This is a genomic window from Marinobacter orientalis (assembly GCF_004792665.1).
GTDB classification, from domain to species: domain Bacteria; phylum Pseudomonadota; class Gammaproteobacteria; order Pseudomonadales; family Oleiphilaceae; genus Marinobacter; species Marinobacter orientalis.
On record NZ_SRZX01000001.1, the window covers coordinates 684,436 to 915,121 of the forward strand.

The window sequence follows — 230,686 nt, forward strand, 5'->3', positions numbered from 1 at the left end:
CCGGTGGCATGGGCGCCTACTCTCCGGCCCCGGTGGTCACGCCTGATATCCACAAGCGCACCATGGACGAAGTGATTTATCCGACTGTTCGCGGCATGGCAGCGGAAGGTCATCCCTACAAGGGTTTCCTGTACGCCGGGCTGATGATCGACGACAGCGGCGCCCCCCGGGTGATCGAGTTCAACTGCCGTTTCGGCGATCCGGAAACCCAGCCCATCATGCTGCGGATGAAATCGGACCTGGTCGAGCTCTGCGGTGCAGCGATCGATGGCAGGCTCGACCAGTGCAGCTCGACATGGGACGAGCGTCCGGCTGTCGGCGTTGTGCTGGCTGCGGGCGGCTATCCCGGCAGCTACAACAAAGGGGACGTCATCTCAGGACTGCCCGGGACAGAAACCGATGGTGAGAAAGTTTTCCACGCGGGAACCCGGCTCAAGGGTGAGCAGGTTGTTACCAACGGTGGCCGCGTACTTTGCGCCACTGCCCTCGGACAGACCGTCACCGAAGCCCGGCAGCGCGCCTACAAAGTCGCTGCGGGGATCCGCTGGCAGGGTGTCTTCTACCGCAGGGACATTGCCCATCGGGCCGTTGCCCGGGAGAGCTCTGCCGGGATCTGATGCCTGAACAGCGCCGGAAAGCCTGCTCTGGCCGGGCTTTCCGGTGCTTGATGGCCGGGCGCGAGTCACATCAGGATGCGCTCAAGCGCCTCGCGGATGCCGTGGGGGATGGCAACAGCGCGATTCTGTTCACGGTCAACAAAGACATGGACAACCTCACCATGGGCAACCGGGTCCGCATCGCCGCTTTTGAACAGGCCGAGCTCGTACGTCACTGAGCTGTTTCCCATCTTCAGCACCCTGAGCCCGGCTTCCAGTGCCTCCGGATACGCCACCGGTTTTTTGAACTGACAGCTGGAGCTGACAACGTATCCGACCACCGGCGAATTATTGATATCCAGCCCGCCGGCCTCAATCAGGTACCGGTTGATGGTGGTGTCAAAGTAGGAGTAGTAGGTCACGTTATTCACATGCCCGTAGATATCATTATCCATCCACCGGGTAGTGATCGGGTACAGAATGCTGAACTCATCTCGTTGCACAGATTTCTCCGTTTACCAGCTTGTTGCTTGATGGCCTAATCGAACAGCACCACCTGACGAACGGCCTTACCCGAAGCCAGTTTCTCAAACCCTTCATTGATCTCATCCAGTGTCAGGGTATCGCTGAGCAGTTTGTCCACCGGCAGCCTGCCCTGGCGGAACAGGGTGACATAACGGGCAAGGTCGCGAACGGGCACACAGCTGCCGACATAACTCCCCTTGAGTGTGCGCTCCTCGGCTACCAGACTGACCTGCTGGATAGACACTTTCTTTTGCGGATGGGCCAGGCCACCGGTAACCGTAATTCCACCACGGCGAGTAATCTGATAGGCGAATTCCAGCGCTTTTTCAGACCCGGCCATTTCAATGGCGCAATCAACCCCGCCGCTGGTCGATGCTCTGATCCTGTCGACACAACCCTCTTCACTGGAATTGAAGGCGTTGGTGGCGCCAAGCTCTCGCGCCAGCGCCAGTTTACTGTCATCCAGGTCAATGGCAATCACCTCACCGGCACCGGCCACCAGAGCTCCCAGCACGCTGTTCAGACCGACACCACCCAGACCGATGACAGCGACAGTCTGGCCTGCCTTGATACCGGCTGAATTGATCGCCGCACCCACACCTGTCAGTACGGCACATCCGAAAAGGGCTGCGTGGTGCAGGGGCAGATCGGCATCAACCTTGACCAGCGAGTCACGTGATACCACGGCGTGATCCGCAAAGGCAGAGACTCCCAGGTGGTGGTTGACCGGGGTGCCATCCGCCCGATGCAACCGGTGCTCACCACTGGCCAGAGTGCCGGCATTGTTGGTTTTTGCCGCCGGCTCGCAAAGTGCCGGACGCCCTTCCGCACAAGGCGCACAGTGGCCACAACTGGGCACAAACACCGCAACCACATGATCGCCTTGCTGCAGGTCGCGTACACCACTGCCAACCGCCTCGACGATGCCAGCCGCCTCGTGGCCCAGTGCCATGGGCACAGGCCGGGGACGGTTGCCGTCAATAACGGAAAGATCGGAATGGCACAGGCCGGCTGCCTTGATCCGGACCAGCACCTCGTTGTCGCCGGGGGGAGACAGTTCCAGTTCCTCAATCACAAGGGGCCTGGTGTCCCGGTACGGGCGCTCCGCCCCGATGGTTTGCAGAACTGCAGCTCTGATTTTCATGACGGCAACCTCATGATGATTGTTATTGGCAAACGGACAATAGAGTAGATGTTTTGATGGATTTAACAAACACCTCCCACTGATCACCGAACAACTATCACGAATGATAATTTTTACTTGTTGTTAATGATTATCGTTTGTATAGTTGCGCTCCGTACCTAAACACGCTGTAACAGGAGAGCAACATGCCTACGCCTTTTTCCCGAAACCTGCTTGCCCTGGCGGTCATCTCCGCCCCGGCGGCCGCTCTGGCCCAGGAGCAGAGCCTGAACGAACTGGTTATTATCGGTGATGATGCTTCTGCATCGGCCCTGCCCGGTTCCGCCCACGTGGTTACCAGTGAGGATCTGGAAACCATGAAGTACACGGATATCCACAAAGCCGTACGTGAGGTACCAGGCGTCTACCTGAAGGAAGAAGATGGCTATGGCCTGCGCCCGAACATCGGCATCCGTGGTTCCGGCTCCGGCCGCTCCTCCAAGATCACCCTGATGGAAGACAGCGTGATGATCGCTCCGGCACCCTATTCGGCGCCGGCAGCCTACTACTCACCAACGTTCGGTCGAATGAATGGTATCGAGGTTCTGAAAGGACCAGACCTGCTGCGTTATGGCCCATACACTGTAGGCGGCGCGATCAACCTGCGATCGACACCGATTCCCTCGTCCGAAGCCGGCCATGTAACGGCAGAGGTTTCGGAAAATGCAGGCAAGCGTATTCACAGCTGGTACGGCAACAGCACTGACAACGCCGCATTCATGATCGAGACTTTCCAGGAAGAAACCAACGGCTTCAAGGAACTGCAGCAATCCAGCCGCGACACCGGTTTTGAAAAGCAGGACTATGTCGCCAAGGCACGTTTCAATTCCGACGCCTCGGCTGAGGTCTACCACCAGCTCGACCTGAAGTTCCAGTACAGTGAGGAGCTGAGCAACGAAACCTACCTCGGCCTGACCGACGACGATTTCCAGCGTAATCCCAACAAGCGATATTTCCTGTCTCAGCTCGACAATATGGACAACCGCCACAACGGTTACTCCGCGAGGCACCTGGTGGAACTGACGGAAGACCTGTCACTGACTACAACGCTTTATCGCAACGAGTTCAAGCGCAACTGGTACAAAGGCAACTTCAACAGCCTGATCAAAGCCGCCAACAACGGTGATCAGACCGCCTACAACCAGCTTCAGGGTGAGGAACCTTTCGGTCCTTTCACCCTGACCAATGGCGCCCGGGAATACCTGTCCCAGGGTATCGAAGTGAAAGCGGACTATGGTCTCTCCCTGGCAGGTATGCGCCACGACATTACCGTTGGCGCCCGCGTGCATGAGGACGAAGCAGACCGCTTCCAGCCCAAGGACCGCTATCAGCAGGTCATCAGTAACGGCCGCCCGGCCTTCGAGTTCATTGAACAGATTGCACCCACCGGCGGTGATAACCGGATTGACGAAGCCGAGGCCCTCAACCTGTTCCTGGCGGACCGGATTGCCATCAATCCCGACCTGTCCGTGACCGCTCTTCTGCGTTATGAGGATATCGAAACCTCCCAGACCCGCTGGAGCACAACGCAGCGCACCTCCACCAGTGAAACCGAAACCGCCAGCAACGACACCAGCGAAGTGCTGCCTGGCCTCGGTGCGACCTATCGCCTTAGCCCGACGATTACCCTGATCGGAGGCGTGCACCGCGGTATGGCGCCCGCTGGTTCCGGCGGTACCAATGTGGAGCCGGAACTGAGCACCAACTTCGAGGCCGGTGCGCGCTATTACGATGGTGCCTTGCGTGCCGAAGCTATCGCCTTTTTCAGCGATTATGAAAACACCGTGAGAAACTGCTCCATCGCCAACCCCTGCAATGTCGGTAATCAGGCCATCGACTCCGGAACAGTCAGTGAAGGCGAGTCCGAAATCCAGGGCCTTGAGTTACTGGCCGCCTATGAGTTCACACTGCTCAACGGTCTGACCGCCCCGGTACAGGCCACCTGGACCTACACCGATGCCGAAGTCACCAAAGACAGCGATGACGGTAGCGTGCTGAAAGGCGACAACCTGGCGGACCTGCCGGAAAATGTTGCAGCTGTGCGCGCTGGCCTGCGTGATGGTGATCTCTGGGACGCCTACATCAATATCTCGTATGTTGATGAAACATGCAGTGATAACAGCTGTGACCGTTCCGGCACAGATAATACCTTCCGCAAGACCGACGACTACACCGTGGTGGATCTCTCCGGCAGCTATGCCCTGAATCCGTCCAGCCGTGTCTATGCCAAGGTGGACAACGTTCTTGACGACCAGGAAATCGTTTCCCGCAGCCCCCATGGTGCCCGTCCTAACCTGCCTCGCACGGCTTATGTAGGGATCAGTGTCGATTTCTGATGCGTGAAAGGAACTGACCCCTGTCCTCGGGCGGGCTAATTCCGTGATCCCCCGACCCGGTCCTTGACCGGGTCTTTTTTTGCGGTAATGTTGGCGCTTCTGAAAAACGGACGTTTGAAAACCCTTCTGCAAGGAGCCGGCCTCCAATGATAGCCAGACCCCCTCTTGCCGTGATCACGCTGCTGATCAGTACGGTGTTGCTCAGTGGCTGTTCCCGTCAGACCCTTTACGAAAACGCCATCAGCTGGGAGCGCTCCAGCGCAGGGCTGGAGGCATCCTCGATTCGCGTGGAGGGTATGACCATTGCGTACCTGAGCAATGAAGAGCCGGTGGAAGGCGAAACCATTGTGCTCATTCACGGCTTTGGCGCCAACAAGGACAACTGGACGCGGCTGGCGGGGGAACTGACCGGTGAGTTCAACGTTTACGCCCTCGACCTGCCAGGCCACGGTGACAGCAGCAAGCCACTGGACCTGGGATACCGGTTTGAGGACCAGGTTGACCACGTGTCGAAAATACTTGGAGCACTGAAAATCAATGCGACCCATATGATGGGCAACTCCATGGGCGGCGCTATTACCGCCCTTTACGCAGCCACCTATCCCGAGCAGATTCGTTCCGCGGTACTGTTTGCCCCCGCCGGCATCCTTGAATACGAGAGCGAACTGGTAGAACTGGTGGAGGAAGGCGACAACCCCCTGATTCCTGCCAGGGAGGGAGATTTCAAGCGCCTGATTGATTTTGCCCTGGAGAAAAAACCCTTCGTGCCCTGGCCAATCTATGAGGTGATGGAAGAAAAGGCCATCGCCAACCGCGACGTCAACCAGGTGATCTTTGATGCTATCCGCGATACCGCGGACGAGCCGGATTTCCGCAAGGCACTCACCCGTATCGAAGCGCCTGTTCTGGTGGTCTGGGGCAGGCAAGACCGTGTCATCAACCATCGCAATGCCGATGTGTTTGTCGAACAGATACCAGATGCCCGCAAGGTTCTGCTGGAAGGTGTGGGGCATGCCCCCATGGTGGAAGTGCCAGAGGAATCTGCACAACTGTTCCGTGAGTTTCTGGCTGAAACACGGTAGCCTTGCCAAAGCCTTGTTTCTCAAACGTGAAGTGACCCATGCCTGAAGCCATCTGGATTTCCTTTGCCTTTGTCCTCGGCCTGCTGGTCAAGGCTGTTGGCCTGCCTCCTCTGGTAGGCTATCTTGCCGCCGGTTTCGTGCTCAGCGGCATCGCTGCGGCTACCAACATCGCTGTTGAAGCAACCGATGTACTGGCACACATCGCCCACTTGGGCGTGCTGCTGCTTCTGTTTACTGTCGGCCTGAAACTGAAGCTCCGCTCCATCGTCAGCCCCGAAGTTATCGGCGGGAGTGTGCTGCATTTCGGTATCACCTGTGCCGTGTTCACGCCCGGTCTCTATCTGCTGATGGAGCTGGATTGGCAGACCGCATTCCTGCTCGCGATTGCCCTGTCATTCTCCAGCACGGTACTGGCAGCCAAGGTGCTGGAAACCAAACGGGAGCTGCGGGCGTTCCACGGCCGTGTCGCCATCGGCATCCTGATCATGCAGGATCTGATTGCACTGGTGGTGATGAGCCTGGCCGCTGGCCAGACGCCATCCCAGTGGGCGCTGATCGTATTTGGCCTGCCGCTACTGAGGCCCTTGCTGTTCAAGCTGCTGGATGCCAGCGGCCACGATGAGCTTCTGGTGCTGCTGGGGCTTTTGCTGGCACTGGTTGTCGGCGGGCTGGGTTTTGAAGCGGTCGGGCTGAGCTCGGAATTGGGCGCCCTGGTGTTTGGCGCGATGCTGGCCAGCCATCCCCGTTCCCAGGAGCTGGCAAAGTCCCTCTGGAGTGTGAAAGAAGTCTTCCTCGTGGGCTTCTTCCTGCAGATTGGCATTGGCGGCCTGCCCGATGGCCAGGCACTGGTGTTTGCGGTGGTGGCAGCTATCGTTCTGCCACTGAAAGGACTGCTGTTCTTCTTCCTGCTGATACTGTTCCGCCTCCGCGCCCGTAGCAGCTTTCTCAGTTCGTTGTCGCTGACCAATTACAGCGAGTTTGGTCTCATTGTCGCCAGCGTCGCACTCCCTGAATGGCTGATTCCCCTGGCGATCACGGTTTCGCTGTCCTTCGTGATTTCCGCGCCTCTTAACCGCTACGCTCACTCCCTTTATGAACGCTGGTCCGGCTCTCTGGTGGGATTTGAAAGCCAGACCCATCACCCGGACGAACAACCGATTTCTCTCGGTAGCACCAGGGTTCTGGTCATGGGCATGGGCAGGACCGGCACGGCTGCCTACGACTGGCTACGGGAATCAGAACCGGAATTGATAGGGCTGGATTCAGATCCGGCGAAAACACGGAAGCACCAGAAAGAAGGCCGCAACGTAGTCTTCGCCGATGCCGAGGACAACACCTTCTGGCAGGGACTTCACATGCCTGACCTGCAATCGGTTATCCTTGCCATGAACGACATCGAGGGTAAACTCATTGCAGCCAGGATGTTGCGCCGCAAAGGGTTTACCGGCTACATCGTGGCCCATACCATGTACGCCGATGAAGCCAAAAAAATCCGCGAGGCAGGCGCCGACGAAGCCTATCTCACCATGAGTGAAACCGGAGTGGCGCTGGCCAGCCACCTCCGGGATCAGCGGCCCGCCATACCGTCACGAACCGCGGGGACAACCTGATGTACGAACCCATGGGTTCTGACGAAAACACCATGACCCAGATGACCTCCCTCCATGAGGAGCGTCTGGATTTCGTGTTCAGAACGATAAAGGCGACCGGCGCCAGACGCGTGCTGGACCTGGGCTGTGGCTCGGGCTCGTTGCTGTACCGGCTGTTGGCGGATGACCAGTTCGACGTTGTCACCGGGCTGGAAGACTCGGGCGTGTCCCTGCGCCAGGCCCGTTCCGTTCTGGCGCACTACCTGGATGACGACCCTGCCAGAGCTCATCTGATCCGGGGCTCCTACGCCGAAAGCAATCCGGCGCTGGCGGGCTATGAGGCGGCGGCCATGGTGGAAACCATTGAGCATGTCCGTCCGGAACAGCTTTCACGGGTTGAACGGGCGGTGTTCGGGGAGTACCGGCCCGGCTGCCTGTTCATGACCACCCCCAACCGGGAATACAACCCGCTGTTCGATCTTGCGCCCGGAGAATTTCGCGAGGAGGACCATAAGTTCGAATGGGACCGGCTCAAGTTCCAGCGCTGGGCCCGGGGTGTGGCCGACCGCAATGGCTACGAGGTCCGTTTCGGCGGCATCGGAGAGTTTGTTCCCGATGTCGGCCACCCCACGCAGACAGCCTTTTTCACCCGCAGGGACTGACCGGCACCTTTCGCTATCTTAACGAATTCTGCGCCAGGCGCTGAGTTCGGCAATGGTGTGCTGGAACTTGCGGCGGGTCTCCCGGATCACGAACGGCACATCCTGTGGCGGCTTGATTTCTTCAAAGTGGCTGGACAGGATCTCGCGCATGCCATCCAGTACCGTTCGCGGCTGGCCATTACGCTCGAATCCGCCGATCCAGTTGGCCCGGGGCGTAAACTCCTCCATCAGGGTGTAGGGCGAACTGATCACCAGTGTGCCACCCTCGGCCAGGCGCTTGTGAATATCACCCAGAAACGCCCCCGGATCCTGAAGCCGATCGATCAGGTTGCCGGCGAAAATCAGGTCGTAATCCCGGTGCTCCGCCCCCAACTGGCAGGCATCGCCGGTGGCAAAGGATACCCGCCCGGCAGCCCTTGCCAGGCCAAATTCCTCAAGGCTTATGGTAACCCGGGTTCCCAGTTCACCTTCGTCGCGGCGAAAATAGTCGATCTGTCTATCCCGCTGGAGGTTGTGCGCCGCATCCACGAAGCTTTTCGACAGGTCCACACCGACGACCTGTTCAAACACCCGGCCAAGCTCAAATGCCGTGCGGCCAACCGCGCACCCCAGATCCAGCGCCTTGCGCTTGTCCCGGCCGGCCATCAGTTCCTGGCAGATAGTGGCGCAGCGGGCCGGATAATTACCCACTCCGAAATAATGCTCCCCGAAATGGAACCCCAGATACTGGCCGAGCAGTTCGTCGGTTTCGTACACATTCATGGCTGATCCTCAGCGGTTATCCAGTCAGGTTTGCGGGAGCGCGCAGGTGCGGAACCCGGTATAGACGTCGTTTCTCTGGGCCAGGTAGGCCTGGCGATAGGTGCCACGGATAAGGTTCGGTGAGGTGGCGCAACTGCCACCGCGGGTGACCTTGTGATCTCCGAACTGCAGCGTCGACATGAACGGGTACATATCGATTTTGAAGCCGTCGTAGGGGAAAAACTGGCTGCTGGTCCATTCCCACACACTGCCAATCATCTGGCGACAACCGAAAGGGCTGTCACCGGCGGGAAAATCCCCGACCGGATTACGGGCCATGGCCCGGCCACCCATGTCGGCACGCTCCGGCCCTACCGGCGCATTCCCCCAGGGAAATCGCCGGAACGGCTCGCCGGGCCGGTTCCCCAGGGCTGCCACTTCCCACTCGTATTCTGTTGGCAATCGCCGACCCGCCCAGTTGCACCAGGCTTCCGCTTCCCAATAGGTGATATGGCAAACCGGGGCATCGGGACTGAGCGACAGCCATTGATCATAAAACCGTTCCTGCCACTGGCGATCGTGCCAGCGCCAGTACAGCGGGTGTTTTGGCGCATGCATCAGGGGTTCGGAGCTGCCGTGAACCAGCGAAACGTCGGTTTCTGTCTGCAACCATTTGCGCCCGCCAAAGGACCAGAGCTCCGGGCGCTGGTAGCCGCCATCTTCCACGAACGCCATAAACTCCCGGTTGCTCACCGGCACACGGGAAATGGCGAACGACTCCAGTTCAACTTCGAATCGTGGCTTCTCGTTATCGAACGCAAAATCGTTCGTGGCGTAATCCTCAGACTCACCCGGCATGCCCATCAGCCACCGCCCGGCCGGAATTACCGCATCACCGGCTATACTGTCGCCGGGTGCCACGCGTTCATCGGTGTAATCCGGCGCCGGCGGGTAACCCACGGTCTGGCGGCACCAGATCAGGGATTCAATATGCATATTCTGGTGAAAGATGGCATAGCGATAGAGGTACAGGTCTTTATCCGTTAGCGGTTTGCTGCGGATGCGGTCGGCGACGCGATCGTAGATGGTATCGAAATAGGCCAGGGTTTCCCCGCGGCCGGGAAACAGCTCCCGGCACCAGCGGTCCCGGTGCTCCACATGGAACGAGTCCCAGAGATCATCCATAGCCGGATTGTAACTGGGCGTACCATCCAGCAGGTTGAACACAAACACTTCATAGAAAAACGCGGCATGCCCCATCTCCCACAGCGGCGGGTTAACGCCGGGGTGATATGGCACCTCCAGCTTTTCCTCCGGCAACGAGGTTATCAGTGCCCGGGTTCTTTGCCGGGCGGTTTCCAGTTCTGCCAACAGGGTTGTCTTGTCCACGCTATTCTTCTCCAAATACGCCGGTTTCAATCCCGGATACTGACAGCCGCCATGTTCTGATGGTCTGCAGCTCTGACGCCCTCAGGATACGACAGCAAACCGCCAGATGGATGATTTTTTTGACATCGATTCTGAAACTGATTCAGCCCCATACCAGCAGAATCATGGGCACCGCTACCGCCGTCACCAGGATTGACAGCGGCAGCCCCAGCCGCCAATAGTCACCGAACTCATATCCGCCGGGCTCCATCACCAGAGCATTGGACTGATGACCGATAGGGGTGAGGAAGGCGCAGGAGGCACCGACCGCCACCGCCATGAGCACAGCATCGGAAGCCATGCCCAGCTCTGCGGAAAGGCTCAGGGCAATGGGCGCAACCAGTACAACCGCTGCCGCGTTGTTCACCACATTCGACATCAGCATGGTGCCCACCAGCACCATCGCCAGAACCCCCCACGGGGCAAGGTCACCGCCCGCCGCCAGCATCTGGGTCGCGATCAGCGCTGCGCCGCCGGTGGTTTCCAGTGCCTGCCCCACCGGGATCATGGCCGCCAGCAATACAATCACCGACCAGTCTATGGCCTTATAGGCACCCGACGCATCGATCAGTTTCGTCAGCACCATGGCAACAGCACCGGCTACCAGCGCGACGGGCGGCGACAGCCAACCGCTGACAATGGCTACGACACTGGCGATAAAGATCGCCCCCGCCACCATGGTTTTACGGGGTGACCCCAGACGGAGACCACGTTCCGCCAGTGGCAGGCAACCAAGACTGGAAAGTGTAGTGGTCAGGTTCTCTTCCACCCCCTGGACCAGCAGTATATCGCCAGCATTGAAACGGATATCACCCAGGCGCCGCTTGAGCCGCTGCCCCTGCCTGGCGACAGCAACAATGTTGATGCCATACCTCTCCCGGAGGTTGAGCCGGTTTGCGGTTTGCCCCACCAGAGAAGACTCGGGGGTAATAACGGCTTCTGTCAGCTGGACATCACCTTCCTTGAGGTCCTTTTTCCGGTGTTCGGTATCCTTTTCATCCTTTTCATCCTTTTCATCCTTTTCGCTATCCGCTTCATCCTCCTCGCGGCTACCCAGCTCCAGCCCGGTGTTATCCAGAAATGCCTGCAGACTGTCGGTATCCGACTCCACCAGCAGCAGATCGTTCTCTTTCAGCACCTTGTAAGTCGAAGGCGCCAACTGACGCTTGTCGTCGCGGATCAGCGCAAGGACTACGACATCCTTGTCTTCACCGCTGTCCGACAGCAGATCGTGCAGGGTAGCACCGGCGTAGGACGAACCTTCGGGCACTTTCAGCTCGGTCAGATAGTCGCCAACGCTGAAAAGCTTATCGTCCTCTCCGCCCTCGGTGCCGCGCTTCGGCGTCAGCCGCCAGCCCACCAGGGTAATAAAGGCGATGCCGACAATGGTGATGGCCGCGCCGACGGGCGCAAAATCAAACAGCCCGAATGAGCTCGCACCTTCCCGGTAACTGGCAATAATGATGTTTGGAGGTGTACCTATGAGGGTCATGGTGCCGCCAAGAAGCGAACCAAACGCCAGTGGCATCAGCAGTAGCGAAGGCGAACGCCCCGACTCACGGGACATCCACACCGCCACTGGCATCAACAGTGCCAGAGCACCCACGTTGTTGATGAATCCGGAACAGAGTGCCACCACACCGGTCAGCGTAAGAACCTGAAGTGTCGGGCGGTGGCCCACCTTGCCCAGCAACTGCGCGATATGATCCACCACACCACCGTTCACCAGCCCCTGGCTGACCACCAGAACCGCAGCCACGGTTACCACGGCCGGGTGTCCAAAACCGGCAAACAGGTCCTCAGTGGGAACCAGTCCGGCAATGGCAACCGCCAGTAATGCCAGCATGGCAACCACATCAAACCGCAACCGGTTCCATGCAAACAGAACCAGCGTGGCTGCCAATACCGTGAATACAACGCCCTGCTCTGTGGTCAACGCGTACTGCCCCCGTTATCCCTGTTAATGGTTTCCATATCAGTGCAACATACCTTAATTGGAGCTGGAACTATCCACAACGATATCCTTTGACAGTCTTCCGGAGAGAAATATGTCGACCAGATCCGCCAGGCCCGTTTCGGCATCCGCCATCGATAACCATGTCTACAAGGTTTTCCCGAATGACATGAACTCGCACCAGACGGTGTTCGGCGGCATGATCATGGCCAAGTGTGACCGTCTGGCGCTGGTGGTCGCGGAGCGGCACTCCGGGCATGTCTGCGTGACCGCGGCGGTGGATTCCATTCACTTCCGCGCTCCCGCCAAAGGCAACGACACCCTGCTGTTCAACTTTGCCCTCAATCGCAGCTGGGGGTCGTCCATGGAGATCGGGGCCCGGGTAGAGGCCGAAAACAGCTACACCGGAGAGTGCCGGCATATACTGTCGGCGTTTTTCACCTTCGTGGCGCTGGACGAGCACGACAAACCTGTTGATGTGCCAGCAGTGAAACCGGAAACGCAGGAACAGCAACGCCGTTTCAGCAACGCGGAGATCCGCCGGGAGGGGCGCCTGGCAACCCGCGAGAAACTGAGCGCCCGATGAACAGAAGCCTGGATTAGCAGGCTCCCTCCCCTGACGACAAAAAAGCCCTGCCGATCACCCGGCAGGGCTTTTTATCGTGATTCCCGGGCTCGCCCGGGATCAATAACGGAACCGGTGCTTAGAACTGGTTCATGGTGTTGTCTTTACCGCCCGCCTTCAGGGCCGCGTCACCTGCGAAGAACTCCTTGTGGTCATCGCCGATGTTGGAACCGGCCATGTCCTGGTGCTTCACAGTCGCGATACCCTGACGGATTTCCTTGCGCTGAACACCGGCAACGTAAGCCAGCATGCCTTCGTCACCGAAGTAGCCCTTGGCCAGATTGTCGGTAGACAGGGCCGCGGTGTGATACGTCGGCAGGGTGATCAGGTGATGGAAGATACCGGCTTCGCGGGCAGCGTCGCGCTGGAAGTTGGCAGTCCACTCGTCGGCCAGCTTGCCGAGCTCGGTGTCGTCGTACTTGGCGTTCATCAGATCGGCACGCTCGTAGGCGGAGATGTCCTTGCCTTCTTCCTTCCAGGCATCGAATACCTGCTGACGGAAGTTCAGCGTCCAGTTGAACGACGGGCTGTTGTTGTAGACCAGCTTGGCATCGGGCACCACTTTACGGATACGGTTAACCATGCCGGCGATCTGGCCGACGTGGGGCTTCTCGGTTTCGATCCACAGCAGGTCAGCACCGTTCTGCAGGCTGGTAATGCAGTCCAGAACAACACGGTCTTCGCCAGTGTCGGCCTTGAACTGGAACAGGCCAGAGGCCAGGCGCTTCGGCTTCATCAGCTTACCGTCAGACTTGATAACAACGTCACCGTTGTTGATGTCTTCCGGCTTCTCGATGTAGTCACCGTCGAGGAAGGCGTTGTACTGGTCGCCCAGATCACCCGGCTCTTCAGTTACCGCCAGCTTCTGGGTCAGGCCGGCACCCAGGGAATCGGTACGGGCCACGATGACACCGTCGTCCACGCCCAGCTCAAGGAATGCCAGACGAACGGCATTGATCTTGGACAGGAAGTCAGCGTGGGGAACGGTTACTTTGCCGGCCTGATGACCACACTGTTTCTCGTCGGATACCTGGTTCTCGATCTGGATGCAGCAGGCACCGGCTTCGATCATCTTCTTGGACAGCAGATACGTTGCTTCGGCGTTACCGAAACCGGCGTCGATATCGGCAATGATCGGCACAATGTGGGTTTCGTGGTTGTCGATCTGCTTGATCAGTTCTTCAGCCTTGGCTGTATCGCCGGCTTGTTCAGCTTCGTCCAGGGCGCGGAACAGGTGGTTCAGTTCCCATGCGTCAGCCTGGCGCAGGAAGGTATACAGCTCTTCGATCAGACCAGGAACGGCGGTCTTTTCATGCATGGACTGGTCAGGCAGCGGACCGAACTCGGAACGCAGGGCGGCAACCATCCAGCCAGACAGGTACAGGTAACGACGCTTGGTGCTATTGAAGTGCTTCTTGATGGAGATCATCTTCTGCTGGCCGATAAAACCGTGCCAGCAACCCAGTGACTGGGTGTATTGGGAGGTATCTTTATCGTAGTTGGCCATGTCTTCGCGCATGATTTTCGCGGTGTACTTGGCGATATCCAGGCCAGTCCTGAATTTGTTCTGGGCGCGCATGCGAGCCGCATGCTCGGGCTTGATGGCATTCCAGGTGGGGTTCTGCTTCAGAATGGAAGCAATGGCGTCAACGTCGTTTGCGTATGGCATGATCTCAGTCCTGTCTTTACGGGTTGAGGTGCTCTTTTATGGAGTGTAAAAGCAACTTCAGCGCGCCAGCGTCCGTTCAAAAAACATCCAGTCCGCTGACATTGACGATTACTCTAGTGGGTTTGATTTTATAATTGAAATTTATATTATCTATATTCGGCATTTTCCTGGTGAATACATGCAAATCCCAAACTTGCGCTGTATCAGGCAGACTTCCGTAGCCGGTGCTACCATGCGAATTAAGGTAGTAAACCATTGAAAAAAGGTAGCGGACCCCGGTGTTCTACATTCGAGCTTTCGGCGAGTCTCTTTTGCACGCCCTGAAAAACCTCTTGCCCATCGTTGTGGTTGTTGTGTTTTTCCAGCTTGTGGTTCTGCAGCAAATGCCAGACAACACTCTGGGCATGGCCTTTGGGCTGCTGATTGTGGCCGTTGGCATTGCGCTTTTCCTTCAGGGGCTCGAACTGAGCATTTTTCCCGTGGGGAAAAGCCTGTCGAATCAGTTTGCCCGCCGCGGCTCCATTCCCATTCTGATGGCTTTCGGGTTTGCCCTCGGTTTTTCTGCGGTGGTGGCGGAGCCGGCACTTATTGCCGTTGCCCAGCAGGCGCAGGAAATCAGCGCCGGCAAGATTGACGCCCTTACCCTGAGATTGCTTGTGGCAACGTCGGTGGGCTTTGTGGTTGCACTGGGGGTATTCAGAACGATTATGGGATACCCGCTGCACTGGTTCATGATTGTCGGCTATATCACGGTGGTGATCGTCACGTGGTTTGCACCGGAGGAAATCGTCGGTCTTGCCTATGACTCCGGCGGGGTCACTACCAACGTGGTAACCGTTCCCCTCGTCGCTGCGCTGGGCATTGGCCTGGCCGCCTCAATTCGTGGCCGGAATCCTCTCACTGATGGCTTCGGCCTGGTAGCACTTGCGGTCATGGTACCCATGATTACCGTGCAGCTCTACGGTATAGTGGTTTATTCAGGGGGAAAGGAGGAGGGAGAGTTGGTGATGGACACCGGCGGTGATGCATCTCCGGTTGCCGGACCCCTGAGGATGCTTTTGGAGCTGGCCGAGATGATCCGTGACGTGTTACCCATCATCCTGACCATTCTTGTCTTTCAGTATCTTGTATTACGACGTGGCCTGAGCAACCCTCGCAGGGTCCTGTCTGGTTTTGCCCTGGTTATCCTGGGCCTTTACGCCTTCGTGGTCGGCCTGAAAATCGGTCTGTTTCCCATTGGCACCAGCATGGCGGAGCAGTTGGTAACCCTCGACGGGTTCCTCTTCATTTACCTGTTCGCCTTTATGATCGGGTTTGCCACTACCATGGCGGAGCCGGCGCTGATAGCGATCGGGCAGCAGGCAGAAGAAGCTGCTGCCGGCACCCTCAATGGCAACGCCATTCGCCTGCTTGTCGCGCTGGGTGTTGCTATCGGAATCACAGTAGGTGTGCACCGGATCATTGTCGGCGACTCCATCCACTATTACATCATGGGCGGCTACCTGGTCGTTATCCTGCTGACCACCATTGCCCCGCGCTATATTATTGCACTGGCCTATGACCTGGGCGGCGTCACTACATCGGAGGTGACGGTACCACTGGTAACCGCACTGGGGATTGGCCTTGCCAGCAATATCGAGGGGCGCAGTGTGCTTATTGACGGCTTCGGGCTGATTGCCTTTGCCTCGATTTTCCCCATCATCACTGTCATGGCCTATGCCATTGTTGTCGACCACATCGCTACAAGAAGGAAACTTGCCACATGAAATTCTCCGTACTCGTCGCTATCGTGCCTGAAGACCAGGAGCAGGATTGCATAGACGCAGCCCGGAATCTCGGTGCCGGAGGGGTCACTGTCATGTCCGGGCGAGGTATCAGCAATACTGCCAGGAAAACCTTTTTCGGCCTGACCTACGACGGCAGCCAGAGTGTTCTGGTAATGGTGCTGGAAAAAGGGCTGTCGCTGGATATTCTGAAAGCCATCCAGCATCTTCTCATGCCAGAAAAGAACGACTCTCAGGGACTGGTGTTCACACTGCCCCTGGAGCATCTGGGAGGCATTGACCTGTCCCAGGTTGAAAAATTCGAACAGCACGTAAAAGACTCACTCTAGGCGGAGCATCAGGATGAAACTTGTAAGGGATGTGATGATTCGGGATACCATTAATGTTTCCCCCTTTGCCAGCCTCCGTGAAGCCTTGTCACTGATGAAAAGGCACGAGGTAAAGTCACTGGTGGTGGAAAAACAGAATGAACACGATGCCTACGGCCTGATCACCTACACCAATATTATCAAAACCGTGATTGCCGAAGATGGTGATATCGACCTGCTCAATGTGTACGATGCCTGCGCGAAACCGGTAATCAGTGTCGGGGAACACCTCGGAGTCCGCTATGCCGCCAGCCTGATGAGCCAGCATCGCGTGAAGCGTCTGCTGGTTCTGCAGGATAACGAACTGGTGGGTTTCGTGGTTATGGACGATATTATGGCCGCCCTGCTCGAAACCATTGACTGAACCCGGGCCAGACTCATGACGTGCACAGGACGACCAACCGGTCGGCAGCACTCAGGTCCAGATATCCGTCTCTCGGCGGATTGAGGCTCAGGTGGCGCCCATGCTCATTGGCATGACCACGCCAGACACCCAGCGCGACCTCGCCTTTTGCCGCCACCACTTTCTCCACCACCTGAAAGTCTGCGCTGGCCGGAAGCGGGTAATCATGGGGATCGCGGAACTGTATCTCGGCCCCATTCACGGTAAACAGCTCATCCAGCACCACTCTGAGCTCCCGCCGCAATGCCACCTGGGCAAGGACGTGGCTGACAATCATCGGGCTGATCATCATTTCACTCTGGTGTCCGGTCAGCAGGTTACGGTTGTCAGGGTCGCTCAACTCCATAATCAGTTGCGGCCGATGGGTCCCCTCGCTGAGCAGGTCTTCCAGCTGCAGATAACCGACCATCGCCCGGGCGTCGGCTTCTTCCCCGGAGGCCAGGCGGTCACTGCTCACAAGCATGATGGAATCGTAGTTGAGGGGGCCCACTTGCCTGAGCTCACCTTCTACCATGTAATCCGCCTCGACGTGACGACAGATAACGTCGCGCTGGTGACCCAGGTAACGGTCTATTTCCTGCTGCCGCTCCGAAGCGGGCACTACGGAGACAACATCCACCTCAAACCGCATCTGGCGATAGCTGGCAAATTCGTCGATCAGGCTCGGTACGCGGCGGTTCCAGCCCAACACCAGAACCCGGTGAACACGCTCGGAAAAGGCAACGGAACGGCTGACTGGCTGCCCGCGATTGATTACCGGCAGTGCCGGGGCTTTGGGATCGGGTTCGGTTTCATCGTAGTCCCGCGCCAGCATGACGACGCGGTCCTCGGCAGCTATCAGGATGTCCGATGAGGCTGGCATCTGCACATGCCAGCCCCTGCCTGCCGGCTTCAGAATGCCCAGCACAATGACTCTGGGGCGCTGGGATGCCAGTTCGCCGAGCGTCAGTCCCGCCAGGGACTCTCCACCCCGGATATACATTTCACAGCCTTCCCCGGCGGTCAGCAGCTCATTATAGATTTCCGACAACCCCGGATGCAGGATGTTCTGGACCATCAACCGGCTGATGGTGGCATCACCGGCAACCACTTCCATCTCGCCGGGATAGGCCCGCTCAATGACCGGGTGTTTGCGTATGTCCTGAATTTCGGCCACCACGAACGGCAGGGGCGTACCCAGGTGCCGTGCCTGCGCGGCGATGGACAGCAGCGCCTTTACGGTTTCTATATCCGATGTTACCAGACTGCCGGCTTCGTGGGCCGCGCTGGGCACGATGACCGCAGAAGCATCCAGACAAGCCACCCGTTGCAGTGCATCAGGCTGGATGGCAGCACCGGAGCGCAGAATGATCTGGCGCGCCTTGCGGCCAATCCCGGGCTCATTGCGCAGTTCGTGCACCTGGGCCGCGGAGGCTGTTTCCGAGAGCACTACCAGGCGTAACCGGCTGGTATCGTGCTTCTCGAGGAATCGCCGCATCCGGCCGGACGAGCCCAGCAATTCCCCCAGCAGGGGCAGCGTCTGGCTGGTCCAGCCCAGTACCACGATATGGTTTCTCAGGGTGACCGGGGTCAGCCCCCGTTCCAGGTCCGTCATTTTGGCAATCAGCCAGCGGGTCAGGATCGCCACCAGAGTACCCATGAACACCACGTAGCCGCTGATGGTCAGGATGGTAGACACCAGCCGCTGCCAGTTGCCCACGTCATCCCCCAGGTAACCCGGGTCCGTCAGCCGCAGAAAGGCCCACCAGATCGCACCCCCCATATCCTCATGGGGTTCACCGAAGGGAATCACCAGCAGGCCGCCAATCAGGGAGATCATCCCGATAAAGACGCCAACCACCAGCAGCTGAAAACCAGCGCCTTTGACAAGCTGGCGTTCTACAATAAATTTGACACGGTCAACAAAACGAAAGGGGAGCATCATCATCCTTCTGCGCAAGCCCGAAATGCCCGTAGCATAGCCCATTAGGCGAGGTGGAGACGGGTAAAAATTTGTTCAATGCCGACTACCTGACCGGGAAATGCCATGCGTCGCACCCTGAGAATCCTTATTGGCACGACTGTCTTTCTGCCGGGGGCCCTGGCAGCCGAACTCAACCACCTGCCGCAACCGTGGCGGCAGGAAGCTGTGGTTATGGGCGCAGACGAAACCGACAATGAGGAACGCTACCTCCATGAACTGTCTTTCCAACACAGCCAGCCCGCACCGTCGGTGATTGATAACGGTATCCGCGGGACCGGTGGCAGCGTCGGTAGCCGGCGACTGTATCTGGATTTCCGGTTCCGCCAGGACTTCGGCTTTAACGAGAATCGCCAGGGTTTCCTGCTCGACATACAGCGCAGCGAGGACTTTGACGGCAGCTACGATCGACAGCTCGTGGGGTTTCGCCACCAGCTCACCGATGCCACAGAGGTCTGGCTGCAGGGAGACGTGTTTCCGGACAAATCCCGCTCGGACATATACTTCAGCGGTCGCCACAGCTTCAGCAACGAATCCTGGATCCACGGCAGCTGGATTTTGCCCGACGCCTATTTCAACAGCAAAACCCGCAGTGACGATGCTTTTGTGGACCCCGCCCAAAGCTTCTTTATCCAGTGGCATCAACCCGCCGCGAAACATCAGCTCGGCACCACCGCTTCGGTAACCTATTCTCCACCCTCCACTTTTGAGAGCCGTGAGGAGAGCCTGGTGGTGGAAAATGAAACCATCCGGGGCGCGCTAACCCACCAACTCCGACGCGGCCACTGGTCGCTGCGAGCAGCACTGGGCGGCGAGTACACCCGCCGCCATTACACTCTGGACGAGCGCCCCGGCACCATAGCCACCAGCCGCGACCACATCAGTTTCGATGTCGAAGCCGTTCATAAACACCACCGCCTGCAACCCGGCATCGGGATGCATTATTTTTATCTCAGGGAACAGGGGTATACGGGCCGAAACCTTGATGAAATTGCTGACGTGCGCCGCAAAGAGCCCAGTTTATCGGGGCAGTTCAGGTTGCCACTGACCCCTGCTGTTACACTCACGCCCTCGATCTACCTGAGCGTTCCGGACATCGAACAGAACTATTCAAAAAGCGGTGATGATAACCACCACGGGTTTACCGGCAAAGTCGCATTGCCCTTCGACATTGTGCTGTCCCGGGAAGAAAATGCCATTCTGACCCTCGCGACTACCTTTTATCTGCACAAGGCGGCGTTCGGCGGCGGCAACCTCCAGTTGCACTGGCCTATGTAGGCGCGAGCCAGCTTTCCGCAGTAATCGCTTCATCCAGGCTCGGATAGAACCGGATCACGCCCTCTTCGGGCCTGACACCGGCCCTGGCCAACGTGCGCAAAGGCTGGAACTGAAGATCGGCAACAACGACCTGCGTTCCGTCCCGCCTGCAGGTGTCGATAAGCTTGTTCAGGGCCGACAGGCCACCCGCATCCAGTATCGTCACGCCGTCCATGTAGAGAATGAAACCGCGTGCACTGGATGACAGCTGCGCCAGTTCCCCGAAAATACGATCAGCGGCTGCGAAGAATAAAGGGCCGTTGATCTTGAATACCTGCCAGCCATCAGGCAGCCGGGCACCTGCCATCCGTTTGCTGTCAGTAATGTCGGTCACCCGGGTCATCTGTGCCATTTCCCGCATGAACAATACGGCCGCCAACAGGATCCCGGTGGTGATCGCAATCACCATATCCAGTAACACCGTCAGCGAAAAACAGGTGATGAACACCAGTATGTCGCTGCGCGGGGCGGTTTTCAGCAGATGGAGAGATTTCGGCGCCTCACTCATGTTCCAGGCCACCATTACCAGCAGCGCTGCCATGGCCGCCATCGGAAGATAGGCCAGTAGCGGTGCCAGTGACACCAGCGCCAGCAGAACCACCAGGGCGTGCATCATTGCCGAGACCGGAGACTCCGCACCAGCGCGGTAATTGGCTGCCGAACGGGCAATGGCGGCTGTTGCGGTAATACCGCCGAAAAACGGCGTGATCACATTGCCGATACCCTGCCCCAGCAGTTCGCTGTTGGCGCTGTGGCGCTTGCCGCTCATACCGTCCAGCACCACCGCACACAGCAGCGATTCAATGGCCCCCAGCATGGCGATGGCAAAGGCAGCCGGCAGCAGGTCCCGCACCATGGACCAGCTTATGCCAAGAGGCTCGCCGCTGGCGTCCGGGCGCTGCCAGGGCCAGGCAAACTCCGGCAGAAAGGGCGGAATACCGGCACCGGTCGAACCATCCGCGAGCAGATAACTGAAGCGGGAGCCAATGGTTTCTATCGCTGCACCATTGGCATTCAACGCCAACGCCAGAAGGCTGCCAATGATTACCGCCGGCAGATGTGGTGGTACCGGCGTCCTCAGCCGGGGCCAAAGCAGCATCACCGCCAGCGTGGCTATCGCAACCAGCGTGGTGGTGCCATCCAGCCCCGGCAGCGCCTGAGCAACAACTGCCAGCTTGTCCCAGTAGTGCTCCGGCATCTGCTCGATGCCCAGACCGAAAAAGTCCTTCACCTGCAAGGTGGCAATCACCACGGCAATGCCGCCGGTGAAACCCAGAGTGACGGCCTCGGGAATGTATTCGATAAAGCGGCCCAGCCGCATCAGCGCCATAATGATCAGAAGCACGCCTGACATCAGCGATGCCAGCAGCAGACCACCAAGCCCATAGGTCTGGGCAATGGGATAGAGAATCACTACAAACGCGGCAGTCGGGCCAGAAACGCTGAAACGGCTACCGCCGGTCAATGCGATCACGAACCCGGCAATGAAGGCGGTGTAGAGCCCGTACTGGGGTGGCACACCGCTGGCAATCGCCAGTGCCATCGCCAACGGGATAGCAATAATGCCGACCGTAACCCCTGCCATCACATCGCGGCCAAGACGTTTTGTGGTATAGCGCTCGTCAATGCAGGCCGCGCGAAAACCATGGGCAAGTCGCAGGGAAAACAGGTGGGCACGGTGTGGCATCGGACATCCCGAACAATATTCAGAAAAACAAAAGGCTGACAGCCAAACGGGTTTCGTGATCGTATAGGACATTATGACGAACTACTCTCACACTCTCGTAATAGTCGCCTGCCTGCTGTTCGCAGGCTGTGCCGCCCAGTCCGCAAGCGACCCGAAAATGGTGCCGCCACAATCGCAATATGATTCTGTCATTACCGACAACAATGGTAACCTGCTCTCTATTAACGGGCTGGCAAAACAACTGGCACCAGCAGATGTGGTGGTGATCGGCGAGTACCATGGCCACCATGGCGCCCACCTGCTGCAATCACTGGTGCAGTCGGCCCTTTACCAGCGACGACCGCAGCAGGTGTTGAGCATGGAGCAATTCACCCTCAACGAGCAGCCGGAGCTGGACAGATACCTCGCCGGGCAGACCGGCGAAGAAGAGCTGATTGCAGACACTGACGCCTGGCCCAACTACAAGGCATCTTATCGGCCCCTGATCGAATTCTCCAGGAACCGGAACATTCCGGTGATTGCCGCCAACGCGCCCGCGGACATTGTTCGTTGCATCGGCCGCACCGGAGCAGACTATCTTGAAAGACTCGACAAAGAGCAACGCCGGCAGTTACCGGAGGCGCCCTTTGTTGACACTCCCGGCTATCGCAAAAAGTTCCTCGACACCCTTGGCGGGAGTCATGGCACAGGCCACGACCAGACAGATAACAGCGAACGCCTGGAAAACAGCTACAAGGCCCAGTTGCTAAGGGACAATACCATGGCAGATCGGGTGATCAGAGCGCTGGAGGAGCATCCCGGTCACCAGGTTATTCACCTCACAGGCACTTTCCATTCGGAACACCGCCTGGGCATGGTTGCAGTGCTGGAAAAGAAACGCCCGGATCTCGAGGTTGCCGTTGTCAGTCCCGTCTTCTGGCACTCGGGTGATGATCTGGACAGCCTGCTGGAGGCCAATCGCGGCAAAGGCGATTTTCTCTATTTCCTGCGGCCACTGCCTGAGCAGTACAAGGACAGCGAACGCCATCGTGAGGCCATCATGGAACAATTCCGTAACGCGCCAGAGCTTTCCTGTGATTGAACCGTATCAGGGTCCGCAGATCACACCGCCTTCCTCCGCCCCGCCTGAATCACGATAGCGATGCCGCCGAGAATGGCGATACCGGCAACCACCAGTCTCAACGTCAGCGGCTCGCTCAGCAGCAGAACACCACCAACCGCGGCAATCACCGGGACACTGAGCTGGACCGTAGCAGCCGTTGTTGCCTGCAGCAGCGGCAGCGCCATGTACCAGATGGCATAGCCCATACCCGAGGCAATGGCCCCGGAAGCGACTGCATAGCCCATCCCCGCCATATCAATAGTGGCACTGGTCATCATCACCAGGCTCAGCACCACCGTCATCGGCACGGCACGGATAAAATTGCCGGTGGTGACAGCCGTTGGCTCACCGGCGCCTTTCGCCCGCAGGGAATACACGCCCCAGGCAATGCCGGCACCGATCATCAACAGGGAACTGAATAACGGTGGTGCAGTGAGGCCGGGCAGTAACAGCCCCACCAGGCCGGAAAAGGCCACCACAAAACCCACCCACTGCCACAGGTGCGGGCGGTCACCGCGAAGGAAACCGATGCTGATCATGGTGGCCTGGACCGCGCCAAACAGCAGCAGGGCGCCCATGGCTGCGGACAGACCACCATAGGCGTAGGAGAAAGCAGCAGCATAGGCAAACAGGGCCAGGGCGGAGCCCCAGGAACCCTGCTTCATGGGTGCCCGATTGCCGCGAAGGCTGAGCAGCAGCCACAGCATTAACGCGCCGGACACCAGGCGGACACTGGTAAAGGTGGCCGCGTCGATATCGGTGTCACGCAATGCCGCCCGGCAAAGCAGTGAATTGCCAGCAAAGGCAGTCATGGCAGCAGAGGTCAGCAGCAAGGTACGCAATCGAGACAAGACAACACTCCCGGGCAGACGGATCGGAACCTATCCAGTGTAGGCGCTGACCGGAAAATTGCTTATTGCTCAATAGTCGATTTCAGACGACTACTGAAGACCTGTTCGTCGCCGGCTCCGAACAATACAAAGCGCACCCGTTTTACACTCTCCAGCCGCGGCAGGACCTGTTTGACGGTGTTCAGGGCAACCTCCGCCGCGCCTTCTACCGGATAGCCGAAAGCCCCCGCCGATATGGCGGGAAATGCAATGGACTCAATGGCCTTGCTGTCCGCCAGTTCCAGCGCATTGCGGTAGCACTCTGCCAGCCAGTAATCAGATGGCTCATCAACGCCGTACACCGGCCCCAGGCAATGAATGACAAACCTGTTTGGCAGGTTATGGCCCCCGGAGATAACCGCCTCGCCGGGCCGGATCGGGGCCATGGGGCGGCATTCTTCTGCCAGCCCCGGCCCTGCTGCGTCGTGGAGGGCGCCGGCAACGCCGCCACCGGGCATCAGTTCTGCATTCGCCGCGTTGACCACCGCCTCGATGTCGTCCTGGTGGGTAATATCACCGCGCACGCATTCCACTATTTTTCCGTTCAGCTCGATCTGCGCCATACCAACCTCCTCAGTCACCTTCAAAAAATAGTCATTCCTGACGATTCCAGCAAGGCCTGAACCGCGGCAACCATCTGTCGACCGTATGGATGCCGGTTATTGTGTCTGCACCATTTCATCGGTGACCTGATAAGCCCCGGCCAGCCAGTCAAAAATTTCCCTGGCGGCCGGGTGATCGAACCGGCGGTAGCATTCGGTCATTGCCTGGCGGCGCTCACTGCTGATTCTTTCCAGCCCCGCATCCTGCAGTACCAGCAGATCGGCCGTTATCTGCCGCGCCAGGTCCTTACCCACGACCTCTTCAGCCGCCCGCCGGAACGCCTGGCCATATTGATACCCCGGCCCCTGCTGATAGCTCTGGGCCAGGGTGATGGCGGGGATGGTTGTCAGCGTTGGCTGCAATGCAGGATTGATGGCATGGCCGGCAAGATAGTTGCTGTTGGCCGCGGGCCTTCCGGTAAATCCCCGCAGATGGAGGTGGCGGGACATACGGTCACCATCGTTCACCGGGTAGTTGTCCCACAGTACGGGTTTACGCCCGAGCGCCTCCGCGACACGCTGCAGGTGGCCCGGTGATATCTCCCGGGAACACACTTCCTCACCTGTCCAGAATACCTGCACTGACGGATCCAGCGCCTTGCCAAGGTCTTCCAGATAATGCTCGGGGCGCTGGCCGAATACCCGGTCCAGCACGGGGTCGTCAGAATAGTAACTGGGGCAGACTGTGATCTGTTCGGCGCCGCTTCGCCCGGCCACCCAGTGAATGATGTCGGCCTGGCGGGTGGCCAGATCTGGCGTGCCACTCTTCATATCGTCAAACAGTATTGCCAGGTCGGTGATGCCCAGCCGATCAAAAGCCCCCAGCTTGTCCGCCAGCGCCGTTCTCGCGGAATTGTCGAAGTTATTGAAGACTTCAAACGGGCTGAGCCCCACACCGAAGCGCACGCCCTGCTCACGGCAGAAAGCGGCAAAATCGGATAACTCGCCTGCTACCGGGGCTGGGTGAGGCTCGCTCCAGCGGCGGCGGAGAAAGGCATCGGCCTTGGGCGCGTACCAGTAATTACGGTAGCCATGGGGCGCCAGCGCCAGCACAAGCTGCCGGCGCTGCTCCCAGCTCCATAATGGACCGTAGAAGCCTTCGATAATGCCCAGCGGGGGCTGTTCTGACATCGGTTTGTTCCACCTTTCAGGTGCCGGAATAGATTAAAGTATTGCCGAGATTAACGTACAGAATGTTCTCTGATCATCGCATACTCACCTCAATGTCCGCTAAACTCGCACCATCAGTATTCAATTAACAGCTCACAAGATAATGTGCGACATAGGAGCGCAGCGAATGGACATAAAAACCTTTGAAGACCTGATCATCTGGGCCCGCGAGCTCCATGCCAACCTTTCCCGATGCCTTTCGGAGTGTTCCAGCAAACACCCGAACGAACAGGCGCAGGGGCTGCTAACCTATCTGGCTGGCCACGAATCGGAACTGGCGCGTATTACCGCCGAATTCGAGAAACAGGCCGCCCCCAACGCGCTGAAGACAAGAGTCTACGATTATCTGAACGGCGAACACAAACGTATCAAAGCGCATGAAACTTGTGATGGTCATTACGCTGATCTCGACTTTGATGGCATTGAGCGGGAAGTGTTCGCGTTCCACGACCAGCTAATCGATCTTTACGACAGCCTGGCCGGCAAGGCAGAAATTCCGGAAGCAAAAGAGCTGGTGGAATCAATGCGTACAATGGAGGAACAGGAAGCCATGAGGCTGGCCAGCCAGGTCAGCAGAATGAATGACGTCTGAGGTTTACCCCGCCCGGTAACGAAAGCTGGAAATCGAGCGCTGTTATGGGTACTGTATATAAAAACAGTACTTCGGATTTCGTTATGAAAACGCGCGCGACACCGATCAATCCAAAAAATCGCTTCCAGTCCATCGTCACGGACCGAGAATGCGACGACGGCTGGTATCAGGATCCGGCTGATGAAGCCTGCCCCGACTCCCTGGCTACGGAAGTTACAGAGGAGCAGGCACGTTCAATCATCAGCCGCAACCGCTCTCCCGACATACCCTTCGACCAATCCATCAATCCCTACCGGGGTTGCGAGCATGCCTGCATCTACTGTTTCGCCCGGCCTACCCACGCTTACTGGGACATGTCCCCGGGGCTGGACTTTGAAACCCGGTTGATTGCCAAGCCCAATGCGGCGGACCAACTTCGCAGAGAGCTCGACAAGCCCGGTTACCGGGTGTCCCCTATCGCCCTCGGCATAAATACCGATGCGTACCAGCCGATTGAAAAACAGCGTGAAATTACCAGAGACATCCTCAAAGTGCTGGTCGAGTATCGCCATCCGGTGTCCATCATTACCAAGGGTGCGTTGATCCTGCGTGACCTGGACCTGTTATCGGAGCTGGCAGGCCAGGGCCTGTGCACCGCCAGTGTCAGCCTTACTACCCTCGACAACAGCCTCAAACGCCAGATGGAGCCGCGAACGGCGGCGCCAGCCACGCGCCTGAAGATTATTCGCGAACTTGCTGCCGCGGGCGTACCGACCGGCATCATTATTGGGCCGGTGATACCGTTCATCAATGACCATGAGATCGAGGCGATACTGGAAGCCGGTGCCGGGGCAGGTGCGGAACGCGCAAGCTGGATCATGCTGCGCCTGCCCCTGGAACTGGACGAACTGTTCCAGGACTGGTTACAACGGCATTTCCCCCAGCGTGCCGAACATGTGATGTCCCGCATCCGTGACCTCAGAGGGGGCAAGAGCTACCAATCGCGATGGGGCGAGAGAATGACAGGAAAGGGTCCCTACGCGGATCTGGTGCGTCAGCGTTTCAACAGGAAAGCCAGAAGCCTGGGCCTTGGCGGGCATGAAGCCGAACCAATGCGCAGGGACCTGTTCCGCCGACCGGGTGGTGAACAAATGCAGTTGATATGACCATAAATTGCACCAGATCAGTGCGTTATACAGCAGAAGCTAAGACCTAGGTCGTAGAGAGGACGGTTATCCGTTCCGCTGGCTGTCGATTATTGCTAACTTCGCCTACAATCAAGAGTTACTCATCCTGAAATGGAAGAGGCTCTCGACACAACAACGACATAAGAGGCTGAAAGAACAATGAAGTTACGTTCTGCTCTATCCGCGGCTGTGCTGGCTGTAGCAACTACGTTTGCTTCCGCACAGGCCCTCGCTCAAGAAACCTTCACCCTCCGCCTGGCAGAGACCTGGGGGCCAAACTTTCCGATATTCGGTGACACCACCAAGAACTTTGCCGAGCGCGTCGAGAAAATGTCCGACGGTCGACTCAAGGTCCGCATCGATTCCGCCAACAAGCACAAAGCTCCCCTGGGCGTGTTTGATATGGTCAAGGCCGGCCAGTACGACATGGGGCACTCCGCTTCCTACTACTGGAAAGGCAAGGTTCCAAACACCCTGTTTTTCACCAGCATGCCCTTCGGCATGATCGCCATGGAACAATATGCCTGGTTCTACCATGGCGGCGGCATGGAGTTGATGCAGGAAGTTTACGAGCCCCATAACATGCTGTCATTCCCGGGCGGCAACACCGGCGTTCAGATGGGTGGCTGGTTCCGTGAAGAAATCAAATCCCTGGAAGACCTGGAAGGGCTGAAAATGCGCATCCCGGGCTTTGCGGGCGAAGTCTTCGCAGAAGTCGGTGTTAACCCGACCAACATCGCCCCCGGCGAGCTCTACACCTCGCTGGAACGTAACACCATTGATGCCGTGGAATGGGTAGGCCCGGCACTGGACCTGCGCCTTGGCTTCCAGCAGATCGCCGATTACTACTACACCGGCTGGCATGAGCCTGCCACCGAACTGCAGTTCCTGGTCAACAAGAAGGTATGGGAGAAACTTCCCGCCGATCTGCAGGAAATCATGCGCATAGCGATGCGCACCGCTTCCTATGACATGCTGGTTCATTCCCAGCACGCCAACGCGGAAGCCTGGGACACCATCAGGGAAGATTACCCGAACGTACAGATCAAGCAGTTCCCGCAGGAGATCTTCCAGGCCATGTACGAGGCCAACGAGAAACTGCTCGATGAAGTCGCCAAAGATAATGAGCAGGCGGCAAAAATCGTAAAGTCCCAGGAAGAATATCTCGAGAAAAGCCGTGCCTATACGGACATTTCCGAGCGCGCTTACCTCAACACGATGGCAGAAGTCGAGTAACATACAGGCTGTAAAGGGGCCGGGATCGCTCTATGGGGGTCCCGGCTTTGCCGTTTATAGTAACCGGAAAATCGCCAGCTGATCTGGTGGAGGACAATCAATGCGTTGGATTATCAAGCTGGACGAGGGCCTGGCATGGCTGTCCATCTTTTGCGGCTGGGTGGCCTGTGCAGCAATGATACTGATGGCTGGCAACGTCTTCTACGATGTGGTGGCACGCTACGCTTTTAACGAAGTTTCCATCGGTATGCAGGAAATGGAGTGGCACCTGTACTCGGTGGTGTTCCTGTTCGGCATCCCCTATGCCCTTCGTACCGACGGGCACGTCCGGGTTGATGTTCTCTATGCCCGCTGGAGCGACAGAACCAAGGCGTGGATCAACCTTGTCGGGGCTTTCGTCTTCATCATACCGTTCTCCTATCTGATCTGGAACTACGGCTATAATTTCGCCGTCGAGTCTTACAGCATGGGCGAAGGCAGCGGTGACCCCGGAGGACTTCCGTATCGCTGGATCATCAAGAGCATGATCCCAATATCCGCGGTGTTTACCGCAATAGCCGGACTCAATATGGCAACACACGCCCTGCGGGTCATGTCCGGCGAGAAGACCTACGAAGCAAAACACGGCGCGGAGGGTCTGGCATGATTGGTATGATCATGTTCGGTGTTGCCCTCCTGATGCTGATGCTGGGCTTCCCGGTTGCCTTTACCTTTGGCGGTGTTGCGCTGTTCTTCGGTGTCTTTGCTGAAGGCATGGATCTGTTCGCCTTCATGCCCTACCGCATCATGAGCATAATGCAGAACACCACGCTGATGGCGGTGCCGCTGTTTATCTTCATGGGCGTTGTTCTCCAGCGCACCAAACTGGCGGCGCAGTTACTGACCTCTATGGGTCGGCTGTTCGGCGGCCTGCCCGGAGGCCTGGCCATTTCCACCATTCTGGTGGGAGCGCTGCTCGCGGCCTCTACCGGTGTAGTCGGTGCCAGCGTGGTTGCCATGGGCCTGATTTCGCTGCCGGTCATGCTTGCCCACGGTTACGACAAGCGGCTCGCCACTGGCACCATCTGCGGCGCCGGTACCCTGGGGCAGATCGTTCCACCCTCGATTATTCTTATCATTCTCGGTGATGTGCTCGGCCTACCGGTGGGGGATCTGTTCAAGGCTGCCGTCATACCCGGCGTGGTTCTGGTCAGCCTTTACATCGTCTACATACTCGTTCTTACCCGTTTCAAGCCTGAAACCGCACCAGCAATGCCTGATGACAGCGGCCTCTCCCGCGGGAAAGAGATCATCGCGGCACTGCTTGCGATCATCCCGCCACTGGCGCTGATTGTCGTTGTGCTGGGCTCCATCTTTGCGGGCATTGCCACCCCAACCGAGTCCTCGGCTCTTGGCGGTGTTGGCGCCATCGTGCTGGCCCTGGCTTACCGCCAGTTCTCGTTCCAGATGGTCTGGGACGCTTCCAAGGACACGGTCAAGGTAACCGCCATGGTGTTCGCCATTCTGATCGGTGCAACAGCATTCTCGATGGTCTTCAGCTACACCGGAGGCGACTACCTTCTGGAAGAGTGGATACTTCAACTCCCCGGGGAGAAGTGGGGATTCATCATCCTTGCCATGCTGGTTATTCTGGTGCTGGGTTTCTTCATCGATTTCGTGGAAATCTCCTTCATCATTGTGCCGATCCTGGCCCCGATTGCGGAAGCACTGGGCGTCAACATGCTGTGGTTCGCCATCCTGATCGCCATGAATCTGCAAACCAGTTTCCTGACGCCCCCGTTCGGGTTCAGTCTGTTCTACCTAAAGGGGGTGTCACCGCCCACGGTAAAGACCACTGACATCTACAAAGGGGTTTTGCCGTTCATACTGATGCAGGTACTGGTCCTGGGCCTGATCGTCATATTCCCGGAATGGTTCGGTATGAGCTCCTCGTACTGACAGCAATCAGGCCAACAGCAATCACTGTACCGGGGCTCCCAGTCCCGGTACGAATCCGCTTTGCTCCCACCTGAAGACACCATAGCCACCACCCCGTTTTCACGGGCATGACAAAACCCGCCTGTTTTCTATACTATTAAGTAAGGAGGCGATTCTCAGTTATGATATTGGGGCACGCCTGGATGCTGAATCACGGTTGACCGGCAACAGTCGACCTCAGCCTGCGACTAACCAGCCGCTATAGGGAGACATGGAACGATGAGTCAAAGCACCGTCCGGAAAGCCGCCAATCAAAACGACGAGCGCCAGGATGACAGGCCAAACCTTCTCACGCTGCCGCTGGAAGAGCAGCAGGCAGACAGAGAACCCCATAGCTATGAACGCTGGCTGATCGCCAAACTACTGCGCATGGTAGGTTCGCCCCCGGTGCGGTTCCAGTTATGGAATGATGAATTTATTGAAGCCGAAGAGGGTACGGCCCGTTTCACCCTGAGGCTGACCGATCCCAAGGCTCTGGTTGCTCTGGCCACCAACCCCAATCTGGCGTTTGGCGACCTGTACAGCGCCGGCCGACTGCAAGTGGATGGCGATCTGACAGAGCTGATGGAAACGCTCTATCGCGCGGTACACAAGGCACGGCAACAGTGGCCCAGGTGGCTCGAAACGCTGTGGCGAAACCATAACCCACGCTCGACCGGTTTGTCGGAGGCAAAAGAAAACATTCACCATCACTACGACCTGGGCAACGAGTTTTACAAGCTCTGGCTGGACCAGGCGGAGATGCAGTACACCTGTGCCTATTACGAAACTCCTGACCTGACGCTGGAGCAGGCCCAGCTGGCAAAACTGGAACACGTATGCCGAAAATTGCGCCTGAAACCCGGAATGACGGTGGTGGAAGCCGGCTGTGGCTGGGGGGGGCTGGCACGCTATATGGCCCGCAACTATGGTGTCAGGGTTCACTCCTACAACATTTCCAGGGAACAGCTGACCTATGCGCGGGAAGAAGCCCGACGCCAGGAGCTCGACCACCTGATTGATTACGTCGAGGACGACTACCGCAACATCAGCGGGCAGTATGATGCTTTTGTATCCATCGGCATGCTCGAGCATGTGGGCAAGGAAAACTACCAGGCGCTTTCAGAACTGATTCGTCGCTCCCTCAAGCCTGATGGCATGGCATTGCTGCACAGCATCGGCCGCAACCGACCCATGCTGATGAACGCCTGGATCGAGAAACGTATTTTCCCCGGTGCCTATCCGCCCAGCATCTCCGAGTTCATGGGCATTTGTGAGCATGGTGGCTTCTCGGTGCTGGATGTCGAGAATCTGAGACTGCACTATGCCCAGACACTTACCCACTGGAAGGAACGTTTCCAGAACAGCATGGATAAGGTAACGGAGATGTACGATGAGCACTTTGCCCGTGCCTGGGAAATGTATCTGGCCGGATCCACAGCGGCGTTCCAGGCCGGAGGGCTACAGCTGTTCCAGGTGGTTTTCACTCATGGCGAGAACAACGAGGTGCCGCAAAGCCGTCAGGATATCTACACCTTCCCCGCTGCCCCGGAGACCTGCTGATGGAGTACTATGACCTGATAATCGTCGGTGCCGGACCCGCAGGATCGACCCTGGCCCGCTCACTTCAGGACAGTGGCAAGCGTATCCTGATTATTGACAAACAGGATTTCCCGCGTGACAAAACCTGTGCCGGCTGGGTTACTCCGGCAGTGATGGAAAGCCTGAATATTGATACCAGTGATTACGGCTCCGGGCGGACACTGCAGCCAATCCGGAAATTCCGGATTGGCATGATGGGCCAACCGGCTGTGGAGAACGACCACGGCGATATCGTCAGCTATGGTATAAGGCGGTGCGAGTTCGATGCCTATCTGCTGGATCGGGTAACGGCCCCGAAACAGTTGAAAACGCCAGTCAAATCCATCGTTCGCCGGGACGGCAACTGGGTGGTTAACGACACTTGGGAAGCGCCATTGATTGTGGGTGCCGGAGGCCACTTCTGCCCTGTTGCGAAGTTACTTGGCGACGGTCCCGGCAGCCACGAGACTGTGGTGGCCGCCAAGGAAGTGGAGTTCGAGATGACACCCCAGCAGGCAGAGGTTTGCCAGGCCCGTGGTGACACGCCCGAACTCTGGTTCTGCCGCGACCTCAAGGGCTACGCATGGGTCTTCCGCAAGGACAACTTCCTCAATATCGGCCTTGGCCGCGAGGATAACCACAAACTCAGTGAGCACCTGAACAACTTCGTGGACGAAATGAAATCAGAAGGGCGCATCCCGGCTGATCTGCCTGGCCGATTCAAGGGTCATGCCTATCTTCTGTACGCTCACGCCGAAAGGCCACTGGTGGATGATGGGCTGTTGCTGATCGGGGATTCTGCCGGTCTGGCCTACACCCAGAGTGGCGAAGGCATTCGCCCCGCCATCGAATCCGCGCTGATGGCGGCAGACATTATCCGGGACAGGGAAGATTACTCCGCCCAGTCACTGCAAGCATATGGTGAAGCCATTGCCAGCCGTTTTGGCAACCGCGCGGTACCCCGGGAAAACGGCTGGCAGGTACCGGACTGGGTCAAGATGCCACTGGCCAGCACCCTGATGCGCTCCCACTGGTTTACCCGCAAGGTGGTCACTGAGAAATGGTTCCTGCACCAGCAAGTGCCACTCCTTGAAAGCGTCGCCAATGGCTGACCTGAGACGAAAAAATGGCGACTAGACGGTCGCCATTTTTTTCAGGAAAAGACTAGCCCACCGGGTTTACTGACCCAGGTAACTCCGATACATCCAGACGGTTTTTTCCTGCTCAGAGATATAGTCGCTCATCAGGGCCACCGTGCCTTCGTCGTCGGCATCGCCAGCCAGGTGCAGCAACTCACGCTGCTTGCCAATCAGTCTGGCAAAGCTTTCAACAATATTTTCCACTGCATCTTTGCCATCGGCGACATCTTTGCGCTCCGGCACGTCTGACTTCTCGATATAGGTGCTGTAAGCGTGAGCGGGCCGGTGCCCCAGGGTCAGGACCCGCTCGGCAATCTCATCAATTTTCAGCAGCAAGTCGTCATAAAGTTCCTCGAACTTGGCGTGCAGCTCGAAGAAATTATCGCCCTTGATGTTCCAGTGATAACCGCGCACATTCATGTAAAAGATCTGGTAATTGGACAACAGATCGTTCAGTGAATTCGCCAGTTGCTGGGTTTTTTCGGTATCTAAACCAATAAAGTTCTTGCTCATAACGTGTCTCCTTGACTGTTATCTGGATTTACTGGCTACCACACTAACCAGACATGATCGATAGGTAAAGCTTGGTTATCCAATGCAGGCCATAGTCCAAAACAATCCATACAGCGCTTAATCAATAGCCATTAGCTATAGATTTTTTCCAGACAATCAATACCGTTGCCTATTTCTTCCACGAAAAGATCTGGGCTCGCAGGCAACAGAATGCAAGGGATTCGGCCCGCAATGCCTCGGGGCCTGTGGCCAGAAGTTTCTGAAGCCGTTCCCCTGCCATGTTAACCGCCGGGGCCGCAGTCAAGACATTGTTCAACCGGAGGCGGGCCAATATCCAGGTTGCGGCTAAGATCCCTGAGAGCAGTGCGTAGCCCCTCTTCGATAACCGGATGGTAAAACGGCATATCCAGCATTTCAGTTACGGTCATGCGATTCTGTACGGCCCAGGCCAGCAGGTGGCCAATATGCTCAGCAGCGGGCCCAAACATTTCTGCGCCAAGAAACAGCCCGCTGCCTCGCTCGCCGTAAAGGTGTAACAACCCCTTGTTGGCGCCGATGACACGACTACGCCCCTGACTTTCAAACGATACCTCACCGATGGCATAACATCCCTTGCACCGCTCATCGACTTGCTTGAGAGTCATACCCACTGTGGCAATCTGCGGGTCGGTAAACACGACACCCAGCGGCACCCGCCGCAATCCTGCCCGTACGTCGGGATAACGGCCAGCATTGTCACCGGCAATGCGCCCTTCATCGGCTGCTTCGTGCAGTAACGGTGCTTCGTTATTGGCATCGCCGACGATGAATACATGGCTGTCACCGCACTGAAGCGTATAGTGGTCAAATAACGGGGAGCCCTGGTCATCCTGGGCAATATCGGCATTCCTGATATCCAGTTCATCCACATTCGGCCGCCGGCCCGTGGCAGCCAGCAGATAGTCAAATGCTTCCGTCACATCCCCCCCCTCGGGATCCGTAAACCGGATGCTTACCCCTTCAGGCGTTCTTTCCACAGACTGGACCTTTGCATCGGCATCCAGGGGAAATTCGTCATTAAACGACTTCAACGCGTACTGCCGGATGGCGTCCTCCTGCAACGGCCCAACGGCCCCGCCGACGCCAAACATGCGAACCCGAATCCCGAGGCGGCTGAGCGCCTGACCCAGCTCCAGACCAATAATGCCGGGACCGAACACCGCCACCGATTGTGGCAGGTCTTGCCACTCAAACACATCATCGTTAACGATCAGGCGATCCTTGGCTTCCTTGAGAAAACCGGGGATATTGGGCCGGGAGCCGGTGGCAATCACCACCCGCCCGGCCTCTATTTCCAGGTTATCGCCGACAGCAATCCGGTTTGGCGACAGGAACCGGGCATGACCGCGAACCCGATGCGCCTCGGGGAAGCCTTCAACGGCCTCCAGCACAAAACTCACAAATCGGTCCCGCTCCCGGCGCACCCTTTCCATCACCGCCTTGCCGTCAATCCGGACATCACCTGGGTGAATACCAAACATTGAAGCCTTCGTCATGTGGTGAGCACTGTCTGCTGCCGCAATCAGCAGTTTGCTTGGCATACAGCCAACTCTGGCGCAGGTGGTCCCGTAGGGACCGCCCTCAATCATCACCACGTCGTCCGTGTGCTTGCGCGCTGCACGATAGGCACCCATGCCAGCCGTGCCTGCTCCGATAATCGCGACATCTACCTTGCGTTTGTCCACGTCAGCAACTCCTGGGCCGTCAAATTTTCCAGACTCTTGCCTGAGTATAGAAGCTAAATCCGGGAATGGTTCAGTTCCGCATCAAGGCACCGTTTGCATGCGGCACAGGACTTTTTGATCCCGGCCTTCTAGACTGACACCCTGCCCGCAAATCCGCCGTGGAGACAACCAGACATGCCCAATTACTGGCCGGAGTTCATTACCGTTGCCATCATCCACTTCCTTGCCGTCGCCAGCCCCGGCCCGGACTTCGCAGTGATGCTTCGCCAGGCCCTGTGCCAAAGCCGACGTAACGCTCTTCTGACCGCGTTTGGCATCGGCACGGGCATACTCATTCACGTGGGCTATTCCCTGCTGGGCATCGGACTGATCATCCAGCAATCCCTGGTACTGTTCAGCATTCTCAAGGTTGTCGGCGCGGTGTACCTTACCTGGATTGCCATCCAGTGCCTGCGCTCAAAAGCCGGCGGCGTCCATGTGGAGACCACCAACGGGGAACCGCAATCCGGTTTTTCAGCCTATCGCCTGGGCTTTCTTACCAACGCTCTGAACCCGAAAGCCACGCTGTTCTTCGTGTCGCTATTCTCTGTAATCATCAGCCCGGGCACACCGATCGCGATCCAGTCCGCCTACGGTATCTACATGGCGGTAGCAACGGGACTGTGGTTCATGGCGGTAGCGGTGTTCTTCACACTGCCCCGGATCCGCAAGGCGTTTAACCGCTTCGGCTACTGGCTGGACCGCCTGATGGGCGGCGTCTTACTGTTGCTGGCAGGACAGTTGCTGTTTTCAACGGTTTCCGGAGAAGGGAGTATTCAGGGTAAAGAGTAACCCGAAATGCCAAGGGATAAACCGATAAAGCCCGGGCGCCATTCTGAAGGCCTCTTCCAGAACCGTGGAGCGCCAGGGATGGCGCGACCGAGCCCTACATGGACGTATTTACGGGCGTGTTCTGGAAGAGGCCTTCAGACCGGCGCATACACTAAATCCGGATTCACAGGCCACGCAACAGCTCTTCGGTTTGCTCCCAGCTGATACAGGGATCGGTCAGGGAACACCCGTAAACCAGATCGTTACTATCATTCTGACGGCCTTCTTCAAGAAAACTTTCCAACATCAAACCCGCGATATTCCGGTTACCTGTGCGTTTCTGGCTCATCACTTCCCGGGCAATCTCAAGTTGTCGCGACGACTGTTTCCGGGCGTTGTCGTGGCTGCAATCAACCATCACTGAAGCAGAGACGCCCGCAGTGGACAGGGCGTCCATCGCTTCCCGGATACTATCGGCATCGTAATTGGTAATACCCCGTCCACCACGTAAAACAAGGTGGGTATCGGGGTTGCCCTGTGTTGTGATCATCGCAGGGGAGCCATTAATTCCAACGCCGAAACAGTGATGGGGATGGGCTGCCGATTTCATCGCGTTGATGGCTGGGCCAATGCTGCCGTCCGTGCCGTTCTTGAAGCCCGTCGGCATGGGCAGGCCGCTGACCAGCTCCCGGTGAACCTGGGACTCGGTGGTGCGGGCGCCAATGGCGGCCCAGCTCACCAGGTCGCCGAGGTAGTCCATGGCAAACGGGCTGAGGGCTTCGGTAGCCAGAGGGAGGCCCATGTCAGAGAGGTTCAGCAACAGGCGGCGGGAGCGCAGGAGGCCTTCGTTGAGGTCGCCGGTGCCCGTGCGTTCGGGATCGTAGAGCAGGCCTTTCCAGCCGACGGTGGTACGGGGCTTTTCGAGGTAGGCACGCATAATGATCAGGAAGCGGTCACTGACATCGTCCGCCAGCTTTTTCAGCTTCTCGCCATATTCCAATGCCGCCACTTCATCGTGTATGGAGCAGGGGCCGATAACCACTATCGTTCTTGAATCCTCACCGTGCAGTACACGACGAATGGATTCGCGGTGCCGCTGTATCTGGGCCCGCACCTCGGTGGGTAAGGGCAGGCTGGCGCGAAGTTCCGCCGGCGTCGGCAGCCGAATCTCACCGCTTGCGCGATCTGTCCGGGTGGGCTGGCTCGCCTCTTTCGGTGTCTCGATATTCAGCGACATGTTCATGGTCAGTGTTCCCGTTTCCCTGTGTCAGAATCAGAAAAGCCCCGGCTGGGCTACCAGTCGGGGCTTTTTGAGTCCGGTGGCAGCCTGGGTTTCTGCCGGGCTGCCTTCCTCGTTATTCGGTCGATGAAGATCCTATGGGCGGCCCCGGCTCTGGCTAAAATAAAAGCCATAACCAAACCACCAGAAAAACACAGCATTAACTGCCGCCATCGGTTTTTCTCCGAAAGCTTGCAGAACATTCAATTGACAGGCCGTGTGTGTCGTCTTCATGCTTTCCAATATATATCCCCGGATTCGCGGTTTGCAACCCGTAAATCCGGATTTTACGGAATTTCCGCCCAAACCTGTCGTGGAGTTTTCGATGAGCACTCGAACTGTATGGCCCACAACGGTGCTTTTGACATTGCTACTGCTGTTCTCCGGGGCCATTGCGGCAGAGCCCGAGGCCCGCACCTATCAGATGGACCAGCGCTCCGCCGGGGACGTTGCCGGGCAGATACGCGAACTCTACCCGGACGGGCAGGTGGCGATTACCGCCCGCGGACAACAAATGGTGGTCCGTGGCGAGCCATCAGTACTGGATGAAATCGGGATGCTGGTGGAAACCATGGACGTGGCGCCGGCGCAGATGCGCATCACGGTTCGCTCCCGCAACAATGTCGATAGCAAAAGTGGTGGCGCCGGTGTCTCTGTCGGCAATAATCAGATTGGTATAAACGCAGAGCGCAAGGTCACCACCACCCGGCGTAACCAGGAACGCACCCTGGTAGTTCAGGATGGCCAGTCTGCTCACATTACCTCCGGGCAGGTCCGTACTGTACCGGTTGCGATTCGCGGTGGCCGCAATCCGGCGGCTTTTCTGGACCAGGTGGAAACCCGCAGCGGGTTTCTGGTCAGTCCTCAGGTCATCTCTGACCAGGCCGTTGAACTGAACATCGTTTCCTTCGAAGAGGATCCTGAGGGAGACATGCCCGGCTATGAAACCGAAGCAGTAATGACAATCCGCCGGGTTGAGCCGGGTGAATGGGTGGAACTTGGCAGCACCCGTCAGCAACGTGCCGGTGAACAATCCGGAATTACCTACCAGACCAGTGGCGACACGCAGCGGAATCAGGCGTTCGAAGTAAAAGTGGAGGTGCTCTGAGGTTGATCAGGCCTGGTGTTTGAGCAACACGGACTTGGCCTCATTGATTTTCGCCGCCAGATAATCATTACCACCGCGGTCAGGATGCAGCTTCTGTATCAGCCGCCGATGGGCCTGAATGACCTCTTCACGCGTGCTTTGCGGAGCAACTCCGAGAATCTCGCACGCCTCTCTGGGCGACATCCCGTCAGAGCTGGCCGGCACCTGATTGCTCCCGCCACGGGCCGCTTCTTCGTCTTTATCGCCTTCGCCCTGGCTCTGGCCCTGACCAAAAACCCGACTGATCATGGGCGCAAATTTGAGTAGCGCAGGCAGCTTCCTCAACAGGGGCAAGAGTGCAGCAACGGCGGCGGTCAGCACATGAACACGGCCGGTCAGTACCATGAATACAAGCAGGGTACCGCCCCCGACCAGAATGACCTTCCAGGTCGCCGCTTTCTTTCTTTCGGGGGTTAACGCCCCCCACTGTTTCAGTATAATAAAAGCGGCCGCCGCAAGGGCAAGACCAAGAATCCAGTGCATTCGCTAATCCTTATCGGCATCCTGGTCGTATTGCAGGGCCTGAGCCCCGAGGACCGAAACAGTAATTGTACGCATATTTACTGACAAATCGGTGACAGTACCCGTCTGCATTGTATAGGATGCTATTCTTTACAATTTGTCCAGTTGACGCAATAACACCATCTCGCCGGGCGTCCCCGTCATCAAGGCAGATGACCCGAGCCTACGGAACTGACACGATCACCTGCAACAGACATACGACCCAGGACCTGAACTATGCGCACGGCCTCCCGCTTCCTGATTGTAATCATCTTTCTCGGTGTCGTACTTGGCGGCATTTTCGGTTACAAATTCTACCAGTTCGGCCAGATGGAAGAGCAGTCTTCCAAACCGCAACCGCCCGCAAAAATTTCTGCGACCGTTGCGCACACCGAAAGCTGGACGCCTGAGCTCAAGGCTGTTGGCAGCGTTGAATCCATAAACGGCATCGAAGTTGCCAACGAGGTGCCCGGTGTTGTTGAAACCATCAGCTTTGAGTCAGGTGATGAAGTACAAAAGGGGGACGTTCTGATCCGGCTTGACGCTGCCATTGATGAAGCTGCCTTGCGCACGCGCCGGGCAGAGGCGCAACTGGCCGAGCAGGAATTCAAAAGGGTCTCTGATCTGCTGCCCAAGCGCGCTGTCTCCCAATCCCAGTATGATGAAGTCAAGGCCAACTTCGATGCCGCCCGCGCCCGCGTCAATGAAGCCGAAGCCCAGTTGAGCAAGAAGGTTATCCGTGCGCCGTTTGACGGCAAACTGGGTCTGCGCCTGATTGACCAGGGTGAATATATCGGCACTGGCACGTCCATTGTCGAAATCAATATGCTTAACCCGATCTACGTGGATTACACCCTCTCGGAAAAAGACCTGTCGAAGGTTGACCGTAACTATGACGTGGTGGCAACGGTTGCCGCCGTTCCCGAGCGCACCTTCGAAGGCAAGGTAAGCGCCATCAACACCTCCGTCAATCCTCAGACCCGCACTGTGCGCATTCGCGCCACGCTGGAAAACGAGGACAACCTGCTGCGCCCCGGCATGTTTGCCACGATCTCCACCCGGCAACCGGAGGATCGTGAGGTTGTTACCGTGCCCCGTACCGCTATTTCCTACAATACATACGGCGATTTTGTCTTCGTTGTGGCAGAAAATGACGATGGTGAACTGATCGTTAACCGGCGTACTGTGCAGACGGGCAATAGCCGTGATGGCCGCGTTGCCGTAACCGACGGCTTGGAAGACGGTGAACAGGTTGTGTCCAAGGGCCTGTTGAGACTGCGCGCGGAACAGCGGGTCGAGGTTCAGGACGATAGCGACAAGCCGGCGGAGGCGTCCGAGTAATGCGTTTCACCGATATATTCGTTCAGCGACCGGTCCTCGCCACCGTCGTCAGCCTGCTGATACTGCTGCTGGGCGCCCGGGCGGCCCTGGAGATGGAGATACGCCAGTATCCGGAGCTGGAAAGTACGACGGTGACCGTCACTACCGCCTACCCCGGCGCAAGTTCCGATCTGGTCAAAGGGTTTATCACCACGCCACTACAACAGGCGATCGCCGAGGCCAGTGGCATTGATTATCTGACGTCCACCAGCTCCCAGGGCCAGTCCACCATCGCCGCCAAGATGGAACTGAACTACGACGCCAACGCCGCACTCGCAGAGATTCAGGCCAAGGTAGCGAGCCAGCGCAACGTGCTGCCCCAGGCTGCGCAGGATCCTGTCATCACCTCGACCACCGGCGATTCCACGGCGCTGATGTACATCGCTTTCTACAGTGACGAACTCGCAGTACCCCAGATAACCGACTATCTGACCCGGGTGGTACAGCCGAAACTGCAGGCGTTGGCCGGTGTGGGTAAAGCCGAGCTGCTGGGACGCAACTTTGCCCTGCGGGTGTGGCTCAACCCGGAACGTCTTGCCGCCGTGGATATGACACCACAGGAGGTGGTGAACGTACTATTGAGGAACAACTACCAGGCGGCTGTCGGCAATACCAAGGGCAAGTACACCGAAATCAGCATGACCAGCAACACCGATGTGGGTGATCCGGACCAGTTCAAGGACCTGGTGGTCAAGGAATCCGACGGGACGCTGATCCGCCTGCGGGACATTGCCCGGGTTGAGCTGGGGTCCGAAACCTATGATCAGCTTGCCCTGTACAAGGGCAAGCCAGCCACCTACGTGGCTATCGAACTGTCTCCCGGCGCCAACCCCCTTACCGTAGCCACGAAAGTGAAAGACGAGTTGCCTGCAATTGAAAGCCAGTTGCCCTCAGGTCTCAACGTGCGACTCGCCTATGATGCCTCGGACTTTATCGATAATTCCATCAAGGAAGTCATCAAGACACTGCTCGAAGCGCTGGTTATTGTTCTGGTAGTGGTGTTCCTGTGTCTTGGCTCCATTCGCGCCGCTGTAGTGCCGTCCGTCGCCGTCCCGCTGTCGCTGATCGGCGGCGCGTTCCTGATGCTGTTGATGGGTTTTTCCCTGAACCTGCTGACGCTTTTGTCAATGGTTCTTGCGATCGGCCTGGTGGTGGACGACGCCATTATCATGGTGGAGAACGTTCACCGCCATATCGAGTCCGGCGAATCCCGTTTTGACGCGGCCATTAACGGCGCCCGGGAAATGGCCACCCCCATTATCGCCATGACCACCACTCTGGTGGCGGTTTATGCGCCCATCGGTTTCATGGGCGGACTGGTGGGTTCGCTGTTTACTGAATTTGCCTTCACCCTGGCGGGGACTGTTGTCATTTCCGGCATCGTCGCGTTGACGCTGTCCCCTATGCTGGCCGGCAAGGTCCTCAAGCCCCATGGCAACCCGGGCCGCTTCGAACAGCTGGTTGAGCGCAGCTTCGGTGGGCTTGCCAACAGCTACAAAAGTGCTCTCAGCTCGCTGATGGACACTAAATCGGTGGTGGTCTTTTTTGCCATTGTGGTGCTTGGTTCCATCTATTTCATGGTCAACATGAGCCAGAGCGAGCTGGCACCGACTGAAGATCAGGGTATCCTTTTTTACCAGGGAAGCGGTCCCCAGACATCGACCCTCGATTACCTACAGGAACACGGCGATGAAATTCAGCAGCGGATGTCAACAGTGCCCGGTTACAACGAGGATTTCATGATCCTTGGTATTACCGGCCCCAACGCCGTCTTCGGCGGTTTCAAGATGAAGCCCTGGGGCGATCGCGATATCAGCCAGTTTGAAGCCCAGCCTTTGCTGGACAAAGAGTTGAAAAACGTCACCGGCCTGCAGACTGCCGTATTCCCTCGACCTTCACTGCCGGGCTCCGGCGGCGGCCTGCCGTTCCAGTTCGTGATCACCACCGGTGACAGCTACGAGCAGCTGAATGAGGTTGCCAACGAACTTCAGGGCAAGGCCATGCAGAGTGGTAATTTCATGTTCCTGCAGAAGTCCATCGATTTTGACCGACCGGTTAACCAGATCAAGGTGGACCGGGACAGGGTCGCCGACCTCGGTCTGTCGATGCAGGACATCGGCCAGACCATGTCCAGCATGCTGGGGGGCGGTTACATCAACCGCTTCAACATGGAGGGCCGGTCCTACCAGGTGATCCCCCAGGTGGCTCAGCAGTTCCGCATGGATAAAGAGGCGCTGAACGACTACTACATCCGCGCAGACAACGGCGAACTGGTACCGCTTTCCAGTGTGATCAGTTTCGACAAGACCGTTGAGCCATCCCAGCGAACCCAGTTCAACCAGTTGAATTCGCTGACCCTCGAAGGTGTGGTTGCACCGGGAGTCACCGTCGGCGATGCCATGGCCTTCATGGAAACTGCCGCTGACGAGAGCTTCCCCCAGGGCTTCTCTTTCGACTACACGGGTGAGTCCCGGCAATTTGCCAATCAGGGCAGCGCGTTGATGGTGACCTTCTTCCTGTCACTGCTGGTGATTTACCTGGTGCTGGCGGCCCAGTTTGAAAGCTGGCGGGATCCGTTCATTATCCTGGTATCCGTACCCATGTCGGTTGCCGGCGCCATGGCGTTTATCGTGCTTGGATTCGCTACCATGAATATCTACACACAGGTAGGGCTGATCACACTGATAGGGGTGGTGTCGAAAAACGGCATACTGATTGTGGAATTTGCCAACCAGCTTCAGGTCGACCGTGGATTGAGCAAACGGGATGCGGTGATCGAGGCTGCGGCCATCCGCCTGCGTCCGATCATCATGACCTCCCTGGCGCTGATTTTTGCCATGGTGCCACTCCTGATCGCCGTTGGTCCGGGCGCCGAAAGCCGCTTTGCCATTGGCCTGACAATCAGTGCCGGCCTTGGCATCGGCACTTTGTTCACCATCTTTGTACTGCCGGCGTTCTACATCCTGCTGGGCCGTGACCATCACGGCTCTGCCGCCGACCAGTATTCGGACAATTCCGGTGAAGACGGCGATGGCAGGCCGGCGACGGCCCACTGAACAGAGCCCGGCCGTGTTGAACTGCGCCGGGCTTTTTCAGTTCTGCAATTCAGTAAAGGTGAAAGACGGTCCCGACGGTTCTTTTTCAACGGTCTGCAGGTTGCGCCGCCATTGTACGGTTTCACTGGGCAATTCCCCGAAGTGCTCCCGGTACAGGGCGGCAAACCGGCCAAGATGGGAAAAGCCCTCGTCGGCTGCGTACCACGAGATGTGCGGCACCGTGCACTGACAATCCACCAGGCGATACCTCACTCTCACCAGCCGGTTACGCTGGTATAGCCGGTAGGGTGTGATGCTTGCTTCCCGCTTCATCAGGTAGTACAGGTTGCGCTCACTGACACCGGCATGACTGGCCAATTCCCTGAGGTTGAAATCCCAGTCCGGTTCCCGCCTGATCTTTTCAACCGCACGAAGTAACCGACGGTCAAGCCCGGAACAGTCACACACAGGTATTGATTCTTCCTGTGCAACCCGGCTGAGCTGGCAAAAAAGCTCGCTGGTCATCAGCCTGGCGTGATTGTCGTCCCGGAAAAACGGCGAACGGTGCAGGTAACAGTCAATCAGTTGCTGACAGGCAGACAGTTGCCAGCCGCCATTAACGGTGGCCAGATTGTCCAGACTGCCTGCCTTCGGCCGCAGGATCATCACCCGGCCGGATTCCGGCACCCGCATATGAAAGCGATCTTCGGGATGGGCAAATGTCAACTGTGCCAACGGCTGCCAGCGACCGTCTCTCAAAGCTATCTCGGGCTCGCCGGCCAGTGGTAGCAACAGAACCGGGTCGACCCCACGGCAACCGGTAATATCCATGCCCTGGCAGGCATAAATACAGAGGATGCAGCCCTGGCCGGTCTCCAGAGCCGACAGAGCACCAGCAGGACCACTCCCGCGATGCAAGCGGCACGCCATGTCCTCACAACCGGAGATTTCCCGGATGGCCACAAGCCACTCTCCGAGTGATGCCCGATTGAGTCGCAGATAGGCATCAAGTTCCAGTGTTGGTACTGTATTTGGCATAGGATCCGGGGGGAAGGTGATTGTGCCCTTGTTTTAGGTCAATTCGGACACAGCACCTAGCCAGATGTTGCAAAACCCCATGAAACCCGCTTTGGAGCTATCCATTTATTGACTGGCATCAATAAATGCTCCGTTTAATGCCAGCCACGGTCGGGGTCTGGCCAGAAAAAACCCCTGGCCCCGGTGACACTTCAGTTCACGCAGCTTCGTGTACTGGCCGCTGTTCTCTATACCCTCGGCTACAACTTCCAGATCAAGCGCCTCGGCAATGCCCAGAATCGCCGAGACAATTCTCGAATCCGGAGACTTTCCTCCCAGGCGCCGAATAAACTGCCGGTCAATCTTGAGAACCTGTACGGGTAATGTATGCAGATAAGCAAGCGACGAATAGCCCTTCCCGAAATCATCAATAGCGATAATCACGCCCTTCTCGCCCAATCTTCGCAGGCGATTGAGGCACCGCGTGGACAGGTTCATCAGGTGGGTTTCGGTAATCTCGATTTCAGACCGCCAGCCCAGACTGCGAATGCGATCAAATAGCGGATCGAGCAGGCTGTCAAGACGGTTATCGGTAATCTGACGGGCCGAAATATTGATCGCCAGGCAAAGCCCTTCGGGCAGACTCCCCGGGGCCTCCGGTAAATCCGCGAGAATACACCGCACGAGATGCTCAGTCAGTTCATGTATATGTCCCCGTTGCTCGGCGATGGGAACAAAATCACCAGGTGAAACCGCGCCAAATTCCGGATGATTCCAGCGTATCAGCACCTCCAGCCCGGCAATCTTCCCTGTTTCCAGTCGATATTGGGGCTGATAGACAACGCTGAACTCTTCCGGAGTCGTTTTCAGAGATGCAATTAACGCTTCAGAAAGACGCTGTTCATACCGGCCCTGCTCCGTATCCACGGCACTGTAAACCCGATAACAGGCCCGACCGGCCAGTTTCGCGGTATACATGGCACGATCCGCATTCTGCAGCAGACTGCTAGCGGTTTTACCATGCTCAGGGTAAACGGCAACGCCGACGGAGGCCGAGATGAAAAACTCCCGATGATCGACCACTACCGGGGCCTGGAAGCTTTGGGTCATGCGCTGGCATACACGCGCCAGATCGTCATCCGATTGCAGCTCGATGATGGCTGCGAATTCGTCGCCGGAAAGCCGGGCCACTACGTCACCCCGCCTGAGCACACGCTGGATAGACAGCGCTGCCTGTTGCAAAACCCGGTCACCGCAGTCGTGACCATGCAGATCATTGACTGACTTGAAAAAATCAAGATCCACATAGAGCACTGCAAAACGGCAGTTTTCCCACTCCCGCCGGGACACCCGCGCCTTGAGGAATTCCTAGAACAGCGAGCGGTTTGGCAGTTCGGTCAGTGGATCGTAGTAAGCCAGAGATGCCAGGCGCTCGTCGCCGGCGGTAATGTCGCCAACGTCCATGAAAACGCCAGCATAGAAGCGTCGGTCATCATGCTCCACTGGATAGATCGTCAACCATTGGGGATAGGTCTCACCGTTCTTGCGCCGGTTCCAGATCAGCCCCTCCCAACGCCCCTGATGGTCAATGCTGTCCCACATGGCCTGGTAAAACTCGGACGAATGCATTCCCGAGCTGAGCAGCGAGGGCGCCTCCCCGAGAACTTCGTCTGCCTGATATCCGGTTACCGCGCGAAACATCCGGTTAACGTAGGCAATTCTCGGCTCTGTTGTCGACAGCATGATCGCTCTGGGGTGATTATCCACCAATGCTTTGAAATCTTTTTGTTGTAATAGCTGCATGCACTGCTCGCTCCGTTCCAGCATTCCCAGAATGTGGTCAGACCAGTTCCAGTCATCAGCATAAGGGTTATAAATCGCGAACCTAGCCATATATTGCAAAAACGCCATTGTTAAGACGAAAGCACAAGAAGTCAGGCAGCGATTCCCCGTGCCGGCGCAATAAGGTAGGCTGGCTGTCCACCCTGTCTCTTGAAACTGGAAGATCGCCGTTACTGTGACTCTTGGAAACCTGTTCTGGTTGTTTGTTGCCGGCTTCGCTGTCTGGTACTGGTGGCGAGCCAAGGCCATCAAGGACTACGTGCTGCAGGCAGCCAGAAGCTACTGCAAAAGGATGGACGTGATGCTGCTGGACGAGGCTGTGTATCTCCGGGGCCTCTGGTTCAAGCGGGACAGCAACGGCCGTATCCGTGTGTGGCGACGGTTCCTTTTTGACTTCACGTCAACCGGTGAAGAACGCTATAACGGCCGCATTATCATGCTCGGCCAGCGTATTATTCATATGGAACTGGAGCCCCACCGCTTCGGGCCGGATCTTTAGTCCGACAGCCAAATATCAGTTGCCTGAAGTTTCTGTAGGTTTCCACGTTTGATCCGGGTCACGCTTCCATCAACCCTGCGGAAATCACCTATCAGTCGGAGCGTACAGATTCTCCCAGGGTTTTCTATACTTCGCCCTATTACCCAATCAGACAACAGACCGGAACCATGGATATCCAGACAGACCATCGCTATGCCATCAATCTTAACGTGCGGGGCATACAGCCCTCAGCCACCCTGCGTATCAACGAGCTAAGTAACCAGCTCCGTTCGGAGGGTCGGGATATCGTCAAACTGGGGCTTGGACAGTCACCATTTCCGGTGCCGGAACGGGTCGTTGCGGCTCTGCGGGAGCATGCCCATGAGAAAGACTACCTGCCGGTGAAGGGACTGAAGGCCCTGCGGGAGGCGATCGCCGGTTACATTAACCGTCGTGAGCGCATGCATTGCAACTGGGAAGATGTGCTCATCGGCCCGGGCTCCAAGGAACTGCTGTTCATGCTGCAGCTGGCCTATTACGGCGACCTTCTTATTCCGCGGCCGAGCTGGGTTTCCTACGCTCCCCAGGCCCGCATCATCGGCCGTTCGGTTCACTGGTTGCCCACCCATGCCGAGAACAACTGGCAACTGACAGCGGAAGAGCTGGATATCATCTGCCGTGATGACCCGTCCCGCCCGCGCATACTGATCCTGAACTATCCGTCCAACCCCACTGGCTGCACCTATACCGATGATCAGCTACTGGCCATTGCCAACGTGGCCCGGAAATACAAGCTGATCCTGCTATCAGACGAAATCTATGGCGAGGTCAACTTCGAGGGCAAGCACAAATCGATTGCCCGCTACTATCCCGAGGGCACCATCATCAGCACCGGGCTGAGTAAATGGGCTGGTGCCGGTGGCTGGCGCCTGGGTACCTTTATCTTCCCGCCGGAGCTGCGGCCGCTGCAGAACGCCATGGCGATCATCGCCAGCGAAACCTACACTGCCACCAGCGCACCCATCCAGCACGCCGCAATTGCTGCATTTACCGGTGGCGCTGACCTCGACGAATACCTCAAGCAGTCACGGCGGATACTGAAGGTAGTGGGTGAGTACCTGCACCGCCGGCTGAGCGCGATGGGGGCCGTAGTACAGAAGCCCGAGGGCGCGTTCTATCTGTTCCCGGATTTTTCGGCTTTCCGCGAAGCCCTGGCACGACGCGACATCAAGACCAGCCAGGCATTATGCCAGTCGCTGTTGGCGGATACCGGTGTCGCCATTCTGCCAGCCAGTGATTTCGGCTTTGTTCCGGACCATCTTGCTGCCCGCCTGGCGTTCGTGGACTTCGACGGGGCCGAGGCGCTGCAACTGGCCGGCAATGATTACGCCGCGCAGGAACTGGACGATGACTTCGTCAATCACGCCTGTCCGCGCCTGGTGAAAGCCATGGACAGGATGGAGCAGTGGCTCGCCGCCCTGTAACCGGATCATGTTAGACTGGCGTTCTCATTTATTGATCGGAGGGCGCCATTTTGTCTGACCCGGAAGCCATTGCCACCATTGCGGATTTTGCCGAAGAGCTGGCCCTGAGGGCCGGCAGACTGGTCAAGCGGGAACGTGACGAAAACACTTTGCGCACCGACTACAAGCAACAGACAGAACTGGTCACCCACGCCGATGTGATGGCGGACAAAATGATTACCGGTGCCATTCACGAGCGCTTTCCGGACCACCGTATCCTCTCCGAAGAAACCATGCCGGACCTGAGCCAGGCCGAAGAGCTGGACACTCCCCTGTGGATTGTCGACCCCATCGACGGCACCGTGAATTACGCCTACGGCCATCCCCAGGTGGCCGTTTCCATCGCATACGCGGAGAAAGGGCGTGTTCAGGCAGGTGTAGTGCATGCCCCTTTTGCCGGTGAAACCTTCCGCGCCATTCGCGGCAGTGGTTCCACACTGAATGGCAACCCCATACACCACAGCGCCGCCACCGTGCCCAGGGATTCCCTCTTCGCCACCGGCTTCCCCTACACCAAGGACAGTCTGGAACCCCTGATGCATCGCCTCGACGCCATGATTCACCAGTGCCGGGACCTGCGCCGTATAGGCTCAGCGGCACTGGACATCTGCTGGGTGGCCTGCGGCAGGCTGGACATCTACTACGAAAATGTGAGCCCCTGGGATTTTGCCGCTGCAAGGCTGATCGCCCTGGAAGCAGGCGCAACAGCAGGACATTTCGGTGAGGTACCGGAAGGTTACCCGGCCGACCTTTGGGGAAGGGACATCCTGATTTCGGCACCAGCGGTCTGGGAGCCGGTTCGGAAGATTCTGCGCAAGGCATCAGGCTACGAATGAGTGAACGTAGGTCGGATTAGCGCAGCGTAATCCGACAAACCAATCTGAACAATGGCACAAAGTTGTCGGATTACGGCTTCGCCTAACCCGACCTACGGTCAGGCGGTGTTGCTCCAGACGGTCTCGGCCACCAGCCCCCAGGCTTCGTCAAAATCACTGGAAGGCAAGCGGGTAAACGAAGACCGGATAAACCGCTGCACCCTGCCCTCAACAAATACCAGTACAAAATCCGCGCCCCGGGCAGAACTGGTTCTGGGCCGCAAACCCTGTCGAATCTCACCTTCCTTGAGCGTCTGGCGCACCTGGGTTTCCAGGCGCTCGAAAAACTGCGAGGCGCGTTTGCGCAGGGTATCATTCTCGCCCATCAGCGCATCTCCGGTCAGAACCGTACACAGCCCCGGGTTACGTTCGGCAAACACCAGCACCAGATGGACCAGTTGCTGCAGGCGGACGCGTGCGTCTTCCTGTTCCTGCAAAATCACCTGGCAACGGGAAAACACGGCTTCCTCGGCAAATTCGATCAGGGCCTCAAACATTTTCCGTTTGCTGGGGAAGTGGCGGTACAACGCCGCCTCGGTAACACCCACCGACCTGGCCAGACCAGCAGTCGTTATCCGGGCTCCGGGATCTTTCTCCAGGAGTTCCACAAGGGCATGAAGAATCGCTTCACGGCGACTTGGTTTTTGTTCTGTCATAACAGGACTGCAGCGCTCTGTTTAACTTGAGAGTACGGATAGAGGCGGGCACGCCCATTCGGGACCGTAAAAAACAGGGATGTTTTTTACGAGCCTACAGGGACGTATTCACGGCGTGTCCCGAATGGGCGTGTCCGCCTCTATCCGTATCGATTGTCGGGATTGTGCCCCAGATCAGAAAAACGTGCCATCAATGGGGGAGGAGGCACTTGCGTATAGCTTCTTCGGCATACGGCCGGCCAGATAGGCGTCGCGGCCGGACTCTATCGCCAGGCGCATGGCTTTGGCCATGCGGATGGGATCCTGCGCCAGGGCAATGGCGGTGTTCATCAGTACGCCGTCGCAGCCCAGCTCCATGGCCAGCGTTGCATCTGACGCGGTGCCTACACCCGCATCCACCAATACCGGCACATTCGCATTCTCGGCGATCAGGCGGATGTTGTAACGGTTCTGGATACCCAGGCCGGAGCCGATCGGTGCGCCCAGGGGCATGATGGCGATGCACCCCATCTCTTCCAGACGCTTGGCCAGTAACGGATCGTCGGAGCAGTACACCATGACCCGGAAACCGTCCCGGATCAGCTCTTCCGCAGCCACCAGGGTCTCGGTCATGTTCGGGTAAAGCGTCTTTTCTTCGCCCAGCACCTCCAGCTTGACCAGGTCGTGGCCATCCAGCAGCTCACGGGCCAGCTTGCAGGTTCGTACAGCGTCCTTCGCGGTGTAGCAGCCCGCAGTGTTCGGCAGCATGGTGTAGCGGTCGGGTGAGACCACGTCCAGCAGGTTGGGCTCATCCGGGTTCTGGCCAAGATTGGTGCGGCGAACGGCGAAGGTGACAATCTCAGCGCCACTGGCTTCGATGGCGTGGCCGGTTTCCGTCATGTCACGATACTTGCCGGTGCCAACCAGCAGGCGCGAGTTGTATACCCGGCCGGCAATTTCCAGCGGCCTGTCTTCGGGAAGCGGTCTTTGGGAACTCTCACTCATGCTGAACACCTGAACCTGTCATTGAAATCGGAATAAAAAAGCACAACCGGGAATTTGGAAGCCCTGTCCATGCCGGCCTCAGCCACCCCCGATGGCATGAACGACCTCTACCCTGTCGCCGTCGCTCAGGCTGAACTCCGTGTGCTGGCTACGGGGAACGATGTCTTCGTTCACTTCTACCGCCAGCCGCTTACCGGACAGCTCCAACTGATCGATCAGTACTGCCACGGTGGCGTCATCCGGAAGCTCCATGGGATTGCCATTTACCTGAATCTGCATAGTTTTACCTGCATAACCTCTTTTTCTAGCGCCTGAGCCCCGCGACGGCCACCAGTATCCAACCCACCATAAAGCTGACACCGCCAACCGGCGTCACCGGCCCGAGCCAGCGCATATCAGTAAGCACCAGAAGGTACAGGCTGCCGCTGAATAACAGGATACCGGCGACAAAGAATCCGGCCGCAATGCCGAGTAGATGCCGTGACAGCCCTGCCACCGGGAGTATCGCAACCAGGATCAGTGCCAGTGAATGGTATATCTGATATGTGACGGCGGTCTGGAAAACTTCAAGACCCCGCTCGCCGATTACGCCACGCAGACTGTGCGCGCCGAACGCACCTGCCATGACGGCCAGCAGGGCAAGCAGAGCGCCGCAAACCAGTGCAAAGCGCAACAGACCTGCGTTGTTAGCAGTCACAATGGATCTTTTCACCCGTATCCAGGTTCATCAAGGTGAGAACACCGCCCCAGACACAGCCGGTGTCCAGCCCGATAAAGCGGTTACTTTCAGTCTGCCCCTCCAGGGCGGCCCAGTGGCCAAACACCACACGCACATCATCCGGGCGAGGGAAACGGAACCATGGCGCAAATCCTTCCGGAGCGGACCCGGCAGATTCCTTGGCGGCGAGTTCCAGGGTACCGTCTTCGGCAATAAATCGCATGCGGGTGAAATAATTGGTGATGACCCGCCAGCGATCCACGCCGGTGAGTTGTGGATCCCAGCGCTCAGGCCGGTTGCCATACATCTGTGCAAAGTAGGTTTTCGCCTCAGGCCCGCGAATGACCTCTTCGACTTCCTGCCCGTAACAGACTGCTTCACCCACTGACCATATATGGGGTATTCCGGCGTGGACCATCACGAAGTTGCGGTCGGCATCGTGGATACACAGGTTCTGCTGTCGCAGCCAGTGGAAAAGGTGCTCGTGGTCTGGCGCTTCAAGAATGTCCGCGAGAGTGTCTTTGTTCTTGAGGGCATGACCGCCCAGGGCAACAGCCAGCAGGTGCAAGTCGTGGTTGCCCAGCACCACCACTGCGGAGCTGCCCAGGCTTTCAATATAACGCAGGGTTTCCAGGGAAGAAGGGCCGCGGTTGATCAGGTCGCCCGCGACCCAGAGCCGGTCCCGCGAGGGCGAAAAATCGACCTTGGCAAGAACGTCCCGCAGACGCTCGTAGCAACCCTGGATGTCGCCAATGGCGTAGTCAGTCATGGCTTACCTCGTCGCCACTGTGGCTTTCGGATTTACTGTCCGCCAGCAGGTCGGCAATCGCAACATACTCCGCCAGGCCCAGGTTTTCAGGGCGCAGGCCATCATCGATACCGATGCTGTTGAGCTGTTCTACCGACACCATGCCGGCCAGGGCCTTGCGCAGTGTTTTGCGGCGGGCACTGAAGGCAGTACGCACTACCGCCTGCAACAGTTTGTAGTCCTTTGCCGGGTGCGGCAATGTCTTGTGGGGCACCAGGCGGACAATGGCGGAATCCACTTTCGGCGCCGGCCGGAAAGCTCCCGGCCCCACTTCAAACAGTGGCTGCACGCGGCAGAAGTACTGGGCCATGATGCCCAGCCGGCCGTAATTGTTGTCGCCGGGGACCGCAGCCAGCCGCTGAACCACTTCTTTCTGCAACATGAAGTGCATGTCCTGAACCACACCCGAGTGCCCCAACAGGTGAAAGATCAATGGCGTGGAAATATTGTACGGCAGGTTGCCGATGATTCTCAGGGGCCTGTCATCCACCAGTTGGCCGAAATCGAACTTGAGGGCATCGGCCTGGTGGATCCGTAAATTGGGGTAATTGAAGAATTTCGTTCTCAGCACCGGAATCAGATCCCGGTCCAGCTCGACCACCTGGAGGTCGGGATTGACGGCAAGCATTTCTTCAGTGAGGGCGCCGAGGCCGGGGCCGATTTCCACCAGAGCATCGTCCGGCTTGGGGTTGATGGCGCGGATGATCCGCTCGATCACACCCGGATCCTGGAGGAAATTCTGGCCAAAGCGTTTTCTGGCCTGATGGCCGTGTTTTTTGCTCACTCGAAGGTTTCTCTTTTTGCGGAGGTTGCCATTTGTTCACCCACTCTGATCGCGGTTTTCAGGCTGCCGGCATCGGCTTTTCCGGTACCGGCCAGGTCGAGAGCGGTGCCGTGGTCGACGGAAGTGCGCACGACAGGCAGGCCCAGGGTGATGTTGACTGCGCGGCCAAAGCCCTGGAATTTGAGAACCGGCAGACCCTGGTCGTGGTACATCGCCAGCACTGCGTCAGCCCTGTCCAGCCAGTAAGGTGTGAACAGGGTGTCGGCGGGCAATGGCCCTGTCAGGGCTATTCCTTGTTGGCGGAGTCCGTCCAGGGTGGGCTCTATGACGTCAATTTCTTCCCGGCCCAGGTGGCCGCCCTCACCAGCATGGGGATTGAGGCCGGCGACCAGGATTCTGGGGTGCTCGAGGCCGAAGAACTTGCGCAGGTCAGCGTCGAGGATGCGTATAACCTGGGTCAGACGTTCCGGCGTAATGGCAGCGGCGACGTCTTTCAGGGGCAGGTGCGTGGTGACCAGCGCTACCCGCAGTTCGTCAGTGGCCAGCATCATCACGACCCGCTCAACGCCACAGAGTTCCTGCAGGAATTCTGTGTGGCCGCTGAAGGCGATGCCGGCATCGTTGATCACACCCTTGTGCACAGGGGCCGTCACCATGCCGTCGAAAAGTCCGTCAAGGCAGCCCCGGGCGGCGGTCCGCAGAGTTTCCAGTACGTAGGCACTGTTGCCCGGATCGAGCTTGCCGGCGTCAGTCGAGGCCAATCCCTCGACATGCATGACAGACAGCCGGCCCGCCGCTGTGGCTGCCCGGCCGCCGGGGTTCCAGTCCTGCAGTTCCAGATCCAGCCCGAGCAGCCGCGCCCGGTCTTGCAGCAGGTGTTTGCAGGCGACTACCACAATCCCCGGCGAGCGCTCTTCCAGTGCCATCTGCAGGCAGAGTTCCGGGCCGATGCCGGCCGGCTCGCCAGCTGTCAGTGCAAGGATGACCTGTCGGCTCATGATTCGCTGGTGTCTCCGGAATCGTCGTTCTTGAATTCAATAAAGGCTTCGTCACGGATTTCCCGCAGCCAGTTCTGCAGTTCGGTATCAAACTTGCGGCGGTAAATCGCCTGACGGGCCTCGGATTCCCTGAGATCACCGCTGATATCCTGCTGACGGCGGTCCTGAACTTCCAGAATATGCCAGCCGAACTGTGACCTGAACGGCCCCTTGAGTTCACCGACATCGGCCTGCATCATCGCCTGCTCGAATTCCGGCACCATCTGGCCCGGACTGACCCAACCGAGGTTGCCGCCGTCGGAACCGGATACCGGGTCGTCGGAATATTCCCGCGCCAGTGCGCCAAAATCCGCTCCGTTCTGGAGTTGTTGATAGATATCCCGGATAGCTTCTTCCGCCTGGCTTTCAGACACTGTTTCCGACGTACGCACAAGGATATGGCGGACTTTTGACTGTTCAATGACCTGGGCCTTCTCACCACCACGGCGGTCCATGACCATAACCAGATGGAAACCGCTGCTATTCTGCAGAACCGGTGACACCGTTCCCGGTTCCAGATCCGGCACCACATCGGCAATCAGTGACGGCAGCCGGTTCTCCGCACGCCAGCCCATATCGCCACCCTCAAGGGCATTGCTGGCATCGGACTCAGCCACGGCAACTTCGCGGAAATCGCGGCCATCCCGGATTTCTTTGCGCAGTCGCTCGATCTTGTTCCGGGCCTCGGCGACCTCCTCTTCATCATTGAAGTCGTCCACTTCCACGAGGATGTGAGCGAGTTCATACTCGGCATTGCTGCGGCCGTCACCGGCAGTGGCTTCCAGATAATTCTCCACTTCCCGATCGGTTACCCGAACACGATTACCGACCTGACGCTGCTGCACCCTGCTGGTGATCATCTCATTGCGGATCTGTTCACGGGCTTCGCGGTAGGTAACCCCTTCCTGAGCCAGCTGCTGCTCAAACTGTTCCAGCGTCATGTTATTGCGCCGGGCAATGGAGGCCATGGTTTCGTTGAGCTCGTTATCGCTGATGCGCATACCGGCCCTCTCGGCCATCTGCAGCTGTATCGATTCGGTAATCAACTGCTCCAGCACCCGTTCTTCAAGGACATCCTGCGGCGGCAGGCCGGTTCCCTGGGCCCTCAATCGACCAACAATGGTATTGATCCGGGCTTCCAGTTCGGACTGCAGAACGACATCGTCATTGACCACCGCAACCACCTGATCAAGCAGTTTGCGTTCGGCCTGCACGGTTGCCGATAAGGTCACAGCCATCAGTACCAGTAGTATTCGTGCGCAATGGCGAAGGTTCGCCTTCATAGTCACCTCTATATGGAAAAATACTGCCTTTCGCCGGGCAGCCGGTACCCGGATCTGTCATTGCTCAGCGACCGCCAAACCGGCGTCGTTCTCTCTCATCAAAACCGATGATGGCATCGGATATCTCGTCGGACGAACCGCCGCTGCCACCCAGGCCTTTGAGCTGTACTTGGAACAGAATGCGGCTTTCAAGTTCCTGGTCGTCTGTAAAGTAGTTCTGATGCACCAGCTGGACGCTCCAGCAGCAATTATTGTATTCCAGCCCCGCCAGCGAGCCGACTGTACGCTCAAGTTGCGAATCGTAAACCCAGCGGCCGATCAGACTAACACGGTCTGAGACCGGAAAAACGGCTCCGATATCCGACTGCTCGAATTCATTTCGCCGATAGGTGTGGCCCACACTGGCCAGATAACGGTAGTCGCTGGAGTGAAAAACCAGCTGGCTGCGACCTTCTTCTGTTTTACGTGTGTCCGGCTCCCAAAGCCCGGAGGTATGGATTTCCAGCCCATCGACGGGTCGCAGAATCATCTCACCCGCCAGTGGCGAATCGCTGGTATCAGAAGCTCCCCGCCCCGCCAGGGTCACCTCGCGATCGTCGTAGTAATACACCTGCCCCAGGCTGAATCGGGCCCGTTCGGCACCTGTGAGGAGATCATTGAAGCGGCTGGTCAGTGCAACTGTGAGCTGGTTGGTATCGCCAACCCTGTCACCACCGCTGAAACGGTTGGGCTGGAACAGCCGGTCAAAACTGAATGAGCGGATGGTGGTATCAAAATCCGGGATAGATTCCTGGTCTGCGTCCGCGTCCACCCAGGCGTAATAGAGCCGTGGTTCCAGGGTCTGGTTGTAGGGAATGTCAAAGAGACTGGACTGACGGTCAAAGTAAAGCCCGGAGTCCCATTCCGCCACCGGCACGGTACGGTCGATCCCCGGATCCCGCAGGTCGTAATCTTCCAGTTCGTAATGGGTGTAATCCACGCTGACCGATGGCCGCGCGTACCCCCAGAGCGCCCGCATTGGCAGCGCCACCTCCGGTATTATCCTGAGGCGCTGGCCATTGGCACGATCCAGGCCGGTCAGGTTGGCATTGTCCCGGTAGAAATTGGTGTACTGACTTTCCAGTGACAGTTCTGTGGGTCCCGCATCTACAGTGGCACCGTATATAACTTCCGGCAATTGCGAATAGGGAACATTTTCATCGGCAATGAAGTCACTGATGGTCTGGTAACCGCTAAGGTAGGTTTCGAAATACTGTGATGAATCCCGGTAACGCACGCCGCCACGCCGCTGCAGATGGGTCGCGCGGCTGATATCGAGAGTGCGGTTCAGATCACTCAGATAATCATCATCACTGACTGCCGAATAGTCACCGTAGCCACTCCAGCCCCCGCCAAAAGCCGCCCGGGTACTGAAATCCAGACCCCAGCGCTCGCCATCTTCACCGGCAAACTCCTGCGCAAACTCGCTGTCATTACCGGCGTATCCTACCTGCAGCACCGATTCCCCAAGACTGCTCAGATAACGCCCTTCGGCCTCGGTAAACAGCCCGCGTCCATGGATATACTGGGGCGTCAGGGTCGCATCGTAATGGGGTGCCAGGTTCAGATAGTAAGGCACGGAAAGGAAGGCGCCGCTGCCGGTATTGGAGGAACCGAAAGACGGGTAAAGGAAACCGGTCTTGCGGCGCTCATCAATGGGAAAACTGGCGTAAGGCCAGTAAAACACCGGAATATCGCTGATCTCCAGACGTACATGCCGGGCAGTACCAACGCCCTCGCCCTGATCCAGATGAATGTCCGAGGCCACGATCGCCCAGTCGTTGCTATGGGGGGCGCAGGTGGTCAGCGAGCCCTGGCGTATCTGCACCTGGTCTTCGGCCGTACGGGACAACTGCGCGGCAGAGCCCCGCATTTCCGGGCCATGCAACAGGAAAGTCGCGGTATTGATATCTACCAGGCCGCTGTTCACGTCGTAATCCGCCCGCTCGCCGGTCAGCAGGAATCCTTCACCACGACTGGTCAGCGGGCCCTCGATAGCAACCGATCCCGTCGCCTGATTGTAACGCGCCTCGGAACCGGTCACCCGGAAGCCCGCCTGTTGCAGGCGGACATCGCCACGCAGATAAAGCTCGCGGTCAATCTCGTACCGGGCACTGAGGCCACTGGCCTGCAAGGGTGCCTGCCCGCCGCCATCCGCGACCTCTCCATTGATACCCGCCGGCACAACGGAGGGCAGATAGCCGCCCTCGCAAAAATCCGGCAGAGCGCGACGGGAATCCTCCGGCAGTTCCGACCTGGGCCGCCAGTCAGTCTCTGCCGCAGAGGGGGTCTCCTGAGCCGCCGCCGGCACCACCGCCAACACAGCACAACCTGCCACGAGCGCACTCCGGCACCGCGCGTAGCGCAGCAGCCGGTGCCTCGGTATTCGCAGCTTCCTTGGAAGGGCTGGCACGATGGGATGGTTCCTGTCCTGGATGGATTTGCCATTGTCGGAGGCAGTTCAACAGCGGCCTAGTTTACACGCCGCCCTTTGGCTTGTTAACGGAAACCGGTCGATGCTGCAAAACCGTTTTACCCTCTCTATACTGATCTGCTAACTTTCCGCCATGAACCGGAAGGTTCCAGTGCCACCAACTTCTGAGCCAGGAAACCACTCAATCCATGGACACTCGCCTGACAACGCTCACCCAATGGGTCAGAGACCTTCCCGGTTTCGACCAGGCAACGCCCCGGCCGGTATCCGGGGATGCGAGCTTCCGGCGTTATTTCCGGGTCAGCGGTGACCCACATGGCACCGGAACCCGGACTTATATTGTGATGGATGCGCCTCCGGAACACGAAGACTGCAGACCCTTCGTGGCCATTGCCCATCACTGGCGCAGCTTCGGTATTGCGGTGCCGGATGTGGTTCATGAGGACCTGGCCCGTGGCTTCCTGCTGCTTGAGGACTTCGGCGACCAGTTGATGCTCAGTGCGCTCACTGCCGGTAATGCCGACCAGCTGTACGGGGCTGCAATGGATGAGCTGATCCGCATCCAGCAGGTTGGAGACACGACCGATTATCCGCTGCCGGCCTATGACATTGCTCTGCTGGAACGCGAAATGGCACTGTTCCCGGACTGGTTGCTGACCGCCAAGCTGGGGCTGGCACTCGGCAACGGTGAACGGGCCCTGCTCGACACCACCTTCGCTTTCCTGCGGGAAAGCGCCCTGGCCCAGCCGGAAGTGGCTGTGCACAGGGACTATCATTCCCGCAACCTGCTGATTCGACCGGGTACCGACAGGCCCGGCGTGATCGACTTCCAGGATGCCGTGCGCGGGCCAGTGACCTATGATCTGGTGTCTCTGCTGAAAGACTGTTACATCCGCTGGCCGGAGGAGCGCATCAGCCAGTGGACCGAACACTTTCGTGTGCTCAGCGCCGACGCTGGCCTGCACAAGGCGGACCGGGAAACCTTCCGCCAATGGCTGGAACTCATGGGCATGCAACGCCACCTGAAAGCGGCGGGAATCTTCGCCAGGCTGGCGATCCGTGATGGCAAGACCGGATTTCTCAAGGATATCCCCCGCACCGTTGGCTACCTGGTAGACGCCAGCAGCAGGCAGGCCGCCCTGCGTCACTTCCATGAATGGCTCACCGACACAATCGTGCCCGCCATCGAAGAGCAGATCGGCCCCGTGGGGACTTCAGGCCAGTGAAAGCGATGATCCTCGCAGCCGGCAGGGGCGAGCGCATGCGACCGCTGACATTGACGACCCCCAAGCCGCTCCTTCCCGCCGGAGACAAGCCGCTGATTGTACATCACCTGGAGCGGCTCAAGACGGCCGGTTTCCGGCAGCTGGTCATAAACCACGCCTGGCTGGGCATGCAGATCGAGGAAGCGTTGGGCAGTGGCGATGATTGCGGGCTTGCCATCGAGTATTCCCGGGAGAGCGAACCACTGGAAACCGCTGGCGGCATCATCCAGGCGCTGCCGCTTCTGACCAGAAACGGGAATGACTGGTTCGTGGTGGTTAATGGCGACATCTGGTGTGACTTTGACCCGGCGCAACTGGCCCCACCGGACAACGCCGACGCCCTGCTGGTGATGACCAGAAATCCTGACCACAACCCGGCCGGGGACTTCTGCCTGCATCAGGACGGGACTGTATCGGCAGAGGGGCCGGACATGCTGACATTCTCCGGCATCAGCCTGCTCAATCGCCGCCTCTTTGACGGGCTGGTGCCGGGCCCCCGAAGGCTTGCCCCGATCCTGCGTGAGGCCATGGCCCGGAAACGCGTGAGGGGCCTGTATCATAGCGGACAATGGATGGATATCGGCACTCCGGAACGACTCCGCGAGCTGGACCGGAAACTCAAGGAAGGCGAGGACTGAGCGATGACATCTGATTCAAGGACCAACAGCCTCCCGGCCCGCATGGACGCCGAGTTTAACGAACTGCTCGGAGAATTGGCGGCCTGCGGCCACCAGGCCAACGAGTTGATGGTCAGAACACGGCTGCCAGGCTGGTGCCGCCGCAGCCTGTTCTTTTTCCTCGGCTATATCGCCAAATCGCAGGGACGGGTGACGGAGAAAGACGTCGGCTTTGCCGAAGCACTTATGAAGGCTCTGAAACTGTCCCCACGCCAGCGTCGCAAGGCCATCAGCAATTTTCGCAAAGGTAAGACCGCTGAGCGCATCCCCGCCTTGAAGGCCCTTGGCCTCAAGTTGACCCACCGGATCTGGCCTTCTCCGGCACTGCGTGTCGCTATCTGCTTATGTCACGCGGCCCAATTGCAGGGGCGCCCGGAGAGGTCCAGACGCTATCGCTGCGAGGACGCCATTGATCAGATGGGGCTGCCAATCCGGGTCAGCGATGACATCCTGGAGAGCTATGCCTGCAAGGTCTGGATCACCGAACCGGAAACCCAGCCGCGTCCTTCCACGTTCGAGCAGGCATGCCAGCTGCTGGGGGTTACCCGCCGGGATTCGCGGGAGATCATCAAGCGGGCCTACCGCAAAAAAGTCTCGGAGTGCCATCCGGACAAGCTGGCGCAGCAGGATCTGAGCCCCATTGAACTGGCCAGGGCAAAGGACCGGTTGCTGAGATACCAGCAGGCGTGGGAGTTGATCAGTCAGCGTCTCTCGGTTTGAACACGCCGGTTAGTGGTCCGGGGCGAGCCAGGCAGAAAGCCGGTTAGCCAGGGCGGCCGCATTCCGGGGCGCCGGACGTTCTGCCATGGCAACCGGCTGCCGGGTATAGGCTGCAATGTCCGCACGCCGGAAGGCAGCCTCACGCTCTTCCGGCGACCCCGGCCCCGCTCCGCCCACTGTGTTCATAGCACGGGAGCTGTGGAGCTCCAGCACCCTGATTTGCCGGGCTCCCGAAAGCCATCCGGTCAGCTCGACCGAATCGCTGCGGGTGAATACCGGCGCAATCCAGACCAGTGCGGACACCTCACCATCAGCGCTGGTCGCCATCCGCGCCACGTGGCCCGACGCCAGGCCAACACCGGCGACGGCTACCCTGTCATAACCCCGGTCTGTCAACTCTGCCACGGCTACCGACAGGACTTTCTGTATGCGGGCCCGATACCGGTCTTCCAGGTCACCCGCATCAACACTGTCCATCACATCGATCATCACAGACGCTGTGGCCTCGGTATCGCCGGCGCTCTCCGGTGATACATCCGGGGGGGCTGTCGCCTGCTGCCGCCGGGCCTGCTGGACCGCATAAGGTGGCGGTTCGAGACCCACTGTCATCACTGCCCATCCAGCGCGCGCCATGGGCTGGCGCAACGCCCCGGCCAGGCCCGAGGCCGCAGACTGGCCTTCATCGGCGAGAATCACCAGCGCGCCCCTGGCGGGGGTGTCTGCTTCCGGCTCAAACAGGCCCAGCACCCGTTTCTCTTCCGGCGGTTCCAGCCATACGGCGGCATTCGGCCACTTTGCGGAAATCGCATCTGAATCCAACCCGGTTGAGATCATCCCCCGTTTACGGTCGGCGGAAGATGTGTCTGCCGCCCCGGCTTCCGACGCACTATCGTCCCGTGCCAGCACAGGCGGGGCGCCAATCACCAGACCGCTGGCAAGAATTATCAGTAATTGGATAACCGGGATTCCGGACCATTTGCTCACAGGCTGTCACTCATTCCGTGCGAAAAAACACCATCGAACTGGTAGACTAGCAGTTTTGTGGTGCGCGCCATCATCGATACCATTATCAAACCGTTCAAGAGAGCCGTCATGAACCCTTACCAGATTGCCCCGTCCATCCTGTCAGCCGATTTTGCCCGACTGGGCGAGGAAGTCGACAACGTCCTGGCCGCTGGTGCCGATATTGTCCATTTCGATGTCATGGACAACCACTATGTTCCCAACCTGACTATCGGGCCGATGGTCTGCGAAGCCCTGCGCAAGCACGGCGTTACCGCCCCCATCGACGTCCACCTGATGGTGTCGCCAGTGGACGACCTGATCCGCATGTTCATCGATGCCGGTGCCAGCTACATCACCTTTCATCCGGAAGCATCCAATCACATCGACCGCTCCCTGCAGCTGATTCGTGAAGGCGGGTGCAAGGCAGGCCTGGTATTCAACCCGGCCACGCCACTGCATTACATGGACCATGTCATGGACAGGCTCGACATGATCCTGCTGATGTCGGTGAACCCCGGCTTTGGTGGCCAGAAGTTCATTCCCGGCACTCTCGACAAGCTGCGTGAAGCCCGCAAGCGCATTGATACCAGCGGCCGCAACATCCGCCTGGAAATCGACGGTGGCGTGAAAACCGACAACATCCGCGAGATTGCCGCGGCCGGTGCTGACACCTTCGTCGCTGGCTCCGCCATCTTCAACACGGATGACTACAAGGCCACCATCGACAGGATGCGGGCGGAACTGGAACTGGCCCAGAAGGGTTCCGGCCAGTGAGCCTGGCGGGATTGTTCAGCCAGCGCTGGCCGGGGGTTGCCCTGTTCGATCTGGACGGCACCCTGGTGGACAGTGCCCCCGACCTGGCTGCAGCCATTGATTCCATGCTGGAACAGCTGGGACGCCGCAAGGCCGGCATCGGCAATGTCCGGCAATGGGTGGGCAACGGTGCCAGCGTGCTGGTGCGCCGTTCCCTCGCCGGACAGGCTGACTGGGAACCGGCCAGCGAAAAAGACGATGCGCTGTTCAATGATGCCCTGGCGATGTTCTACCACGCCTACGAAAACGTCAACGGCCAGCACTCCGTACTCTATGACGGTGTGGAAGAGTGTCTGACCCGGCTGGCCGGCTACGGCTGCCGCATGGGCATTATCACCAACAAGCCGCAACAGTTCGTGGCCCCGCTGCTGGAGCCGATGGGCATTGAGCACTACTTCGACATCAGCATTGGCGGGGATACTCTGCCGGTACGCAAGCCCGACCCGCAACCGCTGATCCATGCCATGACAGAACTGGGCGGCACCCGGGGGACCACGGTCATGGTGGGGGACTCGGTCACTGATATCAAAGCAGCCCTGGCAGCGGGCATTCCCTCGGTGGCAGTACGTTACGGCTACAACTATGGGGCGCCTGTGGATTCGCTGGGAGCGGATGCAGTTGTTGATTCCCTGGCGCAGCTTTTGTAATCTCACAGGACGTTGATTTTGAAACCTTCAATTCGGGAGATTCCTGCCGTGCAGGGACCGGGTCTGACTGCAGCGCGAGGCACACTGGCAACCCGCGCAATACGATGGTGGCGATGGCGTACCGGCTGAATGCCGCCCGAAAGTCCACCAAACAGATCAGATTTCAGGAATCGTGACCATGACACCCGAGCAATTCGCCGAGCTCGCCAAGGCCGGCTTTAACCGTATCCCCGTCTACCGCGAAGTCCTTGCCGACCTGGATACCCCTCTCAGTACCTATCTGAAACTGGGCAGTGGCCCGTACTCCTACCTGTTCGAGTCGGTACAGGGTGGCGAGAAATGGGGCCGCTATTCCATCATCGGCCTGCCCGGTCGTGAAGTGCTCAAGGTCTACGACCATGAAATCACCATTACCCGCGATGGCAAGGTCGTGGAGGCAACCACCGCGGACGATCCGCTGGCCTTTGTGGAAGACTACCAGGCTCGCTTCAACGCGCCCGACCTGGACGAACTGCCACGCTTCAACGGCGGGCTGGTGGGTTATTTCGGCTATGACACCGTGCGCTACATCGAAAAGCGCCTCCGCAGGACCTGCCCTCCGGACAGGATCGGCACTCCCGATATCCTGCTGATGGTGTCCGATGAGGTGGTGGTGTTCGACAACCTGCGTGGCAAGCTGCATCTGATCGTCCATGCCGACCCCAGCCGGGAAGGCGCCTACGAGCAGGCCATGCAGCGCATCGATGAACTGGAATCACGCCTGCATCGCCAGACCGCAGATGCCCCCCGTACGCCGGACTATCTGCGCGGCAAGCCGGTGGACGAGAGCGACTTCATTTCCGGCTTCAACCAGGAAAAATTTGAAGCGGCGGTGGGCAAAATCAAGGAATACGTGCTGGACGGCGACGTGATGCAGACCGTCATCTCCCAGCGCATGTCCATCCCGTTCGAGGCACCACCGCTGAACCTGTACCGCTCGCTACGGGTACTGAACCCCTCCCCCTACATGTATTTCCTGGATCTGGACGACTTCCATATCGTCGGCTCCTCACCGGAAATCCTGGCACGGGTGGAAGACGGGGAAGTCACCGTGCGCCCCATCGCCGGCACCCGCAAGCGCGGCGCCACCGATGCCGAGGACAGGGCGCTGGAAACCGAATTGCTGGCCGATCCCAAGGAAATCGCCGAGCACCTGATGCTGATCGACCTGGGCCGCAACGACGCGGGACGAGTATCGGAAACCGGCACCGTGAAGCTGACCGACAGAATGATCGTGGAGCGTTACTCCCACGTGATGCACATTGTCTCCAACGTCACCGGCCGTCTGAAAGAGAACACCAGTTGCCTGGATGTGCTGCGGGCCACCCTGCCCGCCGGAACTCTCAGCGGCGCTCCCAAGATCCGTGCCATGGAAATCATCGACGAACTGGAACCGGTGAAGCGGGGCGTCTATGGCGGTGCCGTGGGTTACCTGTCGTTCAATGGCAATATGGATACCGCCATTGCCATCCGCACTGCCGTGATCAAGGACAATACCCTGCATATCCAGGCCGGTGCAGGGGTGGTAGCCGATTCGGTACCCAGCCTGGAGTGGAAGGAAACCATGAACAAGGGCCGTGCAATTTTCCGCGCGGTGGCCATGACCTACAACGATTTCGACCACTGAGGCGGAGGAACAGATTATGTTACTGATGATCGATAACTACGATTCCTTCACCTACAACGTGGTGCAATACCTCGCCGAGCTGGGTGCGGATGTCCATGTGTACCGCAACGACCAGATCACGGTAGAGCAGATCGAGGCCCTGGAACCGGAGCGCCTGGTGATCTCGCCAGGCCCCTGCACACCCAACGAGGCCGGCATTTCCATGGCCGCCATCCGCCATTTCGCCGGCAAGCTGCCAATTCTCGGCGTGTGCCTGGGCCACCAGGCCATCGGCCAGGTGTACGGGGGCGATGTAATCCGCGCCGGGCGGGTGATGCACGGCAAGGTGTCACCCGTCTACCACAAAGACCAGGGCGTGTTCCGGGGCCTGAGCAATCCGCTGCAGGCAACCCGCTATCACAGCCTGGTGATCGACAAGGATACTTTGCCGGATTGCCTGGAAGTGACTGCCTGGACTCGCAATGAGGATGGCTCAGTAGAGGAGATCATGGGGGTTCGCCATAAGACTCTGCCCATTGAGGGGGTTCAGTTCCATCCTGAATCCATCATGACTGAGCAGGGCCATGAGTTGTTGCGGAACTTTCTTAGAAGTTAGTTTTGTTTTGGTGGCTTTGGAGCCTGGCACTGACTCCGGACGTTGATGGGGAGAGGGTTCCCCAAACACGCCCTACACCCGGCAGGAAATTGCTAAGCTAGACCCAAACACAGAAGACAAAAAGCAGATCGACCCAAGAGGCCCGTTAATGGACATGAAAGAAGCACTGAACCGCATTGCCTCCAACCTGGACCTGTCCACCGAGGAAATGAAGGACGTCATGCGCATCGTCATGAAAGGCGAAGCCACTGATGCGCAGATCGGGGCCTTTCTTATGGGGCTGCGCCTGAAGAGTGAAACCATCGACGAGATCACCGGTGCCACCGAAGTCATGCGGGAGCTGGTAACCCGGGTAACGGTCAAGGCCGAGCCGCTGGTAGACATCGTCGGTACCGGAGGCGACGGGGCTAACCTGTTCAACGTGTCCACGGCCGCGGCTTTTGTGGTTGCAGCGGCAGGCGGCTTTGTGGCAAAGCATGGTAACCGCGCTGTATCGTCCAAAAGCGGCAGCGCGGATCTGCTGGAGAATCTTGGCATCAACCTGCAAATGGCCCCGGAAGAAGTGGCCCGTTGCGTGGAAGAGATTGGCGTCGGCTTCATGTTCGCGCCCGCTCACCACGGGGCCATGAAACACGCCATCGGCCCACGCAAAGAGCTGGGCTGTCGTACCATCTTCAATATTCTCGGCCCCATGACCAACCCGGCCAGCGTCAAACATCAGTTGATCGGTGTGTTCACAAAAGAACTGTGCCGACCTATGGCAGAGGTTCTGCAGCGCCTGGGCGCCGAACATATCATGGTAGTGCACTCGAAAGACGGTCTGGACGAAATCAGCCTGGCAAGTCCGACTCATGTGGCGGAACTGAAAAACGGTGAAGTCACCGAATACGATATTACCCCGGAAGATCTTGGCATCAAAAGTCAGACACTGGTCGGTCTGACCGTCGATACCGCTGAGGACTCATTGCGACTGATCAGGGCCGCTTTTGGCCGTGACCACGATGAAATGACCGAGAAAGCCCGCGACCTCATTGCCCTGAACGCCGGCGCAGCAATCTATGTTGCCGGATTGGCCAGAACTCCCCGGGAAGGCGTTGAGATGGCCCTGGACGCCATGGGCTCCGGCCTTGCCGCGGGCAAAATGTCCGAGCTGGCGGATTTTTCTCAATGTTTTTAACCACCCATGTCTGGAAAGGCAACTCCATAACCTGATGAGCAGTCGGGGCATCGCCTGACAAAACCGTGGAGCGCCAGGGATGGCGCGACCGAGCCCTACAGGGACGTATTCACGGGCGTGTTTTGGCAGGTGATGCCCCGACTGCTCTGGCACCAGAGTCAGAAAAATGAGCAGACATTTGGATAAGACTCCCACCATTCTGAGGAAAATCGTTGACCGGAAATGGGAGGAAATTGATGAGCGCAAGCGCAAGGTTTCCAGTGGTGACCTGAGAGCCATGGCTGGCGACCAACCGCCAGCACGGGGTTTTGCGGACGCTTTACGCAGCCGCATCGAACAACGAACGCCCGCGGTCATTGCCGAGATCAAGAAAGCCTCCCCCAGCAAAGGCATACTCCGCGATCCGTTTGTGCCCGAAGCCATAGCGGAAAGCTACGAAAAAGGCGGCGCGGCGTGCCTGTCAGTGCTCACTGACAAAGACTTCTTCCAGGGCCATGAAGACTATCTGAAAGCCGCCCGTGCCGCCTGCAGCCTGCCGGTAATCCGCAAGGACTTCATGGTCGCGCCCTACCAGGTGTACGAAAGCCGTGCCATTGGCGCCGACTGCATCCTGCTGATCGCCGCCTGCCTGACCAGGAACCAGATGCAGGAACTGGAAGGCATCGCCCATGAAATCGGGCTGGATGTACTGGTGGAGGTACATGACGGAGAGGAACTGGGCGACGCCCTGACCCTGTCCACGCCACTGGTGGGCATCAACAACCGCGACCTGCACACCTTCGATGTCTCGCTGGATACCACTTTCGAACTGCACGAAAGGATCTCTGCCGACCGCCTGACCATCACCGAGAGCGGCATCATGACCCGTGATGATGTCACCGCGATGACTGATCGCGGTATTTACGGCTTTCTGGTGGGCGAGTCTTTCATGCGTGCCCAGGAGCCTGGCAAAAAACTGGAAGAGCTGTTTTTCTAAGAGGGCTTATCATAAAGCTCGAACAAGTCAGCGGGCATGGGTCGCCAAAATGGTGCGTAGCCATGGATGGCGGAGCCGAGCGTACAGGGACGTATTCACAGCGTATTTTGGAGACCCATGCCCGCTGACTTGGGCACGGATTAATTTTGCGCCAAAGCCTCCTGCAGCAACGCCAGCAAATGCACCGGCATCCCCTCGGCCAGCTTCAGGGCAGCCTCGTGCCCCCTTGGCGACATCTTGCCCCACGTGCGGCGGACAATTCGCAGCCATTTCTCCCGGTCATAGTCGGCATTCTGTTCGTAGAAATCCGCAAAATAACGCTCAAGAAACACCATGCAGGCCACATCTTCCAGTAACTGGGTGTCCCCATCCTTGCGCAGCTCCCGCTTGGTCAGAATGGTCTCCACCCGCTTACATTCATCCTCCGGATATCCGCATTCAGCCATGATCTCCGCCGCACGGCGGCCATGCATGCGACCACAGGCCTGGCGCCATTCATAGTAGGCCTTGCGGCCTTCCGGGAAATCGCGGCGGGGCATGGTCCAGCGCTCAATGTGCTGGGCGCGGCAGGCGATCTGCATGCGCTCGGAAGGTTGCGGCTCAAGCTCGAACAGCCAACGGGTCATGTGTTGGCTGTAAGCATACTCCTTGGGCAGGGATTGACCGTCCAGTTGCTCGCAGTTGGGATCTGCCCGGTTGGCGGCATCAATTTTATCCAGAGCACAGGCCAAAAGGGTCGGTTGAGTCATCAGGTCACACCTGCGCTGACGGACGCTGCTTGATGCGATCGTACCAGGCCTGGAGGTTGGTCTGTTCAGGCTTGATGCGAATGTCTACCACGCGGGCGAAAGCCACTGTGGTAAAGGCATTGATGTCGGCTGCGGTAAAGCGGTCGCAACAGATGTATTCCCTGCCATCCAGCTGTTTATCGAGGAAATGCATGAACTTCTCCACGGTAGTACGGCACTCCTCACCCCATTCCCTGATCGGGTTCATGCGGTCCTTGAAGTAACCAGTGGTGTGCTGGAAACACATACCGGTAGGCATGAAAAATGAAAACTCGATCCAGCGCAGCCATTGCTCCACCAGCGCTTTCTCCACCGGCGTATCGCCCAGCAGGGTCGGGGTATCCGGGTAGCTTTCCTCGAAATAACGGCAGATGGCCATGGTTTCGGCAATGCAGGTGCCGTCATCCAGTTCCATCACCGGTACCTTCTTCATAGGATTTTTGGCAACGTAATCCGGCGTGAGGTTCTCCCCTTTGAGGATATCGACCTCGACAAACTCCGCCTGATCCAGCAATCCCTTTTCAGACATGAACATGCGCACACGGCGGGGGTTCGGCGCGGTTTTGGTCTCAAGAATTTTCATTAGTACTGGCTCCATACATGATTATCGAAAGGCATTGATAAATCGTATAGGAGACTGACGCGGAAGAACAGTTGCGTCGAGCAACCGCGATCACCGGGGCAACCAGCTTTTCATCTGACGGATGATCCATTGCGGGTCATCCAGAGGCAGGTCATGGCCCGCGGAGGGATGCACTTTCAGCGTCCACTGCCAGCGCTGTTCAAACGCTTTACTGCATTGCCAGTGGACAATGCGGTCACCCTCGCTGGCCAGCAGCAGGGCATCCGGCAGCGGCCGATCAGGAACCGGCCTGAAAGTGGCTGCGGCTTTCAGTTGGGTCCAGGCAGTTCTGAAACTGACCGGGCGCTGGCGCTGGATACTGTACCAGTGTTTCACGGTCTGCAGACTGACTGGCCGGTTGCAGCTCAGCCGCAGGATATCCGCTTCGCGATCAAACAGTTCACGGCGGGATAACAGCCGGACAATACGGGGCCAAGCGCGCGGTTTCATCCTGTGCCACGGCCGGCTGAAGGCTGAACTGGTATTGATCAGTACCAGATTCTGGATTTCTCCCGGCAGCGCATGCTGCGCCCAGTCCAGCGCGACCATCCCCCCAATGGAGAGCCCCAGCAGGCTGTAGGGACCGGGAATATGTCCGACGCTGAGCCTGACTCTCTCGCGAATGGCAGCAATGCTCTCTGGACAGGGATCATTGAAATGCACGCCAGTACCCGGAAGATCCACCAGATGAAAATGTTGTCCAGGGAAAGCATCTGCAAGCAACCGTGGAAACTTGCCCCAGTGTGATTGCTCCCGGGTGAGTCCACGTAACAGAATCCAGTGCATCGTTGGTGAAGATTCCCGTATCAGTGAGCGATAGCGCCTCCCCAAGCATGGACTCCCGATCTTCCCGCAGCAACCGCTTCCATGGCTGACAGCGGTGCTGACGGGAAAACCGATAAAGGTCCGGTGAATTCCCGATGCCCCCTGCGAGGTCGGGAATTGAGGCAATAAATCGCTCTTTGTGGGTATCATTTTACATTAATAGCTTGTAACTCCCGCTCAGAGCGTTACTCTTGCAGATACGTAGTAACCGAGGCTGTACCGTTTGTCTTGTCTTTTTAACGCACAACCAATTCAATGCCTTCACTTGTCGAGCGGTCTTCCGTACCCCTCGGGCGGTTGCTTTCCCACGTATTTTAAAAAACCAGAAGGATAACCAACCATGCGTAAACTAACGCCTGTCGCGCTGCTGTGCGCGATGTCCGTTCCCGCACTTGCCCAGGCTGAATGCGACGAAGTCTCAATCACTGAAATGGGCTGGGCCTCCAATGCCGTTGTCACCGGCGTGGCCAAATTCATCATGGAGCAGGGCTACGGTTGTGACGTAACTGTGGTTCCTTCGGACACTGTTCCGGCCGTTACCTCGGTCGCGGAAAACGGTGAGCCGGACATTGTCACCGAGCTGTGGCTCAACTCTGCCGGCGAGGCTTACCTGGAACTGGAAGAGCAGGGCAAGATCGAGCGCGTAGCAGAGGTGCTGGACCCGGGTGGTGTTGAAGGCTGGTGGATTCCGACCTACCTGGCCGAGGAGCACCCGGAGCTGACCACCATCGAAGGGGTCATGGAAAATCCCGAACTGGTGGGCAATCAGTTTAACAACTGCCCCAGTGGCTGGGGCTGCCGTGTAGTCAACGACAATCTGATCGAAGCGCTCGATCTGGAAAGCGCCGGCATTGAGGTATTCAACCACGGCTCCGGTGAGACGCTGGCTTCCTCCATGGCCTCAGCGGTCCAGTCCGAGGAACCCTGGTTCGGCTACTACTGGGGCCCGACCGTGCCACTGGGCAAATACGACATGACCCGCGTTGATCTGGGAGAGTACAAACCCGAAGTCCACACCCGCAACCAGAGCCAGGATACAGAGAATCCGGGTGTGTCTGACTTCCCTGCGGCAACAGTTCTGACGTCCATCACCACCGACTTCCAGGATCGCCAGCCGGAAGTGGCGGAAATGCTCAGTCACATGACGTTCAAGACGGAAACCATGAGCCAACTGCTGGCGTGGATGGATTCCAATAATGCCTCTGCTGAAGAAGCAGCCGTGTATTACCTGAGTAACAACAGTGACGAGTGGTCAAGCTGGCTGAACGATTCAGCCAGGAAACGCCTCGCTGCGGTAATGGGCGAGTAAACGCTCGCCTACCCTGACAGGGGCCGGCCCTCCCCGGCCCCTGTCAAATCCCTAACGAAAAACCCGAAATGAGCTTTACTTACCTGAATGCGACGGGAACCTACCGCTAATGGCTGCCTACGATTTCATATTTTCATCACTGGGACTGGAAGACTGGTGTGCAGAAGGACAAAGCGACGCGCCCATGTCGATGGCTGCATTACTGCAGAAAACCCAGGGAACAACCGGTGAACCCGAATCCCTCTGGGATACCCCTTTTCCCTCCATGAACGCGCTCAATGAGTCCTGTGCGGCTTTCCCCAAATCCCGGGAACTTACAAAGGGTCTTGAAGAGGGCTTTCTGTCCATCAAGGACAGTCTGAGCGTTGTTCTGGATCCTTTGACCCAGCCCCTGAGCTGGGCTCTGGACGGCACACTCTACGGCATGCTGAATACGCCCTGGTGGATCGTCATACCGATACTCCTGGCCGTGGTTTTCTTTGTTACCAAATCCTGGAAACTGGTTGGCTTCGTCGCAGTGAGCCTGTGCCTGCTGGCCTTTATCGACTACTACCGTTACGCCATGGAGACACTTGCCATCATCTTTGTGTGTGCCTTCCTGTGCGTGCTGTTCGGGGTGCCCATCGGCATAGCCATGTCCCGCAGTAACATGATGCAGCGCCTGACGGTTCCCGTGCTGGATATGCTGCAGACACTGCCACCCTTTGTGTATCTCATTCCGCTGATTTTCCTGTTCAGCGTGACCGAATCCAAGTTGTATGGCATCGCCATTATTCTCTACGCCATTGTGCCGGTTATCCGCCTCACCAACCTGGGCATCCGTCTGGTGGACAAGGACGTGATTGAAGCCGCTGACGCCTTCGGCATGACCAGCCATCAAAAACTGTTCAAGGTCCAGATTCCTCTGGCACTGCCCAACATCATGGCGGGGGTGAACCAGACCATCATGATGAGTCTTGCCATGGTAGTCATTGCCTCCCTGGTCTCGGCACCGGGGCTCGGGGTGCTGGTGCTTCAGGGCATTCGCAACCTGGAACTCGGCGTCGGGCTCGTTGCCGGCCTGGGTATCGTTATCCTGGCGGTTATCCTTGACCGGGTAACCAAGGCCTCACTGGCGCGGATCAACGCCTCACAAAATCAGTAAGGGAGCGAATTGTGGACCGGAATATCAAGATTTCCATCCGGAACCTGTACAAGATCTTCGGCCCTGATCCGGTAGCTGCGCTGGAGCACGTACGCGGCGGGATGGGCAAGGCTGAACTGCTGGAGAAACACCACCATGTACTGGGCCTCCAGGACATCAACGTGGATATGCATGAAGGCGAGATTACCGTCATTATGGGGCTCTCCGGCTCCGGCAAGTCCACGCTGATACGCCATCTGAACCGGCTGATCGAACCCACCGCGGGTGAGGTGCAGGTGGATGGCGAGGACGTGCTGCGATTCAACGAGGACCAACTGAGGAAACTCCGGCGGGAACGGATGTCGATGGTTTTCCAGAAGTTTGCGCTGCTGCCCCACAAGACAGTATTGGAAAATGCCGGTATGGCGCTGCTGGTCCGGGGTTACTCCGCAAACGAATTCGAAGGCGAAGCAAAAAAATGGCTTGCCCGGGTAGGCCTGGAAGGCAATGAATATCAATACCCGCATCAGCTCTCCGGCGGCATGCAACAACGCGTGGGGATTGCCCGTGCGCTGGCATCGAACTCACCCATCATGCTGATGGACGAGGCCTTTTCGGCACTGGACCCGCTGATTCGCTCCGACATGCAGGACCTGCTGCTGGAACTGCAGGACGAGCTGCAGAAAACCGTTGTGTTCATCACCCACGATCTGGACGAATCCCTGAAACTGGCGGATCACCTGGTCATCCTCAAGGATGGCCACATCGTCCAGCAGGGCGAACCCCAGGAAATCCTTATGAATCCCAACGACCCCTACATCACCGACTTCATCAGCGACATCAACCGCGCCCGCGTCCTGCGTGTACGCTCGATCATGAAGAAAACCACCGAAGCGCCGGAGAAGTGTGCCGGCGATATTTCCGAACGCGAAAACCTGGAATCCGTGATAGGCCGGTCTGATGGCGACACCGACCTTGTCTATCGCGTGGTCAGAAAAGGCAAACAGGTGGGCGTCCTTGAGATGAAGGAACTGGTCAAGGCACTTGTACCGCTGGACACCTCCGAGGGTGATGCGCGAAGCCGCTACTGATCCGGCGTTCTGAACAGATGACAAAACCACAGACAGGGGACTATGATTCAATGGTAGCCGTATTCCCGCGGTGCCCCCCGGACAACGATCATGTCCAGACCTGTCGTTATAATATTTGCGGCAATACTCCTTACAGGCTGCTCTCAGCCGGATGGCGACCCGGTTGATGCGGTTGCGCAAACCTCCAGCGGGTTTTCTGCCGGTGAACAGGCATCCCTCTCCATAACCGGGGGACGGGCAGACACCATAGTGATCGCGGCCGCCCCCCGGTGCCCGCACAACTGTGAAGCCGGAAGTGATCACGAGGGGTACCTGGTAGATCTTGCCCGCGACATCCTTGCCGAGGCAGGTTACACCGTGGAGTACATCAACCTGAGTTGGGCAAGAGCTCTGCAGATGACCCGCGAAGGCCAACTGGACGCGGTGGTCGGCGCCTTCATCACCGACGCACCGGATTTGGTTTTCCCCGACACTCCCCAGGGTCACTCATCCGTTGCACTGTTCACTCATCCGGACAACACCTGGCATTACAGCGGCATTGAATCCCTGGAAGGCCAGCAGCTGCTGGTAATCAACGGGTACTCGTACACCGAAGTTCTGGACAGCTACATCAGGCAGCATCAGGCTGACCAGGAGAAGGTATGGGTGATTTCCGGCCCATCCCCACTGAACCGGGCCATCGAACTCCTGGACCAGGTTCGCACGGACATTTTCGTTGAAGACAGGTACGTCATGGACTGGTGGGCCATGAGTACCGGAAAGACCGACAACCGGCCCCGCGAAGCGGGACTGATTGACGGGTCCGACACCTTTGTAGCGTTCTCCCCGGCGCGGAAAGATGCGAAAAAGCTGGCACAACTGCTTTCGGACGGCACCCGTCAGCGGATTGAGGATGGCCGCGCCCAGCAGATCTTCGACAACTACGGGCTCACGCTGCGAAGTCAATCACCCTGATATACTGTGGTCAGGGCTGTCATCAGCAGCTGACCACGTCCGTGGAATTCAAAGCGGTCCGTTACCATTTCCCGCGTTAAAGCATTACGCTTAGGCCATTGGAATTCTGGAGCACACAACGTCATGGCCATCAAACTATACCAGTTTGCAATATCCCATTACTGCGAGAAGGTTCGCTGGGCACTGGATTATAAAGGGCTGAGCTACGAGACCATCAGCCTTTTGCCCGGCCAGCACGTAAAAACCATTCGCAAACTCACCGGCAGGGAGTCGTCAGTACCGGTGCTGGATCATGACGGCCACCGGGTTCAGGGATCCAGGGAAATCATCGACTACCTTGATGAAACCTTCCCCGACAATGCGCTGACACCGGCGGACCCCGAAGCCCGCCAAGTTGCTCTGGCCTGGGAGCAGCGGCTGGATGATGAAGTAGGGCCTGCCGTGCGCTGCTATTCCTACCACCATTTTCTGCAGCGTCCCAGGGTAGTGGTGCCCCTGCTGGCCGCAGGCACCCCCTTCTACAACCGGATTCTGCTGAAACTGGCTTTCAGCCGGGTAGATGAGATCATGCGCAAGTGGATGAAAATCAATGAAAAGACAGCAGAACGGTCACGGGAAACCATGGAAGCCTACCTGACAGAACTGGCCCATGCGTACCAGGAGAAACCCTTCCTCGCGGGCGACAGCTTCTCCCGCGCAGATCTCGCCGCTGCGGCGCTGTTTGCGCCCATGTTCCAGCCCGGGCAATACCCGGTTCCCTGGCCCAAACCGGCCAGAATCCCCCGCGACATCAAGGTCTGGCTGGATCAGTGGCAGCCGCAGATCCAGCCCCTGGAGAAGCTCTACGCCGCTAATCGCTGAGCGTCTGCCGCCGTTCCCTGCCGGCAGAACGCCACTAATATTTTTAATGGCATGTGGATGTTCTACCTGCCCCTCGCGTTTATCGGTTTCAATCCGGTGTGGATCGGCATTGCCTACGCCCTGTCACTGGTTTACCGGTTCTTCATTCACACTACCCTCGTGAGCCAATTGCCACGCTGGGTGGAAGCGGTGTTCAGTACGCCAAGCCATCACCGGGTTCACCACGGCCGCAATCCGGGCTACATCGACCGCAACTACGGCGGCACGTTGATAGTCTGCGACCGGCTGTTCGGCACCTTCGTGGCCGAGGATGAACAGGCACCGCCGGAGTACGGCATCACCCGCCCGGTGCATTCCAATAATCTTCTGGTGCTGTGGACCCATGAATACATGGATCTGTTCAGGGCCATCGCCCGACCTGGAGGTGGCCTGCTTTCACGTCTGAAGCATCTGTGGAAACCGCCGGAATGGGACAGAGACGTGGAATAGGCGCACAAATCCCGGGGAGCTTGGGATAACCGGCCGTTTCCGATAGCATCTATCGTATGAGTCCTGAAAAAAGCAAACCCTGTGCCGTTCTGGTCCGGCCGCGTCTCTACATTGGCGACGGCATCACCGTCGGGCCCGGCAAGATTGACCTGCTGCGCGCGGTCGGCGTGACACGCTCCATGGCGGCCGCGGCCCGTTCGCTCGGCATTCCTTACAAGCGTGCCTGGCTACTGATCAACACCTTGAACGAAGGATTTGGCCAGCCGGTTGTGGCAACTGCAACGGGTGGCAAAGGTGGTGGTGGCGCATCCCTGACCACCCTCGGGCAGGAACTGGTGGTCGCTTACGACGCACTGGAAGAACGCCTCAACACTGAGGCCGCACCCGAGTTGGAAGCGCTGCGCAGGCTGGCCAACTGCTGCCAATTTTGATTTTCGTCATATACTGGTACCCGAGTTGCGCTACACTTCGCGTTATGTCTTTTTTGACTTAACGCTGTAGCGAACCCGAGAAAACGACAAAACATAGTATGGCGGGCTCTTGTGTGCCACTGCCCAATGAAAGGAACTCAGCCATGAAACTGCTGCGCCCCTTATTGCTCACCTGGTCGCTACTGTTCGCTATGGCCGCCCATGCCGACAAGTTCACCATAGCAGCGGCCTCCGACTTGCGCTTTGCACTTGACGATATTCTTGAGGTTTATCGCCACGATCATCCTGAACACGAGATCGCGGTGGTCTATGGCTCATCAGGCAAGATGACGACACAGATCATGAACGGTGCTCCATATGACCTCTTTTTCTCCGCGGACATCTCATTCCCGCAAAGGCTCAAGGCAGAGGGCTTCACGGCCACCGATCCGGCCATCTACGCCATCGGCCGCATCGTGATCTGGAGCAACACGCTGGATGCATCGGAACTCACGTTAGGGGAGCTGCCCACCGAGCCACACATCAGGCGCATCGCCATCGCCCAACCCTCGCATGCCCCCTACGGCCTGCGCGCACAGGAGGCGCTGCGGGCAACGGGCGCATGGGAGGCGGTACAGCCGAAACTGGTGTTTGGTGAAAACATCGCCCATACCGCGCAGATGGTCGAATCCGGCGCTGCGGACGTTGGCATCATCGCGCTGTCGCTAGCGAAGTTTCCTGATATGGCCAGGCACCCACACCATCTCATTGATGAAAAGCTCCACAATCCGTTAACGCAGGGCTATATCGTCACAAAGCGCGGGGACAACAAGCCGCCAGTAGCGGACTTCGCACATTACATGGAGACCGACGCAGCGCACCAGATCATGGAGCGCTATGGATTCGTGATGCCCGAGTAACGGAAAGGGAACGCGTCACTACGCACTCAAGACTGAGAGAACTCCATGCTCGAACTTAGCCCCGCGGACTGGCAGGCGATTGAAGTCACCCTCCGGCTCTGTTTCTACACGACGCTGATCCTGCTTATCATCGCAACACCCATTGCATGGTGGCTGTCGAGCGGTCAATCGGCTGCGCGGGTCGCGGTCCAGGCGATCGTCGCACTGCCGCTGGTGCTGCCCCCGACGGTGCTCGGCTTTTACATGCTGATCGTGCTCGGACCGCGTGGTGTGATCGGCGGCACGCTTGAATCCTTTGGGTTGCATCACCTCGCCTTTACCTTCGAGGGTATACTGATCGCCTCGGTGCTGTACTCGATGCCGTTCGCGGTCCAGCCGCTGGCCGAGGCTTTCGGCAATCTCGGGCGCCGGCCCGTCGAGGTCGCGAGCAGTCTCGGTGCCGGTCTGATCGACCGTTTTATCACCGTCATCCTGCCACTGACCAAGGGTGGCTTCGTTGTGGCCGCCACCCTCACTTTCGCGCACACGTTGGGTGAGTTTGGCGTCATCCTCATGCTCGGTGGCAGTATTCCCGGCGAGACCAGGGTCCTGTCCGTGCTGATTTACGACCACGCTGAGGCGATGAACTATGAATCTGCGCACCGGCTGTCACTGATGCTGCTGATCTTCGCGTTCTTCACATTGTTCGTTGTTTATAGCCTGACCCGTCGCTTCAAGGTAGCCAAGATATGACCCTGGCAATTAAGGCAAGGCTGAAACGGAGCGACTTCGAGCTGGACGTCGACATCGAGCTGCCGCTCAACGGGGTGACATCGCTGTTTGGACGATCCGGCTGCGGCAAGACAACCCTGCTTCGCATCATGGCCGGGCTCGAAAAGGTGCGCGACGCAGAGGTCCGCTTCGGCAATCAGATCTGGCAGCACGGCCGGCACTTTGTCCCGCTGCATCAACGACAGATCGGAATCGTGTTCCAGGAACACAGCCTCCTGCCGCACTTATCAGTGCGCGGGAATCTGCTCTACGGTTACAAACGCACTCCCGAATCGCTGCGCAGGCTGCATCTGGGAGAGGTCACCGACATGCTGGGCATTACCGGCCTGTTGGACCGACCGACTGACCGGCTCTCGGGCGGCCAACGCCAGCGCGTCTCGGTTGGCCGCGCCCTGCTGGCCAGTCCGCAGCTATTGCTGCTCGACGAACCCCTGTCCGCCCTCGACACCCAGAACAAGCGTGAGATCATGCCCTTCCTGTCGCGGCTGACTGCGGAGTCGGGCGTTCCGATCGTCATGGTGACGCACTCACCGGATGAGGTCGAACGGCTAGCGGATCGCGTCGTCTTCATGGAAGATGGCCGGATCACCTCACACGAATCCCTGCAGAAGACACTGACGCGACCCGACTCACCGCTCTTCGCCGACGAGGGTGCCGTCTGTGTGCTCGAGGGCAGCGTGCAACCAGGGCCCAACGACGGACTGACGCGCTTTGGTAACGAACACATCCAGTTCCTGATTCAGACCGGCCTCGCCCCACAGGGGAAACCGATGCGCTTGCGCATTCATTCCAACGACGTCGCAATCGCGCGCTATCCCGTTGAGGAGGTCAGTGTGATGAATCAGTTGCCGGTTACGATCGAGCAAATCGTCGCCTTCCGGCCGGGCCGGGTACTGGTGGCGGGAAAGCTCCGGGACGGACAGACGCTGACCGCCGAAATCACCGAACACTCCTGCCGCAAACTGGGACTGGAGAACGGCCAGCATGTTCATGCGTTGATCAAGTCGGTCGCCCTGCTGGAATGATGGTGATGGCGCAGCCAATGCCTGCTGATAAGCCCATGAAGCTGATACCGCAAGCGACACTCGACCGGTTAGCGGGTACCGTACACCACCATGGTCTTGCCCTTGACCCGGACGAGGCCCTGATCCTCCAGCGTTTTCAGGACTCGCCCGACCATTTCGCGGGAACAGCCTACAATGCGGCCAATCTCCTGGCGGGTGATCTTGATCTGCATGCCATCCGGATGGGTCATGGCGTCCGGTTCCTTGCACAGGTCCAGCAGGGTACGGGCAACACGGCCGGTTACGTCCAGAAATGCCAGATCACCGACTTTGCGTGTGGTCTGGCGCAGGCGCGAGGCCATCTGCTCACCGATGAAGTACAGCACCCGCGGGTCCTGCTGGGCGATTTCCCGGAATTTGGTATAACTGATTTCGGCAACTTCGCACTCGGTCTTGGCTTTTACCCAGGCACTGCGGGAGTCCATGTTGTCGAACAGCCCCATCTCGCCGAAAAAATCCCCGGCGTTCAGATAGGCCATGATCATCTCGCGGCCGTCGTCGTCCTCGATAATGACGGTAACCGAGCCCTTGACGATATAGAACAGGGAATCGCTTTTATCCCCTGCATAAATAATAGTGCTCTTGGCTGGGTAACGCCGGCGATGGCACTGGGAAAGAAAATAGTCCAGGTGCTTGGTTTTGTGCTCAACCGGCTTGACGATAGTGGCCATAGTGCGAGTCATGCCTCCTCATTACTGGCGGGATCCCGATGTTTTTATTCACCTGCTTTCCATGCGGGTTCATTCATTATAAACGCAACTTATAACAAGAAGGCCCTGTTTCGGCAACCTGAAACAGTATAGACCAGATCCTGGGCGCTGCGTTTTTGCGAATATGCCGGATAATACGGGATATGCTAGCATCCAGCCAATCGAACGCCACATCCCATGCGGAGCAGGACTACAGATGAAAGCAACCATTGACTGGACCGGCAACGCCAGCTTCCGGGCAACCAGCGGCAGCGGGCACGCGATACAGATGGACGGTCCACCCGACCACGGCGGCAAGGACCTGGGCCCACGCCCCATGGAGATGATGCTGATGGGGCTCGGCGGCTGCTCTTCCTTTGATGTAATGAGCATTCTGCAGAAAAGCCGGCAGGACGTGACGGCCTGCCATGCCGAACTGGAAGCGGAGCGCGCCGATGCAGTGCCAGCGGTCTTTACCCGCATTCACCTGCACTTTGTTATTACCGGAAGCAAACTGAAGGAAAACCTGGTGAAGAGGGCGGTCAGTCTTTCTGCGGAAAAATACTGTTCCGCCTCCATCATGCTGGAAAAAGCCGGCGTGGAAATCACCCATAGTCATGAGATCCGCGAGACCCCCTGAACCGGGGCAAATACGGATGCTACAATATTGCTTTGGACTCTACCCAAATCAAGGGTCGGTGTGCATAATACGCACCCTCTCCGCCGGTCTGCGCAAAAGGTAAACATGCCGGTCAGTTATCGGTGGCGGCCTTGGTGGCATGCGGTAAAAGGCGTGACCACTGACATTCATCTCCAGTCACTTGGGGGGGCTGAACATGGAAACCAAACTACAACTGCATGGTTTCAATAACCTGACCAAATCGTTGAGCTTCAACATCTACGACATCTGTTATGCGCAGACCGAAGAGCAGCGTAAAGCCTACATTGATTATATCGACGAGATGTACAACGCCGAGCGTCTGACCCAGATTCTCACCGATGTGGTCAAGATTATTGGCGCCAATGTGCTCAATATTGCACGCCAGGACTACGAGCCTCACGGCGCCTCTGTCACCATGCTGATTGCGGAGCACGAACTCAGTGATGGTGAGGCGGACAACGAGGAGTCACCGGGCCCGCTGCCGGATGCCATCGTGGCACATCTGGACAAGAGCCACGTTACGGTGCACACCTATCCGGAGAGCCATCCCCACGACGGCGTGAGCACGTTCCGTGCCGACATCGACGTGTCCACCTGCGGCCTGATCTCGCCATTGAAGGTACTCAACTACCTGATCCACAGCTTTGATTCCGATGTGGTCACCGTGGATTACCGTGTGCGGGGCTTCACCCGCGACGTGGACGGCACCAAGCATTATATTGATCATGACATCAACTCGATCCAGAACTATCTGACCGAGGATACCCAGAACGCCTACCAGATGATTGATGTCAACGTGTACCAGGAAAACCTGTTTCACACCAAAATGATGCTCAAGAACTTCAAGCTGGATAACTACGTGTTCGGGGTCAATGCCAGTGACCTGGACCCACGGGAAGCGCAGTCGATCGAAGACCGTCTGAAGCGGGAAATGCTGGAGATTTTCTACTCCCGTAACGTGGAATAACCCCGTCCTGTCCGGTGATGGCCCACCATCACCGGACCTTCAGTTTTTTTGATGTCTGCTTCCAGAATTCTCCGGTTTATTCCCATGGCTTCGAGGGCGTCTAATAGACGTTATACCCCTTGAGGAGGAATACACCATGTCCCTGCGATCCATAAAACAGACCATCCCTGCACTCGAAACCTCCGATGGTGCCGGTGTTCGCATCAAGCGCTCTCTCGGTCAACACCAGAACATCCGTCTCGACCCGTTCCTGATGCTGGACGAATTCGGTTCCGACCAGCCCCGGGACTACATTGCCGGGTTCCCTTCACACCCCCACCGCGGTTTCGAGACGGTCACCTACATGATCGAGGGCCATATGCTCCACGAGGACCATCTGGGCAACCGTGGCAATCTGAAAAACGGTGGTGTCCAGTGGATGACCGCCGGACGCGGCATTGTGCACTCGGAAATGCCCCGGCAGGAGTCCGGGCAGATGCGCGGATTCCAGCTCTGGCTCAATCTGCCCGCTGCAGAAAAAATGAAGCCGGCAGGTTACCGGGACATCCAGCCGGAAGACATTCCCGCCATCACTGTCGACGGGGGTCTGGTCAAACTGATTGCCGGCACAGTCACGCTGGAAGGACAGGAACATCTGGGCGCCGTCAACGGGGGCAGCACCCGGCCACTGTACGCGGACATTCATCTGGAACCGGGAAAAGAGACCCTGTTGCCGGTCAGCCCGGAGCTGGACGGCCTGTTATATCTGTATGCCGGCGAGGCTTCACTGGTTTCAGATGAGGGTTCCCGTGCTCTTCAGGCCTCCGCCGCCAGCATCCTCTCTCCGGGAGACAGTATCCGTGTCGGCGCCGGTGAAAACGGCGCGCGCCTGTTGCTGATTGCCGGCAAGCCGATTGGTGAACCCGTTGTGCAATACGGTCCGTTCGTCATGAACACCCGCGAAGAGATTGAGCAGACCCTGCGGGACTACCGCGACGGCCGCCTGACTGCCTGATCGGCCATTCATGCAAAGGGTTTGTGGGCCATCAGCTCTGACACCAGCGGCCGCATGATCAGATCCATGGCCAGGGACAGCTTGGTGCCGGGAATAACAATAGTGTCGTGGCGCGACAGGCTGCTGCCGGTAATCATCTGCAGCAGATAGGGAAGGTCCACATCCGAGGGCTCACGGAAATGGATGACGATCAGGCTTTCGTCTTCGGTGGGCACATCCCGGACAACAAAGGGATTGGAGGTGTCCACCAGAGGTATGCGCTGGAAGTTGACGTGGGTGTGGGCGAACTGGGGGACGATATCGTGCACGTAATCGTCCATGCGGTTGACGATAGTCTGCACCACCGCCTCCTGCGAATAGCCGCGCCTGTTGGTGTCGCGATGGATTTTCTGGATCCACTCAAGATTGACAATGGGCACTACCCCCACCAACAGATCGACATATTGGGCGATGTTGAAGGCTTCGCTGACGACCCCACCGTGCAGGCCCTCATAAAAAAGCAGGTCGGTATCCGGGGCCAACGGTCCCCACGGGGTGAACGTTCCGGGTTTGTAGCCCGCCTCGATCAGCTGTCTTTCCTCGTCGTGAACATACTGGCGGAACTGGCCGCTGCCGGTATGTCCGTAATCATAAAACAGCGCTTCCAGTTTATCGATGTGGTTCGCCGCCAGCGCAAAGTGATTACGCTCACCAAACTGGCCCTTGGCCGCAAGGCGCGCCATCTGCTGACGATTATAACGATGAAAGCTGTCGCCGCTGACCATCGCAGCCCGGAAACCTTCACCAGCGAAAAGACGGCTGAATATCTCGCCGGTAGTGGTGGTACCGGCACCGGACGAACCGGTAACCGCGATAATCGGGTGACGTTTTGACATAACAGGCGGTCCGGAAAGTCAGTCCAGGCTGGTGAGCAGCCGCGGCTTTTCGATGACGAAACCCTGAGCATAGTCCACACCCAGGCTGGTCAGCATATCGAGAACCCCGCGGCTTTCAACCTGAGAGGCAATCACTTCCCGTTTCATGTAGTGGGCCATGTCCACCATCGACTTCACCATGGCCCGATCCGTTTCACTGGTATCCAGCTGGCTGGTGAATGCGCTGTCCAGCTTGATCAGATCCACCGGCAGGCTGCGCATGAACTGGAACGATGTCGGTCCGCTGCCGAAATCGCCCAGGCAGAACCGGCATCCAAGCTCCTTCATTTCCTCGATAAACCCGGAAATACCCTGAATGTCGTTGATGGCCGAAGCCTCGGTAATCTCGAACCAGATTCTTTCAATAGGGGCGTTTTTCTGGCTTAGCTTGTGGTAAATGAATTCCATCAGCTGCTGATCGTTCAGCGAATGCCCGGACAGGTTAATGCAGATACCGCCCATATGCTCCGGATCAGGGGCCTTGTCCTGCAGCCAGTCCAGCATCTGGCCCACTACCCAGCGATCAACCGCCTGCATGCGGTCGTAACGCTCAGCCATACGGACGAAATCCTTGCCGGTAATCAGGTTACCGGTGTCATCGTACATGCTGATGAGAATCTCGTATTGCGAGGCCATCGTGGTTCGTTGATGAAGCGGAATAATCTTCTGGCATCGCAACAGCATGCGCTCTTCATTCAGATCTCCCAGATTGGCCACCTTGGCCGCAATCTGTTCCTGGCGCGCGTGATCATCGGCGTCCAGGGAATACTCCATTATCTTGCCGTGGCCTCGATTCTTGGCCTCTTTCATAGCGACCTCAGCGGCCTTCAGCCAGCGTTCGGCGTTGGCCAGCGCCGGCATTTCAGGTGCCAGTCCGGCACTGGCCGAGAGGTGGTAACTGCCGCTGTCAAAACGGAACTTCATCGCCTCGATGGCTGACACGATTTCCCGGGATGCTTCCAGGGCGCTTTCCGCCGGCAGCAACAGGGCAAATTCGTTTCCGGAAAGCCGTGCCAGCGGCATGCCATCCCCCACTTTACTGCGGAGCACGTCCGCCACCATGCGTAACGCTTCATCCCCTGCCTGATAACCGGCGGTATCATTGAGCAACCGGAACTGGCGCAAATCAAGCCGGACCAGGGCGCGCTCATCCTCACGCCGGGCCAGCTGCTGCTCCAGCATACGCTCAAATTCACGGCGCCCCAGCAGCCCTGTCAGCTCATCGTGAGTGGACGCCCAGGACAGCTGATCGTAGACCTTGCGCACCATCCGGTCGATGCTCTCGTCGACCAGTGGCCGTTCATACTGGCTGTCGGGCACGATAATGCCCTTACGCATCTGCTGGGCCAGGGCTTCGAGATCCAGCTCCACAACCCGCATGCCCTGGTGGTTCACGAACACGAACCGGCTGAAACCCCTGGCTACCCAGACCAGACGAATATACTGGGGCTCGTCCGGCTTCTCCTGATCCCTGAGCCAGTCACCGGTGCGTAACTGCTGCACACGGTTGATCCAGCGCTGCAGGCTGCGCTGTTCACGCTCGGACAGTGCCTGCTTCCTGTCGTCCTCGTTCTTCGCCGGGGGCATTTCCACCATGTCGGGCGGGCTTTCAGGGCGACGTACCAGAAACTGCTTGAGCTCATCGCGAATCTGCGAGGACGGCATATGATTGCTGGAAATTGAGGCCAGGCCATCCTGGATCACCCGCAGCAATTCCGGCAGGTTAACCGTATTGTCGGGCTCATCCGCAAAGGTCATCAGCGAATCAATGACGGACAGGTAGTCCTGCCAGAGCGGGCTTTCCTGCCCCTGGCGGATCCAGGTCAGCGAAAGCAGATCACGCCAGCCACCGTCCAGCAGGCTGACCACCGCCTTCGGTACTTTCCGCCCTGCCAGCTTCTGTTCAAGTACGGTCGCAACTGCCTGCTTGGACTCGGACACCTTCTGGGCGCCTTCGGCGGCGGCGGTTACCCGCTCGACGTTACGTCGATATACAAGATTCTGGCGATCTATCAGCCCATCCAGTTCCCTGACCGCGCTCTCGAACACCCCGGTATCCTGCTCGAAATCGGTGGCAATACGCTGAACCAGTTCATCGATCCGCCGCTGCACCACCGGATTGATGCGACCGCCTTTCACCCCCAGCTGGGCCAGCCGGTTCATGACGCCACGTACCGGGCTGTCCTGGTCATCAAAAAACTGCGGGTCCCGCATGACCACTTTCAGCACCGGCACTTCCAGCTGACGCATCCGCGACCGGGCATATTCACTGAGCCTGGGGCTTTCCACTACACTGCCGAAGAACCGGTCCACCACGTCCAGAGTGCTTTGCTCTTCCTTTCCCAGGGCGTGCTCGCCGCTTTCCCTGACCCGCTCCACCACCCGTTCACGGAGGGGCGACTGCTGCGGACTGGCGGTCGCCGCCTGCAACTGAAGCTCCTGCAGCTGTTTCTGCAATTCGCCGGCAGAGAGCTCTCTGGCACCTGGCGAAAACTCCACAGGCGCGATATCGCCACGGCCCTGGCGGCTCGCAGCCAGCGTGCCGAGCAGGTTCTTCACAGTTGCAAAGGCTGTCTGGGCGGCAGCGGCATACCCGCGGAATTCAGTAGATGAATTCCGGCCGGGGGACCACTCAGCCCTGCGCTCCGGAGCCTGTATTTCACTGACGGCAGCAGCCGTCTCCTGCGCTTGTGCCGCCGGCGCCACTGGCGACTTTTTATCACCGTCACCGGTTTTCACGGACACCTGTTCGCTCAGATACTTGCTCAGATCCAGATCCGGTAGCACGCCATGGCGCACCAGAATGTTATTCAACTCCCGATAAAGGGGGCCAAGATGCATCAGTACCGACTTCTCGAATACCTTGAGACAGGCCTTTTCAACCTCCCGGCCAGCCTTGAACAGACTCAGCCCGGAATGGAAGGATTCGCAAATCAGCGATGGGCCCAGCGGGTTATGGTGACCGGTGGAATTGGCAATGCCAAGCTTGTCGAGGCGGAGCTTCAGCTGAAGCAGATCACCCCGGTACTGGGTGTCCGCCTTGGTTACCATCACGCGGATTGTCAGCCAGTCCTCGAACTCACCCTTGTCGACCACCGAAAGCTCCGCCCCGGGAGCCCCCCTGGGGGCCGGCTTGAGAGGCGATTCCAGGCTCCGGGCCATCTGATGCCAGATAACACGTTGGCGTGCCTGGAGTTGGCCGGCGGCATCCATGAATTCGTTTGCCTGCTGGTCATTACCCGCTTTTTGAGCCGCTTCACGCAGGCCGGTTACCATCTGCACGAAGCACGCGTCCATCAGCGGCTCGATATACTGGATAACAGCCTTTGCCGATTGGTGAAGAACGAACTGGACCTTGTCACTTGGCGCGCGCAGGGAAGAGCGACCCTGATTACGATTGGCGCCACACTGTTCCAGCATGGCGTTGACGGCTTCAGGGTTGGAACGGGAAAAAGCAACGCCCATGGCGCCTTCGATCCGGCGCATGACGCTTACGTGCAATTCGTGACGTTTACGGCCATCAGGGCTGCGGAAACGGACTACCAGTTCCGGTGTATTCCGGGCCAGCACCTGATCCAGTTTTCTCGACGTTTCCCCGGAATAACGCACAAACAGCCCCTCTGCGCAGAAATCGGCAATCTGGCAGGGCAGGCTTTCACCGCCGCCAACATCCAGCTGGGCAGCGAGTTTGATCGGTTGGCGGGGGCTCGAACGACGCTCTTTCGGATCCATGAACTACCTGATATCTGGCCGGTATCCCTGAAAGGCAGCGACAGCTACCTGCTACTTGGGGGAACAAGGCTGTAATATACTCTCTGGCCCACTCGCCAGCCAGCAGCAAAATAACAGCCTGAACCATGACACAGCTTAGTCAGATCTATCTCGTTATGCTACTGATAACGACGCTTTCCGGGTGTACAACCCTGGGCTATTACAGCCAGGCGGTCAGTGGCCATCTGTCACTGATGATGTCCACGCAGCCGGTGTCGGAATTGCTCGATGCCCCGTCAACGCCGCCAGCGCTGCAGCAAAAACTCCGTGTCGCGCACGACGCTCGCGAGTTTGCCAAAGATCAGCTTGCGCTGCCGGTGGGCGATGCCTTTTCCAGCTATGCAGAGCTTGGCCGCCCCTGGGTGGTAGTCAACCTGGTAGCGGCTCCGGAATTTTCGCTCGACGCCCATCGTTGGTGTTATCCGGTCGTTGGTTGTCAGGCCTACCGGGGGTATTACCAGCTGGAGAAAGCGCGAGCGGAGGAGGAGTCATTCATAGCCAGGGGCTACGATACGTTTATCGCCGGTGTCACCGCCTACTCTACCCTGGGCTGGTTTGATGACCCGCTCCATAGCGGTTTTACCGCCCTGTCCGACAACCGCATGGTGGCGCTGATGTTCCACGAACTGGCTCACCGAGTGGTCTACATCAGCGACGATACGGCTTTCAACGAGAGTTTTGCAACCGCGGTTGAACTGGAAGGCCTGCGTCTGTGGCTGACTCAGCGCGGCGACCAGCAAGGCTTCAGGAAAGCCCTGGCACGGTTGCGCCAACGCGACCAGACATTCACCCTTGTCGACGCCGCATCCGGCCGACTGGAGACACTCTATGGGCAAGGAAACAGGCTCCCCGAGGCCGAGCTCCGACAGCAAAAGGCGCGGATATTCCAGGGTCTCCGGGACGACTACCAGACCCTGTCAGCAGGGTGGGATCAGCCCGGCCCTTTCGGCGAGAACCCAGCGAAGCTGAACAACGCCAATCTCGCCCTGTTCAGCCAGTACAACCAGCACGTACCGGCCTTCCGGCAATTACTCCGCGACCACCAAGGCGATTTCAGGGCCTTCTACGCGGCGGTGAAGCGCCTGTCGGCGCAGTCACCCAGGCGCCGGCAAAAAGCCCTGGCCCGCCTAGGCCAGCACTTTCACAAAGACTTTTGAATTACGCTGGGTATTGTAGGAAGCCAGTTTGAGCCCGGGCAGCTCGCGCACATTCGATGGCTGGAACCCGCGCTCACGGAACCAGTGCTCGGTCTGCGTGGTGAGTGCAAACAACCGCTGGATACCCTGTCCCCTCGCAAGTCTCTCGATCATGGCCAGAAGCTCGTCCCCACGACCTGCGCGGCGATAGGCCTGATCCACCGCGAAACAGGACAGCTCGCCGGCACTTTCGTCAGGGTAGTGATAGAGCGCCGCACAACCCACAATGGTGCCATCCCGCTCAGCCACCACAAAACTGCCGATTTCCGTTTCCAGCATTTCGCGGGAGCGGCGCACCAGGACCCCCTGTTCCTCCAGCGGCTGGATCAGCTCGAGGATGCCGCCGATATCCTCGACCCTGGCCTGGCGGATCTGCTCATAGTTATCACTGCTGACCAGGGTGCCGGAACCATCACGGGTAAACAGCTCTTCCAGCAGCGCACCGTCATTGGCGTAGCTGATGATGTGGGCCCGGCGTACCCCTCTCACACAGGCGTCACAGGCAGCCTGCAACAGTTCGCCATCGTGGCCCTGGACCATGCCCGCCGACAGCCGGTCAGAGGCCTGCCGAGCGGACAGCTCCCGTATCAGCTGACCGTCATCATCCACAAGACCCCGGTTTTCGGTAAACATGATCAGTTTTTCCGCCTGCAGTGCAGCAGAAACCTGGCTGCCCACATCCTCGTAAGAGAGATTGAACGCATCACCGGTAGGCGAATACCCGAGCGGCGGCAGCAGCACAATGTGGCCCAGCTCGAGCAGCTTCTCGATACCACCCACATCCACCCGGCGCACCCGACCGGTGTGGCCGAAATCGATCCCGTCCAGAACACCCACCGGCCTTGCAGTAACATAGTTGCCGCTGCTAACCCGAATTCGCGCATTGTGCATGGGCGAATTGACCAGGCCCATGGACAACTGGCTCTCGAGAAACGCTCTCAAACCGCCGATTGCTTCCAGCACTAATGGTAGCTGCTGCTCCGGGGTTACCCGCAATCCCCGATGAAAACTGGACTCCTCACCCGCACTGTCCAGCCTCGTCTGGATCTGAGGCCTGGCGCCATAAGCGACAACAAGGCGAATTCCCAGGCTGCTGAGCAATGCGATATCGTGAATTATGTTGATCAGGTTGCCGTGAGCTATCGCATCGCCACCTATGGTCAACACCACCGTGCGACCACGATGGGCGTTGATATAAGGCGATGAATGGCGGAAACCATGCAACCAGTCATTCGATTTCAAACTCTTCTCCTGCGAGTCTTCAGCTTTTGGAGTCTTCCGGGTATTGGCGGGACACTTTCCCAAAACACGCCCGTGAATACGTCCCTGTAGGGCTCGGTCGCGCCATCCCTGGCGCTCCACGGTTTTGGGAAAGTGTCCCGCCAATACCCTCGTTATACTTTTGAGTTGATTTCTAGAGATTAAAGACAGAACTCTTTGATTAATCCCTTAAGGATGCTTACGGCCGGGTCCAGTTGTGATAACTCCAAAAATTCGTCCGGCTGGTGGGCCTGGTCGATATAACCCGGCCCCATCACCAGAGTTTCAAACCCCAGCTTCTGCAACCACGGCGCTTCCGTCGCGAAAGCTACCGCCTCTGCGGTGTGGCCCGTCAACTTTTCGCAGGCCCTCACCAGTTCAGCATCGGCTAGCGTTTCGAATGGAGGAACACCATCAAATAATGGCTCGAACTCCATCGAAAGCTCGCGTTTTTTTGCCAGTGGCTGCAGCTTATGGAGAATTTCCTGGCGCAGCGCCTTCATGTCCATGCCCGGTAACGGCCGCAGGTCAAAATGCAACTCACAGCGGGCGCAGATGCGGTTGGGATTGTCGCCACCGTGGATGCAGCCCAGGTTCATGGTAGGGACCTGAACCCTGAAATTGGGATTGCTGTATTTTGCCTGCCAGCCTGAGCGCATGGCCAACAGCTCGCCCAGTGCCTCGTGCATCCCTTCCATGGCGTTGCGCCCCAGGGAGGGATCTGAGGAATGGCCGGACTGGCCTTCGAATACCAGCCGCTCCATCATGATGCCCTTGTGCATGCGCACAGGCCTGAGACCGGTGGGCTCGCCAATAACCGCATAGCGGGCCCTGGGCCGGCCGGCTTCGGCCAGGGCCCGGGCGCCGTTCATGGAGCTTTCCTCGTCGGCGGTGGCAAGGATGATCAGTGGCTGCTTCAGTTCTTCGCCCACGAAGGCCCTCGCTGCTTCGATGGCCAGTGGGAAAAAGCCTTTCATATCACAGGTACCAAGCCCGTACCAGCGGCCATCCCGCTCGGTCAGGGTAAACGGGTCACTCTGCCAGCGCCTGTCGTCAAAAGGCACGGTGTCCGTGTGGCCGGAGAGCACCAGGCCACCGGGCCCGCTGCCGAGGGTGGCGATCATGTTGTATTTGCCGGGCATGCCCGGGACTTCAAGCAGTTCGACATTGAAGCCCATGGGTTCCAGCCATTCCGCCAGTGCGCGAACCACCGGCTCGTTACTCTGGTCCCATTCGGCTGACGCACTGCTGATCGAGGGCAGGGAGATCAGCTTTGTCAGCATTTCACGAATGCCAGGCAGGTGTTGTGTGGATCCGGACATAGAAATCTCTCCGCCCCGTCGCCGGGCTAGCGGGCCTGGCCGCGGCGCCAGACCTCAAAAGTTGCAATCAGCCGGATGGCAATGGGATAGGCAACCTCACCACCGTCCATCAGCCGCGCGATTTCCATCCGCGAGTCATCGATGCTCGCCAGACGGCCTTCCACCACATTACCATTCTCCAGGGTGACTCTCACCGTCTGCCCGATCCAGGATCCGGCATCGTCCGTGTCCACGGAATTCCAGCCCGCAACGGGTTCGGCGTCGCCACCGCCGCTGTTATCGGTGACAACCGGCTCCAGCATAGCATCCGGCCGCTCTGGCAATTCCGGTTCCACGCGGGTCAGATAGACATCCGGCACTTCCGCGCGATTATAGCGGGCCGTCCGGCTGGCCTCGACCGCCTCCCCTTCATCCCTCACAGGCACGCCCCACAGCGGGGCCGACGGGTCCAGTTCCAGCGTCAGTTCGCCGCCTTCGGTCAGCCACTGCCGGTAGAGCGCCAGCAGCTGGTCACTGGCACTCAAGCCGCGGGCTCTGAGTGCCTCGCTGAAGGCATCCATAACGATGCTCGTCCATTCGCCGGTCTCCACCCCTGATTCCCGGGAACAGTAGGCTGCCACCCGGCGCATGAGACCGCCGTCCCGCAGCGTTACCGTGATCGCTGAAGCCGTTGATTCTCCCAGGCTGGAAAGGTCCAGCGGATTGAGCCGCGCACCCGGCCAGTCCACTTCCACGCTGCCGGCATTGACGGTGGTCAGCTCCCCGTAGAGACCTTCACTGCTCTGGATGACGAGCGCCTCGCCAGACACCCCGGAAACGCCGAGCCGCAGCAGATCGCCACTGCCCAGGTGTTGGCGATGGTCCGGACCGCACACCGGAGAAAACAGCGCTGGTGCCGTGTCCGCGCCTGCCGTTACCCAGTTTCGGAACATGCTGGTATCCAGCATCAGGCGCAGTCCCTCCGCCTGCAGGGACCAGTGATCCGGGAGATCTGCCGGGTCAAGCAGGGCGGTTAAGAGTGAAATCGGTGAGCCGGCGTTGAACAGCAACCGGCCGAACTCCACAGGCCTGGTCAGGCGGAAATCCTGGTAACTGCCACTGGCCAGCACCAGCCGGCCGTTGATACCCGAACGGATGTCTCCCCGATCAATCACGCCAACGTCTTCCACCGCCTTGCGGGCCTCGGAAAGTCTCTGGTCCGCGAGCCACCAGACCGCACCCTTGAATGACAGGTAGCCGATCAGGGCCAGGACAACCAGAAAGGTGAGCAGGCGCTTCATGAATCTTTCCTCTAGAGGGCAGGCGGTCGTCGTCAGTTACGGGAAATCAGCGTACCCACACCTTCATCCGTGAAGATTTCCAGCAACGTTGCGTGGGCCACACGGCCGTCGATAATATGGGAGGTACGAACGCCATTTTCCACTGCGTTCAGGGCACATCGAATCTTCGGCAGCATGCCACCATGGATGGTGCCATCCTCTATCAATTCGTTGACCTGTTTCGCGGTCAGGCCAGTCAGCACCTTGCCGTCCTTGCTCTTGAGACCGGAAACGTTGGTCAGCAGAATCAGTTTTTCTGCCTTCATGGCTTCCGCCACCTTGCCTGCCACCAGGTCAGCGTTGATGTTGTAGGACGCCCCATCAGGGCCAACACCAATGGGTGCGATCACCGGAATCACGTTGCTGCGGGTAAGCATGTCGATGACTTCGACGTTCACGCTGTCAACCTCGCCGACGTGGCCGATATCGATGATTTCCGGGCGCTCAAGCTCGGGGGAGCGGTTCATGACTTCCAGCTTGCGGGCGCGGATCAGGTTTGCGTCCTTGCCAGTCAGACCAACGGCAGTGCCGCCGTGGGAATTGATCAGGGAGACAATCTGTTTATTGACCTGACCACCCAGCACCATTTCCACCACATCCATGGTCTGGCTGTCAGTGACCCTCATGCCGTTCACGAAGTTGGATTTGATATTGAGACGTTCCAGCAGTTCACCAATCTGCGGCCCGCCACCGTGAACCACAATGGGATTGATGCCCACAAGTTTCATCAGCACCACATCACGGGCGAAGCTGCTTTTCAGCTCCTCGTTTTCCATGGCGTTGCCGCCGTACTTGATCACCACTGTTTTGCCGGTAAACCGCTGTATATAGGGCAGACCCTTGCTCAGTACTGCCGACACCTGCATTGCTGTTTCACGATCCAGAGCCATTCATCTTGCCTTGTTAGTCAGAAAATTCCGTTGCGATTATTCCAGAGCCGTCAGAAATCCGTGACAAGATCCGGTGCCACTTTCTGCAACTGTTCCCGGAACACACCCTTGATGCGCTCCAGGGCCTCCACTGTCTCCGCCTCGAAGCGCAGGACCAGCGCCGGTGTGGTATTGGAGGCACGGCACAAGCCCCAGCCATCAGTGTATTCCACACGAATGCCATCGATGGTACTGATGTTTGCATCACCAAAACTGCCTTCTTCGGCCAGGCGCTCCATCAATTCAAACTTGGTGTCGTCCGACACTTCCACGCTGAGCTCCGGGGTACTGATATCCTCGGGGAAATCCTCGAACACCTCGTCACAATGACGGTCCTCGATACCCAGGATTTCCAGCAACCTGGCAGCGGAATACAGACCGTCGTCGAAGCCCAGCCAACGCTCGCCGAAGAAGATGTGGCCGCTCATTTCACCGGCCAGCAGGGCCCCGGTTTCCTTCATCTTCTTTTTCATCAGTGAGTGGCCGGACTTCCACATGACCGGCCGGCCGCCGGCTTCGGAAATTACCGCCGGCAGGCGGCGGCTGCATTTCACGTCGTAAAGCACATCCGCACCCGGATTACGGGAGACCACATCACGGGCAAAGAGCATCAGCAGCCGGTCAGGCCAGATAATCCTGCCGGTATTGGTGACCACACCAAGACGGTCACCGTCGCCGTCGAAGGCCAGGCCGATGTCGGCCCCTTCGGCTTTCACCCGTTCGATCAGATCTGCCAGGTTTTCGGGCTTGCCCGGGTCCGGATGGTGATTGGGGAAGTTGCCATCCACTTCGCAGTAAAGCGGAATCACTTCGCAGCCCAGTTCTTCGATCAGCAGCGGCGCCAGCTCACCGGCGATGCCATTGCCGGCGTCCAGTACCACTTTCAATGGTGCTGCAACCGCAATATCTCCAACAATACGGTCCAGATAGGCGCGGCGAACGTCTTCCGAAGACTGGGCACCATGGCCGCTGGCAAAATCACCGGTACGGATTCGCTGCAGCAGTTTCTGGATGGCATCACCGGAGAGGGTTTCTCCCCCCACCATGATCTTGAGGCCGTTGTAGTTGGCGGGGTTGTGGCTGCCGGTGACCATGACTCCGGAACCGGTACCCAGTTCATGGGTTGCAAAGTAGAGCACAGGCGTCGGGACGGCGCCCACATGAATGATATTGCAACCGGTCGCCATGATCCCCCTCGCCAGGGCATCCGCCAGTTCAGGGCTGGAATGACGACCATCGTAGCCCACACACAGACTGTCCACACCACGCGCGATAGCCTCGCTGCCAATAGCCCGGCCGATCACTGTCACAATATCGGGCGTCAGGGTTTCACCAACGATGCCGCGGATGTCATAGGCGCGGAATATGGTATCGGAGACCTCTGCTTTCGGCAGACGCACTTCTTCCACGTCCGGCGTATCCTCGGGCTCCCCGGAACCGCCAAATCCCAGTACATCGTCGTCGCCATCCAGCATATCGATGTCGAGCATGTCCTTGTCCTGGAACAGCGGCTCATCGGCCGCGGGCTTTGTTGTTGTCTGGCCGCCGGAGCCCGGCTTCAGAGGCGCCGATTCACCCGCCCTCGCCACCCGTTTTTCCACTACCTGGGAAAGCCGGTGAAGCACTTCGGCGGTTGATGCCACCATGTCCCACCTGAGAGTCGGCGGTTTTAGTCTTTCACCACCAAATACCTTGTGGGCCCACTGGATGAGTACGGTCAGATCCTGCCTGAGCCCTCTCTGTGCCCCTCCAAGGAGCAGCCAGACAACAATTGCTGCGATTACCGCCGGCACCAGTGCAAGGACTATCACCAGAATGGGGTCGAAAAGCGGAGCCGGGGCGGTTGCCGGCCTGTACCGGAGCTCCCAGTTCGGGTTGATGAGTTCACGGGTCTGGACCGGACCATTTCCGCTACCCTGGCTGATGACGGTGCGGTCTGAGCCGTTAACGGATTGCACCAGGGAAAACTGGCCTCCCAGCTCCCGGTTGACGCCTGACATCAACGGTTGCAACGGTGCGGTGCTGAAAACCACCAGCACGCTACCGGCGACGGCACTGTTCTGGGGATTACGGACCGGAGCGGCTATCTGCAGGTACCATTGTCCGTCCCGTGGGAAAGCATCCGGGTAGCGTCTCTGGCCGGTTTCAGCCCGTCGGGCCAGATCAAGACCGGCAAAGCCCAGGGTGGGTTCGCTGGCACTGCGGGGAATATCACCATAAGGAAACAGGTACACCGCCTCGATACCCGGCAAAGTACCGGCCAGATCCGCGGCCGCATCTTCTACTGAGCCCTCTCCGCGCAGTGCAGCCAGTACATAGTCCTGGCCGGCTATGCCCTCGACCGCAGACTGCAGCAGCGAGAGCTGCTGGTTGAACCTTGTCTCGGCAGTATCAGCCTCCAGAGCGGCCTGGGTTTCATAGCGACGGGCCTCGGAAGGCGCGGCAAGCAGAAAATAAAGCAGCCCGGCTGAAACCGCCCCCGCTATGACCACAACCAGAGCCTGGCTGATAGCAACAGAACTTAACTGCTTATGACGCCGGCCGCCGGCGGATTTCCTGTCTTTGCTCTGTTTTTTTGCCTGTGTCCCGGCTGGATCAGGTGCAGCGTCATCAGAGTTCTTCTTCTTGCCAAACTTCATAGTCCGTCCTGCTGGTGTTATTTGCGCCCGGATTTTCATCAATCAGGGAAGTATAGACCCTGAACACTGTTCTACGTCTGCAACCTCAGTGGCTACCCGTGGAGCCGAACCCACCGTCCCCGCGCTGACTTGCATCGAAACAGGACACCACCTCAAAGTCCGCCTGCACCACCGGTACCAGAACCAGTTGGGCAATGCGTTCGCCCACCTCAAGGGTGAATTCGGTTTGGCCACGATTCCAGCAGGACACCATCAGCTCGCCCTGATAATCGGAGTCAATCAGGCCCACCAGGTTGCCCAGGACAATGCCGTGCTTGTGGCCCAACCCGCTGCGGGGCAGAATCATTGCTGCCAGCGACGGATCGGCGATGTGTATTGAAAGGCCGGTTTTTATCAGTTCAGTCTGGCCCGGCTTCAGGCTGAGAGGGGCATCAAGACAGGCACGCAGGTCCAGGCCGGCGGAGCCTTCGGTTGCATAATGGGGGAAAGGCACCGTATCGCCAATCCGGTCATCCAGAATGCGCACCTGAAATGTTTTGCGGGTCATCGGGTTTCCTTGTCAGATCGCGCCGGCCGGGCCAGCCTTTTCAGTGATTTGGTCTGCAATCAGGGCAATCAGCCGTTGCGCAAGCACCGCCTTCGGGCCCGGACCAATAGCCTCACGCCCCTGGGGCCAGAACACGATGACGGAGTTATTGTCACTATTGAACCCCAGTCCCGGCGCCGAGACGTCGTTGGCAACGATCATATTGAGCTTTTTCCGTGTCAGTTTGTCGAGGGCGTAGTGCTCAATATCGCGAGTTTCTGCGGCAAAGCCAACGGTGAATGGGGCGTCATCCCGGGCTGCTATGGTAGCGAGGGTATCAGGGTTACGCACCAGAGACAGGCTCATACTTTCGTTCGACTTCTTGATCTTGTCGGTGGCACAGGTATCGGGACGATAGTCCGCCACTGCTGCTGTGGCAATAAACAGGTCACAGCCTTCGTCGACCGCCCTGTCCGCCTGTTCCAGCATTTCCTCAGCGGTCATCACCGCGCGGATTTCAACGCCGGCCGGCACGGCAATGGACACGGGGCCGCTGACCAGAACCACCTCGGCACCGGCTGCGCGGGCGGCCGCAGCAAGGGCATAACCCATTTTCCCGGAGCTGTGATTGCTTATATAACGTACCGGATCGATGGGTTCCCGGGTGGGCCCGGCTGTAATAACCACACGCTTGCCGGTGAGCGAGCCCGGCGCTGTGCCGGCAATCAGGTCATGCAGCGCAGCAGGCTCCAGCATTCTGCCCGGGCCGGTATCACCACAGGCCTGTGCGCCCTGATCGGGCCCCCAGAGAGTGACCTGCGGGTCTGACTCCAGCAGTGCAATATTGCGCTGGGTGCGGCCGTTACTCCACATAGCCTGGTTCATCGCCGGAGCTACCGCGATCGGTGCCTCTGTGGCGCAACAGAGGGTGGTCAGCAAATCGTCTGCCATACCCTGGGCCAGACGGGCAATAAAATCGGCTGAGGCCGGCGCAATCACAATCTGACCCGCCCATTTGGCGAGTTCGATATGGCCCATCCCCGACTCCGCTTCCGGATCCAGCAGTGAGGTTCTGACCGGCTCGCCGCTGAGTGCCTGGAAAGTCAGGGGTGTTACAAAGGCTTCCGCCCCCCGGGTCATCACCACCCGGACCTCGTGGCCGGATTTTTTCAGTAATCGGACCAGCTCCGCACTCTTATAGGCGGCAATGCCACCGGTCACGCCCAACAGGATTCGTTTAGCGGCCATAACGGCTCCGTATCCATCACAAAATGAAAGGCTTATAAGATAGCATGCCAGAGCGCTGCCGGCAGCCCGTCACGCGTGGTAGAATTGCGCGCTCACATACCGACTGCCTCTACTATCGATGGCATAAGCGCAGGAAGCGCAAACAACAACGGAAAGGACTCATCTCATGCCCAATGCCGACTGGCCAAGCGACGAACGACCACGGGAACGATTGTTGGCCCATGGTGCCGGAAGTCTGTCCGACGCTGAACTACTGGCCATTTTTCTGCGCACCGGTACTCCCGGCATGCCTGTTATGGCGCTGGCCCGTCATCTGACGGAGAGCTTTGGTGGGCTGCGCGGCCTGATGACCGCCTCAAGGCGGCAGTTCTGCAGCGTAAAAGGCCTGGGAGCGGCAAAATACACCCAGGTGCAGGCGGCGATGGAAATGGCACGCCGGGTAATGGATGAACCCCTGCGCCAGGGCGACCCGCTGCGCTCGCCGGAAGACACCCGCCGTTTTCTGTGCAGCCGGCTCGGCACCTACCCCCATGAAGTTTTCTCGGGCCTTTTCCTCGACAACCGTCACCGGGTGATCCAGTACCGGGAACTTTTCCGGGGCACCATTGACGGCGCCGCTGTCTATCCCAGGGAGGTAGTCAGGCAAGCGCTGGAGTTCAACGCGGCAGCGGTCATATTTGCCCACAATCACCCCTCCGGCGTAGCAGAACCGAGCCAGGCCGACATCTCCCTCACCAGAAGGCTGAAGGAAGCACTGGGTTTGGTGGATATCAGGGTTCTTGACCATATGGTTGTCGGCCATGGTGAGGTAATATCTCTCGCTGAACGGGGACTGATGTAAACCGGACCCTGTTTCACCGGGAAAACTGGCCAAATTCCCAACAATTTTTTGCGTTGGGGCGGCAGTTCTGGTATAAAAGCGTCCCTTTACTGGCGGCGTCTGGCGGGCAGCGTGCAATTTCAAGGCGCAGGTAGCGACCAGAGACGCAATTAAACGAATTAAATACGCATTTTCAGGACCAAAGCTCAGGTCGGAGGCAAGTATGTCCAGAGTCTGTCAGGTTACCGGTAAGCGGCCGGTCACCGGTAACAACGTTTCTCACGCGATGAACCATTCACGTCGTCGTTTTCTTCCCAACCTGCAGAACCATCGCTTCTGGGTTGAATCAGAGAAGCGCTTCGTAAGGCTGCGCGTATCCACCAAGGGTATGCGTGTTATCGATAAAAAAGGCATTGACGCTGTGCTGGCCGATCTTCGTGCCCGCGGCGAGAAATTCTAAGGAGCCGCATCATGCGCGAAAAAATCAAGCTGGTTTCATCAGCAGGTACTGGTCACTTCTACACGACCAAAAAGAACAAGCGTAACACGCCGGAAAAAATCGAGATCAAAAAATACGATCCGGTTGTCCGCAAGCACGTTGCGTACAAGGAATCCAAGATCAAATAAGATCATGGCGACCGCAGAAACCCGGCCACGGCCGGGTTTTTTTGTGCCTTCCACTAGAAGGTTTCCAGATAACCCTGGGGCAATCGGATGTCCATGGCAATTGGCAGGTGGTCCGACACCGGGTAGCTGACAACCTCCGCACGCCGTATTTCCAGGCTCGGGCTCACCAGAATATGATCCAGTGCCCGCTCGGGGCGCCAACTGGGGAAGCTGTGCGCAGTATCCGGCAACGGCACCAGGTTGGAATGCTTCAGCGGCGTGTTGGTGAGCAGTTCTTCCGCGTGATTATTGAGGTCACCCATCAGGACCACATGCTGATACTCGGCAATCAAGTCCTGAATGTAGGCCAGTTGACGCTGCTGGGCGGCCTTGCTCAGTGACAGATGCATCATCACCAGCACCAGAGGGTCCTCCTCCACTCCGTAACGCGCAACGATGGCACCCCGCCCCGGAATCAGTCCCGGCAACCGGTGCTCCGTCACATCCAGCGGCCGGTACCGGCTAAGCAGGCCATTGCTGTGCTGGGCAAACTGCCCCAGATTCCGATTGAGCTGCTGATGCCAATAGGGGATGCCCGATGCTTCGGCCAGGTACTGTACCTGGTTGATATAACCACTGCGCAGACTGCCCCCGTCACACTCCTGAAGCGCGATCACATCGTAATTACGGAGCAGGGTGGCAATGCGGTCCAGATTCTGACTTCGCTTGCGATGAGGGAGAAAGTGCTGCCAGCTGCGAGTCACGTAGTGGCGGTAGGAGGAAGTATTGATACCGACCTGGATATTAAAGGTCAGCAGCCGGATGTGGCGATGGGGCTCGAATTCCGGGACATGGGTATCACCAGAACAGGCCCCTCGCGGGGCGTTCGCTGATTTCATAATACCATTCAGCTGCTTGCGAATACTGTTATACATTGTGATGGCAGCTCTGACACAGGGCACGACCCGGCCAAAAGATATTCACCGGGCCCGTTCAATTAATTGTCCTGGTCGGCATGCTCCTTCTCGACCAGGTAATCAACAACTTCCAGTACCGCTTCATGGCCACCGGCCATTGAGGCGGTGACCCGATACTTACCATTAACAAGCATAGTCGGAGTACCGGTCACACGCGCGCCGCGTATTTTGGCCTGGGCCTGCTGCATTTTGGCATTCACGCCAAAGCTGTTGTAATTCTTCAGAAACTCTTCGCCGTCGACGCCGTGATTTGCGACGAAGTCCGCCAGCGCTTCACCTGAGTTCAGTGGCCGGCGCTCACCTGCCAGCGCCTCGAACAGGGCGTCGTGCACCTTGTCCAGCTCACCCATGGTCTGCAGGGCATAAAATGCCTTGGCATGGGGCTCCCACGAGCTACCCAGGGCCGCGGGTATGTTTACGTAGTTAACGTATTCCGGGCTGTTTTCCACCCAGCTCTCAATCAGGGGCTTGAAGGTATAGCAGTGCGGGCATCCGTACCAGAATACTTCGGCCACTTCGACACCGCTGTCACTGGCGGTTCTGACCGGGTTATCCAGTCGCTGATAGTGTTTCCCCTCTTCCCATGTGGCGGCGCTGGCCTGAACCATGAAAGACATGGCCAGAATGGACAATGCGGCGTTCCGGACTATTCCGATCATTCATTATCTCCGGTTATCAAGTTGGACGACCTGGGGGGATTATGACCCACCAGCCCGGGAAAGTTCCACCGGGGAGGGATTAAAGAGCTGCAACCAACAAAAAACCCCGCCAGAGCGAGGTTTTTACGAGACAGGACCGGGTCAGTTCAGGCCCGACACGTAACTGGAGACAGCTTTGATCTCGGCGTCTGTCAGTTTGGCGGCCACATCCATCATGATGGACGCGTTCTGACCGGCCGCACGCTCGCCGTCACGATAGGCCTTGAGCTGCTTCTCCACATACTCGGCGGTCTGGCCGCTGAGCCTGGGATAGCCCGCCGGCTCGTTACCGATGCCGCGGGGATGGTGACAGCCCGCACAAGAGGGAACACCTGAGGCCATGTTACCGCCTCTATAGAGTGCTTCGCCCTCATCCACCAGATCCGGGTCAGCCTGTGCAACCGTAATGTCCTGTTCGTTGAAGTACGCTGCAAGATCCTGCAGATCCTGGTCTGACATGTCATCCAGCAGGCCTGTCATTTCTGCAATCTCACGATCCTTATCCTTGATAAGCACCAGCTGCTGATAGAGGTATTTTTCACCAATACCGGAAAGCTTGGGATAAACAGCCATCACCGGCTTTGCTCCGCCTTCACCGTGACAACCTGCACAAACCGCTGCATTTGCTTCGCCTGCTTCAGGATCCCCTGCCCCGTGAGCCATCGCTATGAGGCCAACACCGAGAACAACTCCTGCGATCAGTTTTTTCATGCTCGCTCCGCTTCTCTCATCCAAAGGTATTCTTCGTTATGCAGCCGGCAGGCACGGGCCAAAAGGCACAAACCGTGGCTGGTAAGCAGCAACGCTCAGCGAGCTGCCCGGATTTGGTGTAGCATTATACATTAATCCCTGATAACTGAAATCCAATAGGAATACCAAAACCCGTGTCACCTGACCTGACTCAAAAAAGCATCTCGTTCAACAGTGCCCGGTTTCTGACCAGTGCCTCGCGCCTGGAGGAATGTCCTCCCGACCATGGCGCCGAAGTTGCCTTCGCCGGCCGCTCGAATGCAGGCAAGTCCAGTGCCATCAATTGTATCACCACCAATGGCAAACTGGCCCGTACCAGTAAAACTCCCGGACGCACCCGCCTGATCAACTTCTTCTCCCTGAACCGGGAAAATTGCCGGTTGGTTGACCTGCCCGGCTATGGCTACGCCAAGGTCTCCCGGGACATGAAAGACGACTGGCAGAAACACCTCGGTCACTACCTGAACGACCGCCAGTGTTTGCGGGGACTGGTTCTGGTCATGGACATCCGGCACCCGCTGACGGATTTCGACCAGATGATGGTGGAATGGTGTGAACATAACAAGCTTCCACTGATGATTCTTGCCACCAAGGCAGACAAACTGAAGTTCGGTCAGGCCAAAACGGCAATGCTTGACATTGCAAGGAAGCTGGAAGGGGTTGAGTGCCTGCATCACCTGATCATGTTTTCCGCCACCTCGAAGCGAGGTGTGGACGAGTCCCGGGATGCACTTACCCGGTGGCTGGAAGAAAACACGCCTGAAGCACTGTAATCACTGTGTTTTGCCAAAAAAAAACCGGCCTGCAGGACAGGCCGGTGAAACGTCAGGGTTTGCGACGTGCTAAAACCTGAGAACTAACTCAGGCGACACCGTGAATGTCCGAATTCCCGATGTCGTAATTAGTGACAGAGCAACTGGTCAAAAGTTCCTCAACGATTCCAGATCGTCTTATCGCCTGCTGATCCAGGTGTCTCATCAGATTCCGCCAGCCGGGGCCGGTAATTTTCCCGCAATGCCATGACCTGCTCGCGGTAATTCTCCGTGAGATAGGGAATCTCAAGGGTCAGCACCTGATAGATCCCCTGCTTCAGTTCTGTCAGCGTCAGGCTTGTGGACTCTTCCAGTGCATGTGCGGTTTTCAGGAAGGCCATCCAGTTGGTGATGACCAGCCACACATTCAGGGACATTGCGGAACGCAACTCCTCCGGCTGGGGCCGGATGATGCCCGCTTCTGCCAGCTTCTCGAAAATCCTGCTGATCGCTTCCAGGCAGCGATTGGTAAATTCGCGATAGTCCTGACGCAGGCGGCGGTCGCTGTCGAGCAGATACTCGAGATCCCGGTGAAAGAAGCGGTAACTCCAGAGCCCATCAAACACTGACTCAAGATAAAACGCCAGGTCTTCCAGGGAAATAGGCCGGTCTTCCGGGATATCCAGGTAAAAGTCCACCAGCTTTTCATACTCGAGAAAAATCTCGTAGATGATGTCGGACTTGTTACGGAAGTGGTAATAAAGATTGCCCGGGGAAATTGCCAGGTGCGCAGCAATATGATTGGTGGTGATATTGCGCTCGCCCCTTTCGTTAAACAGCTCCAGACTTGAAAGAAGAATCCTGTCTCGGGTTTTCATAGGCTCTGCGATGCTTTGTTGTATGTAGACCGGCCCGTCCGTCATCCGGCTGCCTTGACTCACTAGAGTATATACTCTAATAATAACTCCGGGCGCAAACTGAATACTTTTCCGCCAATGCGATGATTCCCGGCCCGACCAGCAGGGCCGCTGACAAAGAACAGGGCGGCCCGGCTGCGAGCCCGTCGTCTCGAGGAGAGAGCAATATGGTTGCCACCGTTGTCCAGCTGACTGAAAGCAAGAAGCAGATCCAGCATACTCACCGGGTGTTTGACGATCAGAAGAAGGCATTCCGTAATAACCCGATGCCGTCGCTGACCGAGCGCCGGGAGAATCTGAAACGGCTCAAACGTGTGCTGATGACCAACCAGGACAAGCTGCTGGACGCCATCGACCGGGACTTCAGCTGTCGTTCCAGGGATGAGTCCCTGATTGCCGAGATCATGCCCTCCATTCAGGGCATCAATTACGCCCTGAAAAACCTCGAGGGCTGGATGAAGCCGTCCAAACGGCATGTGTCCCTGTTGTTCCAGCCGGCCAGTAATCGCGTTCACTATCAGCCCAAGGGTGTGGTGGGAGTAATCGTGCCCTGGAACTATCCGCTGTACCTGGCCGTTGGACCATTGGTGGCATCGCTCGCGGCGGGCAACCGTACCATGATCAAAATGTCCGAATATACGCCCCATACTTCTGCCCTTTTCCGGGAGATTGTCGAGTCTGCGTTCCCGGAAGATCTGGTCAGTGTGATTAATGGTGAGGCCGATGTTGCAGCGGACTTTTCCAGCCGGCCCTTCGACCACCTGCTGTTCACCGGTTCCACGTCTGTGGGCAAGCTGGTAATGCGGGCAGCGGCCGAAAACCTGACACCGGTAACCCTGGAGCTCGGCGGCAAGTCGCCGGCCATTGTGTCGCCGGATGTCCCCATGGAGGATGCGGCCCAGCGTATTGCCTTCGGCAAGGCGCTGAATGCCGGCCAGACCTGTGTGGCACCGGACTACGTGCTGTGCCCGGCTGACCGGGTGCAGGCGTTCGTGGATGAGTACCGCAATCAGTTTGCGAAGATGTACCCGAGCCTGCGGGATAATGACGATTACACGGCCATCATCAATGAGCGCCAGTACAACCGTTTGCAGGGTTACCTCGAAGATGCCCGCAGCAAGGGCGCTGAGCTGATCGAGATCAACCCGGCGCAGGAGGATATGAAGGATGGCACCCGCAAGATGCCGATTACACTGGCACTGAACACAACGCCGGATATGAAAATCATGCAGGACGAGATTTTCGGGCCGATTCTGCCGGTGGTCAGTTATGGCAGGCTGGATGAGGCCATTCATTACATCAATGACCGCCCGCGTCCGCTGGCGCTGTATTTCTTTGGCTATGACAAGTCAATACAGGAGCATGTGGTCGACAATACCCACTCGGGCGGTATGTGCATCAATGATGCACTGATGCATGTTGCCCAGGATGATCTGCCGTTTGGCGGCGTGGGTGACTCCGGTATGGGCCATTATCATGGCAAGGAAGGGTTCCTGACCTTCTCTCACCATCGGGCGATTTTCAGCAAGCAGAAATTCAACAGTGGCAAGTTCGTGTACGCGCCTCACGGTACTGCGGCACACAAGATGGTCTATAAACTGTTTATTCGGTGACCTGGCCGCATGAAATAGCACGAGCCCGGCTCAAAGCCCGAGTTCATCCCGGGCGGGAAGGCTGCTATCCTGTCGGATTCCGGTGAAAAGGAGCTCCGAATGCCAAAAGTCATCTACCCGGGTACATTTGACCCGATCACCAACGGCCACACCGACCTCATCGAACGCGCCGGTCGCCTCTTCGATGAAGTCGTCGTCGCCATCGCTTACAACCCCAAGAAGTCCCCGCTTCTGACCCTGGAAGAGCGCTGCGAACTGGTCGCCCAGGCTACCTCACACCTGCCTAACGTGAGCGTCACCGGTTTCAGCAACCTGCTGGCAGACTTCGTGCGGGAACAGGGTGCCACCGTTATTCTTCGCGGTTTGCGAGCCGTCTCCGACTTTGAGTACGAGTTCCAGCTTGCCGACATGAACCGCCGCCTGGCACCGGAAGTGGAAAGCATGTTCCTGACACCGGCCAACCATCTGTCGTACATCTCCTCCACCCTGATCCGCGAAATCGCCTCTCTGGGCGGGGATGTATCGGAATTTGTCGATCCGGCCGTGGAAGCGGCACTCAAGGAGAAGTTTGGCGGCCACTGAAGTGCCCGGCAAGACTGCTGGCGACGGCAGTCTGCAGCAGGATCAGAACAGCGGTGGTAACGGAATCAGATTGCCATTAATGTCGAGAGCAAGATCTTCAAGGGTGCCCTTCATCCGCAGGCGGCCCCCTTCCCGCTCCACCACGCCCTGCTTGATCAACGGTGCCACCTGCATACCCAGTTCCGGATGCTGCTCCACCAGGGCCAACGGCATGCTCACTTCCAGGTTGCCGGTCAGCCGTTGCATCACCATCATCATCCGGTCTTTCTCTTCGTCCGGCACAGGCGGGTGCTCCACCATGATCTCGCCATTGACCGGCCCATAGGGCGTGGCAAAGGACATCTCCGGGAAGCCTAATGAAAAGCCGTCAGCCGCTAGGCCCAGCATGGCCTGGTTGATGCGGTTCATGGATTCCATCTGCTGCTGCATCACGGCACGGGAGTCGCCTCCCTCACTGTCAAGGGCGGCAGTCTGCATATCGGTCAGAGCCGATGTCAGCTCACTCCAGCTTTGCACCTCCAGACCATTGAACACGAACGCCATGCGGTGGGGACCAAAACTCTCGTCGTCCGCTGTCACACTCTCCAGGGTAACAAGCGTTTCCGAATCAAGGCTCTGACCATCATCGTCTGCGGTTGTCTCGCTCCTCAAGGCGAACTGATCGAAGCGCAGGACAGGTTCGTTGCGGGCCGCCACCTCAAGTCGTGCAAGCGACATATCCCCGTCGCCCAACCAGACTTCACCGGCCAGGTGCTCCAGTGTCTGCTCGAGGCGGAAGTCCTCGATACTGATACGCAAATCCGGTGCCCGGATCACCGCGCCCGGCCAGAGCATCAGGATATCAGCGTGGGCCCCGTTGCCACTGATATCCGCCCGGGTGTAGCTTTCCGACATATCGAAAGACTCACCAGTCTCCTCTCTGAGCACACTGACCGCCGGTATCGAAAGCTCAATGAGTGCCGTGCCCCACAGACGGGTTTCCAGAGTCAGTTTCGGTTTTTCATCCGGGAAGATTTCTTCAACCCTGGTACCCGCTTCGCTGGGCAGGGAAAAGTCCATCAGGCTTCCGGTGACGCCATGGCTCACCCTTGCCTGATAGTCGAACTCGTGCTCATTGCCGGTCTCGGGATTCCGGACCGTGATGGTGCCGGTGAAATCCGCCCCCAGATAACCCCGGTCATAGTCTCCGGTTTCCAGCCGGAACAGCGGCTGGGACTGGCTCACCTCCGTCGCGACGCTCTGCCACTGCTGCTCGGTGACATAACCCACGGCCCAGGGAGCCACCACTCCAACCGCCAGCACTGCGACACCGGCAACCATCCATTGTTTTTTCAACTGCCTGTTCTCCATCGAAGCGACCGCACTCCCCTGCACCAACGGTGCAGGGGAGTGCGGATTATCATTATTTCCCGGTCAGGCGTTCCAGCAATACCAGTTGCGATGCCAGACGACTCTCACCCTCTGCCGGCTGATTCTGGATGTAACTGCCATCCGGCTGCAAGACCCAGGACTGACAGTTGTCGGCCAGATAGGTATCCAGGTCTTCACTGACCCGCGCTATCAGCGCAGGATCTTCAATCGGGAAGGCCGTCTCCACGCGGCTCAGCAGGTTTCGCTCCATGCCGTCGGCGCTGGAACCGTATACTTCCGGCCGGCCGTTGTTGCCAAAATAGTAAACCCGGGCGTGTTCCAGAAAACGTCCAATGATGGAGCGCACCCGGATATTGTCCGAAAGCCCCGGCACTTCCGGCCGCAGGCAGCAGATGCCACGGATGATCAGGTCAATCTGCACGCCGGCTTGCGACGCACGGTACAGCGCCTTGATCAGCTCTCGTTCGGTCAGGGCATTGAACTTGAAAATAATGCGTCCTTTGGGGCCCAGTTCAGCTTCCCGCTCCACCAGTCCCAGCAGGCGGGTGTGCAGGGTAAAGGGTGAATGGAACAGTTTCTTGATCTTCAGCGCCTTGCCCATGCCTGTCAGCTGCTGGAACAGCTTGTTGACGTCATCGCCGATGGATTCATCGCAGGTCATATAGCTGTAATCGGTGTAGAGACGGGCGTTGCCGGCGTGATAATTGCCCGTGCCGAGGTGGACATACCGGCGCAGTTTTCCTTCCTCGCGGCGCACAATGAGGATCATCTTTGCGTGGGTCTTGTAGCCCACCACACCATAAACCACGATTACCCCGGCCTCCTGCAGACGGCTCGCCAACTCGAGATTTTCCGCTTCGCTGAAGCGGGCCCGCAGTTCGATAATGGCGGTGACTTCCTTGCCACGACGGGCCGCATCCATCAGCGCCTCAACAACTTCCGAATCAGCGCCGGTGCGGTAAAGAGTCTGGCGAATGGCCAGCACCTGGGGATCCTTGGCCGCCTGCCGTAACAGGTCAACCACCGGACTGAAGTTTTCATACGGATGCAGCAACAGCAGCGGACGCTTGCGGATGGCGTCGAACATGGATTCCTTGCTGCGGATCTGGCGCGGAATCGAGGGCGAAAAGCCGGAATAGGTCAGGTCCTGTCGATCCACCAGTCCACCCACTGCCATCAGGCGGGTGAGGTTAACCGGCCCGTGCACCTGGTAAAGGTCGCGCTCGGTAAGACCAAACTCACGCAGCAGAAAATGCACCAGCTCTTCCGGGCAGTTGTCCGCCACTTCCAGCCGCACACCGTCACCAAAGCGACGGCTCAGCAGCTCGCCGCGAAGGGCCGACGCCAGGTCTTCAAGGTCGTCTTCAAGCTCGAGGTCAGCGTTGCGGGTCAGGCGGAACTGGTAACAGCCCTTCACTTCCATACCCGGGAACAGTTCATCAGTATGGGCGTGGATCATCGATGACAGGAACACCAGGTTATCACCGCCATTACACACATCGTCCGGCAACCTCACCAGACGTGGCAATGAGCGCGGTGCGGGCACGATTGCCATACCGGTTTCACGACCAAAGGCATCCTTGCCGTCGAGCTCGACGATAAAATTCAGACTCTTGTTGACCAGCCGCGGAAAGGGATGGGAGGGATCCAGACCGATCGGGCTGACCACCGGCAGGATTTCCTCGTCAAAGTAGCGCCGCACCCACTCAGCCTGGGCCTCCGTCCACTCCCGGCGCCTGACAAAGTGAATATTTTCCTGTTCCATCTCGGGAATCAGCACATTATTGATAATGTCGTACTGTTCGCGGATGTACTCATGGGCGACCCGGCTGATTTCGCCCAGGACCTGCTCCGGCATCATGCCATCGGAGCCCAGCGTTTCCCGCCCATACTTGATCTGCTGGCGCAGGCCGGCAACACGGATCTCAAAAAACTCGTCCATGTTGCTGCTGAAAATGCAGCAGAACATCAGCCGGTTAATCAATGGATGGGTGGTGTCCAGTGCCTGCTTGAGCACCCGGTAGTTGAACTGAAGCTGGCTGAGCTCGCGGTTGAAGTAGTTTTCCTGGGCCGCCACATCAACGTCATTGCCAGGTGTCGGCAATTCCACCGGCGCCGGCACATTCTGGTTATCGACAGCCTTCAGGTTATTTGCAGATTCAGTACTCATTGCTAGCTGCTTCCATTATCAGGTTGCTGGTACAGCCCCCTGCTTGTGACTGTTGCCGGTCAGGCATCGCCGCTGCGTATCAGCCGCGCCGCCCTGACGGCAAAATAGGTAAGAATGGCGTCGGCACCGGCACGACGCATGGCCATCAGGCTTTCCATCATTACTGCATCGCCATCGAGCCAGCCGTTTTCAGCGGCGGCCATGTGCATGGCATATTCACCGCTGACCTGATAGACGAAGGTTGGCACCTTAAGCTCGTGCTTCACCCGGTAGACAATGTCCAGATAGGGCATGCCCGGCTTGATCATCACCATGTCAGCGCCTTCGGCAATATCCATGGCAACTTCCTGCAGTGCTTCATTGCTGTTGGCCGGGTCCATCTGGTAGGTGGCCTTGTTGCCCTTGCCCAGATTGCCCGCCGAGCCGACCGCATCGCGGAAGGGGCCATAATAGCTGGATGCATACTTTGCAGAATAGGCCAGAATCCGTGTATTCACATGGCCGGCGGACTCCAGGGCATCCCTGATGGCTGCAACCCGACCATCCATCATGTCGGACGGGGCTACAATATCCGCACCGGCATCTGCATGGGAGATAGCCTGGTTCACCAGCGCCTGCACGGTCACATCGTTAAGTACGTAACCGTCGTTATCGATGATCCCGTCCTGCCCATGAGTGGTAAACGGATCCAGCGCCACATCGGTGATGACACCCAACTCGGGCTGGGCTTTCTTGAGAGCTCTCACCGCGCGCTGGGCCAGACCTTCGGCGTCCCACGCGCCCGAGCCCGACAGGTTCTTGTATTCTGCCGGCACCACCGGAAACAGCGCCACCGCCGGAATGCCCAGGTCAACCAGTTCCGCAGCCTGCTCTACCAGCAAATCTATGCTCAACCGCTCGACACCCGGCATCGACGGCACCGTTTCCCGCTGGCCCTCACCCTCCAGTACAAACACCGGAAAAATCAGATTATCGGCACTGAGCTGATGCTCCCGCACCAGCCGGCGGGAAAAACCGGCAACCCGGTTGCGACGCAAACGGGTAGCAGGGAAAACACGGTTTGCCGAAGAGCTCACGAAACACCTCCTGTGGAAAATGGCGCAGAATGCTGCCCCATCATACACGCCCGCAAGCGGCGGTGGCAGGGCCCAGAACTGATCCACTGGCCCAGGCTATCCTGCCCCCATGAACAGAATGTTACCGGATGGAATCGAGAGCTTCGGCCCGCAGCTTTTCCGTGCCCTCGAAGTAGTCATCCCTTAGCGAATCAATGGCGGCTTCACGCTCAGGGCCGGCAAGCCCCAGTTCTTCAAGCGCCGACAGTTCATTGCTGTAAGCCTGCCATTTGTTATCCCAGGCCCGCTGTCCGGCTTCGACCTGCTCCAGTTGCCGGGCGGCTTCGTCACCAAAGCGCTCTTCCCGCCACGCATGCAGCGATTCCGGATCATCGGCAAATTCTGCACGTGCGCGCTGGTAGTCGACGAACTTGCGGGTATCCTGGCGAGCCTGACGCACCGGTGCTGGCAATGCCTGTTCGGCCCTCGCCAACGCCTGCTTCCGCTCCTCACCGGACAACGAGGAGGCGGTCCTGATGCGCAGCTGTTCGATCTGGAAGCGGTCCAGGGCTTCGTCGGTAGCGAAAAAGGCATCTGCAGTTTGCGCATCCATCCAGTTGCGTCGCAAGGCACGGATTTCCGCCATTTTCCGCTGCATTTCATCGGCGTCCAGAGTTGCAGAATTGCCGTGGGACGCTTCCAGATCACCCAGCGCCAGCTTGTAATCCAGGTAGTCTCCCAGTATGGCGAGGGCTTCAGAACGCGCCGGCTCTGCCAGCCGCCCAAGCGCCTGCTCTATTCGTGCAACCAGTTGCGCCAGCGTCTCCTCACCCAGGGCAGCAAGGTAATATTCAAATAATTGCCGTAACTGCGGTGTGGCAACAAGAGACCCACCACTATCAGTCCTGGCCCAGCCGTCGGGCAGGCTGGTTCCCGCCAGAGATGCCGGTAACTCTTCCGGTACTACCACTCCCGCGTCTCCCACCAACCTCGAAGGGGCCTTTCCCCGTTCAGTCTGATCCTGCTCTGGCGCACCCCCGACAGGGACCTCCCTGGCATCTTCGCCACCCGGGGGCGTTGCCGGATTGCCACCGTGGAAAATAACCGTGCCGGCAAAAACCACCGCCATAGCAAGCAGTGCGACTGTGGCGAAACCAGGGAATCCTCTCATCAATCAGGCCTGTTCAGTGGTCAAATGTGGCATGAATAACGATCATGAAAGATAGAACGGGCTATCCTGTTGGTAGCAGCATAGAGGAATGCGGAAGGCGTCGATGAGACGGGAGTCAAAACAACCGTAAACGACGGAGGTAAAACGGCCGCAGCCCCGGGACTGCGGCCTGGCAGATCTACAGCGAGCGATTGTTGAAGCCAACGTCCACCTTGCGGGAGGAATCAGAACGGAATGCCGTATCGACTTCCTCAATTCTGCCGCCCTGGCTCAGAAACGATTCCATATCCTGCTGAAGCTGGGCACGAATACGCGCACGGCCGGCAATGGAATGGTTATCGTCGCTGTCGTGTGTCCAGCTACCGGATTGCTCCAGATTGCTTTCGTCGAATTCACCCATGAATTTTCTCCATCAACGAAAACATAACAATGAGCGCACCAAGCCTGTACCGGCAGGCCGCTCAATCTCAGCGGGTGGGCCTTGGATCCCGCCTTGGCGTCTTTATAATCCGGTTTCGGTTGCAACGCCATTTCCTGACAATGCATTTTTTGTAAACTTTTGTAACATTTACCATGTCTCTGTTTTTAAAAATAATATGAACAAGGCTGTTCAGCCTCGCTGATTGACACAAAGAATGAATAATGATTCACTACTTATAAGGAAACCGCATGGCATACCGGGAAACTGAAAAAATGCGCAATCGCAAGGCGGAAGCCCGCAAGCGCATTATCGAGTGTACTCACGAATGTGTCGCCGAAGGCGGCTTCCGGAGCGCTCAGATTACCCGTATTGCAGCCTGCGCCGGTGTTGCCACAGGAACCATCTACCGGCACTTCGAGTCCAAGGAAGACCTGTTCGCAGAAATTTTCAGGATTGCAACACAGCGGGAAGTGAACAGGGTTGCGGAAGCGCTGGCTACAGAAGGTGACCCTGTGGTCCGGCTGGAGACGGCACTGCGCCAGTTTGCAGAACGCGCTCTGAGAGGCCCGGTAATGGCCTGGGCACTGATCGCTGAACCGGTAGACCCGAAAGTAGAGGAAGAACGCCTGAAGTTTCGCCGGGCTTACGCCGAACTGTTTGAGCAGGCGATACGGGAAAGTATCGAAGAAGATAGCCTCCCCGTTCAGGATGCAAGGCAAAGCAGTACCTGCGTTGTCGGTGCCATTGCTGAAAGCCTGGTGGGCCCACTTTCACCGGCCCAGGCAGAAGGTGCAGACCAGGCAGATAAAAACGACCATGATCCGCTGGTCGACTCCATCATCTGCTTTTGCATGCAGGGGTTGACTGGCACCAGGAGGTAAATATGAACGCCCACCAGCCGGTGCCACAAGACAGAACACAACCCTCCGGTGACGACCGTTACCTGGCCACAACCCACGAGGTCTTCAACCAGCCCACGGCCCTGGAGAACTACAACCTGTTTGAGCAGGACCAGGCTCTGCAGGAGGCAGTAGCGCGGGAGGGCGCGGCAGCAGCCACCAGCGATCTCAGGCAATTCGGCGCCTTTGCCGGCGCTGCGGAAACCATCGAACTGGGATTCCGGGCCAACGAGAACAAGCCGACTTTCAACACCCATGACCGCTTCGGTCACCGGATTGACCAGGTGGACTTCCATCCTGCCTATCACCAGCTGATGTCCACCGCGATGGAAAACGGTCTGCACAGCAGCCCCTGGACCAATCCCGGAGCCGGCGCCCACGTTGCCAGGGCCGCCAGGTACTACATGCATTCCCAGGTAGAAGCAGCTCACTGCTGCCCCATTACCATGACATTCGCTGCCATTCCCTCAATCCGCAAGCAACCGGAACTGGCAGCCATCTGGGAAGACAAGATCCTCGCCAACAGCTATGACCCGCGCAACCTGCCGGACAGCGAAAAGCAATCCGTCACCATCGGCATGGCGATGACCGAAAAACAGGGTGGCAGCGACGTCCGCGCCAACACCACTCGCGCCTACGCCATCGGCGCCGAAGGTCCGGGCCAGGCCTATGAGCTTGTCGGGCACAAATGGTTCGTATCAGCCCCCATGTGCGACGCCTTCCTGGTATTGGCCCAGACCAAAAGCGGACTGTCCTGCTTCCTGATGCCACGCTGGCGTCCGGATGGCAGCAAAAACCCCTGGCAGGTCCAGCGCCTGAAAAACAAGATGGGCAACATTGCCAACGCCTCCAGCGAGGCTGAACTGCGCGGCGCCCTGGCCTGGATGGTCGGCGAAGAAGGCCGCGGCGTACCCACCATTATTGAAATGGTCGCGATGACCCGCTTCGACTGCATGATCGGCAGCTCCGCCGGCATGCGCCAGGCATTTGCCCAGGCCAGCCACCACTGCCACCACCGCAGCGCCTTCGGCAACCGCCTCAGCGACCAGCCCCTGATGCAGAACGTGCTGGCCGACCTGGCACTGGAAAGCGAAGCCGCACTGGCCTACACCATGCGCATCGCCCGCTCGCTGGACAGCCAGCACCTGGAACACGAGCGCCTGCTGGCCCGACTGGCCACCCCGGTGGGCAAATACTGGATCTGCAAACGGGTACCGAACCACGCCTACGAATCCATGGAGTGCATCGGCGGCAGTGGCGTGATGGAAGACTGCATCATGCCCCGCCTGTTGCGGGAATCACCGGTCAACGCCATCTGGGAAGGCAGCGGCAACGTCCAGTGCCTGGACACCCTGCGCGCCCTGCATAAAGAACCGGACACCCTCGATGCCTTCTTCAGCGAAGCCGCCGAGGCCCGCGGTAGCGATGCCCGCTTCGACCGCTTCCTGGCGCAGCTGCAGAACGACTTCGCCGATATCAGCGACTTCGAATACCGCGCCCGTAACCTGGTGGACCGGCTGGCCCTGCTGATGCAGGCATCGCTGCTGCTCAGAAACTCCGACCCGGCCGTAGCCGACGCCTTCTGCGCCTCAAGGCTGGAACACAACGGCGGCCTGAACTACGGCAACCTGCCCTCAGGCACCGATCCGGCAGCCATTATCAAACGGGCAACGCCTGTAGTAGGCTAAGCTGGATGTTCGCCAGAGTATTACGGTGAGCGACTTGGCGGACTCCACATGAATTGTTCGCGAACCGGTGTGGAAGGGCTTTCCAAAACTGTGCGGACCCATGGATGGCGGAGCCCAAGCGCCACATGGACGTGCCGAAGGAGCGTGTTTTGGAAAGCCCTTTCACACCGGTTCCAACACCCAAGCCGGAAGCAGACATGTCCGAAGCACTGAGAAAGCTCCTCGACCAAGGCAACCCCCAACAACCGGTTATCACACCTCACGTAGGCGTGCTAACCCTGCACTTCCAGCTCTACGCGTGCGAAGACCTCAAAGCCAAACGCAAAGCCTTCACCGCCATGAAAGCGGTCTGGGGCAAAGAACCCGACCTGGCCGTCGCCGAAACCGCCGATCACGAGGCCCTCGACTGCGCCACCTGGACCATCGCCACCCTCGGCAATTCCTCGCAGCAGATATCCCAGCGCCTGGACCAGGTTGAAAAAGCCATACAGGAACGCATTGACGCTGCCATACTGGACGTACACCGGGAGATACTTTGACCCTTCTGGAGGCGGATACCATGCTGTAGCGTATGGTTTCACGACACCGTATACTACGCCTCCTCAGGGAGAACAGAGCGCCAGGGCGAAGCCCGGTGGCAAGTTACCGACGTCGGAGCCCAGAGTTTCCGACCGTATCCGCAGTGCATCCGGAACAGGCCCTGTGGATGACCACTGATAGTGTGTGGCACCTATGACCGGAAAGAAAAAATCCGCCCAGGCCTCGGTAGAGGCCATGTATCGTGTATTTACCGTGCCCGAGGCACCTGAATCCACCCTGAGCCGGATTGACCAGAACATATCCCGCAACCTTGCCGGATTCCTGCAGGAACACATCGTTGCGGTCGAGCGGGATCTTTCCGACGTCGAGAAAGACTTCTCGGACTACGCCATACCCGAAAAACCGGTTTTCGTCTCCGAACAGGCCCAGTTCCTGCTCGACAAACTGGTGGCGAACTCCGTACATACGGCGTCTCCGAGCTTTATCGGCCACATGACATCGGCATTGCCCTACTTCATGCTGCCGCTGTCCAAAATCATGATTGCCCTCAACCAGAACCTGGTGAAGACCGAAACCTCCAAGGCCTTTACCCCCATGGAGCGCCAGGTGCTGGGCATGATCCACCGGCTGGTCTACGAACAGGACGGCGCCTTTTACCGCAAATGGATGCACGACCCCCGCCACGCCCTTGGCGCCATGTGCTCGGGCGGCACCGTCGCCAACCTGACGGCACTGTGGGTAGCCCGCAACAACGCCTTCCCCGCCGAAGGCAGCTTCCGCGGCATCCACGAGGAAGGCCTGTTCCGGGCCCTGCGATATTACGGCTGTGAAGGCGCCGCGATACTGGTATCGCGGCGTGGCCACTACTCCCTGCGCAAAGCTGCGGATGTACTGGGCCTGGGTCGCGAGTTTCTGGTACCCGTTGACACCGATGACGACAACCGCATCAACACCGACGCCCTGCGGGAGAAGTGCCTGGAACTGCATCGCCAGAAAATCCGGGTCATGGCCATTTGCGGCATCGCCGGCACCACTGAAACCGGTAACGTCGACCCGCTGGATGCCATGTCAGACATTGCCCGGGAATTCGGCGCCCACTTCCACGTGGACGCTGCATGGGGCGGGCCAACGCTGTTTTCCCGCAGCCACCGGTACCTGTTGAGGGGGATCGAAAAAGCAGACTCGGTAACCTTTGACGCCCACAAACAGCTCTACGTCCCCATGGGTGCGGGCCTGGTGGTGTTCCGTGACCCCGGCCTGGCCAGCGCCGTTGAGCACCACGCCCAGTACATTATCCGTAAGGGCTCGCGGGACCTGGGCAGCACTACCCTGGAAGGTTCAAGGCCGGGCATGTCGATGCTGATCCAGTCAGGCCTGAAGATCCTGGCGCGGGAGGGGTATGAAATCCTTATCGATCAGGGCATCGACAAGGCTAAAACCTTCGCAGAAATGATTGATGCAGAGGCGGATTTCGAACTGATCACCCGGCCCGAGCTCAATATTCTGACTTACCGCTATTGTCCGGAAAAGGTGCAAAAAGCGCTCTCTGTCGCCGACCCCTTGCAGGTCGAACGGCTGAACACTTCCCTGAACCGCATTACCAAGTTCCTGCAGAAAACCCAGCGGGAGCGGGGCAAGGCATTCGTCTCCCGGACACGCCTCGAGCCGGCACGCTATTTCAACTTTCCCTGCATCGTGTTCCGCGTCGTCCTGGCGAACCCGTTAACCACAAAGGAAATCCTGGCAGACATACTGAAGGAGCAGCGGGAGCTGTCAGGGGATGAAGGCATCCAGGACGAGATCAGCATCCTCGACCAGATGGCCGACGCCGTGCTGAAGCTGCATCAGTCCGGGGTTCATCAGGCCTGACATCACACCACCTGTTAGAAACCACGAGCGCGGCAGCACTCCGCCTGAATTCGCGGCGTCATGCCCCGGATTCGCCGTGAACGGGGCGGAACAGGCTTCCAAAACCGTGCGGAGCCATGGATGGCGGAGCCGAGCGTACAGGGAGGTATTAACGGCGTGTTTTGGAAGCCTGTTTCGCCCCGTTCACCTACTCCGGGTTGAAGTAAGCCCGGGAATCAGTAAAGCGCCTCTTCATCATCCAGAACTTCGTCCAGAATCTCGAGAAACATGTGATCGGCGCTGCTCCAGTTCTCCGGAATGCGGATCGTCGTATTGGCGCTTATCTCCCGGGCAATCAGCTCATTGGCATTGGGCTGATTGCGGTATTTACGGGCAATTTCCACCGACTTCACGGCGATTGTCGGGTCGCTCAGAACCTTCTTGATAAATACCCTGAGCTCGTCAATGACCTTTGCCTGACGGCTTTGCTCTGCTGAACTCATGATCAATCCCCGGACAGGTTGCAATATTGAGGGAGGCAAGCGCCTCCCGTATAGGGAATAGTATGGATCAAACCGGCAGCTGACAACCAGCGCAGGCGATCCATTACATCAGAAAGCCGCGTAACGTGTAGAACAGGATCGCCGCCATGCAGGCCGACACGGGCACGGTGATAATCCAGGCAGCAACGATACGGGTCAGGTGGGAGCGCTTGACCATTTCCTCGCGGTAGATCTTCTTGAGGCGCTTACGCTCTTTCTTGGACAGGGGCACCTGCTTCTTTTGCTTGGCCTGCTGGAGCAGGTTTTCCATTTCCTCAACAGAGGCGTTGCGGAAATCTTCGAGGAACGGACGCAAACGCTCACGCTCCTCTTCTTCATGACTGTCCATGATGTTGTGAAGCTGGGTCGCGTAGTTCGACTTCAGGTATTCCCGCAGGAAGCCCACACCAAACACGCCACCTACGGCAATATGGGTTGAACTGACCGGCAGCCCCAGCTGTGAGGCGATGATCACTGTGAGAGCCGCTGACAGGGCAATGCAGAATGCACGGGTTTTATCCAGTTCGGTGATTTCGCTGCCAACCGTCTTGATCAGCCGCGGGCCGAACAGCATCAGGCCCACTGCCAGCCCGATTGCACCCACCAACATAACCCATAGCGGGATGGCCGCGGAGGTTACCACCGCTTCTGCCGAGAGCGCATCGTTGATTGCCGCCAGCGGGCCGATGGCGTTGGCCACGTCGTTGGCACCATGGGCAAAGCTGAGCAGTGCCGCGGCGAAAATCATCGGCCAGACGAAGAGCTCGTTCACGCCAGCGGTGCTGTTTTCCATGGTCGCGGCACGGCGGCCAACGAGGGTTCTCATGGCGATAAAAACGACGACCGCCAGTGCCAGACCAACGATAGAAGCACCGAGGAAGTCGACACTGACAATCTTCTTCACCCCTTTGACCATCAGGTAGGTACCAAACGCCCAGGCCATAATGGCCACCAGCCAGGGCACAAAGGTTCGGGCGGCAGAAACCACGTTCTGCCGGTACAGCACTGTCTTTTTGATGGCAAACAGGAACAGGGCCGCCAGCACGCCACCCATCACCGGCGAAATAACCCAGCTCGCAACTATCTTGCTCATCACCGCCCAGTCAGCTATGCCCCAACCGCCCGCGGCGATACCGGCACCCAGAACGCCACCGACAATGGAATGTGTGGTGGAAACCGGCGCGCCCATCCAGGTGGCCAGGTTCAGCCAAAGGGCGCCGGCAAGCAGGGCCGCTGTCATCAGCCAGACAAAAGTCTCCACATCCTCCAGCCGGTCAGCGGCGATAATGCCGCCCTTGATGGTGGAAACCACGTCACCGCCAGCAATAATGGCGCCGGCAGCCTCGAACACCGCGGCAATGACAACGGCACCGCCCAGCGATAGCGCCCCCGATCCCACAGCAGGGCCGACATTGTTGGCCACGTCGTTGGCACCGATATTGATGGCCATATAGCCGCCAATGACCGCGGCGGCCATCAACAGCATGCTGTTGGGCATGCCACTACTGATCTGCCCTACCGCGAGGAAGATAAAAAACAGAAACAGGAAACTGATTCCGACGCGGTAACGCTCAGTGGAGGGGCTGGTCAGAAGAGTATCAAGGAATCCGATTTTGCTGGCCATAACACATCAGGTCTCGCAATAGGGGAATACAGAAGGCGGCTTTTCAGCTTTTACACAGGCGCAACTATAATTTTTTTGCCATGAAAATGAAACAAAACCGTCATTATCGCAATTGTGACGGTAATGGAGGTACAGTTTCCACCGAACAGCCATCTCCCTCACCGGCGCTTGAGGCGCACCCGTCCAGTCGCTATTATCGTCCCGCAATTCAATGAACAGGACCACTCATGGCATCAATCCGGATTCTGGTTGGCAGCGTCTACGGTGGCGCGCTGCTGACGGCGCGTTCACTGAAAAAAAACCTGGAACGGGAGGGGCATCAGATCATCGTCCTTGAAAATCCGGAGCTGGAGGACATATCCGGTAACGACGATCCGGTATTGATCTGCACGTCCACCACGGGACAGGGCGAAGTTCCCCCCAACCTGCTGCCGTTTTACCTGAGACTCCGTGAGGAGCTGCCGCAGCAACCGGGACGCCCTTTCGGTGTCATCGTACTGGGCGACAGCTCCTACGGGGACACGTTTTGCGGTGCCGGCGAGCTGATGGAAGAGGCCTTTTACGAAACCTCGGCGCGGAAAGTTGGTGACACTCTGCGCATCGATGCCCTGGAAACCACCGAACCGGAAGCCGAAGCCGGTCCCTGGGCCCGCCAGTGGGTGAAAGATCTTTAAGCCGCGCTAGCCGGGGCTGCCCGGCTGACTCCGATGGCGAATCAATGCTTCCTGCGTTGTTGACGCCACCAGCCGTCCCTGTTGATCGAAAAAGTTACCGCGATTGAAGCCACGCCCGCCGGACGCGCTGGGGCTGTCCTTGTCGTAGAGCAGCCATTCGTCCATACGGAACTCGCGATGGAACCAGATGGAATGGTCGAGGCTGGCTACCTGCAACTTGCTGCTCATGAAGGTCACGCCATGGGGGTTCAGGGAGGTTCCCAGGAACGAGAAATCAGACGCGTAGGTCAGCAGGCACCGGTGTAGCACGGGGTCATCCGGGAGATGGCCCTGGGTACGGAACCAGCTCTGTTTATAGGGGGGACGGGGCTCCGGCTTCAGCGGGTTGACCGGGTCTACGGGCCGGATCTCGATAGGGCGATCCCTGGTCAGAATTTCCCGGAAATGCTCTGGCACGTGGGGCGCCAGCAACTTGCCATATTCCTGCTCGGACTTGAGACTCTCAGGGTCCGGTGCCGCCGGCATTTCCAGTTGATGCTCAAAGCCTTCCTCCGCACCCTGGAATGACATGGAGCCGGTGAGAATTTCCTTGCCATTCTGGCGCGCAATCACCCGACGTACGGAAAAACTGCCGCCGTCACGAACCCGCTGTACTTCATAATCAATGGGCATGCTCTGGTTGCCCGGCCGCAGGAAATAGGTATGCAGGGAATGGGGCAGGCGCCCCTCCACTGTACGGCTTGCGGCCATCAGGGCCTGGCCCAGGACCTGGCCACCAAACACATTGGGAAAGCCGAGATCTTCACTCTCACCCTGGAAGTGATCGTCACCGATCGGGGAAAGATCCAGCAGATCCACCAGTTTTCTGGTTACTTCCAGCATGCCCGCTCCTGTCAATTTCGTTAGCTCACGAATCACTTTCTACCGCAAGCCGGGAATTTTCGCAATCCCGGTACCACTGATCAATTATGGATTGGTGGCACTTCTTTTGACAGGGCCTGCTTCTCCACCGCATAACGGCCAGTAACCGCGAACCCCAGGATCTCGCCAGACCCACTCCTGAACAGGGCCCGAACATCCTGGCCCTCGGCATCCACCTCCCAGGTGCCCGACGCGTCAGGCGGTGGCGGACAGACGGCTGTCTGGCAGCAGGGTGTCTTGACCATGACCGGCATGGTGCCGTACTTCACCTCGGTTCGTTCCCCCGACAGGGTTTTCGCCAGGGCGCGGGCGCAGGCCATCAGTGGCAGAACGTAGAGCATGACGTGGCCATCCACTTCAGCACAGTCTCCCAGGGCATAAATATCCGGTGCGGATGTTTCCAGCGCCCGATTCACCACGATTCCGCGGTTAATCTCAAGGCCAGCCGCGGCAGCCAGCTCCGTCCGGGGCCGCAGCCCCACAGCAGAAATCACCAGATCGGTGTCCAGATGTTCGCCATTGGCCAGCGTCAGGCTCGCGCCATTTTCCCGCGCAGCAACATGCTCCACCACTGTTTCCAGATGAAACCTCACCCCCAGGCCTTCAAGGCCACTGCGCACCGCTTCCGCGGCAGCAGGCGGCAACAGCCCCGGCATCAGGGTATTGGAAGGGGCAATCACATCCACGTCGTAGCCGCCGTTTCGCAAGTCATTGGCAAACTCGCAACCGATCAGGCCGGCACCCATGATGGCCACCCGCTTCTTACCCTGCAGAGCCTTGCGGAAAGCGCGGTAGTCCATCAGATCGTTAATGGGAAACACATGCTCCTGGCCGTCACCGGGGATAGACAGGCGGATTACGTCCGCACCCCAGGCCAGAACCAGTTTGCTGTAGGCCAGACGCTCATCCCCCAGCACCAGCTCGTGGGCGTCCGGATCAATACCGGTGACGGAGGTGTAGGTGCGCAACTCCAGATTCAGTTGCCCGGCCATGGCGTCCGGGGACGCCTGGGCCAGCTCATCCGCTTCCTTGCCTTTGGTAAAGCCGGTCGAGAGCATGGGCTTGGAATAACTGGAGCCATCGTCCGCGGTAACCATGACAATCGGCGTTTCCTGATCCTGCTTACGGATTTCTTTCGCCAGGGTGTAACCCGACAGTCCGGTGCCCACAATCACAATGGGTGCTTCTGTACTCATGACCCGCTCTCCAGCCCGGTTTTCCTGACGGCCTTGTCAGCCCATCTCGATCATTTCAAAATCTTCCTTGCCCACGCCACAGTCGGGGCATTCCCAGTCATCCGGCACATCTTCCCAGGCAGTTCCGGGCGCAATACCATCATCCGGCCAGCCTTCTGCCTCATCATAGATAAATCCGCACACAACGCATTGCCACTTCTTCATGCCATTCCTCCAAATCTCATCAGGGCGCGATACTAATTGTCAGACAATAATGCACGCAAGTGTTTCATATGCTTTTCCGGCACGATTCAAACGGGCAACCATCATACCCACCGCTGCAGCATTGACCAATGCCGAACGCCCCCTCCCTTCGGCGCGACTCCTCCGGTATAATCCCCCGTTTTACGACAGGACCCGAACTCTATGACCGATACCTTCGCCGAACTTAACCAGGTAATGGCCGAAGCCGACTGCCTGGCGAGCGAGCAGCAGGTACAGGCCGCCGTTCAGTCCCTCGCGGACGAAATCAGCAGGCGCCTGAAAGACACCAACCCCCTGCTGTTCTGCGTAATGAACGGCGGCCTGATTCTTACCGGCCAGCTGTTGCCGCGGCTGAAGTTCCCGGTACAGGCGGAATATCTCCATGCCACCCGCTATCGTCAGGAAACCACCGGCGGCATACTGGAATGGAAGCTGCGACCGGAAGCCGACATGAATGGCCGCACCGTGCTGATTGTCGACGACATTCTGGATGAAGGTACGACGCTCTGTGCCATTGCGGATTACTGCCGCGCCCATGGTGCCAGTGAAGTGTTGACGGCAGTGCTGGTGGATAAACAGCACGACCGCAAGGCAAGGCCGGACCTGAAGGCCGACTTCACCGGGCTGGAGGTGGAAGATCGCTTCCTGTTCGGCTACGGCATGGACTACAAAGGTTACTGGCGCAACGCCCCGGGAATTTATGCCGTCAAGGGACTCTAAGCCCGTACTCATCCCGCCGACGGACTGGTACCGCTCATTTTCAGCAGCCGGACTGAGAAATCCGGCCGTTCACGGCAAGCTTGGCCACTGGCTGAAACTTGAGGGCTCGCTGACCCGGGCATTGCAGCTTCGGTGCCGTGAGAGCTTCCGTGTGGACATTCTCCGGGAAGGTTTTGCCCGCCCGACACTGGAAGAGGCCCGTACCCTGGGTATTCCGTTACGCCAGAATGCCTGGGTCCGGGAAGTCTGCCTGAACGGCGATGACACTCCCTGGGTGCTCGCCCGCACGGTCATTCCCCTGGCGACCCTGGCGGGGCGGGGTCGGCTCCTGCGCAATCTGGGACGCAGACCTTTGGGGGCCTATCTGTTCAGTAATCCCGAATGGCAAAGGGGTCCGTTCGAGACAGGCCTGTGTCATCGTAACTGTAACGCCCAGCCCCTGGCAGCACGCCGGTCGCGGTTTTTCAGTGGTCATCGCGCGCTGCTGGTGGGTGAGTATTTCCTGCCGACACTGATCCACTGAAACCTGGCCCCCCTCGGTCACCGCCCTTTAACGCCACCCCGCCGCTGGCTATAATTCCGCCTCGACGCCCTGAACATAACCCTAACGGACCTAGCCCATGCTGCCCAACGCCGCGCCCGTCCACATCCAGGCCCGCCTCGCAGACTATGCCCGCCTGTTGCGCCTCCACCGGCCGATCGGCAGCCTGCTTTTACTGTGGCCTACCTACTGGGCGCTGTGGCTTGCTGCTGACGGCTTCCCCGACATCGGCAATTTTATCGTATTCACCCTGGGCGTTTTCCTGATGCGGGCTGCGGGCTGTGCCATCAACGATTTCGCCGACCGCAAGGTGGACCGTCATGTAAAGCGCACCAAAGACCGCCCGCTCACTTCTGGCCGTATTGAAGCCTGGGAAGCCGTTGCGCTGTTCGCCGGGATTTGCCTGCTGGCCTTTCTGATGGTGGTGCTGTTCACCAATACGCTGACACTGTACCTCTCTTTCGGTGGCGTCATACTGGCCTTCATTTATCCGTTCATGAAACGCTACACCCATTTGCCGCAACTTTTCCTGGGGGCGGCCTTCTCCTGGGCCATCCCCATGGCCTGGGCCGCCGAAGCCGGCGAGGTTACGCGCATAGCCTGGCTGCTGTTTACCGCCAATGTGCTATGGACCGTCGCCTACGACACCCTTTACGCCATGGTCGACCGCGACGACGACATCAGGATCGGCATCAAGTCCACCGCCATTCTTTTCGGCGAGGCCGACCGGGCTGTTATTGCTGTACTCCAGGCCCTTGTGGTGATGATCCTCATCCTGGTGGGCCAGCACGCCGGGCTGGGCGTTTTCTTCTACCTGGGGCTCGTTGCCATGGCCTGCCTGTTTGTCTTCCAGCAGCACCTGGCCCGCTACCGGGAGCGGGATGGCTGCTTCAAGGCATTTCTCAACAATAACTGGGCCGGCTTCGCGGTTTTCGCCGGCTTGCTGGTGGATCTCATCATCCGTTGATTTAACAAATCCGGACACAGGCATATCCTGTCATATACTTGTAACACTACCCGGTTGTAATAAGGCAGCAACATTACAAGGTCTGACACAGGTTAATGCTGATGACTGGAAAAACTGTCCTGATTGTCGATGACGAGGCACCTATCCGCGAAATGATCGCCGTTGCCCTCGAGATGGCTGACTACAACTACCTCGAGGCAGCGGATGCCCGTGAAGCGCATGCCCTGATTGTCGATAAGCAACCCGACCTCATCCTGCTGGACTGGATGCTTCCCGGCACCAGCGGTGTTGAACTGGCGCGCCGGCTGAAGAAAGACGAGGCCACCGCCGAAATCCCCATCATCATGCTCACCGCCAAAGTAGAGGAAGACAACAAGATCCAGGGCCTGGAAGTGGGCGCGGACGATTACATCACCAAGCCTTTCTCGCCGAGGGAACTGGTAGCCCGGCTCAAGGCCGTTCTGCGCCGGGCCACTCCGCCCGGCTTAGAGACCCCCATCGAGGTGGACGGCCTGACACTGGACCCGGTGGGCCACCGTGTCACCACTGCAACCGGGGCTCTGAACATCGGCCCCACGGAATACCGGTTGCTCCAGTTCTTCATGACACACCAGGAACGGGTCTATACTCGCTCCCAACTGCTGGACCAGGTGTGGGGTGGAAACGTCTACGTTGAGGAGCGGACGGTCGACGTTCACATACGCCGCTTGCGCAAGGCCCTTGGTGACCAATACGATCACCTGATCCAGACAGTGCGTGGCACCGGCTACCGGTTCTCTACCAGGGCGGCATAACCACAATCGGCGCCCTCAACCCCGCAAGGGGCCGGAACTGACTCAGGGGCAGCAGTAATGCAACACAATTGGTCAAGGTACGTGCGATGGATCATCGCATTCCTGATTGCGTGTACAGGGGTCGGGCTTTTCTTTGGCGAGCCGGTGTACGGGCTGACGATTGGACTTCTGGTCTACCTCTGGTGGACGCTGGCTCAGGCCAAGCGCCTTTACCACTGGCTCGGCAATCCCGATGGCGGCGATGAGGCCCCGCAGAGTGTGGGGCTCTGGGGTGATATGTTTGACGGCCTCCACAAACTTCACCAGAACCACCTCCGCACCCAGGACAAACTTCGTGCCCAGATCAACCGGGTGCAGGAATCCACCAATGCCATGCGCGATGGCGTCATCATGACCGACTCTCGCGGAGCCATGGAGTGGTGGAACGGCTCGGCAGAACATTTGCTGGGCTTTCGTCGCAGCTCGGATCAGGGCCAGTTCATCCACAACCTGATCCGCAATCCGGCTTTCAAGGCCTATTTTGACTCCAGGGACTACCGCGAGCCGCTGGAACTGAATTCACCGGCCCGGCCCCATATCCATTTGCAGATTCAGATCAGCCTGTTTGGCGACGACGATCGCCTGATCGTGGCCAAGGACGTGACCCGGCTCTTCCAGCTCGAACAGATGCGGCGCGATTTTGTTGGCAACGTCTCCCATGAAATGAGAACACCGCTGACGGTGATCAGCGGTTACCTGGAAACCCTGGTCGACAACGCCGATGACCTGCCCCCCAAATGGCGGCGCGCGATCAACACCATGGCCCAGCAGTCGTCCCGCATGGAAGCGCTGATTACCGATCTGATACTGCTGTCAAAGATTGAAACCGGCGAACAGACCATCAGCGATGCGGTAACGGACGTCAAACCGATGATCAGCCAGATATGCCACGACGCCAAAGCCCTCAGTGGCGACCAGGGGCATGAGTTCAGCATCAACATCGGCGAACGCCACCTGCTCACCGGCGACCAGAGTCAGCTGCGAAGCGCCTTTTCCAACCTGATTTTCAATGCGGTGAAATACACCCCGGCGGGTGGAAAGATTACCGTCACCTGGAATACCGATCGCGAGGGTGCGCATCTGTCAGTGAAGGATACCGGTATTGGTATTGATCCGGTCCATATCCCGCGGCTAACCGAGCGCTTCTACCGCGCTGACCCGAGCCGGCACAAGGAAACCGGTGGCACCGGCCTGGGGCTGGCGATTGTCAAACACGTGCTGCTGAACCATGATGGCCGGCTGGAGATACGCAGCCATATTGGTGAGGGCAGCGAGTTTATCTGCCACTTCCCCCGGGAGCGGCTGGCGGAAAGAGTCCCTGAAACCGGCTCCTGACCGGTGCCTGACGACTTCTTCTGAGCTGGGGAACCCTCAGGTTAAAGAATTGTCACTGAAAGCGGACGACAACAGTATTTCAGCCCCATGAAAACAGGCTACCATGAGCCTGAAACATCCACTCCAGACCGAGGTTCAGCGTGCCGACCATATTCCCAGGAGCTTTTACCGGCAAACGGACGATTCGCCACCTTTCACTCGCGGGACTGCTTGTCCTCGGAAGTCTGCCCGGTGTGGCTTACAGCGAAGCCTCGGAGGATTTTTACCAGTGTATTGAGCGCCTGGAAACCCGGGCAATTGATGCCGGCGTGTCCTCGCAAACCGCCACGGAAGTACTGGCAAGTGCAGAGTACCTGGAACGTGTTATCGAGCTGGACCGGCGGCAGCCGGAATTCACCACCACCTTTGCCGACTACCTGAACCGCAGGGTAAACGACCAGCGTGTCAGTAAAGGCCGGGAACTGCTGCAGGAACACCGGCAACTGCTTGATCGTGTCACCCGTGAGACCGGCGTACCCGCCCCCTACCTGGTGGCCTTCTGGGGCCTGGAAACCAACTTTGGCGCTTACTTTGGCAAGATGCCGGTACCCAGCTCCCTGGCGACACTGGCCTGTGACCAGCGCCGCAGTACCTTCTTTACCGAACAGCTGATTGCCGCCCTGCAGATCATCGATGAAGGCTCCATTGCAGCGGAGCAAATGGAAGGCTCCTGGGCCGGGGCCATGGGGCATGTCCAGTTCATGCCTACCGTGTTCCTGCGCCATGCAGTGGATGGCGATGGCGACGGCCGGCGGGACCTGTGGAACAGCCTGCCGGATGCCATGATGTCAGCAGGCAACTTCCTGGAGGATCTTGGCTGGGATGGCGACTACCGCTGGGGGCGGGAAGTTCGGCTGCCAGACAGCTTTGATTATGAACTGGCGGACGGCCGCAAGCTCTCTCTCGAGGAGTGGCGGAAACTGGGCGTTACTGACGCGTTCGGCAACCCACTCGCCAACGAGCCCATCAAGGCCTCCCTGGTGGTGCCCTCCGGCCATCGCGGACCAGCTTTTCTGGCCTACAAGAACTTTGGCGTGATCATGGGCTGGAACCGTTCCGAGTTCTACGCTATCGCAGTGGGGCATCTGGCAGACCGTATTGCCGGTGCCGGAACCCTGCAGAATCCGCCTCCGGAGGACCTGCCCGCATTGTCCCGGGACAATATTATCGCTATCCAGGAAGCCCTGAACAGCGAAGGCTTCGACACCGGGGAGCCAGACGGAATCATGGGCCCCAATACCCGCTCCGCTATCCGTAACTATCAGGCCGCTAATGACCTCGTGGCCGACGGTTATCCCGGCGATGCGGTTCTGGAATCACTTGCGGTAACACTCTGATCCGGCCACATCCGGTGATCCGGAAAGCGAATTCCGCGCATACTATCTGTCGGATTCCACTGACAAGGTTTAACGCCCGATGGACTCGATTACCCAGGCTGCACTGGGCGCCTCGCTGGCAGGCGCGGTTGCCGGAAAAACCCTTGGCCGTTCGGCGTTGCTGATCGGCGCGGCCCTGGGCACCCTGCCGGATCTGGATGTGGTTATTGATTACGGCACTGCCGTGGCCAACTTTACCCAGCACCGGGGCTTCAGCCATTCCCTGTTTATTCTTTTTCCGCTGTCGTTTTTTATCGCCTATGCCCTCTACCGCTGGCGCCCCATACTCGGTTACAGGCGCTGGTTCGGAGTCAGCGCGTTGATTCTGCTGACCCACCCGCTGCTGGATGCCTTTACCACCTACGGTACCCAGTTGTTCTGGCCCATTGGGCCGCCGGTTGCCATCAACAGTATTTTTATCATCGACCCCCTGTACACCCTGCCCCTGCTGGCCGGAGTACTCGCATTCCTGTTCCGTGGGCCGCACACCAGATCCGTCACCGTGGGCCTGGCGCTATCAACGCTGTACCTTGGCTGGAGCGTCACTGCCCAGCAGATCATTTCAGACCGCGTCGAGCCGGCACTGGCACAGGAAGGTCTTCAGCATGCCCCGAAAATGGTGCAGCCAATGCCCTTCAACACCCTATTGTGGCGTGTCACCGTTATGGGTGAGGAGCAGCGTGTGGAAATTGTCACCGGGTTTCTGGACGGGGATGGGCCGATCACCCTGGAAAGCTTCCCCCGCAATCCTGAACTGGCGGAAGCGGCCGCGTCTCTTGAAGAGGGAAGGCGGCTGCAATGGTTTACGGATGGTTTCCTGCATTACGAAAGAACCAATGGCAGGCTGACCGCAACAGATATCCGTCTGGGCATTCCCGGGGCGCACCCGTTCACCTTCGTTCTGGCCAAAGATGATGGCGAAGGTTTTACCGCGGAACCCAGCTCCCGCCTGGAGCGCCCGGCTGTTGCAGGTGAACTGCTGGGTGTGCTGTGGAGCCGGATGACGGGATCGGCCGAGGTGATATGCCTTGCCAGCCTGACCCTGCCGCCAGCGGGAGAAGGCTGTAGCTGAGCATGCGCCTGGATTATTTCATAGCCACCGCCACAGCCCTGTCACGCCGGGATGCGAAGAAAGCCATCAGCGCCGGCCTGGTGAAGGTGGATGATCAGACCTGCCGCAAGGCCGGTACCCCGGTGGCTCACGACTCCACAATAACCCTTGAAGGGCATCCCCTGTCATTACCGGGCGAACGCTACCTGATGCTGCACAAGCCCCGGGGTGTCATCAGTGCCACCACGGACAGCCAGCAGCCAACTGCACTGGACCTCCTGCCAGACGGGATACGGCAGGGCCTGCACATCGCGGGGCGCCTGGATGCCGACACCACCGGCCTGCTGCTGCTGACCACCGACGGCCAATGGTCCCACAGAATAACGTCTCCCAGGGTTAACTGCCCGAAAACCTACCGGGTCGCCCTCAGCGAACCCATTGATGCGACAGCCATTGCGCAGTTGGAACAGGGCGTTGCGCTGCGCAACGAGCCCAGGCCGACTGCGCCCGCCAGGGTGCAGAGACTGGACGACCGGCTGATTGACCTGACCATTTCCGAAGGGCGCTACCATCAGGTCCGGCGAATGCTGGCTGCGGTGGGCAATCATGTGGACGGGCTTCATCGATGGCGGATCGGCGACATCATTCTTGACCCGGCTCTGGCACCGGGACAATACCGCGAACTCAGCCCCGCTGAAGTAGACTGCCTGGCCTGATCAGGTCCGCTCGAAGCGCTGGGCCTTCAGGTTCTTGCGAACGGAACCGGCCTCGAACACCTCTCCGTTCATGGCGATATAGACACCGTGGGATAACAGCCTGGCCGCTGCCCAGGCAAAACCGATGTTGAAAGCCGCATCACTGCGACGCATGCGGGCTGGCTGCATGGCCCCGGTGAGCACAATGGTCTTACCCTTTACGGATAACAGTGCGCGCGCCGTTTCGGCCATGGTGTCGGTGCCGTGAGTGATGACAACATGTTCTGCAGGACAACGGCTGACAGCGTTTCTGACCGCGTCGCGGTCCTCATCCGTCATCTCCAGACTGTCCTTTCGCATCAGACCCGTGACCGAAAATCCGTCGCGGATATTGGATTCCGCAAGCAGTTCTCCGACCAGGCTGTCTCCGATTTCAAACTCACTGTTGGCATCAAAGTACACCTTGTCGATGGTGCCGCCGGTGGTGAATATTTCAATCATTGGCGTAGATCCTGAAAACTTCTTTGTCAGTTCAAGCTGACAGAGGCGCTGTCAGAAGAGGCATAAGCTGCATTCTTCTTCTGCTCATAGGCCCGTGCTGATGCAGCCACGCTACCGCCCGCCCCCGTGGTCAGCCAGCGCTTGATACGCCCGGCGTCCCCCATCGGTGAGCGGGTGCCCAGAGAGTCCAGCAATACGGTCACTACCGGGCGGCCATCCATTTCCGAGAGCATGACCAGGCAGCGCCCCGCCGCAGACAGGTAGCCGGTCTTGCTGACTCCGACGCCCCAGCTCTCGCGGTGTACCAGGATATTGGTGTTGCCGAACGCAAGGCGGTAACGGGGCTGCCGGAATTGCCCCGTAAAGTAGCGGGTGGTGGAATATTCCCGGATCTGGGGATATTTGCTGGAGGCCCTGACCAGGCGCACCAGGTCCGCTGCCGTGGAACGGTTGTTAACCGAAAGCCCGGTAGGATCCACGAACGTGGTATTCATCATGCCCAGCTCCCGGGCCTTTGCATTCATCGCCTCGACAAAGGCGTCATAGCCGCCCGGATGGTGACCGGCCAGAGTGTAGGCTGCAAAGTTTTCCGACGACATCAATGCAATTCGCAGAACGTCGCCCCGTCTCAGCTCGGAGCTTTTGCGAATGCGGGTGTAGGCGTTTGCCGGCGCCGGTATATGACGCTCCCTGAATTCCAGCCATTCGGTCAAAGGCTCTCCGGACTCCATCACCACCAGTGCCGTCATCAGCTTGGTAATAGAGGCAATAGGCACCGCACGATCGGCATTCTTGCCATACACCAGCCCGTCTGCATCAGCGTAGGCCACCGCAGCGTTGACCGAGGCCAGTTGCAACTCGGCCCGTTCCGGCCCGGAGCTTTCATGAGCGATGGCAGGCGACAGCTTTACAAGCAACAGCACTGCCCATGCCAGTAAACCGGCTGATCGGATCATCTTTTTAACCCTTCTGTATGTGCCCGCAAACGATTACCGCATCCGTGCAAGCGACGACTATACCAGCGAAAATGTCCGCTGGCTCTGGTCACGGCTTATCCGTCACCGCACCTTCCGAAGCCGAGCCTACTGTTCGTGCATACTTGGCCAGTACCCCGCGGGTAAATCTTGGCGCCGGCTCTGACCATGCTTTCCGGCGACGCTCCATCTCCTCCCCGGAAACGTCCAGCTCAATACGGTTGGCAACGGCGTCGATGGTAATGGTGTCACCATTTTCAACCAGCGCCAGTGGCCCGCCTTCAGCCGCTTCCGGAGTGATATGGCCAACCACGAAGCCGTGGCTGCCACCGGAAAAACGACCGTCGGTAATCAGCGCCACATCGTTGCCGAGTCCCTTTCCCATGATTGCAGAAGTGGGCGTCAGCATCTCCCGCATGCCCGGGCCGCCCTTAGGCCCCTCATACCGGATCACAATGACATCGCCCGCCACCACGGTACCATCCATGATCCGCTCCTGGGCCTCTTCCTCGGAGTGAAACACCCGCGCACGGCCGGTGAAGTGGGTACCCTCTTTACCGGTAATCTTGGCCACTGCACCGGTAGGCGCCAGGTTACCGTAAAGAATACGCAGGTGACTGTCTGCCTTGATGGGATTGTCAAAAGCGTGAATGATGTCCTGGTTCTCGGGGTAGGGCGCCACATCTCCCAGGTTCTGGGCCAGCGTCTGTCCGGTAACCGTCATGCAGTCGCCATGGAGCAGGCCCTTGTCCAGCAGCATCTTCATCAGTGGCTGAATGCCGCCAATCGCCACCAGCTCCGACATCATGTAATGACCACTGGGGCGCAGGTCTGCCAGCACGGGTACCCGCTTGCCAATTTCCACAAAATCATCCAGCGACAGCTCAACTCCGACCGTACTGGCCATGCCCAGCAGGTGCAGTACCGCATTGGTGGATCCTCCCAGGGCAATCACCACCGTGATGGCGTTTTCAAAAGCCTCCCGGGTCATGATGTCCGAGGGTTTGATGTCCCTGTCCAGCAGGTTGAGTACCGCGGCGCCCGCCGCCCGGCAGTCCGCTGCCTTGGTATCGGAAACGGCGTTCTGGGCCGAACTGCCCGGCAGACTCATGCCCATCGCCTCAATAGCCGAGGCCATGGTGTTGGCAGTGTACATACCGCCACAGGACCCCGGGCCCGGGATTGCGGTTTCCTCAATCTGCTTTACATCAATCAGGTCCAGATCGCCGCGGGCATGGGCCCCCACTGCCTCGAACACGGAGATGATATCGGTGTGGTTCTTCCCTGGCATGATGGTGCCGCCGTAGACAAATACCGACGGCCGGTTCAACCGCGCCAGCCCCATCATGCAGCCCGGCATGTTCTTGTCACAGCCGCCGATGGCTACCAGCCCGTCAAACCCTTCACACCCGGCCACGGTTTCAATGGAGTCAGCAATGACCTCCCGGGATACCAGCGAGTACTTCATGCCCTCGGTACCATTGGCGATGCCATCGGACACGGTAATGGTATTGAATGTCAGGCTCTTGCCACCAGCCTCATCGGCACCGGCAGCGGACTCTTCCGCAAGCTGGTTGATGTGCATATTGCAGGGCGTCAGGTTGCTCCAGGTGGAGGCAATACCGATCTGTGGTTTGCGGAAATCCTCGTCAGTGAAGCCCACCGCCCGCAGCATGGCACGGCTTGCCGACTTTCCGAGACCGTCCACTACTGGGGACGAATGGCGGCGGCGCTTGTCTTCTGTCATCTCGTTGCTCTCCTGTTAACCACCGGTACGCCCGGCACTGTTCCTGTTATGAACGTGAGATTGGCAGAAACACCCGGTGACAGCAATACACCTCCTCGCCAGTGCCCCCGGACCTGGCCGGGAACAGGCCGGAATGATACTGTAGACGCTCCCGTACCTGGTGGGGTCATACCCCCGGCCCACCCCCTTCACCCGGAGCCGTATACCGTCCATGAGACTCATCATCCGTTATTTTTTCCGCACTCTTCGCCTGATCCTGACACCGTTCATGCTGATCAGCGAAAAGATCACTACCCCCAAAAGTATAGAACGATCGCCCGAAGAGCAGGCCCGTGTGGATAACGCCTGCGAAAACCTGGCGCTTTACCAGTTCAGCGCCTGTCCGTTCTGCATCAACGTACGCAAGGAAATGGCCCGCCTGGGACTAACCATTGAAACCCGCGATGCCCAACACAACGGCAGCAATCGTGAAACCCTTGCCGCAGGTGGTGGACAGGTCAAAGTGCCTTGCCTGTTCATTGGTGAGGAAAGTGGCAGCGAGCAATGGCTGTACGAGTCCAAAGACATCAAATCCTGGCTGCAGCAGCGGTTTGAGCCAGCCAGTACCTGACATTTATCCTGGCAATCTGGTTAACAGACGGTAAAACAAGATACGATTACGACTGATCTGCATCAACAGCTTTTCAGATTGTGCCTTCTATAATCGCTTCATACATTGAAGCCGAGGAGGCCTGCCATGCCATCCGCTACAACCCCGGGATCCGTTGACCAGCCCGCCTTGGATTACGAGCGCTGGCGTCGGGGCTATGGCGTTATCCAGCACTCCGAAACTACCTGCCATCAGGCCCGGGACATGGCCAGCGAACTGGTTGCTGCAGGACTTCAACCCGATACCGCAACCGTCTACCGCAAGCTGGCCAGCCTGGACCGATTGGCCAGTGCCGGCCTCTGGCTGGTAGCGCACATGACCTACACCAGGCGGGTAGACGCCAGTGGCGCTCCTCTCTTGCCCAGCGACTTCAAAAACAACCCCGAGGGCCACACCGGCGGGGCGCTGAACATGGTCCCTGCCTATGCCGCTTACATGGCGCTGAACAACCTGACCGGGCAGACCCGAAGCTGGCTGATGGGCCAGGGACATTGTGTCGCCGCCATTGAGGCACTGAACGTGCTGACAGGCAACCTGCATCCTGAGCAGCAGGACCGCTATCAGGGCGAGAATGGGCTATCGCGCCTGGTGTCCGATTATTACAGCTTCCGCCAGCGACCCGACGGCAGCATGGAAGCTCCCCTGGGCAGCCATGTCACCCCGCACACGGCGGGGGGGCTTATCGAGGGTGGTTATCTGGGTTTTGCAGAACTGCAGTACGGCCATATGCCCCTTCCTGGCGAGTCACTGGTTGCCTTCCTGTCTGATGGCGCAGCGGAAGAGCAGCGCGGTGGCGACTGGGTTCCACGCTGGTGGCGGGCCGAGGATTGCGGATCGGTACTGCCCGTCATGATCGCCAATGGCAGGCGCATTGAACAACGCACAGAACTCGGAACCCGCGAAGGCCTGGAGCGGTTTGGCGAACATCTTTCGCATCGAGGTTTCGAACCACTGCGGTTTGATGGCCGCGATCCGGCAGCTTTCGTTTGCGCCCTGTTCACTATGGAGCAGAAGCTGGACAGGTATCGCCAGCAGGCCCGGAGCGAGACACTTCCCTACCCGGCCCTGATTCCCTATGGCATTGCCGAAACCAGCAAGGGCTATGGCTTTTATGGCGCTGGCAGCAATCTTGCCCACAATCTGCCGCTGCCGGGTAACCCGAGAATTGATACCAGGGCCAGAGAGTTGTTTCGCTACCATGCCGGCTTGCTGTGGGTGCCACCCGCCCAGCTTGCCGATGCTGTCAGTCAGCTCAGCCAGCACCAGCAGCAGGAACGCCCGCTGGAGCGGGATCACGCGCTGGCGATGCGCAATCCGCCAGATCCCGTTATTCCGGCACTGCCGTCATCACAGGACTATGGCTCACCGATGCTGGCAGTGGACGATTTCTTCAAGGCTCTGGTAGCAGCCAATCCCGCATTAAGACCACGGGTGGGTAACCCGGATGAACTGGCCAGTAATCGCCTCGAGGGGATACTCAATGATCTGAAGCACCGGGTAAATGACCCGGAAACCGGGCAGGAATCCGTTCATGGCCAGATCATTACCGTCCTTAACGAGGAAGCGGTAGTGTCGGCCTGCCTGGCCAATAAGGCAGGACTGAATCTGGTGGCGAGCTATGAAGCCTTCTGCGTGAAAATGCTGGGTGCGATCCGCCAGGAGCTGATCTTTGCCCGCCAGCAAAAGGAGCTGGGCAGGCCGGCGCGCTGGCTGGGCTTTCCGGTAATTGCCACCTCCCATACCTGGGAGAATGGCAAGAACCAGCAATCCCATCAGGACACCACCTTCTGCGAAAGCCTGCTGGGGGAAATGAACGATGTCAGCCGTGTTCTCTTTCCCGCCGACTACAACAGTACCCTGGAAGCGCTCCGCGGCGTCTACCTGGGACGGGGACAACTGACCTGTATGGTGGTACCGAAAGGCGAGCGACCGGTGGTGTTCGACAGGAGCGAGGCACAAGCTCTCGCAAAAATCGGAGCGCTGGTGGTCGATGAGGATACGTCACCCGGAGAGCCCGTGATGCTGATCGCCAACGGTGCCTACCAGCTTTCCGAAATGATCGGTGCCAGCGAGCGGCTGCGGGGAACCGGCACACCATTCAGGCTGGTATATGTACAGGAGCCCGGCCGCTTCCGCGAGCCCCGTGACACTCTGGAAGCGACACAGTGCGTCCGCGATCTGGAACAGGAGCAGCTGTTCCCCCGAAGAATGAGGCGTCGCGTCGCCCTCACCCACATGCGCCCGGAGGTGTTCCGGGGGCATCTGCTGCCGCTGTTCCCGCAGCCATCGAAATCCCGGATCCTCGGTTACATCAACCGCGGTGGCACCCTGAACGAAGCAGGCATGTTGTTTGCGAACCGTTGCTCCTGGGCCCATGTCCTGGCCGCGTGCGCGGATGTACTGGAACGGCCACCGGGGGAGTGGCTGTCCAGCGGGGAACTGGCTGCCCTTGAAGGCCGCGGCGATGCCGCCCTCATCACCCGGAGCCAGAACTGAGCGCGTTTCAGATTTTCCTGCGCCATCTGCGCCTGAGCCAGGTTTCCAGCTCCAGCACCACCAGCACGACAACTCCGGCACTGGCCGCAAAGGCCAGCGCGCCCGGGGTAAGCGGAGCGGTGCCAAAGGTCTGGTGGAACAAGGGCAGGTAGGTAAACAGCAACTGCAACAGGATAACGGCTCCCACCGCCAGCAACACAATGGGAGTGCCCAGTACACCTCGCAGGGTAATAGAAGCAGTATCCAGATAACGCACCGCGAACAGGTAGAAAACCTCCATTGCCACCAGGGTGTTCACCGCCAGGGTGCGGGCAACCGCTTCATCGCCAAACCGGGACATGGCCCAGTACCAGGCAGCGAAGATACCAATCAGGAACAACAGCGATACAAAAGCAACGCGCCAGACAACAAACCCGGCCAACAGTGACTCGTTCCTTGGCCGGGGCGGTTGCTTCATGACGCCTGGCTCGGCCGGTTCAAAGGCCAGGGTCATCGCCAGAATTACCGACCCCACCAGGTTCACCCAGAGTATCTGCAACGCGGAAATGGGCAATGACAGCCCCAGCAGCAAAGCCGTAACAAGACTGATGGATTCGCCGCCGTTTATCGGCAGCATGAACGCGATGGCCTTCTTGAGGTTGTTGTAGACCGTGCGCCCCTCACGCACGGCAGCGGCAATACTGGCAAAATTATCATCCAGCAGCACCACCGACGCAGCCTCGCGGGCGGCTTCCGAGCCTTTGACTCCCATCGCGATACCGACATCTGCCCGTTTGAGCGCAGGCGCATCATTGACGCCATCTCCGGTCATGGCAACCACACCATGTAATCCCTGCAATGCCTCTACCAGACGTAGCTTGTGCTCAGGGCTGGTGCGGGCAAAGATATCCACCTCGCCGGCAACCTGCTTCAGCTCGTCCTCATCCAGTTGACCAAGCTCTGTGCCGGTGATCACGCGGACAGTGTTCTTCAGTCCCAACCGCTGGCCAATGGCACTGGCGGTCATGGCGTGGTCGCCGGTGATCATCTTTACCCGGATACCGGCCTGATGGCAGTCCAGGATGGCCTGGATAGCCTCCTGGCGCGGAGGATCCAGCAGGCCCACGAGCCCCAGCAGTTCCAACCCGTCCTCAACATCCTCCACCGCCAGGATGTTCTGCGAAGCCTCCGCCGGCCTGCGTGCCAGTGCCAGTACCCGCAGGCCTTCTGAAGCGAGTTCGGAAATGGCAATGGTCCATGCTTCCCGGTCCAGCGAAGAGGTATCCCCGCTGTCAGCCACCATGCTGGTACACATGTCCAGAACCCGCTCGGGAGCGCCCTTTACATAGATTACACCGTGGCGATGGTGGTCGTGGTTGAGTGTCGCCATGAAGCGGTATTCAGCGTCAAAGGGGACTTCATCAGTCCGCGGCCACTGCCGGCCATCCGTCTCCGGATCAAACCCCGCCTTGCGGGCAAAAACCTTCAGAGCGCCCTCCATGGGATCACCGGCGACCCGGATCGTTCCCTCATGGTGCTCCAGGTGAGCGTCGTTACACAGTGCAGCCGCCCTGGCCAGCTCATCCAGCAACGGACTGCCAGGGGTCACATATTTACCTTCACGAATATCTCCATCCGGCTCATAGCCTTGACCCTCTACATCCAGACGCTTTCCGGCCACAATCGCAGCGGTCACCATCATTTCGTTACGGGTGAGAGTTCCGGTTTTGTCGGAGCATATGACGGATACGGCGCCGAGGGTTTCGATGACCGGCATTCTGCGAACGACCGCATGGCGGGTTGCCATCCGCCGCACGCCGATGGCCAGTGTAATGGTGAGAATGGCCGGCAGCCCCTCGGGAATAGCCGCCACGGTCAGGCCGACAACGGCCATGAACAGCTCGCGAAGCGGAAGCCCGCTCAGCGCGAGACCGCCGCCGAATATCACCAGGCCGGCGACAATGATAATCAGGGACAGATAACGGGCGAAGCGATCAATCTGCTCAAGCAGAGGGGTTTTGAGTGTGGCGGTATCCTGCAGCAGGCCGGAAATCCGGCCTATTTCAGTCTCCACTCCTGTCCTGACGACTACCCCGCGCCCGGTACCTGTGGCCACCATGGTGCCGGAAAAGGCCATATTGAGCTGATCACCAAGGACGGCCTCAGCTGACTGCACACGGGTGGTTTTGTCTACCGGTTCGGACTCTCCGGTAAGCACGGCCTCTTCTATTTTCAGGTTGTGGCAGCGTTCCAGCCGGATATCTGCGGGCACCCGGTCACCGGGTTCCAGGATTACCGTATCACCAGGCACCAGTTCAGCAGCATCGATTTTCTGCTGCCCTTTCTCCCGGACTACCACAGCCCTGGGTGCCAGCATGTGCCGGATTGCGGAAAGCGCCTGCTCAGCCTTGCCTTCCTGTATAAACCCTACCAGGGTCTGGATAATCACTACGGCCAGAATCACCGTCGTGTCCACCCAGTGGCCCAACAGCGCGGTAATGACCGCTGCCGTAATCAGTACATAAATCAGGAAGTTTTTGAGCTGATTACCGAGGCGGGCCAGAGGACCACGGCGTTTGGCTTCAGGCAGGCGATTGTGTCCGTATTTTTCCAACCGCCCGGAGACCGCCTGTGCTGTCAGCGGGCCGGTCGCAGACAGATCGGCGCGGGCCTCGCTGACCTCCATGGCGTGCCACGCACCACGACCGGCTGACGCCTTTTCGCAGCCTGAAGGGGATGATTCAGAGGATGGCATTTCGCACTCCCTGGCCAGGTACCTGATGCTATTTAAACCGGCCGCGGATCAGGAGGGGTTGCTTCAGGTCAATATCAGCCAGAAATGGCCGGGGGTTACCGGCCACTGAGTCCATGTGCCCACGCAATTCACTAGCCTTCGATAAATACCGGGCCGAAGCCGTAATTCCAGAGAATCACTGATCCAACGCGGGTGGAAACCAGAATCACCAGGGCAACAGTCAGCAGTGCGCCAACGTACATGACCGCCCGACTCCTGTGGATGCCCATGACAATGGGCAGGCCGTCGTACATAAGCTTGGCACCGTAAGCCGCGGCTGCCAGGAAAACGATGGCGTTGAACCAGGGTACCGGGTAAAGCAAGGCGAATCCCGCCAGGAACAGCGGCGTGCATGAGTAAGACGCCAGTGCGAGGCCATTGGATGGCACCAGTTCCTCGTTGGCACCGTATGTTTTGGCCATCCAGTTTATGGCGTAACCCAGGGCAAATACGCCTATGAGCATCGCCAGGTAGGTGAGCACACTCATCTGGAGTGCGCTGATTTCTGTCAGCTTGATCAGACGGTCGTTGCCTACGGTCCAGCCAAAGTGCGCCGTGGAGATGTACGCACAGACAGGTGCAATCGCAGCAAGAACCAATACATAGGCTACATAGAGCCTTCTGGGAGGCGCATGTTCCTTGCGGATTTCTGCCCACTCGCTATTGGGGTGGGTAAACAGGCCAAACGCGTGATTCAGCAGCATAGCTCGACCCTCTTGGGTTGATATTGTTGTTAGTGACTGTAATTACGTTCCACGGGCCTGAACAGATCAGGCCCTGCCTGTTCTTAACTATAGTCAAGATTTATAAAATCAAAAGCCGCAGGAACATGAAATTCGTGAAGTTTCCGGCGTCAGGACCTTCGGGGATCTGTACCAGCAACCACGCCATTGTCGCGATGGTGATCGCGGAAAGTGAGCAGACTCTCAACACCCGTAAAATCCACCAGATCCCGGAAGTCGACCCAGTCCACCAGGCTGTACAGGCACATGGCGGGGTAGTTCCAATGGCTGAACTGCCCTTCATCAACCATGGCCGCCAGGGTTCGCATGGTCATCATGATGCGTTCCCGCTGAAGGTTGAAAAACATCAGATTCTCGCTGGTGTCGATACCCGAACGGGAGGACAGCAGGAGAATAACGGCCGAATCGTTGGCGGCATCAATTAGCGTCAGCTGGTTCTCCTGGTCCCAGGACAGGGGTGCCAGGCCCTGCTTCTCGCTGATGTAGCGGGCGATCACCCGGGAATCGTAAACCTCCTGCTCACCATCAATCAGCATGGGAATTTTCAGCGCCGGGTTGTGGCGCCTGAGCTCGTCTCTGCCCTCGCCATAAATGTCGAGATTCACGAATTCATACTCGTTATCAGCGAGCAGCAGGCGTATACGGCGGACATAGGGGGATGTGGTAGAGCCAATCAGTTTCATGGAGTTTCCTTGTTTTTGATGGAATTAGTGGCCAGGCAGGCCTCCGGGTCGGAAAATTCGTAGCCGGTTGCCTCCGCTACCTCGCGGAAGGTGACCTTGCCCTGATAGACGTTGAGGCCGTTGCGCAAGTGATGATCGTCCTTCATCGCCTGCCCGGCGCCCTTGTTGGCCAACGCGGCAATGAACGGCAGCGTTACGTTATTCAGCGCGAGTGTAGACGTTCTGGCAACTGCGCCCGGCATATTGGCAACGCAGTAATGCACCACACCATCCACGACATAGGTGGGGGCATCGTGTGTGGTGGGTTTCGAGGTTTCGGTACAACCACCCTGGTCGATGGCCACATCCACGATAACACTGCCCTCGGGCATCCGGCCGACCATGTCCCGGGTGACCAGTTTGGGCGCGGACGCCCCGGGAATGAGCACGCCACCAATGACCAGGTCCGATTCGGTCACCGCCTCATCGAGGGTTGCTGCGGTGGAGAACAGGGTGCTGATACGATTGCCATACAGATGATCCAGGCTTCTCAGTACGTCCATGTTCCGGTCCAGCACCGTCACCTGGGCACCCAGCCCGATGGCCATGGCCACTGCATTCTGACCGACCACACCACCACCAATCACTGTCACCCGTGCCGGGCTGACGCCGGGCACGCCACCCAGAAGAACACCGCGGCCGCCCAGTGATTTTTCCAGGCAGTGGGCGCCAGCCTGGATCGACATCCGTCCTGCCACTTCCGACATGGGCGCCAACAACGGCAGCCGGCCGTGGCTGTCAGTCACCGTTTCATAGGCGATGCAGGTGGCACCGGACTTCACCAGGTCGTCGGTCTGGGCCTGGTCCGGCGCCAGATGCAGGTAGGTAAACAGGATATGACCGGGCGTCAGCAGCGCCCTTTCATCGGCCTGGGGTTCTTTGACCTTGACGATCATCTCGGCGGCGGCAAACACGGCAGGGCCATCATCAAGAATTTCCGCGCCGGCCTTGCGATAATCCTCATCGCTGAACCCGATGGCCGACCCGGCATTTGCCTGGACATAAACGCTGTGCCCATGGCCGCAAAGTTCATGAACCGCCGCAGGCGTCATTCCTACCCGGTACTCATGGTTTTTGATCTCCTTCGGTACGCCAATCTTCATGCCTTGCCCCTTGAATCCGGCTGGTAAACGATGTGTCATCCGGTAAAGTGTAGTAAAAAGGAATGACACCGGTAGTAGCAATTGAGTGCATCGGTTCAACGGGTTCCGGCGTACACGCGGGACCAGCCAGGCAATCGACCTACACGGAGCAGGAACGCATGAAAACATACAGCCACGCCCTGACAGCAGCTTCCTTTCTGAAACCCGCGGCGCTTTCACTCGCCGCGGCCCTTACTCTGGCAAGCGGACAGGTATCAGCCGAGATGCAGACAGAAACCATCGAATACGAAGTGAACGGTGAGACTTTCACCGGCTACATGGCTTACGACGACGAAGCCGATGAAAAACGCCCCGGCGTTCTGGTGGTTCACGAATGGTGGGGCCATAACGAATTCGCCCGGGAACAGGCAGAAAAGCTTGCCGCATCCGGCTACACCGCCTTCGCCCTGGACATGTATGGGTCCGGCAAGCTGGCAGAGCACCCTGAGGACGCTCAAAGCTTCATGAAAGAAGCGACGAAAGACATGGATCAGGTCAAGGCCCGCTTTACCGCCGCCATGGCATTGCTGCAACAGCACGACAGCGTCGACAGCGACAGGATTGCGGCCCAGGGGTACTGCTTCGGCGGGGCCGTGGTGCTGAACATGGCCCGCCTCGGGGTGGACCTGGACGCTGTAGTCAGCTATCACGGCGCCCTCGGCAGCCCGATAAAGGCCGAAGCCGGCAAGGTCCAGCCACGGATTCACGTCTACACCGGTGGCGCCGACCAGATGGTGCCGTCAGATCAGGTCGCTGGCCTGGTGAAGGAAATGCAGGACGCAGAAGCTGATCTGACCCTGGTCAGCTTCCCGGGAGTACTGCACTCCTTTACCAATCCCGGCGCGGACAGGATTGCCGAGGAATTCGACATGCCCGTCGCCTATGACGAAGATGCTGCAGCTCGCTCCTGGGAGGGCACCATGCGGCTTTACGAGGAAGTGTTCAAAGACTGAAACTTTCAGAGGGCACCGCCTATGGTGCTCCACACTTCTTCCCGCACATCGTCCATCTCTCGCCCGGCGGTAGTCACCGGCGGATGAATAACAATGTCTATGATGCCGGGCGAGAAGACCGCTGTGCCCTTGGGCAGACGATCGTGGGATCCCTTTATCGTCACCGGAAGAATGGGCAGTTCACCGTCGCGGGCAATGACAAAACCGCCCTTCTTGAAGGGCAGGAGTCTGCCGTCCCAGGACCGTGTCCCTTCCGGAAAAATCAGGATACTGGTGCCCTCGGGCAATTGCGCCACGCCCCGCTTGATGCTTTCCAGCGCATCACTGCCCCTGGCGCGGTCAATGAAGAGGTTGCGTGAGGTTTCCAGCGCAAGGCCAAACAGAGGTATTTTCCTCAACTCTTTCTTGATCACCCAGCGATACTGAAGCCCCAGCGCCAGAACCAGCGCCGGGGGGTCCAGGTAGGAGGCATGATTACTGAGGATGACGTAGCGTTGAAGCGGATCAATATGCTCCCGCCCGCTAACACGCAAGCGGATACCGGTGAGCCTGAGAATGCACCAGGCAAAGACCTGGGTGCCGTGAAAGGCGGCGTTGCCACTACGCCCGGCCAGAGCGGCGATCACTATGGGCAGAAACAGGATCAGCGTGAGCAGTGCGGCCCAGAACAGTATCCAGACAGCTTTCAGGATTTTCAGCATAAAGGGCCCAAAGCAATATAACGGTTCGGCTATGGCAAGCGGCAGGGGGTGAAAGATGTCACATCCGGGCAAAAATCACAAAACCCGGACACAAAAAAAGGCAGCCGGAGCTGCCTTTTTCGCGGTAACAACTATCCGTTAGATAGGTGTTACGTTTTCCGCTTGAGGACCTTTCTGGCCCTGGGTAACGGTGAACTCAACCTGCTGGCCTTCTGCCAGGGTCTTGAAACCGCTGCCCTGAATCGCGCTGTAGTGAACGAATACGTCCGGGCCGCCTTCACGAGTGATAAAGCCAAAGCCTTTAGCTTCGTTGAAGAACTTAACAGTGCCGGTAGTAGTAGACATACTTAAACATTCCTGAAATCAATCATTTTATCTTGCCGCCAGGCCATCGTCATGATGCCCGATCAGCGTTTACGGAAATACAGAACTCGCGGAATCAAAAACAGGACGGTCACTACTAACTGCGGAGTACGTTCTATTCATGAAAGCTTTGCTGAATCTTTCCTACGCAAATAACTTTACTCTTTGTTACCTGGATTGCCAAGCCCATTTTGAATATTTCGCATAAGTAGTGATACCCATCATCCGCGGACCAGGCCAAAGGTGTAAATTCCCAGTGCAGTCATAAGGATAGAGCCAACGACATGGGCCAATATCCCGGCCAGGGCCATGCTCCATTTGCCTTCCTGGAGGGCAGAGAGCATTTCCAGGGAGAAGGTGGAGAAGGTGGTAAGGCCACCACAAAGGCCGGTGATGGCGAACAGGCGCCACTCCGGTGCCAGTGAGCTGCCATGGACGAAGTAGCCGATCAGCAGGCCGACGAGCCAGCCGCCGGAGAGATTTGCGGCGAGGGTACCGTAGGGGATGACGTGATAGCTGCTATTGAGCCAGAGGCCCAGGGCCCATCTCAGATTGGCGCCTATAACGGCTCCGGCGCTTACGGCCAGGATTGATAGCCACATTCTTCTGCATTACCTCGTATTTGGGTGCACGCCGGCTGTTGCCGCCCCTTCCCGGGATACGCTACAAGCACATCCCTGTGCGCTTGAGTGAAGCCCTCCCTGGCTTCACACAATCCCGGGAAGGGGCGGCAACAGCCGGCACCGGTCCTCGGAGTATGCCGTCAAACAACCTCGAAGTTAAGCAGCTGGTCCGTCAACGCCCCAGACCCCTGCCAGCGCCTCCAGAGCTTCAGCAATCAATGGCTCGTCCTGACGGTCACGACGCCAGATGAAACTCAGCGCACAGGGCAACTGAACACCTTCAACGACCACCAGGCCTCTTTCCTGGCGCTCGGCCATGGCCAGGGCATCCCTGGCGAGGCTCAGGCCGACACCAGCCCGGACCAGGTCCAGCATGCAGGCTTCCTGATCGACCTGGGCGACGCCGTGGGGCGCTAACCCGAGCGGTTCCAGGGTACCCTTGAGTAATCGATGGTGAACGGAATTCTCGGGGGTGACTATCCAGGGCATGGCGGCCAGTTCAGGCCAGTCGTTCGACAGAATCCGTTGCCCCCAGCCTGCCGGGGCGATGACGTAATAGTGAAACCGGGTCAGCTCCCGGTGGGCCACTTCGGGCGCCAGCACACCCGGACCGATACCCGGCGGAGCCAGGAAAAATCCGACATCCAGAAGACCATCCCGGACCTGTTCCAGCACGCTGCCACTCATGCCCTGGCGCAGCTCCGTTTCCAGCTGGGGTGCGCGCTCCACCAGTCGATGCAGAAAGGCTCCCAGGCGAATAAACTCCGGATCGACGATGGTCCCCAGCCTGAGTCGTCCCCGCAGGGTGCTATGCAGTGCCCGGGCGTTCTGCTCGAAGGCCGACATGGCCGCCAGTGCCTTCTCGGCCGAAGGTAACAACGCCTGGCCGTCCGGTGTGAGAGCCAATCCCTGAGGCCTACGCTGGAACAGCTTCAGATCCAGCTCATCCTGAAGATGCTTGAGTTTCAGGCTGACTGCCGGCTGGGTCAGGTGAAGGCGGGTCGCTGCACGGGACACACTGCCCTCGCGGGCAACCGTAACAAAGGCCCGCAGGCTCTGGAGTGGATGCATGGGAAGCCTCTTCTTTCATACCGGAATCATATAAGTTTAACTTATAACCGGCTTTTGAAAATCTCAATTGCTTTGATCTCTCATCCCCTCTAGCCTGAATGGTCAAATATCCACCATTATCGACAAGATCCCGGATCCACGCCTTACCGGCGTTTTTTCAAAGGTTTCACGCGAGAAGATCGAGGCATCCATGACCAACGCAACCATCCTGCATTATATCAATGGCGAAATATCGGCCGGCACTTCAGAGCAGTCTCAGGAGGTGTTCAATCCGGCCACCGGCCAGGTGACCGGTCAGGTTGCCCTCGCCAACCGCACAGATGTGGATGCCGCCGTCGCGGCGGCTGATGCAGCCTTTCCCGCGTGGGCTGATACTCCGCCGATCCGTCGCGCCCGCGTGATGTTCAGATTCCTGGAACTGCTCAACAGGCACAGGGACGACCTGGCCCGCGCCATCACCGCCGAGCACGGCAAGGTATTCACCGATGCCCAGGGCGAAGTGGCCCGTGGCATCGACATAGTGGAGTTCGCCTGCGGCATACCCCAGTTGCTGAAAGGGGATTACACCGAGCAGGCCAGCACCGGCATCGACAACTGGACCATGCGCCAGCCGCTCGGTGTGGTAGCCGGTGTCACACCGTTCAACTTCCCGGTAATGGTGCCCATGTGGATGTTCCCGGTTGCCATCGCCGCCGGTAACACCTTTGTGCTGAAGCCCAGCCCACTGGACCCCAGCGCCTCACTGATGATTGCCGACCTGCTGCGGCAGGCGGGGCTGCCTGATGGCGTGTTCAATGTGGTTCAGGGCGACAAGGAGTCGGTGGAAGCGCTGATTGAGCATCCTGATGTTCAGGCCCTGAGTTTTGTCGGCTCCACTCCGATTGCCAACCTCCTTTACGAGAAAGGTGCAAAACACGGCAAACGTATCCAGGCCCTCGGGGGCGCCAAGAACCACATGGTAGTGATGTCCGACGCCGATCTGGACAAGGCCGTTGACGCGCTGATTGGCGCAGCTTACGGCAGTGCCGGTGAGCGCTGCATGGCGATCAGCGTGGCACTGCTGGTTGGTGATGTGGCCGACCAGATCATGCCCCGGCTGGCCGAACGGGCCCGCACGCTGAAAGTGAAAAACGGAGAGCAGCTGGACGCCGAAATGGGCCCCATCGTCACCGCCGCCGCACACCAGCGCATTACCGGCTACATTGACAAGGGTGTCGCCGAGGGAGCTGAACTGGTGGTTGACGGCCGGAGGTTTGATGCCTCGGACACCGGTGAGGGCTGCGAGGATGGCTTCTGGATGGGCGGGTCATTGTTCGATCATGTCACCCCGGATATGACCATTTACCGGGAAGAAATTTTTGGTCCGGTTCTGGCCTGCGTCCGGGTCCCGGATATTGCCACCGCCATCAGGCTGATCAATGACCACGAATTCGGCAATGGCGTCAGCTGCTTCACTGAAAGTGGCAGTGTCGCCAGGGAGTTCGGCCGTCGCATCCAGGTGGGCATGGTGGGCATCAACGTTCCGATTCCGGTTCCCATGGCCTGGCATGGCTTCGGTGGCTGGAAGCGCTCGCTGTTCGGCGACACCCACGCCTATGGCGAGGAAGGCGTTAAATTCTATACACGCCAGAAATCCATCATGCAGCGGTGGTCGGATTCCATCAACGCCGGTGCAGAATTTGTGATGCCGACGGCCAAATAACGGCCCGACCCGCTGTGGAGAAAACGCCATGTCCGAAAACAATAAGGGACAGCAGGAGTTCGACTACATCGTGATAGGCGCCGGTACCGCCGGCTGCCTGCTCGCCAATCGCCTGAGTGCAGACCCGGCCAACCGGGTATTGCTGATAGAAGCCGGCGGCCGGGACAACTATCACTGGATCCATATCCCCGTCGGCTACCTTTACTGCATCGATAACCCGCGCACCGACTGGCGCTTCCGTACCGAGCCGGACCCGGGCCTGAATGGCCGCTCGCTGATCTACCCCCGGGGCAAAACCCTGGGCGGCTGCTCCAGCATCAATGGCATGCTCTACATTCGCGGCCAGGCCCGGGATTACAACCAGTGGGCGGAGACTGCCGGCGAAAAGGCCTGGCGCTGGGACAACTGCCTGCCCGACTTCATGCGCCACGAGGACCACTACCGCCTGGATGAAGGCGGCGACGCTGACCCGGAGCACGACAAATACCACGGCCACGGCGGCGAATGGCGCGTGGAACATCAGCGCCTGAAATGGAAAGTGCTGGAAGACTTTGCCACGGCCTGCGTGGAGTCCGGCATTCCCCGGACCCGGGATTTCAACCGCGGCGACAACGAGGGTGTGGACTATTTTGAAGTGAACCAGCGCTCAGGCTGGCGCTGGAACACCTCCAAGGCATTCCTCCGGGAAGCGGAGAAGCGCCCCAACCTGACGCTCTGGCACTCTACCCACGTGCTCGGCCTGGAAACGGAAATCTCCGGTTCCGGCCCCCGCTGTACCGGCGTGCGTGTCGAGCGGCCGGGGCACGGCGAAACCATTGCCCGGGCAGCACGGGAGGTCATCCTCTGTGCCGGCGCCATTGGCTCGCCGCAACTGCTGCAGCTGTCGGGCATCGGCCCCGCCGATCTTCTCGAAGAACACGGCATTGATGTGGTCGCCGATCTGCCCGGTGTTGGCGAAAACCTGCAGGACCATCTCCAGATCCGCTCCGTTTACAAGGTCAAGGGCGTGACTACCCTGAACACCATGGCCAACTCACTGATCGGCAAGGCCCGTATCGGCCTGGAATACCTGCTGACCCGCTCCGGACCCATGAGCATGGCGCCATCACAGCTTTGCCTGTTCACCCGCAGCTCCGAGGAGTTCGACTACGCCAATATCGAATACCACGTTCAGCCGCTGAGCCTGGACGCCTTCGGCCAGCCACTGCACAACTTTCCGGCCATCACCGCCAGTGTCTGCAACCTGAATCCGACCAGCCGCGGCACCGTGCGTATCCGCAGCAAAGATCCGAAACAGGCCCCGGCCATTGCCCCCAATTACCTGAGCACTGCCGAAGACCGGAAAGTAGCCGCGGATTCACTGCGGGTAACCCGCCGCATCGCAGAACAGCCCGCGTTCATGCAATACCAGCCGGAAGAGTTCAAACCCGGCCTGGAATACCAGACCGACGATGAACTCACCAGGCTGGCCGGAGATATCGGGACCACCATTTTCCACCCGGTAGGCACTACGCGCATGGGCCGCGCCGATGACCCGCAGGCCGTCGTGGACCCTCACCTGAGGGTCCGTGGCGTGGCAGGCCTGCGAGTCGTCGATGCCGGTATAATGCCCACCATTACCAGCGGCAATACCAACTCCCCCACCCTGATGATTGCAGAAAAAGCCGCCCGCTGGATCCTGGGCGGCGACTAGTATTTCTGATCAGGCCGGGTTGTGGTCGATCAGTGTGCCCTTGTTACGGGCGAACTCGTCAAACGGGAAGTCATCGACAGTCAGCATGTCCAGGACGGTGGCCTCATACTGGCGCATGAACTCAGCCTCCTCCCTGGTAAAGATCTCCGCTTCCAGGGCAGCCTCGAAGCGTTCTTCAGGATGCAGGGCTTCCATCGGCAGCTGTCCTTTGGCGTAGGCTTTGGTGGCCTTGCGATAGAGCTGCTCTGCCTTGTTGTAATCTTTCAGCAGGCCATTGTAGCGGGCAATCGGATTCTCCACCGTGCCTTCCCCCTGGGTAGTCCAGACCCCCGCCAACAGTTTTTCACGCACCGGGCTGTCGGTGGAGATGGCGCGCGCCAGCTTGCGGGCCAGATCATCATGGGGTTTGTCCCAGCGACGGCCCAGGGGCATGGTGATGGCGCGCAGAGCGATGGCGACCGGACGGTTGGGCAGATTTTGCAGGAATTCGTCCATGGCATTTTCTGCCCGGGACAGCAGTAGGGCCAGGCTGTATTCCATCAGATCCCGTTCGCCATCAACCGGCTGGGTTTCATGCCAGTTCTTGAGCACCATGGAAGCCAGGTAAAGGTTGGACAATACGTCACCGAGGCGGGCGGATATCAGCTCCCGCATTTTCAGCTCCGAGCCCAGGGTGGCCATGGCCGCGTCTGCACACAGACCGAAAGCGGCGCTGAAACGGGCGACGCCCTGGGCGTATTTGCGGGCGGCCTGGTCAAACGGTACGTCTGCCTTGCCGAGACCCAGTGCCTGGGTAAAGGCACGGGCGGCGTTGCCGAAGATCAGGCCGGCGTGGCTGAAGAAGGCATCATCGAACGCGTCGATGTCATCGTTATCCTTGGCCGCCAGTTCCTTGAGTACGTATGGATGACAGCGAATCGCGCCCTGACCGAAGATCATCAGGCTGCGGGTCATGATGTTGGCACCTTCCACGGTGATGGACACCGCAGCACCGCTGAAGCCGATGCCCAGGTAATTACGCGGGCCCAGGGTAACGGTTTTACCACCGTGGACGTCCATCGCGTCGGTGAGGACCGCGCGCTGCATTTCGGTCAGATGGTATTTCAGGATGGCTGAAGGTACGGCCGGCTTCTCACCCTTGTCGATCAGGTTGGCGGTCTGGTTCACCGCAGACTGGGCGATATAGGTTTGCGCCGCGATACGGGCCAGGGGCTCCTGGACGCCTTCCATGTCGGCAACCGGCGTATTGAACTGGCGACGGACGCGGGTAAAGCCGCCGGCAGTGCCGGCGGCATAGGCCGCAGCACCGGCCGCGCCGGATGGCAGGGTGATACAACGGCCAACGGAAAGGCATTCAACCAGCATACGCCAGCCCTGCCCTGCCATTTCCTGGCCGCCGATGATGTAGTCCAGTGGAATGAATACGTCGGTGCCCTTGATGGGGCCGTTCATGAATGGTGTGCCAATGGGACAGTGGCGCCGGCCGATTTCCATGCCCTTGGTGTTGCGGGGAATCAGCGCGCAGGTAATGCCGTAGTCCCTGGTGTCGCCCAACAGTCCGTCGGGGTCGAACATACGGAAGGCCAGGCCTACCACCGTGGCAACCGGTGCCAGGGTAATCCAGCGCTTCTCGAAGTTGAGACGCAGACCCAGCACTTCCTTGCCTTCGAACTCGCCCTTGCAGACGATGCCGGTGTCCGGCAGGGAAGTGGCATCGGAGCCGGCTCTCGGCCCGGTGAGGCCGAAGCAGGGAATTTCACGGCCGTCCGCCAGGCGCGGCAGGTAATGGTTCTTCTGTTCGTCGGTGCCGTATTTGACCAACAGCTCACCGGGGCCGAGTGAGTTTGGCACACCGACAGTGACCATCAGCATTTCATTGCCAGCCAGCTTCTGCAATACCGCGGTCTGGGCTTTGGCGGAGAAATGCAGGCCGCCGTATTCCTCCGGAATGATCATGCCGAAAAACCCTTCCTTCTTGAGGAAGTCCCACAGCTCTTGCGGCAGGTCGGCGCGCTCAACCGCCAGGTCCCAGGAGTTGCACATGGAAATTGCCTGGGTGCACTGGTTGTCCACAAACGCCTGTTCCTTCTCGGACAGGCCGGTGTTGCGGTTGATCAACAGGCTGTGCCAGTCAGGCCGCCCGGTGAACAACTCACCGTCCCAGCTGACCGTACCTGCCTCCAGAGCGACTTTCTCGGTATCGGAAACCTTGGGAGCCACCTTCTTGAACATGGCGAACACCCTCGGCGTCAGCCAGCTCTGGCGGAATCCGGGCAAGCCGGCCGCGGCTGTAAGGGCAGCACCGATAAACAGGATCAGTGCCAGCAGGCCTGATGCGAAAAACAGCGAAAGCAGGCCTGTCACTACCATGACCCCGATCGCGGGTTTGGCTCCGGATTCCTTGCGCATCACAACAAGAAGCCCGGCAACAGCAACAAGAAACAGTATGAAAGTCATCATGGATACTCTCTGTCGTCCGTGGTTTTGAATGTCAAAAGATGATTCTGGCTACGTTTAACCTACCTGATCGGATGAACTCTGGCCAGCAACCGGTTCATCATCAGGCAGTTACAATCACACGAATACCCTCCAGCGACAGGCTGGCCTGACTCAATGCCGTTTCCGCCGCCGCCAGCTGTTCCCTGAAGAAGTCGATTTCGTCGTCACGGATGGCAGGGTTCACCTTTTTCATCGACTCCAGGCGGCGGATTTCCGGGCCAAACACCTCTCTTACCCGGGCCAGCGCAGAGCTTCTCAGCGGTTCCAGATGCGGTTCAGCAAGGTTCTCCACATGATCCACCATGGTTTCAACCTGCGGCCGAATCTGGGGCACAATGGCCTGGGCGGTGCGCCGGCGAATGTTGGAGCACAAGTCGTTGAGCCGGTCGTGGGGCAGTGTTGCCGACAGGTTCCGGCCGTTCACATCCACCAGCAACCGTAACGGCGACACCGGCAGGTAGCGGGACAACTGCAATGACTCCGGAGCGGGACAATGCACGGTGAACAGCGCTTCAAGCAGGAGAGTGCCGGCGGGCAGGGCCTTGACCGTCATACTGGCCAGAGCCGCCTTGCCCAGTCCGGAACTGGTGACCGATTCCATTACGCCGGTAACCAGCGGGTGCTCCCAGCTCATGAATGCCATGTCTTCGCGCTCAAGGGCCTGCTGGCGGCTCCAGGTGACGGTCAGCCCATCTTCCGGCAGCTCGGCCACGTGCCCGGCCTGGTACTGCTCGCCCGGGCGCAGTACATCCGCATGTTCGGAGTGATCTTCGACGTCAACGCCTAGGATATCGCAGGCATCCATCATGTAGTCCCGCACCTGGGCCGATTCTTCCTCCGCCTCGATCTGGGCGATTAACGCATCCGCCACATCCGGCCGGCAGGAATTGAGCTCAATGAGAGCATCGCGGCCGTTGCGCAGCAGAATGCGCAGGCGTTCAGCTTCGCTTTGCGAGGCCTCCAGCAGCGCTGACAACTGGCCGGTCTGACCATCAATGGCGGCCTGCCACTGCCCGGCAACATGATCATGAACAGCAACCCCTACGGCGCAGCTTTCACTGAACGCGTTCAGGCCTTCGTCAAACCAGCGGTACTGGACTTCCTGGGCCGTTTCCTGCAGGTAGGGTATGTGTATATCGATGGTCTCGGTCTGACCGATACGATCGAGCCGGCCAATCCGCTGTTCCAGCAGATCCGGGTTAGCGGGCAGATCGAACAGGATCAGATGATGGGCAAACTGGAAATTGCGGCCTTCGCTGCCGATCTCCGAGCAGATCAGCGCCTGGGCACCCTGCTCGGTGTCGGAGAAGTAGGCTGCGGCCCGGTCCCGCTCGATCAGGCTCAGGTGCTCATGGAAGGCGGCACTGCGAATACCGGCACGCAGTTGCAGATAGTGTTCCAGCGCCATGGCGGTCGAGGCATGGGCACAGATGACCACCACCTTGGCCGGCTTCAGGGCGGTCAGGGTTTTCTCCAGCCAGGCTACTCGGGGATCTTCCGCCAGCCATTGCTCTTCGTCCACCGCAGTTTCCGGGGTCAGGCCGGCAATGCCATGGTCAATGTCACCGGTCCTGTAAATCTCAGGGCAGGGCAATGCCGCCGGCAGTGGATGGCGTTCAGGAAAACCCCTGATCGCCGCGCGGGTGTTACGGAAAAGCACGCGGCCGGTGCCGTGGCGGTCCAGCAGCGCATCAATCACCGCCCGCTCAGGCTCCCGCGTAGACATCAATGCGTCCAGTTCATCACCCAGCCAGCCTTTGAGAGCCTCCCGGTCCTCGCCGGAGAGTGCCGCAACGCCCTGGTCACGGATGCGGGATACCACCTGGTTGATAACTTCATACTGCTGTTCTTCTTCCCTGAAGGCTTCCAGATCATGGAAGCGAGCCGGGTCCAGTAATCGCAGGCGGGCAAAGTGACTGGCCACGCCCACCTGCTCGGGCGTTGCCGTCAACAGCAGCAAACCGTTACTGGATGCCGCAAGCTGCTCAACCAGCCGGTATTCCGGGCTGACCGCCTCCGGGCTCCAGGCCAGATGATGGGCTTCATCCACCACCATCAGGTCCCATCCCGCTGCGATGGCGTCGGCCTGGGCCTGTTCGCTGGACATCAGGAAATCCAGGCTGCACAGTGCCAGCTGCTCGCTTGCAAAAGGATTTTCATCGGCGTCGGCCAGGTCATCTTCCTCGTCCGGCAGCTCGGCAAAATCCTCCATGGCTTCATAGCGTCCGCGATCAATGATCGAGAACCGCAGGTTGAAGCGCCGCAACATTTCCACCAACCACTGGTGGATCAGTGAATCGGGCACCACGATCAGCACCCGGCGGGCACGGCTGGTGTGCAGCTGGTAGTGGAGAATCAGACCGGCCTCGATGGTCTTGCCGAGCCCCACCTCGTCCGCCAACAGGACCCTGGGCGCATATCGTGTCGCCACTTCATGGGCGATATAGACCTGGTGGGGGAGATGCTGGGTGCGCGCACCGATCAGGCCCTGGGCAGACGATGCCCGCAACCGGTCCTGATGCCGGGCGGTTGCCATCCGCAGGCGAAATGCCCCGTTACGGTCAAACTGGCCGGCAAACAGACGCTGATGGGGCGCCGAGAAATCCACCGAACTGCTGAGCTTGACCTCGGAAATCCGGGTCAGGTTTTCACTGCCGTCATCGGCGTGATACATCAGCACGCCGCCGATGTCTTCAACCGCGCGGACGGTGTAACGCTCGCCGTCAAATGTCTCGATATCCTCGCCAATCTGGTAGATGATTCTCGATAGCGGGGCATTGTCGATGGCGTAGGTACGCTCCTCATCCGCCGCGGGAAAGCCCAGTGTCACCCGGCGACCGGAAATATCCGTGACTATGCCGAGGCCCAGCGCGGTATCACTGTGACTGACCCAGCGCTGGCCGATTACAAATTCCGATGTATCCAAGAAACCTCCGACGGATTCAGCTGACTTTAGCGGTTTGTACGTCTTTATTCGACGGCCCGTTTTCTCGCACCCAGTAGGCAGTTGCCCCGCAAACTGCCGCAGGCACCACCACCAGGTTCAATACCGGCACCATGGCTGCCAGCGCCACGGGCAGCCCGAACCCCAGCGCCGACAGGCGGGTGTCTCCCAGCAGGCGGCGCAGAGCGGGAAAACTGACCCGGTGGTTGTCCGCCGGGTAGTCCACGTATTGCAGCGCCATCATCCAGCAATTGAAGACAAACCACAGAACCGCCGCCACCAGATTCACCACCGGGATAATGCCGAGGATAAACAGACCGATGGCCCGGGGCAGGTAATAGATGATTTTCTGGACTTCACGCCAGAGCGCGCGGGGAATGTCGCGGATAATCAGGCTCCAGCTATCGTCGGTATTGACCTCCTGGCCTGTCAGGTGCTTTTCGGTCAGTTCCGCCAGATAACCGTAGAAGGGAGAGCCGATCAGATTGGCCACAATCACAAAACCATAGGCCAGCATTAACAGAATCACGGCCCCGTAGAGAATCCAGAACAGCCAGTCGAGACTTTGCAACCAGGCCCATTCCGGCAACCAGCCCATGGCCGCTGCGATCATCCCAGCGAAGAGTTCGGCCAGAAAGTAAAACAGCAGGCCAAATAACAAAATATTAATAACAAGGGGAATAACAACAAACAGTCTCAACCCTGGCTGCCTTATCAGCCGGAATCCTTCTCCAAGGTAACCCAGGCCGCGGAAAAAATTACCTTTAAGCATACCTCGCAGCACCTCAGCTTCAATGACAGTGACGGGCCGCAAAGCATATCATGTTGCAAACTCCACCACAGCCCGACGGTGTACATGGCATTTCTGACAAAACGCATCCGCCTGCTGCTTGATTATCAGCCATTCTGGCAGGCAATGCTGGTAATTTCCGCCGCAGTCATCCTGTATCTGGCAACCACCAGCGAACCCTATCCGGTTCCTTCATCCGATAACGACAAACTGAATCACGTGCTGGCGTTTCTACAGCTTGCGATAGTGACACGACTGGCCTGGCCCGGGCTCGGCCGGCTCTGGATTGCCGCCGGTCTGCTCGCCTTTGGCGTAACGATCGAAATCGTCCAGGCCCAACTGCCCTATCGCACTTTCGCCGTTGCCGACATTGTGGCCGATGCCGCGGGTATCGCTATCGGGCTTCTGCCATGTCCGGATTTTATCAGGCGGCGAAAAATGGCCACCGGAACAGGGACCGACTCCGACCGGCCCCGTTAAGACGCCTGAAAGCGGGACGTCGAGTACTGGATTTGCGACATACGCCTGAATCCTTGTGAGACATCTCTTACAGACACGTAGGATCTTGCTGCGGTGTCGCGTGCGTTTACCCGACAAAACCGTTGCCGGAAATCTCAATCAACTGATCTGCAAGGATTTACAAAATCACAGCAGCGACCTCGCTCTTTCAGGCGCTCACAATTCACACGTTTGTAACATTTCAGTTGTTATAGTGGTCACATCAAGGAGGAAAGGGAAAAGGACGACGCACTGGACGCACCCCGGCAATCAGGATGCAGGGAGAGGCAAGGACACAGGGACGCCTCGCTTAAAGGATAATTAATCGGATCGCTGGCTCGGATGCTGGCACCAGGGACCGGAAAGGGAAAACGGCAGCGGGATGGTTGCCAACAGCACAGGGACGCGACAATTGTTCCGAAAGAGGGTGACCGCAAGGTTATCCTCTTTTTTTTTGGTTTATTTATCTGGCTGCCCCTCCCCCGCGCTGTAGATTCGTACTCGGTTGAACTCTTCGAACTCGTGCAGGTCCGGCCAGGTGCGTGCCTGGATTACCACCTGTTCCCGGTAATGGGCATCTCCCAGGTCTCTCATTCGTGAATCAGCCAGCAGTACCCGTGGCGCAGCCCGCCTGAAAACTGACAGCAGGGGGTGGTTTTCCGGGTCGTACAACACATCCGCTGCCGTCACCACACCTATGCAATCTGGCCGCGCGCTCCAGTCATCACACAGCGACACCTTCACGCCATTGAGCCGGGCATTGGCTGCGGCAGCATCCAGTGCCGCAGGGTCGGTGTCACAGGCTATGGCCTCCTGCGCCCCGGCCATAGCGGCCGCAATTGCAACAATGCCCGACCCCGACCCAAAATCCAGCACCGTCTCGCCCCTCACCACGTGGGGATTGGCGAGAATATAGCCAGCGAGCACCTGGCCGCTGGCCCAGCAAAACGACCAATAGGCAGGATCAGCCACCACGGCCTGGGCTTCGTCATGGCTGATCGGCCCTTCAAGAACAGCAGGGTCGAACAGGTAGAGGGAAATGTCAGGGCAGCCAGCCGGCGCAGTGGCCGCTACGCGCCCACGGCTCAGGGTCTTGGCGAGGTGCTGGTTGAGAATGTCGGGGGTCACAGGGTTACTCCGGGGCAAGAGGCTCGCAAGCAAAAAACCTACACGTCCGTTATACTGCGGCCTCATTTCCAGCACAAACTGAAATCTGCCATGCCCGCCAGACCCGACACCAGTGACTATCTATACCTGTTCCTGAACGACGTTCCGCTGATGGATGTACGGGCGCCGGTGGAGTTCGAACGGGGCAGCTTCCCGGGTGCCATCAATGCACCCCTGATGAATGACGAGGAGCGCCACCGGGTTGGTATCTGCTACAAGGAAAAGGGCCAGCACCAGGCTATCGAACTCGGCCACCAGCTGGTATCGGGCGATCTCAAGCAACAACGCATCGAGGTCTGGAAGCGCTTCGCGGTGATGAAGCCGGAAGGTTACCTGTTCTGCTTCCGCGGCGGCCTGCGCTCACAGCTGACCCAACAGTGGATGCGCGAGGCCGGCATCGACTACCCTCTGGTCACAGGTGGCTACAAGGCGATGCGGCGCTTCCTCATCGACAGCCTGGAAGACCTGATTGAATCCTCGGAATTTGTCATTCTCAGTGGCCGTACCGGCACCGGCAAAACCCGCGTGCTGAACCAGCTACCGAATCCGGTTGACCTGGAAGGCCTGGCCAACCACCGGGGCTCCAGCTTCGGCCGCCAGGTGACACCGCAACCCTCACAGATCGATTTTGAGAACCGTTTGGCGGTTACCATGCTCAAGGCCCGTCACCGCACAGGCGGGCCGATTTACCTGGAGGATGAAAGCCGGCTGGTGGGGCGGTGTGCCCTGCCGGAAAGCCTGCGGGAACGAATGGCGGCGGCCCCCCTGATGGTGCTTGATCAGCCCGTCGAAGAACGCATAAAAATCATTCGCGAGGACTATGTCGACCAGATGGCGGCCGACTACACCGAACGTGATGGTGCGGAAGCCGGCTGGCTTAATTTCCGTGACTACCTGCTCAGCGCTCTGGACCGGATTCGCAAACGCCTGGGCGGTGAACGCCACAGCCGGCTGCGGCAACTGATGGAGAATGCCCTCGCGATACAGCACCAGACGGGGGATGTCAGTGCGCATCACGAATGGATACTCGCGCTGCTGGAAAACTACTATGACCCGATGTATGACTATCAGCTGAACCAGAAACAGGGCCGGGTTGTTGTGCAAGGTGGGCCAGCCACCATTATCGAGTGGGCCAAACGCTAATTGCCTGCGTACACGGTTTCCAGGCAGATGCAAACTCAGGTTGCACATTTGCCAGAAACCTCTGCTATAAGAAAAACGGAGGCTGGTCTCGCATTCACGACCCGTGTTCCCTTTCAGCTTCCGGGAAACCAGTCATCAATACCAAAAAAAGGAGCAACTGAATGGACGATCTTCTGGGAACTGACATTAACGCATCGGAGCTATGGGAGCAGGCATTATCGCTGATCATGACCTACGCCCCGAAATTAGTGCTGGCGATAATCACGCTGATTGTTGGTCTCTGGCTGATTAACCGGTTCGTGGCAGTTGTCGATAAAAAGCTGGGCGCGAAAGATCCGACCCTGAACAAGTTTCTGTGCGGCCTGATAAGCATCATTTTCAAGGTTATGCTGCTGATCTCGGTTGCCTCGATGGTGGGTATCGCTACCACCTCGTTCATCGCCGTCATCGGTGCCGCCGGTCTGGCCATCGGCCTGGCGCTTCAGGGCAGCCTCGGCAACTTTGCCGGGGGCGTACTGATACTGATCTTCAAGCCCTTCAAGGTAGGCGACACCATCGAGGCCCAGGGATTCCTGGGTACCGTTGCGGAGATCCAGATTCTCTATACCGTAGTCAATACCTTCGATAACCGTCGGGTCGTCATTCCCAACGGCAGCCTGTCCAACGACACCCTGGTGAACGTCAGCATTTATCACCAGCGCCGTTGTGACATGACCTTCGGCATTCACTACGACGACGATATCGACAAGGCCCTGGCCGTACTCCGGCGTCTGTTCGACGAAGACGAACGGTCCCTGAAAGATCCCGAACCACGGATCTGCGTCGGCAGCCTTGGCGATAACTCGGTCAATCTGATGTTCCGTGCCTGGGTGGCAACCGACGACCTCTGGCCGTACTACTGGGACATGCATGAGAAGGTGAAAAAGGCGTTCGATGCCGAAGGCATCACTATTCCGTTCCCCCAGCGGGATGTACATGTTTACAAAGCCGAGTGACTGGTGCCTCAACAACACAGTCCGTAACTCGCATTCTGTACAACCTCAACTAAGCTGACCAGTAATGGCAGTGGCGCACGGCAACAACGGCGCCGCTGTCAGGCCACAGGAACCGGCGCATGCCGAATCCACCGGTTCCGGTACCGCAGTCATTGCTGGTAGGAGGTTGTCACTATGCCGGTTCAGCAGTTGAAGCAATACCTCGACCAGGCAGGCGTGGAATACATGTGCCTGTCTCACCCCCCTGCATTCACCGCCCAGCAACTCGCCCATCACGTCAAGATCGCCGGTGACCGGGTGGTAAAAACCGTTATTATCGAGCTGGATGGCAAAATGGCCATGCTGGTCATGCCTGCGACCTGGCGTATTCGCTGGGACCGGCTAAGCCAGATTCTCGATACCGACTTCCTTGACCTGGCGGACGAACAGGAATTTCAGGACCGCTTCCCGGAATGCGAGGTGGGCGCCATGCCACCGTTCGGCAACCTCTTTGACATGTCGGTATACTGTGCTGAAGCCCTGACCCGGCAACCGGAGCTGGCCTTTGCCGCCGGCACTCACACCGAGTCCATCCACATGAAGACCAGGGATTTCCTGGACCTGGCGCATCCTGTAGTGCTTGAGCAGGGATTCGTAAGGCCGGGGGCCCAGAAGCCGGCGTGGCTCAAGGGTCGTGCCCGCAGGGCAAAGTCGCTGACAGACAGCCACGTTGCCGGCCTGGCGGGATACTGACAGCACTGACCGCCGGCACCGGCTTGATCCGGGCCGCTTGTCTGAACGCGCCCATCGCGTAAACTGGGCCTAACAGACAGGAACCCGTTATGACCCAAGCCTTTGATGTTGTTATTGTCGGTGCCGGCATGGTCGGTGCAGCCCTTGCCGCCGGCCTCGGCCGCAGCGGCTTTCGCGTTGCCCTTGTGGATCAGGGGGCCGCACCTTTCTTTGATGCTTCACAACCACCCGATATCCGGGTGTCGGCCCTGAGCGCCGGCAGCGAACGTTACCTTACCGAACTTGGAGCCTGGCCAGAGATCCTGACCATGCGCGCCACTCCCTATACCCGCCTGGCGGTATGGGATGAGACAGACCATCCATTGAGCAGTGTCCTGCCCCGCAAGATCGCCGAGGCCGTTTTTGATGCCCGCAACCTGTCAGCAAGCCATCTGGGGCATATTGTGGAGAACCGCGTTACCCAGCAGGCCCTCTGGAACTGCGCCGGGACCCAGCCATCGGTCACCCTGTTTGCCGGCCACGCCGTCACCAGGCTCATCAACGGCGATGACCGGGCGGAGGTAACGCTGGACGATGGCACGGAACTGAGCGGCGAACTGATTGTAGGCGCAGACGGAGCCAGTTCCGGTGTCCGCAACCTCGCCGGCATCGGCATCACCCGCGACCAGTACCAGCAACAGGCCATGGTGATCTCGGTCCGCTATCAGGGCCCGGTCCAGGACATCACCTGGCAGGGATTCTACCCCAGCGGTCCCCGGGCCTTCCTGCCGCTACATTCCGCTGGCAGTGGCGAAAGCTGGGCTTCCCTGGTGTGGTATGACTCGCCGGAAGAACTGGCGCGGCTCAAGGCATTGGACAACAGCGCATTGATGGCGGAAATACAGAACGCCTTCCCGCCCGAGCTGCCACCGTTAACCCACATTGATGCCAAAGCCAGCTTCCCGATTGCGCGCCAGCACGCCAGGAAGTATGTCAACAACCGCGTCGTGCTGGCAGGCGACGCTGCCCATACCATCAACCCGCTGGCCGGCCAGGGTGTGAACCTGGGCTTCGCGGATGCCCGTTGCCTGCAGTTGGTCCTCCGCGAAGCCAGGCGCGCCGGCAACAGCCTGGCCAGTCCCGCTCAACTGGATCAATACGAACAGCAACGCCGCCCGGCCAACCGCCGCATGATGCTGACCATGGATGTGTTCTACCACCTGTTCAGCAATCGCACACCGCCCCTGCATCTGTTACGCAACCTTGGCCTGGGCGCAGCGAAAGCCATGCCATTTGCCAGAAACCGGGTAGCCAAATACGCTATGGGTATCGACGACGAACTACCCCCGGTCATCCGCCAACTGGCAGCGAAGCTTCCGGGGCTGAAGCAACTGTAGTTCATTGTTCTGACGTTCATTCATCAACAGGGGACCATTATGTCGGAGACTATTTTCAGCAAAATCATCAACCGCGAGATTCCGGCGGATATTGTCTATGAAGACGATATCAGCCTTGCCTTCAGGGACATCAATCCGCAGGCACCGGTGCATCTGCTGATTATTCCGAAAAAAGAAATCGCGACGATCAATGATATCCAGGAAGGCGATCGTGAACTGGTCGGCCATCTGTACTGGGTTGCCGCCAAACTGGCAAAGGATATGGATTTTGCCGACGACGGCTACAGGACAGTCATGAACTGTGGCGAAAATTCGGGCCAGACAGTCTTCCACATCCACCTGCACCTGCTGGCCGGCAAACCCTTCGGCTGGCCGCCCTATACTGACAAGAAGAAGCAGGGCTAAGTGCCTGGGGAGTAGTCCTCGCAGACTGCAGATCCAGGTGCATAGTTCGGGGGCACTGTTCAGGACCGTGGAGCGCCAGGGATGGCGCGACCGAGCCCTACAGGGATGTATTGACGGGCGTGTCGTGAACAGTGCTCCCGGCCGGGCGAAAAACTCCCAAACCAACAGGCTACACGGGCAAAACCAAATTCAGCGCCCAACAACCTTCTCGGCTTCTTCAACCGGCGTATGCCGGACATCCTCGCCCTTGACCATGAAGATCACGTTCTCGGCAATGTTACAGGCATGATCCCCCACCCGCTCCAGGGCGCGAAGAATCCACATTACCGACATGCAGCGGGAAATGTTGCGGGTGTCTTCCATCATGAACGTCAGCAACGTCCGCGTGGCCGCCTGATATTCCTCGTCGACCCGCTTGTCTTCCTTCATGATCCGCAGCGCCTGCTCCGAATCCAGGCGGGCGAAGGCGTCCAGGGAGTCATGCAGCATGCTCAGCACATGATTGCCGATATGGCGCACTTCCACGTAGCCGCGGGGGGCCTGGCCTTCCTCTGAGAGTTTGATGGCAAACTTGGCGATTTTCTTGGCCTCGTCGCCGACACGCTCCAGATCTGCGACCATCTTGATAACCGAGATCACCAGGCGGAGATCGCGCGCCGTAGGTTGACGGCGGGCAATGATCAGCGTGGCTTCTTCGTCGATTTCAATTTCCTTCTGATCAACCTTTTTGTCCATGGCACGGACTTCATCAGCCAGGTTGCCATCGTTCTCAACCAGCGCAGTGATGGCGCGATCCACCTGGGATTCCACCATGCCGCCCATCTCCAGGAATTCGCTCTTCAGGGCCATCAGTTCGTCATTGAACTTGTTCGATATATGATCGCCGTACACATCGTCCTTTTTATCTGGCATAACTTTGTTCTCCAGTGTTCAACCGTACCGGTTTTAACCAAAACGCCCGGTGATATAGGATTCAGTAAGCTGGTGTTCCGGTGAAGTGAAAACCTTGTTGGTTTCGTTCACTTCAACCAGGTGGCCCAGGTGGAAATACGCGGTGCGATTGGACACCCTCGCAGCCTGTTGCATCGAGTGGGTCACAATTACGATGGTATAGCTTTTCGACATATCGGCGATCAGTTCCTCGACCCTTGCAGTTGCAATCGGATCCAGTGCTGAGCAGGGCTCATCCATCAGGATCACTTCCGGGCTTACCGCGATGGCTCGTGCTATGCACAGTCGCTGCTGTTGACCGCCAGACATACCGGTTGCTACCGAATCCAGGCGATCCTTCGCTTCTTCCCACAGTCCGGCTTTGCGAAGGCTGTTCTCGACGATTTCGTCCAGCTCTGACTTGCGGTTGGCCAGTCCGTGGATTTTAGGACCATAAGCTACGTTGTCGTAGATCGACTTGGGAAAGGGATTGGGCTTCTGGAATACCATGCCGACGCGGGCCCGCAGCTCAACCACATCCCGTTTTGGACTGTAGATGTCCTCGCCGTCAAGCATCAACTGCCCCTTTACGCGACAGATATCAATGCTGTCATTCATCCGATTAAGACAGCGCAGGAATGTGGACTTGCCACAGCCGGAGGGGCCGATGAACGAGATAACTTCGTTCCGGCCAATGTCCAGGCTGATATCCTTGATTGCGCGATCGCTGCCATAGGAGACACTCACGTTACGCAACTGGAACTTGGGATCGCTGGCAAACGGCTTTCCAACCGTTTTGCCTTCTTCGATTATCGTGTCCTCTGGCTTGTCCTGGGGCACCGGAATCTCCGCAGCCTGCTTGTCTCGCATGTTTACTCCAGTGGAAATACTCGGATTGATCGTGTTCATGTCGTTCTCCTTACCAGCGACGCTCAAGCCGCTTGCGCAGCCAGATCGCCAGTGCATTCATACTGATCATGAAGGTGAGCAGCACCATGATGGCGGCGGATGCCAGCTCTATGAACCCCTGTTCAGAGCTGCTTGCCCATAGGTAAATCTGCACCGGCAATACCGTGGCCGAATCGAAAAAGCCGGTCGGCACATCCACAATGAAGGCCACCATGCCGATCAACAGTAACGGGGCCGTCTCTCCCAGTGCCTGGGCCATGCCGATAATGGTACCGGTCAGCATCCCGGGCATCGCCAGCGGTATCACGTGATGGAGCACCACCTGCATTTTGGAGGCACCGACACCCTCGGCCGCCTCACGTATCGAGGGCGGTACGCTCTTGATGGCCGCGCGGCTGGAAATGATGATGGTCGGCAGTGTCATCAGCGCCAGCACCATGCCTCCCACCACCGGTACCGACCGGGGCATGCCGAACAGACCAATGAAAACCGCCAGACCAAGCAGACCAAAGATGATCGATGGCACTGCGGCCAGGTTATTGATATTGACCTCGATGAAATCGGTAAATTTATTCTGGGGTGCAAATTCCTCCAGATAGACCGCTGCTGCGATACCGACCGGAAACGCAATTGCCAGTGTGACCAGCATGGTCAGCAGAGAACCCACGATGGCACCCAGAATACCCGCATTCGACGGTTCCCGGGAGTCGCCGCGACTGAACAGTACGTCGTTAAAGCTGGTGTCTATCACGCCCTTCTCAACCAGTTCGTCCACCCAGCGTTGCTGCTGTTCGGACAGCTTTATACTGTACCTGGGATTGCCAGCGTGTTTGACATATGTTGAGACCCGATCATGTGCCAGAAACTCGATGGTTTGCGTGGTGTTCAGCAAATCGGGATTATTTTCCAGCAAATCACGAACCTCGCTGGCCGCGTAGTTGCCAACCAGACGGCCCAGTTCCCGTTTTTCAGCCGCAGTTTCAGCCTCCGGAATATGATCCTGCAATGCGTCAATGATCGGCGCAACGAAATCCGCCATGGAACGCTGATCCTCATCGGTCGGATCGTCCAGATACATCATTTCCGAATCGAGAGTCACATCCAGTGTGATGGTGGTCTTGATAAAGCCGGTGTGGCCCTTGCCGATAATGTCAGCAAAAAGAATGAACAATGACCCGAGGGCAATGAATATCGCCACCATGCCATACAGCCGGAACCGGCGCTCCTTGCGATAGCGCCGCTTCAGGGAGTTACGGACAATCTCCGCCTGAGAACTCTGATCACTCATACTGTTCCCTATACTTGCGTACGATCTTGAGAGCTACCACGTTCAGCAGCAGCGTAACGATAAACAACAGCATACCCAGCGCGAATGCAGAGAGGGTCTTGGCGCTGTCGAACTCCTGATCACCCACCAGCAATGTTGCAATCTGCACCGTCACTGTCGTTACTGACTCCAACGGATTCGCCGTCAGGTTGGCCGCAAGGCCTGCTGCCATGACCACAATCATGGTTTCACCAATGGCGCGGGAAGCTGCCAGCAGAATGCCACCAATAATGCCGGGCAGAGCTGCCGGAAAAATCACCTTTTTCATGGTTTCCGACTGTGTCGCGCCCAGGGCCAGTGAGCCGTCCCGCATGGTCTGGGGCACTGCATTGATGACGTCGTCTGACAGCGATGATACGAATGGCACGATCATGATGCCCATCACCAGGCCGGCGGCCAGTGCGCTCTGGGAAGAGGCCTCCAGGCCCACCATTTCGGCAAGGTCACGGATGAATGGGGCAACCGTCAACGCGGCGAAAAAACCGTAAACCACGGTGGGAATACCCGCCAGCATTTCCAGCACCGGCTTCGCCGTGGAGCGCACACGTCTGCTGGCGTACTCGGACAGGTAAATGGCAGACAGCAGGCCAACAGGCACCGCCACCAGCAGGGCGATGGCGGAAATCAACAGGGTACCGGTGAACAGCGGGATAACGCCGAAGGCCCCTTCCGCACCCACCTGATCGGCACGCAAGGCAGTCTGGGGACTCCAGGTGGTGCCAAACAGGAACTCACTGAGGGGCACCCTGTTAAAGAACCGCACTGTTTCGAAAATCACCGAAAACACAATGCCCGCAGTGGTCAGTACCGCCAGTGCCGCACACACAAAGAAGATGCGGCGAAGGGTTGTTTCCACGTTCTTTCTGGCGTTGATATGGGGTGCAACACGGGTCCAGGCAAACGCAGCCCCGAGTATTGCAATCAGTATTACCAGGATGGCCTTGAAGTTTCTGCTCTGACTTTCCAGGTTTTCCAGCAATGACGCCGCCCCGGCAATATGCTCCGGCACAAATTCCGGATTGAGCTTGCCCGCTGCCACATTACTGATCTGGGAGAGTATCAGGCTGGCCTCCCCGGCAGATTCTGGCCAGGTTTCCTGGGGCAATGATGCGATCACAATGCCCTGGATAATCTTGCCTTCGAAACCGGCCCACGCCGCCAGCACAATCAGCGCGGGAATGGCACACCACAGTGCTGCACGCGCCGCGTAGTAGAAAGGAAGAGCCTTGAGGTTCCGGATACCGCCGAGGGGCGCTGCCACCGCCCGGGATCGCATGTAAGCGAGGCCATAGGCAACCACGGCGAGAACCAGAACCAGGGGCAGAAGATTGGCCGTCTGCATATCAGTCTCTGTATTAATGGCTTTGAGTTAGCTGGACGTCTATTTTGCCAGTTAGCCGGGCAAAAATATTCACACAGATGTAATAAGGAACGCGGACCTGAAAGCCCGCGTTCCTCTGTAGTCATCCCTGACGCTTTCTGGCTGGGCCTTACAGCTCGTTACCCGTCATTGGCTCCAGATTTCTTGCTCTTTTGGCAGTCTTCATGCGCTGGTCACGTGGCAGCGGGATCAGACCCACATCAACCAGATAGCCGTTATCGCCCCAGGCACTTTCGCTGGTAAACTCGGCTATGTATTCCTTGATACCCGGAACAACGCCTACGTGCGCATTCTTGACATAAAACCACAGTGAACGGGCAACCGGATAGTCTTCGCTGGAAATGGCTTCCGGAGTCGGCTCAACACCGTTAACACTGGCTGCCTGGATCTGGCCGGTGTTCTCCATCAGGAAGCTGTAGCCGAAGATACCCAGTGTTTGCGGGTCCTGGGCCAGGCGCTGAACGATCAGGTTGTCGTTTTCGCCGGCTTCGATGAACGGACCGTCTTCACGCATGGCGTGACAAACCGATTTCATCTCACTCTTGTCCATATTCTTGATGAAATCGTACTGTTTACAGCCGCCCTGCATGGCGATTTCAACGAAGGCATCGCGGGTACCGGACGTCGGAGGCGGGCCCATTACGCTGATTTCAAAGTCTGGCAGGCTGGAATCGATCTCGCTCCACTTTTCATAAGGGTTGGGTACCAGCTCATCGCCGCCATCGGGGTCCGGCACTTCCTTGGCCAGCGCCAGGAATACCTGCTTCAGGGTCAGATCCAGCTTTTCCGCGTCCCTGGAGTTGGCGATGACGATACCGTCGGCACCAATACGCACTTCAGTAATCTTCTCGACGCCGTTGGACTGGCAGTTCTCGAACTCGCCCGGCTTCATGCGACGGGAAGCATTGGTGATATCCGGGTGCTGGGTGCCAACACCTTCACAGAACAGTTTCAAGCCGCCGCCAGAACCAGTGGATTCCAGCTTCGGCGTCGGGAAATCGGTGTTACGACCGAAACGCTCGGCAACCACAGTGGCAAACGGATAAACCGTCGAAGAACCGACAATGTTGATGGTGTCGCGAGCCATGGCCGGTGTCGACACAGCGGCGATGCTGCCTGCCAGTGCCACGCTTGTAAGGGCTGTTTTAAGTTTCATCACGTTGAATCTCCATTAGTCACTTTGACTTTATTGTCGGATCTGCTTCACCGATGGGTGAACAATAAAGGGGTTCTGTGACAACTTTGTTACAACCACTGAAATATAGAACAGAACGTTCAATTTCTCTTGCAGACGCAGCGCAGGCCGCTACCATGCGGGAACTAAAAACAATTCCGGACTAAAAGGTTTCATCCATGACCGCGCTCGATGACGACAGGCCCATGCCCAGAGGCGAACTGGTAATCCAGGTAATCCCCCTGCCCTCCGACACCAACCCCAACGGCGATGTGTTCGCCGGCTGGCTGGTCAAACAGATGGACATGGCGGCTGCCACCATGGCGGGGCGAATTTCCCAGGGCCGTAACGCCACGGTTGCCATGGACAGAATGGAGTTTCTCTCCCCGCTGCGGGTAGGCTCCCAGGTCGGCTGTTACGGGGAACTGGTCGAGGTGGGCCGCAGCTCAATGAAAATCAACATTGAAGTCTGGACCCTGGACCGCACGGCAAAAGCCCCTCGCAAGGTAACGGAAGGGCTTTTTGTCTATGTGGCGATTGACGAACATGGCCGCATCCGGGAAGTGCCTGCGCAGACGGAGTGAAGGATAGCGGCCCGCCTTGAGTGGTTGCCAGGACTGTCCAGGTCGCCCCGGAAATTATCCGCGCTTCACTGAACGGATTGCCAGCCATGCAACAGACGGGCGTAATTCAGCCGCTCCCAGGCCCCGGCATTGGGGGCATTATCCAGTGACAAAGCGCCGCGGGCTTCCGCCAGGTTGCGGTAGCCCATCGTTGACAGGCGCTGATTCAGTTCGCCAGTGATCCTGCCCAGCGCCGACGGTCCTTCCACCAACAGGGCCGAGACCAGCTGCACGACCGTGGCGCCGGACAGAATGGCCTTGGTGGCATCATCACCGCTGTGAACACCGCCGGACGCTGCCATTTCCAGACCGGTACGATTGAACAGCATCGCCATTCCATGCAGCCGCAGGGGCAGCTCGGCGTTGCTGGATAGCACCACTTCCCGGCTCAGCTCCAGTTCATCCAGGTCCATATCCGGCTGATAGAAGCGGTTGAACAGCACCAGCCCCCTGGCCCCGGCTGCTTCCACCCCGGCCACAAAAGCCGGTAGCGCAGAGTAGAATGAGGACAGCTTGACGCTGACCGGGATGGTGACCTGCTCCACCACCGAGCGCACCACCTCGAGCTGGCGCTGTTCCAGGGTGGCGGCAGTGTCAGAAGGATCCATGGCCAAGTCGTAAAGGTTCAGTTCAATGGCCGCCGCGCCGGCATCTTCAAGCTCCCGGGCATGTTGCGTCCAGCCACCGGAAGAAATGCCGTTTAGCGAGGCAATTACCGGAACATCCAGGGCGTCCTGCAGCAGATCCAGGCGTTTTAGATAACTGCCGGAGCCCATTTCAAACACGTCGGATTCGGGGAAGAACGAACGCGCCTCGGCATCCATGTTGATGCGGGAATCGATAAAATGATGGGCCGCCATCTGCTCCGCCACCAGCTGTTCCTCAAACAGCGAATGCATCACGACAGCGCCGGCACCCGCCCCTACACAGGCTTTCAGTGCCTCCAGGTCATCGGTCAGCGGGCTGGCGCCCACCACCAGGGGCGAACGCAGGTCCAGCCCCAGCCATCGGGTTGTCAACTCAGTCATGACGGTCGCCCTCCTTGTGATCGGACTCCGGGTATTCATGGGCCTCAAAGTGGATGCCCGCCAGCTGCATATACAGCTCGCGCTGCTCCTTCGCCGCTTCGCTGGCCGCTGCCACCAGTTGCTCGTACCTTTCAGGATCCCGCAATTCCAGCATGCGGAAGCGGGCCTCCTCCTGCATATAGGTTTTCATCGGCACCTTCTGGCGCACGGAATCCAGTTGCAGGGGTGGCAGACCTTCGTGAATACGCCGGGGATCAAACCGGTAAAGTGGCCAGGCCCAGCTGTCCACCGCCCGGCGCTGCTGGGCGGGCGAGTGCACCAGGTCATAACCATGGGCAATACAGGGGCTGTGGGCAATGATCAGTGCCGGACCGTCAAAGCTTTCCGCTTCCTGCAAGGCTTTGGTGGTCTGATTGCTGTGGGACTGCATGGCAATCTGGGCCACGTAAACATGACCATAGCTCATGGCCAGCAGGCCCAGGTCCTTCTTCCGGGTTTCCTTGCCGGCGGCGGCAAACTTGGCAACCGCGCCCATCGGTGTGGCCTTCGATTGCTGGCCGCCGGTGTTGGAGTATACCTCGGTATCCAGCACCAGCAGCTTGAGATTCTGGCCCGACGCCAGGGCATGGTCCAGGCCGCCATAGCCGATGTCATAGGCCCAGCCATCACCGCCGATCACCCATACGCTTTTCGGGCAAAGCTCGTCGGCCAGGCTGGCCAGTTCCTGCGCGCCGGGCCCCTGCTGGTCCCCCAGCCAGTCGCGCAATTCGCTGACCGCTTCCCTGCGTTGCGCCATGGCAGTTTCATCCAGGGTTGTACAGGGTCTGGTCAAACGACGGTAAAGCTCCGGAGAAAGACTCGCTTTCATATCCTCCAGCAACTGGCGGGCGCGGCCTACCAGTTTGTTCAGACCCATTCGCATACCCAGGCCCAGTTCGGCAGCGTCTTCAAACAGCGAGTTGTTCCAGGTCGGCCCCCGGCCATCCGCATTCACCGTGTAAGGGGTGGTGGGCAGGTTACCGCCATAGATGGAGGAACAGCCGGTGGCATTGGCAATCAACAGACGGTCACCCAGCAGTTGGGTCAGCAGGCGGATGTAGGGTGTCTCGCCACAGCCTGAGCAGGCGCCGGAATACTCGAACAGTGGAATCAGCAGTGGTAGTGACTTGAAGTCCCGGGGAATGCGGTTCCGGGGCACATCCGGCAGGCTGCGCAGGAACGCCAGGTTTTCCGCCTCGGCCTCCCGGTGCTCCTCCAGCGGCTGCATGTTGATGGCCTTGCGTTTGGGCCGGGTGCGGTCTTTTGCGGGGCACACCTCCACACACAAACCGCAGCCAGTGCAATCTTCCGGCGCGACCTGCAACCGGTAATCCAGGCCTTCCAGTTCCGGGGTATGGGTCTCGGGTACGGCCTCGAAGGAGCTGGGGGCACCCTTGCCAGCCTCGGGCTCAAACACCTTGCTGATAATTGCGGTGTGGGGGCAGATCATTGTGCAGAAGTTGCACTGGACACAGAGGTCGGGCTCCCAGACCGGAATCTCCAGGGCAATACCGCGTTTCTCGTACTGACTGGTTCCGGTCGGCCAGGTACCGTCCGCCGGAAAGGCACTGACCGGCAGTCTGTCGCCCTGGCCGTCCATCAGCAGACGGGTGACTTTCTGCACGAAGTCCGGCGCATCCACCGGAACTCTTGACGGCCGGGTGTGGGTCGCGGTCACCTCGCCCGGCACAGTGACTTCATGCAAATTCGCCAGAGCCGAATCCACCGCTTCGACGTTGCGACGGACCACCTCCGGCCCGCGCCGGCCCCAGGTCTGGCGAATGGATTCCTTGATCCGGGCGATGGCCTCATCACGGGGCAGGATGTCGGCCAGAGCGAAGAAACACACCTGCATGACCGTGTTGATACGTCGCTCCAGCCCGGCCTTTTCCGCCACCTCGGCGGCATCAATCACGAACAGACGGGCCTTGCGCTCAACCAGTACCCGTTGCGCTTCCACGGATAACCGATCCCAGACCTGATCCGCGGGCCAGGGCACATTGAGCAGCACCGTGGCACCCGGAGCTGCATGCTCGAGGATATCAAACCGTTCCAGAAACTGCGGCGCATGGACCGCCACAAACTGGGCCTGGCGGATCTGATAGCTCGAACGGATCGGTAGTGGCCCGAAGCGCAGATGCGATACGGTGGTGGCTCCGGATTTTTTGGAATCGTAGACAAAATGGCCCTGGGCAAAGAGGTCCGTGCCCTCGCCGAGGATCCTGATGCTGGACTTGTTGCTGCTGACCGTACCATCAGCCCCCAGGCCAAAGAACAGGGCACGACGTGTTTGTGGTGACTCGATGTCCAGTTCGCTGTCCACGTCAAGAGACAGGTGGGTGACGTCGTCGCGAACCCCCACGGTGAAGCGGGTTTTCGCTGAAGGCTCTTCTAACTGCGCAAAGACCGCACAGACCATCGCCGGGGTGAATTCCCGCGAGGACAGGCCGTAACGCCCACCTATCAGCCGAGGCAGAATTTCCCGCTCGCCACGGCTATAGGCTTCCATCAATCCAGCGCTGACCTCCAGCAACAGCGGCTCGCCCTGGGCGCCAGGCTCCTTGGTACGGTCCAGTACCGCCAGATGTTTCACGGTATCGGGCAGCGCCTGCAGAAAACGGTCAGTGGCAAAGGGCCGGAACAGACGTACCTTGAGAACGCCGACCTTTTCCTCCTGCGCCATCAGCCACTCCACGGTTTCATGGGCGCACTCGGCGCCGGAACCCATCAGAATGACGACCCGCTCCGCCTGCGGATGGCCCACGTAATCGAACAACCGGTAATGGCGACCGGTGATTTCGGCAAACCGCCCCATGACGGCTTCCAGACGCTCCGGAAATGCCTGATAGAACGGATTGGTGGCTTCCCGTGACTGGAAGAAGGCATCCGGGTTCTGGGAGGTACCCCGCACCACCGGCCGGTCCGGCGTCATCCGGCGGTTGCGGTGAGCCTCCACCGCCTGGTGAGACACCAGTGCCTGCAAGTCTTCATCACTCAGTGCGACAATCTTGTCAATTTCATGGGAGGTGCGGAAACCGTCGAAGAAGTGCATCACCGGAATCCGGCTCTCCAGGGTCACAGCGTGGCCAATGGCGGCAAGGTCCTGGGCTTCCTGCACCGAGCCCGAGGCCAGCAACGCAAAACCCGTACCCCGGGCGCACATCACATCGGAGTGGTCACAGAAAATCGAAAGGGCATGGGTCGCAACACTACGGGCGGCCACGTGCATGCAAAAAGGCGACAGCTCTCCGGCAATCTTGAACAGGTTGGGCAGCATCAGCAGCAGCCCCTGGGAAGCGGTGAACGTGGTCACCAGCGAGCCCGCCTGCAGAGCGCCATGCATCGCGCCCGCGGCACCGGCTTCGGACTGCATTTCCACCACACCGGGCACCTGGCCCCAGAGGTTGGGTTTGCCCAGGACAGCCCAGTCATCCGCATGCTCACCCATCACCGACGCCGGGGTGATCGGGTAGATGGCAATGGTTTCGCTCAGTCGATAGGCCACCGAGGCCACAGCCTCATTGCCATCCAGGGTATGAAACGCCATCGCCACCACTCCTTGTCAGAACCGTCGGACTGTTCTGAGTCTAGGTGGCGCTCCTAACAGCCGCAAGCGGTGGGACAGTTTGCCGCATAGGCCTCGCTCTCCTGTTGCAGCACTGTGTGATGGATGCCGAAACGCCCGTGCAGCATATCGGTAGCCAGCGTCAGCAGCCGATCGTTGTCGCGGTCACCCGGGGCCAGGACCAGATGAGCCGTGATGGCATTTTCCCGGGTACTCATGGCCCAGACATGGAGATCGTGAACGGACACCACACCGGGCAGTTCCAGCAGCGCTTCCTGCACCTCGGTCAGATCAATGCCCTCCGGCACGCCATCAAATAACAGGTGCAGTGAGTGCCTGAACAGTGACCAGGTGCCCATCACAATCACCAGCGCAATCACCAGGCTCATGACCGGGTCAATCCAGCCCCAGCCCTGCCACAGATAGATGGCACCGGCAACTACCACTCCCAGAGACACCAGTGCATCGGCCGCCATATGCAGGAACGCGCCGCGGATATTGAGGTCGCCTTCGCTGCCTGCCAGGAACAGCCAGGCGGTCACCGCATTGATCACCACGCCGATACCGGCAACCACCATAACGGTGCCGGCGGCCACCGGAGATGGCGCCTGCAGACGCTCAAATGCCTCCCACGCAAGGGAGCCCATGGCCACAAGCAGTATCACCGCATTGGCAAAGCTGGCCAGGATCGACCCCTTGCGCCAGCCATAGCTGTGACGCAGGTTGGGATTCAACTGCGCCGCGCCAAACGCCGCCCACGCCAGCAGCAGGCCACCCACATCACTGAGGTTATGGGCCGCATCCGCCAGCAGGGCCAGCGATCCCGCCTGCCAGCCGTAAAAGGCCTCGATTACCACGAAGACCACGTTCAGCGTCACCCCGATGGCAAATGCTCTGCCAAAGTGTCGGGGTGCGTGATTATGCTGGTGAGCGCCAGACATTCATTACACACCCAAAAGCCATTTCGGTCAGATCACCTCAAGTGCCAGGGCAATGCCCTGCCCGCCACCAATGCAAAGGGTTACGATACCCCGCCGTAAACCATCACGCTTCATCGAGTGCAACAGCCGGGTTGTCAGTATCGCACCAGTTGCACCGATGGGATGACCATGGGCAATGGCACCGCCTTCGACGTTGACGATATCTTCAGCAAAACCGATCTCGCGAAGGCAGGCCAGGGAGATGGCGGCAAAGGCCTCGTTAATTTCCACGCGATCAACGTCGGATACTTTCCAGCCTGCCCTTGCCAGGGCCTGGTTCACAGCCGGCACCGGTCCTATTCCGAAGTATTCCGGCTCCACCGCAGCCACGCCAAAGCTGACCAGCCGCGCAACCGGCGCCAGACCTTTCTGCTCGGCCCAGCTCCGCTCGGCGACGACCATCGCTGCAGACGCGCTGTTAAGACCCGGCGCATTGCCGGCAGTGATCGTACCTTCCTTGCGAAAGGCCGGGCGCAAACGGGCCAGGGATTCGACGGTGGTATCCGGGCGATTGTGCTCATCCTGCTGGAAACGCATTACGCCCTTGCGACCAGGCACTTCCACAGCCGCAATTTCGTCCTCGAACAACCCTTTTGCCTGGGCTTCGGAGAACCGCTGTTGCGAGCGAAGTGCCCAGCGGTCCTGGTCTTCCCGGGAAATCTCATACCGGGCTACCAGATCCTCGGTGTGCCAGCCGGAATGCTCGCCGCTGAAGGCATCGTTCAGGCCATCCAGCAACATACTGTCATGGAGGACTGCGTCGCCCATTCGCGCGCCCCAGCGGCCCTGAGGGAGCACATAGGGTGCCCGGTCCATGTTTTCCATGCCACCGGCGACCGCGCAATCGGCAAAGCCGGCCCAGATATCCGTGGCAGCACTGGCAATGGCCTGAGCACCGGAACCACAGACGCGGTTGACCGTCAGCGCCGGCACATCCACAGGCAAGCCCCCGCCAACGCCTGCCTGACGGGCAGGGTTCATTTTTACGCCAGCCTGGATAACGTTCCCCATAACCAGGGAATCAACATTTTCCCCCGCCAATCCGGCCCTCGCCAGACTTTCACGGATAACCACAGCACCGAGGTCCGGTACTGATACATCTTTCAGACTGCCGCCGTATGTTCCTATTGCCGTCCTCACCGGACTGCACAACACCACATCACGCTTGGTCATATCCTGTCCTCCCTGGATGAATGTCTGCCGATTATTTCATAACCAATGGTCTTCATGCACGGCAGTACCTTGTTACAGCCAATAGGCAGTGCTCGTTCAGGCCGCAACGGGCCGCCTTTGCGGTAACATCATCGATAGCAGTGCGGCGGCCGCAACCAGTCCAGCGGATATCCACAAGCAGGCTTCCAGGCCATATGCCTGATATACCCATCCGGACAGAATGGTGCCAAGAAGGCGGCCGGCGGCATTGGACATATAATAGAAACCCACGTCCAGCGACACGCCATCACCCCGGGCATAACTGACGATCAGGTAACTGTGCAAAGAGGAGTTAACGGCGAAAAGTACGCCGAACAGCAACAGGCCCCCGATAATCACAATCTGTGGCGACCAGCCCGCCATCAGTGCGATCGCAATCGCGGCGGGTATCAGCGCCAGGGCGCCAGCCCAGAGCACCGCATGCTGTTTGCCTTCCATATTGCCGGTAATGCGTGGCGCTATGGTCTGGATGAAGCCATAGCCGATGATCCAGATGGCCATGAAACCACCTACTTTCCAGAAATCCCAGCCAAACACTGTATGCAGGTAAACCGGCAGGGCCACCACAAACCACACGTCCCGGGCGCCAAACAGGAACATCCGCGCTGCAGACAGCACGTTGATAGCGCGGCTTTTCGACAGGATCTCACTGAACTTCGGTCTGGCCCTGCTCTTGCCCAACTCCTGCTTGAGCAGAAACAGACTTGCCAGCCAGACCAGCCCCAGGGCCACAGCCATAATGATCACCGCGCCGGTGAAGCCCGCAGCCATCAGCAATACGCCACCGAGGAAGAACCCCACGCCCTTGAGGGTGTTCTTGGAGCCGGTGAGAATGGCGACCCATTTATACAACGTGCCCTGTTGCTCATCCGGCACCAGCAACTTGATGCCGCTCTTGGCAGACATCTTGTTCAGATCCTTGGCAATGCCGGACATGGCCTGTGCGGCCATCACCCAGGGCACGGTGAGCATGGCGGCCGGCACCGCCAGCATGGCCAGCGCCACTATCTGCAGGAACAGCCCGATATTCATGGTGCGATTCAGTCCCATGCGGGCACCCAGATATCCGCCCACCAGGTTGGTCACCACTCCGAAGAACTCGTAGAAGATGAACAGCAGGGCAATTTCCAGGGGCGAGTAACCCAACTGGTGGAAATGCAGCACCACCAGCATCCTCAGGGCACCATCGGTCAGGGTAAAGGCCCAGTAATTGCCGGTAATGACCAGGTACTGTCGGATGGCGGCGGTCATATCAGGCGGAACCTACCCGGCGCGCCAGTTCGACGGTGCGATTGGCGTAGCCCCACTCGTTGTCGTACCAGGCGTAGATTTTCACCTGGGTGCCGTTGACCACCAGGGTGGACAGGGCATCGACAATGGACGAGCGCGGGTCGGTTTTATAGTCGATAGACACCAGCGGACGCTCTTCGTAGCCCAGAATATCCTTCAGCTCCCCCTCGGCCGCCTCTTTCAGTAACTGGTTCACCGCATCGCGGTCTGTCGGCGTTTCTACTTCAAACACGCAATCGGTCAATGAAGCATTGGTCAGCGGCACTCGCACCGCGTGGCCATCCAGCCGTCCTTTCAGTTCCGGGAAAATCTCGATGATCGCCGTGGCGGAACCGGTACTGGTCGGAATCAGCGAACTGCCACAGGCTCGCGCCCGGCGCAGGTCCTTGTGGGGCGCATCGATAATGGTCTGGGTATTGGTCAGGCTGTGGATGGTGGTAATGGAGCCATGCCTGATGCCCAGCTTTTCATGAATCACCTTCACTACCGGCGCCAGGCAGTTGGTGGTGCAGGAGGCGGCGGTGACGATGCGATCGCTGGCCGGGTCGAAAATGTTGTCGTTCACGCCCACCACGATGTTCTTGGCGCCTGCTTGTTTAACCGGAGCGGTTACAACTACGCGCTTCACCCCCTGCTCCAGGTAGCCCTGCAGAACCGCCACTTTCCTGTTGACACCGCTGGCTTCAATGACCAGGTCACAGCCGGACCAGTCGGTCTCTGCGATCGTCCTGTTAGCGGTCACGCGAATGCGCTGGTCCCCGATAACGATATCGTCGCCATCCGGATTGGCCTCGTGGCTCCAGCGACCGTGTACGCTGTCAAAGTTCAACAGGTGCGCCAGGGTGCCGGCGTCTGCGCCCGGATCGTTGATGGCGACAAATTCCATCTCCGGCCACCCCCAGGCGGCTCTCAGTGCCAGGCGGCCGATACGGCCAAATCCGTTGATTCCTACCTTCATTTTTTGCTCCTGAATCCATCTTTAGTCTGTGCTGTGAAGCGACTTCACACAACACGCAGTGCCGGCCGGTCAGTCATCGCCTGCAGCCTCGTCATCTCCTGTTCTACCAGCGTGGTGTTACTGTCTGAAGTCTCATCCAGCACCCTGATCAGCCATTGCGGCATCTGTGTATGGAGAAAATAATAGATCCATTGACCCTGCCGCTCCGCTTCCAGAAGGCCTGCTTCCTTCAGGGTTGCCAGATGCCGGCTCACTTTGGGCTGGGACGAATCAAGCGCTGTGGTCAGTTCACACACGCACAGTTTTTTCTGATCACGAACCAGCATCATGATTGCCAGCCGCAACTCGTCTCCGAGGGCCCGAAAAACGGTGACCGGATTGTATTCCAGTGGCTTCAGGCCGGTTTCCTTCTGGTGCACGAGAGTGAAGAGGCCAATGCGGTCCTTCAACTGCTTGAGGGTGAGCGCGAAGGTCGCGTGCCGTCCACTCAACACCGGATCGGGGAAATCCCAGGCAATCTGTTGGGCCGGTTCATATACAGTGCCGCACTCTCTGGAGGCTTTTTCGCACAGGGTAATTACGTAATCCCAGTTTTCATCCTGAAGGTCTGCCAGCTGTTTACTGCGCAAACCCTCCACGGCAATGCCAGACTCCTTTAACACTTGCAGTGCCATGGGATGTGGCTGGGCTGGTTCGGTGCCGGCGCTCGCCACCTCAAACTGATCCCCTGCCATCTCTTTAAGCAGCGCTTCTGCCATCAGGGACCGGGCGCTGTTGGCGGTGCAGATGAACAAAACGCGACGTTTCATATTCGATTATCCATATATAATTAAATGTGGATATATTATTTTTCAAATATTAAAATGATGCAGGAATAAAGTAAACACTCTGGTGATCAAAATGAGTCCGCCAGGCACTATGCTTTGAAACTCAATCCGGATCCGTGTGAGAGGTACGCAATGAGCAGCAATACCGAAGCCACCCAGACCCAGGACAGCGGCGGCGGCATGGACCTGTTCGGGAAGTTTCTGTCGGTCTGGGTGGCCCTGGCCATTATCGCTGGCGTGGCCCTGGGGCAGCTGGCCCCCGTAGTTCCGGAGACCCTGTCCCGTTTCGAATACGCCCAGGTCTCCATCCCCATCGCGATTCTGATCTGGGCGATGATCTTCCCGATGATGGCCCAGATTGACTTCAGTGCCATTGTGGATGTGAGAAAAGAACCCAAAGGGCTGACCATCACCACCGTTGTAAACTGGCTGATCAAGCCCTTTACCATGTTTGCCATTGCCTGGTTCTTCCTGATGGTGGTGTTCGAGCCGTTTATTGCACCGCAACTGGCCAGCGAATACCTGGCCGGCGCCATTCTGCTGGGCGCCGCACCCTGTACTGCGATGGTATTTGTCTGGAGCTACCTCACCAGGGGGGATCCTGCCTATACCCTCGTGCAGGTATCACTGAACGACATCATCATGCTGTTTGCCTTCGCGCCCATCGTGGTTTTCCTGTTGGGAGTTTCCGACATTCAGGTGCCCTGGAATACGGTGATCCTGTCCGTTGTGCTGTATATCGTCATCCCGCTGACCGCCGGCTACCTCACCCGCCGCATTCTTATTGCCCGGCGCGGAGAGCGCTGGTATGACGAGGTATTCATGAAGCGTCTGAGCCCGGTCACACCGGCAGCACTGATCGTCACTCTGGTACTGCTGTTTGCCTTCCAGGGCGAAGTCATTCTGCAAAATCCATTTCATATTGCCCTGATTGCGGTACCGCTGATCGTGCAAACCTTCCTGATCTTCTTCCTCGCCTACGGCTGGGCCCGACTCTGGAAAGTGCGCCACTGCATCGCAGCGCCCGGTGCAATGATCGGTGCCAGCAACTTTTTCGAACTGGCCGTGGCCGCAGCCATCGCCCTGTTCGGCCTGCAATCGGGTGCCGCTCTGGCGGCGGTGGTTGGCGTACTGGTGGAAGTGCCGCTGATGCTGATGCTGGTGCGGATTGCCAACAAGACCCGGGACCGTTTTCCGGCCTGATTTGACCAACATCAATAAAAGTCGAGATCGACGCTGGCTCAGCTGGAGGAAATTGAAAGCCTCTCCTAGATTTGTACAGGTTTCATACAAAAAGTGAGGGCCAGGGGCGGTGATCGCAGGGCCCGAAAAAAGAGAGGGAGAGTGCAATGAAGCTTTCACGAAGAAGGTTCCTTGCCTTCACCGGTACAACCGCAGCCGGCTCTGCCGCCCTTGGTGGCGGCCTGCTGCTGAACCCTGCCCGGGCTGCCGAAGGCAACAGACAACCTGGCAAAGTCCACCTCGATTATCCAACAACCACCGTCAGCAAAGCCGGCGATCTGAAAGTGGGCCAGCCAGTGGCCTTCACCTACCCGGACGATTCCTCTCCCTGCACGTTGGTCAAAACCGGTCGCGAAACCCAGGGCGGCATCGGCCCGGATGGCGACATCGTTGCCTACAGCAACCTCTGCACCCATATGGGCTGCCCCGTTTCCTACTCGGCAGAGGAGCGCACCTTCAAGTGCCCCTGTCATTTCAGCGTCTTCGACTCCGAGCTCAACGGGCAGATGGTGTCCGGCCAGGCCACGGAAAACCTGCCCCGGATTCTCCTCAGCTACAGGGATTCGGATGATTCCATCGAGGCGGTTGGCGTGGAAGGCCTCATCTACGGCCGCCAGGCCAACATTCTGCCGGGCGCCTGAGGGAGGGATGCACCATGTTTGAACACAAGAAAGACCGGATTGCACTGCCACCGGCCAACGCCCGGAAAACCCAAAGCTGTTGCCATTTCTGCATTGTCGGCTGTGGTTACCATGTTTATAAATGGCCCGCCGGCCAGGAAGGCGGACTGGCTCCCGACCAGAACGCCCTGGGCCTGGATTTCCGCCAGCAGTTACCGCCGATGGAAGTGACAATGACCCAGGCCATGACCAACGTCATCCAGGACGATGACGGCAGTTACCAGCGGATCATGATCGTGCCGGACAAGGACTGCAAAGTGAACAGTGGCCTGTCGTCCACGCGGGGCGGTCAGATGGCGTCCATCATGTACTCACCACAAACACCGGTGGGCAGTCAGCGGGTCAAATACCCACGCGTGTTTGCCGGAGATGAATGGCGGGACACCAGTTGGGATCAGGCGATCACCCTGTACAGCCATCTGACCAAGCTCATACTGGATGACGCAGGCTCTGGCCAGTTGATGTTCAACCTGTTCGATCATGGCGGTGCCGGAGGCGGCTTCGAAAATACCTGGGGCACCGGCAAACTGATTTTTACCGGCCTCGGCAGCAGGATGGTGCGGATCCACAACCGTCCTGCTTACAACTCGGAGTGTCACGCCACCCGGGATATGGGTATTGGCGAGCTGAACAACAGCTATGAAGACGCCCGCATGGCGGACTGCATTTTTTCCATCGGCGCCAATGCCTATGAGACCCAGACCAACTACTTCCTGAACCACTGGCTACCCGGTCTCCAGGGCCAGACGGCTGACAGGAAGCGAGAGGTCTATGAGGATGGCGAAACCATCCAGCAGACGAAGATCATCCTGGTCGACCCCCGCCGGTCGCTCACGGTCGCCCTGCTGGAGCAGGCGATCGACAAGGACAACATCCTGTTTCTGGATATCGAGCCCGGCACCGATACCGCCCTGTTCAATGGCCTGCTCACCTACGTGGTCGAGCAGGGCTGGCAGGACGAGGATTTTATCAACGAATACACCACCGGCTTCGAGGATGCCCTCAAAGCCAACCGCATGAGCCTCGACGAGGCCAGCCGGATTACCGGCATCAGCAAGGACAAGCTGGTTCAGGCCGCAGAGTGGGCTTATAAGCCGAAAGCCTCCGGCCACCCGCCACGCACCATGCATGGTTACGAAAAGGGCATTATCTGGGGCAACGACAACTATCGCATCCAGTCGGCACTGGTGGACCTGGTACTGGCCACCCATAACGTGGGTCGCCGGGGCACCGGCGTAGTCCGGATGGGCGGCCACCAGGAAGGCTACTGTCGGCCGCCGTATCCGGGTGGTCGTCCGGCTCCCTACGTGGATCAGGAAATCATCGGGGGCAACGGCCAGATGCTTACGGTCTGGGCCTGCAATGCCTTCCAGACGACTCTGAACGCCGAGCAGTATCGTAATGAAGTTCTGCGCCGCAGCGGCATCGTCAAACAGGCGCTGCGGAAGGTCCGTGGCGCCGGCCCCGAGAAGATGGCGGAGGTCATCCACAAGGCAGTGAAGGAAGACGGTGGCCTTTTTGTCACCGTAATCAACCTCTATCCCACCAAGTTTGCCGAGGCTGCTCACCTGATTCTGCCGGCCGCGCACACCGGTGAAATGAACCTGACCTCCATGAACGGCGAGCGGCGTCTGCGCCTGTCGGAGAAATTCATGGCCCCTCCCGGTACCGCCAAACCGGACTGCCTTATAGCAGCGGACATGGCGAACGCCCTGCGCAGGCTTTACGAAGCCGAAGGCAACGCTGAAATGGCAAAGCGTTTTGAAGGTTTTGACTGGAAAACCGAAGAAGACGCTTACAACGATGGTTTTCGTCGCGCTGGCCAGTCCGGGGCGCCAGACATTGAAAGCCAGGGCGGTTCCACCGGCCACCTGGCCACCTACGAAAGGTTGCGGGCCGCTGGCAATAACGGCGTGCAACTTCCGGTCAAGGAATACAGGAATGGCCAGCTGATCGGAACAGAAATGCTGTATACCGACGGCAAGTTCGATACCGACGACGGCAAGGCGCACTTCCAGGCCGCGCCCTGGAATGGCATGCCGGATGTCGTGGAAGAACAGCGCAAGAAATACCGGTTCTGGATCAACAACGGCCGGACCAACCAGATCTGGCAGACCGCTTATCACGACCAGTACGTGGAATTCCGCCGTGGCCGCTATCCCATGGCGCCGCTGGAAATCAATCCGGAAGATGCCAGGGATCTGGGCATCGAATCCGGCGACCTGGTAGAGCTGTTCAACGACTATGGCGCCACCACGGCCATGGCGTATCTGGAACCGGACATCAAACAGGGCCATGTGTTCATGGAAGCGATGTACTTCAACTCCGTCATGGGGGACCTGGTCACTCCCTGGACCGACCGGAACATCATCCCCTACTACAAAGGAACCTGGGCGGATGTCCGCCGTGTCGGCAGGATCGAGGATTACGCTGACAACGTGAGCTTCAAACGTCGCCGTTACGTTTAACCATGCTCAGATATTTCAGGATCGTTGACGGTTTGATCAAGGAAATGGGCACTTCAGGGGAAGCCCCGGCAACGCGGTTGAAACAGGCGGACTGGATCGACGCCTGTGAACCCGACGAAACGGAACGACAGGTTCTTCTGGATTTGCTGAAAACCGATATCCCGGAGTTCGATGACGTGGAGGAAATCGAGGCGTCAGCACGCTGCTTTGTGGATCAGGCCGGCGTGCACGTCCATTCGCTTTTCCTGAATCTGGCCGAAGGCCGTCACAACACCGTCTCTGTTGCCTTCATACTGCAGAAGAACCGCCTGATTACGATCCGCGAAAGTGAGCTTGCGGATTTCCGTTTACTCAGAATGCGCGCGCGCCGGGAGCAGGTCGAGGCACGGGACGTGGCCGAAATGCTGGTCACACTGCTGGAACAGAAAGTGGAGAACCACGCCGACGGGCTTGAGGACCTTCACCGCCAGCTCGAGGATGTCAGTTATCTGGTGCTTGAAGACGAGGAGGCCGAACTGGACGAGGCCATCAATCGCCTCGCCAGGCTCGAAGACAGCAACGGCAAGACCCGGCTGTGCCTGATGGATACCCAGCGCAATATCTCGTTTCTGCTCCGTCACCTGCGCAAGGACGGCGACCAGCGGGAGACGCTCCGGGAAATCAATCGTGACATCGAAACCCTGATGTCCCACACCACCTTCCTGTTCGACAAGATCAACTTCCTGATGGACTCTACCCAGGGCTTCATCAACATCGAACAGAACCAGATCATCAAGACCTTTTCGATTGCCGCCGTGGTGTTTCTGCCGCCGACTCTGATTGCCAGCATTTACGGTATGAACTTCGAGCACATGCCGGAACTGGAGTGGCTCTGGGGTTATCCGGGGGCGGTCGTCCTGATGGTATCCGCCGGATTCGCACCTTACTGGTACTTCAAGCGCAAGGGCTGGCTCTGAGCCCGAAATAACCGTAGGTCGGATTAGCGAAGCGTAATCCGACACTGAATTCAGCGCTGTGAATATCGACGCAATTTGTCGGATTACGCTTCGCTAATCCGGCCTGCTTCTGCAGCGCAACTCAGCAGGCTTCCAGAGGTGCGTACGCCAACACCAGCCACTTGGCACCGTCATCAAAGTTCACCTGCACCCTGGTGTGGTGACCGCTACCTTCGCTGTTCATCACGATACCCTCGCCAAACTTGGGATGACGTACCCGTTGGCCCAGGCTGAAACCCGCCTGCTCCATGGGACCGGAATCGAATAACTTTTCGTTCGGCCGGGACACCATGGCAGGGCGGCTGACGGTGTTGCGCAGCCGCACTTCCTGGATACAGTCGCCAGGAATCTCGCGAACGAAACGGGACAGGGCATGGAACTTTTCCTGACCGTACAGACGGCGGGATTCGGCGTAAGTAAGCACCAGCTTCTTCATGGCGCGGGTAATGCCCACGTAGGCCAGGCGACGCTCTTCTTCCATGCGACCCGGCTCTTCCAGTGACATGCTATGGGGGAACAGGCCCTCCTCCACTCCGGCCAGGAACACGAGGGGAAATTCCAGGCCCTTGGCAGAGTGCAGGGTCATCAGTTGCACGCAGTCCTCGGAAGCCTCTGCCTGGGCCTCCCCCGCATCCAGTGCCGCCTGGGCGATAAATTCCGACAGCGGATCAACCCCCTCCTCAGCCTCGAAATCCGCCAGGGCGTTCACCAGCTCTTCCAGGTTCTCCACCCTCGCCTGACCTTTCTCGCCCTTTTCCCTGGCGTGGTAATCCTTGAGGCCACTGAGTTCGAGGGTTTTTTTCATCAGCCCCTGCAGGGATGCGTCATCCACCATTTCCGTCAGGCTTTCGATGATGCCCATGAACGATTGCAGACCGTTCCTGGCGCGCCCCTTGACCTGGCCGGCTTCCAGCAGCCGCTCGGCAGATTCCCAGAGGGAGATGCTGCGCTCGGTCGCAAACGCCCGCATATCCGCCAGGCTCTTGGCGCCAATACCGCGGGCGGGGATGTTCACCACCCGTTCAAATGCCGCGTCGTCCCGCCGGTAATGCACCAGGCGCAGGTAGGCGATAGCGTTGCGGATTTCCTGGCGGTCGTAGAACCGCAGCCCGCCGTAGACGCGGTAGGGGATGCCCTGGCGGATCAGGGATTCTTCCAGTACCCGGGACTGGGCGTTGGACCGATACAGAATGGCGGATTCGCTGCGCAGGTTGCCTTCGCTGACCCAGCTGCTGATGGTGTCGGCAATGTAATTGGCCTCATCCTGCTCGTTAAAGGCGGCATAAAGACTGATGGGCTCACCGTCCGGACCATCGGTCCAGAGCTCCTTGCCCAGCCGGCCCTGGTTATTGGCAATCACGGCGTTGGCCGCTTTCAGGATCAGTTGCGTGGAGCGGTAGTTCTGCTCCAGCCGCACCAGCCGGGCATTGGGAAAATCCCGCTGGTATTGTTGGATATTCTCGATTTTCGCGCCCCGCCAGCCATAGATGGACTGGTCGTCATCGCCCACCACCGTCAGCGGCACCCGGTTACCGGCCAGAATCTGCAACCAGGCGTACTGAATGGTGTTGGTGTCCTGGAACTCATCCACCAGGATCTGCTGGAAGCGGCTCTGGTAATGGCTCAGAAGCTCCGGGCGATGCAGCCAGAGCTCATGGGAGCGCAGCAACAGCTCGCCGAAATCCACCAGCCCGCTCAGATTGCAGAGCCTCTCGTACTGGCGATAAACCGTCAGCATCGTGGATGTGAAATGGTCGCCGGGGTTCTCCTGGATGTGTTCCGCCCTCAACCCCTCGTCTTTCTGGCTGTTGATGAACCACTGGGCCTGTTTTGGTGGCCAGCGGCTTTCGTCAATCTGCAGTTCACGCATCACCCGCTTGATCAGGCGCAGCTGGTCATCGCTGTCCAGAACCTGGAAGTTCTCCGGTAACCCCGCATCCTGGTAATGCGCCCGCAGCAAGCGGTGGGCAATGCCATGAAAGGTGCCGAACCACAGCCCGCGAGCCGGAATGTTCATCATCTGCTCGATGCGATAACGCATCTCTTTCGCCGCCTTGTTGGTGAAAGTCACCGCCAGGATGCCCGTGGGCGGCACCTTGTCCACCTGCATCAGCCAGGCGATCCGATGAACCAGCACCCGGGTCTTGCCACTGCCCGCGCCGGCCAGCACCAGCAGGTGGTCGTTCTGGGCGGTAACTGCCTCGCGCTGGGCGTCATTGAGGGCGTCAATAATGTGGGAGACATCCATAGAGATTTGGTCGCTACTGGTTAAATGAACAGGGTTTGGATTATAACAGGAGAAAAGAGGGTTTGCCGGGTGGAGAATATCTTCGGGCTGGTTGTCGGCTTACGGCTCTGCCTGATCCGACCTGTAATTCTACGGTGGCAGGCAAGGAGTAGGTCGGATTAGCGAAGCGTAATCCGACACCCGTTAAATCCGACAAAAATTCCATGAACCAAACAGAGCACGGGGAAAGTTTCCCCGTGCGATACCCCAAAAATCTGAGGGCTGAGGGACTTTTCTGTTAAAAGCCTCTGGGCACTGTTTGCGCCTCTACAAACTCGAACAGCCCTTCCAGGCCGCCTTCGCGGCCGATGCCGGAGGCCTTCATGCCACCGAAAGGCGCTTCCGGTGTGGGCCCTGTGCCGGTGTTCCAGCCGCAGTGGCCGAAGCGCAGGCCTGCGGCAACACGCTGGGCTCGTTCGGCATCGCCGGTGAAAACGTAAGACGCCAGACCGAATTCGGTGTCATTACCGGCTTCGATGACTTCCTCTTCGCTGCGGAACAGGGCCATGGGCACCAGTGGACCAAAGGTTTCTTCGCGATAACACTCCATATCCCGGTTCACACCGGTGATCACTGTCGGCGGGAAGAAAAGGCCGTCGCCAAGTTCTTTCGGTTGCTTGCCGGCAACCAGACCAGCGCCTTTCTCCAGTGCATCTTCAAGGTGGCGTCTGACTTTGTCGAAGCCGGCCTTGTTGATCAGTGGACCGAGGTCCACATCGCCGTTGATGCCGTCACCCACTGTCATCCTGTTCACTCGCTCGGCAAGTTTCTCACCAAAAGCATCGGCCACTTTCTCATGAACAAAGATCCGGTTGGCGCAGACACATGTCTGGCCGCCGCCACGGAACTTGTTGGCAATGAGGTTATCGGCAGCCGCGTCCAGGTCGGCGTCGTCGAAAACAATGAACGGTGCGTTACCACCCAGTTCCAGGGCCAGTTTCTTGACCTGGTCGGCAGTGTCCAGGATCAGCTTGCGGCCCACTTCTGTGGAGCCGGTAAAGCTGAGCATGGGGACATCAGGGCTTTCGCACAGTACCTTGCCGATTACGCTGGCCTTGCCCATCACCAGGTTGACCATGCCATCGGGAATATCGGTGTGCTTGTCCATCAGGGTGAACAGAGCAATCATCGTCAGCGGTGTTTCGCTGGCCGGCTTGATCACTGAGGGGCAGCCTGCCGCCAGGGCCGCAGACAGCTTCTTGGCAATCATGCCGATAGGGAAGTTCCAGGGCGTGATCAGGCCGGCAACACCAATGGGGCGATAATGCACGGTCCAGGTACAGTCCTTGGGCTTCTCTGTCAGGGTGTGGGCGTCGAGCGCCTGGATATGTTTGGAGCAGTAATCAAAGAAGCCGGCGGCGTAATCCACTTCACCCTGGGCTTCGTTAAGAGGTTTGCCATGCTCCATACACAGGATACGACCCACTTCCTCTTTATTGGCCTTGAGGGCATCGCGGATGTCTTCCAGCCACTTGCGCCTGGTTTCAATGCTGTAGGGATTGGTCAGGCGGAGGGCGGATTTGCCGGCTGCAACCGCATCGTTGACGTCGCTTTCCGACATTGAAGCCACACTGGCAATCACCTTCCCCGTGGCCGGGTTATAGACATCGAAGGTGTTACCTTCCGGGGAATCAGACCAGCGGCCACCGATGTAGCCGGTCAGCTTGGGAAGCAGTGGTGACTCGATCATCTCGGCTCCTTTCAGAATTGTATAAATTCAGGTTTGCGTCAGTTTGATATGTCTCTCATAGTGGATGCAGAAACCGCTACTGTAAAGTCAGACAATAGTGTTTTGACCAGTACCTGCGGATGCCTATACTCAAGAATGTCATTATCAGGAGGCCGGAACATGAAGGCGTTTTTTCATCCCTCACAGGATCAGCATCTTCCCAAGACCTACTTTACCCGCGGCCAGATGCGCCAACCCCAGGAGGTGCCGGATCGCACCGGGCAGATGCTGGAAGGGCTGAAAGCGATGGGCATTCCGGTGCTGCAACCGGCAGACCAGGGCGCCGCAGCAATCTCGAAGGTCCACGACCTGGGTTACCTGCGGTTTCTGGAGTCTGCCCATCGCCGTTGGTCAGCGATGGGGGACTGGGGTGACGAGGTGATTTCCAACATTTTCGTACGCTCACCCAACGCCCTGAAGGGTATCCTCGCCGAAGCTGGCCGCTACCAGGCCGATGGTAGCTGCCCGATTGGTGCGAATACCTGGGATGCCGCCTACTGGTCTGCCCAGACTGCTCTGGGTGCCGCCGATGCTCTTATCGCAGGTGAACGTACGTCCTATGCGGTCTGCCGTCCACCGGGGCACCATGCCCGCAGGGACGCTGCTGGCGGGTTCTGTTACCTCAACAACGCTGCCATTGCTGCCGAACACATGAAAAGTCGCTTCCCCCGGATTGCCATTCTGGATACCGACATGCACCACGGCCAGGGCATTCAGGAAATCTTCTACGACCGCAGCGATATTCTCTACGTCTCGATTCACGGCGACCCCACCAATTTTTACCCGGTGGTCAGTGGCTATGAGGAGGAACGCGGAGAAGGCGACGGTTTCGGATACAACATCAATCTGCCCATGCCCCACGGCTCGTCAGAGGAAGACTTCTTCGCCAGGCTTGAGGAAGCACTGGCCGCTATTCGCCTGTTCCAGCCGGACGCTTTGATACTCCCCCTCGGGTTCGATATCTATCACAACGACCCCCAGGCCAAGGTATCGGTATCCTCGGAAGGCTTCTGCCGCCTGGCCACCCATATCCGCAAGACCGGCCTGCCGACACTGGTTGTACAGGAAGGCGGCTATGATCTGGAGACCCTGAGTGAAAACGTGCAACAGTTCTTCAAGGGACTGGAAGGGTAAGCAATCAGCTCGCGGGGGCGTACACCTTGATGTTGGTGTGGCCCTCGGCTTTCAGGTTGCAGGCGTGCATCCGGCTCATGGTGCCACGGTCGCAGTACAACAGGTACTGCCTGCCGGCCGGCAGGGAGCCGATGCGCTCATTCAACTCGTAGAAGGGAATTTCAACCACCCGGTTGCCGGTCAGGTGCAGGGGTGACTGTTCGCCTTCCGACGGATGGCGCACATCAATAATGATATCGTTCACATCCGGGGTATTTACCAGCTCTACGTCTTCCGGTGTGCAAATGGCTTCCAACAGGCGGTTAACGGGAGTGTCCTGGCGGTTTGCAATGGCCTGCGCCAGCACCTGAGCATCCATGTTGGCCTCGTCTTCCTCAACCCGATGGAGCTTAGCCCGGGTTGCCGGCTTGCGGGAAATAACACCACAGTACTCCGGCATGGTGCGAGCGAAGGGCTCGGTGCCGATCTCCCTGGCGATGTTGATAATGGCCTCTTTATCCATGGCAATCAGCGGCCGCAGCACCACCTCGTCGCTGGCACGATCCACCACGTTGAGGTTTGACAGGGTCTGGCTGGAAACCTGCGCCACCGCGTCTCCGGTCACCAGGCCTGAGGCATTGTTTATGGCCGCAATCTCCGAGGCCGCTTTCAGCATCTGACGCTTGAGCACAACCCCCCAGTGGCGCTGGTTAACAGATCGCATGATTTCCGCGACCACATCCTCGAAAGGCACGGAAATGAATTTGGCGCCATGGGACGCGCCATAGCGCTCCCAGATATAGTGCGTAACCTGACGCACACCAACCTCGTGGGCCGTGCCTCCCAGCCTGAAGAACAGGAAGTGGGACCGCAGCCCGCGGCGCATCATCAGGTAGGCTGCCACGGAGGAGTCGTAACCACCGGAAATCAGTGTCATTACAGTTTCTACTGCGCCCAGGGGATAACCGCCAGCACCACGATGTTTGCGGTGGGCGATGTGATAATGATGGTCGTGGATTTCAATACGTACCTCGACTTCGGGCCTGCCCAGGTCAACACCTTTTGGCGCGGAGCCTTCAAAAAGCGCGGTGCCCACGAGGCGCTCCAGGTCGATGGACCGGAACGGATGGTCGCCGTGACGGCGGACGCGGACTGCAAAGGTTTTGTCACGGATGCGCTCTGCAAACGCGGCAACCGCCTTTTCCGCCACGTCTTCCATGGTCACCCAGGGGAAAACAGCGATTTCCTGAATGGTGGAAATGCCGGGGATACGCTGGAGCTGTTCAATAACAGGGCCCGCCAGGCCGCGGCTATCAGGGACATCAACATCCACCCGGTCCCATGCTCCCTCCACCTGGATGTCACTATCAAGGCGTGTGAGCAGCTTGCGAACATTCTGGCGCAGGTGCCGCATCTGCTGGCGGCGGACAGGCTTGCTCTTGATAGCCACTTCGGGGGCAGGACGAATAAGAAGTTTCATAAATCGGACATCTGTCGGGTAGCGTAATATCAGTAAAGTGCTTAGTGTAACGGTTTCACTGCATGCCTGAAAATCAGGCATTCCCGAAGCTGGTTATAATGAGATAAAAAGGTACCATCGCGATTTCAAGGTGCCAGCGGAACATTCAGGAGTTTCACCGTTCATGACCGAGTCCACCATCAATGCCCTGGTGTCCCCAGAGGGCAGTCTGGAAATCCTCTCCACGTTTGAAGTCAACCGCCTTAAAGACAGAAGTGAAGGCGGTCTGTACCGGCTGTTCCGCCAGTGTGCCCTGGCGGTGCTCAACACCGGTATCGAAACCGATGACTGTAAAGCCCTGATGGAAGCCCATGCGGATTTCGATGTTCGCCTGGTGCCCCAGCCACGGGGCCTGAAGCTGGAACTGGTCAATGCACCCGCCCACGCATTTGTGGATGGACAGATGTTGCGCGCTATCCGCGAACATCTGTTCTCGGTATTGCGGGATATTATCTATTCCTATTCCATCCCCGAGTCCGCCTCAGGGCTGCGCAGGGACGATCCGGAAGGCATCACCAACCTGATTTTTCACATATTGCGCAACGCCCGGGTGCTGCAGGCGGGCCGCCATCCGGACCTTGTGGTGTGCTGGGGCGGGCATTCCATCAATGAGCGGGAATACCAGTACAGCAAGGAAGTGGGCCATCAGCTTGGTCTGCGGGGGCTGAGCATCTGCACTGGCTGTGGCCCTGGCGCCATGAAGGGCCCGATGAAAGGGGCCACCATTGGCCATGCCAAGCAACGGGTGAAAAACGGCCGTTATATCGGCCTGACAGAGCCGGGAATCATCGGTGCGGAAGCGCCAAACCCCATCGTTAACGAACTGGTTATCATGCCCGACATCGAGAAGCGGCTTGAGGCATTCGTCAGAACCGGACACGGCGTCGTCGTCTTCCCCGGTGGCGTGGGCACCGCCGAAGAAATTCTCTATCTGCTCGGCATCCTGCTGCATCCGGATAATGTCGACCTGCCCTTTCCGGTGGTCTTTACCGGTCAGCCGGAAAACGCGGAATACTTCGAGATGATTGACCAGTTCATACGCAACGCACTCGGCGACGAAGCCGCCAGCAAGTACGAAATCATCATCGATGATCCGGACAAGGTTGCCCGCACCATGAAGCAGGGCATGAAAGACGTGGAAACCTTTCGCCGTGCGATGCAGGATGCCTACTATTTCAACTGGATGCTGAAGATTGATCCGGTGTTCCAGCTACCGTTCGAACCTACCCACGAGAGCATGCGGGCGCTGGAATTGCACCGTGACCAGCCGGCTCACCTGGTTGCAGCCAACCTGCGCAAGGCATTCAGCGGCATTGTCGCGGGCAACGTCAAGGAAAGCGGCATACGACAGGTCGAGACCCGGGGGCCCTTTGAAATTGCCGGGGACCCGGCATTACTGGCGCCACTGGGTGCCATGCTGAAAGAGTTCGTATCCCAGAACAGAATGAAGCTACCGGGTTCTGGTGCTTACGAACCCAGCTACAAGATTGTCAGCGGAGCGGCGCAGGCCACTCCCTGAGGGTTGAGAGTGGCGGGACTTATTTGCCGCCATCGGCCGGCAGGCTGGAATAGTACGCTGCCAGATTGGCGATATCTTCATCACTCAGACCTGCGGCCTGGCCCTGCATAACCGCAGCCTGGCCACCGCTGCGCTGTTTGTTTTTGTAGGCCTTGAGCGAGGACACAAGGTATTGCTCATTCTGTCCCGCCAGGTTGGGATAGCCGGGAATTGCGGCGATGCCGTTCTTGCCATGGCAGGCGGCGCAGACAGCTGCCTTGGCCTTGCCTGCCTCGGCATCTGCAGCAGTTGCAACCGCAGGAAGGGCCGCACCCAGGGTGAACAGAACAGCAATAGTATGGTATTTCAGCTTCATTGATTTTACCCTCTCATCATTTTGGAGCCCGACAGACAGATAGCTGAAAGGCGAAAACTGAACAAACTTATAGCACAGACAGACAAAACCTCAAATGTGATAAATCAATGCACGTTGCGCAATTACAGGCGTCAGGCCGTTCATGCCAACGTATTTCAGCGGAGAAGCGAATATGCCCATTCACGTTCAGGAGCTTGAATGCCGGGAAGGCAATATTGGTCTGATCACTCTGAATTCCCCTGCCACCCTGAACGCCCTCTCTTCGTCGATGATCAGCGACATCGAGGCGGTACTCGGTCAGTGGGCCGATGCCGACCACATCAGCCTGGTCATCTTCCGGGGCGCCGGCGACCGGGCCTTCTGCGCAGGCGGAGACATCCGTGAACTGTATGACGTCCTGTCGGCAAACAGTGATCCGGACATCCCTGCCGGTTTCTTCGTCAACGAGTATCGCATGGATTACAACATCCACTGTTTTCCCAAGCCGGTTATCGCCATTGGCCACGGCGTAGTGATGGGAGGCGGGCTCGGCATCTTCTCAGCCTGCCGTTATCGCCTTGTAACTCCGGACGTAAAACTGGCGATGCCGGAAAATACCATTGGCCTTTTCCCCGACGTGGGCGCCAGCTGGTTCCTCAATCGGCTCCCGGGGCGCATCGGGCTATTCATGGGCCTCACCGGTGCCCGGCTGAACGTCTCTGACGCGCTGAGAGTTGGTCTGGCCGATATGGCCATCCTGACAGATCACATAGACCCCCTGATCGAACGGTTACAGCAGGAGCGCTGGACCGGCGAAGCGGCCGCCGATGACAACCGCCTGTTCCGGCTCATCAAGCAGCTTGAGCACCCGGATTACAGGGCGCTGCCGGCCAGCGAACTGGCACGGCACGAACAGAGTATCGCCAGGCTCAGCGCCGGCGACGAGTTACCGGACATTGTGGACAATCTTCTGGCGGCAGACGTCGACACCAGGTGGTGGCGCGACTGCATGGACAGTCTTGGCAAAGGTTGTCCGGTGTCGGCCTGGCTGGTCTGGACCCAGTTGAAGAAGGCCCAGCAGAAGTCACTGAAAGATGTCTTCAGGATGGAACTGTCCATGACCACCCGATGCATCAAACGGCCGGATTTACGGGAAGGTATCCGGGCCAGGCTGATCGAAAAGGACAATACTCCCCAATGGTCTTTCAAGACGGTGGCCGAGGTGCCTGCAAGTGTTATCGAGGAGCACTTCCTGCCGGAGCTGGATGACAGCAATGATCCCATGGGTCTGGACTGAGGACAGTGCAGCGTCCTGCCGTTCCGGGGCGGATCACAACCCGGGCCGGTTTTGCAGAATATCACCAACCACGGCACGCAGCGCCGATTCCCCCGACTCCCGCCCAAGGCACTCACCCGCGGACTGCAGCCGGCTCCAGGACCAACCCTGAATAACGGCTCGCGTCCACAGGGAGGACTGGCTGCTGGCGGCCACCAGATCAGGCACGCCGGCCTGCATGGAGAGTTTTCTCAATACCGGAAGCGTCAGGTCAAAGCCACGGTAACCTTTGGCAAAACTGTTCAGGTCTCTGCGGTCGTCATCATTCAGGGAGCTCTCGGCTGGCAGGCTGTCGGTCAGCTGAAGCGTCAGCCCGGGCGCCAGATCAGGCCAGTTCAGAGGTACCAGCGTCAGCCAGTGCTCTGCCAGCCTGCTGCGCAGGCGATGCACCAGCGCTCTTCCCCGGCCAGACACACCACTGAGCATCTGCAGCGGATACTCGCCACTGCTGGCCTCACGCTTCAGGCCCAGGCGCACCGGCACCAGCCCGCACCGCTGCCAGAATGTCACCAGTGCAGAGTTACCTCCGAAACTGGTGCCGACGCCATCCATTCCCTGACTTCGGGCATAGTCCAGTGCTGCTGCCAGCAGCCTCTGCCCCAGGCCCCGGCGACGCACTCCGGCACTCACAGCAACTCGCACCACCCGCAGCAGGCACTGACTCGCTGCTTCAGAAAACCCGCTGTGAGTGGCCAGGGACTGGGGCAATAAATGACCCCGCATGCGGCGTTTGCCCAGCATCACCTGCTCGGCCAGCTCCGGGGCCAGGCCACCTTCCATCGTTGCCCAAAGCACACCCGACAACACACCATCACAGGTCAGGCACCAGCTCACAGCTGCCGGGTCATCCATCCATTGCCGCAGATCGCCGGGAGAGGTCCGATAATGGGCATCCACCAGCAGGCCAAAGGCTTCTCTCAACTCCTGATCGCCAGCTGTAGCGGGATTCCAGGATTCAACCACTACCCTGGAGCCATCTTCATGTGCCGGGGGCCCTTCGGCATCCAGCAGAAACATCCGCCGGATCAACGGCTCCAGAGGATCGGACCTCGACCAGCGGATCGGTGCCTTGAGCGAGACGGCGCGCCAGTGGGGCGTCTCAGTGTCCAGCACCGAACGGAAGCGAATGGCAAATCCGCGGCCGGAACCTTCATAGCCGTGAACCGTGGTGGAAAAGACTACCCGCGGCCAACCCAGCAGCACCCGCTTGAGCAGCTCTGCCGGCATAGCGGCCGCTTCATCGACCATCACCACTTCCGCTTCCGGCTTCTCCGCAAGAAGCCGGTCCGGCGCCCAGTACTGCAGTCGGGCCTGATCACCCACAACAACATCGTCCGTGCCCATCTCCGGCCCGGACACCTGCCCGGCAATCATACGGGCATGGTGAAAAAGCGTCTTCACGGCGGCGGGCTCAGGCGCAGTCACCACCACCCGTTGCCGCCCTTCCTGCAGCAGACGGACCGCTGCCATCCCCAACGCTGCCGACTTGCCACGGCCCCTATCCGCAGTCACCACCAGCGGCCGCCGGCGGCGCCCCAGTCCGGTTCGCACCACAACTTCCACAAGCGCACTCTGATCTTCCGTAGCGCCGACCTGAAATGCCTCTGGCGGCGAAGCAGGTTGCGGTAACTCCGGCTGCGGATTTACCGCCGGATTAACGCGAATAACATCAGAGTCGGCGGCCGCAACACTGGCCAGCCGGGCAGCAAACGGATGCTCCACAGCTCCGTCCAGTCCGGTACGCCCATAGTCCGGATCCTCAAAACGGCCCCATTGTGCCAACGGCGGCATCAGCCAGAAAAACAGCCCCCCGGCCGACAGCGTTCCCGACAGCGCCGCAAAACTGTCTGGCGGATTACCCTGCCAGCCATCCCAGACCACACAGGCCAGCTCCTGCCCCAGCCAGCGGCGGCCTTCAACCGGTTTGACCGGTGTCAGCGATGACGCCGGCTGGTCGTCAACCGGCCCGGTCCAGATGCCCGGCGTAATCGACAACACGGGGAGGAGTGAACAAAGCCACTTCACAGAGGCGTCACGATCGCCTTCCAGAATGACCAGCCGCCGATGCCCGGCTGCCCGCAAATCACTCTGCAGCTTCAGCCAGCGACTCAGATCAGGCGTTTCCTTCCCGGACCGGTCCACGATGGACTCAGCTCAGATCCACGGAGTGACGTTTGAGGTCCTGCAGCCTGGAATATTTGAGCGCTGACCGCTGGGTAGCTCTCAGTTTCACCCGCGGCGCACAGCCCGCTTCAAACGCCTCCTGCCAGCGGGACGCACACAGACACCAGGAATCCCCTTCTTTCAGGCCGGGAAAACCGAATTCTGGCCGTGGTGTGCTGAGGTCATTCCCCCTGGCACTGGAAAACTCCAGAAATTCGTCTGTAACAACGGCACAGACAACATGCGCGGCCAGGTCGTCCGGCCCGGTATTACAGCAACCATCGCGATAGAATCCGGTTTCCGGATCAGTACCACAGACTTCCAGGGCTTCGCCCAACACATTCACTGCTTCAGCAGTTGTAGCCATGACGGCATTCTCCAAATTCAAGGGGAGGGTTTGGACAGTCCCTTCCAAAACTGTGCGGAGCCATGGATGGCGGAGCCCAAGCGTCACAGGGATGTGCTTGAGCGTGTTTTGGAAGGGACTGTCCAAACTCTCCTGCACCGAACTTACGGTTAATCCAGACAAGCAGAAAAGCAAAAATCACCAGGATTATGCGGCACCAGTATCAGCACTACCAGCCGCCGGGTACAATACCGTCCATGCCGACCCGACACCAAACACCGCACACAACCGAGCTGCCGGAATATCTTACCGATGAGCAGCGGGCCATCATCACCGCCGGCTTTGAGCATGCGGTGATTACGGCCGTGGCGGGTAGCGGGAAGACCTCTACACTGGCCTGGCGCATTCGCTACCTGCTGGAACAGGGGCACGACCCCAACCGCATGCTGGTTTTAATGTTCAACCGGAGTGCACGGGTAGACTTTGAACGTAAGCTACAGGAAACAACCCGTAACCTGGGCCTGGCGATCCCCGAAATTCGCACCTACCACGCAATGGGGCTGCGGCTTTACAAACGCTTTGTCCGCGAGGGCTTCCTGCCCGGGTTTTCCGACAAGATCCTCACGGATCAGGAAATCAGCTACCAGGCGTGGCAGCTGACCCGCCGGCTGGCGCCCGAGGATCTGGCCGATGAAATTCGCCGCAACAAGAAAGACTTTGTCGAAACCGCCGCGAACTTCATCGATCTGGTAAAAACAACCCTGTCCCCGGTGGAGATTGTATTCGAAGAGCTGGGCTACTCCGACAAGCACCGCTACCTGATCGACCTGTTCCACTGCTTTGAACAGTGGCGCAAATCCCAGAGCCGGATCAGCTACGCCGACATGCTCTACGAGCCGGTGATGGCCATCCACCAGAACCCACCGCTGCAGCGATTAGTGGGCAACAAGATGGACCTGGTTCTGGTGGACGAATACCAGGATACCAACGAAATCCAGCACCTGCTGCTACGGTATGTGGCCGGGGACCGGGCACGGGTAACGGTTGTGGGCGACCCGGACCAGACCATCTATGAGTTCCGTGGCGCCAAACCGGACTTTATTCTCAAGCGCTTCAGCGAGGAATTCGAAAGCCCCCTGGAACAGACCCTGAGCTACACCTTTCGCTATGGTCACCAGGTAGCCCTGCTGGCCAACCATCTGATCTGCCACAACACCGGTCGCAAGGATGTGCTATGCCACTCCCACCCTTCCACCCCGGCGACCGGAATAACCCTGCACCAGCAGGAAAACGACAGCGATATTGTTCTCAAGCTGCTCCAGCCCATGGATGACACAGCGCTCGGCAACACCGCCATCCTCTTCCGGGTATGGAGCCAGAGTGTGCCGATCGAACTGAAACTGCTGTCGCGGCAGGTGCCCTATCGCATTGACGCCGGCAAGGGTGCGCTCTTCAGCCGCGAGGTTCAGGCCATCACCAGCCTGCTGATGGTGGTGTCCGGGCGTATCAGCAACCTGCCGGACGAGGACCGCCTCGATATTGCCCGGCAACTGCTGAGATTTCCCCATGTAGGCCTGAAAGAGCCGGAGCTGGAGCAACTGGCGCGTTTCCTCGCGGGATTCGGAAGTGGCTGGCACGAGCGTTTGCTGGCCATGGACTTCGACGCTCTGGCGCCCATGGCCGCCAGGAAACTCCGCAAACTGGGGGGCATACTGGCACAGTTGCGCAACTTCAAGGGGTCGGTGGCAGACCTGATTACCCGCTATGCGGATGAAACCGAGCTCTATGAAGGTATCCGCAGTCTGGCACTGACACATGAAACCGCCGACGAACGCATTGAGACTGTGCGCGGCTTCCGGCTTTACCTGGCAGGACTGGATGCAAACATTGAGGGAGCACTCGATCACCTGAAGGCTCTTAAAAAACAGGCCGGAGAAAATCGCCGGGGCGGCGCATTGCTTTCCACCATTCACCGCACCAAGGGCCTTGAATGGTCAACCGTGATCCTGCCGGGTCTGCAGGAAAAGTACCTGCCGTACAGCCCCAGAGCCCAGGATGATCCGAAAGCCTTCCTGGAAAGTGAGCGCAGGCTGCTTTACGTGGCCATGACCCGTACCCGGGAGCAGCTTCACCTGATCACCCGTCCCTTTGGTGAACAACGGCATCTGGACGGCGACCAGGGCCCCAGCCGGTTTGTCGATGAGCTCTGTTTTCCCCTCTCCCGGGAATTCGGACAATGGCTGGACAACCGCACTACCGATAAAGAGCATGAGCTGACGACCACCGCGCCATTAACTGCCACAGGCACTCGTTATGCTTCCCGGGAAGGGGTTTTCCTCAATGGAAGCAGTGAAAGCGGGGCAGACCCGACCGCCCCACTTTGGGCAAGCCCCCGTCTCAGCCACGCCATCTTCGGGGCAGGATCCGTGGTCGGTGAGGACGATAGCTCATTTGAAGTCAGCTTCGATAATGGCGACACCCTGAATTTCAGCAAGAAAAGCGCCCATCTGTATTTCACACTCCTCGGCAAGGAAGCCTGAGAAAAATGCCATGAAGCACTCTTTGCCTGTCTTTATTCTCATCCTGGTAATGCCCGGCATTGCCTGGTCCCAGGTCTACCGTTGCGACAGCAGGGGCGAGACCCGCTTTTCCGACCAGCCCTGCGGGGATGACTCCGAGAAAATAACGATCCGGGACAATCGGATCGGCGGCAGCTTCGGCCAGAATCTGCCTGACGAGCCTGAGCGAGAAGAGGCGGACGAGCAACCGAACGAATCCGGCCATGAAGAAGCAGCGAGCCCTTGCCGCTTTATCAACTCCACCGACCTGAGACGGTACCTGGTGCGTGAACAGGTGGTGAAAGGCATGACCAGAGAGCATGTGCGCAAGGCCTTTGGCCGGCCGCCGGAAACCTACCCCACGCCCCGGGAAACCTGGGTCTACCAGACCAGATACTATGGCAACCTGTACGAGCTGACCTACGTGTATTTCCGGGATGGCTGTGTGGAAGAGGTGGTCTACCGTAAACCCTGAGGGCTAGTGTCCCGCCATCCTTACCGCATCGATCAGCAGATTGCGTGGCGTCAGTTGTCGCTCACAGAAAGTCCCCAGGTGGACGCTAAAACCCTGCTCTTCCAGAAATAACCCATAGTCCAGCACCAGCCATAGCTCCAGTGGCCGCCGGAACAGGTGGCGCACCAGTTCGTGGCGACGTACCTGCTGCAGTCGCTGTTCACCATGGCCTTGCCAGCGGTCGAAATCGGTTTCCCGGGGCAAATCCAGGCCTTTCTTCGCTGCTGCCCAGCGACAGAATCCGGCAAAATCACCACTCACCAGCGCAGGCGGATGCGAGGGTACCGGAAGATAGGCATCGACCCCCCGCAGCTGCCGTTGCAGACCATCAAAGCCCAGCCGCCAGCTGCTGATCTGGCGGGTTTGCCGCCGCACCCTTTGCGGGGCGGTGACGGTTTCCTGCACGGCCAGTCGCAGATCATCCCGGCTCAGTTCCAGCATATTCTTCCAGGTTCTCCCCCGCTGGGAGAGAGGGCGGTAATCAGGTGTATCTGAGAGGTGGTAACAGCAGGGCGAGAAACTCAGCCGCGACAGGCCACCATCAGCTCCCCGCTGCATTAAGCGGCGATGGAGATCACCACAGGCGTGAAGCGCAACGCCATGGCCGGCCGATGGCATCACCAGCCCGTCATCCATCACATCCTGACATTGCAGGCTGACGCAATCTCCGAATTTTCCGGCCAGGCGGTTACCATCGTCCACCAGGGCAGGATTCCATTCGAAACCGGACACATCGCCATCGCACAGTGGCGCCAGGGTTCTGGCCAGATGGCCCTTGCCACAACACCAGTCCAGCACATCCTGTTTCAGAGGCCGGATAGCCGCGGCAAAAGCACCGGACTGCAGCCGCTTCCGGCCGGGCATATCGGTGGCCCGGCTTTCCGGCAGCGTGCAATACTCCGGCTGCCGGGAGGATAGCGCCGGCACTTGGGTCAGCGCCTCATATGCCTGCAGTGACGGCAACTCGCTCTCCACCAATACGGCAAGTGCGCCGGGATCGTCATCCATCTGCTGGCAGTCCGCATCAGAGAGCTTTGCCAGCCGTTCGGCCAACGCCGGCAACTTTCGGCTCCAGGCAGGGTCCGGATCGGTAAACGGCGACGGTTGCCACAGCTCATGGTGCTGAACCAGCCAGTCGTTCAACTGCTGCCATCGCTGGTAAAAAGATTCAGCGCCGTGGTGTAAACTCGCCGCCGGAGGTAACGTCATGCAACTGGCCTTTGTACTTGTTGAACCGAAGGTTCCCGAAAATGTGGGGGCAGCCGCCCGCGCCCTTTGCACCATGGGCTTCGCGCAACTGTGGCTGGTCAATTCAGACCTGCACACCCGCGCAGAAGCCCACTGGCTGGCCCACGGCAGCGATCACATCCTGGACAATGCGCGCATTTTCCCTGATATGGCAGCGGTAAGAAACTCCGTAGACCTGCTGATGGGCACCTCCGCCAAACCCCGCCACCAACGGCAGGACTGGCACGAGCCGGCGCAGCTACGCGACATCATTGCCCGCAAGGGCACCTCGGTAGCAACGGCGGCCCTGGTGTTCGGCCGCGAAGACCGCGGCCTGTCCAATGACGAACTGGCACTGTGCGACCTGCTCACAGGCTTTCCCATGGCCGTGCCCTACCCATCGCTGAACCTGTCCCAGGCGGTCATGCTCTATGCCTGGGAACTGTCCGGCCTGGCCTCGGCGCCTGGGGAACAATCCCGGCGAGCAGCTCCTGACGCCCGGCTGGGTGCCCTTCGTCAGCGGCTGGAAACTCTGCTCCCTGAGCTGGATGCGCCTTCAGATGGCAAGCTCTCTCAGTGGGTGTTCGAGCGGTTGCCCCTACTCACGGAGCGGGATGTCGGTTTTGTGCATACCCTCTGTGGGAATATCGAGCGAAAGCTTCGAGAATCTTCCGATTCCTGGTAGCAGGCACCTGTGAACTCTGGGAGCCGGTCCGGAGGCCCTTCCCAAGATCGTCGAAAACATGGATGTTTTCGTCGAGCGTACAGGGACGTATTCACAGCGTATCTTGGGAAGGGCCTCCGGACCGGCTCTTCCCCAAGGCCACAATCATTATTCGGCAAACCGCCCAGGTCTGAATGCATCAAGGCAAACCGAAGGCTCCTCCCCGTCGATCAGTTGGGCAATCACAGCCGCACTGCCCGTCGACAGGGTCCAGCCGAAAGTACCGTGACCGGTATTGAGAAACAGGTTTTCCCGGGGGCCACGGCCGATAATGGGAGGCCCGTCCGGAGTCATGGGCCGGAAACCGGTCCAGGTTTCGGCGGCCTTCAGATCCGCGCAGCCCGGAAACCGGGATTCCACGGATTTGCGGATGGTGGCCAGCCGGGCCTCGGGGATGTCGCGGTTGAAGTCCGCCAGTTCCACGAAGCCGGAGGCGCGGAGGCGGTCGCCCAGGCGGGTGGAGACAACCTTATAGCTATCATCGTGCACGGTGGAGACTGGCGCCCGCTCAGGGTCTGTCAGCGGAACAGTAAAGCTGTAACCCTTGACCGGGTAAATGGGCAGTTTCAGCCCCAGTTGGCGGGTCAGCTGGCCGGACCAGCAGCCTGCGCAGATGACCACCGCATCCGCCTCAATGGTTTCCGACTTGCCATCTTTATTGCGTACGTCAACGCCGGTTACCCGCTGATCGTTCGCGAGAAGATGCTCTGTTTCGGTATTGTAGCGAACCCTGACGCCCTTCGATTCGCAGGCTTTGGCAAGTTCGCGTGAAAAAAGATGGCAGTCACCGGTACCATCGGTGTCATAGCTCAGGGCGCCATAGAGCGGGCCATTGCCGGTCATGCCCGGTTCGGCTTCGCGAACCTGCTCGGGTGTCAGTAGTCGCGAGGCGATACCGAGTTCATCAAGCAATTGCTGTGTCTGGCGGTAACTTTCCAGGGCTTCCGGGGTGCTGGCCAGGTGGAGCAGGCCCTTGTGGTCGCCATCAAAGTGCAGCTCCAGCTCCTGCTCAAGAGCCAGGAAGCGTTCACGGCTGTGCATCCCCAGGCGCAGCATGGCGCGTTTGTTGAGGCCGAACAGGCCAGGCGAGCTGGCATAACGCAGAGTGGCGAACATGAATCGCAGGGTTTCCAGGGAGGGCGGCACCCTCATTTTCAGGGGACCGTCTTTTTTGAACAGCCAGGGTATGGCTTTCAACACCATGGCCGGGTCCGCCCACGGATAGACCACACCGTAGGAACGCTGGGCCGCGTTTCCCTTGCTGGTTTCGTTTCCGGCAACACCGTGGCGCTCCAGCACCGTGACCTGATGCCCTCTGCGGTTCAGCTCGTAAGCCGTAGTCATACCCACTACGCCCCCACCGACAACAACAATCTGCATGTGCCTCTCCGTTTGGTTCACTTCACGCCATTTTTGGCCAACAGCCGACGGTAATCTTTCAGCACGCCTTCGTCTTCTTTCGGGTATTCCGGGGCCAGCCGTTGCAGCTGCTCCGCCAGCAGAGCCGCAACAATGGCCCGCGCCCGGGGTTTCCTGTCGCCGGGAACAATAAACCAGGGCGCTTCCGTGGTGTGGGTTGCGGCCAGGGCTTCTTCGGCGAATGCCTCATACTGGCCCCGCTTCTCCCACCCGTCGATGTCAGATTTATCGAATTTCCAACGCTTACGGGGCTTGTCCAGGCGCTTGAGAAGGCGCTGACGATGCTCATCTTCGGACAGATTGAGCCAGATCTTGATCACTGTTGTGCCTTCTTCCACCAGATGGCGCTCGAAGTTCCGGATGGACTGGTAACGGTTTTTCCAGTTGTAGCTCTGCGGCTGGTGAACCGGCCACACCCGCTCGGCAATCACCGCCTCGTGATGGCTCCGATTGAACGCGACCATTTCACCAAAGCCCGGCAGGAAAGGCGTTACCCGCCAGAGGAAATCGTGACGGGTTTCAGCGCCTCTGGGCCGGCTGAACGACCAGGCATGGAAGCCGGCAGGATCGGCGTAGGTTGCCAGAGTCCGGATCAGGCTGTCCTTGCCGCTGGTGTCCGGCCCGTGGGTGACCAGCAATACGGCCCTGGCCCGGTTAGCCCACAATCGGCGCTGGAACTCGCCAATCTGTTCCAGGCTGGCTTCCAGCCCTGGCAGTTTCTCATCCTGGTCCAACAGGGTGGGGTAATCCCCGAAACCGGGCTTCTTCGGGTCGAAAAGAAAAGAGCTGGCAAACGCCGATAATTTCATCAAAGTGCTCCGTGCAACTCCCTATGGAGGTAATGCAGGTCAACAATCGGTCAAACTGGTAGACTGACAGACCAATTATTCAGAATAGCAGCCATTGCTCCGGTTGCGTTGGAGTGTAGTAGCTGACAATGAGTAAAAAACGTCGCGAGATTCCCGTATTCGATCACCCGATCATTGAAACCCACTGCCACCTGGATTACCTCAAGGACCGTCCCCTGGAGGAAACCCTCGCCGAAGCGCAGCGGGTCAATATCGAGCGGCTGATCACGATCGCCGTGTCACCGGAAAATCTGGCTGTAGTGCGGGAAATCAGTCAGGCAGCGCCCTGGGTGTATGGCACGCAGGGGGTGCATCCTCACGATGCCGAGAAGTATACCGACGCCGCGGAAGCAGAAATTCGTGCCCATGCCGGTGATGACAAGATCGTGGCTGTGGGCGAGATCGGCCTGGATTATTTCTACGACAACGCGGACCGCGAGGTACAGCGTCAGGTTTTCCGCCGCCAGCTCCAGATTGCCTGCGACAAAGATCGCCCGGTGGTGATTCACAGCCGGGAAGCAGACGACGACACCATCGATATCCTGAAAGAATTCGAAAGCACGCTCAAGCGCCGTGGCGTGATCCACAGTTTTACTTCCGGGGCCGGGCTGGCGCAATATGCGCTGGACGAAGGCTGGTGCCTCGGTTTTAATGGCATTACCACGTTCAACAAGGCCGAGAACGTACGCGACATCGTGCGCATGGCGCCGATCGAACAGATCCTGCTGGAAACCGATTCACCGTTTCTGGCTCCGGTACCCTATCGCGGCAAGGAAAACGCGCCCTTCTACATTCCTTTTGTTGCCGAGAAAATCGCCGAAGTCAAACAGCTACTGCTGGAGAAGGTGTTGACTACGACCTATGAAAACAGCCTGAGGACGTTCTTCCAGCGTCAATGATCAAACGCATACCCGTTTCGGCCCTCAAGGTCGGTATGTACATCACCGACCTGAACAACGACTGGATTCCTCACAATACCCAGCGTCGTCGCGGCGTGATCAGGAAAGAGGACACCCTCGAGAAAATCCGCCGGATGAGCGTGGATTACGTCTACATCGATGTCTCCAGGGGCCTGGATTCCCAGGACTCCGAAACCGCCCATGAAGTGGACCGCCGCAATGACAAAGCGCTTCAGAACGCCGGGGGTCTGAAGCCTGCTGTTTCAAGACGGGTAACGGTAGCCGAAGAAATGGCATCCGCCCAACAGATACACACCCAGGCCCAGGGCCTGGTTGGCAACCTGATGAACAGTGTGAAGGTTGGTGGAGCCATCGACATAGCGCCTATCCATCAGTTGGCCGACGAACTCCAGAGTTCCGTTTTCCGCAATGCCAACGCCCTCAGTTGCCTTGGTCGCATTCGTGAAAAGGACAACTATCTGATGGAGCACTCCGTCAACCTGAGTGTGCTGATGTCCCTGTTCGGCAGCTTCCGAAAATTACCGGCGGATGCATTGCATCAAACCATTGTCGGAGCGTTACTGCACGATATTGGTAAAATCCTCACCCCTGACGACATTCTCCACAAGCCAGGACGGTTATCAGGGGAGGAGTTCGAAGTCATGAAAGCCCATGCCCGGCACTCGAGAAGCATTCTGGAGTCGACCGACGGCATTGGTGAACTGGCCATCATTACCGCCGCGGAACACCACGAGCGGCTTGATGGCAGTGGCTACCCGGAAGGACTCAAGGGTGAAGAAATTTCGCTGTACGGGCGTATGGTAGCGATCACCGATGTATACGATGCCATCACCGCCGACAGGGTCTATCACAAAGGCATGACTCCCAGCCAGGGCCTCAAGAAGCTGCTGGAATGGAGTGGCAGCCATCTGGACCCGGCCCTGGTGCGAGAGTTTATCCGTTGCGTGGGCCTCTACCCCATTGGCTCCCTGGTGCTTCTGGAAAGCGGACGCCTCGGTGTGGTGGTGGAAACCAGTGACGACGACCAGCGGCTACCCGTGGTCCGCGTGATGTACAACACCCGTTTCCGCCTGCCGATCACCATGGAAACCATCGACCTGGCCAAACCCAAGGCACAGGACCGAATTCTGAAATCCGTCGACCCTGACGAGTACAGGATCGATGTGCGCAAGTTTCTTGTCTGAGGCACCACTGCCCTGGCCAAGTGACGTCGCCTGAATTTATCCCAACGACAGAAACACCGCCATCAGCACCGGCGACAGGAAAGACAGTAAAAAACCGGAGGCAATGGCCACCGGCACACAGGCGAGACCACCACTGCTGCGGATCACTGGCAGGGTGAAATCCATGGCAGTGGCGCCGCCATAGCCAATCGCCATGGCAGGCCTGCTGGCAATCAGCAGGGGAATGATGGCCAGTGCTATGATTTCCCGCAAGACATCGTTCAGAAAGGCTACGCCACCCCAGGCGGGGCCCAGGGCATCGCCAATCACGATACCCGACAGCGAATACCAACCAAAGCCGGACGCCATCGCCAGCACATCGTGCCAGGGCAAGGCCAGCAGGGGAATCAGTGCAATACCGGCCACCAGGGAACTCAGGGCTAGCGAGACTGCGATACCCAGGCCCTGACGATTCATCAGCAGCTTGCGCAGTGACAGCCCGGCATTGCGCAACTGGATACCGATGAGGAAAAGCAGCAGCATCAGGGCCCAGGTAGCCACCTGTTCCGCCATCGGCATGTCCGGCAACAGATAATAACCGGCAAGCAGGCCAGCCATAACCGCCAGCAATGGCTTCAGACCCGCGAGAAACAGCCGGCGATAGCCGGGGCTGACATCGCCATCCGCGCGCTCAACAGTCATCGGCTGCCAGCGGTGAAACAGCCACAATCCGATCATGTTTGCGATCAGCAGAGCAGCCACGAGAATCAGAACCTGAACGGCCATCCCGCCAAGCTGGGCACCCAGCCCTTCCATCTGGCCAAGGCCAAGCCCCAGAAGGGCGAGGATGAAATAGACCAGCCCCTCCACACCGTAATGAATGACCGTCATCAGGTGACGGTTCTCCAGAGCCAGGGCAAACCCCAGAAAAAGCGGTGCCAGAATCAGCAAAGCGCCGGTGAGCATTGAAATCCTCGGACATTGTCGATGGCTAGGACAGTTCAGCCGATGGGCTCGTACTGATCCGGGTCAAAGTGGAACTTGCCGGCACTGGCATCGCGGTCAATGCGTATGGTGCGGGCAAGACGCTGGGCCATCACCGACCAGACTACATAGTCCCGCGGCTGGGGCTGATAGTCCTGACCCACCAGGGCACCGGCAACACTGCGCAGCACCGCCTCGGCCTGGGCCGTCGAGCGGTAGGGGCCCTGGCACCTGTGTTTCTCGGGCTGGCCGTCCACCGACCCGCTGAGGGCCACCAGTGCCCAGATGTCATCGCCGACCGGTTTGATGAAAAGTTCAACCCGGCGCTGATCCCGGATCATCACCAGTGCCCGCAAGGGGCCACGACCGTGGAAATAGTGCAGTTTCACGGGGCAAAACCGGGGCAATCAGTGCAGTGCATGATCGGACCTGTCCTGCACCAGTACCCAGGGCGCAATAACCACCGCCCAGAGCTCGGTGTTCCCCTCGTACCACTGACGGGCAAGTTCCGGGGCAACGTCCCCGACCTGGCCACCGGCCATCCAGTGTTCAAAACGGGCCGTGTTATCCGCCGCCAGTTCGGCTGCCACTTCGAGCAGGTCCAGGGCCGGCGACACCTTCACCACATGCCCCCGGGCATAGTAAACCTGCAGATCGTGCCAGTTGATCCGGGAGGTTTCCAGGTTCAGTTTTGTCTTGAGATCATCCGGGGAGAGGTGGGAGGAGGACATGGTCGGCTCTCGGTAACTCCTGTTTTGCATTTGGTTTTGAAAGACGCTTTCAGACAATTCAGCTTACCTCAAAACCACAGGCGGAGCACCTGTTGCAGCGGTTCCGGCTCGCTGGAGCCGGAACCGCCCTTACCCTGCTCACGCAGATTTCAGCATTTCCCGCACGACATAGTGCAGGATGCCGCCATGGCGGTAGTACACTGCTTCATTGGCGGTGTCGATCCGTGATTTGAGCTCACAGGTTTCCGTGTTGCCATCGGGATAGGTTATCGTCATCTGCAGTTTCTGGCCCGGTTTGATATCGCCGGACAGGCCCTCGATGCTGATGGTCTCATCCCCTGTCAGCTTGAGGCTCTTGCGATCTGCCCCCTCCTGGAACTGCAGCGGCATAACGCCCATACCAATCAGGTTCGACCTGTGAATGCGCTCATAGGACTCGGCAACCACCGCCTTTACACCCAGCAAACGGGTACCCTTGGCGGCCCAGTCGCGGCTGGAGCCGGTGCCGTACTCCTTGCCGGCGATGACCACCAGCGGCGTGCCCTCTTGCTGGTACTTCATCGCGGCATCGTAGATGGGCATCTGCTCGCCGGAAGGCACATGCCTGGTAAACCCGCCTTCGACGCCGTCCAGCATCTCGTTCCTGATACGAACGTTGGCGAAGGTGCCGCGCATCATTACTTCGTGGTTTCCCCGACGGGAGCCATAGGAGTTGAAGTCTTTGGGATCTACCCCGTGCTCCTGCAGATATTTACCGGCAGGACTGTCAGCTTTGAACGAACCGGCAGGGGAGATATGGTCGGTGGTGACCGAATCCCCGAGCATGGCCAGGATGTTCGCATCCCTGATGTCATCAATCGCGTCCGGCTCTTCCTTCAGACCCTGGAAGAAGGGCGGATGCTGGATGTAGGTGGACTTGTCAGACCACTCGTAGACCTTGCTTTCCGGCACCTTGAGGGCCTTCCAGGTTTCGTCGCCGTCGAAAACTTCGGCATATTCCTTGTGGAACATGTCGGTTTTCACTTTCTCTACCGCTTCAGCGATTTCCTGCTGGCTTGGCCACAGATCTTTCAGGTAAACCGGGTTGCCCTCTTTGTCTTCACCCAGAGGGTCCTTGAACAGGTCCAGGCGCACGTTCCCCGCCAGTGCATAGGCCACCACCAGCGGCGGTGACGCCAGCCAGTTGGTTTTCACCAGCGGATGCACCCGGCCCTCGAAGTTACGGTTACCCGACAGCACCGAGGCCACGGTAAGGTCACCATCGTCAATGGCCTTTTCCACGGCCTCCGGCAATGGGCCGGAGTTACCGATACAGGTGGTGCAGCCATAGCCCACCAGGTTGAATCCCAGCTTGTTCAGGTCATCCTGGAAGCCGCCCACCTTCAGATAATCGGTCACTACCTTGGAGCCTGGCGCCAGCGACGTCTTCACCCAGGGTTTGGTCTGCAGCCCTTTGGCCACGGCCTTCTGGGCAATGAGGCCGGCAGCCATCATCACACTGGGGTTGGAGGTGTTGGTACAGGAGGTAATGGCCGCAATCACTACGGCACCGGGATCCAGCCGGCTTTTCTGGCCGTTCATTTCCAGCGGCTGGCTGGCAGCGTGTTCGTAACTGTCGTGAATACCCACGGCGGTCTGCCCGCCTTCGGATTCGAGATTACTCTTGCGGGATTCCTCCGCCGAGCCTTCAGCCGTCTCCATCAGCAGCTCGAAAGAGGCCTTCATGTTCTTCAGGGCCACCCGGTCCTGGGGACGTTTGGGACCGGCAAGGCTGGCCTCAACTTCGCCCATGTCCAGTTCCAGATTGTCGGTGTATACCGGCTCCTGGCCGGGTTGACGCCACAGCCCCTGGGCCCTGGCATAGGCCTCCACCAGTTCAAGCTGGTCGTCTTCGCGGCCGGTCAGCTTCATGTACTTGATGGTCTGCTCGTCCACCGGGAAGAAACCGCAGGTGGCACCATATTCCGGCGCCATGTTGGCGATGGTGGCCCGGTCAGCAACCGGCATGTCTTTGAGACCATCACCGTAGAATTCCACGAATTTGCCCACCACGCCTTTGTTGCGCAGCATTTCCGTGACGGTGAGTACCAGGTCAGTGGCGGTAATGCCTTCCTTGAGCTTGCCGGTAATCTTGAAGCCCACCACTTCCGGAATCAGCATGGAGACGGGCTGGCCCAGCATGGCTGCTTCCGCCTCGATACCGCCGACACCCCAGCCAAGGATTCCCAGGCCGTTGATCATGGTGGTGTGGGAATCGGTACCCACCAGGGTGTCCGGATAGGCGATGGTTTTGCCGTCCTGATCCTTGCTCCAGACAGTTTTGCCCAGATACTCCAGGTTCACCTGGTGACAGATACCGGTGCCCGGCGGCACCACCCGGAAATTGTCAAAGGCCTGCTGGCCCCAGCGCAGGAACTCGTAACGCTCCTGGTTACGCTCCATCTCGATGGTAACGTTGTCCTTGAACGCAGACGCATCACCAAACTTGTCCACCATGACCGAATGGTCGATTACCAGATCCACCGGTGACAGCGGATTGATCATCGCCGGATCCTTGCCGGCAGCCTTGACCGCCTCCCGCATGGCTGCCAGGTCCACAACACCGGGCACCCCGGTGAAGTCCTGCATCAACACACGGGCAGGACGGAACTGGATCTCGGTATCAGACTTGCGCTCTTTCATCCACTGGACCATGGCGTCGATATGCCCGCGGTCCACAGTGGTGTCATCCTCATTACGCAGCAGATTTTCAAGCAGCACCTTGAGGGAAAACGGCAACTTGTCGATGTTGCCCAGGGTATCCGCTGCTTTCGGCAGGCTGTAGTAATGGTAGGTTTTACCGCCAGCCTCCAGGCTGGAAAGGGTGTTGAGACTGTCTTTGCTAAGGCTTTGTTTCGACATGAGGTGCCTCCTTTTTCATTATCCGAAGAGTCCGGAAGGCTTTGCAGGAGCCTTTGCATCGGTGCACTCCGCACTTGCAAGAGTACACCGACGCAAAGACTCCGGCCATGGGAGTCACCTATAACTATTGCACTGATTCACGAGACTTCAACCGTAGGCCCGTGAATGTTCGGAATTAGTGGAGTGAATGGGAGGCCGGATCTAATCAAGCCGGTATCGATTAACCAGCTCATCCACACCGCCAACGACGCGCTCCAGCTCCTCTGACATTTGCTGAACAGCGCTGGCCTCCTCTGCCACCTGGGTATTGCGGGTAGCTACCGAGTGAATGCTCTCGTTTATCTGAACGGACGTCGCCGACTGCTGTTCACAGGCAGAGGCGATCTGGTCATTCATATTACTGACGGCACCGATGGCTTCTTCTATCCGGCTGATCGCTTCTGCTGCTTCACTGATCGCACGGTTGGATTCGCCAGAGCGGCTCTGGCCCATCTCCATAGCCGCATGGGTAGCCTCGGAAAGGTCTTTCAGTTCGTCTACCGTGGTGCGGATTTCATTTGTGAATTCCTGGGTGCGCTTTGAAAGCGAACGTACTTCATCGGCTACCACAGCAAAACCGCGGCCATGCTCGCCGGCACGGGCTGCTTCTATGGCGGCATTCAGAGCCAGCAGATTGGTCTGGTCCGAAATATCATTGATAGAGCCGGTTACCCGGGCAATCGATTCCACTTTTTCCGAGAGCTGACTCACCATCCGGCTGCTGTCACCCAAAGCCTGGTTGGTGGCCTCGGTCATGGTGCGGGCACTGATCATGGCCTTGCTTCCGGCCGCCGACGCCCTGGAAGCATCCGTGGAAGCCTCCGAGGCCAGTTGCGCGTTCTGCGCCACTTCCTGAACGCTGGCGGCCATCTGATTGGTTGCAGTCGCCACCTGATCCGCCTGTTGCTGCTGTTGCTCGACATACGTGCGGGTGCTTTGGCTGGCGCTGGCGAGTTGCTCTGCGTTCTGGCGCAATACCCCGGAAAACTCCCGCAGTTGCCTGATCAGCGCGGCAGACTGTTCCATCATCTGGTTGAAGGAGAGCGCACTCACACTCTGGTTCTGTGCCGGCAAGCGTCCCCGCAGGTCCTTGTCCTGATCAAATCCGTGGACGATGGTGATCATCTGCAGGGTCTGCTGCCTTTCCGCACCCATGCGCAGGGCAAAGAACACCAGAATACCGGCTTCAAACACCACGAAGGCGGCATGCAGGAAGGCGACACCCCAACTATGGCCGTGATTGAAGATCATCAGTGGCATGCCACCGATTTGCGATTCGGCCTGCTGCAACCCCGTCAGAACCAGGTGGTGCACGGCTATCACTGCAGCGGCCACGACGACCGGCAGCCAATCCCGGTAAATGATCACCAGTGCCAGGGACGCGAAGATGTGAAAGTGCATCTCGATACGGCCCATCTGGGCCTGGATCATAACGGCAGAGAACAGCATCAGACAGACCGCGAAGGCCGCCGAGCAGGCCCGGGTACCGCGCAGGGAAACATAACCCGCCAGCACAAGTGCTCCGACAGCCAGCGAGGCAATAATTGCAAAGGTATATGTGCCATAGCCCCAGGGTACAAGCAGTGCGACGACAGGTATGTGGGCCAGCAGGATGGTCAGCATCTGCCGATCGGTCTCAAGTACCTGCTGGCGGGCGAAATCATCACTGCGCAAGGATTGGGTTGCGGTCATTCTGTTCCTCACAATACGGCCAGTAGCCGCTCAACGTCGTCCTGCCCGCGATCAGGATCGGGGAAGGTATAGGGAAGATGTCGACGGTTATCCGCCAATACAGCGTAACTCCGTGCGCAACAGGGTTAACGGCTGTGCGAGTAAAAACTTGACGAGAAATATCAGGCCTGTCTTTCGCCGTACAGCTGCGCGTAGAGGCCATCTTTGGCGATCAGATCGTCATGTTGACCCTCTTCGATAATCCGCCCGTCCTCAAAAACACACGCCCGATCTGCCCGCTTAACGGCGCTGAGCCGGTGGGCAATAATGAGGGTGGTTCGCTTGCTCAGGAACGCTTCAAGATCCCGATGCAGTTGAAACTCGGTTTCCGCATCCAGAGCCGAGGTTGCTTCGTCCAGAATCACCACAGAGGGATCTGACAGCACCATCCGGGCGATGGCCAACCTCTGGCGCTGGCCTCCGGAAAGACGGACGCCCTGGCGACCAATCACAGTGTCCAGCAGATCCGGCATCGCCGCGACAGTCTGGTCGAGCTGGGCGATCCGCAGGGCGTCCCAGAGCTGGGCATCCGGCTTGTCCCGACCCAGGGTCAGATTCTGGCGCAGGGTATCGTTGAACAGCGCCGGATGCTGCAAAACCGTGGCCACATGCTCCCGCAGGCAGGGAAGCCCGATCCGCTGAACCGGCACCCCGTCAATCAGCACATCGCCCTTCTGCGGGGTGTACATGCCAAGAATAACCTGCACCAGGGTGGATTTGCCGCCGCCGCTGGCCCCCACCACAGCAACCTTCTCGCCCGGGGCCAGATCAAGATTGATGCCTCTGAGCACCTGCTCATCGCCGTAACTGAAATGGATGTTCCTCAGCGACAGACCCACGGTGTGTTTGCCCCTGAAAGGATTCTCCAGCGCGGGATACCGGGGCTCCTCTTCCAGTTCCAGCAAACGGTTGATGCGCCCGAGGGCTGCGTTGGCTGCGAACCAGGCGTACTGCATGTTCAGCATTTCCTGAACCGGCGTCAGCATGAACCAGAGGTAGCCGAAGATGGCGAACATCATGCCGATGCTCAGGTCGCTGAACAGCACTGTTACCATGGCAGCTGCGCGGAAGGTATCCACACCAAACTGGAACAGCGCAAAGCTGGCGCGGGCGGCAGCATCACTGCGCCACTCGAACTGGATGGCATGGTCGCGAACCGTGCGGGCACGACTGATCAGCTGGTGCAGATAATGCTGTTCCCGGTTGGCGGCCCGGAGCTGGTGAATGGCGTCAAGGGTTTCGGTCAGATCGCCTTGGAAATCCTCGTAGGCACTGTTTTCCTGACGCTTGAGCTCCTTGACCCGCTTGCCGATCAGCATGGTGGCGAAGATCACCAGCGGGTTGAACAGCAGGATCAGCAGCCCCAGCTGCCAGTGTACCCACATCAACACCATGGCGGTTCCGGTGACCGTCAGGCTCGCCACCAGAAAACGGCTGATGCTGGTGCCCAGGAACTGGTCAATGGTGTCCAGGTCGGTAATGAAATGGCTGGTGATACCGCCCGAACCCCGGGTTTCGTACTCCGACATGGCTACCCGTTGCAGCCGACCCAGCAGGCGCGACCGGATTCTGAAAACAACGTCTTTGGAGATCTTCGAAAATTCCCGCGACTGGAGCACATTGAAGGTGAGCGAAAGCATCCGCAACAGAAACGCCGCCACCACCATCAGGCCGATATAGACCACCGGCTGATGCCATGCCTGGGGCAGCACTGCCTGCATGACAGGCAGCACCGGCCCGGCTTCCTCCAGCAGGACTTCGTCCACCAGCACCGGCAGTAACAGCGGTATGGGCACACTGACCACCGTGGCCAGAATAGCCAGCAGATTGGCCCGCACCAGTCTTGGCTTGTGCTTGAGGGCGAGGGCGAGAACGCCACGCCAGCTGTACCGGTTATCGTTCCGGCCCGCAGTTTCGTCACCCAACGCATTCAGTTCTGCTGCCTTTTCCAAAAGTCCCCCGTCAGCTCTTTGTGTATCCATACTGATACGCAGTATCGTCGGTGACAGTCTACCGGAGCCTGGCGACGCGGTTGAGCACCATCGGCGAGCATGGCAATAAATACCGGCATTTGCGACACAGCCGTCTGGTGGGATGGCCGGCCTTCTGCCATCATTGCCGCTTGATTCTCTGAGCCACCAGAACCGGGCCGATTGTGAAACACGACTGCCATTACCATCCCGGCGAACCTGCAAAATGGCACTGCGGAGACTGCCAGATTCATTATTGCACCCGCTGCATGCCGGATGCTCATGCCCGCAGGCAACAGGCATTATGCCCCCACTGCAGTCGCGCCATGCGCTACCTGGGCGCGGCCACTGAGGTGGTGCCCTTCTGGAACCGGATAGGGGCGTTTTTCCGCTACCCGTTTCATACCGATCCGCTGATGGTTATTGCCATCTGCACGCTGGTGCCGTTGCTGGTCAGTGGCAACCTCATCGGGTTGATTATCACCCTCGTGCTGGCTTTGGCGCTGCTGAAATATACCTACGCGGTGATTAGCCATACCGCCGAGGGACACATGAAACCGCCACCGGTGGCCGTGGCTTTCAGTGGCAGTGGTTTCGATATTGTCATTCTGCAACTGCTGGTGTTTGCGCTGATGGGTGGCATGGTGGCTGCCGCGGCCATGGTGGGCGGGCCGTTGCTGATGTTCCTGGTGCTGGCTTTCGTGATACTGGCCCTGCCCGCCAGTATCATGGTGCTGGCCATGGAACATTCGGTGATGGCTGCCGTCAATCCGATGAATCTTGCGGTACTGATCTCGCGGATCGGCGCGCCCTATTTCCTGCTCTACGGTTATCTGATACTGCTGACACTGGCATCCGGCGCGGCGCAGGATTTCGCACTCACCCACTTCACGCCGGGGATTGCCCGCACACTGGCCGGCTTTCTCAACAGTACCTTTACGCTGATGCTGTTTCATATGCTGGGCTATCTGCTGTTCCAGTATCAGGAGGAGCTAGGATTCGCCAGTGACCTTCAGGATGACGAACACCCCGGGCAAAGCCGGAACAGGAGCCGGACCCAACGGTTTGACGCCGACATCGACATGAATCTGAAGGACGGCAATTACGACCGCGTTGAATCGATGCTCAAAGAGGCCCTTAAGCGGGACTCACAGAATACGCTGAGGCTGAGGCAGCTACACCAGTTGCTGACTGCTCGCAACGATATTCCGGAGCTGTACCGCTATCACCCGAGGTTGCTGAAACTGCTGGCGGACCGGAACGATGGTGATGCTATCGCGGAACTACTGGCCGCCATTGAAACCATCGAGCCCGGATTCAGACTGGAAGAGCCCGGGCTTTCCGTGCGCTGTGCCCGCTGCCTGTACCAGCGCGGACACTTCAAGCCAGCGCTGAAGCTGCTGCAGGATTTTCACAAACGCTTCCCGGGCAGCGAGGAGCTGGCACCGGCCTATCTGCTGGTCGCACAGACCCTGGCCAACGGCCTCGGGCAGTGGGAAAAGGCCTCTGCATTTCTTACGTTTATCAAGAAACGCTGTCTCAGCCACCCACTTCACGGACAGATTGATGTTTACCTGCAGCAGGTTGAGAACCGTGAGCCGGTGAAGGGTCCCACTGCTTCGTTTTCTGTTCAGGAGTAGGCCATGTACCGGGGATGCTTTGCCAAGACATGCTGTGAATACATCCCTGTGCGCTCAGCTCCGCCATCCATGCCTCCGCACGGTTTTGGCAAAACATCCCCGCCACATGGCCATTCAACAGTGAGTTAGCCTTGTTGTAACAACTGCCTGTAGTGGCGGGCCTTCGGGGTCATCTGGTGCTTTTCGAACTCGTCTGCCAGTAATCGACAGGCTTCCACTGTAAGAAGCTCATCGCCGGTGCTTTGGAGCCTCTCGAAGGCCTTTTCTGCGGCTTTGAGGTCGTGTTGCTTCAGGCTGGTGAACAGAACCCTGTTATGGTCCTGGGCGCTCAGCGGCTGATGACGTTCACCTTTACCCAGGTATTCCTGCCATATTTCAATCATCTGGTCGGGCCGGCGGCTGAGGGACTCGTTCATCAGCTCCCGCGCCCGCTGCCGGTATTGCGGCAGATCCGGGCGCAATTTAGCCAGCTGGTAAAGGTGCTCCAGAAGCACTGTGCGATCAGGGTAATGTTCCCGTAGCGCCTCGAACTGGCGCCGGGCCAGGTCAAACTCCATTCGCCCCAGGCTGGCCATGGCCTGGCTGTAACCGGTGGTGAAGCGCTCGTCCTGCTCGCGCTCTTCCGGCTCGAAAAACTCCTCTTTTACCTGCAGCCAGCTCTTGCCCAGCAACCAGACCATGCCAGCGCCTGCCACCAGCCCCCCGGCGTGTGCCATGTAGGCGACACCGGTGGCGCCGGCGAACCAGTAATCATAGATTTCCTTGCCCAGCCACACCGGCAGAATCGCCAGGGCCGGCGCCCGGAAGTAATTGAAGTACACACCCACGAAATAGAAGAAGCGGATTTTCTGCAGCCCGTAAATGGCTACGTACATACCCATCAGCCCGGATATGGAACCGGACGCACCTACCAGGGGAACATGGCTACCCATGGAGAAGACGGTGAACACCACACCGGACAGTGCCCCGCAGATCAGGTAGGCCAGCAGGAAACGGCCGGGGCCAAGGGCCTTCTCAACGGTAAAACCGAGCAGGAACAGAAATACCAGGTTACCGATAAGGTGTGCCCAGCCACCGTGGAGGAACTGATAGGTAATCAGTGTGTACAGTGAAAACTCTGCCGGCACCAGGCCCAGCTGGCTGGCGCTGAGGCGATCCATCAGCCGGGTCTGGATGTCGCCCCGCTGCTGCATCCAGCGCCGGCGTTCCGCGGGCGCCAGCAGCATGTCCCGGTTCTCCAGCATGTACTGGTAGAATTCACGGTCGGACAGCAGGCTGTAGGCCACCCACAGGTCACCGCCCTGCTGGCGCAACTGCCGGAAGTTCTGCAACTCGTAAACCCGCTCTTCATCCCCCTGGAAACGAATCCGGCGCTGCAGATAGTCTTCGTATACCGGCGCCTCGAGTGACTGAAGATCCGAATCCAGATATTCCTCAATGGCCTGTTCGGTCAGACGGCTGTCGCCGCCCTGGTAAAACGTGAATACCAGCATACAGGCCAGCATCAACCCCAGGGTCACCCAGGGTGGGTGCTTCCAGTTAACAGACTTTTCTGCAGGGATAATCAGCATGGACGGTCACAATTCATCATAATCTGTCCCGGGAGAGGTGCTTTTTACCACAGCATGGCCAGTTTTTCGCGCTGTAATAAACCCTGAAGCGATTTGCGGCACCGCGGGCAAAACAAACTGTGCGCGCCGCCTCAATAAAGGCTACTCTGCGGTTGTAACAACAAGGTCATTCAAATGACATTTAATCAGGGCAGCCGCAAACGGGGCGAACCGCAGAATGCCGGAAAGGGCATTGCACAAGGGTTTCGACCAATCGCCAATTGCCGTTGTCCCTGCCACAGCCAATAGTTGCCGGGACAACAACAAAAACGGACTTGCAAACAAGGAAACTGCCATGACTGTACTCATACTGGACAACCCGGAACTGCTTGCAAGAGCGGCCATTGAAGCCGGCCTTGCGATGCCGGCACTGGATGCGGACGGTTCTCCGCGAAAACCACACCGCCTGCGTTTTCATTACGGATTCAACAAGCATCGCCTGGACGATCAGGACCAGGCCATACTGCGCCAGCACGCCGATTATTTACGGCACAACCCTGGCGTAAAGGTACGTATCCACGGCCATGCCGATAATTTTGGTGTCGGCGAATACAATCACTTCCTTTCCCGCCTGCGAGCCGGCAGCGCCGCCAAAGTGCTGATTCGTGAAGGTGTCAGGGAAAGCCAGATTCTGGTGAGTGGTTGGGGCAGTGAACGACCACTGGCGCGGCCGGAAGACCATGCTGCCAACCGCCGGCTGGAACTGGAATACCTCACCATGGAAATGGCTCAGGCGCTGTAAAAATTCAGCCGTAGACCTGGAACACGTTCCAGAGCAGCAACGCGGCAATGGCAAGGATGCCTGCCCAGGTCAGCAGAATGCCTGTCGTGCGCGCAACGTGAGGGCCTCCCCGGCCATTGATCATGCCAAAGGCATGGAGCACCCGCCCCACAACGAAGGCCATCCCCGTCCAGTACACCAGCCCACTGTGAACCCCGTTCAATTCGGCAATGGCCAGCATCACCAGGCCCAGGGGAGCGTATTCCACAAGGTTGGCCTGGGCGCGGACAGCTGCCTCGAAGTCCCGGTCTTCAGTCACTCCCATGCTTTTCTGGTACTTGAGGCGAAAGCGGGAAACCATTCCCGACAACACCAGCAACAACAGCCCGAGGACGGCCGCGAAAACAGCTGAAACAGGTACGATCATCTTTAACCCTTCTTGATTGCGCTGACAATGGCCAGCAGCAGCACCGCCCCCACGGTGGCGGTGACCAGTTCACCCACGGCCCCCTGTGCGGCAAGCCCCAGTAGCCGGAAAACGAAACCGCCAAGAAAGGAGCCGACAATACCGATACCGATATTCGCCAGCACGCCAAAGCCACGGCCTTTCATGATCAGACCCGCAAGCCAGCCGGCCACACCACCAATAATAAGAAATAGAATAAGATTCATTGCATGCATCTCCCTGCTGCGGAACAGACACCGAAAGACTGCCCTGTTTTGCCTGACGCTTCAAGCACTTCCGCGAACGCTGTCAATAACGCCGGGCAATGGAATCAGGAAGTTGATGCCAGGGACGCAATGGCCGCTTCCATTTGCTGATGGCAATTGGCCATAAGCTGTGGAATATCCGCGACAGTCAGTCCTTCTGTCTCGACCGGAGGGAGGACCCGGACAGCCACCGGCTCCCGGCGACCGGACCAGCCCAGGGGGCGATCATAATACTGGCTGGCGCAGACCATGGTGATCGGTGCACCCGCAGCGACAGCTGTATGGAAAGCGCCTTTCTTGAAACTCTGCAGGCCGCGGCCACGGCTGCGGGTACCCTCTGGAAACACCCAGAGGCTCTTGTGATCACGACTGACGGCTTCACTGGTAGCCTTCATAACCGCGATCGCCTTGTGGGAGCGGCCCCGGTTCAGGATGACATTGCCTCCAAGCCAGAACACCTGGCCAAAAAACGGAACCCATACCAGCGATGACTTGCCCACCGTGACCGTGCGGGGCGGCAGCAGGTCACCCATCACAAACAGATCATCGTTGTGCTGATGGTTGGCGATAACCACGGTTGGCCTGTTCTGCGGCATATTCCCTGCTCCTTCCAAAGGTCGCTCCATGCCCAGGAAGAGGCGGCCAACCCGGGCAACTGTCCGCCCCAGCAACCGGTTATTATCCGGATTGAACGGCCTGGCCACATACAGAACCAGTGCAAACACACAAATGGCCGGCACCGTCAGCCAGGCCAGAAACTTTCTGATCAATCCCATCGAACGCAAGACCCTGAGGCAATTTTTGGCGCACAAGTGTACGCCAAAATCAGGTTCCGGCAACAGCCTCCACGGACAGGTTGTTACTGGTTTCATCCGCCGTCGCCCGCGACTCGGCCGTGGCCTCCACCACATAGCGTAGCGGACCGTTGTTGCCCATGCCATCGAAGGGGTAACAGGTCACCAGCAGCAGCGAATCCCGCGGCAGCAGTGCCGTATTGATCTGCTCGTGACGACTATCAACCACCCGGATACGGTCAACGCGGAAATTGCGCCAGTGTCCGTCCCGGTCCTGCAACCGAACCCGGCTTCCGGTCTCCAGGTGCTGCAAGCCGTGGAAGTGGGTGTCCCGGTGGCCGGCGATGACCACCGGCCCCGCCTGGCGGTCATTGCCGATCACCTGTCCTGGCCCGAAGGCCAGGCTCTCACCATGTACCCCATCCAGAACAATCAGCGACTGGCCGGTTTCCGGTAGTGTCAGGCGCGCCACCGGCCAGGTATCCGCCCAGGGCCAGGGGCGGGTTTGCTGTTGCCGGGCCTGACTCTCCGCCCAGGCCAGTTCCAGCAGCTCCTGGGCCGCCAGAGCCTTCAGCGGAATCCACAGGCCTACCGCGAGGACAGTCGCAAAGGTTGTTACCAGAACAAGAATCAGACGATTCATGCCAAAACCCTCCCTTGCAGCAGGGTGATCGCGGCCGAGACCATCAGTCCCACCAGGCCGATGGCAATGAACAACGGCGACAGCGTTGCCGTCTGGGGATAGCGCAACATGGTGCCCTGGCTTCCGGCGGGTAACAGCGTGGGTACACTGTCAGTGGCCAGGCTTTCGTCTGCCGGCCTGGATGCCGTTTTTTCCTGCGCCAGGAAGCTGGTGTATTTGGTCATCAGCTGATGCTTCAGCCCCAGGCGCGTCACTTCCGCCTGCGAATCGTCATCAACCCGACCGGTAAGCCCGCTGTCCATCAGACCGTTGATCTTCTGTTTCGCCCAATAACGATGCAGGCCCTTACCGCTGGAGGCATGGTCAAGAAGCAGCGATTGTTGCCACTCGCTGCCGTCCGGTAGCCGCCCGGAGACATCCAGCTCGCCTTCGCCCGGCAGACCACGCACCACCTGAACCATGGGTTCGCCCCGGAACAGGTCGCCTATACGGTCCGGGAAGGCTTCCGTTGCGGGAGTCTGGCCGGGCCATTTAACCGCGATGTCCGTCAACACGGGGGACTGCATTTTGCCAAACAGCCCGTCCAATGGGCGGGCAACGTCTGACAGGTCACTGATGGCCGTGTAGGTGCCGCGGCCATAGCGCGCTGCTTCGCGCATGAAGTGCATATTGGGGGCCGGGCCGATACCCACCGTGAACAGGCGGCTGCTCGCCAGCTTGTTGCTGATCTTACCGAACAGTTCGGCTTCGTTGCCCACGGCCCCGTCGGTAATGAACACCACCTGCCGCACTCCTGCAAAGCCGTCCCTGGCGTCACCGCGCCTGTCATCCAGTGCCGCTTCCAGCGCCGGCGCCATCTCGGTGCCCCCGTCGGCATTCAGTTCGTTTACATAGCGGCGGGCGCGGGCAATGTTGTTGCTGCTGGCCGGTACTGCTTCCATGAACAGGGCATGGGTCTGGCTGTTGAACCGGATGACGTTGAAACGGTCGTCCGGGCCCAGCGTGTCCAGCCCGCGCAGCAACGCCTGCCTGGCCTGGCGGATGGATTCGCCGGCCATGGACCCGGAGGTATCGATCACAAACACCAGCTCCCTCGGCAGCCGCTGATCATGGTTCAGGCCCGGCATCACCAGGGCCAGCAGATAATCCTCGCCCTGCCAGCGCTCATGGAACACGGCAGCCGCGGGCTCCATGCCCCGGGCCGGCGCCCAGCGCACCACCAGGTCACGGTCCATCAGCACCGCACCGGACTCTGGTGATACCTCAACAGTATTACCGTTCCAGGTGCTGTTCAGCCGGTGGCTGGGGCTGGACACACGGCTGACCGGCAACCCGGCGGTGATATCCAGGGCAATGGTGGCCCGGTGGCTGTCGGGGCCCACATCTTCCGGCAGCACCGTGAACGGGCTGATCTGGTCGGCATCCGGCACTTCCGTGGTGGGGGTCGCCCAGCCGGTGGTCCATCGGGCTTGCCGGTTGTCCGCCGACTCGCCGGGCATGTAGCGGGGTGTCAGGGTAGTGGGCAGGCGCAGTTCGAACTCACCGGACTGATAGCGTACCGCCTGCTGATAGTGGAGCTCGACGGTGACGGTTTCACCGGGCGGGATGTTCGCCATTCGGGTGGTGAACAGGTTGGGCCGCTGCTGGTCGACTCGGGCGGCTTTGCGGCCCTCCGTTTTCGCCCGGGTGTATTGGCGTTCTGCTTCCTGCTTCTGATGGATTTCACCGACGATCACCCGATCGCCGGCGGTCATGGTCATTCCATAAACATTGGCGTTTTCCGGCAGCGGGAACACGAATACCCCTTCCCGCCATTGCTGACCGGTATTACGGAAACTCTGGCGCAAGCGGGTGTCGGCAAGCAACCCGCTGACGGTCACCCTGTAATCGGTGTTGAGCAGCGTCGCCGGCCCCACTGGCTGTCCGCCATCGTCAACAAAATGAAACTCACCGGCTCCCTGGTGACCACCATGGCCGCTTTCGGAGGCCTCGGCATACAACGGATGCACAAACAGGAACAGCATCACCGCGAGCCATAACGAAATCCCTTCCAGCCAGCGTCGCAGGCGGGGAGAGGCCTGCCACACGGCCCACGCCGTGTTTTTGCGGCGGGCATTCAGAATCGTTGGTGATGATGATCCCGGATTGGTCAGCAGCATCGTTCCGCTTCCTTGTTTCAATGTGGTCGAAAAAAACGCGCCTTGTTGGCAACCGACGTCTATTTCAGCCCAGGGAAACGGCGATCCGGTGTCACAATCTGGCGATCCGGCATCGAGAAAATGATGAATTATGGCAAACCGGTTGCTTTACCTTGTTCTGGCCTCTGGCCATGGTTAAATAGGACCCTGTATTAACAGGGAAATGGCTGCAGGTTATGAAGCGACACATCGTGCTGATTGAAGATGAACCCGCCATCCGCGAAAACTACCGCGACGCCTTCGAGCGCCGGGGTTACCGGGTGTCTGCCTATGGTGACCGCACCAGCGCCTTCCAGGTACTTCGCACTGCTCTGCCGGATCTGGCGATTATCGATGTGGGCCTTGGCGACGAGCCCGAGGGTGGCTTTACGCTGTGCCAGGACCTGCGAATCCTGTCGAAAACCCTGCCGATCATCTTCCTGACGGCCCGGGACAGCGATATCGATTCGGTTCATGGCCTGCGGCTGGGAGCCGACGACTATGTCACCAAGGACATGAGCATGGACCACCTGCTGGCCCGGGTAACCGCCCTGCTGCGACGGGCCGATGCGTGGGCAGAAGCCCTGAAGCAACCGGACGAAGTGGTACAGCGGGGCCGGCTGGCACTGAATGTGGACCGGATGACCGCGGAATGGAACGGTCAGCCCATTGATCTGACGGTCACCGAATTCTGGATGCTGCACTCCCTGGTTCAGCACCCCGGCCATGTACGCAGTCGTGACCAGTTAATGGAAGCCGCCAGCACAGTGCTGGACGACAACACGGTGACTTCCCACATCAAGAGGATACGCCGCAAGTTCCTGCAGATTGATCACGGTTTCGATGGCATTCACACCGCCTACGGCATGGGTTACCGCTGGAATGCCCATGAGGCCTGAGTTTTGACCCTTAAACGCCAGCTTTTCATTGCCAGCCTGCTAATGCTGTTGATCCCCTGGGCCGGGCTGCAGTTCGTGCTGGAGCTGGATCAGGCCCTGAGGGACCAGTCGGCCCGGCAACTGCAAAGCCAGGTTGATCGTACTGCGGGGTTTACCAGGGAACAGCTGGAGGGACACCCGACGGTCCACCCAGGCACCCCCGTGATATACGCCAGCCTGTTATCCCGCGCGCCCAACCTGGACGGCTACGGCGACGACTGGCCGGGGTACGACGAGGAAGAATCCGGCCAGCAGTGGCAAGGTACCCGGCAGGTCAGGGGCAGCGATGGCGTAGAAGTATCCTGGCAGGCGGCCGTAAACCGCAATCATCTTTATCTGCTGATCCGGGTAAGCGGCAGGGCAGCGGAATTTTTCAATCCCGCTGATCCTGACCAGCCCCATGACCGGATCAGGCTTCATTTCATTGAGGACAACCAGACCAACCGGCGCCTTATTCGCACCCAGGCGCCCGGGGCCATCGATGCTGTTGATCCGGAGCGTGGGGACTCGACCGATTATCGCATCAGCGGATACTGGCAGGCGGTCAGCAATGGCTACCAGGCTGAGCTGAGAATCCCCCGACCGGCGCCCTCTTCCGGTTTTGGTTTCCAGGTAACATGGCCTGCAGAAGAAACCGCTATCAACGGTAAGAAAAGTATTGTCGCAGGCCCGGCCCCGGCAAAACTGGTTACCCGCTTGCCAGAGCTGGAAAACCGGCTTGGCGCCATGGTTGCCCCGGGCCAGAGTGCCTGGGTTCTGGCGCCGGATGGCTGGGTGATCGCACACCAGACACGGAATCCTGTAACCGGGGAACCCCGGTTCGACAGCCTGAGTCCGTTACAGATACTCGAACGCATCAGCCTGAACGGCTTGCGGGCACTGGTGCGGTTCTACCAACCAGAACCGGTGCCACTGGACACTGCAACTCACCGCATGGAAGCGGAGGAGCTGCCGTCATCGGGCCTGGTGCGCCATAACAATGGCGACACCTTCATGCTGGTGAAGCAGCAACTGGACGATGGCCGGGTACTGGTACTGGAAGAATCCCTGGATCAGTTACTGGCCCTGTCTGGCAGCACCCTCGGTTCGGTGATTGCCCGCAGCGTGCTGTTGATCATCGGGCTGATGCTGGTGTTACTGGGTTACGCCAGTTGGTTATCCTGGCGCATCACCCGTCTGCAGCGGGCCGTGAGTGCCAGCATTGATGGCGATGGCCGGGTTCTGGGTTCTCTACCTCCTTCCCGGGCGAAAGACGAGCTTGGCGACCTGTCCCGGCAGTTCAGCCATTTGGTTGACCGCCTCCAGAGTTACACGGATTACCTGGAGAGCTTCTCCCGACGGCTTTCCCATGAGCTGAAAACACCGCTGGCCGTGGTGCGCTCCTCCCTGGAAAACCTCAGCCACACCACAGAGCCGGCCGATCAGGCCAGCTACATCGACCGTGCCCGCTCCGCCACCGGGCGCCTGAGTCAGATACTGCAGGGTATGAGCGAAGCGGCGCGGCTGGAGCAGAGTCTCGATCACGCAGAAAAGGAAACCTTTGACCTGGCCGACGTGGCCGCCCAGACCACCCTCGCCTACCGGGAACTGGACCCCGACCATCGTATTCACTATTGCGGGCCCGCCAGCGGCTGCCCATGCCACGGCTCGCCGGAATTACTGGTGCAGTTACTGGACAAGCTGGTTGACAACGCCCGGGACTTCACGCCCCCACAGGGCCGGATCGAAGTGCGGCTACGATCAGGCCCGGGGCAACTGGAACTGAGCGTGTTCAACGAAGGCTCGTCATTGCCGGAGAACCTCACCAGTGATATTTTCAGTCCCTTCGTGTCGGTAAGAACCGGCCAGCAGGAAGGCCACCTGGGCCAGGGCCTGCTGATCGTGAGGCTGATTGCCGAACATCACAACGGCCAGGTATTGGCCGCCAACGAAGCAGAAGGTGTGCGCTTTACGGTAACATTGCCACCGGCAGCCTGAGCCGACCCGGCTCGCCTTCAGAGGAATAAACCTTGGACCTGTTACTGAACCAGCTTGATCTGCATCCTCTCAGGGCAGAACTCTACAACGAACTCCACTCCCGGCCGTTCCACGTGCTGCCATGCCCGGCGCAGGTCACTCACATTGCCGTACTGACCACGCCAGAACAGCGCTCGATCCAGTTCCGGCACTGGCAGGACCTTCATGTCATGCTGGGCGAAGACGCGCCCCTCGAAGATGTCAGCTGTTACGAAGCCACCTTTGGCTCCCTGCGCATCCGCCGCGAAATGCACATGGAATTTGCCTCCTACACCTTTATCAACCTGGCAGCGGGGGAGAATCACCAGCCCTTCCGGGACACCGGCATCTCATCCCTGCCAGAGGGCTGGCTCGAGCAACTTACCGGCACCGTAGTGGCGGCTTTTCACATCGACATCCAGCAGGCCACCAAAAGCCCGAAAACCGAACTGGCGCAAATCCGCCACTGGTTCGAGGGAGAACGGCTGGTAGGCAGCAGCCCCTGGGAGGGCAAGGCCCGGGTATGGGGAACGTTCAAACTCCACAGTGATGGCTTTGGCCGCTTCATGGTGCTCAACCGGGACATGTCCGACAGCCAGCTTGGCCGCCTGACCCAGCGTCTGATGGAAATCGAGACCTACCGGCTGATGTCATTACTGGCGCTGCCGCTGGCCCGCGAAACAACACCCTCGCTGAACGACATGGACCAGCAGCTGGCCGTGATTACCCAGTCCCTGGCTGATAACCACGACCTCGACGAGCGCGAGGTACTGGCGGACCTGACCAATATTGCGGCCCGAATCGAAGCGTTCCGCGCGCACTCCACCTTCCGTTTCTCCGCCACCCGCGCCTATCACCGGCTGGTACTGACGCGGCTTGAGGAACTGCGGGAGGACGAACTGTCCGGACACCTCACGATCACCGAATTCATGACCCGCCGGCTGACCCCGGCCGTGGAAACCTGCGAATCGGTCAAAGACCGGCTGGAAGACCTGTCACGGCGGGTGGACCGCGCCTCGGATATGATGCGCACGCGGGTGGAGCTGGCCATCCAGAGCCAGAACCAGCAGCTGCTAAGCTCGATGGACCGGCGCTCGAAAATCCAGCTGATGATGCAGCATACCGTGGAGGGGCTTTCCGTGGTGGCTATCAGTTACTACCTGGTCGGGCTGCTGAAACTGGCACTGGATTCAGCCTACGACGCGGGCCTGGATTTCGACAAGTCCCTGGTGCTTGGCGTCTCCATACCGGTGGTGATGGCGCTGGTATTTTTCGGCGTGCGACTGGTGCATCACCGCTTCATCAAGCTGGCGCAAAAGCAGTAGCGGCTACCTAACCAGCGAAGGCTTCCGTGTCGCCGCCGAACTGACGGTAGAACTGTTGCGCCGTGCGACCATTGCGGGCGCCGCGGCTGGTGGCAAAACGGATGGCCTCCCGGTGCAGGGCTTCCCTGTCGGTTACCCGTGGGAACAGGGCATCGATAGCCTGCAGATAGACGTCCTGTGGAAAGCCATAAAACGACAACTGCAGGCCAAACCGGTCGGCCAGGGATACCTGTTCCTCAATGGCCTCAGCCGGATGCAGTTCGCCGCCCCGCATCCCGCTTTTGACATTGTCGTCCATGAACTCCGGCATCAGGTGGCGGCGGTTGGAGGTTGCATATACCCGCACATTTTCCGGGGGCAGCTCCAATGACCCCTCCAGCACACTCTTCAGCGCCTTGTAGCCGGACTCGCCCACCTCGAAGGACAGGTCGTCGCAGAAGATCACGAACCGCCAGGACAGCCCGGCAATGTCGTCGACGATTTCCGGCAGGTTCACCAGGTCGTCCTTGTCCACCTCGATCATACGCAGGCCCTGGCCCTGGTACCGGTTCAGCAACGCCTTGATCAGTGAGGACTTTCCGGTACCCCGGGCACCCCACAGCAGGGCATTGTTGGAGGGTTCGCCCGCAAGAAACCGTTCAGTATTGCGGGCCAGTGCCTCCTGCTGCCGAGCGATGCCCGTCAGGTCACCCCAGCCCACCGGATCGAGCCGGCGAATGGCCCGCAGACCCTGACGATGCCGGCGCCACACGGCGGCCGGTGTCTTTGCCCAGTCGATGGATTGCTCTGTGGCCATAACACTTGTTTCCTGTTCCGCGTCTGTCATCAAAATGAAACACTGAAGCCTGGTATCAGGCCGGCCCTGCCGCGCTGTCAGCCGAGCGGCTTTCGAGCCAGGAACACCGTGTTGGAGGATTCCCGGTTCTGGAACGGGTTGTAGAAAGACACCACCGTTGCGCCGACATCGGTAAACAGTGCACTCAGGATCTCCATGAACGCCTTGTCAGGCGGTTCGTTGGACCACATGGCGAAGACTCCGCCTGGCCGTATATGAGAGGCCATCCGGCCCAGACTCTCTGCAGTGTAGAAGCTGGCACTGGAGTCGTTCAGCAATGCCCTGGGTGAGTGGTCGATATCCAGCAGGATGGCGTCAAAGAGCTTGCCCGGCGCTTCGGGATCAAAACCGGATTCGGACACAGCCAGATCGAAGAAACTCCCCAGTACGTAGCGACAGCGTGGGTCCTCATTCAACACCCTGCCCAGGGGCACTTTCTCCTGCTGGTGCCAGTGGATAACCGTATCCAGGGCATCCACCACCAGCAGTTCACTCACACGCTCATGCTTCAGGGCGGCTTCCGCGGTGTATCCCAGCCCGAGGCCACCAACCACCACCCGCAGCGCGCCACCCTCCACGGCACCCAGACCCAGATCCGCCAGTGCCACTTCCGCGTCGACAAACATGCTGGACATGAGGAACTCTTCGCCCAGCTTGACCTCATAGATATCACGGTCGCCCAGGGCCGGAATCCGACGGCGACGGAGGGTAATTTCCCCCAGAGCGGACGGCTGGCTGTCGATCTGTTCAAACAAGAGGCCCATGGTATTCCCTGTGCAGTTCTGACGAGGCCATATCCTATCACCGGATGTTGTGGATCGCAGGCTGAAAACCAACTTTTCGTTGTGAAAGACACTGACTGACAACTACACTCTGAAATCAGCCCATACAGGATTGTGACCCACCCGATGAGCGCTGGAATTGCCTGGCAAAGGCCGTCTCTGAACCAATTGTCCCATGCCATGTACGCCGCCCTGGTGCTCATTGCCCTGTCGTTTCCCGTCTGGTCAGCCGACCGCCAGACCGTGTCCGTGGGCATCGTCGCCGACAACAAGCCCTACTCCAATATCGAGGGCCGCACCCCTTCCGGCTTCTCCATAGACGTTCTGCGGGAAGTGGCCCGGCAGGCGGACCTGACCCTGGAATTTCGCGCTGGAACCTGGCCGGAAATTTATGGGGCTTTCCTGCACGGTGACATCGACGTCATTGAAGGCATTTCGTACCAGGAAGAACGGGCCAGAAGCATTCAGTTCACCGACCCCTACCACATCCGCCAGACCTATGTCATGCATGATCCGGCGAACCCGTTAACCGATGTCAGTTCCCTGGACGCGCTCTCCGGTTCGCGCATCGGGGTTGTACGGGACGTCTATTACCGTGACATGCTCACTGACGCCGGCATTGAGCTTATCACCTACGATTCGATCCCCAGCCTGGTAAGGGCCCTCGCCTTCGGCTGGGTGGACGGCATCATCGGGCCAGAGCTGACCCTCAGATACTATGCCAACCAGGCCGGTTTTCGCTTTCTGGAGATTGTCGGTCACGCGCCGATGGGTGAATTGGCCCGGGAGGACTTTCGTCTTGGCGTGTTGAAAGAGAACGGGGAGCTGTTCAAGGTAATCAGTAATGGGCTCAAGGCCGTTCCGGAAGCCCGCATCACCGAACTGTTTGAGCGCTGGCAGGAATACGGCGGCGCCAGCATTGCAGAGTCGCAAAGGTTCAGTTTCAGCAATGCCCACCGTCGTTATATCAGTGAAATTGGCCCGGTCAGGGTCGGCTTCATGCGGGATTATGCTCCCTTCAGCTTTCATGATGCGGGAACGCTACAGGGGCTGAGCATGGATGTGATGGACCGGATATCCGATATCACCGGCCTGCAGGTTGTTCCTGTGGCGGGACAATGGTCGGAGCTGTACCCCATATTCCTGGCAGGTGATCTCGACATCATGGCCAATATCTCCAGAACCACCGAACGGCTTGAGAACGTCCGGTTTACCCGTCCATACCACATCATACCCAACGTAGCCTTTACCCTGGAGGAAAACCTTCAGTTCAATATCCCCGGGGACCTTGCGGGGCTCAGGGTGGCCATCGGCGCGGGCATCTATTATGAGAGCGCACTGCGCGAAGAATTGGGCGACAACGTGTTTTCTTTTATCTCCCAACGCGCCATGTTCCAGGCACTGGCCGAAGAATCCGTGGATGTGGCCCTGGCAGCCCTGCCCAACGGTAATTACTGGGTAAGGGAACTGCAGATTACCGGGGTGACTGTCGCCGGGGAAATCGAGCTCGATGGCATGTCCGGAGAAGACCTTCGCTTTGGCGTTCGCCCTGCCCTTGAACCGCTCGCCTCCATTATGGACGCGGCACTGGGCGCTATCAGTCCGACGGAGATGCGAACCATCGAAAATCGCTGGCTGGGTGCTTCTGCCAGTCGGCGTCCGCCTCCTGCAGATGCCCCCCTGACCTTCACAGAGTCCGAACAGGCATGGCTGGCGAAGCGCAACCGGCAGATTACGCTCTGCGTTGATCCGGACTGGCTCCCCCTGGAGGCACTCAGTGACGACAATCGACACATCGGGATTTCCGCCGATACCTTCAGCCTCTTCGCCGAACGCGCCGATATAGAGTTCACCCCACTTCCTGTGGACACCTGGGCCGAGTCCGTCGAGGCGGCCCGAAATCGCCAGTGCGACCTTTTCTCGATGGCCATGGAAACACCGGAGCGGCTCGAGTATATGAGCTTTACCGAACCCTATATCCAGATCCCAGGTGTGCTCCTGGGGCGGGTGGAAGCCCCGTTTATCAATACTCTTGATGACGTGGGAGACCGTCCGGTCGGTATTGTGGAGGGGTACGCCTTCAAGGAACTGCTGCAAACCACCCATCCGGATCTAAGGCTGGTGAAAGTCGGCAATGAAAAAGAAGGCCTGAGAATGGTTCAGGAACGCGAGCTCGCCGGTTATATCAGCACCTTGTCCACAGCCAGCTACCACATGCAGGAGCTGGGCCTTGCAGACCTGAAAGTTCTGGGGCGAGTCCCGGCAGACTGGTCCCTTGGCATAGGTGCCCGGAATGACGAGCCCGAACTGCTCAGCATCATGCAAAAGCTGGTTGCCAGCCTGACGGAAGACGAGCGCACAGCCGTCGAACGCCAGTGGGCCGGCATCAGGCTGGAACAAACGGTGGATTACACACTGGTGTTCCAGTTAATCCTCGGTGCCACAGTTGTGCTGGGCCTGCTGTTTTACTGGAACCGCAAACTCGGCGGGCTGAACCGGGAACTTGCCGCGGCGAATGACCGCCTTACCTACCTCAGTGTCACCGACGATCTGACCCAGATCGGTAACCGCAGTTATTTCGACCGGGAGTTCAGCAAAAGTTTTCACTGGTGCCAGCGACACCGGGCGGGGTTTGCGGTTGCCATGGTGGATGCGGACCACTTCAAGACCATTAACGATACCTATGGCCATGACGCCGGTGATAACTGCCTGGTTGCGCTGGCCGATACCATGCGCACCCATTTTCGCCGCGACACCGATCGTCTTACCCGGTTTGGTGGCGAGGAATTCATTATTTTTACCAGCTTCAGTGACCGCGAGGAACTGATCTCGCGCCTGGAAAGTTTCCGCGAGGGCCTGGCCGGGCAGACCATTACCTGCAACGATCAACAGGTCAGTTTTACCGTCAGCATTGGCCTGGCCACTGGCGTTCCCCGCAAGGACACCGCGCCGGCAGAGTTCCTTCGCCGCGCTGACAAAGCGCTCTACCTTGCCAAAAAGAACGGCCGCAACCGGCTGGAAGCCGTAGTTATTGAGGACAGTGATTAACCGGCAGCCAGTTTGAGCCGGGGAAATGTTATGCTTTTGCGATAATCACAACGCAGAAGGAAATCACCATGGCCAACATTTATCAGGACAACTCCCTGTCGATAGGCAACACCCCGCTGGTGAAACTTAATCGGGTCAACGAAGGCGCCACAATCTGGGCCAAGATTGAGGGTCGCAACCCCGCCTACTCGGTAAAATGCCGGATTGGTGCCGCCATGATCTGGGATGCCGAAAAACGCGGTGTTCTCAAGCCCGGCATGACCATCATTGAACCCACCAGCGGCAACACCGGTATCGCGCTGGCCTTTGTCGCAGCGGCGCGGGGCTACAAGCTGCGGCTGACCATGCCCTCGTCAATGAGCCTGGAGCGGCGTAAGGTATTGAAAGCTCTGGGGGCAGAACTGGTTCTCACGGAACCACCCAAGGGCATGAAGGGTGCGATCGCCAAAGCCGAGGAGCTTGTTGCCGAAGACCCGGATCAGCATTTTATGCCGCAGCAGTTTGAAAACCCGGCCAATCCCCGTATCCACGAAGACACCACCGGCCCGGAAATCTGGAATGATACTGACGGCGCCGTGGATATCTTTGTCTCCGGTGTTGGTACCGGCGGGACCCTCACCGGCGTCGCCCGCTATATCCGCAACACCAAAGGCAAAGCCATTACAACCGTGGCCGTAGAGCCGGAAGACTCACCCATCATCACCCAGTTTCGTGCTGGTCAGGAACTGACGCCTGCGCCCCACAAGATTCAGGGCATTGGCGCGGGTTTTGTTCCCGCTAACCTGGACATGGATCTGGTGGATCGGGTGGAAACCGTCAGCAATCAGGACGCAATGGATATGGCGCACCGGCTGATGCAGGAAGAAGGCATTCTTTGCGGTATTTCCTGCGGCGCAGCGGTTGTGGCAGCGGTAAGGATCGGCAAGCGGCCGGAATTCAGGGATAAAAATATTGTTGTGGTGCTGCCGGATTCTGCCGAGCGTTACCTGTCTTCCGCACTGTTCTCGGAGCGGTTCGGCGAGCTGGAAAACGTGCAGTAAGGCGGCGCCGGCGACGAACCAGTGCGGGCCAGCATGCCCAGGCCCGCCGATACGGCTGCAACACTGCGGTAAGACACCCGCGCAATGGTGTGGTGGAGAAACCTTGTGGCTTCACCAACGGGACGGGTCACCGGAACCCGCTGCAGGATGTTGAAAGTTTCATCCGCAACGGACAGGTGGACCCGTTCCAGTTTGAGCGCACCATGGGCAAGGCCGTTGGTCAAAACATCCGCAACCCCGGCCCACCAGAGACAGTTGTGCCTGTTCATAACAG

Annotated in this window: 205 protein-coding genes and 2 pseudogenes (2 of these 207 running past the window's edge); 99 read left to right on the forward strand and 108 right to left on the reverse strand. The window is 58.7% G+C overall.

Annotated features, from left to right (window positions below):
- Positions 1 to 617 carry the 3' end of a phosphoribosylamine--glycine ligase gene (gene purD / locus DIT72_RS03285; RefSeq protein WP_135953759.1) on the forward strand. Its footprint begins 679 nt before the window's first position, so only the last 617 of its 1,296 coding nucleotides appear in the window; its start codon lies off the left edge, out of view; its stop codon occupies positions 615 to 617.
- 65 nt (positions 618 to 682) lie between these two features.
- Here the strand turns inward: purD and DIT72_RS03290 are convergent, their stop codons facing one another.
- The gene (locus DIT72_RS03290) at positions 683 to 1,099 is read right to left on the reverse strand and encodes an acyl-CoA thioesterase (protein ID WP_135953760.1); all 417 of its coding nucleotides are present in this window, start codon (positions 1,097 to 1,099) and stop codon (positions 683 to 685) included.
- Positions 1,100 to 1,134: 35 nt separating this feature from the next.
- Positions 1,135 to 2,265 (reverse strand): zinc-dependent alcohol dehydrogenase family protein, encoded by a 1,131-nt coding sequence (locus DIT72_RS03295; protein WP_135953761.1) that lies wholly within the window; start codon positions 2,263 to 2,265, stop codon positions 1,135 to 1,137.
- Between the two features lie 185 nt (positions 2,266 to 2,450).
- Between DIT72_RS03295 and DIT72_RS03300 the strand changes: the two genes are divergently transcribed.
- The 4 genes from DIT72_RS03300 (at position 2,451) to DIT72_RS03315 (ending at position 7,973) form a co-directional block, all read left to right on the forward strand.
- On the forward strand, positions 2,451 to 4,640 hold the full coding sequence (locus DIT72_RS03300; protein WP_135953762.1) for a TonB-dependent receptor family protein: 2,190 nt from the start codon (positions 2,451 to 2,453) through the stop codon (positions 4,638 to 4,640).
- Positions 4,641 to 4,786: 146 nt separating this feature from the next.
- On the forward strand, positions 4,787 to 5,722 hold the full coding sequence (locus tag DIT72_RS03305; protein WP_135953763.1) for an alpha/beta fold hydrolase: 936 nt from the start codon (positions 4,787 to 4,789) through the stop codon (positions 5,720 to 5,722).
- 38 nt (positions 5,723 to 5,760) lie between these two features.
- On the forward strand, positions 5,761 to 7,332 hold the full coding sequence (locus DIT72_RS03310) for a cation:proton antiporter family protein (protein ID WP_135953764.1): 1,572 nt from the start codon (positions 5,761 to 5,763) through the stop codon (positions 7,330 to 7,332).
- Positions 7,332 to 7,973, forward strand: a complete 642-nt coding sequence (locus tag DIT72_RS03315; RefSeq protein ID WP_135953765.1) for a methyltransferase domain-containing protein — start codon at positions 7,332 to 7,334, stop codon at positions 7,971 to 7,973. The genes DIT72_RS03310 and DIT72_RS03315 overlap by 1 nt, the downstream gene beginning before the upstream one ends.
- An 18-nt stretch (positions 7,974 to 7,991) precedes the next feature.
- Here the strand turns inward: DIT72_RS03315 and DIT72_RS03320 are convergent, their stop codons facing one another.
- The 3 genes from DIT72_RS03320 to DIT72_RS03330 all read right to left on the reverse strand — a co-directional run bounded on the left by DIT72_RS03320 (position 7,992) and on the right by DIT72_RS03330 (position 12,078).
- Positions 7,992 to 8,735, reverse strand: a complete 744-nt coding sequence (locus DIT72_RS03320) for a putative 4-mercaptohistidine N1-methyltransferase (protein WP_135953766.1) — start codon at positions 8,733 to 8,735, stop codon at positions 7,992 to 7,994.
- Between the two features lie 24 nt (positions 8,736 to 8,759).
- Entirely contained in the window at positions 8,760 to 10,103 is a 1,344-nt protein-coding gene (senA, locus tag DIT72_RS03325) for a selenoneine synthase SenA (protein ID WP_135953767.1), read from the reverse strand.
- A gap of 142 nt (positions 10,104 to 10,245) precedes the next feature.
- Positions 10,246 to 12,078, reverse strand: a complete 1,833-nt coding sequence (locus tag DIT72_RS03330) for an SLC13 family permease (protein WP_135953768.1) — start codon at positions 12,076 to 12,078, stop codon at positions 10,246 to 10,248.
- 112 nt (positions 12,079 to 12,190) lie between these two features.
- Between DIT72_RS03330 and DIT72_RS03335 the strand changes: the two genes are divergently transcribed.
- Positions 12,191 to 12,682 carry an acyl-CoA thioesterase gene (locus DIT72_RS03335; RefSeq protein WP_135953769.1) on the forward strand — a complete coding sequence of 164 codons (492 nt, stop codon included), beginning with the start codon at positions 12,191 to 12,193 and terminating at the stop codon, positions 12,680 to 12,682.
- Between the two features lie 118 nt (positions 12,683 to 12,800).
- Here the strand turns inward: DIT72_RS03335 and DIT72_RS03340 are convergent, their stop codons facing one another.
- On the reverse strand, positions 12,801 to 14,390 hold the full coding sequence (locus DIT72_RS03340; protein ID WP_135953770.1) for an isocitrate lyase: 1,590 nt from the start codon (positions 14,388 to 14,390) through the stop codon (positions 12,801 to 12,803).
- Positions 14,391 to 14,668: 278 nt separating this feature from the next.
- Between DIT72_RS03340 and DIT72_RS03345 the strand changes: the two genes are divergently transcribed.
- The 3 genes from DIT72_RS03345 to DIT72_RS03355 are packed head-to-tail and all read left to right on the forward strand — an operon-like array spanning position 14,669 to position 16,906.
- Positions 14,669 to 16,156: a DUF1538 domain-containing protein gene (locus DIT72_RS03345; RefSeq protein WP_135953771.1), complete on the forward strand. Its 1,488-nt coding sequence runs from the start codon at positions 14,669 to 14,671 to the stop codon at positions 16,154 to 16,156.
- Entirely contained in the window at positions 16,153 to 16,503 is a 351-nt protein-coding gene (locus DIT72_RS03350) for a transcriptional regulator (RefSeq protein WP_135953772.1), read from the forward strand. The genes DIT72_RS03345 and DIT72_RS03350 overlap by 4 nt, the downstream gene beginning before the upstream one ends.
- Positions 16,504 to 16,516: 13 nt before the next feature.
- A complete protein-coding gene (locus DIT72_RS03355) occupies positions 16,517 to 16,906 on the forward strand; it encodes a CBS domain-containing protein (RefSeq protein WP_135953773.1) in 390 nt (129 codons plus the stop codon).
- 13 nt (positions 16,907 to 16,919) lie between these two features.
- Here DIT72_RS03355 and DIT72_RS03360 read toward each other — a convergent pair whose 3' ends face one another.
- The gene (locus DIT72_RS03360) at positions 16,920 to 18,866 is read right to left on the reverse strand and encodes a CASTOR/POLLUX-related putative ion channel (RefSeq protein ID WP_135954715.1); all 1,947 of its coding nucleotides are present in this window, start codon (positions 18,864 to 18,866) and stop codon (positions 16,920 to 16,922) included.
- 105 nt (positions 18,867 to 18,971) lie between these two features.
- Between DIT72_RS03360 and DIT72_RS03365 the strand changes: the two genes are divergently transcribed.
- Positions 18,972 to 20,183 (forward strand): hypothetical protein, encoded by a 1,212-nt coding sequence (locus DIT72_RS03365; RefSeq protein WP_135953774.1) that lies wholly within the window; start codon positions 18,972 to 18,974, stop codon positions 20,181 to 20,183.
- On the opposite strand, the gene dauA is transcribed toward DIT72_RS03365, so the two are convergent.
- A complete protein-coding gene (dauA, locus tag DIT72_RS03370) occupies positions 20,176 to 21,909 on the reverse strand; it encodes a C4-dicarboxylic acid transporter DauA (RefSeq protein WP_135953775.1) in 1,734 nt (577 codons plus the stop codon). The two genes, DIT72_RS03365 and dauA, sit on opposite strands and share 8 nt — an antisense overlap.
- A 73-nt stretch (positions 21,910 to 21,982) precedes the next feature.
- Here dauA and DIT72_RS03375 point away from each other — a divergent pair, with 73 nt between their 5' ends.
- Positions 21,983 to 22,990 carry a ChaN family lipoprotein gene (locus DIT72_RS03375; protein WP_228260716.1) on the forward strand — a complete coding sequence of 336 codons (1,008 nt, stop codon included), beginning with the start codon at positions 21,983 to 21,985 and terminating at the stop codon, positions 22,988 to 22,990.
- 20 nt (positions 22,991 to 23,010) lie between these two features.
- On the opposite strand, the gene DIT72_RS03380 is transcribed toward DIT72_RS03375, so the two are convergent.
- From DIT72_RS03380 to DIT72_RS03390, 3 genes are all read right to left on the reverse strand, one after another.
- Positions 23,011 to 23,862, reverse strand: a complete 852-nt coding sequence (locus DIT72_RS03380) for a DMT family transporter (protein WP_135953776.1) — start codon at positions 23,860 to 23,862, stop codon at positions 23,011 to 23,013.
- A 62-nt stretch (positions 23,863 to 23,924) separates the two neighbouring features.
- Positions 23,925 to 24,464 (reverse strand): macro domain-containing protein, encoded by a 540-nt coding sequence (locus DIT72_RS03385; RefSeq protein WP_135953777.1) that lies wholly within the window; start codon positions 24,462 to 24,464, stop codon positions 23,925 to 23,927.
- 96 nt (positions 24,465 to 24,560) lie between these two features.
- Positions 24,561 to 25,634, reverse strand: a complete 1,074-nt coding sequence (locus tag DIT72_RS03390) for a beta-N-acetylglucosaminidase domain-containing protein (RefSeq protein WP_135953778.1) — start codon at positions 25,632 to 25,634, stop codon at positions 24,561 to 24,563.
- 166 nt (positions 25,635 to 25,800) lie between these two features.
- Between DIT72_RS03390 and DIT72_RS03395 the strand changes: the two genes are divergently transcribed.
- From DIT72_RS03395 to DIT72_RS03425, 7 genes are all read left to right on the forward strand, one after another.
- On the forward strand, positions 25,801 to 26,265 hold the full coding sequence (locus DIT72_RS03395; protein WP_135953779.1) for an ATPase: 465 nt from the start codon (positions 25,801 to 25,803) through the stop codon (positions 26,263 to 26,265).
- An 83-nt stretch (positions 26,266 to 26,348) separates the two neighbouring features.
- Positions 26,349 to 27,410, forward strand: coding sequence for a PA0069 family radical SAM protein (locus DIT72_RS03400; protein WP_135953780.1), 1,062 nt, complete (start codon positions 26,349 to 26,351; stop codon positions 27,408 to 27,410).
- 180 nt (positions 27,411 to 27,590) lie between these two features.
- On the forward strand, positions 27,591 to 28,667 hold the full coding sequence (locus DIT72_RS03405) for a TRAP transporter substrate-binding protein (protein WP_135953781.1): 1,077 nt from the start codon (positions 27,591 to 27,593) through the stop codon (positions 28,665 to 28,667).
- A gap of 100 nt (positions 28,668 to 28,767) precedes the next feature.
- On the forward strand, positions 28,768 to 29,313 hold the full coding sequence (locus DIT72_RS03410; protein WP_135953782.1) for a TRAP transporter small permease subunit: 546 nt from the start codon (positions 28,768 to 28,770) through the stop codon (positions 29,311 to 29,313).
- Positions 29,310 to 30,605: a TRAP transporter large permease gene (locus DIT72_RS03415; protein ID WP_135953783.1), complete on the forward strand. Its 1,296-nt coding sequence runs from the start codon at positions 29,310 to 29,312 to the stop codon at positions 30,603 to 30,605. Before DIT72_RS03410 ends, DIT72_RS03415 begins: the two co-directional genes overlap by 4 nt.
- Before the next feature lie 258 nt (positions 30,606 to 30,863).
- Complete coding sequence (locus tag DIT72_RS03420; RefSeq protein WP_135953784.1) at positions 30,864 to 32,186, forward strand: SAM-dependent methyltransferase; 1,323 nt, start codon at positions 30,864 to 30,866, stop codon at positions 32,184 to 32,186.
- Complete coding sequence (locus tag DIT72_RS03425; protein WP_135953785.1) at positions 32,186 to 33,316, forward strand: NAD(P)/FAD-dependent oxidoreductase; 1,131 nt, start codon at positions 32,186 to 32,188, stop codon at positions 33,314 to 33,316. The genes DIT72_RS03420 and DIT72_RS03425 overlap by 1 nt, the downstream gene beginning before the upstream one ends.
- 66 nt (positions 33,317 to 33,382) lie before the next feature.
- Here DIT72_RS03425 and DIT72_RS03430 read toward each other — a convergent pair whose 3' ends face one another.
- Positions 33,383 to 33,856 carry a Dps family protein gene (locus DIT72_RS03430; protein ID WP_135953786.1) on the reverse strand — a complete coding sequence of 158 codons (474 nt, stop codon included), beginning with the start codon at positions 33,854 to 33,856 and terminating at the stop codon, positions 33,383 to 33,385.
- Between the two features lie 137 nt (positions 33,857 to 33,993).
- Here DIT72_RS03430 and DIT72_RS18545 point away from each other — a divergent pair, with 137 nt between their 5' ends.
- Positions 33,994 to 34,119 carry a DUF2061 domain-containing protein gene (locus DIT72_RS18545; protein ID WP_135954717.1) on the forward strand — a complete coding sequence of 42 codons (126 nt, stop codon included), beginning with the start codon at positions 33,994 to 33,996 and terminating at the stop codon, positions 34,117 to 34,119.
- An 18-nt stretch (positions 34,120 to 34,137) separates the two neighbouring features.
- Here the strand turns inward: DIT72_RS18545 and DIT72_RS03440 are convergent, their stop codons facing one another.
- A complete protein-coding gene (locus tag DIT72_RS03440) occupies positions 34,138 to 35,580 on the reverse strand; it encodes a dihydrolipoyl dehydrogenase (RefSeq protein WP_135953787.1) in 1,443 nt (480 codons plus the stop codon).
- Between the two features lie 174 nt (positions 35,581 to 35,754).
- Between DIT72_RS03440 and DIT72_RS03445 the strand changes: the two genes are divergently transcribed.
- On the forward strand, positions 35,755 to 36,411 hold the full coding sequence (locus tag DIT72_RS03445; protein ID WP_135953788.1) for a LysE family translocator: 657 nt from the start codon (positions 35,755 to 35,757) through the stop codon (positions 36,409 to 36,411).
- A gap of 163 nt (positions 36,412 to 36,574) precedes the next feature.
- Here the strand turns inward: DIT72_RS03445 and DIT72_RS03450 are convergent, their stop codons facing one another.
- Positions 36,575 to 37,633, reverse strand: a complete 1,059-nt coding sequence (locus DIT72_RS03450; protein WP_135953789.1) for a 3-deoxy-7-phosphoheptulonate synthase — start codon at positions 37,631 to 37,633, stop codon at positions 36,575 to 36,577.
- A gap of 361 nt (positions 37,634 to 37,994) precedes the next feature.
- On the opposite strand from DIT72_RS03450, the gene DIT72_RS03455 reads away from it, so the two are divergent.
- A complete protein-coding gene (locus DIT72_RS03455) occupies positions 37,995 to 38,777 on the forward strand; it encodes a secretin N-terminal domain-containing protein (protein ID WP_135953790.1) in 783 nt (260 codons plus the stop codon).
- A gap of 6 nt (positions 38,778 to 38,783) precedes the next feature.
- On the opposite strand, the gene DIT72_RS03460 is transcribed toward DIT72_RS03455, so the two are convergent.
- Entirely contained in the window at positions 38,784 to 39,299 is a 516-nt protein-coding gene (locus DIT72_RS03460; RefSeq protein ID WP_135953791.1) for a DnaJ domain-containing protein, read from the reverse strand.
- A 255-nt stretch (positions 39,300 to 39,554) separates the two neighbouring features.
- On the opposite strand from DIT72_RS03460, the gene DIT72_RS03465 reads away from it, so the two are divergent.
- On the forward strand, positions 39,555 to 40,658 hold the full coding sequence (locus DIT72_RS03465) for an efflux RND transporter periplasmic adaptor subunit (RefSeq protein ID WP_135953792.1): 1,104 nt from the start codon (positions 39,555 to 39,557) through the stop codon (positions 40,656 to 40,658).
- A complete protein-coding gene (locus DIT72_RS03470) occupies positions 40,658 to 43,753 on the forward strand; it encodes an efflux RND transporter permease subunit (RefSeq protein ID WP_135953793.1) in 3,096 nt (1,031 codons plus the stop codon). The genes DIT72_RS03465 and DIT72_RS03470 overlap by 1 nt, the downstream gene beginning before the upstream one ends.
- Positions 43,754 to 43,789: 36 nt before the next feature.
- On the opposite strand, the gene DIT72_RS03475 is transcribed toward DIT72_RS03470, so the two are convergent.
- The 4 genes and pseudogenes from DIT72_RS03475 to DIT72_RS18405 form a co-directional block, all read right to left on the reverse strand.
- Complete coding sequence (locus DIT72_RS03475) at positions 43,790 to 44,770, reverse strand: AraC family transcriptional regulator (RefSeq protein WP_135953794.1); 981 nt, start codon at positions 44,768 to 44,770, stop codon at positions 43,790 to 43,792.
- 105 nt (positions 44,771 to 44,875) lie between these two features.
- On the reverse strand, positions 44,876 to 45,676 hold the full coding sequence (locus DIT72_RS03480) for an EAL domain-containing protein (protein WP_323053137.1): 801 nt from the start codon (positions 45,674 to 45,676) through the stop codon (positions 44,876 to 44,878).
- A 21-nt stretch (positions 45,677 to 45,697) separates the two neighbouring features.
- A pseudogene (locus tag DIT72_RS18495) lies at positions 45,698 to 46,102 on the reverse strand (GGDEF domain-containing protein); the annotation flags it as partial.
- A gap of 15 nt (positions 46,103 to 46,117) precedes the next feature.
- The gene (locus DIT72_RS18405) at positions 46,118 to 46,552 is read right to left on the reverse strand and encodes a PAS domain-containing protein (protein WP_228260718.1); all 435 of its coding nucleotides are present in this window, start codon (positions 46,550 to 46,552) and stop codon (positions 46,118 to 46,120) included.
- Positions 46,553 to 46,766: 214 nt separating this feature from the next.
- Between DIT72_RS18405 and DIT72_RS03485 the strand changes: the two genes are divergently transcribed.
- The 3 genes from DIT72_RS03485 to DIT72_RS03495 all read left to right on the forward strand — a co-directional run bounded on the left by DIT72_RS03485 (position 46,767) and on the right by DIT72_RS03495 (position 49,428).
- Positions 46,767 to 47,090, forward strand: coding sequence for a DUF3301 domain-containing protein (locus tag DIT72_RS03485; protein ID WP_135953795.1), 324 nt, complete (start codon positions 46,767 to 46,769; stop codon positions 47,088 to 47,090).
- Between the two features lie 167 nt (positions 47,091 to 47,257).
- Complete coding sequence (locus tag DIT72_RS03490; RefSeq protein ID WP_135953796.1) at positions 47,258 to 48,553, forward strand: pyridoxal phosphate-dependent aminotransferase; 1,296 nt, start codon at positions 47,258 to 47,260, stop codon at positions 48,551 to 48,553.
- 50 nt (positions 48,554 to 48,603) lie between these two features.
- Positions 48,604 to 49,428 (forward strand): inositol monophosphatase family protein, encoded by an 825-nt coding sequence (locus DIT72_RS03495; RefSeq protein ID WP_135953797.1) that lies wholly within the window; start codon positions 48,604 to 48,606, stop codon positions 49,426 to 49,428.
- Positions 49,429 to 49,526: 98 nt separating this feature from the next.
- On the opposite strand, the gene slmA is transcribed toward DIT72_RS03495, so the two are convergent.
- The 9 genes from slmA to DIT72_RS03540 all read right to left on the reverse strand — a co-directional run bounded on the left by slmA (position 49,527) and on the right by DIT72_RS03540 (position 58,114).
- Positions 49,527 to 50,123 carry a nucleoid occlusion factor SlmA gene (gene slmA / locus DIT72_RS03500; RefSeq protein ID WP_135953798.1) on the reverse strand — a complete coding sequence of 199 codons (597 nt, stop codon included), beginning with the start codon at positions 50,121 to 50,123 and terminating at the stop codon, positions 49,527 to 49,529.
- 174 nt (positions 50,124 to 50,297) lie between these two features.
- Entirely contained in the window at positions 50,298 to 51,107 is an 810-nt protein-coding gene (locus DIT72_RS03505) for a thiazole synthase (RefSeq protein ID WP_135953799.1), read from the reverse strand.
- Between the two features lie 78 nt (positions 51,108 to 51,185).
- A complete protein-coding gene (thiS, locus tag DIT72_RS03510) occupies positions 51,186 to 51,386 on the reverse strand; it encodes a sulfur carrier protein ThiS (RefSeq protein WP_135953800.1) in 201 nt (66 codons plus the stop codon).
- Positions 51,387 to 51,411: 25 nt separating this feature from the next.
- Positions 51,412 to 51,804, reverse strand: coding sequence for a DUF423 domain-containing protein (locus tag DIT72_RS03515; protein WP_407657955.1), 393 nt, complete (start codon positions 51,802 to 51,804; stop codon positions 51,412 to 51,414).
- Complete coding sequence (locus DIT72_RS03520; RefSeq protein ID WP_135953801.1) at positions 51,794 to 52,594, reverse strand: symmetrical bis(5'-nucleosyl)-tetraphosphatase; 801 nt, start codon at positions 52,592 to 52,594, stop codon at positions 51,794 to 51,796. The genes DIT72_RS03515 and DIT72_RS03520 overlap by 11 nt, the downstream gene beginning before the upstream one ends.
- Positions 52,587 to 53,417 carry a 16S rRNA (adenine(1518)-N(6)/adenine(1519)-N(6))-dimethyltransferase RsmA gene (gene rsmA, locus DIT72_RS03525; protein ID WP_135953802.1) on the reverse strand — a complete coding sequence of 277 codons (831 nt, stop codon included), beginning with the start codon at positions 53,415 to 53,417 and terminating at the stop codon, positions 52,587 to 52,589. Before rsmA ends, DIT72_RS03520 begins: the two co-directional genes overlap by 8 nt.
- A complete protein-coding gene (gene pdxA, locus DIT72_RS03530; protein WP_135953803.1) occupies positions 53,414 to 54,415 on the reverse strand; it encodes a 4-hydroxythreonine-4-phosphate dehydrogenase PdxA in 1,002 nt (333 codons plus the stop codon). The genes rsmA and pdxA overlap by 4 nt, the downstream gene beginning before the upstream one ends.
- Entirely contained in the window at positions 54,412 to 55,737 is a 1,326-nt protein-coding gene (locus DIT72_RS03535; protein WP_135953804.1) for a peptidylprolyl isomerase, read from the reverse strand. Before DIT72_RS03535 ends, pdxA begins: the two co-directional genes overlap by 4 nt.
- 64 nt (positions 55,738 to 55,801) lie before the next feature.
- Complete coding sequence (locus DIT72_RS03540; protein WP_228260719.1) at positions 55,802 to 58,114, reverse strand: LPS-assembly protein LptD; 2,313 nt, start codon at positions 58,112 to 58,114, stop codon at positions 55,802 to 55,804.
- Between the two features lie 284 nt (positions 58,115 to 58,398).
- On the opposite strand from DIT72_RS03540, the gene DIT72_RS03545 reads away from it, so the two are divergent.
- The 3 genes from DIT72_RS03545 to DIT72_RS03555 are packed head-to-tail and all read left to right on the forward strand — an operon-like array spanning position 58,399 to position 60,872.
- Positions 58,399 to 59,436 carry an aminoglycoside phosphotransferase family protein gene (locus DIT72_RS03545; protein WP_135953805.1) on the forward strand — a complete coding sequence of 346 codons (1,038 nt, stop codon included), beginning with the start codon at positions 58,399 to 58,401 and terminating at the stop codon, positions 59,434 to 59,436.
- A complete protein-coding gene (gene murU, locus DIT72_RS03550) occupies positions 59,433 to 60,113 on the forward strand; it encodes an N-acetylmuramate alpha-1-phosphate uridylyltransferase MurU (RefSeq protein WP_135953806.1) in 681 nt (226 codons plus the stop codon). The genes DIT72_RS03545 and murU overlap by 4 nt, the downstream gene beginning before the upstream one ends.
- 3 nt (positions 60,114 to 60,116) lie before the next feature.
- On the forward strand, positions 60,117 to 60,872 hold the full coding sequence (locus DIT72_RS03555; RefSeq protein WP_135953807.1) for a DnaJ domain-containing protein: 756 nt from the start codon (positions 60,117 to 60,119) through the stop codon (positions 60,870 to 60,872).
- A 9-nt stretch (positions 60,873 to 60,881) separates the two neighbouring features.
- Here DIT72_RS03555 and DIT72_RS03560 read toward each other — a convergent pair whose 3' ends face one another.
- The gene (locus DIT72_RS03560; RefSeq protein ID WP_135953808.1) at positions 60,882 to 61,856 is read right to left on the reverse strand and encodes a DUF3530 family protein; all 975 of its coding nucleotides are present in this window, start codon (positions 61,854 to 61,856) and stop codon (positions 60,882 to 60,884) included.
- 108 nt (positions 61,857 to 61,964) lie between these two features.
- Between DIT72_RS03560 and rpe the strand changes: the two genes are divergently transcribed.
- The 6 genes from rpe to trpC all read left to right on the forward strand — a co-directional run bounded on the left by rpe (position 61,965) and on the right by trpC (position 67,751).
- Positions 61,965 to 62,651: a ribulose-phosphate 3-epimerase gene (rpe, locus tag DIT72_RS03565; protein ID WP_135953809.1), complete on the forward strand. Its 687-nt coding sequence runs from the start codon at positions 61,965 to 61,967 to the stop codon at positions 62,649 to 62,651.
- A complete protein-coding gene (locus DIT72_RS03570; protein ID WP_135953810.1) occupies positions 62,648 to 63,337 on the forward strand; it encodes a phosphoglycolate phosphatase in 690 nt (229 codons plus the stop codon). The genes rpe and DIT72_RS03570 overlap by 4 nt, the downstream gene beginning before the upstream one ends.
- A gap of 178 nt (positions 63,338 to 63,515) precedes the next feature.
- Positions 63,516 to 65,003, forward strand: a complete 1,488-nt coding sequence (trpE, locus tag DIT72_RS03575) for an anthranilate synthase component I (protein ID WP_135953811.1) — start codon at positions 63,516 to 63,518, stop codon at positions 65,001 to 65,003.
- Between the two features lie 16 nt (positions 65,004 to 65,019).
- Positions 65,020 to 65,598 (forward strand): aminodeoxychorismate/anthranilate synthase component II, encoded by a 579-nt coding sequence (locus tag DIT72_RS03580; RefSeq protein ID WP_135953812.1) that lies wholly within the window; start codon positions 65,020 to 65,022, stop codon positions 65,596 to 65,598.
- Positions 65,599 to 65,746: 148 nt separating this feature from the next.
- The gene (gene trpD, locus DIT72_RS03585) at positions 65,747 to 66,775 is read left to right on the forward strand and encodes an anthranilate phosphoribosyltransferase (protein ID WP_135953813.1); all 1,029 of its coding nucleotides are present in this window, start codon (positions 65,747 to 65,749) and stop codon (positions 66,773 to 66,775) included.
- A gap of 166 nt (positions 66,776 to 66,941) precedes the next feature.
- Positions 66,942 to 67,751 carry an indole-3-glycerol phosphate synthase TrpC gene (gene trpC / locus DIT72_RS03590; RefSeq protein ID WP_135953814.1) on the forward strand — a complete coding sequence of 270 codons (810 nt, stop codon included), beginning with the start codon at positions 66,942 to 66,944 and terminating at the stop codon, positions 67,749 to 67,751.
- Positions 67,752 to 67,891: 140 nt separating this feature from the next.
- On the opposite strand, the gene DIT72_RS03595 is transcribed toward trpC, so the two are convergent.
- The 3 genes from DIT72_RS03595 to DIT72_RS03605 form a co-directional block, all read right to left on the reverse strand.
- The gene (locus tag DIT72_RS03595; protein ID WP_135953815.1) at positions 67,892 to 68,500 is read right to left on the reverse strand and encodes a DUF4202 domain-containing protein; all 609 of its coding nucleotides are present in this window, start codon (positions 68,498 to 68,500) and stop codon (positions 67,892 to 67,894) included.
- Positions 68,501 to 68,504: 4 nt separating this feature from the next.
- The gene (locus DIT72_RS03600; RefSeq protein ID WP_135953816.1) at positions 68,505 to 69,122 is read right to left on the reverse strand and encodes a glutathione S-transferase family protein; all 618 of its coding nucleotides are present in this window, start codon (positions 69,120 to 69,122) and stop codon (positions 68,505 to 68,507) included.
- Between the two features lie 90 nt (positions 69,123 to 69,212).
- The gene (locus DIT72_RS03605; RefSeq protein WP_135953817.1) at positions 69,213 to 69,947 is read right to left on the reverse strand and encodes an alpha/beta fold hydrolase; all 735 of its coding nucleotides are present in this window, start codon (positions 69,945 to 69,947) and stop codon (positions 69,213 to 69,215) included.
- A gap of 379 nt (positions 69,948 to 70,326) precedes the next feature.
- Between DIT72_RS03605 and DIT72_RS03610 the strand changes: the two genes are divergently transcribed.
- The 10 genes and pseudogenes from DIT72_RS03610 to modC all read left to right on the forward strand — a co-directional run bounded on the left by DIT72_RS03610 (position 70,327) and on the right by modC (position 78,939).
- The gene (locus tag DIT72_RS03610; protein ID WP_135953818.1) at positions 70,327 to 71,295 is read left to right on the forward strand and encodes an ABC transporter substrate-binding protein; all 969 of its coding nucleotides are present in this window, start codon (positions 70,327 to 70,329) and stop codon (positions 71,293 to 71,295) included.
- Between the two features lie 109 nt (positions 71,296 to 71,404).
- On the forward strand, positions 71,405 to 72,439 hold the full coding sequence (locus DIT72_RS03615; protein ID WP_135953819.1) for an ABC transporter permease: 1,035 nt from the start codon (positions 71,405 to 71,407) through the stop codon (positions 72,437 to 72,439).
- An 11-nt stretch (positions 72,440 to 72,450) separates the two neighbouring features.
- Positions 72,451 to 73,509 (forward strand): quaternary amine ABC transporter ATP-binding protein, encoded by a 1,059-nt coding sequence (locus DIT72_RS03620; protein ID WP_135953820.1) that lies wholly within the window; start codon positions 72,451 to 72,453, stop codon positions 73,507 to 73,509.
- Positions 73,510 to 73,599: 90 nt separating this feature from the next.
- The gene (locus DIT72_RS03625; RefSeq protein ID WP_135953821.1) at positions 73,600 to 74,463 is read left to right on the forward strand and encodes a substrate-binding periplasmic protein; all 864 of its coding nucleotides are present in this window, start codon (positions 73,600 to 73,602) and stop codon (positions 74,461 to 74,463) included.
- Between the two features lie 123 nt (positions 74,464 to 74,586).
- Positions 74,587 to 75,324, forward strand: coding sequence for a glutathione S-transferase family protein (locus DIT72_RS03630; RefSeq protein WP_135953822.1), 738 nt, complete (start codon positions 74,587 to 74,589; stop codon positions 75,322 to 75,324).
- 36 nt (positions 75,325 to 75,360) lie between these two features.
- Positions 75,361 to 75,813: pseudogene (locus DIT72_RS03635) on the forward strand (sterol desaturase family protein); the annotation flags it as partial.
- Between the two features lie 56 nt (positions 75,814 to 75,869).
- Entirely contained in the window at positions 75,870 to 76,244 is a 375-nt protein-coding gene (locus DIT72_RS03640; RefSeq protein ID WP_135953823.1) for a winged helix-turn-helix domain-containing protein, read from the forward strand.
- 143 nt (positions 76,245 to 76,387) lie between these two features.
- On the forward strand, positions 76,388 to 77,143 hold the full coding sequence (modA, locus tag DIT72_RS03645) for a molybdate ABC transporter substrate-binding protein (RefSeq protein ID WP_135953824.1): 756 nt from the start codon (positions 76,388 to 76,390) through the stop codon (positions 77,141 to 77,143).
- Positions 77,144 to 77,188: 45 nt separating this feature from the next.
- Positions 77,189 to 77,875, forward strand: coding sequence for a molybdate ABC transporter permease subunit (modB, locus tag DIT72_RS03650; protein WP_135953825.1), 687 nt, complete (start codon positions 77,189 to 77,191; stop codon positions 77,873 to 77,875).
- Positions 77,872 to 78,939: a molybdenum ABC transporter ATP-binding protein gene (modC, locus tag DIT72_RS03655; RefSeq protein WP_135953826.1), complete on the forward strand. Its 1,068-nt coding sequence runs from the start codon at positions 77,872 to 77,874 to the stop codon at positions 78,937 to 78,939. Before modB ends, modC begins: the two co-directional genes overlap by 4 nt.
- Before the next feature lie 68 nt (positions 78,940 to 79,007).
- Here modC and crp read toward each other — a convergent pair whose 3' ends face one another.
- A complete protein-coding gene (gene crp, locus DIT72_RS03660; RefSeq protein WP_135954720.1) occupies positions 79,008 to 79,649 on the reverse strand; it encodes a cAMP-activated global transcriptional regulator CRP in 642 nt (213 codons plus the stop codon).
- Between the two features lie 235 nt (positions 79,650 to 79,884).
- Here crp and DIT72_RS03665 point away from each other — a divergent pair, with 235 nt between their 5' ends.
- From DIT72_RS03665 to DIT72_RS03675, 3 genes are all read left to right on the forward strand, one after another.
- Entirely contained in the window at positions 79,885 to 80,307 is a 423-nt protein-coding gene (locus tag DIT72_RS03665; protein WP_135953827.1) for an OsmC family protein, read from the forward strand.
- Positions 80,308 to 80,503: 196 nt separating this feature from the next.
- Positions 80,504 to 81,295: an adenosylmethionine decarboxylase gene (speD, locus tag DIT72_RS03670; RefSeq protein ID WP_135953828.1), complete on the forward strand. Its 792-nt coding sequence runs from the start codon at positions 80,504 to 80,506 to the stop codon at positions 81,293 to 81,295.
- Positions 81,296 to 81,431: 136 nt separating this feature from the next.
- Complete coding sequence (locus tag DIT72_RS03675) at positions 81,432 to 82,289, forward strand: pirin family protein (RefSeq protein ID WP_135953829.1); 858 nt, start codon at positions 81,432 to 81,434, stop codon at positions 82,287 to 82,289.
- An 8-nt stretch (positions 82,290 to 82,297) separates the two neighbouring features.
- Here DIT72_RS03675 and DIT72_RS03680 read toward each other — a convergent pair whose 3' ends face one another.
- Both DIT72_RS03680 and DIT72_RS03685 read right to left on the reverse strand, forming a co-directional pair.
- The gene (locus DIT72_RS03680) at positions 82,298 to 83,164 is read right to left on the reverse strand and encodes a phosphoribulokinase (RefSeq protein WP_135953830.1); all 867 of its coding nucleotides are present in this window, start codon (positions 83,162 to 83,164) and stop codon (positions 82,298 to 82,300) included.
- Between the two features lie 18 nt (positions 83,165 to 83,182).
- Complete coding sequence (locus tag DIT72_RS03685; RefSeq protein ID WP_135953831.1) at positions 83,183 to 86,935, reverse strand: DUF1631 family protein; 3,753 nt, start codon at positions 86,933 to 86,935, stop codon at positions 83,183 to 83,185.
- 125 nt (positions 86,936 to 87,060) lie between these two features.
- Between DIT72_RS03685 and DIT72_RS03690 the strand changes: the two genes are divergently transcribed.
- On the forward strand, positions 87,061 to 88,131 hold the full coding sequence (locus DIT72_RS03690; RefSeq protein ID WP_135953832.1) for an aminopeptidase: 1,071 nt from the start codon (positions 87,061 to 87,063) through the stop codon (positions 88,129 to 88,131).
- On the opposite strand, the gene argA is transcribed toward DIT72_RS03690, so the two are convergent.
- The 7 genes from argA to coaBC all read right to left on the reverse strand — a co-directional run bounded on the left by argA (position 88,102) and on the right by coaBC (position 97,413).
- On the reverse strand, positions 88,102 to 89,412 hold the full coding sequence (gene argA, locus DIT72_RS03695) for an amino-acid N-acetyltransferase (protein ID WP_135953833.1): 1,311 nt from the start codon (positions 89,410 to 89,412) through the stop codon (positions 88,102 to 88,104). The two genes, DIT72_RS03690 and argA, sit on opposite strands and share 30 nt — an antisense overlap.
- Positions 89,413 to 89,591: 179 nt before the next feature.
- On the reverse strand, positions 89,592 to 90,752 hold the full coding sequence (gene argE, locus DIT72_RS03700; RefSeq protein WP_169449977.1) for an acetylornithine deacetylase: 1,161 nt from the start codon (positions 90,750 to 90,752) through the stop codon (positions 89,592 to 89,594).
- Positions 90,753 to 90,778: 26 nt separating this feature from the next.
- Positions 90,779 to 92,032 carry an LSm family protein gene (locus DIT72_RS03705; protein ID WP_135953835.1) on the reverse strand — a complete coding sequence of 418 codons (1,254 nt, stop codon included), beginning with the start codon at positions 92,030 to 92,032 and terminating at the stop codon, positions 90,779 to 90,781.
- 32 nt (positions 92,033 to 92,064) lie between these two features.
- Complete coding sequence (gene argB / locus DIT72_RS03710) at positions 92,065 to 92,961, reverse strand: acetylglutamate kinase (protein ID WP_135953836.1); 897 nt, start codon at positions 92,959 to 92,961, stop codon at positions 92,065 to 92,067.
- Between the two features lie 50 nt (positions 92,962 to 93,011).
- Positions 93,012 to 95,639, reverse strand: coding sequence for a phosphomannomutase/phosphoglucomutase (locus DIT72_RS18500; protein ID WP_135953837.1), 2,628 nt, complete (start codon positions 95,637 to 95,639; stop codon positions 93,012 to 93,014).
- 85 nt (positions 95,640 to 95,724) lie between these two features.
- Positions 95,725 to 96,186, reverse strand: coding sequence for a dUTP diphosphatase (gene dut / locus DIT72_RS03720; protein ID WP_135953838.1), 462 nt, complete (start codon positions 96,184 to 96,186; stop codon positions 95,725 to 95,727).
- Between the two features lie 12 nt (positions 96,187 to 96,198).
- Positions 96,199 to 97,413, reverse strand: coding sequence for a bifunctional phosphopantothenoylcysteine decarboxylase/phosphopantothenate--cysteine ligase CoaBC (gene coaBC, locus DIT72_RS03725; RefSeq protein WP_135953839.1), 1,215 nt, complete (start codon positions 97,411 to 97,413; stop codon positions 96,199 to 96,201).
- A 166-nt stretch (positions 97,414 to 97,579) separates the two neighbouring features.
- On the opposite strand from coaBC, the gene radC reads away from it, so the two are divergent.
- The 3 genes from radC (at position 97,580) to rpmG (ending at position 98,860) form a co-directional block, all read left to right on the forward strand.
- Positions 97,580 to 98,254 carry a RadC family protein gene (gene radC / locus DIT72_RS03730; protein WP_135953840.1) on the forward strand — a complete coding sequence of 225 codons (675 nt, stop codon included), beginning with the start codon at positions 97,580 to 97,582 and terminating at the stop codon, positions 98,252 to 98,254.
- A gap of 202 nt (positions 98,255 to 98,456) precedes the next feature.
- Positions 98,457 to 98,693: a 50S ribosomal protein L28 gene (gene rpmB, locus DIT72_RS03735; RefSeq protein WP_007153740.1), complete on the forward strand. Its 237-nt coding sequence runs from the start codon at positions 98,457 to 98,459 to the stop codon at positions 98,691 to 98,693.
- 11 nt (positions 98,694 to 98,704) lie between these two features.
- A complete protein-coding gene (gene rpmG, locus DIT72_RS03740; protein ID WP_135953841.1) occupies positions 98,705 to 98,860 on the forward strand; it encodes a 50S ribosomal protein L33 in 156 nt (51 codons plus the stop codon).
- A 53-nt stretch (positions 98,861 to 98,913) separates the two neighbouring features.
- On the opposite strand, the gene DIT72_RS03745 is transcribed toward rpmG, so the two are convergent.
- The 3 genes from DIT72_RS03745 to DIT72_RS03755 all read right to left on the reverse strand — a co-directional run bounded on the left by DIT72_RS03745 (position 98,914) and on the right by DIT72_RS03755 (position 101,225).
- Positions 98,914 to 99,774 carry an endonuclease/exonuclease/phosphatase family protein gene (locus tag DIT72_RS03745; RefSeq protein WP_135953842.1) on the reverse strand — a complete coding sequence of 287 codons (861 nt, stop codon included), beginning with the start codon at positions 99,772 to 99,774 and terminating at the stop codon, positions 98,914 to 98,916.
- 62 nt (positions 99,775 to 99,836) lie between these two features.
- Positions 99,837 to 100,475, reverse strand: coding sequence for a thiol:disulfide interchange protein DsbA/DsbL (locus DIT72_RS03750; RefSeq protein ID WP_135953843.1), 639 nt, complete (start codon positions 100,473 to 100,475; stop codon positions 99,837 to 99,839).
- 141 nt (positions 100,476 to 100,616) lie between these two features.
- Positions 100,617 to 101,225, reverse strand: a complete 609-nt coding sequence (locus DIT72_RS03755; protein ID WP_135953844.1) for a c-type cytochrome — start codon at positions 101,223 to 101,225, stop codon at positions 100,617 to 100,619.
- Positions 101,226 to 101,398: 173 nt separating this feature from the next.
- On the opposite strand from DIT72_RS03755, the gene yihA reads away from it, so the two are divergent.
- Positions 101,399 to 102,037 (forward strand): ribosome biogenesis GTP-binding protein YihA/YsxC, encoded by a 639-nt coding sequence (gene yihA / locus DIT72_RS03760; RefSeq protein ID WP_135953845.1) that lies wholly within the window; start codon positions 101,399 to 101,401, stop codon positions 102,035 to 102,037.
- A 158-nt stretch (positions 102,038 to 102,195) separates the two neighbouring features.
- On the opposite strand, the gene DIT72_RS03765 is transcribed toward yihA, so the two are convergent.
- Positions 102,196 to 102,894 (reverse strand): TetR/AcrR family transcriptional regulator, encoded by a 699-nt coding sequence (locus DIT72_RS03765; RefSeq protein ID WP_135953846.1) that lies wholly within the window; start codon positions 102,892 to 102,894, stop codon positions 102,196 to 102,198.
- Between the two features lie 206 nt (positions 102,895 to 103,100).
- Here DIT72_RS03765 and DIT72_RS03770 point away from each other — a divergent pair, with 206 nt between their 5' ends.
- Both DIT72_RS03770 and coaD read left to right on the forward strand, forming a co-directional pair.
- Positions 103,101 to 104,546 carry a coniferyl aldehyde dehydrogenase gene (locus DIT72_RS03770; RefSeq protein WP_135953847.1) on the forward strand — a complete coding sequence of 482 codons (1,446 nt, stop codon included), beginning with the start codon at positions 103,101 to 103,103 and terminating at the stop codon, positions 104,544 to 104,546.
- 99 nt (positions 104,547 to 104,645) lie between these two features.
- Positions 104,646 to 105,128, forward strand: coding sequence for a pantetheine-phosphate adenylyltransferase (gene coaD / locus DIT72_RS03775; RefSeq protein WP_135953848.1), 483 nt, complete (start codon positions 104,646 to 104,648; stop codon positions 105,126 to 105,128).
- A 42-nt stretch (positions 105,129 to 105,170) separates the two neighbouring features.
- Here coaD and DIT72_RS03780 read toward each other — a convergent pair whose 3' ends face one another.
- From DIT72_RS03780 to DIT72_RS03800, 5 genes are all read right to left on the reverse strand, one after another.
- Entirely contained in the window at positions 105,171 to 106,463 is a 1,293-nt protein-coding gene (locus tag DIT72_RS03780; protein ID WP_228260720.1) for a DUF945 family protein, read from the reverse strand.
- Between the two features lie 67 nt (positions 106,464 to 106,530).
- A complete protein-coding gene (ppk1, locus tag DIT72_RS03785; RefSeq protein WP_135953849.1) occupies positions 106,531 to 108,669 on the reverse strand; it encodes a polyphosphate kinase 1 in 2,139 nt (712 codons plus the stop codon).
- A 59-nt stretch (positions 108,670 to 108,728) separates the two neighbouring features.
- Positions 108,729 to 109,745 carry a porphobilinogen synthase gene (hemB, locus tag DIT72_RS03790; protein WP_135953850.1) on the reverse strand — a complete coding sequence of 339 codons (1,017 nt, stop codon included), beginning with the start codon at positions 109,743 to 109,745 and terminating at the stop codon, positions 108,729 to 108,731.
- Positions 109,746 to 109,866: 121 nt separating this feature from the next.
- Positions 109,867 to 110,895, reverse strand: a complete 1,029-nt coding sequence (locus tag DIT72_RS03795) for a lipase secretion chaperone (protein ID WP_228260721.1) — start codon at positions 110,893 to 110,895, stop codon at positions 109,867 to 109,869.
- Between the two features lie 178 nt (positions 110,896 to 111,073).
- Positions 111,074 to 111,295, reverse strand: coding sequence for a hypothetical protein (locus DIT72_RS03800; protein ID WP_135953851.1), 222 nt, complete (start codon positions 111,293 to 111,295; stop codon positions 111,074 to 111,076).
- Between the two features lie 269 nt (positions 111,296 to 111,564).
- On the opposite strand from DIT72_RS03800, the gene DIT72_RS03805 reads away from it, so the two are divergent.
- From DIT72_RS03805 to panP, 4 genes are all read left to right on the forward strand, one after another.
- Positions 111,565 to 112,197, forward strand: coding sequence for a TetR/AcrR family transcriptional regulator (locus DIT72_RS03805; protein WP_135953852.1), 633 nt, complete (start codon positions 111,565 to 111,567; stop codon positions 112,195 to 112,197).
- 2 nt (positions 112,198 to 112,199) lie between these two features.
- On the forward strand, positions 112,200 to 113,903 hold the full coding sequence (locus DIT72_RS03810; RefSeq protein ID WP_135953853.1) for an isovaleryl-CoA dehydrogenase: 1,704 nt from the start codon (positions 112,200 to 112,202) through the stop codon (positions 113,901 to 113,903).
- 104 nt (positions 113,904 to 114,007) lie between these two features.
- A complete protein-coding gene (locus DIT72_RS03815) occupies positions 114,008 to 114,442 on the forward strand; it encodes a DUF503 domain-containing protein (protein ID WP_228260722.1) in 435 nt (144 codons plus the stop codon).
- Between the two features lie 193 nt (positions 114,443 to 114,635).
- On the forward strand, positions 114,636 to 116,312 hold the full coding sequence (gene panP, locus DIT72_RS03820) for a pyridoxal-dependent aspartate 1-decarboxylase PanP (protein WP_135953854.1): 1,677 nt from the start codon (positions 114,636 to 114,638) through the stop codon (positions 116,310 to 116,312).
- 215 nt (positions 116,313 to 116,527) lie between these two features.
- Here the strand turns inward: panP and DIT72_RS03825 are convergent, their stop codons facing one another.
- Both DIT72_RS03825 and DIT72_RS03830 read right to left on the reverse strand, forming a co-directional pair.
- Positions 116,528 to 116,794, reverse strand: a complete 267-nt coding sequence (locus DIT72_RS03825) for a hypothetical protein (RefSeq protein ID WP_114611307.1) — start codon at positions 116,792 to 116,794, stop codon at positions 116,528 to 116,530.
- Positions 116,795 to 116,897: 103 nt separating this feature from the next.
- Positions 116,898 to 118,457 (reverse strand): inorganic phosphate transporter, encoded by a 1,560-nt coding sequence (locus tag DIT72_RS03830; RefSeq protein WP_135953855.1) that lies wholly within the window; start codon positions 118,455 to 118,457, stop codon positions 116,898 to 116,900.
- 227 nt (positions 118,458 to 118,684) lie between these two features.
- Between DIT72_RS03830 and DIT72_RS03835 the strand changes: the two genes are divergently transcribed.
- On the forward strand, positions 118,685 to 119,131 hold the full coding sequence (locus DIT72_RS03835; RefSeq protein ID WP_135953856.1) for a flavodoxin: 447 nt from the start codon (positions 118,685 to 118,687) through the stop codon (positions 119,129 to 119,131).
- A gap of 6 nt (positions 119,132 to 119,137) precedes the next feature.
- Here DIT72_RS03835 and tesB read toward each other — a convergent pair whose 3' ends face one another.
- The 3 genes from tesB to rubA all read right to left on the reverse strand — a co-directional run bounded on the left by tesB (position 119,138) and on the right by rubA (position 121,452).
- Entirely contained in the window at positions 119,138 to 120,013 is an 876-nt protein-coding gene (tesB, locus tag DIT72_RS03840) for an acyl-CoA thioesterase II (RefSeq protein WP_135953857.1), read from the reverse strand.
- An 80-nt stretch (positions 120,014 to 120,093) separates the two neighbouring features.
- A complete protein-coding gene (locus DIT72_RS03845) occupies positions 120,094 to 121,248 on the reverse strand; it encodes an NAD(P)/FAD-dependent oxidoreductase (RefSeq protein WP_135953858.1) in 1,155 nt (384 codons plus the stop codon).
- Positions 121,249 to 121,284: 36 nt separating this feature from the next.
- Positions 121,285 to 121,452 (reverse strand): rubredoxin RubA, encoded by a 168-nt coding sequence (gene rubA / locus DIT72_RS03850; RefSeq protein ID WP_135953859.1) that lies wholly within the window; start codon positions 121,450 to 121,452, stop codon positions 121,285 to 121,287.
- Between the two features lie 201 nt (positions 121,453 to 121,653).
- Here rubA and DIT72_RS03855 point away from each other — a divergent pair, with 201 nt between their 5' ends.
- The 8 genes from DIT72_RS03855 to DIT72_RS03890 all read left to right on the forward strand — a co-directional run bounded on the left by DIT72_RS03855 (position 121,654) and on the right by DIT72_RS03890 (position 129,069).
- Positions 121,654 to 122,211, forward strand: coding sequence for a hypoxanthine-guanine phosphoribosyltransferase (locus tag DIT72_RS03855; RefSeq protein WP_135953860.1), 558 nt, complete (start codon positions 121,654 to 121,656; stop codon positions 122,209 to 122,211).
- On the forward strand, positions 122,192 to 122,734 hold the full coding sequence (locus DIT72_RS03860; protein WP_135953861.1) for a chorismate--pyruvate lyase family protein: 543 nt from the start codon (positions 122,192 to 122,194) through the stop codon (positions 122,732 to 122,734). The genes DIT72_RS03855 and DIT72_RS03860 overlap by 20 nt, the downstream gene beginning before the upstream one ends.
- Before the next feature lie 97 nt (positions 122,735 to 122,831).
- Positions 122,832 to 123,719 (forward strand): 4-hydroxybenzoate octaprenyltransferase, encoded by an 888-nt coding sequence (gene ubiA / locus DIT72_RS03865; protein WP_135953862.1) that lies wholly within the window; start codon positions 122,832 to 122,834, stop codon positions 123,717 to 123,719.
- 101 nt (positions 123,720 to 123,820) lie between these two features.
- The gene (phoB, locus tag DIT72_RS03870) at positions 123,821 to 124,513 is read left to right on the forward strand and encodes a phosphate regulon transcriptional regulator PhoB (protein WP_135953863.1); all 693 of its coding nucleotides are present in this window, start codon (positions 123,821 to 123,823) and stop codon (positions 124,511 to 124,513) included.
- A 57-nt stretch (positions 124,514 to 124,570) separates the two neighbouring features.
- Complete coding sequence (gene phoR, locus DIT72_RS03875; RefSeq protein WP_135953864.1) at positions 124,571 to 125,887, forward strand: phosphate regulon sensor histidine kinase PhoR; 1,317 nt, start codon at positions 124,571 to 124,573, stop codon at positions 125,885 to 125,887.
- 233 nt (positions 125,888 to 126,120) lie between these two features.
- Positions 126,121 to 127,263: a lytic murein transglycosylase gene (locus DIT72_RS03880; protein ID WP_228260723.1), complete on the forward strand. Its 1,143-nt coding sequence runs from the start codon at positions 126,121 to 126,123 to the stop codon at positions 127,261 to 127,263.
- Between the two features lie 79 nt (positions 127,264 to 127,342).
- Positions 127,343 to 128,374, forward strand: a complete 1,032-nt coding sequence (locus DIT72_RS03885) for a metal-dependent hydrolase (RefSeq protein ID WP_135953865.1) — start codon at positions 127,343 to 127,345, stop codon at positions 128,372 to 128,374.
- A 2-nt stretch (positions 128,375 to 128,376) separates the two neighbouring features.
- Positions 128,377 to 129,069: a pseudouridine synthase gene (locus tag DIT72_RS03890; protein ID WP_135953866.1), complete on the forward strand. Its 693-nt coding sequence runs from the start codon at positions 128,377 to 128,379 to the stop codon at positions 129,067 to 129,069.
- On the opposite strand, the gene DIT72_RS03895 is transcribed toward DIT72_RS03890, so the two are convergent.
- The 3 genes from DIT72_RS03895 to ilvD all read right to left on the reverse strand — a co-directional run bounded on the left by DIT72_RS03895 (position 129,070) and on the right by ilvD (position 132,270).
- A complete protein-coding gene (locus DIT72_RS03895; RefSeq protein ID WP_135953867.1) occupies positions 129,070 to 129,549 on the reverse strand; it encodes an asparaginase domain-containing protein in 480 nt (159 codons plus the stop codon).
- A gap of 26 nt (positions 129,550 to 129,575) precedes the next feature.
- Positions 129,576 to 130,505, reverse strand: coding sequence for a D-alanyl-D-alanine endopeptidase (gene pbpG, locus DIT72_RS03900; RefSeq protein WP_169449978.1), 930 nt, complete (start codon positions 130,503 to 130,505; stop codon positions 129,576 to 129,578).
- An 88-nt stretch (positions 130,506 to 130,593) separates the two neighbouring features.
- A complete protein-coding gene (ilvD, locus tag DIT72_RS03905; RefSeq protein WP_135953868.1) occupies positions 130,594 to 132,270 on the reverse strand; it encodes a dihydroxy-acid dehydratase in 1,677 nt (558 codons plus the stop codon).
- 211 nt (positions 132,271 to 132,481) lie between these two features.
- On the opposite strand from ilvD, the gene DIT72_RS03910 reads away from it, so the two are divergent.
- The gene (locus DIT72_RS03910) at positions 132,482 to 132,880 is read left to right on the forward strand and encodes a glutaredoxin family protein (protein WP_135953869.1); all 399 of its coding nucleotides are present in this window, start codon (positions 132,482 to 132,484) and stop codon (positions 132,878 to 132,880) included.
- A 126-nt stretch (positions 132,881 to 133,006) separates the two neighbouring features.
- The gene (locus tag DIT72_RS03915; RefSeq protein ID WP_135953870.1) at positions 133,007 to 135,415 is read left to right on the forward strand and encodes a phosphoketolase family protein; all 2,409 of its coding nucleotides are present in this window, start codon (positions 133,007 to 133,009) and stop codon (positions 135,413 to 135,415) included.
- Positions 135,416 to 135,422: 7 nt separating this feature from the next.
- Here DIT72_RS03915 and DIT72_RS03920 read toward each other — a convergent pair whose 3' ends face one another.
- The 4 genes from DIT72_RS03920 to ald all read right to left on the reverse strand — a co-directional run bounded on the left by DIT72_RS03920 (position 135,423) and on the right by ald (position 140,756).
- Positions 135,423 to 138,149 carry a cation-translocating P-type ATPase gene (locus DIT72_RS03920; protein ID WP_135953871.1) on the reverse strand — a complete coding sequence of 909 codons (2,727 nt, stop codon included), beginning with the start codon at positions 138,147 to 138,149 and terminating at the stop codon, positions 135,423 to 135,425.
- A 131-nt stretch (positions 138,150 to 138,280) separates the two neighbouring features.
- A complete protein-coding gene (locus DIT72_RS03925; protein ID WP_135953872.1) occupies positions 138,281 to 138,892 on the reverse strand; it encodes a Yip1 family protein in 612 nt (203 codons plus the stop codon).
- 149 nt (positions 138,893 to 139,041) lie between these two features.
- Entirely contained in the window at positions 139,042 to 139,614 is a 573-nt protein-coding gene (locus DIT72_RS03930; protein WP_135953873.1) for a glutathione S-transferase N-terminal domain-containing protein, read from the reverse strand.
- A complete protein-coding gene (gene ald / locus DIT72_RS03935; RefSeq protein WP_135953874.1) occupies positions 139,611 to 140,756 on the reverse strand; it encodes an alanine dehydrogenase in 1,146 nt (381 codons plus the stop codon). The genes DIT72_RS03930 and ald overlap by 4 nt, the downstream gene beginning before the upstream one ends.
- A gap of 158 nt (positions 140,757 to 140,914) precedes the next feature.
- Here ald and DIT72_RS03940 point away from each other — a divergent pair, with 158 nt between their 5' ends.
- Complete coding sequence (locus tag DIT72_RS03940) at positions 140,915 to 141,748, forward strand: dienelactone hydrolase family protein (protein ID WP_135953875.1); 834 nt, start codon at positions 140,915 to 140,917, stop codon at positions 141,746 to 141,748.
- A gap of 5 nt (positions 141,749 to 141,753) precedes the next feature.
- Here the strand turns inward: DIT72_RS03940 and DIT72_RS03945 are convergent, their stop codons facing one another.
- The 4 genes from DIT72_RS03945 to DIT72_RS03960 all read right to left on the reverse strand — a co-directional run bounded on the left by DIT72_RS03945 (position 141,754) and on the right by DIT72_RS03960 (position 144,506).
- A complete protein-coding gene (locus tag DIT72_RS03945; RefSeq protein WP_135953876.1) occupies positions 141,754 to 142,449 on the reverse strand; it encodes a lysophospholipid acyltransferase family protein in 696 nt (231 codons plus the stop codon).
- A gap of 138 nt (positions 142,450 to 142,587) precedes the next feature.
- The gene (locus tag DIT72_RS03950) at positions 142,588 to 142,794 is read right to left on the reverse strand and encodes a cold-shock protein (protein WP_114611283.1); all 207 of its coding nucleotides are present in this window, start codon (positions 142,792 to 142,794) and stop codon (positions 142,588 to 142,590) included.
- A 239-nt stretch (positions 142,795 to 143,033) separates the two neighbouring features.
- Positions 143,034 to 143,414 (reverse strand): fluoride efflux transporter CrcB, encoded by a 381-nt coding sequence (crcB, locus tag DIT72_RS03955; protein ID WP_135953877.1) that lies wholly within the window; start codon positions 143,412 to 143,414, stop codon positions 143,034 to 143,036.
- A gap of 177 nt (positions 143,415 to 143,591) precedes the next feature.
- Positions 143,592 to 144,506: a LysR family transcriptional regulator gene (locus DIT72_RS03960; protein WP_135953878.1), complete on the reverse strand. Its 915-nt coding sequence runs from the start codon at positions 144,504 to 144,506 to the stop codon at positions 143,592 to 143,594.
- Between the two features lie 190 nt (positions 144,507 to 144,696).
- On the opposite strand from DIT72_RS03960, the gene DIT72_RS03965 reads away from it, so the two are divergent.
- On the forward strand, positions 144,697 to 146,208 hold the full coding sequence (locus DIT72_RS03965; protein ID WP_135953879.1) for a CoA-acylating methylmalonate-semialdehyde dehydrogenase: 1,512 nt from the start codon (positions 144,697 to 144,699) through the stop codon (positions 146,206 to 146,208).
- Positions 146,209 to 146,236: 28 nt separating this feature from the next.
- Entirely contained in the window at positions 146,237 to 147,901 is a 1,665-nt protein-coding gene (locus DIT72_RS03970) for a GMC family oxidoreductase (protein ID WP_135953880.1), read from the forward strand.
- Positions 147,902 to 147,910: 9 nt separating this feature from the next.
- On the opposite strand, the gene DIT72_RS03975 is transcribed toward DIT72_RS03970, so the two are convergent.
- The 3 genes from DIT72_RS03975 to cysZ all read right to left on the reverse strand — a co-directional run bounded on the left by DIT72_RS03975 (position 147,911) and on the right by cysZ (position 154,116).
- A complete protein-coding gene (locus tag DIT72_RS03975; RefSeq protein WP_228260765.1) occupies positions 147,911 to 150,358 on the reverse strand; it encodes an acyl-CoA dehydrogenase in 2,448 nt (815 codons plus the stop codon).
- A gap of 103 nt (positions 150,359 to 150,461) precedes the next feature.
- The gene (gene rapA, locus DIT72_RS03980) at positions 150,462 to 153,326 is read right to left on the reverse strand and encodes an RNA polymerase-associated protein RapA (protein ID WP_135953882.1); all 2,865 of its coding nucleotides are present in this window, start codon (positions 153,324 to 153,326) and stop codon (positions 150,462 to 150,464) included.
- Positions 153,327 to 153,342: 16 nt separating this feature from the next.
- Complete coding sequence (gene cysZ / locus DIT72_RS03985; protein WP_135953883.1) at positions 153,343 to 154,116, reverse strand: sulfate transporter CysZ; 774 nt, start codon at positions 154,114 to 154,116, stop codon at positions 153,343 to 153,345.
- A gap of 84 nt (positions 154,117 to 154,200) precedes the next feature.
- Between cysZ and DIT72_RS03990 the strand changes: the two genes are divergently transcribed.
- The gene (locus tag DIT72_RS03990; protein WP_135953884.1) at positions 154,201 to 154,614 is read left to right on the forward strand and encodes a VanZ family protein; all 414 of its coding nucleotides are present in this window, start codon (positions 154,201 to 154,203) and stop codon (positions 154,612 to 154,614) included.
- 477 nt (positions 154,615 to 155,091) lie between these two features.
- Here DIT72_RS03990 and DIT72_RS03995 read toward each other — a convergent pair whose 3' ends face one another.
- Complete coding sequence (locus tag DIT72_RS03995; RefSeq protein ID WP_135953885.1) at positions 155,092 to 155,760, reverse strand: 50S ribosomal protein L11 methyltransferase; 669 nt, start codon at positions 155,758 to 155,760, stop codon at positions 155,092 to 155,094.
- Positions 155,761 to 155,850: 90 nt separating this feature from the next.
- Here DIT72_RS03995 and mnmH point away from each other — a divergent pair, with 90 nt between their 5' ends.
- The 5 genes from mnmH to DIT72_RS04020 all read left to right on the forward strand — a co-directional run bounded on the left by mnmH (position 155,851) and on the right by DIT72_RS04020 (position 160,450).
- Entirely contained in the window at positions 155,851 to 156,942 is a 1,092-nt protein-coding gene (gene mnmH, locus DIT72_RS04000) for a tRNA 2-selenouridine(34) synthase MnmH (protein WP_135953886.1), read from the forward strand.
- A 161-nt stretch (positions 156,943 to 157,103) separates the two neighbouring features.
- Complete coding sequence (locus tag DIT72_RS04005) at positions 157,104 to 157,937, forward strand: mechanosensitive ion channel family protein (protein WP_135953887.1); 834 nt, start codon at positions 157,104 to 157,106, stop codon at positions 157,935 to 157,937.
- Positions 157,938 to 158,111: 174 nt separating this feature from the next.
- On the forward strand, positions 158,112 to 158,669 hold the full coding sequence (locus DIT72_RS04010; protein ID WP_135953888.1) for an aminoacyl-tRNA deacylase: 558 nt from the start codon (positions 158,112 to 158,114) through the stop codon (positions 158,667 to 158,669).
- 89 nt (positions 158,670 to 158,758) lie between these two features.
- Positions 158,759 to 160,045 carry an FAD-dependent monooxygenase gene (locus DIT72_RS04015; protein ID WP_135953889.1) on the forward strand — a complete coding sequence of 429 codons (1,287 nt, stop codon included), beginning with the start codon at positions 158,759 to 158,761 and terminating at the stop codon, positions 160,043 to 160,045.
- Positions 160,046 to 160,084: 39 nt separating this feature from the next.
- Positions 160,085 to 160,450, forward strand: coding sequence for a histidine triad nucleotide-binding protein (locus DIT72_RS04020; RefSeq protein ID WP_135953890.1), 366 nt, complete (start codon positions 160,085 to 160,087; stop codon positions 160,448 to 160,450).
- A 189-nt stretch (positions 160,451 to 160,639) separates the two neighbouring features.
- Here the strand turns inward: DIT72_RS04020 and phoU are convergent, their stop codons facing one another.
- The 5 genes from phoU to DIT72_RS04045 form a co-directional block, all read right to left on the reverse strand.
- The gene (phoU, locus tag DIT72_RS04025) at positions 160,640 to 161,362 is read right to left on the reverse strand and encodes a phosphate signaling complex protein PhoU (RefSeq protein ID WP_135953891.1); all 723 of its coding nucleotides are present in this window, start codon (positions 161,360 to 161,362) and stop codon (positions 160,640 to 160,642) included.
- A 33-nt stretch (positions 161,363 to 161,395) separates the two neighbouring features.
- A complete protein-coding gene (pstB, locus tag DIT72_RS04030; protein ID WP_135953892.1) occupies positions 161,396 to 162,289 on the reverse strand; it encodes a phosphate ABC transporter ATP-binding protein PstB in 894 nt (297 codons plus the stop codon).
- A 10-nt stretch (positions 162,290 to 162,299) separates the two neighbouring features.
- On the reverse strand, positions 162,300 to 163,577 hold the full coding sequence (gene pstA / locus DIT72_RS04035) for a phosphate ABC transporter permease PstA (RefSeq protein WP_135953893.1): 1,278 nt from the start codon (positions 163,575 to 163,577) through the stop codon (positions 162,300 to 162,302).
- Positions 163,570 to 164,958: a phosphate ABC transporter permease subunit PstC gene (gene pstC, locus DIT72_RS04040; protein WP_135953894.1), complete on the reverse strand. Its 1,389-nt coding sequence runs from the start codon at positions 164,956 to 164,958 to the stop codon at positions 163,570 to 163,572. Before pstC ends, pstA begins: the two co-directional genes overlap by 8 nt.
- Positions 164,959 to 165,106: 148 nt before the next feature.
- A complete protein-coding gene (locus DIT72_RS04045; RefSeq protein ID WP_135953895.1) occupies positions 165,107 to 166,156 on the reverse strand; it encodes a substrate-binding domain-containing protein in 1,050 nt (349 codons plus the stop codon).
- 194 nt (positions 166,157 to 166,350) lie between these two features.
- On the opposite strand from DIT72_RS04045, the gene DIT72_RS04050 reads away from it, so the two are divergent.
- On the forward strand, positions 166,351 to 166,755 hold the full coding sequence (locus tag DIT72_RS04050; RefSeq protein WP_135953896.1) for an acyl-CoA thioesterase: 405 nt from the start codon (positions 166,351 to 166,353) through the stop codon (positions 166,753 to 166,755).
- Between the two features lie 65 nt (positions 166,756 to 166,820).
- Here DIT72_RS04050 and DIT72_RS04055 read toward each other — a convergent pair whose 3' ends face one another.
- From DIT72_RS04055 to DIT72_RS04085, 7 genes are all read right to left on the reverse strand, one after another.
- On the reverse strand, positions 166,821 to 167,822 hold the full coding sequence (locus tag DIT72_RS04055) for a dihydroorotate dehydrogenase-like protein (protein ID WP_135953897.1): 1,002 nt from the start codon (positions 167,820 to 167,822) through the stop codon (positions 166,821 to 166,823).
- Positions 167,815 to 171,408 carry a pyruvate:ferredoxin (flavodoxin) oxidoreductase gene (gene nifJ, locus DIT72_RS04060; protein WP_135953898.1) on the reverse strand — a complete coding sequence of 1,198 codons (3,594 nt, stop codon included), beginning with the start codon at positions 171,406 to 171,408 and terminating at the stop codon, positions 167,815 to 167,817. The genes DIT72_RS04055 and nifJ overlap by 8 nt, the downstream gene beginning before the upstream one ends.
- A 53-nt stretch (positions 171,409 to 171,461) precedes the next feature.
- The gene (locus tag DIT72_RS04065) at positions 171,462 to 172,367 is read right to left on the reverse strand and encodes a cation diffusion facilitator family transporter (RefSeq protein WP_135953899.1); all 906 of its coding nucleotides are present in this window, start codon (positions 172,365 to 172,367) and stop codon (positions 171,462 to 171,464) included.
- Positions 172,368 to 172,394: 27 nt separating this feature from the next.
- Entirely contained in the window at positions 172,395 to 173,579 is a 1,185-nt protein-coding gene (locus DIT72_RS04070; RefSeq protein ID WP_135953900.1) for a thiolase family protein, read from the reverse strand.
- A gap of 96 nt (positions 173,580 to 173,675) precedes the next feature.
- On the reverse strand, positions 173,676 to 174,869 hold the full coding sequence (arsJ, locus tag DIT72_RS04075; RefSeq protein WP_135953901.1) for an organoarsenical effux MFS transporter ArsJ: 1,194 nt from the start codon (positions 174,867 to 174,869) through the stop codon (positions 173,676 to 173,678).
- Between the two features lies 1 nt (position 174,870).
- Positions 174,871 to 175,866: an ArsJ-associated glyceraldehyde-3-phosphate dehydrogenase gene (locus tag DIT72_RS04080; RefSeq protein WP_135953902.1), complete on the reverse strand. Its 996-nt coding sequence runs from the start codon at positions 175,864 to 175,866 to the stop codon at positions 174,871 to 174,873.
- A gap of 44 nt (positions 175,867 to 175,910) precedes the next feature.
- Complete coding sequence (locus DIT72_RS04085) at positions 175,911 to 176,675, reverse strand: metalloregulator ArsR/SmtB family transcription factor (RefSeq protein WP_135953903.1); 765 nt, start codon at positions 176,673 to 176,675, stop codon at positions 175,911 to 175,913.
- Positions 176,676 to 176,825: 150 nt separating this feature from the next.
- Here DIT72_RS04085 and arsB point away from each other — a divergent pair, with 150 nt between their 5' ends.
- The 4 genes from arsB to corA all read left to right on the forward strand — a co-directional run bounded on the left by arsB (position 176,826) and on the right by corA (position 182,039).
- Entirely contained in the window at positions 176,826 to 177,896 is a 1,071-nt protein-coding gene (gene arsB / locus DIT72_RS04090; protein WP_135953904.1) for an ACR3 family arsenite efflux transporter, read from the forward strand.
- Between the two features lie 146 nt (positions 177,897 to 178,042).
- A complete protein-coding gene (locus tag DIT72_RS04095) occupies positions 178,043 to 178,576 on the forward strand; it encodes an arsenate reductase (azurin) small subunit (RefSeq protein WP_135953905.1) in 534 nt (177 codons plus the stop codon).
- 14 nt (positions 178,577 to 178,590) lie between these two features.
- Positions 178,591 to 181,083 (forward strand): arsenate reductase (azurin) large subunit, encoded by a 2,493-nt coding sequence (locus DIT72_RS04100; RefSeq protein ID WP_135953906.1) that lies wholly within the window; start codon positions 178,591 to 178,593, stop codon positions 181,081 to 181,083.
- Positions 181,084 to 181,115: 32 nt separating this feature from the next.
- Complete coding sequence (gene corA / locus DIT72_RS04105) at positions 181,116 to 182,039, forward strand: magnesium/cobalt transporter CorA (protein WP_228260724.1); 924 nt, start codon at positions 181,116 to 181,118, stop codon at positions 182,037 to 182,039.
- A 121-nt stretch (positions 182,040 to 182,160) separates the two neighbouring features.
- Here the strand turns inward: corA and uvrD are convergent, their stop codons facing one another.
- Both uvrD and DIT72_RS04115 read right to left on the reverse strand, forming a co-directional pair.
- Positions 182,161 to 184,326 carry a DNA helicase II gene (gene uvrD, locus DIT72_RS04110; RefSeq protein ID WP_135953908.1) on the reverse strand — a complete coding sequence of 722 codons (2,166 nt, stop codon included), beginning with the start codon at positions 184,324 to 184,326 and terminating at the stop codon, positions 182,161 to 182,163.
- A 277-nt stretch (positions 184,327 to 184,603) separates the two neighbouring features.
- Complete coding sequence (locus DIT72_RS04115; protein WP_135953909.1) at positions 184,604 to 186,055, reverse strand: NAD-dependent succinate-semialdehyde dehydrogenase; 1,452 nt, start codon at positions 186,053 to 186,055, stop codon at positions 184,604 to 184,606.
- Positions 186,056 to 186,214: 159 nt separating this feature from the next.
- On the opposite strand from DIT72_RS04115, the gene DIT72_RS04120 reads away from it, so the two are divergent.
- The gene (locus tag DIT72_RS04120) at positions 186,215 to 187,228 is read left to right on the forward strand and encodes a histone deacetylase family protein (protein WP_135953910.1); all 1,014 of its coding nucleotides are present in this window, start codon (positions 186,215 to 186,217) and stop codon (positions 187,226 to 187,228) included.
- A gap of 4 nt (positions 187,229 to 187,232) precedes the next feature.
- Here the strand turns inward: DIT72_RS04120 and thiI are convergent, their stop codons facing one another.
- The gene (gene thiI / locus DIT72_RS04125) at positions 187,233 to 188,687 is read right to left on the reverse strand and encodes a tRNA uracil 4-sulfurtransferase ThiI (RefSeq protein ID WP_135953911.1); all 1,455 of its coding nucleotides are present in this window, start codon (positions 188,685 to 188,687) and stop codon (positions 187,233 to 187,235) included.
- Positions 188,688 to 188,850: 163 nt separating this feature from the next.
- Between thiI and ppnN the strand changes: the two genes are divergently transcribed.
- Positions 188,851 to 190,245 (forward strand): nucleotide 5'-monophosphate nucleosidase PpnN, encoded by a 1,395-nt coding sequence (gene ppnN, locus DIT72_RS04130; protein WP_135953912.1) that lies wholly within the window; start codon positions 188,851 to 188,853, stop codon positions 190,243 to 190,245.
- 19 nt (positions 190,246 to 190,264) lie between these two features.
- On the opposite strand, the gene DIT72_RS04135 is transcribed toward ppnN, so the two are convergent.
- Complete coding sequence (locus DIT72_RS04135) at positions 190,265 to 190,600, reverse strand: c-type cytochrome (RefSeq protein ID WP_135953913.1); 336 nt, start codon at positions 190,598 to 190,600, stop codon at positions 190,265 to 190,267.
- A 172-nt stretch (positions 190,601 to 190,772) separates the two neighbouring features.
- On the opposite strand from DIT72_RS04135, the gene DIT72_RS04140 reads away from it, so the two are divergent.
- Positions 190,773 to 191,876 (forward strand): enoyl-CoA hydratase/isomerase family protein, encoded by a 1,104-nt coding sequence (locus DIT72_RS04140; protein ID WP_135953914.1) that lies wholly within the window; start codon positions 190,773 to 190,775, stop codon positions 191,874 to 191,876.
- 33 nt (positions 191,877 to 191,909) lie between these two features.
- On the opposite strand, the gene DIT72_RS04145 is transcribed toward DIT72_RS04140, so the two are convergent.
- Together DIT72_RS04145 and DIT72_RS04150 are read right to left on the reverse strand one after the other, a co-directional pair.
- The gene (locus DIT72_RS04145) at positions 191,910 to 194,057 is read right to left on the reverse strand and encodes a tRNA(Met) cytidine acetyltransferase TmcA (RefSeq protein ID WP_169449979.1); all 2,148 of its coding nucleotides are present in this window, start codon (positions 194,055 to 194,057) and stop codon (positions 191,910 to 191,912) included.
- Positions 194,058 to 194,064: 7 nt separating this feature from the next.
- A complete protein-coding gene (locus tag DIT72_RS04150; RefSeq protein ID WP_135953916.1) occupies positions 194,065 to 194,445 on the reverse strand; it encodes a DUF2237 family protein in 381 nt (126 codons plus the stop codon).
- A gap of 188 nt (positions 194,446 to 194,633) precedes the next feature.
- On the opposite strand from DIT72_RS04150, the gene DIT72_RS04155 reads away from it, so the two are divergent.
- Positions 194,634 to 196,964 carry an ATP-dependent helicase gene (locus DIT72_RS04155; RefSeq protein WP_135953917.1) on the forward strand — a complete coding sequence of 777 codons (2,331 nt, stop codon included), beginning with the start codon at positions 194,634 to 194,636 and terminating at the stop codon, positions 196,962 to 196,964.
- A 10-nt stretch (positions 196,965 to 196,974) separates the two neighbouring features.
- A complete protein-coding gene (locus DIT72_RS04160) occupies positions 196,975 to 197,457 on the forward strand; it encodes a DUF4124 domain-containing protein (RefSeq protein ID WP_135953918.1) in 483 nt (160 codons plus the stop codon).
- A 3-nt stretch (positions 197,458 to 197,460) separates the two neighbouring features.
- Here DIT72_RS04160 and DIT72_RS04165 read toward each other — a convergent pair whose 3' ends face one another.
- Positions 197,461 to 198,705 (reverse strand): methyltransferase, encoded by a 1,245-nt coding sequence (locus DIT72_RS04165; protein ID WP_135953919.1) that lies wholly within the window; start codon positions 198,703 to 198,705, stop codon positions 197,461 to 197,463.
- Between DIT72_RS04165 and DIT72_RS04170 the strand changes: the two genes are divergently transcribed.
- Entirely contained in the window at positions 198,704 to 199,408 is a 705-nt protein-coding gene (locus DIT72_RS04170; protein WP_135953920.1) for a tRNA/rRNA methyltransferase, read from the forward strand. The genes DIT72_RS04165 and DIT72_RS04170 overlap by 2 nt on opposite strands.
- Positions 199,409 to 199,555: 147 nt before the next feature.
- Here DIT72_RS04170 and DIT72_RS04175 read toward each other — a convergent pair whose 3' ends face one another.
- Both DIT72_RS04175 and DIT72_RS04180 read right to left on the reverse strand, forming a co-directional pair.
- On the reverse strand, positions 199,556 to 200,827 hold the full coding sequence (locus DIT72_RS04175; RefSeq protein ID WP_135953921.1) for a D-amino acid dehydrogenase: 1,272 nt from the start codon (positions 200,825 to 200,827) through the stop codon (positions 199,556 to 199,558).
- Positions 200,828 to 200,844: 17 nt separating this feature from the next.
- On the reverse strand, positions 200,845 to 201,675 hold the full coding sequence (locus DIT72_RS04180; protein WP_135953922.1) for a polyphosphate kinase 2 family protein: 831 nt from the start codon (positions 201,673 to 201,675) through the stop codon (positions 200,845 to 200,847).
- Between the two features lie 128 nt (positions 201,676 to 201,803).
- Between DIT72_RS04180 and DIT72_RS04185 the strand changes: the two genes are divergently transcribed.
- Together DIT72_RS04185 and DIT72_RS04190 are read left to right on the forward strand one after the other, a co-directional pair.
- Entirely contained in the window at positions 201,804 to 202,613 is an 810-nt protein-coding gene (locus DIT72_RS04185; RefSeq protein ID WP_135953923.1) for a TatD family hydrolase, read from the forward strand.
- The gene (locus DIT72_RS04190; RefSeq protein ID WP_135953924.1) at positions 202,610 to 203,818 is read left to right on the forward strand and encodes an HD-GYP domain-containing protein; all 1,209 of its coding nucleotides are present in this window, start codon (positions 202,610 to 202,612) and stop codon (positions 203,816 to 203,818) included. Before DIT72_RS04185 ends, DIT72_RS04190 begins: the two co-directional genes overlap by 4 nt.
- Positions 203,819 to 203,854: 36 nt before the next feature.
- Here the strand turns inward: DIT72_RS04190 and DIT72_RS04195 are convergent, their stop codons facing one another.
- The 6 genes from DIT72_RS04195 to DIT72_RS04220 form a co-directional block, all read right to left on the reverse strand.
- Complete coding sequence (locus DIT72_RS04195; protein WP_135953925.1) at positions 203,855 to 204,763, reverse strand: lysine exporter LysO family protein; 909 nt, start codon at positions 204,761 to 204,763, stop codon at positions 203,855 to 203,857.
- A gap of 35 nt (positions 204,764 to 204,798) precedes the next feature.
- Positions 204,799 to 205,170 carry a PA4575 family protein gene (locus DIT72_RS04200; protein WP_135953926.1) on the reverse strand — a complete coding sequence of 124 codons (372 nt, stop codon included), beginning with the start codon at positions 205,168 to 205,170 and terminating at the stop codon, positions 204,799 to 204,801.
- 18 nt (positions 205,171 to 205,188) lie between these two features.
- A complete protein-coding gene (locus DIT72_RS04205) occupies positions 205,189 to 205,512 on the reverse strand; it encodes a DUF2288 domain-containing protein (RefSeq protein ID WP_135953927.1) in 324 nt (107 codons plus the stop codon).
- A gap of 138 nt (positions 205,513 to 205,650) precedes the next feature.
- Positions 205,651 to 208,413, reverse strand: a complete 2,763-nt coding sequence (gene acnA / locus DIT72_RS04210) for an aconitate hydratase AcnA (RefSeq protein ID WP_135953928.1) — start codon at positions 208,411 to 208,413, stop codon at positions 205,651 to 205,653.
- 201 nt (positions 208,414 to 208,614) lie between these two features.
- Entirely contained in the window at positions 208,615 to 210,144 is a 1,530-nt protein-coding gene (locus DIT72_RS04215) for a methyl-accepting chemotaxis protein (protein ID WP_135953929.1), read from the reverse strand.
- A 161-nt stretch (positions 210,145 to 210,305) separates the two neighbouring features.
- Positions 210,306 to 212,117 carry an ABC transporter ATP-binding protein gene (locus tag DIT72_RS04220; RefSeq protein ID WP_135954726.1) on the reverse strand — a complete coding sequence of 604 codons (1,812 nt, stop codon included), beginning with the start codon at positions 212,115 to 212,117 and terminating at the stop codon, positions 210,306 to 210,308.
- Between the two features lie 221 nt (positions 212,118 to 212,338).
- On the opposite strand from DIT72_RS04220, the gene DIT72_RS04225 reads away from it, so the two are divergent.
- Complete coding sequence (locus tag DIT72_RS04225) at positions 212,339 to 213,793, forward strand: hypothetical protein (protein WP_168355013.1); 1,455 nt, start codon at positions 212,339 to 212,341, stop codon at positions 213,791 to 213,793.
- A gap of 125 nt (positions 213,794 to 213,918) precedes the next feature.
- Here the strand turns inward: DIT72_RS04225 and DIT72_RS04230 are convergent, their stop codons facing one another.
- Positions 213,919 to 215,364, reverse strand: coding sequence for a rhomboid family intramembrane serine protease (locus DIT72_RS04230; RefSeq protein WP_135953930.1), 1,446 nt, complete (start codon positions 215,362 to 215,364; stop codon positions 213,919 to 213,921).
- A 334-nt stretch (positions 215,365 to 215,698) separates the two neighbouring features.
- Between DIT72_RS04230 and DIT72_RS04235 the strand changes: the two genes are divergently transcribed.
- Complete coding sequence (locus DIT72_RS04235) at positions 215,699 to 216,145, forward strand: OmpA family protein (protein WP_135953931.1); 447 nt, start codon at positions 215,699 to 215,701, stop codon at positions 216,143 to 216,145.
- Positions 216,146 to 216,149: 4 nt separating this feature from the next.
- Here DIT72_RS04235 and DIT72_RS04240 read toward each other — a convergent pair whose 3' ends face one another.
- The 5 genes from DIT72_RS04240 to DIT72_RS04260 all read right to left on the reverse strand — a co-directional run bounded on the left by DIT72_RS04240 (position 216,150) and on the right by DIT72_RS04260 (position 220,431).
- Positions 216,150 to 216,551: an MAPEG family protein gene (locus tag DIT72_RS04240; protein ID WP_135953932.1), complete on the reverse strand. Its 402-nt coding sequence runs from the start codon at positions 216,549 to 216,551 to the stop codon at positions 216,150 to 216,152.
- Between the two features lie 2 nt (positions 216,552 to 216,553).
- Positions 216,554 to 216,796: a GlsB/YeaQ/YmgE family stress response membrane protein gene (locus tag DIT72_RS04245; RefSeq protein ID WP_135953933.1), complete on the reverse strand. Its 243-nt coding sequence runs from the start codon at positions 216,794 to 216,796 to the stop codon at positions 216,554 to 216,556.
- A gap of 104 nt (positions 216,797 to 216,900) precedes the next feature.
- Complete coding sequence (locus tag DIT72_RS04250; protein ID WP_135953934.1) at positions 216,901 to 217,611, reverse strand: lysophospholipid acyltransferase family protein; 711 nt, start codon at positions 217,609 to 217,611, stop codon at positions 216,901 to 216,903.
- Positions 217,612 to 217,660: 49 nt separating this feature from the next.
- The gene (locus DIT72_RS04255; protein ID WP_135953935.1) at positions 217,661 to 218,272 is read right to left on the reverse strand and encodes a class GN sortase; all 612 of its coding nucleotides are present in this window, start codon (positions 218,270 to 218,272) and stop codon (positions 217,661 to 217,663) included.
- Positions 218,269 to 220,431, reverse strand: a complete 2,163-nt coding sequence (locus tag DIT72_RS04260; RefSeq protein ID WP_135953936.1) for a marine proteobacterial sortase target protein — start codon at positions 220,429 to 220,431, stop codon at positions 218,269 to 218,271. The genes DIT72_RS04255 and DIT72_RS04260 overlap by 4 nt, the downstream gene beginning before the upstream one ends.
- Before the next feature lie 215 nt (positions 220,432 to 220,646).
- Here DIT72_RS04260 and pdsR point away from each other — a divergent pair, with 215 nt between their 5' ends.
- From pdsR to DIT72_RS04275, 3 genes are read left to right on the forward strand one after another with little or no spacing between them, the layout of a single operon-like run.
- Positions 220,647 to 221,348, forward strand: coding sequence for a proteobacterial dedicated sortase system response regulator (pdsR, locus tag DIT72_RS04265; protein ID WP_135953937.1), 702 nt, complete (start codon positions 220,647 to 220,649; stop codon positions 221,346 to 221,348).
- A 3-nt stretch (positions 221,349 to 221,351) separates the two neighbouring features.
- Positions 221,352 to 223,364, forward strand: coding sequence for an ATP-binding protein (locus tag DIT72_RS04270; protein WP_135953938.1), 2,013 nt, complete (start codon positions 221,352 to 221,354; stop codon positions 223,362 to 223,364).
- Between the two features lie 32 nt (positions 223,365 to 223,396).
- Positions 223,397 to 224,707 carry a DUF3422 family protein gene (locus tag DIT72_RS04275; protein ID WP_135953939.1) on the forward strand — a complete coding sequence of 437 codons (1,311 nt, stop codon included), beginning with the start codon at positions 223,397 to 223,399 and terminating at the stop codon, positions 224,705 to 224,707.
- Between the two features lie 7 nt (positions 224,708 to 224,714).
- Here the strand turns inward: DIT72_RS04275 and DIT72_RS04280 are convergent, their stop codons facing one another.
- Together DIT72_RS04280 and DIT72_RS04285 are read right to left on the reverse strand one after the other, a co-directional pair.
- Positions 224,715 to 225,503 (reverse strand): ATP-binding protein, encoded by a 789-nt coding sequence (locus DIT72_RS04280; RefSeq protein ID WP_135953940.1) that lies wholly within the window; start codon positions 225,501 to 225,503, stop codon positions 224,715 to 224,717.
- A 77-nt stretch (positions 225,504 to 225,580) separates the two neighbouring features.
- A complete protein-coding gene (locus DIT72_RS04285) occupies positions 225,581 to 226,306 on the reverse strand; it encodes a polyamine aminopropyltransferase (protein WP_135953941.1) in 726 nt (241 codons plus the stop codon).
- 144 nt (positions 226,307 to 226,450) lie between these two features.
- Here DIT72_RS04285 and DIT72_RS04290 point away from each other — a divergent pair, with 144 nt between their 5' ends.
- Positions 226,451 to 229,372 (forward strand): transporter substrate-binding domain-containing diguanylate cyclase, encoded by a 2,922-nt coding sequence (locus DIT72_RS04290; protein WP_135953942.1) that lies wholly within the window; start codon positions 226,451 to 226,453, stop codon positions 229,370 to 229,372.
- A 68-nt stretch (positions 229,373 to 229,440) separates the two neighbouring features.
- Positions 229,441 to 230,412, forward strand: a complete 972-nt coding sequence (gene cysK / locus DIT72_RS04295) for a cysteine synthase A (RefSeq protein ID WP_135953943.1) — start codon at positions 229,441 to 229,443, stop codon at positions 230,410 to 230,412.
- Here the strand turns inward: cysK and DIT72_RS04300 are convergent.
- Both DIT72_RS04300 and DIT72_RS04305 read right to left on the reverse strand, forming a co-directional pair.
- The gene (locus DIT72_RS04300; protein WP_135953944.1) at positions 230,355 to 230,681 is read right to left on the reverse strand and encodes a hypothetical protein; all 327 of its coding nucleotides are present in this window, start codon (positions 230,679 to 230,681) and stop codon (positions 230,355 to 230,357) included. The two genes, cysK and DIT72_RS04300, sit on opposite strands and share 58 nt — an antisense overlap.
- Positions 230,678 to 230,686, reverse strand: partial view of an esterase/lipase family protein gene (locus tag DIT72_RS04305; RefSeq protein ID WP_135953945.1) — the end only. Its footprint extends 900 nt past the window's final position; 9 of the gene's 909 nt are visible here — the last part of the coding sequence; its start codon lies off the right edge, out of view — the gene reads right to left on this strand; the stop codon is at positions 230,678 to 230,680. The genes DIT72_RS04300 and DIT72_RS04305 overlap by 4 nt, the downstream gene beginning before the upstream one ends.

Coding starts and splice junctions, on each gene's coding strand:
- DIT72_RS03295 (WP_135953761.1), bottom strand. CDS start 2,265: ATGAAAATCAGAGCTGCAGTTCTGCAAACCATCGGGGCGGAGCGCCCG.
- DIT72_RS03300 (WP_135953762.1), top strand. CDS start 2,451: ATGCCTACGCCTTTTTCCCGAAACCTGCTTGCCCTGGCGGTCATCTCC.
- DIT72_RS03305 (WP_135953763.1), top strand. CDS start 4,787: ATGATAGCCAGACCCCCTCTTGCCGTGATCACGCTGCTGATCAGTACG.
- DIT72_RS03310 (WP_135953764.1), top strand. CDS start 5,761: ATGCCTGAAGCCATCTGGATTTCCTTTGCCTTTGTCCTCGGCCTGCTG.
- DIT72_RS03315 (WP_135953765.1), top strand. CDS start 7,332: ATGTACGAACCCATGGGTTCTGACGAAAACACCATGACCCAGATGACC.
- DIT72_RS03320 (WP_135953766.1), bottom strand. CDS start 8,735: ATGAATGTGTACGAAACCGACGAACTGCTCGGCCAGTATCTGGGGTTC.
- DIT72_RS03335 (WP_135953769.1), top strand. CDS start 12,191: ATGTCGACCAGATCCGCCAGGCCCGTTTCGGCATCCGCCATCGATAAC.
- DIT72_RS03340 (WP_135953770.1), bottom strand. CDS start 14,390: ATGCCATACGCAAACGACGTTGACGCCATTGCTTCCATTCTGAAGCAG.
- DIT72_RS03350 (WP_135953772.1), top strand. CDS start 16,153: ATGAAATTCTCCGTACTCGTCGCTATCGTGCCTGAAGACCAGGAGCAG.
- DIT72_RS03355 (WP_135953773.1), top strand. CDS start 16,517: ATGAAACTTGTAAGGGATGTGATGATTCGGGATACCATTAATGTTTCC.
- DIT72_RS03360 (WP_135954715.1), bottom strand. CDS start 18,866: ATGCTCCCCTTTCGTTTTGTTGACCGTGTCAAATTTATTGTAGAACGC.
- DIT72_RS03365 (WP_135953774.1), top strand. CDS start 18,972: ATGCGTCGCACCCTGAGAATCCTTATTGGCACGACTGTCTTTCTGCCG.
- dauA (WP_135953775.1), bottom strand. CDS start 21,909: ATGCCACACCGTGCCCACCTGTTTTCCCTGCGACTTGCCCATGGTTTT.
- DIT72_RS03375 (WP_228260716.1), top strand. CDS start 21,983: ATGACGAACTACTCTCACACTCTCGTAATAGTCGCCTGCCTGCTGTTC.
- DIT72_RS03385 (WP_135953777.1), bottom strand. CDS start 24,464: ATGGCGCAGATCGAGCTGAACGGAAAAATAGTGGAATGCGTGCGCGGT.
- DIT72_RS03390 (WP_135953778.1), bottom strand. CDS start 25,634: ATGTCAGAACAGCCCCCGCTGGGCATTATCGAAGGCTTCTACGGTCCA.
- DIT72_RS03395 (WP_135953779.1), top strand. CDS start 25,801: ATGGACATAAAAACCTTTGAAGACCTGATCATCTGGGCCCGCGAGCTC.
- DIT72_RS03400 (WP_135953780.1), top strand. CDS start 26,349: ATGAAAACGCGCGCGACACCGATCAATCCAAAAAATCGCTTCCAGTCC.
- DIT72_RS03405 (WP_135953781.1), top strand. CDS start 27,591: ATGAAGTTACGTTCTGCTCTATCCGCGGCTGTGCTGGCTGTAGCAACT.
- DIT72_RS03410 (WP_135953782.1), top strand. CDS start 28,768: ATGCGTTGGATTATCAAGCTGGACGAGGGCCTGGCATGGCTGTCCATC.
- DIT72_RS03415 (WP_135953783.1), top strand. CDS start 29,310: ATGATTGGTATGATCATGTTCGGTGTTGCCCTCCTGATGCTGATGCTG.
- DIT72_RS03420 (WP_135953784.1), top strand. CDS start 30,864: ATGAGTCAAAGCACCGTCCGGAAAGCCGCCAATCAAAACGACGAGCGC.
- DIT72_RS03425 (WP_135953785.1), top strand. CDS start 32,186: ATGGAGTACTATGACCTGATAATCGTCGGTGCCGGACCCGCAGGATCG.
- DIT72_RS03430 (WP_135953786.1), bottom strand. CDS start 33,856: ATGAGCAAGAACTTTATTGGTTTAGATACCGAAAAAACCCAGCAACTG.
- DIT72_RS03445 (WP_135953788.1), top strand. CDS start 35,755: ATGCCCAATTACTGGCCGGAGTTCATTACCGTTGCCATCATCCACTTC.
- DIT72_RS03450 (WP_135953789.1), bottom strand. CDS start 37,633: ATGAACATGTCGCTGAATATCGAGACACCGAAAGAGGCGAGCCAGCCC.
- DIT72_RS03455 (WP_135953790.1), top strand. CDS start 37,995: ATGAGCACTCGAACTGTATGGCCCACAACGGTGCTTTTGACATTGCTA.
- DIT72_RS03460 (WP_135953791.1), bottom strand. CDS start 39,299: ATGCACTGGATTCTTGGTCTTGCCCTTGCGGCGGCCGCTTTTATTATA.
- DIT72_RS03465 (WP_135953792.1), top strand. CDS start 39,555: ATGCGCACGGCCTCCCGCTTCCTGATTGTAATCATCTTTCTCGGTGTC.
- DIT72_RS03470 (WP_135953793.1), top strand. CDS start 40,658: ATGCGTTTCACCGATATATTCGTTCAGCGACCGGTCCTCGCCACCGTC.
- DIT72_RS03475 (WP_135953794.1), bottom strand. CDS start 44,770: ATGCCAAATACAGTACCAACACTGGAACTTGATGCCTATCTGCGACTC.
- DIT72_RS18405 (WP_228260718.1), bottom strand. CDS start 46,552: ATGCAGCTATTACAACAAAAAGATTTCAAAGCATTGGTGGATAATCAC.
- DIT72_RS03490 (WP_135953796.1), top strand. CDS start 47,258: ATGGATATCCAGACAGACCATCGCTATGCCATCAATCTTAACGTGCGG.
- slmA (WP_135953798.1), bottom strand. CDS start 50,123: ATGACAGAACAAAAACCAAGTCGCCGTGAAGCGATTCTTCATGCCCTT.
- DIT72_RS03505 (WP_135953799.1), bottom strand. CDS start 51,107: ATGAGTGAGAGTTCCCAAAGACCGCTTCCCGAAGACAGGCCGCTGGAA.
- thiS (WP_135953800.1), bottom strand. CDS start 51,386: ATGCAGATTCAGGTAAATGGCAATCCCATGGAGCTTCCGGATGACGCC.
- DIT72_RS03520 (WP_135953801.1), bottom strand. CDS start 52,594: ATGACTGACTACGCCATTGGCGACATCCAGGGTTGCTACGAGCGTCTG.
- pdxA (WP_135953803.1), bottom strand. CDS start 54,415: ATGAGCCGACAGGTCATCCTTGCACTGACAGCTGGCGAGCCGGCCGGC.
- DIT72_RS03535 (WP_135953804.1), bottom strand. CDS start 55,737: ATGAAGGCGAACCTTCGCCATTGCGCACGAATACTACTGGTACTGATG.
- DIT72_RS03545 (WP_135953805.1), top strand. CDS start 58,399: ATGGACACTCGCCTGACAACGCTCACCCAATGGGTCAGAGACCTTCCC.
- DIT72_RS03555 (WP_135953807.1), top strand. CDS start 60,117: ATGACATCTGATTCAAGGACCAACAGCCTCCCGGCCCGCATGGACGCC.
- rpe (WP_135953809.1), top strand. CDS start 61,965: ATGAACCCTTACCAGATTGCCCCGTCCATCCTGTCAGCCGATTTTGCC.
- trpE (WP_135953811.1), top strand. CDS start 63,516: ATGACACCCGAGCAATTCGCCGAGCTCGCCAAGGCCGGCTTTAACCGT.
- DIT72_RS03580 (WP_135953812.1), top strand. CDS start 65,020: ATGTTACTGATGATCGATAACTACGATTCCTTCACCTACAACGTGGTG.
- trpD (WP_135953813.1), top strand. CDS start 65,747: ATGGACATGAAAGAAGCACTGAACCGCATTGCCTCCAACCTGGACCTG.
- trpC (WP_135953814.1), top strand. CDS start 66,942: ATGAGCAGACATTTGGATAAGACTCCCACCATTCTGAGGAAAATCGTT.
- DIT72_RS03595 (WP_135953815.1), bottom strand. CDS start 68,500: ATGACTCAACCGACCCTTTTGGCCTGTGCTCTGGATAAAATTGATGCC.
- DIT72_RS03600 (WP_135953816.1), bottom strand. CDS start 69,122: ATGAAAATTCTTGAGACCAAAACCGCGCCGAACCCCCGCCGTGTGCGC.
- DIT72_RS03605 (WP_135953817.1), bottom strand. CDS start 69,947: ATGCACTGGATTCTGTTACGTGGACTCACCCGGGAGCAATCACACTGG.
- DIT72_RS03610 (WP_135953818.1), top strand. CDS start 70,327: ATGCGTAAACTAACGCCTGTCGCGCTGCTGTGCGCGATGTCCGTTCCC.
- DIT72_RS03615 (WP_135953819.1), top strand. CDS start 71,405: ATGGCTGCCTACGATTTCATATTTTCATCACTGGGACTGGAAGACTGG.
- DIT72_RS03625 (WP_135953821.1), top strand. CDS start 73,600: ATGTCCAGACCTGTCGTTATAATATTTGCGGCAATACTCCTTACAGGC.
- DIT72_RS03630 (WP_135953822.1), top strand. CDS start 74,587: ATGGCCATCAAACTATACCAGTTTGCAATATCCCATTACTGCGAGAAG.
- DIT72_RS03640 (WP_135953823.1), top strand. CDS start 75,870: ATGAGTCCTGAAAAAAGCAAACCCTGTGCCGTTCTGGTCCGGCCGCGT.
- modA (WP_135953824.1), top strand. CDS start 76,388: ATGAAACTGCTGCGCCCCTTATTGCTCACCTGGTCGCTACTGTTCGCT.
- modB (WP_135953825.1), top strand. CDS start 77,189: ATGCTCGAACTTAGCCCCGCGGACTGGCAGGCGATTGAAGTCACCCTC.
- modC (WP_135953826.1), top strand. CDS start 77,872: ATGACCCTGGCAATTAAGGCAAGGCTGAAACGGAGCGACTTCGAGCTG.
- crp (WP_135954720.1), bottom strand. CDS start 79,649: ATGGCCACTATCGTCAAGCCGGTTGAGCACAAAACCAAGCACCTGGAC.
- DIT72_RS03665 (WP_135953827.1), top strand. CDS start 79,885: ATGAAAGCAACCATTGACTGGACCGGCAACGCCAGCTTCCGGGCAACC.
- speD (WP_135953828.1), top strand. CDS start 80,504: ATGGAAACCAAACTACAACTGCATGGTTTCAATAACCTGACCAAATCG.
- DIT72_RS03675 (WP_135953829.1), top strand. CDS start 81,432: ATGTCCCTGCGATCCATAAAACAGACCATCCCTGCACTCGAAACCTCC.
- DIT72_RS03680 (WP_135953830.1), bottom strand. CDS start 83,164: ATGTCAAAACGTCACCCGATTATCGCGGTTACCGGTTCGTCCGGTGCC.
- DIT72_RS03685 (WP_135953831.1), bottom strand. CDS start 86,935: ATGGATCCGAAAGAGCGTCGTTCGAGCCCCCGCCAACCGATCAAACTC.
- DIT72_RS03690 (WP_135953832.1), top strand. CDS start 87,061: ATGACACAGCTTAGTCAGATCTATCTCGTTATGCTACTGATAACGACG.
- argE (WP_169449977.1), bottom strand. CDS start 90,752: ATGTCCGGATCCACACAACACCTGCCTGGCATTCGTGAAATGCTGACA.
- DIT72_RS03705 (WP_135953835.1), bottom strand. CDS start 92,032: ATGAAGCGCCTGCTCACCTTTCTGGTTGTCCTGGCCCTGATCGGCTAC.
- argB (WP_135953836.1), bottom strand. CDS start 92,961: ATGGCTCTGGATCGTGAAACAGCAATGCAGGTGTCGGCAGTACTGAGC.
- DIT72_RS18500 (WP_135953837.1), bottom strand. CDS start 95,639: ATGAAGTTTGGCAAGAAGAAGAACTCTGATGACGCTGCACCTGATCCA.
- dut (WP_135953838.1), bottom strand. CDS start 96,186: ATGACCCGCAAAACATTTCAGGTGCGCATTCTGGATGACCGGATTGGC.
- coaBC (WP_135953839.1), bottom strand. CDS start 97,413: ATGGCCGCTAAACGAATCCTGTTGGGCGTGACCGGTGGCATTGCCGCC.
- radC (WP_135953840.1), top strand. CDS start 97,580: ATGCCCAATGCCGACTGGCCAAGCGACGAACGACCACGGGAACGATTG.
- rpmB (WP_007153740.1), top strand. CDS start 98,457: ATGTCCAGAGTCTGTCAGGTTACCGGTAAGCGGCCGGTCACCGGTAAC.
- rpmG (WP_135953841.1), top strand. CDS start 98,705: ATGCGCGAAAAAATCAAGCTGGTTTCATCAGCAGGTACTGGTCACTTC.
- DIT72_RS03745 (WP_135953842.1), bottom strand. CDS start 99,774: ATGTATAACAGTATTCGCAAGCAGCTGAATGGTATTATGAAATCAGCG.
- DIT72_RS03750 (WP_135953843.1), bottom strand. CDS start 100,475: ATGATCGGAATAGTCCGGAACGCCGCATTGTCCATTCTGGCCATGTCT.
- DIT72_RS03755 (WP_135953844.1), bottom strand. CDS start 101,225: ATGAAAAAACTGATCGCAGGAGTTGTTCTCGGTGTTGGCCTCATAGCG.
- DIT72_RS03765 (WP_135953846.1), bottom strand. CDS start 102,894: ATGAAAACCCGAGACAGGATTCTTCTTTCAAGTCTGGAGCTGTTTAAC.
- DIT72_RS03770 (WP_135953847.1), top strand. CDS start 103,101: ATGGTTGCCACCGTTGTCCAGCTGACTGAAAGCAAGAAGCAGATCCAG.
- coaD (WP_135953848.1), top strand. CDS start 104,646: ATGCCAAAAGTCATCTACCCGGGTACATTTGACCCGATCACCAACGGC.
- ppk1 (WP_135953849.1), bottom strand. CDS start 108,669: ATGAGTACTGAATCTGCAAATAACCTGAAGGCTGTCGATAACCAGAAT.
- DIT72_RS03795 (WP_228260721.1), bottom strand. CDS start 110,895: ATGAGAGGATTCCCTGGTTTCGCCACAGTCGCACTGCTTGCTATGGCG.
- DIT72_RS03800 (WP_135953851.1), bottom strand. CDS start 111,295: ATGGGTGAATTCGACGAAAGCAATCTGGAGCAATCCGGTAGCTGGACA.
- DIT72_RS03805 (WP_135953852.1), top strand. CDS start 111,565: ATGGCATACCGGGAAACTGAAAAAATGCGCAATCGCAAGGCGGAAGCC.
- DIT72_RS03810 (WP_135953853.1), top strand. CDS start 112,200: ATGAACGCCCACCAGCCGGTGCCACAAGACAGAACACAACCCTCCGGT.
- DIT72_RS03815 (WP_228260722.1), top strand. CDS start 114,008: ATGGCGGAGCCCAAGCGCCACATGGACGTGCCGAAGGAGCGTGTTTTG.
- panP (WP_135953854.1), top strand. CDS start 114,636: ATGACCGGAAAGAAAAAATCCGCCCAGGCCTCGGTAGAGGCCATGTAT.
- DIT72_RS03825 (WP_114611307.1), bottom strand. CDS start 116,794: ATGAGTTCAGCAGAGCAAAGCCGTCAGGCAAAGGTCATTGACGAGCTC.
- DIT72_RS03830 (WP_135953855.1), bottom strand. CDS start 118,457: ATGGCCAGCAAAATCGGATTCCTTGATACTCTTCTGACCAGCCCCTCC.
- DIT72_RS03835 (WP_135953856.1), top strand. CDS start 118,685: ATGGCATCAATCCGGATTCTGGTTGGCAGCGTCTACGGTGGCGCGCTG.
- tesB (WP_135953857.1), bottom strand. CDS start 120,013: ATGCTGGAAGTAACCAGAAAACTGGTGGATCTGCTGGATCTTTCCCCG.
- DIT72_RS03845 (WP_135953858.1), bottom strand. CDS start 121,248: ATGAGTACAGAAGCACCCATTGTGATTGTGGGCACCGGACTGTCGGGT.
- rubA (WP_135953859.1), bottom strand. CDS start 121,452: ATGAAGAAGTGGCAATGCGTTGTGTGCGGATTTATCTATGATGAGGCA.
- DIT72_RS03855 (WP_135953860.1), top strand. CDS start 121,654: ATGACCGATACCTTCGCCGAACTTAACCAGGTAATGGCCGAAGCCGAC.
- DIT72_RS03860 (WP_135953861.1), top strand. CDS start 122,192: ATGCCGTCAAGGGACTCTAAGCCCGTACTCATCCCGCCGACGGACTGG.
- ubiA (WP_135953862.1), top strand. CDS start 122,832: ATGCTGCCCAACGCCGCGCCCGTCCACATCCAGGCCCGCCTCGCAGAC.
- phoB (WP_135953863.1), top strand. CDS start 123,821: ATGACTGGAAAAACTGTCCTGATTGTCGATGACGAGGCACCTATCCGC.
- phoR (WP_135953864.1), top strand. CDS start 124,571: ATGCAACACAATTGGTCAAGGTACGTGCGATGGATCATCGCATTCCTG.
- DIT72_RS03885 (WP_135953865.1), top strand. CDS start 127,343: ATGGACTCGATTACCCAGGCTGCACTGGGCGCCTCGCTGGCAGGCGCG.
- DIT72_RS03890 (WP_135953866.1), top strand. CDS start 128,377: ATGCGCCTGGATTATTTCATAGCCACCGCCACAGCCCTGTCACGCCGG.
- DIT72_RS03895 (WP_135953867.1), bottom strand. CDS start 129,549: ATGATTGAAATATTCACCACCGGCGGCACCATCGACAAGGTGTACTTT.
- pbpG (WP_169449978.1), bottom strand. CDS start 130,505: ATGATCCGATCAGCCGGTTTACTGGCATGGGCAGTGCTGTTGCTTGTA.
- ilvD (WP_135953868.1), bottom strand. CDS start 132,270: ATGACAGAAGACAAGCGCCGCCGCCATTCGTCCCCAGTAGTGGACGGT.
- DIT72_RS03910 (WP_135953869.1), top strand. CDS start 132,482: ATGAGACTCATCATCCGTTATTTTTTCCGCACTCTTCGCCTGATCCTG.
- DIT72_RS03915 (WP_135953870.1), top strand. CDS start 133,007: ATGCCATCCGCTACAACCCCGGGATCCGTTGACCAGCCCGCCTTGGAT.
- DIT72_RS03920 (WP_135953871.1), bottom strand. CDS start 138,149: ATGCCATCCTCTGAATCATCCCCTTCAGGCTGCGAAAAGGCGTCAGCC.
- DIT72_RS03925 (WP_135953872.1), bottom strand. CDS start 138,892: ATGCTGCTGAATCACGCGTTTGGCCTGTTTACCCACCCCAATAGCGAG.
- DIT72_RS03930 (WP_135953873.1), bottom strand. CDS start 139,614: ATGAAACTGATTGGCTCTACCACATCCCCCTATGTCCGCCGTATACGC.
- ald (WP_135953874.1), bottom strand. CDS start 140,756: ATGAAGATTGGCGTACCGAAGGAGATCAAAAACCATGAGTACCGGGTA.
- DIT72_RS03940 (WP_135953875.1), top strand. CDS start 140,915: ATGAAAACATACAGCCACGCCCTGACAGCAGCTTCCTTTCTGAAACCC.
- DIT72_RS03945 (WP_135953876.1), bottom strand. CDS start 142,449: ATGCTGAAAATCCTGAAAGCTGTCTGGATACTGTTCTGGGCCGCACTG.
- DIT72_RS03950 (WP_114611283.1), bottom strand. CDS start 142,794: ATGTCTACTACTACCGGCACTGTTAAGTTCTTCAACGAAGCTAAAGGC.
- crcB (WP_135953877.1), bottom strand. CDS start 143,414: ATGTGGCTATCAATCCTGGCCGTAAGCGCCGGAGCCGTTATAGGCGCC.
- DIT72_RS03960 (WP_135953878.1), bottom strand. CDS start 144,506: ATGCATCCACTCCAGAGCCTGCGGGCCTTTGTTACGGTTGCCCGCGAG.
- DIT72_RS03965 (WP_135953879.1), top strand. CDS start 144,697: ATGACCAACGCAACCATCCTGCATTATATCAATGGCGAAATATCGGCC.
- DIT72_RS03970 (WP_135953880.1), top strand. CDS start 146,237: ATGTCCGAAAACAATAAGGGACAGCAGGAGTTCGACTACATCGTGATA.
- DIT72_RS03975 (WP_228260765.1), bottom strand. CDS start 150,358: ATGACTTTCATACTGTTTCTTGTTGCTGTTGCCGGGCTTCTTGTTGTG.
- cysZ (WP_135953883.1), bottom strand. CDS start 154,116: ATGCTTAAAGGTAATTTTTTCCGCGGCCTGGGTTACCTTGGAGAAGGA.
- DIT72_RS03990 (WP_135953884.1), top strand. CDS start 154,201: ATGGCATTTCTGACAAAACGCATCCGCCTGCTGCTTGATTATCAGCCA.
- mnmH (WP_135953886.1), top strand. CDS start 155,851: ATGCCCGCCAGACCCGACACCAGTGACTATCTATACCTGTTCCTGAAC.
- DIT72_RS04005 (WP_135953887.1), top strand. CDS start 157,104: ATGGACGATCTTCTGGGAACTGACATTAACGCATCGGAGCTATGGGAG.
- DIT72_RS04010 (WP_135953888.1), top strand. CDS start 158,112: ATGCCGGTTCAGCAGTTGAAGCAATACCTCGACCAGGCAGGCGTGGAA.
- DIT72_RS04015 (WP_135953889.1), top strand. CDS start 158,759: ATGACCCAAGCCTTTGATGTTGTTATTGTCGGTGCCGGCATGGTCGGT.
- DIT72_RS04020 (WP_135953890.1), top strand. CDS start 160,085: ATGTCGGAGACTATTTTCAGCAAAATCATCAACCGCGAGATTCCGGCG.
- phoU (WP_135953891.1), bottom strand. CDS start 161,362: ATGCCAGATAAAAAGGACGATGTGTACGGCGATCATATATCGAACAAG.
- pstB (WP_135953892.1), bottom strand. CDS start 162,289: ATGAACACGATCAATCCGAGTATTTCCACTGGAGTAAACATGCGAGAC.
- pstA (WP_135953893.1), bottom strand. CDS start 163,577: ATGAGTGATCAGAGTTCTCAGGCGGAGATTGTCCGTAACTCCCTGAAG.
- pstC (WP_135953894.1), bottom strand. CDS start 164,958: ATGCAGACGGCCAATCTTCTGCCCCTGGTTCTGGTTCTCGCCGTGGTT.
- DIT72_RS04050 (WP_135953896.1), top strand. CDS start 166,351: ATGACCGCGCTCGATGACGACAGGCCCATGCCCAGAGGCGAACTGGTA.
- DIT72_RS04055 (WP_135953897.1), bottom strand. CDS start 167,822: ATGACTGAGTTGACAACCCGATGGCTGGGGCTGGACCTGCGTTCGCCC.
- nifJ (WP_135953898.1), bottom strand. CDS start 171,408: ATGGCGTTTCATACCCTGGATGGCAATGAGGCTGTGGCCTCGGTGGCC.
- DIT72_RS04065 (WP_135953899.1), bottom strand. CDS start 172,367: ATGTCTGGCGCTCACCAGCATAATCACGCACCCCGACACTTTGGCAGA.
- DIT72_RS04070 (WP_135953900.1), bottom strand. CDS start 173,579: ATGACCAAGCGTGATGTGGTGTTGTGCAGTCCGGTGAGGACGGCAATA.
- arsJ (WP_135953901.1), bottom strand. CDS start 174,869: ATGACCGCCGCCATCCGACAGTACCTGGTCATTACCGGCAATTACTGG.
- DIT72_RS04080 (WP_135953902.1), bottom strand. CDS start 175,866: ATGAAGGTAGGAATCAACGGATTTGGCCGTATCGGCCGCCTGGCACTG.
- DIT72_RS04085 (WP_135953903.1), bottom strand. CDS start 176,675: ATGAAACGTCGCGTTTTGTTCATCTGCACCGCCAACAGCGCCCGGTCC.
- arsB (WP_135953904.1), top strand. CDS start 176,826: ATGAGCAGCAATACCGAAGCCACCCAGACCCAGGACAGCGGCGGCGGC.
- DIT72_RS04095 (WP_135953905.1), top strand. CDS start 178,043: ATGAAGCTTTCACGAAGAAGGTTCCTTGCCTTCACCGGTACAACCGCA.
- DIT72_RS04100 (WP_135953906.1), top strand. CDS start 178,591: ATGTTTGAACACAAGAAAGACCGGATTGCACTGCCACCGGCCAACGCC.
- uvrD (WP_135953908.1), bottom strand. CDS start 184,326: ATGGATGTCTCCCACATTATTGACGCCCTCAATGACGCCCAGCGCGAG.
- DIT72_RS04115 (WP_135953909.1), bottom strand. CDS start 186,055: ATGATCGAGTCACCACTGCTTCCCAAGCTGACCGGCTACATCGGTGGC.
- DIT72_RS04120 (WP_135953910.1), top strand. CDS start 186,215: ATGAAGGCGTTTTTTCATCCCTCACAGGATCAGCATCTTCCCAAGACC.
- thiI (WP_135953911.1), bottom strand. CDS start 188,687: ATGAAACTTCTTATTCGTCCTGCCCCCGAAGTGGCTATCAAGAGCAAG.
- ppnN (WP_135953912.1), top strand. CDS start 188,851: ATGACCGAGTCCACCATCAATGCCCTGGTGTCCCCAGAGGGCAGTCTG.
- DIT72_RS04135 (WP_135953913.1), bottom strand. CDS start 190,600: ATGAAGCTGAAATACCATACTATTGCTGTTCTGTTCACCCTGGGTGCG.
- DIT72_RS04140 (WP_135953914.1), top strand. CDS start 190,773: ATGCCCATTCACGTTCAGGAGCTTGAATGCCGGGAAGGCAATATTGGT.
- DIT72_RS04150 (WP_135953916.1), bottom strand. CDS start 194,445: ATGGCTACAACTGCTGAAGCAGTGAATGTGTTGGGCGAAGCCCTGGAA.
- DIT72_RS04155 (WP_135953917.1), top strand. CDS start 194,634: ATGCGGCACCAGTATCAGCACTACCAGCCGCCGGGTACAATACCGTCC.
- DIT72_RS04160 (WP_135953918.1), top strand. CDS start 196,975: ATGAAGCACTCTTTGCCTGTCTTTATTCTCATCCTGGTAATGCCCGGC.
- DIT72_RS04170 (WP_135953920.1), top strand. CDS start 198,704: ATGCAACTGGCCTTTGTACTTGTTGAACCGAAGGTTCCCGAAAATGTG.
- DIT72_RS04165 (WP_135953919.1), bottom strand. CDS start 198,705: ATGACGTTACCTCCGGCGGCGAGTTTACACCACGGCGCTGAATCTTTT.
- DIT72_RS04175 (WP_135953921.1), bottom strand. CDS start 200,827: ATGCAGATTGTTGTTGTCGGTGGGGGCGTAGTGGGTATGACTACGGCT.
- DIT72_RS04180 (WP_135953922.1), bottom strand. CDS start 201,675: ATGAAATTATCGGCGTTTGCCAGCTCTTTTCTTTTCGACCCGAAGAAG.
- DIT72_RS04185 (WP_135953923.1), top strand. CDS start 201,804: ATGAGTAAAAAACGTCGCGAGATTCCCGTATTCGATCACCCGATCATT.
- DIT72_RS04190 (WP_135953924.1), top strand. CDS start 202,610: ATGATCAAACGCATACCCGTTTCGGCCCTCAAGGTCGGTATGTACATC.
- DIT72_RS04195 (WP_135953925.1), bottom strand. CDS start 204,763: ATGCTCACCGGCGCTTTGCTGATTCTGGCACCGCTTTTTCTGGGGTTT.
- DIT72_RS04205 (WP_135953927.1), bottom strand. CDS start 205,512: ATGTCCTCCTCCCACCTCTCCCCGGATGATCTCAAGACAAAACTGAAC.
- acnA (WP_135953928.1), bottom strand. CDS start 208,413: ATGTCGAAACAAAGCCTTAGCAAAGACAGTCTCAACACCCTTTCCAGC.
- DIT72_RS04215 (WP_135953929.1), bottom strand. CDS start 210,144: ATGACCGCAACCCAATCCTTGCGCAGTGATGATTTCGCCCGCCAGCAG.
- DIT72_RS04230 (WP_135953930.1), bottom strand. CDS start 215,364: ATGCTGATTATCCCTGCAGAAAAGTCTGTTAACTGGAAGCACCCACCC.
- DIT72_RS04235 (WP_135953931.1), top strand. CDS start 215,699: ATGACTGTACTCATACTGGACAACCCGGAACTGCTTGCAAGAGCGGCC.
- DIT72_RS04240 (WP_135953932.1), bottom strand. CDS start 216,551: ATGATCGTACCTGTTTCAGCTGTTTTCGCGGCCGTCCTCGGGCTGTTG.
- DIT72_RS04245 (WP_135953933.1), bottom strand. CDS start 216,796: ATGAATCTTATTCTATTTCTTATTATTGGTGGTGTGGCCGGCTGGCTT.
- DIT72_RS04250 (WP_135953934.1), bottom strand. CDS start 217,611: ATGGGATTGATCAGAAAGTTTCTGGCCTGGCTGACGGTGCCGGCCATT.
- DIT72_RS04255 (WP_135953935.1), bottom strand. CDS start 218,272: ATGAATCGTCTGATTCTTGTTCTGGTAACAACCTTTGCGACTGTCCTC.
- DIT72_RS04260 (WP_135953936.1), bottom strand. CDS start 220,431: ATGCTGCTGACCAATCCGGGATCATCATCACCAACGATTCTGAATGCC.
- pdsR (WP_135953937.1), top strand. CDS start 220,647: ATGAAGCGACACATCGTGCTGATTGAAGATGAACCCGCCATCCGCGAA.
- DIT72_RS04280 (WP_135953940.1), bottom strand. CDS start 225,503: ATGGCCACAGAGCAATCCATCGACTGGGCAAAGACACCGGCCGCCGTG.
- DIT72_RS04285 (WP_135953941.1), bottom strand. CDS start 226,306: ATGGGCCTCTTGTTTGAACAGATCGACAGCCAGCCGTCCGCTCTGGGG.
- DIT72_RS04290 (WP_135953942.1), top strand. CDS start 226,451: ATGAGCGCTGGAATTGCCTGGCAAAGGCCGTCTCTGAACCAATTGTCC.
- cysK (WP_135953943.1), top strand. CDS start 229,441: ATGGCCAACATTTATCAGGACAACTCCCTGTCGATAGGCAACACCCCG.
- DIT72_RS04300 (WP_135953944.1), bottom strand. CDS start 230,681: ATGAACAGGCACAACTGTCTCTGGTGGGCCGGGGTTGCGGATGTTTTG.